The sequence below is a fragment of the Kangiella spongicola genome (assembly GCF_003194565.2).
GTDB lineage: Bacteria > Pseudomonadota > Gammaproteobacteria > Enterobacterales > Kangiellaceae > Kangiella > Kangiella spongicola.
The window spans coordinates 1-230,686 of record NZ_QICH01000002.1 but is presented as its reverse complement, the minus strand read 5'-3'; the positions used below and the strand labels follow the sequence as shown (position 1 = coordinate 230,686).

General features: G+C 42.7%; 214 protein-coding genes and 4 tRNA genes (1 of these 218 cut by a window edge). 151 read left to right on the top strand and 67 right to left on the bottom strand.

Features of this window, described 5'->3' with window-relative positions; all coding sequences use genetic code 11:
• Positions 1-60: the beginning of an RDD family protein gene (locus DL796_RS06680; protein WP_110200935.1), read on the bottom strand. 420 nt of this gene lie to the left of the window's left edge; the window shows 60 of its 480 coding nt (coding positions 1-60); the start codon lies at positions 58-60; its stop codon lies off the left edge, out of view.
• 156 nt (positions 61-216) lie between these two features.
• Between DL796_RS06680 and DL796_RS06675 the strand changes: the two genes are divergently transcribed.
• From DL796_RS06675 to DL796_RS11705, 8 genes are all read left to right on the top strand, one after another.
• Positions 217-2,001, top strand: a complete 1,785-nt coding sequence (locus tag DL796_RS06675) for a DUF885 domain-containing protein (RefSeq protein WP_110201343.1) — start codon at positions 217-219, stop codon at positions 1,999-2,001.
• A gap of 109 nt (positions 2,002-2,110) precedes the next feature.
• Positions 2,111-2,668 carry a hypothetical protein gene (locus DL796_RS06670; protein ID WP_227593005.1) on the top strand — a complete coding sequence of 186 codons (558 nt, stop codon included), beginning with the start codon at positions 2,111-2,113 and terminating at the stop codon, positions 2,666-2,668.
• Positions 2,669-2,670: 2 nt separating this feature from the next.
• Positions 2,671-2,895 (top strand): helix-turn-helix transcriptional regulator, encoded by a 225-nt coding sequence (locus DL796_RS06665; protein ID WP_110200933.1) that lies wholly within the window; start codon positions 2,671-2,673, stop codon positions 2,893-2,895.
• Positions 2,896-3,106: 211 nt separating this feature from the next.
• A tRNA-Leu gene (locus tag DL796_RS06660) sits at positions 3,107-3,193 on the top strand.
• Positions 3,194-3,684: 491 nt separating this feature from the next.
• Positions 3,685-4,539, top strand: a complete 855-nt coding sequence (locus DL796_RS06655; RefSeq protein ID WP_110200932.1) for a lipase family protein — start codon at positions 3,685-3,687, stop codon at positions 4,537-4,539.
• A gap of 9 nt (positions 4,540-4,548) precedes the next feature.
• On the top strand, positions 4,549-5,748 hold the full coding sequence (locus DL796_RS06650; RefSeq protein ID WP_110200931.1) for a DUF4785 domain-containing protein: 1,200 nt from the start codon (positions 4,549-4,551) through the stop codon (positions 5,746-5,748).
• A gap of 256 nt (positions 5,749-6,004) precedes the next feature.
• Complete coding sequence (locus DL796_RS06645) at positions 6,005-6,331, top strand: hypothetical protein (protein ID WP_110200930.1); 327 nt, start codon at positions 6,005-6,007, stop codon at positions 6,329-6,331.
• A complete protein-coding gene (locus DL796_RS11705) occupies positions 6,331-9,330 on the top strand; it encodes an immune inhibitor A domain-containing protein (RefSeq protein WP_170114228.1) in 3,000 nt (999 codons plus the stop codon). The genes DL796_RS06645 and DL796_RS11705 overlap by 1 nt, the downstream gene beginning before the upstream one ends.
• A gap of 46 nt (positions 9,331-9,376) precedes the next feature.
• Here DL796_RS11705 and DL796_RS06625 read toward each other — a convergent pair whose 3' ends face one another.
• The 3 genes from DL796_RS06625 to DL796_RS06615 are packed head-to-tail and all read right to left on the bottom strand — an operon-like array spanning position 9,377 to position 13,962.
• Positions 9,377-11,857: an efflux RND transporter permease subunit gene (locus tag DL796_RS06625; RefSeq protein WP_110200928.1), complete on the bottom strand. Its 2,481-nt coding sequence runs from the start codon at positions 11,855-11,857 to the stop codon at positions 9,377-9,379.
• Between the two features lie 8 nt (positions 11,858-11,865).
• Positions 11,866-13,149: an HlyC/CorC family transporter gene (locus DL796_RS06620; RefSeq protein WP_110200927.1), complete on the bottom strand. Its 1,284-nt coding sequence runs from the start codon at positions 13,147-13,149 to the stop codon at positions 11,866-11,868.
• 18 nt (positions 13,150-13,167) lie between these two features.
• Positions 13,168-13,962 carry a cytochrome C assembly family protein gene (locus DL796_RS06615; protein WP_110200926.1) on the bottom strand — a complete coding sequence of 265 codons (795 nt, stop codon included), beginning with the start codon at positions 13,960-13,962 and terminating at the stop codon, positions 13,168-13,170.
• A 313-nt stretch (positions 13,963-14,275) separates the two neighbouring features.
• Here DL796_RS06615 and ffh point away from each other — a divergent pair, with 313 nt between their 5' ends.
• The 8 genes from ffh to DL796_RS06575 all read left to right on the top strand — a co-directional run bounded on the left by ffh (position 14,276) and on the right by DL796_RS06575 (position 20,493).
• Positions 14,276-15,673: a signal recognition particle protein gene (ffh, locus tag DL796_RS06610; protein ID WP_110200925.1), complete on the top strand. Its 1,398-nt coding sequence runs from the start codon at positions 14,276-14,278 to the stop codon at positions 15,671-15,673.
• Between the two features lie 63 nt (positions 15,674-15,736).
• The gene (locus DL796_RS06605) at positions 15,737-16,129 is read left to right on the top strand and encodes a hypothetical protein (RefSeq protein ID WP_110200924.1); all 393 of its coding nucleotides are present in this window, start codon (positions 15,737-15,739) and stop codon (positions 16,127-16,129) included.
• A gap of 334 nt (positions 16,130-16,463) precedes the next feature.
• Positions 16,464-16,712 (top strand): 30S ribosomal protein S16, encoded by a 249-nt coding sequence (gene rpsP / locus DL796_RS06600; protein WP_110200923.1) that lies wholly within the window; start codon positions 16,464-16,466, stop codon positions 16,710-16,712.
• A gap of 26 nt (positions 16,713-16,738) precedes the next feature.
• A complete protein-coding gene (gene rimM / locus DL796_RS06595; protein WP_110200922.1) occupies positions 16,739-17,254 on the top strand; it encodes a ribosome maturation factor RimM in 516 nt (171 codons plus the stop codon).
• Positions 17,255-17,273: 19 nt separating this feature from the next.
• Positions 17,274-18,026, top strand: a complete 753-nt coding sequence (trmD, locus tag DL796_RS06590; RefSeq protein WP_110201342.1) for a tRNA (guanosine(37)-N1)-methyltransferase TrmD — start codon at positions 17,274-17,276, stop codon at positions 18,024-18,026.
• Between the two features lie 59 nt (positions 18,027-18,085).
• A complete protein-coding gene (gene rplS, locus DL796_RS06585) occupies positions 18,086-18,442 on the top strand; it encodes a 50S ribosomal protein L19 (protein WP_110200921.1) in 357 nt (118 codons plus the stop codon).
• 140 nt (positions 18,443-18,582) lie between these two features.
• On the top strand, positions 18,583-19,512 hold the full coding sequence (gene xerD / locus DL796_RS06580) for a site-specific tyrosine recombinase XerD (RefSeq protein ID WP_406946422.1): 930 nt from the start codon (positions 18,583-18,585) through the stop codon (positions 19,510-19,512).
• Positions 19,513-19,650: 138 nt separating this feature from the next.
• Positions 19,651-20,493: a thioredoxin fold domain-containing protein gene (locus DL796_RS06575; RefSeq protein WP_110200920.1), complete on the top strand. Its 843-nt coding sequence runs from the start codon at positions 19,651-19,653 to the stop codon at positions 20,491-20,493.
• Between the two features lie 30 nt (positions 20,494-20,523).
• On the opposite strand, the gene DL796_RS06570 is transcribed toward DL796_RS06575, so the two are convergent.
• Positions 20,524-20,892: an Mth938-like domain-containing protein gene (locus tag DL796_RS06570; protein ID WP_110200919.1), complete on the bottom strand. Its 369-nt coding sequence runs from the start codon at positions 20,890-20,892 to the stop codon at positions 20,524-20,526.
• A 114-nt stretch (positions 20,893-21,006) separates the two neighbouring features.
• Between DL796_RS06570 and recJ the strand changes: the two genes are divergently transcribed.
• Positions 21,007-22,719 carry a single-stranded-DNA-specific exonuclease RecJ gene (gene recJ / locus DL796_RS06565; RefSeq protein ID WP_110200918.1) on the top strand — a complete coding sequence of 571 codons (1,713 nt, stop codon included), beginning with the start codon at positions 21,007-21,009 and terminating at the stop codon, positions 22,717-22,719.
• Between the two features lie 20 nt (positions 22,720-22,739).
• On the opposite strand, the gene DL796_RS06560 is transcribed toward recJ, so the two are convergent.
• Positions 22,740-23,150 (bottom strand): hypothetical protein, encoded by a 411-nt coding sequence (locus tag DL796_RS06560; RefSeq protein WP_110200917.1) that lies wholly within the window; start codon positions 23,148-23,150, stop codon positions 22,740-22,742.
• Between the two features lie 298 nt (positions 23,151-23,448).
• On the opposite strand from DL796_RS06560, the gene DL796_RS06555 reads away from it, so the two are divergent.
• Together DL796_RS06555 and mtaB are read left to right on the top strand one after the other, a co-directional pair.
• Positions 23,449-24,243, top strand: a complete 795-nt coding sequence (locus DL796_RS06555) for a mechanosensitive ion channel family protein (protein ID WP_196597986.1) — start codon at positions 23,449-23,451, stop codon at positions 24,241-24,243.
• Positions 24,244-24,417: 174 nt separating this feature from the next.
• The gene (gene mtaB, locus DL796_RS06550) at positions 24,418-25,764 is read left to right on the top strand and encodes a tRNA (N(6)-L-threonylcarbamoyladenosine(37)-C(2))-methylthiotransferase MtaB (protein ID WP_110200916.1); all 1,347 of its coding nucleotides are present in this window, start codon (positions 24,418-24,420) and stop codon (positions 25,762-25,764) included.
• 3 nt (positions 25,765-25,767) lie between these two features.
• Here the strand turns inward: mtaB and barA are convergent, their stop codons facing one another.
• Together barA and DL796_RS06540 are read right to left on the bottom strand one after the other, a co-directional pair.
• Positions 25,768-28,611 (bottom strand): two-component sensor histidine kinase BarA, encoded by a 2,844-nt coding sequence (barA, locus tag DL796_RS06545; RefSeq protein ID WP_110200915.1) that lies wholly within the window; start codon positions 28,609-28,611, stop codon positions 25,768-25,770.
• Positions 28,608-29,621, bottom strand: coding sequence for an ABC transporter substrate binding protein (locus DL796_RS06540; protein WP_170114227.1), 1,014 nt, complete (start codon positions 29,619-29,621; stop codon positions 28,608-28,610). Before DL796_RS06540 ends, barA begins: the two co-directional genes overlap by 4 nt.
• Before the next feature lie 171 nt (positions 29,622-29,792).
• On the opposite strand from DL796_RS06540, the gene DL796_RS06535 reads away from it, so the two are divergent.
• A complete protein-coding gene (locus DL796_RS06535) occupies positions 29,793-30,566 on the top strand; it encodes a 3'-5' exonuclease (RefSeq protein ID WP_110200913.1) in 774 nt (257 codons plus the stop codon).
• A gap of 57 nt (positions 30,567-30,623) precedes the next feature.
• The gene (rlmD, locus tag DL796_RS06530) at positions 30,624-31,970 is read left to right on the top strand and encodes a 23S rRNA (uracil(1939)-C(5))-methyltransferase RlmD (protein ID WP_110200912.1); all 1,347 of its coding nucleotides are present in this window, start codon (positions 30,624-30,626) and stop codon (positions 31,968-31,970) included.
• A gap of 344 nt (positions 31,971-32,314) precedes the next feature.
• Here rlmD and DL796_RS06525 read toward each other — a convergent pair whose 3' ends face one another.
• A complete protein-coding gene (locus DL796_RS06525) occupies positions 32,315-32,854 on the bottom strand; it encodes a hypothetical protein (RefSeq protein WP_110200911.1) in 540 nt (179 codons plus the stop codon).
• A gap of 714 nt (positions 32,855-33,568) precedes the next feature.
• Here DL796_RS06525 and relA point away from each other — a divergent pair.
• Together relA and mazG are read left to right on the top strand one after the other, a co-directional pair.
• On the top strand, positions 33,569-35,779 hold the full coding sequence (gene relA / locus DL796_RS06520; protein WP_110200910.1) for a GTP diphosphokinase: 2,211 nt from the start codon (positions 33,569-33,571) through the stop codon (positions 35,777-35,779).
• A gap of 4 nt (positions 35,780-35,783) precedes the next feature.
• Positions 35,784-36,575, top strand: coding sequence for a nucleoside triphosphate pyrophosphohydrolase (gene mazG, locus DL796_RS06515; protein ID WP_110200909.1), 792 nt, complete (start codon positions 35,784-35,786; stop codon positions 36,573-36,575).
• A gap of 552 nt (positions 36,576-37,127) precedes the next feature.
• Here mazG and DL796_RS06510 read toward each other — a convergent pair.
• Positions 37,128-37,577 (bottom strand): YaiI/YqxD family protein, encoded by a 450-nt coding sequence (locus DL796_RS06510; RefSeq protein ID WP_110200907.1) that lies wholly within the window; start codon positions 37,575-37,577, stop codon positions 37,128-37,130.
• A gap of 424 nt (positions 37,578-38,001) precedes the next feature.
• On the opposite strand from DL796_RS06510, the gene DL796_RS06505 reads away from it, so the two are divergent.
• From DL796_RS06505 to DL796_RS06415, 19 genes are all read left to right on the top strand, one after another.
• Positions 38,002-39,639, top strand: coding sequence for a CTP synthase (locus DL796_RS06505; RefSeq protein WP_110200906.1), 1,638 nt, complete (start codon positions 38,002-38,004; stop codon positions 39,637-39,639).
• Between the two features lie 72 nt (positions 39,640-39,711).
• The gene (gene kdsA / locus DL796_RS06500) at positions 39,712-40,572 is read left to right on the top strand and encodes a 3-deoxy-8-phosphooctulonate synthase (protein ID WP_110200905.1); all 861 of its coding nucleotides are present in this window, start codon (positions 39,712-39,714) and stop codon (positions 40,570-40,572) included.
• Positions 40,573-40,645: 73 nt separating this feature from the next.
• On the top strand, positions 40,646-41,929 hold the full coding sequence (gene eno / locus DL796_RS06495) for a phosphopyruvate hydratase (protein WP_110201339.1): 1,284 nt from the start codon (positions 40,646-40,648) through the stop codon (positions 41,927-41,929).
• Positions 41,930-42,042: 113 nt separating this feature from the next.
• The gene (ftsB, locus tag DL796_RS06490) at positions 42,043-42,318 is read left to right on the top strand and encodes a cell division protein FtsB (protein WP_110200904.1); all 276 of its coding nucleotides are present in this window, start codon (positions 42,043-42,045) and stop codon (positions 42,316-42,318) included.
• A gap of 12 nt (positions 42,319-42,330) precedes the next feature.
• Complete coding sequence (gene ispD / locus DL796_RS06485; RefSeq protein WP_110200903.1) at positions 42,331-43,035, top strand: 2-C-methyl-D-erythritol 4-phosphate cytidylyltransferase; 705 nt, start codon at positions 42,331-42,333, stop codon at positions 43,033-43,035.
• 447 nt (positions 43,036-43,482) lie between these two features.
• A complete protein-coding gene (gene hisG, locus DL796_RS06480; protein ID WP_110200902.1) occupies positions 43,483-44,331 on the top strand; it encodes an ATP phosphoribosyltransferase in 849 nt (282 codons plus the stop codon).
• Complete coding sequence (locus DL796_RS06475; protein ID WP_110200901.1) at positions 44,328-46,064, top strand: aminotransferase class I/II-fold pyridoxal phosphate-dependent enzyme; 1,737 nt, start codon at positions 44,328-44,330, stop codon at positions 46,062-46,064. Before hisG ends, DL796_RS06475 begins: the two co-directional genes overlap by 4 nt.
• The gene (gene hisB / locus DL796_RS06470; RefSeq protein ID WP_110200900.1) at positions 46,061-46,639 is read left to right on the top strand and encodes an imidazoleglycerol-phosphate dehydratase HisB; all 579 of its coding nucleotides are present in this window, start codon (positions 46,061-46,063) and stop codon (positions 46,637-46,639) included. Before DL796_RS06475 ends, hisB begins: the two co-directional genes overlap by 4 nt.
• Entirely contained in the window at positions 46,636-47,238 is a 603-nt protein-coding gene (gene hisH / locus DL796_RS06465; protein ID WP_110200899.1) for an imidazole glycerol phosphate synthase subunit HisH, read from the top strand. The genes hisB and hisH (DL796_RS06465) overlap by 4 nt, the downstream gene beginning before the upstream one ends.
• Complete coding sequence (gene hisF, locus DL796_RS06460; RefSeq protein ID WP_265090355.1) at positions 47,223-48,005, top strand: imidazole glycerol phosphate synthase subunit HisF; 783 nt, start codon at positions 47,223-47,225, stop codon at positions 48,003-48,005. The genes hisH (DL796_RS06465) and hisF overlap by 16 nt, the downstream gene beginning before the upstream one ends.
• A gap of 19 nt (positions 48,006-48,024) precedes the next feature.
• On the top strand, positions 48,025-49,272 hold the full coding sequence (hisI, locus tag DL796_RS06455; RefSeq protein WP_110200898.1) for a phosphoribosyl-AMP cyclohydrolase: 1,248 nt from the start codon (positions 48,025-48,027) through the stop codon (positions 49,270-49,272).
• Positions 49,262-50,485 carry a histidinol dehydrogenase gene (gene hisD, locus DL796_RS06450; protein WP_110200897.1) on the top strand — a complete coding sequence of 408 codons (1,224 nt, stop codon included), beginning with the start codon at positions 49,262-49,264 and terminating at the stop codon, positions 50,483-50,485. The genes hisI and hisD overlap by 11 nt, the downstream gene beginning before the upstream one ends.
• 35 nt (positions 50,486-50,520) lie before the next feature.
• Positions 50,521-51,000 (top strand): 2-C-methyl-D-erythritol 2,4-cyclodiphosphate synthase, encoded by a 480-nt coding sequence (ispF, locus tag DL796_RS06445; protein ID WP_110200896.1) that lies wholly within the window; start codon positions 50,521-50,523, stop codon positions 50,998-51,000.
• Positions 50,997-52,100, top strand: a complete 1,104-nt coding sequence (truD, locus tag DL796_RS06440; RefSeq protein ID WP_110200895.1) for a tRNA pseudouridine(13) synthase TruD — start codon at positions 50,997-50,999, stop codon at positions 52,098-52,100. The genes ispF and truD overlap by 4 nt, the downstream gene beginning before the upstream one ends.
• Before the next feature lie 14 nt (positions 52,101-52,114).
• Positions 52,115-52,867 carry a 5'/3'-nucleotidase SurE gene (surE, locus tag DL796_RS06435; protein ID WP_110200894.1) on the top strand — a complete coding sequence of 251 codons (753 nt, stop codon included), beginning with the start codon at positions 52,115-52,117 and terminating at the stop codon, positions 52,865-52,867.
• A 15-nt stretch (positions 52,868-52,882) separates the two neighbouring features.
• Positions 52,883-53,551, top strand: a complete 669-nt coding sequence (locus tag DL796_RS06430; protein WP_110200893.1) for a protein-L-isoaspartate(D-aspartate) O-methyltransferase — start codon at positions 52,883-52,885, stop codon at positions 53,549-53,551.
• Complete coding sequence (locus DL796_RS06425) at positions 53,548-54,135, top strand: YqaA family protein (protein ID WP_110200892.1); 588 nt, start codon at positions 53,548-53,550, stop codon at positions 54,133-54,135. The genes DL796_RS06430 and DL796_RS06425 overlap by 4 nt, the downstream gene beginning before the upstream one ends.
• Positions 54,136-54,201: 66 nt before the next feature.
• Positions 54,202-55,209: a peptidoglycan DD-metalloendopeptidase family protein gene (locus tag DL796_RS06420; protein WP_110200891.1), complete on the top strand. Its 1,008-nt coding sequence runs from the start codon at positions 54,202-54,204 to the stop codon at positions 55,207-55,209.
• A 672-nt stretch (positions 55,210-55,881) separates the two neighbouring features.
• Positions 55,882-56,244 carry a hypothetical protein gene (locus tag DL796_RS06415; protein WP_110200889.1) on the top strand — a complete coding sequence of 121 codons (363 nt, stop codon included), beginning with the start codon at positions 55,882-55,884 and terminating at the stop codon, positions 56,242-56,244.
• 53 nt (positions 56,245-56,297) lie between these two features.
• On the opposite strand, the gene DL796_RS06410 is transcribed toward DL796_RS06415, so the two are convergent.
• From DL796_RS06410 to DL796_RS06400, 3 genes are read right to left on the bottom strand one after another with little or no spacing between them, the layout of a single operon-like run.
• Positions 56,298-56,576: a BolA family protein gene (locus DL796_RS06410; RefSeq protein WP_110200888.1), complete on the bottom strand. Its 279-nt coding sequence runs from the start codon at positions 56,574-56,576 to the stop codon at positions 56,298-56,300.
• 54 nt (positions 56,577-56,630) lie between these two features.
• A complete protein-coding gene (locus DL796_RS06405; RefSeq protein ID WP_110200887.1) occupies positions 56,631-56,930 on the bottom strand; it encodes a YciI family protein in 300 nt (99 codons plus the stop codon).
• A 30-nt stretch (positions 56,931-56,960) separates the two neighbouring features.
• Complete coding sequence (locus tag DL796_RS06400; protein WP_227593003.1) at positions 56,961-57,521, bottom strand: inner membrane-spanning protein YciB; 561 nt, start codon at positions 57,519-57,521, stop codon at positions 56,961-56,963.
• Between the two features lie 97 nt (positions 57,522-57,618).
• Between DL796_RS06400 and DL796_RS06395 the strand changes: the two genes are divergently transcribed.
• Together DL796_RS06395 and DL796_RS06390 are read left to right on the top strand one after the other, a co-directional pair.
• A complete protein-coding gene (locus DL796_RS06395; RefSeq protein WP_110200886.1) occupies positions 57,619-58,476 on the top strand; it encodes a PHP domain-containing protein in 858 nt (285 codons plus the stop codon).
• Positions 58,477-58,487: 11 nt separating this feature from the next.
• The gene (locus DL796_RS06390) at positions 58,488-59,111 is read left to right on the top strand and encodes an L-threonylcarbamoyladenylate synthase (RefSeq protein ID WP_110200885.1); all 624 of its coding nucleotides are present in this window, start codon (positions 58,488-58,490) and stop codon (positions 59,109-59,111) included.
• 44 nt (positions 59,112-59,155) lie between these two features.
• Here DL796_RS06390 and DL796_RS06385 read toward each other — a convergent pair whose 3' ends face one another.
• The 3 genes from DL796_RS06385 to DL796_RS06375 all read right to left on the bottom strand — a co-directional run bounded on the left by DL796_RS06385 (position 59,156) and on the right by DL796_RS06375 (position 62,359).
• Entirely contained in the window at positions 59,156-61,309 is a 2,154-nt protein-coding gene (locus DL796_RS06385) for an alpha/beta hydrolase family protein (RefSeq protein ID WP_110200884.1), read from the bottom strand.
• Positions 61,309-61,854 (bottom strand): hypothetical protein, encoded by a 546-nt coding sequence (locus DL796_RS06380; protein ID WP_110200883.1) that lies wholly within the window; start codon positions 61,852-61,854, stop codon positions 61,309-61,311. Before DL796_RS06380 ends, DL796_RS06385 begins: the two co-directional genes overlap by 1 nt.
• A 142-nt stretch (positions 61,855-61,996) precedes the next feature.
• Positions 61,997-62,359 carry a DUF1428 domain-containing protein gene (locus DL796_RS06375; protein ID WP_110200882.1) on the bottom strand — a complete coding sequence of 121 codons (363 nt, stop codon included), beginning with the start codon at positions 62,357-62,359 and terminating at the stop codon, positions 61,997-61,999.
• A 206-nt stretch (positions 62,360-62,565) separates the two neighbouring features.
• Here DL796_RS06375 and DL796_RS06370 point away from each other — a divergent pair, with 206 nt between their 5' ends.
• The 6 genes from DL796_RS06370 to ppk1 all read left to right on the top strand — a co-directional run bounded on the left by DL796_RS06370 (position 62,566) and on the right by ppk1 (position 69,452).
• Positions 62,566-63,783: a tryptophan--tRNA ligase gene (locus DL796_RS06370; protein WP_110200881.1), complete on the top strand. Its 1,218-nt coding sequence runs from the start codon at positions 62,566-62,568 to the stop codon at positions 63,781-63,783.
• A gap of 56 nt (positions 63,784-63,839) precedes the next feature.
• On the top strand, positions 63,840-64,769 hold the full coding sequence (locus DL796_RS06365; protein ID WP_110200880.1) for a segregation and condensation protein A: 930 nt from the start codon (positions 63,840-63,842) through the stop codon (positions 64,767-64,769).
• Complete coding sequence (gene scpB, locus DL796_RS06360; protein ID WP_110200879.1) at positions 64,766-65,671, top strand: SMC-Scp complex subunit ScpB; 906 nt, start codon at positions 64,766-64,768, stop codon at positions 65,669-65,671. Before DL796_RS06365 ends, scpB begins: the two co-directional genes overlap by 4 nt.
• Before the next feature lie 118 nt (positions 65,672-65,789).
• A complete protein-coding gene (locus tag DL796_RS06355) occupies positions 65,790-66,293 on the top strand; it encodes a response regulator (protein ID WP_265090354.1) in 504 nt (167 codons plus the stop codon).
• Positions 66,294-66,381: 88 nt separating this feature from the next.
• Positions 66,382-67,278 carry a 23S rRNA pseudouridine(2605) synthase RluB gene (gene rluB / locus DL796_RS06350; RefSeq protein WP_227593002.1) on the top strand — a complete coding sequence of 299 codons (897 nt, stop codon included), beginning with the start codon at positions 66,382-66,384 and terminating at the stop codon, positions 67,276-67,278.
• A 113-nt stretch (positions 67,279-67,391) separates the two neighbouring features.
• On the top strand, positions 67,392-69,452 hold the full coding sequence (ppk1, locus tag DL796_RS06345; RefSeq protein ID WP_110200877.1) for a polyphosphate kinase 1: 2,061 nt from the start codon (positions 67,392-67,394) through the stop codon (positions 69,450-69,452).
• Here the strand turns inward: ppk1 and DL796_RS06340 are convergent.
• A complete protein-coding gene (locus DL796_RS06340; protein WP_110200876.1) occupies positions 69,446-70,996 on the bottom strand; it encodes a Ppx/GppA phosphatase family protein in 1,551 nt (516 codons plus the stop codon). The two genes, ppk1 and DL796_RS06340, sit on opposite strands and share 7 nt — an antisense overlap.
• Positions 70,997-71,018: 22 nt before the next feature.
• Positions 71,019-71,774: a YciK family oxidoreductase gene (locus tag DL796_RS06335; RefSeq protein ID WP_110200875.1), complete on the bottom strand. Its 756-nt coding sequence runs from the start codon at positions 71,772-71,774 to the stop codon at positions 71,019-71,021.
• Positions 71,775-71,899: 125 nt separating this feature from the next.
• Between DL796_RS06335 and pdsR the strand changes: the two genes are divergently transcribed.
• The 3 genes from pdsR to DL796_RS06320 are packed head-to-tail and all read left to right on the top strand — an operon-like array spanning position 71,900 to position 77,642.
• Positions 71,900-72,592, top strand: a complete 693-nt coding sequence (gene pdsR / locus DL796_RS06330; RefSeq protein WP_110200874.1) for a proteobacterial dedicated sortase system response regulator — start codon at positions 71,900-71,902, stop codon at positions 72,590-72,592.
• 12 nt (positions 72,593-72,604) lie between these two features.
• Positions 72,605-74,605, top strand: a complete 2,001-nt coding sequence (locus tag DL796_RS06325) for an ATP-binding protein (protein WP_110200873.1) — start codon at positions 72,605-72,607, stop codon at positions 74,603-74,605.
• 34 nt (positions 74,606-74,639) lie between these two features.
• Complete coding sequence (locus DL796_RS06320; protein WP_110200872.1) at positions 74,640-77,642, top strand: sensor domain-containing phosphodiesterase; 3,003 nt, start codon at positions 74,640-74,642, stop codon at positions 77,640-77,642.
• Here DL796_RS06320 and DL796_RS06315 read toward each other — a convergent pair.
• Genes DL796_RS06315 through DL796_RS06305 form a run of 3 tightly spaced genes read right to left on the bottom strand, consistent with a single transcriptional unit; the run spans position 77,639 to position 80,392 of the window.
• Positions 77,639-78,295 (bottom strand): HAD family hydrolase, encoded by a 657-nt coding sequence (locus DL796_RS06315; RefSeq protein WP_110200871.1) that lies wholly within the window; start codon positions 78,293-78,295, stop codon positions 77,639-77,641. The two genes, DL796_RS06320 and DL796_RS06315, sit on opposite strands and share 4 nt — an antisense overlap.
• Positions 78,296-78,297: 2 nt before the next feature.
• Complete coding sequence (gene ubiG / locus DL796_RS06310; protein ID WP_110200870.1) at positions 78,298-79,026, bottom strand: bifunctional 2-polyprenyl-6-hydroxyphenol methylase/3-demethylubiquinol 3-O-methyltransferase UbiG; 729 nt, start codon at positions 79,024-79,026, stop codon at positions 78,298-78,300.
• Positions 79,027-79,036: 10 nt separating this feature from the next.
• The gene (locus DL796_RS06305; RefSeq protein ID WP_227593001.1) at positions 79,037-80,392 is read right to left on the bottom strand and encodes a TRZ/ATZ family hydrolase; all 1,356 of its coding nucleotides are present in this window, start codon (positions 80,390-80,392) and stop codon (positions 79,037-79,039) included.
• A 228-nt stretch (positions 80,393-80,620) separates the two neighbouring features.
• On the opposite strand from DL796_RS06305, the gene gyrA reads away from it, so the two are divergent.
• From gyrA to DL796_RS06255, 10 genes are all read left to right on the top strand, one after another.
• On the top strand, positions 80,621-83,230 hold the full coding sequence (gene gyrA / locus DL796_RS06300; RefSeq protein WP_110200869.1) for a DNA gyrase subunit A: 2,610 nt from the start codon (positions 80,621-80,623) through the stop codon (positions 83,228-83,230).
• Positions 83,231-83,275: 45 nt separating this feature from the next.
• A complete protein-coding gene (gene serC / locus DL796_RS06295) occupies positions 83,276-84,361 on the top strand; it encodes a 3-phosphoserine/phosphohydroxythreonine transaminase (RefSeq protein ID WP_110200868.1) in 1,086 nt (361 codons plus the stop codon).
• Between the two features lie 223 nt (positions 84,362-84,584).
• Positions 84,585-85,685 (top strand): histidinol-phosphate transaminase, encoded by a 1,101-nt coding sequence (hisC, locus tag DL796_RS06290; protein WP_110200867.1) that lies wholly within the window; start codon positions 84,585-84,587, stop codon positions 85,683-85,685.
• 63 nt (positions 85,686-85,748) lie between these two features.
• On the top strand, positions 85,749-86,468 hold the full coding sequence (cmk, locus tag DL796_RS06285; protein WP_110200866.1) for a (d)CMP kinase: 720 nt from the start codon (positions 85,749-85,751) through the stop codon (positions 86,466-86,468).
• Between the two features lie 134 nt (positions 86,469-86,602).
• Positions 86,603-88,276 (top strand): 30S ribosomal protein S1, encoded by a 1,674-nt coding sequence (rpsA, locus tag DL796_RS06280; RefSeq protein WP_110200865.1) that lies wholly within the window; start codon positions 86,603-86,605, stop codon positions 88,274-88,276.
• A 172-nt stretch (positions 88,277-88,448) separates the two neighbouring features.
• Positions 88,449-88,751 (top strand): integration host factor subunit beta, encoded by a 303-nt coding sequence (locus DL796_RS06275; RefSeq protein ID WP_110200864.1) that lies wholly within the window; start codon positions 88,449-88,451, stop codon positions 88,749-88,751.
• A 69-nt stretch (positions 88,752-88,820) separates the two neighbouring features.
• Positions 88,821-89,120 (top strand): LapA family protein, encoded by a 300-nt coding sequence (locus tag DL796_RS06270; protein WP_110200863.1) that lies wholly within the window; start codon positions 88,821-88,823, stop codon positions 89,118-89,120.
• A complete protein-coding gene (lapB, locus tag DL796_RS06265; RefSeq protein ID WP_110200862.1) occupies positions 89,121-90,290 on the top strand; it encodes a lipopolysaccharide assembly protein LapB in 1,170 nt (389 codons plus the stop codon).
• A gap of 22 nt (positions 90,291-90,312) precedes the next feature.
• Positions 90,313-91,008, top strand: a complete 696-nt coding sequence (gene pyrF, locus DL796_RS06260; RefSeq protein ID WP_110200861.1) for an orotidine-5'-phosphate decarboxylase — start codon at positions 90,313-90,315, stop codon at positions 91,006-91,008.
• Positions 91,009-91,093: 85 nt separating this feature from the next.
• Positions 91,094-91,393: a ComEA family DNA-binding protein gene (locus DL796_RS06255; protein ID WP_110200860.1), complete on the top strand. Its 300-nt coding sequence runs from the start codon at positions 91,094-91,096 to the stop codon at positions 91,391-91,393.
• On the opposite strand, the gene rrtA is transcribed toward DL796_RS06255, so the two are convergent.
• The gene (gene rrtA / locus DL796_RS06250; RefSeq protein ID WP_110200859.1) at positions 91,390-92,007 is read right to left on the bottom strand and encodes a rhombosortase; all 618 of its coding nucleotides are present in this window, start codon (positions 92,005-92,007) and stop codon (positions 91,390-91,392) included. The genes DL796_RS06255 and rrtA overlap by 4 nt on opposite strands.
• 222 nt (positions 92,008-92,229) lie before the next feature.
• On the opposite strand from rrtA, the gene DL796_RS06245 reads away from it, so the two are divergent.
• The 3 genes from DL796_RS06245 to DL796_RS06235 all read left to right on the top strand — a co-directional run bounded on the left by DL796_RS06245 (position 92,230) and on the right by DL796_RS06235 (position 94,865).
• Positions 92,230-92,388, top strand: a complete 159-nt coding sequence (locus DL796_RS06245) for a hypothetical protein (RefSeq protein ID WP_170114226.1) — start codon at positions 92,230-92,232, stop codon at positions 92,386-92,388.
• Between the two features lie 490 nt (positions 92,389-92,878).
• A complete protein-coding gene (locus DL796_RS06240; RefSeq protein ID WP_110200858.1) occupies positions 92,879-93,271 on the top strand; it encodes a hypothetical protein in 393 nt (130 codons plus the stop codon).
• A gap of 1,204 nt (positions 93,272-94,475) precedes the next feature.
• Entirely contained in the window at positions 94,476-94,865 is a 390-nt protein-coding gene (locus DL796_RS06235; protein ID WP_110200857.1) for a hypothetical protein, read from the top strand.
• A 253-nt stretch (positions 94,866-95,118) separates the two neighbouring features.
• Here DL796_RS06235 and DL796_RS06230 read toward each other — a convergent pair whose 3' ends face one another.
• From DL796_RS06230 to DL796_RS06215, 4 genes are all read right to left on the bottom strand, one after another.
• Positions 95,119-95,508 (bottom strand): helix-turn-helix domain-containing protein, encoded by a 390-nt coding sequence (locus DL796_RS06230; RefSeq protein WP_110200856.1) that lies wholly within the window; start codon positions 95,506-95,508, stop codon positions 95,119-95,121.
• 250 nt (positions 95,509-95,758) lie between these two features.
• Entirely contained in the window at positions 95,759-96,508 is a 750-nt protein-coding gene (locus DL796_RS06225; RefSeq protein WP_110200855.1) for a hypothetical protein, read from the bottom strand.
• A 99-nt stretch (positions 96,509-96,607) separates the two neighbouring features.
• A tRNA-Asn gene (locus tag DL796_RS06220) sits at positions 96,608-96,683 on the bottom strand.
• Between the two features lie 85 nt (positions 96,684-96,768).
• On the bottom strand, positions 96,769-97,950 hold the full coding sequence (locus DL796_RS06215) for a pyridoxal phosphate-dependent aminotransferase (protein ID WP_110200854.1): 1,182 nt from the start codon (positions 97,948-97,950) through the stop codon (positions 96,769-96,771).
• A 125-nt stretch (positions 97,951-98,075) separates the two neighbouring features.
• Between DL796_RS06215 and uvrB the strand changes: the two genes are divergently transcribed.
• The 30 genes from uvrB to DL796_RS06065 all read left to right on the top strand — a co-directional run bounded on the left by uvrB (position 98,076) and on the right by DL796_RS06065 (position 131,372).
• Positions 98,076-100,064: an excinuclease ABC subunit UvrB gene (gene uvrB, locus DL796_RS06210; RefSeq protein WP_110200853.1), complete on the top strand. Its 1,989-nt coding sequence runs from the start codon at positions 98,076-98,078 to the stop codon at positions 100,062-100,064.
• 184 nt (positions 100,065-100,248) lie between these two features.
• A complete protein-coding gene (locus tag DL796_RS06205) occupies positions 100,249-100,884 on the top strand; it encodes an MlaC/ttg2D family ABC transporter substrate-binding protein (RefSeq protein WP_110200852.1) in 636 nt (211 codons plus the stop codon).
• Entirely contained in the window at positions 100,877-101,383 is a 507-nt protein-coding gene (rfaH, locus tag DL796_RS06200) for a transcription/translation regulatory transformer protein RfaH (RefSeq protein ID WP_110200851.1), read from the top strand. Before DL796_RS06205 ends, rfaH begins: the two co-directional genes overlap by 8 nt.
• Positions 101,384-101,566: 183 nt before the next feature.
• The gene (cysQ, locus tag DL796_RS06195; protein WP_227593000.1) at positions 101,567-102,376 is read left to right on the top strand and encodes a 3'(2'),5'-bisphosphate nucleotidase CysQ; all 810 of its coding nucleotides are present in this window, start codon (positions 101,567-101,569) and stop codon (positions 102,374-102,376) included.
• Positions 102,373-105,081, top strand: a complete 2,709-nt coding sequence (locus DL796_RS06190; RefSeq protein ID WP_110200850.1) for an SLBB domain-containing protein — start codon at positions 102,373-102,375, stop codon at positions 105,079-105,081. Before cysQ ends, DL796_RS06190 begins: the two co-directional genes overlap by 4 nt.
• Before the next feature lie 110 nt (positions 105,082-105,191).
• Entirely contained in the window at positions 105,192-106,652 is a 1,461-nt protein-coding gene (locus DL796_RS06185) for a capsule assembly Wzi family protein (protein WP_110200849.1), read from the top strand.
• An 89-nt stretch (positions 106,653-106,741) separates the two neighbouring features.
• Positions 106,742-107,701 carry a Wzz/FepE/Etk N-terminal domain-containing protein gene (locus DL796_RS06180; RefSeq protein ID WP_110200848.1) on the top strand — a complete coding sequence of 320 codons (960 nt, stop codon included), beginning with the start codon at positions 106,742-106,744 and terminating at the stop codon, positions 107,699-107,701.
• 41 nt (positions 107,702-107,742) lie between these two features.
• On the top strand, positions 107,743-108,858 hold the full coding sequence (wecB, locus tag DL796_RS06175) for a non-hydrolyzing UDP-N-acetylglucosamine 2-epimerase (RefSeq protein WP_110200847.1): 1,116 nt from the start codon (positions 107,743-107,745) through the stop codon (positions 108,856-108,858).
• Positions 108,859-108,963: 105 nt separating this feature from the next.
• Positions 108,964-110,235, top strand: a complete 1,272-nt coding sequence (wecC, locus tag DL796_RS06170; RefSeq protein WP_110200846.1) for a UDP-N-acetyl-D-mannosamine dehydrogenase — start codon at positions 108,964-108,966, stop codon at positions 110,233-110,235.
• Positions 110,235-111,515, top strand: coding sequence for a Vi polysaccharide biosynthesis UDP-N-acetylglucosamine C-6 dehydrogenase TviB (tviB, locus tag DL796_RS06165; protein ID WP_110200845.1), 1,281 nt, complete (start codon positions 110,235-110,237; stop codon positions 111,513-111,515). The genes wecC and tviB overlap by 1 nt, the downstream gene beginning before the upstream one ends.
• 10 nt (positions 111,516-111,525) lie before the next feature.
• Positions 111,526-112,470: a Gfo/Idh/MocA family oxidoreductase gene (locus tag DL796_RS06160; protein ID WP_110200844.1), complete on the top strand. Its 945-nt coding sequence runs from the start codon at positions 111,526-111,528 to the stop codon at positions 112,468-112,470.
• A gap of 2 nt (positions 112,471-112,472) precedes the next feature.
• A complete protein-coding gene (locus DL796_RS06155) occupies positions 112,473-113,063 on the top strand; it encodes an acyltransferase (RefSeq protein ID WP_110200843.1) in 591 nt (196 codons plus the stop codon).
• Position 113,064: 1 nt separating this feature from the next.
• Positions 113,065-114,132, top strand: coding sequence for a DegT/DnrJ/EryC1/StrS family aminotransferase (locus DL796_RS06150; protein ID WP_110200842.1), 1,068 nt, complete (start codon positions 113,065-113,067; stop codon positions 114,130-114,132).
• A 16-nt stretch (positions 114,133-114,148) separates the two neighbouring features.
• Positions 114,149-115,585 carry a lipopolysaccharide biosynthesis protein gene (locus DL796_RS06145; RefSeq protein ID WP_146205075.1) on the top strand — a complete coding sequence of 479 codons (1,437 nt, stop codon included), beginning with the start codon at positions 114,149-114,151 and terminating at the stop codon, positions 115,583-115,585.
• Positions 115,586-115,588: 3 nt separating this feature from the next.
• Positions 115,589-116,218, top strand: a complete 630-nt coding sequence (gene hisH, locus DL796_RS06140) for an imidazole glycerol phosphate synthase subunit HisH (protein WP_110200840.1) — start codon at positions 115,589-115,591, stop codon at positions 116,216-116,218.
• Positions 116,211-116,975 (top strand): AglZ/HisF2 family acetamidino modification protein, encoded by a 765-nt coding sequence (locus DL796_RS06135; protein ID WP_110200839.1) that lies wholly within the window; start codon positions 116,211-116,213, stop codon positions 116,973-116,975. The genes hisH (DL796_RS06140) and DL796_RS06135 overlap by 8 nt, the downstream gene beginning before the upstream one ends.
• A complete protein-coding gene (locus DL796_RS06130; RefSeq protein WP_110200838.1) occupies positions 116,976-118,106 on the top strand; it encodes an N-acetyl sugar amidotransferase in 1,131 nt (376 codons plus the stop codon).
• Position 118,107: 1 nt separating this feature from the next.
• Positions 118,108-119,187 carry a glycosyltransferase family protein gene (locus DL796_RS06125; protein WP_146205074.1) on the top strand — a complete coding sequence of 360 codons (1,080 nt, stop codon included), beginning with the start codon at positions 118,108-118,110 and terminating at the stop codon, positions 119,185-119,187.
• 25 nt (positions 119,188-119,212) lie between these two features.
• A complete protein-coding gene (locus DL796_RS06120; protein WP_110200836.1) occupies positions 119,213-120,391 on the top strand; it encodes an O-antigen ligase family protein in 1,179 nt (392 codons plus the stop codon).
• Entirely contained in the window at positions 120,388-120,702 is a 315-nt protein-coding gene (locus DL796_RS06115) for a hypothetical protein (RefSeq protein ID WP_110200835.1), read from the top strand. Before DL796_RS06120 ends, DL796_RS06115 begins: the two co-directional genes overlap by 4 nt.
• Before the next feature lie 6 nt (positions 120,703-120,708).
• Positions 120,709-121,419, top strand: a complete 711-nt coding sequence (locus tag DL796_RS06110; protein ID WP_406946421.1) for a right-handed parallel beta-helix repeat-containing protein — start codon at positions 120,709-120,711, stop codon at positions 121,417-121,419.
• Entirely contained in the window at positions 121,382-121,684 is a 303-nt protein-coding gene (locus tag DL796_RS06105) for a hypothetical protein (protein WP_110200833.1), read from the top strand. Before DL796_RS06110 ends, DL796_RS06105 begins: the two co-directional genes overlap by 38 nt.
• Positions 121,681-123,849, top strand: coding sequence for a bi-domain-containing oxidoreductase (locus DL796_RS06100; protein WP_110200832.1), 2,169 nt, complete (start codon positions 121,681-121,683; stop codon positions 123,847-123,849). The genes DL796_RS06105 and DL796_RS06100 overlap by 4 nt, the downstream gene beginning before the upstream one ends.
• A complete protein-coding gene (locus DL796_RS06095) occupies positions 123,849-125,663 on the top strand; it encodes a heparinase II/III family protein (protein WP_110200831.1) in 1,815 nt (604 codons plus the stop codon). The genes DL796_RS06100 and DL796_RS06095 overlap by 1 nt, the downstream gene beginning before the upstream one ends.
• Positions 125,664-125,665: 2 nt before the next feature.
• A complete protein-coding gene (locus DL796_RS06090; protein ID WP_110200830.1) occupies positions 125,666-126,883 on the top strand; it encodes a glycosyltransferase family 4 protein in 1,218 nt (405 codons plus the stop codon).
• A complete protein-coding gene (locus tag DL796_RS06085) occupies positions 126,880-127,476 on the top strand; it encodes a sugar transferase (protein WP_110200829.1) in 597 nt (198 codons plus the stop codon). Before DL796_RS06090 ends, DL796_RS06085 begins: the two co-directional genes overlap by 4 nt.
• A complete protein-coding gene (locus DL796_RS06080; protein ID WP_110200828.1) occupies positions 127,469-128,092 on the top strand; it encodes an acetyltransferase in 624 nt (207 codons plus the stop codon). The genes DL796_RS06085 and DL796_RS06080 overlap by 8 nt, the downstream gene beginning before the upstream one ends.
• An 18-nt stretch (positions 128,093-128,110) precedes the next feature.
• Entirely contained in the window at positions 128,111-129,286 is a 1,176-nt protein-coding gene (locus DL796_RS06075) for a DegT/DnrJ/EryC1/StrS family aminotransferase (RefSeq protein ID WP_110200827.1), read from the top strand.
• A gap of 22 nt (positions 129,287-129,308) precedes the next feature.
• The gene (locus DL796_RS06070) at positions 129,309-131,225 is read left to right on the top strand and encodes a nucleoside-diphosphate sugar epimerase/dehydratase (protein ID WP_196597971.1); all 1,917 of its coding nucleotides are present in this window, start codon (positions 129,309-129,311) and stop codon (positions 131,223-131,225) included.
• A gap of 70 nt (positions 131,226-131,295) precedes the next feature.
• A tRNA-Val gene (locus DL796_RS06065) sits at positions 131,296-131,372 on the top strand.
• Positions 131,373-132,321: 949 nt separating this feature from the next.
• On the opposite strand, the gene DL796_RS06060 is transcribed toward DL796_RS06065, so the two are convergent.
• The 8 genes from DL796_RS06060 to rsxA all read right to left on the bottom strand — a co-directional run bounded on the left by DL796_RS06060 (position 132,322) and on the right by rsxA (position 140,478).
• Positions 132,322-134,193, bottom strand: coding sequence for a M6 family metalloprotease domain-containing protein (locus tag DL796_RS06060; protein ID WP_110200826.1), 1,872 nt, complete (start codon positions 134,191-134,193; stop codon positions 132,322-132,324).
• Positions 134,194-134,440: 247 nt separating this feature from the next.
• A complete protein-coding gene (nth, locus tag DL796_RS06055) occupies positions 134,441-135,076 on the bottom strand; it encodes an endonuclease III (RefSeq protein ID WP_110200825.1) in 636 nt (211 codons plus the stop codon).
• On the bottom strand, positions 135,069-135,770 hold the full coding sequence (locus DL796_RS06050; protein ID WP_110200824.1) for an electron transport complex subunit E: 702 nt from the start codon (positions 135,768-135,770) through the stop codon (positions 135,069-135,071). The genes nth and DL796_RS06050 overlap by 8 nt, the downstream gene beginning before the upstream one ends.
• Positions 135,771-135,935: 165 nt before the next feature.
• Positions 135,936-136,586: an electron transport complex subunit RsxG gene (gene rsxG, locus DL796_RS06045; protein ID WP_110200823.1), complete on the bottom strand. Its 651-nt coding sequence runs from the start codon at positions 136,584-136,586 to the stop codon at positions 135,936-135,938.
• Positions 136,586-137,701: an electron transport complex subunit RsxD gene (gene rsxD / locus DL796_RS06040; RefSeq protein WP_110200822.1), complete on the bottom strand. Its 1,116-nt coding sequence runs from the start codon at positions 137,699-137,701 to the stop codon at positions 136,586-136,588. Before rsxD ends, rsxG begins: the two co-directional genes overlap by 1 nt.
• 9 nt (positions 137,702-137,710) lie before the next feature.
• On the bottom strand, positions 137,711-139,321 hold the full coding sequence (gene rsxC / locus DL796_RS06035) for an electron transport complex subunit RsxC (protein ID WP_110200821.1): 1,611 nt from the start codon (positions 139,319-139,321) through the stop codon (positions 137,711-137,713).
• The gene (rsxB, locus tag DL796_RS06030) at positions 139,321-139,887 is read right to left on the bottom strand and encodes an electron transport complex subunit RsxB (RefSeq protein ID WP_110200820.1); all 567 of its coding nucleotides are present in this window, start codon (positions 139,885-139,887) and stop codon (positions 139,321-139,323) included. Before rsxB ends, rsxC begins: the two co-directional genes overlap by 1 nt.
• A 9-nt stretch (positions 139,888-139,896) precedes the next feature.
• Positions 139,897-140,478: an electron transport complex subunit RsxA gene (gene rsxA / locus DL796_RS06025; protein ID WP_110200819.1), complete on the bottom strand. Its 582-nt coding sequence runs from the start codon at positions 140,476-140,478 to the stop codon at positions 139,897-139,899.
• Between the two features lie 208 nt (positions 140,479-140,686).
• On the opposite strand from rsxA, the gene ubiT reads away from it, so the two are divergent.
• The gene (gene ubiT / locus DL796_RS06020; protein ID WP_110200818.1) at positions 140,687-141,220 is read left to right on the top strand and encodes a ubiquinone anaerobic biosynthesis accessory factor UbiT; all 534 of its coding nucleotides are present in this window, start codon (positions 140,687-140,689) and stop codon (positions 141,218-141,220) included.
• A gap of 6 nt (positions 141,221-141,226) precedes the next feature.
• Here the strand turns inward: ubiT and DL796_RS06015 are convergent, their stop codons facing one another.
• From DL796_RS06015 to DL796_RS06005, 3 genes are read right to left on the bottom strand one after another with little or no spacing between them, the layout of a single operon-like run.
• On the bottom strand, positions 141,227-142,114 hold the full coding sequence (locus DL796_RS06015) for a U32 family peptidase (protein WP_110200817.1): 888 nt from the start codon (positions 142,112-142,114) through the stop codon (positions 141,227-141,229).
• A 16-nt stretch (positions 142,115-142,130) separates the two neighbouring features.
• Complete coding sequence (ubiU, locus tag DL796_RS06010) at positions 142,131-143,120, bottom strand: ubiquinone anaerobic biosynthesis protein UbiU (RefSeq protein ID WP_110200816.1); 990 nt, start codon at positions 143,118-143,120, stop codon at positions 142,131-142,133.
• 1 nt (position 143,121) lies between these two features.
• On the bottom strand, positions 143,122-143,415 hold the full coding sequence (locus DL796_RS06005; protein ID WP_110200815.1) for a chorismate mutase: 294 nt from the start codon (positions 143,413-143,415) through the stop codon (positions 143,122-143,124).
• 154 nt (positions 143,416-143,569) lie between these two features.
• Here DL796_RS06005 and ggt point away from each other — a divergent pair, with 154 nt between their 5' ends.
• Positions 143,570-145,294: a gamma-glutamyltransferase gene (ggt, locus tag DL796_RS06000; RefSeq protein WP_110200814.1), complete on the top strand. Its 1,725-nt coding sequence runs from the start codon at positions 143,570-143,572 to the stop codon at positions 145,292-145,294.
• A 32-nt stretch (positions 145,295-145,326) separates the two neighbouring features.
• On the top strand, positions 145,327-145,875 hold the full coding sequence (locus tag DL796_RS05995; RefSeq protein ID WP_110200813.1) for a hypothetical protein: 549 nt from the start codon (positions 145,327-145,329) through the stop codon (positions 145,873-145,875).
• Positions 145,876-145,885: 10 nt separating this feature from the next.
• Here the strand turns inward: DL796_RS05995 and DL796_RS05990 are convergent, their stop codons facing one another.
• Together DL796_RS05990 and metG are read right to left on the bottom strand one after the other, a co-directional pair.
• The gene (locus DL796_RS05990; RefSeq protein WP_110200812.1) at positions 145,886-146,437 is read right to left on the bottom strand and encodes a signal peptidase II; all 552 of its coding nucleotides are present in this window, start codon (positions 146,435-146,437) and stop codon (positions 145,886-145,888) included.
• Positions 146,438-146,541: 104 nt separating this feature from the next.
• Positions 146,542-148,599, bottom strand: coding sequence for a methionine--tRNA ligase (metG, locus tag DL796_RS05985; RefSeq protein WP_110200811.1), 2,058 nt, complete (start codon positions 148,597-148,599; stop codon positions 146,542-146,544).
• Positions 148,600-148,772: 173 nt separating this feature from the next.
• On the opposite strand from metG, the gene apbC reads away from it, so the two are divergent.
• The 3 genes from apbC to DL796_RS05970 all read left to right on the top strand — a co-directional run bounded on the left by apbC (position 148,773) and on the right by DL796_RS05970 (position 151,308).
• Entirely contained in the window at positions 148,773-149,861 is a 1,089-nt protein-coding gene (apbC, locus tag DL796_RS05980) for an iron-sulfur cluster carrier protein ApbC (RefSeq protein ID WP_110200810.1), read from the top strand.
• Positions 149,862-149,923: 62 nt separating this feature from the next.
• Entirely contained in the window at positions 149,924-150,490 is a 567-nt protein-coding gene (gene dcd / locus DL796_RS05975) for a dCTP deaminase (RefSeq protein ID WP_110200809.1), read from the top strand.
• 5 nt (positions 150,491-150,495) lie between these two features.
• On the top strand, positions 150,496-151,308 hold the full coding sequence (locus DL796_RS05970) for a GIY-YIG nuclease family protein (RefSeq protein WP_110200808.1): 813 nt from the start codon (positions 150,496-150,498) through the stop codon (positions 151,306-151,308).
• A gap of 7 nt (positions 151,309-151,315) precedes the next feature.
• Here the strand turns inward: DL796_RS05970 and DL796_RS05965 are convergent, their stop codons facing one another.
• From DL796_RS05965 to DL796_RS05930, 8 genes are all read right to left on the bottom strand, one after another.
• Positions 151,316-153,079, bottom strand: a complete 1,764-nt coding sequence (locus DL796_RS05965; RefSeq protein ID WP_110200807.1) for a DUF2207 domain-containing protein — start codon at positions 153,077-153,079, stop codon at positions 151,316-151,318.
• On the bottom strand, positions 153,072-153,620 hold the full coding sequence (locus DL796_RS05960; RefSeq protein WP_110200806.1) for a LemA family protein: 549 nt from the start codon (positions 153,618-153,620) through the stop codon (positions 153,072-153,074). The genes DL796_RS05965 and DL796_RS05960 overlap by 8 nt, the downstream gene beginning before the upstream one ends.
• 81 nt (positions 153,621-153,701) lie before the next feature.
• Entirely contained in the window at positions 153,702-154,109 is a 408-nt protein-coding gene (locus DL796_RS05955) for a hypothetical protein (protein WP_110200805.1), read from the bottom strand.
• A gap of 42 nt (positions 154,110-154,151) precedes the next feature.
• Positions 154,152-154,925 (bottom strand): DUF3108 domain-containing protein, encoded by a 774-nt coding sequence (locus DL796_RS05950; protein WP_227592999.1) that lies wholly within the window; start codon positions 154,923-154,925, stop codon positions 154,152-154,154.
• Complete coding sequence (gene purN, locus DL796_RS05945) at positions 154,891-155,505, bottom strand: phosphoribosylglycinamide formyltransferase (RefSeq protein WP_110200803.1); 615 nt, start codon at positions 155,503-155,505, stop codon at positions 154,891-154,893. Before purN ends, DL796_RS05950 begins: the two co-directional genes overlap by 35 nt.
• A gap of 41 nt (positions 155,506-155,546) precedes the next feature.
• A complete protein-coding gene (gene purM, locus DL796_RS05940) occupies positions 155,547-156,584 on the bottom strand; it encodes a phosphoribosylformylglycinamidine cyclo-ligase (protein WP_110201333.1) in 1,038 nt (345 codons plus the stop codon).
• 187 nt (positions 156,585-156,771) lie between these two features.
• A complete protein-coding gene (locus tag DL796_RS05935) occupies positions 156,772-157,437 on the bottom strand; it encodes an OmpA family protein (protein WP_110200802.1) in 666 nt (221 codons plus the stop codon).
• 171 nt (positions 157,438-157,608) lie between these two features.
• Entirely contained in the window at positions 157,609-158,175 is a 567-nt protein-coding gene (locus DL796_RS05930) for a hypoxanthine-guanine phosphoribosyltransferase (RefSeq protein WP_110200801.1), read from the bottom strand.
• 334 nt (positions 158,176-158,509) lie between these two features.
• On the opposite strand from DL796_RS05930, the gene DL796_RS05925 reads away from it, so the two are divergent.
• From DL796_RS05925 to hda, 3 genes are all read left to right on the top strand, one after another.
• Entirely contained in the window at positions 158,510-159,643 is a 1,134-nt protein-coding gene (locus DL796_RS05925; RefSeq protein ID WP_110200800.1) for a DUF2066 domain-containing protein, read from the top strand.
• Between the two features lie 22 nt (positions 159,644-159,665).
• On the top strand, positions 159,666-160,274 hold the full coding sequence (locus DL796_RS05920) for a CDP-alcohol phosphatidyltransferase family protein (RefSeq protein ID WP_110200799.1): 609 nt from the start codon (positions 159,666-159,668) through the stop codon (positions 160,272-160,274).
• An 81-nt stretch (positions 160,275-160,355) separates the two neighbouring features.
• Entirely contained in the window at positions 160,356-161,051 is a 696-nt protein-coding gene (hda, locus tag DL796_RS05915; protein WP_110200798.1) for a DnaA regulatory inactivator Hda, read from the top strand.
• Positions 161,052-161,069: 18 nt separating this feature from the next.
• Here the strand turns inward: hda and DL796_RS05910 are convergent, their stop codons facing one another.
• Positions 161,070-161,441 carry a carboxymuconolactone decarboxylase family protein gene (locus DL796_RS05910; protein ID WP_110200797.1) on the bottom strand — a complete coding sequence of 124 codons (372 nt, stop codon included), beginning with the start codon at positions 161,439-161,441 and terminating at the stop codon, positions 161,070-161,072.
• Between the two features lie 140 nt (positions 161,442-161,581).
• Here DL796_RS05910 and DL796_RS05905 point away from each other — a divergent pair, with 140 nt between their 5' ends.
• Both DL796_RS05905 and DL796_RS05900 read left to right on the top strand, forming a co-directional pair.
• The gene (locus DL796_RS05905; protein ID WP_110200796.1) at positions 161,582-163,312 is read left to right on the top strand and encodes a pentapeptide repeat-containing protein; all 1,731 of its coding nucleotides are present in this window, start codon (positions 161,582-161,584) and stop codon (positions 163,310-163,312) included.
• The gene (locus DL796_RS05900; RefSeq protein WP_110200795.1) at positions 163,313-164,218 is read left to right on the top strand and encodes a TolB-like translocation protein; all 906 of its coding nucleotides are present in this window, start codon (positions 163,313-163,315) and stop codon (positions 164,216-164,218) included. It begins immediately after the preceding gene.
• Positions 164,219-164,326: 108 nt separating this feature from the next.
• Here DL796_RS05900 and pckA read toward each other — a convergent pair whose 3' ends face one another.
• Positions 164,327-165,928, bottom strand: a complete 1,602-nt coding sequence (gene pckA / locus DL796_RS05895; RefSeq protein WP_110200794.1) for a phosphoenolpyruvate carboxykinase (ATP) — start codon at positions 165,926-165,928, stop codon at positions 164,327-164,329.
• Positions 165,929-166,241: 313 nt separating this feature from the next.
• Positions 166,242-167,210, bottom strand: coding sequence for an octaprenyl diphosphate synthase (ispB, locus tag DL796_RS05890; protein WP_110200793.1), 969 nt, complete (start codon positions 167,208-167,210; stop codon positions 166,242-166,244).
• A 391-nt stretch (positions 167,211-167,601) separates the two neighbouring features.
• On the opposite strand from ispB, the gene rplU reads away from it, so the two are divergent.
• The 4 genes from rplU (at position 167,602) to DL796_RS05870 (ending at position 170,615) form a co-directional block, all read left to right on the top strand.
• Positions 167,602-168,171, top strand: coding sequence for a 50S ribosomal protein L21 (gene rplU / locus DL796_RS11835; RefSeq protein ID WP_110200792.1), 570 nt, complete (start codon positions 167,602-167,604; stop codon positions 168,169-168,171).
• A gap of 3 nt (positions 168,172-168,174) precedes the next feature.
• Positions 168,175-168,429 (top strand): 50S ribosomal protein L27, encoded by a 255-nt coding sequence (gene rpmA, locus DL796_RS05880; protein ID WP_110200791.1) that lies wholly within the window; start codon positions 168,175-168,177, stop codon positions 168,427-168,429.
• 285 nt (positions 168,430-168,714) lie between these two features.
• On the top strand, positions 168,715-169,920 hold the full coding sequence (cgtA, locus tag DL796_RS05875) for an Obg family GTPase CgtA (protein WP_110200790.1): 1,206 nt from the start codon (positions 168,715-168,717) through the stop codon (positions 169,918-169,920).
• Positions 169,921-170,081: 161 nt separating this feature from the next.
• Positions 170,082-170,615, top strand: coding sequence for a DUF805 domain-containing protein (locus DL796_RS05870; protein WP_110200789.1), 534 nt, complete (start codon positions 170,082-170,084; stop codon positions 170,613-170,615).
• A 56-nt stretch (positions 170,616-170,671) separates the two neighbouring features.
• Here DL796_RS05870 and DL796_RS05865 read toward each other — a convergent pair whose 3' ends face one another.
• A complete protein-coding gene (locus tag DL796_RS05865; protein WP_110200788.1) occupies positions 170,672-172,012 on the bottom strand; it encodes a DUF1329 domain-containing protein in 1,341 nt (446 codons plus the stop codon).
• A gap of 202 nt (positions 172,013-172,214) precedes the next feature.
• Between DL796_RS05865 and DL796_RS05860 the strand changes: the two genes are divergently transcribed.
• Complete coding sequence (locus DL796_RS05860) at positions 172,215-172,643, top strand: MarR family winged helix-turn-helix transcriptional regulator (protein WP_110200787.1); 429 nt, start codon at positions 172,215-172,217, stop codon at positions 172,641-172,643.
• A 64-nt stretch (positions 172,644-172,707) separates the two neighbouring features.
• Here the strand turns inward: DL796_RS05860 and rpsT are convergent, their stop codons facing one another.
• Positions 172,708-172,968, bottom strand: coding sequence for a 30S ribosomal protein S20 (gene rpsT, locus DL796_RS05855; protein WP_110200786.1), 261 nt, complete (start codon positions 172,966-172,968; stop codon positions 172,708-172,710).
• A gap of 225 nt (positions 172,969-173,193) precedes the next feature.
• On the opposite strand from rpsT, the gene murJ reads away from it, so the two are divergent.
• A complete protein-coding gene (murJ, locus tag DL796_RS05850) occupies positions 173,194-174,729 on the top strand; it encodes a murein biosynthesis integral membrane protein MurJ (protein ID WP_110200785.1) in 1,536 nt (511 codons plus the stop codon).
• Positions 174,730-174,775: 46 nt separating this feature from the next.
• Here murJ and DL796_RS05845 read toward each other — a convergent pair whose 3' ends face one another.
• The gene (locus tag DL796_RS05845; RefSeq protein ID WP_110200784.1) at positions 174,776-175,363 is read right to left on the bottom strand and encodes a hypothetical protein; all 588 of its coding nucleotides are present in this window, start codon (positions 175,361-175,363) and stop codon (positions 174,776-174,778) included.
• A gap of 189 nt (positions 175,364-175,552) precedes the next feature.
• Here DL796_RS05845 and ribF point away from each other — a divergent pair, with 189 nt between their 5' ends.
• From ribF to aroC, 22 genes are all read left to right on the top strand, one after another.
• On the top strand, positions 175,553-176,521 hold the full coding sequence (gene ribF / locus DL796_RS05840; RefSeq protein WP_110200783.1) for a bifunctional riboflavin kinase/FAD synthetase: 969 nt from the start codon (positions 175,553-175,555) through the stop codon (positions 176,519-176,521).
• Positions 176,522-176,556: 35 nt separating this feature from the next.
• The gene (gene ileS / locus DL796_RS05835) at positions 176,557-179,364 is read left to right on the top strand and encodes an isoleucine--tRNA ligase (protein ID WP_110200782.1); all 2,808 of its coding nucleotides are present in this window, start codon (positions 176,557-176,559) and stop codon (positions 179,362-179,364) included.
• Between the two features lie 158 nt (positions 179,365-179,522).
• A complete protein-coding gene (gene lspA, locus DL796_RS05830) occupies positions 179,523-180,044 on the top strand; it encodes a signal peptidase II (RefSeq protein ID WP_110200781.1) in 522 nt (173 codons plus the stop codon).
• 34 nt (positions 180,045-180,078) lie between these two features.
• Positions 180,079-180,522 carry an FKBP-type peptidyl-prolyl cis-trans isomerase gene (fkpB, locus tag DL796_RS05825; RefSeq protein WP_110200780.1) on the top strand — a complete coding sequence of 148 codons (444 nt, stop codon included), beginning with the start codon at positions 180,079-180,081 and terminating at the stop codon, positions 180,520-180,522.
• A 128-nt stretch (positions 180,523-180,650) separates the two neighbouring features.
• On the top strand, positions 180,651-181,601 hold the full coding sequence (ispH, locus tag DL796_RS05820; RefSeq protein ID WP_110200779.1) for a 4-hydroxy-3-methylbut-2-enyl diphosphate reductase: 951 nt from the start codon (positions 180,651-180,653) through the stop codon (positions 181,599-181,601).
• Between the two features lie 140 nt (positions 181,602-181,741).
• Positions 181,742-182,209, top strand: coding sequence for a GspH/FimT family pseudopilin (locus DL796_RS05815; RefSeq protein WP_170114225.1), 468 nt, complete (start codon positions 181,742-181,744; stop codon positions 182,207-182,209).
• An 11-nt stretch (positions 182,210-182,220) separates the two neighbouring features.
• Positions 182,221-182,796 (top strand): type IV pilus modification protein PilV, encoded by a 576-nt coding sequence (pilV, locus tag DL796_RS05810; protein ID WP_110200777.1) that lies wholly within the window; start codon positions 182,221-182,223, stop codon positions 182,794-182,796.
• 11 nt (positions 182,797-182,807) lie between these two features.
• A complete protein-coding gene (locus DL796_RS05805; protein ID WP_110200776.1) occupies positions 182,808-183,494 on the top strand; it encodes a PilW family protein in 687 nt (228 codons plus the stop codon).
• Between the two features lie 3 nt (positions 183,495-183,497).
• The gene (locus DL796_RS05800; protein ID WP_146205072.1) at positions 183,498-184,118 is read left to right on the top strand and encodes a pilus assembly PilX family protein; all 621 of its coding nucleotides are present in this window, start codon (positions 183,498-183,500) and stop codon (positions 184,116-184,118) included.
• An 8-nt stretch (positions 184,119-184,126) separates the two neighbouring features.
• Positions 184,127-187,354, top strand: coding sequence for a PilC/PilY family type IV pilus protein (locus DL796_RS05795; protein WP_110200774.1), 3,228 nt, complete (start codon positions 184,127-184,129; stop codon positions 187,352-187,354).
• Positions 187,354-187,791 (top strand): type IV pilin protein, encoded by a 438-nt coding sequence (locus tag DL796_RS05790; RefSeq protein WP_110200773.1) that lies wholly within the window; start codon positions 187,354-187,356, stop codon positions 187,789-187,791. Before DL796_RS05795 ends, DL796_RS05790 begins: the two co-directional genes overlap by 1 nt.
• 125 nt (positions 187,792-187,916) lie before the next feature.
• Complete coding sequence (locus tag DL796_RS05785; protein ID WP_110200772.1) at positions 187,917-188,627, top strand: ParA family protein; 711 nt, start codon at positions 187,917-187,919, stop codon at positions 188,625-188,627.
• 400 nt (positions 188,628-189,027) lie between these two features.
• Positions 189,028-190,062, top strand: coding sequence for a 3-deoxy-7-phosphoheptulonate synthase (gene aroF, locus DL796_RS05780; protein WP_110200771.1), 1,035 nt, complete (start codon positions 189,028-189,030; stop codon positions 190,060-190,062).
• Positions 190,052-191,620 (top strand): anthranilate synthase component 1, encoded by a 1,569-nt coding sequence (locus DL796_RS05775; protein WP_110200770.1) that lies wholly within the window; start codon positions 190,052-190,054, stop codon positions 191,618-191,620. Before aroF ends, DL796_RS05775 begins: the two co-directional genes overlap by 11 nt.
• Positions 191,617-192,225, top strand: a complete 609-nt coding sequence (locus tag DL796_RS05770; RefSeq protein ID WP_110200769.1) for an anthranilate synthase component II — start codon at positions 191,617-191,619, stop codon at positions 192,223-192,225. Before DL796_RS05775 ends, DL796_RS05770 begins: the two co-directional genes overlap by 4 nt.
• Positions 192,209-193,216, top strand: coding sequence for an anthranilate phosphoribosyltransferase (gene trpD / locus DL796_RS05765; RefSeq protein WP_110200768.1), 1,008 nt, complete (start codon positions 192,209-192,211; stop codon positions 193,214-193,216). The genes DL796_RS05770 and trpD overlap by 17 nt, the downstream gene beginning before the upstream one ends.
• The gene (gene trpCF / locus DL796_RS05760) at positions 193,209-194,573 is read left to right on the top strand and encodes a bifunctional indole-3-glycerol-phosphate synthase TrpC/phosphoribosylanthranilate isomerase TrpF (protein WP_110200767.1); all 1,365 of its coding nucleotides are present in this window, start codon (positions 193,209-193,211) and stop codon (positions 194,571-194,573) included. Before trpD ends, trpCF begins: the two co-directional genes overlap by 8 nt.
• Before the next feature lie 8 nt (positions 194,574-194,581).
• Positions 194,582-195,832 carry a tryptophan synthase subunit beta gene (gene trpB / locus DL796_RS05755; protein ID WP_110200766.1) on the top strand — a complete coding sequence of 417 codons (1,251 nt, stop codon included), beginning with the start codon at positions 194,582-194,584 and terminating at the stop codon, positions 195,830-195,832.
• A complete protein-coding gene (gene trpA, locus DL796_RS05750) occupies positions 195,822-196,643 on the top strand; it encodes a tryptophan synthase subunit alpha (protein ID WP_110200765.1) in 822 nt (273 codons plus the stop codon). Before trpB ends, trpA begins: the two co-directional genes overlap by 11 nt.
• Before the next feature lie 42 nt (positions 196,644-196,685).
• Positions 196,686-196,928: a hypothetical protein gene (locus tag DL796_RS05745; protein WP_110200764.1), complete on the top strand. Its 243-nt coding sequence runs from the start codon at positions 196,686-196,688 to the stop codon at positions 196,926-196,928.
• Between the two features lie 40 nt (positions 196,929-196,968).
• The gene (aroA, locus tag DL796_RS05740) at positions 196,969-198,243 is read left to right on the top strand and encodes a 3-phosphoshikimate 1-carboxyvinyltransferase (RefSeq protein ID WP_110200763.1); all 1,275 of its coding nucleotides are present in this window, start codon (positions 196,969-196,971) and stop codon (positions 198,241-198,243) included.
• A gap of 63 nt (positions 198,244-198,306) precedes the next feature.
• A complete protein-coding gene (gene aroC, locus DL796_RS05735) occupies positions 198,307-199,401 on the top strand; it encodes a chorismate synthase (RefSeq protein WP_110200762.1) in 1,095 nt (364 codons plus the stop codon).
• Between the two features lie 102 nt (positions 199,402-199,503).
• Here aroC and DL796_RS05730 read toward each other — a convergent pair whose 3' ends face one another.
• Genes DL796_RS05730 through arsC form a run of 3 tightly spaced genes read right to left on the bottom strand, consistent with a single transcriptional unit; the run spans position 199,504 to position 200,902 of the window.
• Positions 199,504-199,905 carry a DUF2069 domain-containing protein gene (locus tag DL796_RS05730; RefSeq protein ID WP_110200761.1) on the bottom strand — a complete coding sequence of 134 codons (402 nt, stop codon included), beginning with the start codon at positions 199,903-199,905 and terminating at the stop codon, positions 199,504-199,506.
• Positions 199,906-199,945: 40 nt separating this feature from the next.
• The gene (gene wrbA, locus DL796_RS05725; RefSeq protein WP_110200760.1) at positions 199,946-200,539 is read right to left on the bottom strand and encodes an NAD(P)H:quinone oxidoreductase; all 594 of its coding nucleotides are present in this window, start codon (positions 200,537-200,539) and stop codon (positions 199,946-199,948) included.
• 9 nt (positions 200,540-200,548) lie between these two features.
• Positions 200,549-200,902 (bottom strand): arsenate reductase (glutaredoxin), encoded by a 354-nt coding sequence (arsC, locus tag DL796_RS05720; RefSeq protein ID WP_110200759.1) that lies wholly within the window; start codon positions 200,900-200,902, stop codon positions 200,549-200,551.
• Positions 200,903-200,949: 47 nt separating this feature from the next.
• On the opposite strand from arsC, the gene DL796_RS05715 reads away from it, so the two are divergent.
• The gene (locus DL796_RS05715; RefSeq protein ID WP_110200758.1) at positions 200,950-202,164 is read left to right on the top strand and encodes a YihY family inner membrane protein; all 1,215 of its coding nucleotides are present in this window, start codon (positions 200,950-200,952) and stop codon (positions 202,162-202,164) included.
• On the opposite strand, the gene DL796_RS05710 is transcribed toward DL796_RS05715, so the two are convergent.
• Complete coding sequence (locus DL796_RS05710) at positions 202,123-203,709, bottom strand: hypothetical protein (protein ID WP_110200757.1); 1,587 nt, start codon at positions 203,707-203,709, stop codon at positions 202,123-202,125. The two genes, DL796_RS05715 and DL796_RS05710, sit on opposite strands and share 42 nt — an antisense overlap.
• Before the next feature lie 169 nt (positions 203,710-203,878).
• Here DL796_RS05710 and DL796_RS05705 point away from each other — a divergent pair, with 169 nt between their 5' ends.
• Positions 203,879-204,349, top strand: a complete 471-nt coding sequence (locus tag DL796_RS05705; RefSeq protein ID WP_110200756.1) for a TlpA family protein disulfide reductase — start codon at positions 203,879-203,881, stop codon at positions 204,347-204,349.
• 46 nt (positions 204,350-204,395) lie between these two features.
• On the opposite strand, the gene DL796_RS05700 is transcribed toward DL796_RS05705, so the two are convergent.
• Positions 204,396-205,874, bottom strand: a complete 1,479-nt coding sequence (locus DL796_RS05700) for a M48 family metalloprotease (protein ID WP_110200755.1) — start codon at positions 205,872-205,874, stop codon at positions 204,396-204,398.
• A 154-nt stretch (positions 205,875-206,028) separates the two neighbouring features.
• Between DL796_RS05700 and DL796_RS05695 the strand changes: the two genes are divergently transcribed.
• On the top strand, positions 206,029-207,150 hold the full coding sequence (locus DL796_RS05695; RefSeq protein WP_110200754.1) for an AI-2E family transporter: 1,122 nt from the start codon (positions 206,029-206,031) through the stop codon (positions 207,148-207,150).
• Positions 207,151-207,229: 79 nt separating this feature from the next.
• On the opposite strand, the gene DL796_RS05690 is transcribed toward DL796_RS05695, so the two are convergent.
• Positions 207,230-208,654 (bottom strand): PhoH family protein, encoded by a 1,425-nt coding sequence (locus DL796_RS05690; RefSeq protein ID WP_110200753.1) that lies wholly within the window; start codon positions 208,652-208,654, stop codon positions 207,230-207,232.
• A 42-nt stretch (positions 208,655-208,696) separates the two neighbouring features.
• Entirely contained in the window at positions 208,697-209,164 is a 468-nt protein-coding gene (locus DL796_RS05685) for a peroxiredoxin (RefSeq protein ID WP_110200752.1), read from the bottom strand.
• Between the two features lie 230 nt (positions 209,165-209,394).
• On the opposite strand from DL796_RS05685, the gene dapA reads away from it, so the two are divergent.
• From dapA to DL796_RS05670, 3 genes are read left to right on the top strand one after another with little or no spacing between them, the layout of a single operon-like run.
• A complete protein-coding gene (gene dapA, locus DL796_RS05680) occupies positions 209,395-210,285 on the top strand; it encodes a 4-hydroxy-tetrahydrodipicolinate synthase (RefSeq protein ID WP_110200751.1) in 891 nt (296 codons plus the stop codon).
• Positions 210,260-211,342: an outer membrane protein assembly factor BamC gene (bamC, locus tag DL796_RS05675; RefSeq protein WP_110200750.1), complete on the top strand. Its 1,083-nt coding sequence runs from the start codon at positions 210,260-210,262 to the stop codon at positions 211,340-211,342. The genes dapA and bamC overlap by 26 nt, the downstream gene beginning before the upstream one ends.
• Entirely contained in the window at positions 211,342-212,106 is a 765-nt protein-coding gene (locus DL796_RS05670) for an MBL fold metallo-hydrolase (RefSeq protein WP_227592998.1), read from the top strand. Before bamC ends, DL796_RS05670 begins: the two co-directional genes overlap by 1 nt.
• Here DL796_RS05670 and DL796_RS05665 read toward each other — a convergent pair.
• Both DL796_RS05665 and DL796_RS05660 read right to left on the bottom strand, forming a co-directional pair.
• Positions 212,103-213,533 carry a sensor histidine kinase gene (locus DL796_RS05665; RefSeq protein ID WP_110200749.1) on the bottom strand — a complete coding sequence of 477 codons (1,431 nt, stop codon included), beginning with the start codon at positions 213,531-213,533 and terminating at the stop codon, positions 212,103-212,105. The two genes, DL796_RS05670 and DL796_RS05665, sit on opposite strands and share 4 nt — an antisense overlap.
• The gene (locus DL796_RS05660; protein ID WP_110200748.1) at positions 213,533-214,222 is read right to left on the bottom strand and encodes a winged helix-turn-helix domain-containing protein; all 690 of its coding nucleotides are present in this window, start codon (positions 214,220-214,222) and stop codon (positions 213,533-213,535) included. Before DL796_RS05660 ends, DL796_RS05665 begins: the two co-directional genes overlap by 1 nt.
• Before the next feature lie 275 nt (positions 214,223-214,497).
• Between DL796_RS05660 and DL796_RS05655 the strand changes: the two genes are divergently transcribed.
• From DL796_RS05655 to DL796_RS05640, 4 genes are all read left to right on the top strand, one after another.
• Positions 214,498-215,748, top strand: a complete 1,251-nt coding sequence (locus tag DL796_RS05655; protein WP_110200747.1) for a chalcone isomerase family protein — start codon at positions 214,498-214,500, stop codon at positions 215,746-215,748.
• An 86-nt stretch (positions 215,749-215,834) separates the two neighbouring features.
• A complete protein-coding gene (locus DL796_RS05650) occupies positions 215,835-216,962 on the top strand; it encodes a M14 family metallopeptidase (protein WP_110200746.1) in 1,128 nt (375 codons plus the stop codon).
• Between the two features lie 173 nt (positions 216,963-217,135).
• Entirely contained in the window at positions 217,136-218,191 is a 1,056-nt protein-coding gene (gene nadA / locus DL796_RS05645) for a quinolinate synthase NadA (RefSeq protein WP_170114224.1), read from the top strand.
• Positions 218,192-218,222: 31 nt separating this feature from the next.
• The gene (locus DL796_RS05640) at positions 218,223-219,146 is read left to right on the top strand and encodes a class I SAM-dependent methyltransferase (protein WP_110200744.1); all 924 of its coding nucleotides are present in this window, start codon (positions 218,223-218,225) and stop codon (positions 219,144-219,146) included.
• A 102-nt stretch (positions 219,147-219,248) separates the two neighbouring features.
• On the opposite strand, the gene DL796_RS05635 is transcribed toward DL796_RS05640, so the two are convergent.
• The 3 genes from DL796_RS05635 to metJ form a co-directional block, all read right to left on the bottom strand.
• Entirely contained in the window at positions 219,249-221,834 is a 2,586-nt protein-coding gene (locus DL796_RS05635) for a heavy metal translocating P-type ATPase (protein WP_110200743.1), read from the bottom strand.
• A 105-nt stretch (positions 221,835-221,939) separates the two neighbouring features.
• Entirely contained in the window at positions 221,940-222,548 is a 609-nt protein-coding gene (locus DL796_RS05630) for a DUF411 domain-containing protein (RefSeq protein ID WP_110200742.1), read from the bottom strand.
• A 527-nt stretch (positions 222,549-223,075) separates the two neighbouring features.
• A complete protein-coding gene (gene metJ / locus DL796_RS05625; protein ID WP_110200741.1) occupies positions 223,076-223,381 on the bottom strand; it encodes a met regulon transcriptional regulator MetJ in 306 nt (101 codons plus the stop codon).
• 348 nt (positions 223,382-223,729) lie between these two features.
• On the opposite strand from metJ, the gene DL796_RS05620 reads away from it, so the two are divergent.
• Entirely contained in the window at positions 223,730-224,506 is a 777-nt protein-coding gene (locus DL796_RS05620) for a ferredoxin--NADP reductase (protein WP_110200740.1), read from the top strand.
• Between the two features lie 168 nt (positions 224,507-224,674).
• Here the strand turns inward: DL796_RS05620 and DL796_RS05615 are convergent, their stop codons facing one another.
• The gene (locus DL796_RS05615; RefSeq protein WP_110200739.1) at positions 224,675-225,685 is read right to left on the bottom strand and encodes a LysR substrate-binding domain-containing protein; all 1,011 of its coding nucleotides are present in this window, start codon (positions 225,683-225,685) and stop codon (positions 224,675-224,677) included.
• A 232-nt stretch (positions 225,686-225,917) separates the two neighbouring features.
• On the opposite strand from DL796_RS05615, the gene cysK reads away from it, so the two are divergent.
• The 4 genes from cysK to egtD all read left to right on the top strand — a co-directional run bounded on the left by cysK (position 225,918) and on the right by egtD (position 230,107).
• Positions 225,918-226,883, top strand: a complete 966-nt coding sequence (gene cysK / locus DL796_RS05610) for a cysteine synthase A (protein WP_110200738.1) — start codon at positions 225,918-225,920, stop codon at positions 226,881-226,883.
• Positions 226,884-227,013: 130 nt separating this feature from the next.
• Entirely contained in the window at positions 227,014-227,799 is a 786-nt protein-coding gene (locus DL796_RS05605) for a PhzF family phenazine biosynthesis protein (protein ID WP_170114223.1), read from the top strand.
• A gap of 37 nt (positions 227,800-227,836) precedes the next feature.
• Positions 227,837-229,162: an ergothioneine biosynthesis protein EgtB gene (gene egtB / locus DL796_RS05600; protein WP_110200736.1), complete on the top strand. Its 1,326-nt coding sequence runs from the start codon at positions 227,837-227,839 to the stop codon at positions 229,160-229,162.
• A gap of 9 nt (positions 229,163-229,171) precedes the next feature.
• Entirely contained in the window at positions 229,172-230,107 is a 936-nt protein-coding gene (gene egtD / locus DL796_RS05595) for an L-histidine N(alpha)-methyltransferase (protein ID WP_227592996.1), read from the top strand.
• 204 nt (positions 230,108-230,311) lie between these two features.
• Here egtD and DL796_RS05590 read toward each other — a convergent pair.
• Positions 230,312-230,402: transfer RNA gene (locus DL796_RS05590), tRNA-Ser, on the bottom strand.
• A gap of 19 nt (positions 230,403-230,421) precedes the next feature.
• Here DL796_RS05590 and DL796_RS05585 point away from each other — a divergent pair.
• Positions 230,422-230,686: hypothetical protein (locus DL796_RS05585; protein WP_146205071.1), on the top strand; the 265-nt coding region annotated here is incomplete at its 3' end.

The following is a 230,686-nucleotide window of genomic DNA, read 5'->3' as shown; positions in this document are numbered from 1 at the left end:
TAGCTTTTTTGTAATTGGTGCTGGAGTTGTGATGAGAGGTTGTTGTGTATTTTTAGCCATGTTGGTTCTGCTTGAGAAAAAACTGACGCTAGTCTAGCAAAAGCGAGCCTTTGCGACTACTTGAAAACAATGGTAGCAATATTTATTAGCAACAGCTTTAATAGCCTGATCATTCTTGATATAACAGGTCAGTTGTTGATTAAAGTAGGTATAAAAATGACATTTACAAAAACATTAATGATTTCAGGCGCTCTTTTAATAAGCAGCTTTAGTTATAGCGCGCAAGCTGGCGAAGACCATAGTCAGTGGTTGCAAGAGTTCTTTCAGGATGTCCAAGAATATCGAATGTCGCAAAACCCTGTGTGGGCGGCGCGAGAGGGTGACGAATCGGCAAAAGGAAAGCTACGCGATGAAAGCCCACAAGCTTATCAAAAACGTAAAGCTAAACTCTTAGAGCTGATTAATGAGCTGGAAAGTATTAAGCGCGACAACTTGCTAGAAGACGAGCAGATTAGTTATGACATGATGATGACTCAATTAAAGCAAGAAGTTGCTGAGATTGACTTTAAAACCTACGAAATGCCATTAACCTCTGAGTACGGCTTTCATGCCCAAACTACCTACTTGATGAATTCCTTCCGCTTTAGAACAGCCGAAGACTATAAGGACTATATCGCTTTGTTGTCGGCGGTTCCGACTTTCTTTGAGCAGAATGTTAGCAACATGCGAGCAGGTATGGAGCGAGGCTTTACGGTACCACGTGCAGTTCTTGATGGTTATAGTGACAGCATCAGTGTTTACATTAAAGATAAGCCACAAGACACAGTGTGGTATCGTCCTTTTGAATCAATGCCTGATTCTATCAATGCTGAAGATAAGGAAGCTTTACAAAAAGAAGCCGCAAAAGTCATAAGCAGCAAAGTGGTGCCCCAATACCAAGCTTACTTAGAGTTCTTTGAGAACGAGTATTTACCTGGTGCAAAGAAAACGATTGCTGCAACGGACTACCCAGATGGTGAAGCTTTCTATCAGAATCAAATTAAGCATTATACGACCTTGGATTTAACGCCGGACGAGATTCATGAGATTGGCCTAAAAGAAGTCGCTCGAATTCGTAAAGAGATGGAAGAGGTGATTGAATCCACCGGCTTTGAAGGTACTTTTGAAGAGTTCTTACACTTTTTACGTACTGACGAGCAGTTTTATCCGAAAACTGCCGAAGAGCTGTTAAAAGAAGCCGCTTACATTTCTAAGAAGATGGACCACAAATTACCTAAGTTCTTTGGTAAGTTGCCACGTCAGCCGTATGGTGTCGTGCCTGTGGCTCCAGAAATCGCACCTAAATATACGACGGGGCGCTATTCGGGCGCTCCTATTGATAGCGATAGAGCAGGGGAGTATTGGGTAAACACCTATGCCCTGGATAAACGTCCTTTATATAACTTAGAAGCGCTAACCTTGCACGAAGCTGTGCCAGGCCATCACTTACAAACTGCATTGGCGCAAGAATTAACTGACTTGCCTAAGTTCCGACAAAACACCTATATCTCAGCGTTTGGCGAAGGCTGGGGCTTATACAGCGAAAAGCTTGGCCTAGAAGCAGGTTTTTACCAAGATCCTTATAGTAACTTTGGTCGTTTAACCTATGAAATGTGGCGCGCCATGCGTTTAGTCGTAGACACGGGCATGCATGCCAAAGGCTGGAGTCGTGAAAAGGCCATCGAAATGATGGAAAACAATACCGCGCTTTCAACGCTTAATGTCAGAACTGAGATTGACCGGTACATCAGCTGGCCCGCGCAAGCGTTGTCCTACAAGCTGGGCGAGCTCAAGATCTTAGAATTGCGCGCTAAAGCCGAGAAAGAGCTGGGTGAGCACTTCGATATTCGCAAATTTCATGACGCAGTGTTGAGCAATGGCTCGATCCCGCTAAGCGTATTAGAAGATCAGATTCATCAATTTATTAAAGACGAAAAGAGCGCTATAGCCGAAAAAAGTTAAAGTAATGAACAAGTTATAATTTCATTAACAGAAGTTCTTTAGCCCGATCTTTGTATCGGGCTTTTTATTTTCTAAAGAATCTCTTGACTTGAGTTGTTAAATTACCATAATGATACCTAAAGGTTTCAATGAGAGGTGTTTATTTCCCTTTGTGATACCTGCGGATATATTGGGTTTAATAGGATGGAGTGCAGCTATGAGTCAAAAGAATTGTGCAGAAACAGTGGATAGAGTCCAAACAGGAGTCGCTCGCGGGATGCTCGTATGCGGTGTCACTTATTTAATTTTGTTATGGGAAGCATTAACTGAGAAAGGTCGTTTGAACGAAATATTAGATTTTGCTGCTATTATTGGCTCAGCTTTAACCGTGATAGTAACGTTTGTCTCTTTATGGCCAGTGATTAAGCAAAAATTAACTGGCAAGGTTCTGGTACAAAATGAACCGGAGAGCTTTGTTTCGGGCGCAATGTTGGCAAGTTTTAAAAATGGTTGGATTGCTTTAACCTTAACCTTGGTTGTTTTATTAGGCACGACAAAGTTTTTGGACAGTTTGGCACTACCTTTAAAATTTTATTTCGTATTATTGTTTGCTGTAGCTGTATTATCGGCCAGTATTAGCTTTTTTTGGCTTACGCGCGATGATGACTTAGAAGGGCTTGAGGAGTAATTATGCACCCTGAACTCGATAATAGGATACGGGTTTTTCGGGCCGAACATCGAATGAGCCAGAGTGATTTGGCGGACGCCATAGGCGTTTCTCGAAAAACGATCAGTACGATAGAGGTCGGTAAGTTTGTCCCTTCAACCATTATTGCGCTGAAAATCGCGAACTATTTCAATGTCACTGTAGAAGATGTATTTAGCTTGATACAAAAGGACGTAGAAAGCCCTTAAAAACGCAATTCTTAGTATTGCAAAAACAGCTTTTTGCTTTATAATGCGTCGCTTCTTTCAGGCATATTTTGCACTGAATTGGAAATGCCAGAGTGGTGAAATTGGTAGACGAAGTACAGCAAGTACAAGTGCTGCGGAGACAGGATGTCGGGAGCGGTGCCACACAAAAAGATATGTCTTAAGCTAAGTAATTAGCAGAAGTAGAAAAAATGCCAGAGTGGTGAAATTGGTAGACACAGGGGATTCAAAATCCCCCGCTAGCGATAGTGTGCCGGTTCGAGTCCGGCCTCTGGTACCATCTTTTTTATATCAAACTCCTTATATATTTCCCTGCTATAAATCGTTGTATTCCCTAAAGTTTCCTTTTTGAGCACCTGTCCGAGAAATATATTTTGTTAACTGGTTCACGTTTATGCTCTCTGGCGAGTCTTACTTAGACGTCTAAACATCCGAAAAGCTCTGCATTCATGCAAGTAATAAGTCATATTTGATGTGTGCTCAAGCTTGTTTGTTTGAATATCTCTTTGAGTGCGCAGCTTCTTGTTTGATTTTTGCGCTAAAAGGCAGTCATTCAAGTGTCTTGCATGGCTTTATCTGTTTGAATGTTTTCGAAGATATTCTGTTTGAAGTTTAAAACGAACGTTTTTTACAGGTTCTCCTATTGGTGCTATAAATTTATTCGGCTTAGTTAATCTTATGGGTAGCTATTTCTAAAATCATATCTGCTCAACTAGGTGATCATTAAGCTTTGATATAACAACAAGCACATAACAGCGATAGGGGGTATCGATGTTTAGAAAGTTCTTGCTGCTAAGCGCAGCTCTTACCTTTAGTGGATTGGTTTCAGCTAATACAGGTGTCGCGTTTGTTCATGGCACAGGTAGCCAAAGCGATGCATACAACGATTACTGGACGGGGAGTTTTGTTCAGTCGGTTGTAAAAGGCCTTCCAAACTCAAGTAACTACACGGTTATTAATTGTGATTTCACCAAATATATGTGGACCTCAGGTGCTGCGGGTTGTTTGGCGGGACAGTTAACAACTTTTATCAACCAGAAAAATATCACAAGCTTAACTCTAATCACTCACTCCAATGGTGGCAATGTGACGCGTTGGATCATGTCTAATCCCACTTGGGATAGTCGTTATCCAAATATCATTAATCGTATCGATGAAGTGATTGCGTTAGCGCCATCGAGCGCTGGTACACCACTAGCTGATGCAGTGATTGATGGTAATGTTTTCGAGTCAGCTCTAGGCTGGCTTCTTGGCTATAAAAACGATGCCGTACGTATGCAGCAAGTAGCTTGGATGGCGAGTTATAACGCTAATTGGTTGTACGGCACATCAGGACGCCCAGCGCTACCGAAGCCATTTCGCAGTGTCGTCGGCACTGATGTTGAATCTGCTATTTGGGATAGCGACAGTTACTGCGGTGGCTATGCGCAAAATGTTGGGCTTGAGTTTACTCAAAATTGGTTAGACAGTTGTTCAGATGGTTTCTTAAATTGTAGTTCGCAGAATGCCGCAGGCTCCGTTTGGTTTTATGACAAAAGTAAAACTTATGGCGACGAGCCTCTCAGTCATGCACAGAGCCGCCGTAAGTGTTTCGGCTTAGATGTCTTTCTGCGTAACAGAATTTAAGGAGTTGTCATGAAAACTATACTTTTAACATCTATTATTATTTCACTTTCTGGCGCTTCGATGGCAAACGAGAATCTAACGAGTAAGTCCGATCGCAGTAATGCTTATACAGGAATTAGTCAGCCGGCGACACCCACATTCCCGGATAGCGAACGCGAATTGAAAAGCGTCAGTTATAGCTTTCCTATTTCAGATATCAACCAGCTCGACTTTTCACAAAAGCAAGCGCATGTTCAAAGTCGTCAATATCAACTAGATGTCAGTGGTGCGCAACTTAAATCAGGTGTCCCACTAAACTTCAGCGCAAAAGGTGCTTTAGTGCGTATTTCTGCTTTTGATGGTAAAAGCGCTGTTGAGCCAGAGCAATTATCAGTAAAAACCTCAACAGGAAAGTTGTATAAGCATGGCAAAGCATTCGATACACTGGTCAGTAGCGATGTCATGCAAAAAAATGGCATGGGTTTTCAGCAGGGCACTACTGGTTTTAAGCTTGATGACAGCTTAGGAGCCGGAACTTTTACTCTTAAAGCGGATAATGTCATAGCCAGTCATGCTAAATACCGTGTCAATGTATTCGAAAAAAATAGCGATACGGAGATGCACCTAACCGCAAACAAAAGTAATTATCTAAAAGGGCAGGCTTTAAAAGTTGACGCTAAGGTTTTTAACCTTGGAAGAGCTGAAAAGATAGTTGCGATTAAAGGAAAGTTGGTATCACCATCCGGTAAAGCTCATAAAGTAAGCTTTAGTCCTTCAAAAGAGGGATATGTCCTTAATAAGCCACTTGATATGACGGCTGACTCGATCCCTGGCGCGCTTTGGGAGCTGCATACTGAAGTCAAAGCTAAAGTCGGTGGACAGTTAGTGCAGCGTAACGGGCAGCTACCTTTTGCTTTTGCACAAAAAACAGCAAGCATCTCAGCAAAGCCTGTGGTGTCTGGACAAAAGCAAAGCCCAGTGGCGACTATTCCAGTCAATGCCAAAGTCGATGGTCGATATGAAGTTCGTGCGATTTTATACGGCACGACAGAGGATGGCAGTCTTAAGCCAGTCATGATGACGCACAGTGCTGCTAACTTAGCGGCTGGAGAGGGCGCCATTATGATGAAGTTCGATCCTAAAATTCTAGCTCAATCTGGCACGACCGCACCTTACAAAGTAGAGCAGTTAGAACTTCGTGATCAAAACCAAATGGCACTAATTGATTAGCCTAGAACTTTGCCACTTACTCAAATTATAAGGCGCTATTAGCGCCTTTTTTGTGGCCAATCGACTATATAGAGCGCTTCTAGCAGTTATATTATTTAATAAAAGTTAGTCAACGCTGGGCTATCTCCGCTTAAAGTAGCCTGAAAGTGTACAAAGTAGCAAAATGTAACAAAGTGTGTTTCTGTGGTTTTTTGCTTGCACGAAATCGACAATTTACTTTTAATAACTGATTAAGCCACATAACAATAATAATCAAATGATAAAAAACGTAATTCCTAGCTTAGCGGTCTTCTTAGTATTAGCCTGTGCAAATCAAACTGATAATAAGTCTCCACATATTTCTTCAAACTCATCAGAAATCCAATCAAGCCAAGAAGAATCGACCTCAGAGGGGAGTGGCACAATAAGAAATAGAATTTGTACCAGTCCTCCTGCACCACAGAATATATGGAAATTAGAGCCAATGCTTAAACAAAAAGGCCTAATCAAGGATGGTATGACAAAGCAGCAAAAAGAACAGATTATTCGTGATTATATTAACAAGAAAAACTCAGCTTATACGCAATGTATCAAAGGAAAATAATGATGAAAATTAAGCTATTAACCGGCTTGCTTGCAGCAGCGCTAACACCAAGTGTTAGTTTGGCCATCAATAGTGCAGAGACTTCAGTTACGCCGAAGGACCCTGCTATCGTAAACCAAGAGCGCATCCTTTATTGGATGGAGCAGAGAGGAGAAATAAAGCCTACTGCGACTGAAGAAGAGCGTCAAAATGCCATCAAGGCCTATCTTGGTGACATGAGTAATAGTTCTGTCAAAGGACCGAAGTTGGAGCAAGTTAGACTTCAAAAGAATCACTCCAATTACAAGAGTGGTCAGGTTCTAGCGCAAAAGAATGGTCAGAATACAACGGTTAAAGTGTTAGCCGTATTGATTGATTTCCCAGACTTAAAGCATGATGCACATGGCTTAACCGCTAGTGATACGGACATGTATTACAGCTCCTATCCGGTGTCACACTATCAAGATCTGATGTTCTCGACGACAGGTTTTACAGGACCTAGCGGCCAAAACCTAACCTCCGGTTACCAGTATTATCAAAACGAATCTGGCGGTACTTTTAATTTTTCAGGGCAAACATTCGGTTGGGTCACTGCTGACAATAACGCTAAGTACTATGGCGAGAATGATGCCGATACTGATAATGACAAAAACGTACCGGAGCTTATAAAAGAAGCGGTTACTAAAGCTGTTGCAGCTAATAATATCAACCTTGATGAGTATGACATTGAGGATCCCTATGACTTAAACGGTAATGGCAATGTGAACGAGCCGGACGGCATGATCGATCACGTGATGGTTTATCATTCAAGCATTGGTGAAGAAGCCGGTGGCGGTAGCTTAGCCAGTGATGCGATTTGGTCACACCGTTTCTATGTAGATACGAATACCAATGGTTATACCATTCCTGGTACTGGTAAAAAACTATTCGGTTACACCATTCAGCCAATTGATGCAGCAACGGGTGTTGTGGTGCACGAGTTTGGACATGATCTTGGCGTACCTGACGAGTATGATATTGATGGTTCCGAAATTGGTTCGCCAGTGGCTTACTGGTCTGTAATGGCTGGTGGTAGCTGGGCGGGTGACATTGCGGGTACCCAACCTACAGGTTTTAGTCCTTATGCCAGATCTTATTTCCAGACCGTTTTTGGTGGTAACTGGATTAACGAAGAAGTCATTAACTTTGACGCAATGGAGCCGGGCTCAAGAACTATCGACTTGGTTGAAGCTGTTAATCATGATAGTGGCATTAACCAAATCAGAATTGATGTGCCACCGACTCATGTTGAATTTGATGCCCCATATACAGGTAATTACCAATATTATTCGAATGAAGGCCACTACATGGACAACAGCCTTTCATTCAACGCTAACATTCCGGCTTCTGGAACTACCAGCTTGAGTATGAAAGCACGCTGGGATATAGAAGTGGATTATGATTACGCACAGGTGTTGGTTAACGGTACTGCTGTGGCCGGGAACCATACTAAGGCTACTAACCAATACCATAACGTCACTAACTTTATCACTGGCGCGTCAAAGGATATTTCAGGGGCTGAAGGCGCCTTAGGCTGGGTAGACTTAAATTTTGACTTGTCAGCCTATGCTGGGCAGTCAGTGACAATTGAAATCACTTATGTGACAGATCCAGCAGTGGGTGGTTACGGTTTGGTGGTAGATGATATCGCACTCAACAACGGAGCTGACTTCTATAACGATGGCGCTGAAACTGACGGACAAGTTACATTAAATGGATTCTTGCGTGTCGGTAGTACTAAGCCAGGTAAGCCACAAAACTACTGGGTACAACTGCGTAGCTCGAATGGCCAAGACGAAGGTTTAGCTAAAACAGTTTATACACCAGGTGTTTTAGTATGGTTCGCTGACGAAGCTTACAGCGATAATAAAGTCGAAGAGCATCCAGGTCATGGTTTCCTAGGCGTTGTTGATGCTGATCAGAATCCAGTAATGCGAAATGGTGTGATCGCAAGCTCTACGCTACAAGTAATAGACGCTGCTTTCGGCCTTTATACCCAAAAGAACTACAGCGGTGATTCGCACCTAAGCCCAACAGCCAAATTTGATGATAGCTTGGATTATTCATTGCCAGAGCAGCCACAGTCAGGCTTAGTCCTACCAGTGAATGGTTTAACTATCGAAGTAAAGGCTCAAGCGTCTGATAGTAGCACTGCCACGGTTGAAATCTCGAAGGCTTCAGCAGAGCTTGTAGCAAACTTTAACTTTGATGTTGATTATCAAACGGTAACATTCACAGATAGCACTGTAGGCGGTGACAAAAACTACAGTTACTTATGGGACTTTGGGGATGGTTCGGCGACTTCTACGGATAAAGCGCCAACTCACAGCTATGCGCAGAGCGGTGTTTATGATGTAACGTTAACGGTTACCGATGGCGAAGCTACCGTTCACTCAAAAACAAAGCAAGTGAGCATTGCAGATGCTTTACAAGTTGAAGTTATCACGGCTGTTGATGGTGCTACGGTATCGGTTTCAAGCAATATCGCTGGCGGTGCAGCTGATTACAGTTATGCCTGGAACTTTGGTGACGGCACTACAAGTGCTGAAGCGACTGGACAACATACTTATGCAAACACTGGTGATTATACTATTACTTTAGTAGTGACAAGTGCGGATAAGCAGCAAGTTGAATCGACCAAGTCTGTATCGGTAGTTGCACCAATGAACGCTTCATTCAATTCTTCAGCAGATGGTCTGAAAGCAAGCTTCACTTCAAGTGTTAGTGGCGGTGACGGTAGTTATAGTTATGCTTGGAACTTTGGTGATGGTAGTAGCTCTACAAGTGCCTCACCAAGTCACACTTATGCAGAAAGTGGTGCTTACACTGTTGAATTAAAAGTGACCGATAGCACTGGCGTAGAAAAGGTTGTAACTAAAAGCATTAGCGTGCAGAAAAAATCTTCTGGCGGTGGTGGTAGTACAAGCTTATGGCTAATCTTGTTATTAGCAGCGAGCTCAGTGCTAAGACGCAAACGTTAATAGATAGAGAAAAGAAAAAGCCGTGTTTTCACGGCTTTTTTTATGCTTATGACTTTAATGGCTTAGTTGTAATAAGTAATAACGGTAACAAGGTTAGGTTCAGGAATAGTGCTACTGCCATAGCCAAACCAGTTAGTAGGCCAAAATAAATCGATGGAATGAATTCTGATAGAGCCAATATCGCAAAGCCAAAGATAATGGTGACGCCAGTGTAGTAAATAGCTTTACCGATACTACCGTGGCAGCGTTTCATAGTGGCTAAGTAATCATGATCTTTGGCGAACTCAGCTTTAAATCGATGCACATAGTGAATAGAGTTATCGACCGCGATACCGATAACAATGGCGGCAATAGTAATCGTCATCATATCCATAGGTATGCCCGCCCAGCCCATAATACCGAGTACCAGAGCCGCAGACAGTGCATTCGGAATAGTTGCTAATACGGCTAAGACCATTGAGCGGAATAGGACAACAAACATCAACAAGATAGCTAGATATACAGCTCCAATCGTTTTGATTTGTGAGTCGAACAAGCTTTCGAGCATATTGTTGTAAAGCACTAACATGCCCGTAAAGTGGACACGTTCTTGAACAATGCCTTCTTCTTTAACAATATAGTCGTTAATCGTATTAATTAGATCGGCACGCTTTAAATCATGGTTAGTTTCTTGTACGCGAATATTAATACGGACCTGATCACCTTCTTCTGAAAGATAGGGTGACATCAGTACTGAGCGAACGTCTTCAGGGGTTTTTTGATGCACTAAGCTCATCGTTAGCTCATCAGGATAGTCGCCGCCGTTCATTTGCTCCAAGACTTTGGCATAAGTTGCAATCGACTGAACCTTGCCTGTTACACCTAAGCTATCGATAAAGTCATGAATGCGTTCGACTTGCTTTAACCTAGCGCCAGTAAACCAGTAACCAGGATCATAGATACCGCTGTCGAACTCATCGCCAAACTCGTCTTCAAACTCATCATCAGCAACTAGTGAGGCTTCATGACCCTTGTCGATAATAATGTCTAGAGGGGTTGTACCGCCGAGCTTTTTGTCGATTACCGTCATGCCCTGATAAATTTCAGTGCTTGGCTTAAAGTAGTCAATAAATCGGTTTTCAACTTTGAGCTGGGTTATGCCATAAGCGCTAAAACCGATTATTCCGACGGTAACTACAAAGATTAGCGCTTTGTAGTTTACGGTAAAGCTATAGATCCAGTTTGTTATCTTATAAGTAATACTACTACCACTAGTGTGACTATCTTTTTTAAGTAGCTGTATAAAGCTTGGAAAAATAATAAAGGTAGTGATAAAGCCGAGCACGATACCGATCGTCATGATCCAGCCAAAGTCGATCACAGGACGAATACCGCTAATCAGCAACGAGATAAATGCGACGATAGTGGTTAGGGCTGTATAAAAACAAGGCCAGAACATGGTCTTTAATGTGGTCGAGATGCGAAGTTCTTGCTCTGAATCTGGGTTCGCTGATATATAGTCTCGGTAATAAACGGCAAGGTGGACATTCAGCGCTAAAATCACAATCAGAAGAATCGCTGGGAAGTTTGATGAAATAACCGTAATTCGCCAATCAAGGAAGCTCAGTAAGCCGGCAAGCATGATAACGGTAATAACACAGGAAGTAAGCGGCAACAATACCCAACGTATCTTGCCAAAGAACACAAATAGGGCGAGCATAATAAAGAGCAGAATGCCGACGCCGAATACGGTAATGTCATGCTGGATAAAAGTCAGCATGTCATTGGTAATCATCGAAATACCGCCTAAGTGCATGGTCGCTATATCACGATAATCCTGCATGATTGCTCTAACGTCTGCGATGATGGCGCTAGTTCTTTCAGAGGCCTGCTTACTATAAGCATCAAACTGTTTTTCTAACTGCGATAATTCTTCTTTTTCAGTGCTGGAGAGTTGTTCTGACTTCGCTTTGGCTCTAAGTGCATCGCGAGCATCGAGTAGTGAAAAATACTTTTCGTCACGCCTAAAGTTGATTTGAATGGCGCTGGTGTCGCCATCTTCACCAACCAACAAGTTTTTGTAGATAGGACTCGTGGAAAATTCTTTTAGCGCTTCTTTACGATCAGTGCTGGGGCTAGTAAGCGTGGGGATCTCTTCGCCTAATGCATCAGTATCAAGCGTCACGTTGCCAAGTAAAGGAACGTTCAGAATACTATTGACGTGAGAAACTGTTTCGATGTCTTGAAGCTCGGCCGTAAGCTTCTTTAATCCATTAATAGACTGGTCGCTGATCAGGCCCTGTTTGGGCTGCCAGGTAATAATCAGGAAGTCGTCGGAGCCATACTTTTCATTAACTTGTCGGTAATAGTCAATCGACTTATCGTTTTCAAGCGTTAAAGACTCGCCCGAGGCGTCGAGGCGAAATTTCGGCAACTGGCTCGCGGCTAGTAAGGTCAATATAAAGACAAAGATGAGACTCGCTAAAGGGTGCTCCAATATTAATTTTTTATAAAAACTAAAGAAGAGTGATTCTTTGTGTTGTGTCATTGTATGTCCTAGTTGCTTTCGTTCGTTGGTGCCACATAAAGCTTTGGCATGGCGCGCACACTTCTAACGATATTATCTTTAACTTGCAATATTTCCATGGGGTAACCATAAAGCCGGAGACAGGTTCCCGCCTGCGGTATGGTTTCTAAATACTCTGTAATTAACCCGTTTAAGGTTTTAGGACCTTCTGTCGGTAATTTCCATTCTAGAGTTTTAGTTAAGTCACGGATAGTCACAGTGGCGTCGATTAAGTAAACATCTTCGCCATCTTTTTGGATGTCTTTGTTAATGCTCGACATTTCGGTGGTGAAATCACCAACAATCTCTTCAAGGATATCGTCTAGCGTCACCAGCCCTTCAATATCACCATACTCATCAACCACCAAGCCAACGCGATCACGTTTACGTTGGAATTTCATTAACTGGGTATGAAGAGGGGTGCCTTCTGGAACGTAGTAAATCGGATCAAGGTGCTCTAAAATTCCTATAGAGTCATTCGATTCCATCTCAAGCACACGACCAAAGTTGCGAGCATGAAGGAAACCTTCAACGTTATCAATCTCACCGCGGAATACCAGCAGTCGAGTGTGAATACTGTTTCGTATTTGCTCGAGGATGTAATCCATATCATCGTTGAGGTCGATCCCGATAATTTCATTTCGAGGAACCATGATGTCATCAACTGTCACGGTTTCAAGATCCAAGATACTCAACAACATTTTTTGGTGCCGTTGAGGAATCATAGTTCCTGCTTCGTTGACCACCGTACGCAGTTCTTCTTGGCTGAGGTGATCGTCTTGGCCAGAATTCGAGTTAACACCAAAAAGTCGCAGTAAAGCATTAGCTAAAAAGCTAATGAGCTTAATCGCTGGATTAAAGATGGTGGATAGCAGGTTGAGTGTCGGAGCTGCGAAAAAGGATATCTTCTCTGGATTAAGAGCAGCTAAAGTTTTTGGAGTCACTTCCGCAAAAATAAGAATGACTACGGTCAACATTAACGTTGCGGCGAATATACCACCTTCACCCCAAAAGCGAATGGCGATAACCGTGGCGATCGCGGAAGCCAGAATATTGACGATGTTATTACCGAGTAATATTAAGCCTAACAACTTGTCGGGGCGTTTCAGCATTTCATAAACTCGCTTTGCTCTCTTGTCGCCACTTCGGGCTCTGTGTTTGAGGCGGTAGCGGTTGAGCGACATCATGCCCGTTTCTGAGCTAGAGAAGAACGCTGAAAGAAGAACGAGCAAACCCAGTATTAAAAATAGGGATCCGGTTGACAATGATTCCAAGAAAAACTCCGTATGTTCTTATAAAATATACTGGACAACCAGCTTAGTGCCGAGAAAGCCTATGCTCAGGATAACGAAAGCAATGATACACAAACGCGCAAAACGGATACCGCTTAATCTAGAGCTTTTATACCCAATGTAAAATGTACAGAAGCTGAACCAAGCTAGAACCGAGAGAATAATTTTGTGTAACGGTTGAGATTGAATAACGATATCAGGCAAGCCGAAGCCAAGGCCAAAAGCGACTCCTAGACAAATGATGCCCAACAATACCAATGCTGATAAGAAGTGTTCCATCTCTAATAATGGTGGCAATAAGGGATGTATGCTGGCTGGTTTGTGGCGCAGTTTATTATGCAAAATGAGTACTAGAATACTTTGTAAGGTTGCAGCAAATAACAAACTAAATCCGACTATGGATAACCAGACGTGTAACACCCCAAGTCCATTGTTGCTAAAGTTAACAATATTCGGCTCTTCTGGAAGCATGCTCAGAAAGTTAACGACGCCAGCGATTACTGCGGTATACAGCATTAAGTGCGGAGTTTGTTTACTAAAGCGGTAAATGGTAACCAGAAGTACTAACACTAAAGTGACTAAAGACGCGAGACTAAGCAGGGTCAGGTTTTGTCCTTGCTCGCTACTACGTTCAATTAACAGATACAAGGCGAACAGGTGAAGCGTTACCGGAATAAATGGCAACCACTTGCCCCAGTCTGGAACGACCTTTGTTGGATGACGTAATCGACGCACTAGGAAAAGTGCAACTCCGAGATAGGCCAACCCTGCTAATAGCTGAAAAATTAGTTTCACTTGATGCTTAGTAAGTATGGATTAATTCTAAACGCTATTTTAGAGGAAAACAGCACTATAACAAGCGCTTCTGGCTATAAATAACAACGGCTAAGACCACATTTAGTGGAGAATCACTCAAATCATCAAAAAATGTCAACTTGGTTACTTTCAAAGGGCACTTGAGTATGGTTGAAATCGTGCAATTCTAGGTCGATTGGGTATAATTGCGTCATAGTTATAAATATCATCAAATTTTGAGTTAGTTTAGGCCTCACCATAGGTTATAGAGTCAAAAGTAAACTGACCGCCATAAACAAGTGAGTTATATCGAATGTTTGATAGTTTAAGTGATCGCCTCTCAGGTGCTCTAAAGAGTATTGCTGGTAAGGGCAAAATTAGCGAAGACAATATTAAAGAAACGCTGCGTGAAGTACGTATGGCGTTGCTTGAGGCTGATGTTGCGCTACCTGTCGTAAAAGAGTTTATTGCAGCAGTTAAAGCCCGTGCAGTTGGAACTGAGGTTGGAAAAGCGTTAGATCCAGGCCAAGCATTCATCAAAATTGTTAATGATGAAATGGTTAAAGCGATGGGCGCAGAGAACGATGCGCTCGACCTAAGTGCTAAGCCACCAGTCGTTATACTATTAGCGGGTCTGCAAGGTGCGGGTAAAACAACCAGTGCCGGTAAGCTATCTCACTTGCTGATAAACCGTGAGAAGAAGTCGGTAATGGTTGCTAGTGCTGACGTTTATCGTCCAGCGGCGATTAAGCAGCTAGAAACCGTAGCTGGAGAAGTAGGCGCTAGCTTCTTCCCGAGTACAACCGATCAAAAGCCTGTCGATATTGCTAAAAACGCAATCGAAGAAGCGCGCAAACAATTCGCTGATGTCATCATTATCGATACCGCGGGTCGTTTAGCGGTTGATGAAGCCATGATGGCGGAAATCAGCGAGTTACAACAAGCTGTGTCGCCAACTGAAACACTGTTCGTAGTTGACTCGATGACGGGGCAAGATGCTGCAAATACTGCAAAAGCCTTTAACGATGCCCTTGATTTAACGGGTGTTATTCTAACCAAAGCTGATGGTGATGCTCGTGGTGGTGCGGCATTATCCATTCGCCAAATTACCGGTAAACCTATCAAGTTTATCGGTATGGGCGAAAAGCTTGATCAGTTGGAGCCATTCCATCCAGAGCGAGTAGCGTCTCGAATCTTGGGTATGGGCGATGTTCTTAGCTTAATTGAAGAAGTTGAGCGCAAAGTAGACAAGAAAAAAGCTGAAAAAGTCGCTAAAAAGATCATGAAGGGTAAAGGTTTTGACCTTCAAGACTTCCGCGAACAGCTATTACAGATGTCAAATATGGGCGGCATGGCAGGCTTGATGGACAAATTACCTGGTATGGGCCAAATTCCTGAAGCCGCTAAGCAAAAAGTCATGAATGATAAATCCACCGGACGTATGGTGGCGATGATTAATTCTATGACGCCAAAAGAGCGCGCCAGACCAGAACTGATCAAAGGCTCGCGTAAAAGAAGGATCGCGAACGGCTCAGGCACTCAAATTCAAGATGTTAACCGCCTTTTAAAGCAATTTAATCAGATGCAAAAGATGATGAAAAAGATGAAAGGCAAGGGTGGCATGATGAAAATGATGCGCGGAATGCAAGGAATGATGCCACCAGGTGGTGGCGGTGGAATGGGAGGTATGCCTCCTTTTGGGCGAAAATAACTTGTACTCAGTGACTCGTTCGTTAAAATCGGGCGACTTTACTGTTCGATTTTGGAGAATGATATGAAACTATTTGGATTAACCGCTGCTAGCATCTTATTAACGCTATCTCTTGGCGCACAAGCGGAAGGTGAGGCTACGCAGGGTGCAAACTCTCAGCAAGCTGGGATGGAAGCCATGATGATGCAGATGATGAAGCAAGAAATGGCAAAAACGTGTCAGGACAAAGAAATGCTGTCTTGTATAGAGATTAGCGAGTCTGACTGTAACGCTATGATGACCGGTATTTTAGATAAATGTATGGCACCAAACTTTAGCCAACTGATGGCAGCCCAGGGCATGAGCCAAGAAGAGCGTGATGCACTTAGTGCTGAGATGGAAAACTGCTCGAAAAGCGTTAGTGAAGAGCATGGCATCGACCCAGAAAAGGCGCAAAGCTGTTCAAGCAACAAATAATAAACAAAATCATGAGTTTAGAGACGGCTAGGGGGAATCCTTAGCCGTTTTTTTATGCGCCGGAGCATAATTGTATCAACAGAAAGAGCTGACAAAAGTTCTGAGCAATTTGCTATAATAGCGACCGTTTTTATGTTTTAAAGCAACCTTAGCTTAGGAAAACTGTTGAAACAGTTGGAAAAGCCCGAAATATTTGGGTTTATAGGCAAAAACGGTTTCCAAAAGGGTGCGATTTCATTTATAATTCGCGCTCTTAAAATTTAGTAAGCCTCGTAAGCGCCTAAAAAAGGGGGCTTTGGGGTGTATTGTATTTCATATTAGAGGATTTAAACGTATGGTTAGCATCCGTTTAGCACGTGGTGGTTCAAAAAAGCGTCCTTTCTACCACTTAGTAGTTGCTGATATTCGCGCACGTCGCGATGGTCGTTTTATTGAGCGCGTTGGTTTCTTTAACCCTGTTGCTCGTGGTAACGAAGAGCGTCTACGCGTAGACAATGATCGCATCCAACACTGGATCGGTGAAGGCGCGCAGATGACTGGTCGTGTTGCTACGCTAGTTAAAGAAGCTGCTAAAGCTGAGTAATTGTTAATTAATTAAGAATATTATTGATGTCTAAAGCTTTTGAGCCATTAGTAGTCGGCAAATTAAATGGGGCTTATGGCATTAAAGGTTGGGTTAAGGTCTATTCCTTTACTTCGCCTAAAGAAAATATTTTTAATTATAAACCGTGGTACTTAAAGCTTAACGGCGAATGGCAAGAAATTGCTATTGTAAAAGGTCGTGAGCAAGGCAAAACATTGGTCGCACAGCTCGAGGGTTGTGATGATCGAAACCAAGCCGAAGCTTACCATGGTGTTGAAGTCGCGATTGATAAATCGCAACTGCCAGAGCTGGAGAATGGTGAATATTACTGGCGTGATCTGATCGGATTAAGCGTCGTAAACCAAGCCGGTGAACAGTTCGGGCAGGTAAAAAAGTTGATGGAAACGGGTGCCAATGATGTGTTGGTAGTTAAAAAACCGAAAGGTGGCGAGCTACTGATTCCTTATGTACCTGACTATAGCGTAATCAACGTTGACCTAGATGCGGGAGAAATTCTCGTTGATTGGGAGTCTGACTATTAACACTGATTTAAAAGCGTTGATGAATATACATATCATCAGCCTTTTTCCACAAATGTTTGAAACAATTTGTGAGCAGGGTGTGGTTGGACGTGCGGTGAAACAAGGCAAAGTGAATGTGGCGGTTACAAACCCACGAGACTTTACTCAAGATAAACACCGTACCGTTGATGATAGGCCTTATGGTGGTGGACCGGGCATGTTGATGATGACTGCGCCACTAACAGAAGCCATTCGATACGCTGAGAGCGCCATGGCTATTTCGGATAGCCAGCCTGTGTATAAAGTGTATTTATCACCGCAGGGAAAGAAGCTCGATCATCAACTCGTAGAAACGTTAGCACAAAAGCAAAATTTGCTTTTTGTTGCGGGCCGTTATGAAGGAATTGACGAGCGAGTTATTCAGTCTGAAATAGACTTGGAAGTATCGCTTGGTGACTTCGTTCTTAGCGGTGGGGAAATTGCAGCGATGGCTGTAATGGACTCTGTTATAAGAACCTTGCCTGGTGTTTTGGGTCACCAAAATTCAGCACAGCAAGATTCTTTCGCGGAAGGTTTATTGGATCATCCGCATTATACACGACCTGAAGTTTACGAAGGTCAGCAGGTCCCGCCCATATTGCTAACTGGCGACCATGAAAAAATTCGTCGCTGGAGGCTGAAGCAATCTCTGGGGAGAACCTGGTTAAGACGTAAAGACTTGTTGGAACAAATCGAATTAAACGATGAGCAACAACAGCTTTTACAAGAATTTATCGAAGAGCATAGCGAATAAAGCTGTCTCTTTTTACCATTTAATTTATAGAGCAGACGCTCAAATGAGGAGCAACAGCCATGAGTAACATCATCCAACAGCTAGAAGCTGAACAAATGAACAAAGAAGTACCAACTTTTGGTGCTGGTGACACAGTAGTTGTACAAGTTAGAGTTAAAGAAGGCGATCGTGAGCGTTTACAGGCTTTTGAAGGCGTAGTAATTGCAAAGCGTAACCGTGGCTTAAACTCAGCTTTTACAGTACGTAAGATTTCTTCTGGTGTTGGCGTTGAGCGTACGTTCCAGACTTACAGCCCACTAATCGATAGCATTGAAGTTAAGCGTCGTGGTGCTGTTCGTAAAGCGAAAATCTACTACTTACGTGAGCGTAGTGGTAAATCTGCACGTATTAAAGAAAGACTTGACGTTAAGAAGTAAGTTTTTCTTAGTGAAGATTAAGAAGCAGCCTTCGGGCTGCTTTTTTTATGTCTATCAGATATAGATTTATAAAAAACGAACACATCTTTAGTTCGCTACTGAGTTAAGGTAATCTAGAGCTTCTCTTTGCCTGGGGTTGTATTTTGGTTGATAAGCGCCGTAAGAAAACTAACGCTTCTGCTGAAGACATTAGTGAAATTGAATTATTCTGTGATCATGTGTGGATGGAGCAAGGGCTTTCCGATGCAACGTTATCCAGTTACAGAACTGATCTAAAAATATTTGCGGATTGGTTGAAGTTAAATGGAAGCGGTTTATTAAAAGCAGAGCAAAGCGATATACAGTCTTATTTAGCCCACCGATACCAGCAAAAGTACAGCGGTCGCTCTACCGCAAGGCTACTATCATCATTACGTAAATTTTATGGTTATCTATGTCAGCAACATCGCCTCAAAATAGATCCGACTCAGCAAATTGAAAACCCGAAAATACAGGCCCCTGTCCCGAAAACTCTTAGCGAAAAAGATGTTGAAACACTGATCGGGCAACCCGATCTTGAAACCGCGATTGGGCTTCGTGATAAAGCCATGCTGGAACTGTTATACAGCAGCGGCTTACGCATTACAGAGCTGATTAGTATCGAGGTAAATCAAATTGGGTTTGTCCAAGGCGTAATGAGGGTCATTGGTAAAGGTGATAAAGAACGTTTAGTACCCATAGGGGAGGAAGCGCTCGAGTCAATCCAAGTTTATTTAAAGTATGGACGGCCAGAGCTTGCTACTGCAGATGCTAATGACTGGCTCTTTTTGAGTACACGCGGGACTAACATGACGCGTCAGAACTTTTGGTATCGCATTAAGCATTATGCAAAGCTAGCAGGAATCAGAAGTCACTTGTCACCACATACGTTACGTCATGCTTTTGCTACTCATTTATTGAATCATGGTGCTGATTTAAGGACGCTGCAAATGCTATTAGGGCATAGCGACTTATCGACAACGCAAATTTACACCTATGTCGCACGTGAGCGCCTGAAACAACTTCACTCAGAGCATCACCCTCGTGGCTAACTTTTGCATGTAAATCTTTGTAAATCAGCTTACTAATTGCTAAATGACTTGGCTAGAATAAGCATTGAGATAGTATCGGCAGTTAAAATAGTGCCGAGAACTAGGTAACCCATCAATAGAAAAGAATGTTAAATCCTTATGCAAAAATTAAGCAAGTTGTTATTTTTAGCGCTCTTCGCCTCATTATCCATAGGGGCTGTATCGAGTGTAGCGTCTGCTAATAGTGCGGAGGCGGTGAATATACAAACGGCTGGTAAAAAATCAGCAAGTTCGGAGTTGAACCCTTTACAAATAAAACAACTGCTTCAATCCAAGTTTCCTTCAGCAAGTATTCAACATGTTGCCCAGTCTGAAATCGAAGGGCTTTACTCCTTTATGCTGCAAGGCGATCTTTACTATATTTCGAGTAACGGTAAATATTTAGTTAAAGGCCAACTTCTTGATATTTCTACGCCAAAGGTGAGTAACCTTTCTTCAAAACGTATGGCTGAAATTCAAAAGCTTGAATCACCAATGCGAATCGCAGAGATTAATAAATTAGATGAAAGCGATATGGTGATTTACAAAGCGCCAAATGAAAAGCATGTAGTCACAATTTTTACTGATGTAGATTGTGGTTTTTGTCAGAAGCTTCATCGAGAGCGTCAAGATTATTTAGATCTCGGCATTACCTTGCGTTATTTGGCTTTCCCTAGGGCGGGATTGCAATCCAAATCTGCCAGTAAGCTAAGAGGTATATGGTGTGCATCGGATCCACAAGCTGCGATGACAGATGCAAAAATACATAATAAATACCGCACTGGTAGCTGTAAGACTCCTTTTCAGGAACACATGTACTTGGTACGCAAGTTTGGCCTAAATGGCACGCCGGGAATTATTTTAGAAAATGGTGACTTAATTGGCGGTTACCTTCCTGCTGAAGTCTTAAATCGTCGTTTAAACGAGCTTCAAGAAACTAAGCAAGAAGTCGCTAATAAATAACAAACTAGTCTTGGTTTTATACGCTAATTTTTAAGGGTATAAAATCGCCAAAACGCGTCGGCCTTCGCTAGCTAAAACCGTGAAGGTTCGACACGCCGCCGCCGTCGACATTACTTCAAGCGGTGCCCCTATGAGCTGTGCTGCTTCCAATAAATCCCAAGAGGCTTGTTTGAGCTCTTCCCCAGTGCCTAATAATACCGCTTCATATTGATCTATTTTCAAAGCTCTTAAGGTAGCTTCATCAATGTCGCTAACATCTGCCGGTAACTGTCCTGTTTCTAGGGAATCTAAGGTGACTGTAATTGGTTCCGAGTAGCCTCGACCATTTATAGTGATGCATTGGTTGCTATAAGAAGTAATTTGGTATTGACCAGAGGATTTGTCGAGTGAAATGTCCATAGGGTTTTATCTTAAGTTTAAGATTACTTTTGCACAAAGAGTCTATTTTCAGTATAACGAACTTCAGTTTTAAGTCTAACCCATAATCATGCTGTAAGACGCATAAAGGTGTGTATGTCGCTTAACATTCGTCGAAGAAACTCCGACTCTAATTTGCCCTTAACTGCTTCATCCCTACTTAATCGAGTGTACTCCAACCGCGGAGTTCGTTCGAAAGATGAATTGGATTATAGTTTGTCCAAACTTGAACCTTTTCATAGTTTAAAAGGTATCGAGCAGGCGGTTGAATTGTTATGGCAGAGCTTGCAGCAGCAAGAGAAAGTATTAATTGTTGGCGATTTTGACGCAGATGGAGCGACGAGTAGTGCCTTAGCTAAGCTGGTCTTGAGTCAGTTAGGCATGAACGTAGATTACCTAGTTCCTAACCGTTTTGACTATGGTTATGGGTTATCACCAGAGCTGGTTGAGGTCGCCAAGGAAAACTCTCCCGACTTAATCATTACCGTCGATAATGGCATATCGAGTATTGCAGGCGTAAAGGCTGCCAAAGATGCTGGAATCAAGGTGTTAGTCACCGACCACCATTTGGCAGGAGAGGAGCTTCCACAAGCAGATGCTATTATTAACCCGAATCAGCCTGGTGATAAGTTTCCGAGTAAAAATTTAGCTGGCGTCGGGGTGGTTTTTTATTTGTTGCTAGCCTTTCGCTCTTTTTTGCGTGAAAAAAACTGGTTTGAATCAAGTGGTGTTGGTGAACCCAACTTGGCGCATTACCTAGATATTGTTGCGTTAGGAACAGTTGCTGATGTTGTGCCTCTGGATAAGAACAACCGAATACTGGTGCATCATGGTTTGAAGCGAATTCGTGGCATGAAATGTCGCCAAGGGATTATCGAACTGTTGCGTATCGCCAAGCGCGACCCCGTAAAAATCAAGTCCACAGATCTTGGCTTTGCTGTTGGCCCAAGACTTAATGCCGCCGGTCGACTCGATGATATGAGCCTTGGTATTGAGTGCTTGATCACGGAGTCGCGTGATAAAGCGGCGGAGCTGGCGCAACTGTTGCATAGTTTAAACAGCGATCGTCAGCAGGTAGAAAAAGACATGCAGGATGAAGCTTTGGCGCAGGTTGAGTCGATGACCTTAGGTACGGATACGGGCTATTCGCTGTGTTTGTATGAGCCGCATTGGCATCAAGGCGTTGTCGGCTTAGTTGCATCACGCTTAAAAGATAAGGTCTACCGCCCCTGTATTGTGTTTGCGAATGCTGACGGCGGCGTGATTAAGGGCTCTGGGCGCTCGGTCAAAGAAGTGCATATCCGAGATGCATTAGCGCTGGTTGATGCGCGTCATCCTGGATTAATTGATAAATTCGGTGGTCACGCTATGGCGGCCGGACTGTCGTTACCACAAGCAAATTTTGAAACTTTCCAACAAGCTTTTGAGTTAGCGGTTAAGGATATTCTCGATGGCCGCGCTATGGAAGATATCATCGAAACCGACGGGGCATTGTTACCCGAAGAGTATCAGCTCGAAAGTGCACAGCTTTTAGCTCAAGCCGGTCCTTTTGGTCAGGGATTTGTAGAGCCTGCGTTTGATGATGAGTTTGAAGTGATAAACCAGCGTATTGTCGGGGAACAACATTTAAAGTTGACCCTGAGAAAGGAAAACTGTCCTCAGCCGATAGCAGCCATTGCCTTTCGCATCGACCCAAACCTTTGGTCAAAGCCTGTGTCAGCAATTAGAGCAGTATTTAAGCCTGATATTAACGACTACTATCAACCAGAGCTACAGCTAATCATTACGCATTTAGAAGCTGTAGACTAATGTTTTTATTGCCTCTAGGCTCAGTCAGTCCGCTCAGGGATGGCTGAGTCGCAGGCTTCTGGATCACCATTCCAATTTGTTTGAAAGACTGTGCCTTGGTCGTTATAACCAACCTGAACTGTGCAGTAGAGATCTTTTTTCCCGCCAAATAGGGTAGTTCCTATGCTACCAAAGAAGTTACCACCGAAACCACCTACGCCAATATTAAACGAAGGTCGGTTTTTTATCTCTCGAGTATTCCATTCAGCATATTTTTTGCCATTGATTTCTCGATCTGCGGTCGGTACGCCCCAGGTTTGAATCAAAGTATCAATTTGCGCTCCTTTCCAAGCTGAAAGTTTGGAATCGACTTCGGCTGGTTTAATGCTGGCACAACCGATGCTAAGAGTTGCAGTAATAGTTGCGATGGCTAGAAGTTGTAGCTGACGCATAAAGGCTCCTATTTATCTTTGACTAACTTTAACTTGAATTAACGCGAACTTTGTTAATAAATTAACAGATTGCTTAGAGGTTGTCGTTAAAATTTGTAAAAGTAAGTTCTTGATTTCAGACCTATGCTTGTTAGTCTGAGAGCTAGTTAATACAATGTTGATGTCATAAATAACTTAAACACGGGGAACACACATGTCTACTAATAATGTAGCAGAAGCAGCCAAAGAATCTACGACGGAAGCCGCAGATGGCATAGGGATTAATATTGAAGATATTTCGGGTTGGCCTGAGTTGGCAATGGACTATGCCATGATTTACTTACCTAAACTGGCAGTTGCCTTGGTCATTCTGATCGTCGGTCTGATCTTAATTAAGGTCTTATTGGGTGGTATGAAAAAGATGTTCAAAATCAAGAACTTCGATACGACTCTTGAGACGTTTTTATTAAGTTTAACTGGTATTTTGCTGAAAATCATCCTTGGTATTACGGTAGTAAGTACTTTAGGTGTGCAGATGACCACCTTTGTAGCATTATTGGGTGCTGCTGGTTTAGCCATAGGTATGGCTTTATCGGGTACGCTTCAAAACTTTGCTGGTGGCGTAATGCTACTGATTTTCCGCCATTACAAAGTCGGTGATTGGGTTGAGATGCAGGGATATTCTGGTACCGTTAAAGAAATCCAAATCTTTAACACTATCCTAAAGACGCCTGATAACAAGACCATTATCATTCCAAACTCACCAATTTCTACGGACTCGTTGGTGAATTATAGTACTGAACCGAAGCGTCGCGTCGATTTTACGCTAGGTATTGGTTATGACGATGATATTGATGCTGCTAAAAAAGTGATATTAGACGTCATCAAAGCCGACGAGCGTGTGCATAAAGACCCTGAGCCGTTCATTGCTGTGGCAGAGTTAGCAGACAGCTCTGTTAACTTCACTTTACGCGTGTGGGTTGATAGTGGTGATTATTGGGGGGTTTACTGGGATAACCTCGAAGCATTCAAAAAAGCACTGGATGCCAACGGTATTTCAATCCCTTACCCACAAAGAGATGTGCACATGCACCAAGTGGACCAATCGTCATAGGATTTACTCTATGCATAAAAAGGCGCTGCGGCGCCTTTTTTTATACCTCGACGGCGGAATTGATGCGAAACTAGGTGAATCTAGTGTTTAGAATATGTACAATTGGCGCCCGTTTCGCTGGGATACCATTTCTTGGCTAAACCACCAAATTGTCACAGGTTAGAGAACAGATATATGCAAGTACATTTGAATGCTTTGGGTTGTCGTTTAAACGAAGCTGAGTTACAGAATTGGGCTACCTCATTCCAGAAAGTGGGCTATTCACTAGCCGCTACGCCAGAAGTGGCGGATTTAATTGTACTCAATACTTGTGCTGTGACTTCTGAAGCTGCGCGTAAATCTCGCCAAACGGTTAGGCGTTTCCACCGCGCAAACCCAGAAGCTCGTATGGTTGTGACGGGCTGTTATGCTTCGTTAGAGCCTGAAAAACTTGAGCAAATTATGGGTGTCGATTTGGTGGTTGATAACTCGGATAAAGACATTCTGGTGGAGAAGGTCAAAGATGTTCTCGATATGCCAGTTATGCCTGAATTTGCGACTCAGCCAGGCGAAAGCGCTTTGTTCGCGCGTAATCGTGAAAGAGCCTTTATCAAGATTCAAGACGGTTGTCGTTATCGTTGCACCTATTGCATTGTGACTGTTGCCCGCGGTGAAGAAAAAAGCCGTAGCATTGATGACTTAATTGAAGAAATAAACAGCCTTTACGCCGAAGGTGTTCAAGAGATTGTATTGGCTGGGGTGCATGTTGGTGGATATGGCTCAGACATCGATTCGAGCTTGTATGAGTTAGTGGAGAACGTTCTTGAGCGAACAGAGATGCCACGAATTCGCTTTGCTTCAGTCGAACCCTGGGATCTTGGTGAGAATTTCTTTGAACTGTTTGCTAATCCGCGCTTGATGGCACATATGCATTTGCCGATCCAAAGTGGCGCTGACTCTGTGTTACGCCGTATGTCGCGTCGCTGTCGCACTGAGGACTTCCAAGAACTAGTCAATCAAGCCAGAACCCAAGTCCCGGGTTTTAACGTGACCACTGACGTTATTGTTGGTTTTCCAGGTGAAACGGATGATGAATTCGAGCAAACAATGCAATATATTGAGCAGGTCGGTTTTGGTCATATCCATATTTTTACCTACTCGGATCGAGAAGGAACCAAAGCTGCAAGACTGCCTAATAAAATTAGTAAAGACGTTAAAAAAGAACGCAGCCGTCGCCTGCATGAATTGGCGGCTAAGCTAAAAGCGCGTGAGTTAGAAGCGCAAGTGGGGCAAACAGTTCCTATTTTGTGGGAAAGCTCTAATCAAACTAATGATGATGGTACTCAACGCTTCCACGGCTATACGCCAAACTACCACAAGGTAGCGGTTGATGTTGCGCAAGGGTTAAGTCCAGAACGTTTGATTTTATCAACCAAACTAACGGCGGTAGATATTGAGCAGGGGACTTTACTCGGTGAAATTGTAGAGCAGATCCCTGAGGCGCCTCAAGAATCGACAATTAAAATTACCCAGTTAGATTAGTTGTTAGCTTTCTGAGTTAGCGATATCTTCAATATAGGGTTTGGCCATTTTGTTGATGGCTTTTAGCTCTTGTAATAGCTCGCTATGCAAGTCGTCTAGCAGATTGTATTGTTGCTTTTTAAGCTTGGTTTCATATTGACTGCTAAGGCTTTTCAAGCGTGGTGTACCGACATAACAACTGGCACCATGCAACTTATGGATCTGCTGTAGTAACTCATCAAAATTCTGACCCTGATAGGCGGCATGAATAACGCGTCCTGTCTCGTGATTGGAATCAACCATCATCTTCAGCATATCTTTGGCGAGATCCTGCTTGTTATTAGCCAGCTTCAAGCTAAGTTCCCAATCCAGCGTTTTCTCTTTGTCCAGTGGCTCAGGCTGGTGCTCTTGGCTGCCTGTTTTCAGCGTTACATCGGCTTGAGTCCACTTCAATAAAACATTAACCAAGTCTTGCTCTGAAACAGGTTTCGTCATGTAATCATCCATGCCGGAGTCGAGTAATACTTCGCGTTCGTTAGCCATAGCGTGCGCCGTTAACGCAATGATTGGGGTTGCTTGGTTGGTGGCATTGGCTCGAATGGTTCGGGTAGCTTCGAGGCCATTCATCTCCGGCATTTGAATGTCCATTAATATAGCGTCATAAACTTTGTTTTTACTTAGCGACACTGCCTGCATACCGCTTTCAGCTGTATCAACTTTGATATCAAGGTCTTGCAGTAAAGTCGCTACGAGACGTAAGTTTGCAGGGTTATCATCCACCGCAAGTACATAGCAGCCTTTTAGTTTAGTTACATCTTGTGGCGCTGGAGTGCTAACCGGTTCCTCTTTTCGGGGCTTACTCGAGTGCAATAATTCAATTAAAGAATTGTATAAGGCACGATATGTAATCGGCTTTTCCATGGCACGCGATACGCCTAAACTACTTAAGTGCTCTAGGAAATCCACATCGCTAGCCGTAGTGAAGGTAATCACAGGGCAATTTAGCTGTCCCTGCACCTTGTCACAAATATGTTCGATACGTTGCATACGGCGTCTAAAGCGCTGGCCACCAATAATGATGAGATCGACGTTTTTACCGCTTTGAGAGTAGAGGTCGACTTCCGTCATCAAATCGTCAATTTTCTCGAAGCTTCGTACCTGCATTTGCCAATCTTCGAGCATTTGCGTCAGTGATAGTCTGGTCGCTGGGTGTGGATCAAAGACTAGAACAGATTTTGCTGCTAGGAATTCGCCCGTAATACCGTCTTCTGGCAAGGATTCTGCGCGCTCGCATTGAAGCGTGAACCAGAAGGTAGAGCCTTCTCCTTCGGTACTGTTTACGCCAATATTACCGCCCATCTTTTCAACTAACGACTTTGAAATGACGAGGCCAAGACCTGTACCGCCAAACTCACGAGTGGTACTGCTATCGGCTTGGGTGAAGGCTTTGAATAGGTTGTTTTGCTGCTCTCGAGTTAAGCCAATGCCAGAGTCTTTGACTTCAATTTTAAGCTTTAAGCCTTTTTTGCCTTCGGATTCAACTTCAGCATAGAGTTCAACACTTCCAGACTTGGTAAATTTAACCGCGTTATTGAGCAAGTTAGTAATAATCTGTTTTATTCGAATCGGGTCGCCGAGTAGGGCTTTTGGAACATCTGAATAGATCAGAGAAACCAGTTCAATGCCTTTCTTCGAGGCATTCGGGCCAAGGATCTTAAAGACATCGTCGACGCACTCTCTAAGGTCAAACGGGTAGCGCTCAAAGGACATTTTGCCCGCTTCAATTTTCGAATAGTCTAGAATATCATCGATGATTGATAACAAGCCGGATGCCGAACGTTTAATATCGAACAAAAAGTCTTTTTGTTTATTGTTCAGCTCGGTCTTTAATAAGAGATCAGTAAAGCCAATAACGCCATTCATAGGAGTACGAATTTCGTGGCTCATGTTAGCCAAAAACTCGGTTTTGATACGACTGGCTTCAACCGCTTGGCGCCTAGCAATATCCAGCTCTAAGTTGTTGACCTCAAGCGTTTCAAGGGTTTCACGCAAGTCCTCGGTCGCTTGATCCACGGCTTGTTGCATCTCTTCTTGGTTATGCTCCATGCTTTCAGCCATCAGATTAATACCATCCTGAAGCGTTTTAAGCTCTGCGCTGGCGTCAGAGCTAATCCTGGTATCGAGTCGACCATCCTTAATTCTGTCGACGCCTTTGGCCATGCTGACGATAGGCTCTGTCACGCTAGAGGACATTCTTCGCGCTAAGAAACCGCCAATTAACAGACCTAAAAGGCTGATGAAAACAGTGGTAAATATGGTGCTATAGCGACTGAGGAGCGAGAAATCCTTGGACATCAACACCGAAACATAGCCTAGGATTTCTGTGTTATTTTTAACGTTAGTGCGCCAAGATTCGTGATCTTCGGGGAATTTCGACAAAATTGGGGCGTGGAATAGGATCCCGTTGTCGTGTTTTTCCATACGAGCGTAACGCATTAAACTGGTTTGAGCGCCAATTTGCGTCAAATCTTGTAGGTTCTTAACGTTCATGGTGGATAAAAATTCGGCGGCGCCCACCGAAGTCAGAATTCGGTTATTTTGATCGTAGATGGCGACAGCTAATAGTTCTTTATCGTTGTCTCTTGCCGCTTGGGCCATTTCTTGTAAAGTCGAGTTATCGAGCGTAATAATGCCGTATTCGCTTGCTAACGCTAGATGGGTGGCAATGGTTTTTCCACGTGAAATTAGGGAATCTTCACTATCTTCAACATGGTTGTTAATGAAAACAAAGCCTAACAACAGGCAAACCAAAAGCGTTGGCGTTAGCGCCAAAGAAAGGATTCGTCTACTAATTCCCCAGTTTTTCATGGTGTTTGCATCTTCCCATTGCCCATCGATTTTTGAATGAAGTCCAAAGTTTCAACTTTTCGCATCAGCGCGCCGACTTTTAAGTCATCATACCCCAGTAAACGTGCAATTTTTCGATTAATTGAAATCGAAAAGCTAGTTGGGTATTGATAAGGCTCGGAAACGGAGTCGCTCAAAATCTGACTGTAAAGAGTCGCGCCTTGTTTACCGATGTCATGCGGCTGGGTGAATAATGTTAGCATTGCTCCTTCTTTTAGTACACTTTCTGAGTGCGCTATGACGATTATGCGCTGGCGATAAGCGTTAACTAAAATTGATTTGCGTACTTTTCCTGGTCGATAAACAAAATCACTTTCTAAAAGTATCACAGAGCAACAGAGGCTTAACTGACGAATAGCATCACGACCTTTGCGTTTAGGCTCAACGATTACAGGGCGATAGGTTAGATCGTAAAACCTAGCAAGCTGTTCAAACTCATGAATTTGATCTTTAATCTGTGGTGAGATGAAACTCCCAATTTGCGCTTGGTAAACGTTAAGACTTTTCGCCAGTTGCACGAAGCGGTCGGATGGCTGTGTGTGAGTTATGGCGTAAATATTATCGCGCGGATGTTGGCGGAGTTGTTGCAGCAGATCTTTACTTAACATCATAGCCAAAACTGGCGCTGATAGTTCAAGCTCTTTGACTTTATTATAAGAGTCGTTACCTATGGCGACGATTAAATCTGGCTGATTTTGCTCCAACTGTTGCTGCCAGTTTGGTTGGCGTTGCCAGAATATTAAGGTCTCAGATGCCTCGATATTATACTCGTCGAGCAGAGTTTTTCGGAACGAATAGAGCAGGGCTCTTTCTTGCTCTGTAGAAAAAGGACTAAGGACATTGACCTTTATTGCGGTCGGCGGCTCAAGGTGCTCAGCGAAACTTGGGAGTGAGACTGCGCAAATCAATGATATTATTATAATTTGTAATAAATTAACCGCAGGTTGCAGCACTAAACGTATAGAACTCAACGACGAAATCTCCAAGCTTTTTTACGATAAAATCGTTATACTACGGGGGCCTTTGTAGCCTAATCTACCTTGCCGTTGTGGTTGAGGCAAGAACAGCTTCTTATAGATTAAGCGAATCAGGGATATAAACATAAAATCTGAAGACGAGATAGCAGAAGAGAAAGCGGTGACATGAATTTATTTGTATTTGATATCGAAACGATTCCAGACGTTGAAGCAGGACGCTTGCTCAATGATTTTAAAGGGTTAAGTGACGAAGACGTGGTTTCTGCCATGGAGCACTTACGAGTACAGCAATCGGGCACAACGTTTCAGCCGCTATACTTGCACAAAGTCGTCGCCATTTCGGCAGTTTTCCGCCACGGCGATAAAGTAAAAGTCTGGTCGCTTGGCGAAGAGGATGCGGATGAAAAAGAAATCGTACAACGCTTCTTCGATGGTATTGAGCGCTTTGCGCCGACTATCGTGTCGTGGAACGGCTCTGGCTTTGATTTGCCTGTATTGCATTACCGCGCCATGAAAAATAACGTGGTAGCGCAGAAATATTGGGATACCGGCGAGATTGATAACCAATTTAAGTGGAACAACTACATCAGCCGCTATCACAATCGCCATATTGATTTAATGGACTTGCTAGCGCTGTATAACCCACGAGCGAACGCCCCTTTAGACAAAATTGCGTCGATGTTAGGTTACCCAGGTAAAATGGGCATGAGCGGTGCGAAGGTTTGGGAAACCTATAACGAAGGTAACCTCAAAGCGATCCGTGACTATTGCGAAACAGACGTTCTCAACACCTATTTGGTGTATTTACGCTTTGAAGTGATGCGTGGCAACATGACAGAAGATGACTTAGCCGCGGAAGAGAGCTTCCTTCAGCAATATCTGAAAGACGAAAACAAACCACATTTAAATGAATTTCTAGAACACTGGATTGGCGAATAAGCCTATTCAGTTTTAATTGTATTTTAGCGACAGTAGCAACAAAAGAGACCGAATTTAATGGCAAGAAGAAGACGTAGAAAGGCATTACCGAAAGATCCCGTCCGCACGGAAGTCCATGCCTTTTCACACGAGGGCCGAGGTATTGCCTCTGTCGAAGGAAAAACTGTATTTATCGATAATGCGCTACTTGGTGAAGAAGTATCCTTTATCTACACCGAAAAACGTGGCAAGTTCGACGAAGGAGTGGCCGAAGAAATTCATGTAGCCTCTGCCGATCGAGTAACGCCGCCGTGTATCCACGCCGATATCTGTGGTGGCTGTAGTTTGCAGCACATGAGCAACCCTGCACAAATTTCCCACAAAGAGTCTGTCTTAGTCGAGCAGTTAAAGCATTTTGGACAGTACGACTTAGCTAATGATGATTATGAGCTTGTCGGGCCGATGCAAGCTGACGTTTTAGGCTATCGCCGTAAAGCGCGTCTAGGCGTTAAGTTCGTACCGAAAAAAGGCGGTGCGCTAGTGGGCTTCCGTGAAAAACGCAGCAGTTTCCTCGCCACGATTGATTCTTGCGTGGTGCTAGACCCAAGAGTCGGTCAGTTGATTACACCACTTAAAGAAATGATCTCCGAGCTCGACACCAACAACAAAACGGCACAGCTTGAAGTTGCCATGGGCGACGACCAAGTAGCGCTCGTGGTACGTCACCTTGAGCCTCTAACCGAGAAAGACCATAATATGTGGGTCGAGTTTGGTAAAGAGCATGGTTTGTATATTTATTTACAACCTAAAGGCCCTAAAACGGTTCATAAGATCTATGGGCCAGAAGAGAAGGACTGGTTGAGCTATAAACTAGACCACTACGGAGTCGAGTTATTGTTCCACCCAATGGACTTCACTCAAGTGAACGCCAGTATTAATGAGCAAATGGTCAAGCGTGCCATCGACTGGTTAGAACCAAGCAAAGACGACCGTATACTCGACTTATTCTGTGGCCTAGGAAACTTCACAATCCCACTAGCGACTCAAGTACAAAACGTCGTCGGCGTTGAAGGCAGTGAAGAAATGGTTGAGCGTGGTGGCATGAATGCCAAACACAACAACCTCGACAACGTAAAATTCCACGCCGCCGACCTGCAAACCGATTTCACTCAAGAAGAGTGGGCCCAAGAAGGTTTTAACAAAGTCCTCATCGATCCGCCAAGAAGTGGTGCACTAGACGTCGTACAAAACATCGCACGTTTTAACCCAGAGCGCATCGTCTATGTCTCCTGTAACCCAGCAACGCTGGCGAGAGATAGCGGTGAGTTAAAGGAAAGAGGGTATAAGTTAGTAAAAGCTGGAGTTATGGATATGTTTCCGCATACAGCGCATACAGAATCCATCGCCTTGTTCCAGAAAGCCTAAAATACTTAATTTCATTGTTAAAGAGTCGCTTAAAATGCTCAATGACCTACTAGGTCACCTCCGCTTTTGCGCGACTCTTTGCCTCGAACTTAAGCATTTTATTTCTTTCTGGGTTTTGAAAGCTTCTAAAATCACTTTATGCTTTGTTAAAATTCAAAATTGGCTTGGTCATTTACCTAGCGTAAACTCCCGCCCCAATTTTGAATTTTGCCTCGCCTAAAGCAATTTTATATCCCTTTTAGCAACTTCCGTCATTCCGTGGTTAAACCACGGAATCCAGTGACTTTATTAATAACCAAACAAACCCTCGAAGGCGTTTTATTTCTGTGAGGCTACACCTTCTCTTAGGATGATGAGAGCTCACGCTCAAGAATACTAGTTTTTTTGTAAAGCTTTTGAGATAGATCTTTAAACCCCAAGAAACATGTTGAACTTATCAGCAAGGCGCTGATACATATAAAAGTTGCAACTCCAATTGAGTCGTTGGCGGCCCATGCCCCAAATATAGCTATAAGGAAGAAGTTAACCATCGAACCTCTAAGGATTCTAATTCTAGAGCGATAGAAGTTAAGTAGTTCATTAGAGCTTTCTTTACATTTTTCCGCAATTAACGCTTGCGCTATATTGTAATTATTTAAGCAGGGATACTCCTTTCTGCGGAAGTGTTCGTCCATTTTTCTCCAGAGTTGAACATATGCCCGATCCAAAAGAACTCCCATGAAGTATGTAAAGATTATAGATATACCAATAAAAATAAAAGAGCTACCTGCAAGGATGTATAGTATAGGTTCAGGACCAAAAATAGCTATAAATAATAGTGTATACCAAGCAACGCCACCAGCACCGACAACAAGTAACTCAGAAAATAAATTAGTCGTATTCATTATTTTTTATCCATATATCTTTATAGTTATTAAAACCATATAACTGGAAGAGTGATATGACAAGTAATTGGGAATATTAATATACACTTATAGGTTTGCTCTAAATAATCCCATTACATTGAGCTGAATAAAGGACAAGGCATAGCAATTTGAATCTTGGATGATTCAAATAGTGAAAAACAGGCCATGGATGGACTGTCTTTCACGGTGCGTGAAGTGACTTGGGCTTTATGAAGGTAGTCATTGTAATGACCTCAATGTAGGGGTGGACTTCTCTTTGGTTACTTTCTCTTATCCACCTAAGAGAAAGTGACTCGCCGAGGGGCGAAACAAAAAGCCAGAATCTAATTCTGTCTCTGAGGGGTGAGGAGTAAACAGAAAAGATGACACTGAGATTGCCACGTCGCCTATGGCAACTCGCAAAGACGATACCTACAGTTAATATAATGCAAATAAAGTCTCAACCCAATAATGACAAAATCTGAAATATCCCATTCCTCACTTCCATTAAATTTTTATACTGCTACTATATTTAATTCATGGATTTGATGCCTGAGCTGTAAGGCTTTTCTGTAGTAATCACACAAGGCTCGGGAGCGTTATTAAGGCGCTGCGATGGGGTTTGTTACAAGGTTGTGTATGTATTTTCCATTGCGGGTGTTCTAGTCAAAAATCTTAAGAAAAATAATAGTTTACCAATAAAGTAATATAGCTATGAAGCGTAAAGAACACGATATATTTGAAATTGTCGATTCAGGTAACTTTAACTTTGATCAATGGTTAGAGCTGAATGAGTTGTCGTTGTCGGACAAGGCGGTTGCAAAGCTGAGAAAAGCGGTTGAGCTTGCTCAGAAAAATGTTTCGACGACACCGGTGATTCGTTTAAATACTCTAGCGGCGGGTTTGGAGTTGGCTGAGGTATTGACTCATTTCAATGCGGATTCAGATACTTTAATAGCGTCGGTGTTACTGCCGTCGGTTATTAGCCAGTCGCTTGATCATGAAACCTTAAAAAAGCATTGTGGCAATAGTATTGCTGACTTAGTGCTTGGCGCGGGACAAATGGAGGCGATGCGCAGTTTACAGCAGTCGTCTGGCGCTGGAAACGATGAGCAGCAGGTTGAAAGCCTGCGCAAAATGTTACTGGCGATGGTTAATGATGCGCGAGTCGTTTTACTAAAACTTGCGGATCGTGTGGTGACCTTACGCCATATCAAGGATGCGGATCGTGAGTTACAGCTTCTTTTCGCTAAAGAAACTGATGATATTTTCGCGCCTCTAGCTAATCGCTTGGGTATTGGTCAACTTAAGTGGGAGCTTGAAGATTTAGCCTTCCGTTATATTGAACCTGATGCTTATAAAACTATCGCTAAGAGTTTGCGTGAGAAGCGGGTGGATCGTGAGCAATACATTCATGACGTTTTAGAGCTCTTGAATAATAAATTGGCTGCGGAGTCGATTAAGGCTGATATCACGGGTCGTGTGAAGCATATTTATTCTATCTGGAAGAAGATGACCCGTAAGAGTGTGAGCTTTGAGGAAATTTATGACGTTCGTGCGGTTCGAATTTTAGTGGACAAGGTTCAGGATTGTTACGCGACGTTAGGCATCGTTCATGGCAGTTGGCAGCATATTCCTAAAGAGTTTGATGATTATGTGGCGACGCCTAAAGAAAACGGTTACCGCTCGATTCATACGGCGGTCGTTGGGCCAGAGGGGAAGGTTTTAGAAGTTCAGATCCGTACTCATCAGATGCACGAAGAGGCTGAAAAAGGTATCGCGGCGCATTGGGCTTATAAAGAAGGGACTAATCTGACGCGTGTTGGAGTGGACGAGAAGATCGAGTGGATGCGACAGCTGCTCGAATGGCAAAGTGAGCTGGCGGATACGGCGAGCGATGATTTAATGCAAGAGTTCCAGAGCTCGGTTGCTGAAGATAGGATTTTTGTCTTTACGCCACAAGGCAAGGTCATTGATTTACCGTCAGGCAGCACGCCAATCGATTTTGCATACCGTATTCATACGTCAATTGGACATCGCTGTGTTGGGGCTAAAGTTAAAGGCCGAATTGTGCCTTTGACCTATCAGTTAAAGACTGGCGAGGTCGTTGAAATCATGGCTAAAGGAGAGGAGCTACCGAGTCGTGATTGGCTAATTCCTTATAATCAATATATTGGTAGCCCACGAACGCGCAATAAAATCGCACAGTTTTTTAATAAATTGGATAAAGAGGATAACGCCAACGCGGGGAGGAGCTTGCTGGAGAAGGAGCTGAGCCGAGCACACTTGGCGGATGTTGATCACCGAGAGTTAGCACAGCGCTTACATTTGGCTAGCGAGCAGGAACTTTATATTAAAATGGGCTCGGGCGACTTAGGTATTATGCAAGTCCTAAACCGAGCTAAAGAGTTTAAAGAGGTTCAAGAGCCTCGACGCGATATCGCGCCAAACTTGAGACAAAAGTCAAAACGTCAGTCCTATAACGATATATCTGTTTCTGGGGTGGGTGATTTGCTGACCCAGATTGCTAAGTGTTGTAAACCAGTGCCTGGCGAAGACATTGTCGGTTATATCACTAAAGGGCGCGGTATTATGATTCATCGTAAGAGCTGCACGCACATTAAGAAAGCCAATGTAGGGAGGCCTGAACGCCTGATACCCGTTCGCTGGGAGGGCGAGGCTAATAACTCTTATGCTGTAGATTTACGCATTAGTGCGATGGATCGTAAGTCACTGCTGAAAGACATTACGACCATACTGGCCAACGAACAGGCGAGTATTACTGATTTGTCGACGCACAGAAATAATGAGCAGGTTGAGTTGTGGGTTGAGGTTGAACTCAGCCAGATAGATGACTTGAACCGAGTGATGACTTTAATTAGACAATTACCGAATATCTTTTCGGTTGAACGTAAAACGAATTAAGCCGATGACACATACTCAACGATTACTTGAAATCATGCGTACTTTGCGTGACCCTGAGCAAGGCTGTCCGTGGGACAAGAAGCAGACCTTTGAAACCATTGTGCCTCATACCCTAGAAGAAGCTTACGAGGTTGCCGATGCCATTGAAAAAGACGACATGGCCGAGCTCGAAGGTGAGTTAGGGGATTTATTGTTTCAGGTGGTTTTTTATGCACAACTCGGTAGCGAACAAGATTTGTTCGATTTTGAGTCGATCGCTAAAGCCATGTCGGAAAAGCTGATTCGTCGTCACCCTCATGTGTTTTCAGACATGTCGCTAGAAAGTGATGCGGCGATAAAGCAAAACTGGGAAAAGTTGAAGCAACAGGAGCGCCAAACTAAGAATCAAGCCAATACTAGTTTGTTGGATGATTTACCGCGCAGTTTTCCTGCGCTGTCGCTAGCACAGAAGATGCAAAAGCGTGTGGGGCGTCATGGTTTTGATTGGCCCGATATCAATGGGGTTATTGAAAAGCTGGAGGAAGAAGTCGCTGAACTTAAGGAGGCCATCGCAAAGGAAGATAAGGCTCATATCGAAGAGGAGCTAGGTGATGTGTTGTTTAGTTGTGTCAATTTATCACGCCACCTAGATCTCGACCCAGAGACCGCGTTAAGAAAAAGCTGCCGTAAGTTTGAAAGCCGTTTCCGTCAATTAGAAACGCTCATCGATAATGATGGTTTAACGGTAGACACCGCGAGTCTCGAACAGCTTGAGCAAGCTTGGCAAAAAGCTAAACAGCTTAGCTCAGGCTCTTAACGAATAATCTTCTTAACGAACAATTTTCGGTTTTGTAGGTTTTGGCTTTTTCTTGAGCTCACCTTGCCACTTTAAAAAGTTTGAACTTGCTCTGACAAAACACCGTAAATTGGTATAAAACCAAGGCTTTTTATGATGGGTTACGTGTAAAACTTGAACGAAATCACCGTGTTCAAGGTGCGCTCGAATAGGAAAGTTAATGCCTGGGCCAGTGCGACAATTTAAATGGTTTGAGGGATTGCTCAAGTGAACCTTGTAGGTGCCGGTACTCCTTAGGTTTTTAGCATTTGCACTGCAAACAAAGAGAAGGCATATCGCGGTAAAGCTACAAATTAAACATTTCATCATCGTTAAGTCCTTTTTAAAACCATTTAATAATGGGTGCCTTTGCGCGACCTTCTGAGTGCTTATGCACCTATGAATTGCGCGTAAAAAGATAGACTCACCAGAAATTAATACAAACTTCTAGTCTTAGATGGTTTAACTTTGCGATGGTTTTAGTGTATTCCGCTAACTGACGAATGACAACTGACAGTATTTTTTACACTTAGATTACTTCTGAGCCTTGGCGATAATACGATCGAGGTGATTGGCAAACTTCATGCGATCACCTTGGCTAAGTGGTGGAGGGCCACCGCTTTGGATGCCGCTTGAGCGAAGGGTTTCCATGAAGTCACGCATCGTTAGTCGAGCTTTGATGTTTTCTTTGGTGAACAGCTCACCTCTAGGGCTAAGGGCTGTACAACCTTTGTCGATGACTTCGTTAGCAAGCGGAATATCAGCGGTAATCACTAGATCGCCTGCTGTGGCTCGTATTACAATTTCATCGTCAGCAACGTCAAACCCCGCTGGAACTTGTATGGATTTAATAAATGGCGAGGGTGGCACTTTGATAAATTGGTTCGCGACAAGGCACACATGGAGCTCAGCCCGCTGCGCTGCACGAAACAAAATTTCTTTTATAACCACTGGACAAGCGTCCGCATCGACCCAAATCTTCACATTAAATCCTATTATTCTGACTAACTGGTAACTCGATGTAATGATATAGAAAAGCGCTCCTCATGTCTTTTATATCGTTAAATGATAAGAAGCTAAGACATTGTGCATTAAGTCTTTGAACGCCAAGCCACATCGCAACTCAAAATAATCAAAAAGTCCTCGCCAATCATCAGACCTTTTTGATATACTATTTTCCCGTCCTGGGAGTCCTTTCTTCTCTACGACATACGTATGTAAATTAGTCACTTTAGCAGTGGCGAAATGCTTTGTAGCTTACTTTTAAAAACCTACAAAAGCATTAAAAATCAAAGAATTAGGTATTATTAATCGTGAAACAACTTTGCTGGTATTTCAGTAGCAAACCTGTTTTGCGATTTGTTGTATTTAGTAGTTTTTTAAAACGTTCAAGTGTTGGATTAGGCTTATGACCAAGTATGTATTTGTAACCGGTGGTGTTGTTTCTTCTTTAGGTAAAGGTATCGCGGGCGCTTCGATGGCGGCTCTTTTAGAATCGCGCGGCCTTAACGTGACAATGATGAAGCTTGATCCTTACATCAATGTAGACCCAGGAACTATGAGTCCTTTTCAGCATGGTGAGGTTTTCGTAACCGACGATGGTGCTGAGACTGACCTTGATCTAGGTCACTATGAACGTTTCGTGCGTAACAGCATGAGCCAACGTAACAATTTCACCACTGGTCGAGTTTATTCGGATGTGTTGCGCAAAGAGCGTCGCGGTGATTATCTTGGCGGTACTGTGCAGGTGATTCCTCACATTACTGACGAAATTAAGCACAAAATCATCGAAGGCTCGAAAGGCGCAGATATCGCTATGGTTGAAGTTGGCGGAACCGTTGGTGATATTGAGTCGTTGCCTTTCATGGAAGCGATACGTCAGTTGCGCTTCGAGGTGGGCAAAGAAAACGCCATGTTTGTTCACTTAACACTACTACCTTATATCGCAGTTGCCGGCGAGTTAAAAACTAAGCCGACACAGCACTCGGTAAAAGAATTACGCTCGATTGGTATTCAGCCTGACATGCTAATTTGTCGTTCAGATCGCGCCATTCCAGCGAGTGAAAAAGCTAAAGTAGCATTGTTCACTAACGTTAAAGAGAAAGCGGTGGTATCGCTACAAGATGTAGATAGCATCTATCGAATCCCTTCAATCTTATTGAATCAAGGTGTTGATCAGCTGATCTGCGAGCGTTTCAAGATTGAAGCGCCTAAAGCCGACTTGTCTGAGTGGGAAGAAGTACTCTACCGCGAAGCGAATCCAAACGGCGAAGTTGATGTGGCAATGGTTGGTAAATATATGGAGCTTACAGAAGCTTATAAGTCACTGACTGAAGCTTTAAAGCACGCCGGCTTACACAACCGTCAGCAAGTCAATATTCACTATATTGATTCACAAGACGTGGAAAAACGTGGTGCTGATATCCTAAAAGATATGGATGCAATCCTAATCCCTGGCGGTTTCGGTGAGCGTGGTGTCGAAGGCAAAATTGCCACGGCAAAATTTGCTCGCGAAAACAACATTCCATATTTAGGTATTTGTTTAGGTATGCAGGTTGCGGTCATTGAGTATGCTCGCCATAAAGCTGGTCTTACAAACGCTAACAGTACAGAGTTTAACGCATCAACTGAAAACCCAGTGGTCGGCTTGATCACAGAGTGGATCAATCGTGACGGCTCGACAGAAGAACGTACCGACGATTCAGATTTAGGTGGCACCATGCGACTAGGCGCTCAGCCAGCAGACGTTAAGCCTGGAACTAAAGCGCATGAAATCTATCAAAGTGATGTGATTAATGAGCGTCACCGTCACCGCTATGAAGTGAATAACAACTTGTTACCACAGCTTGAAAAAGCAGGCCTTGTGGTATCATGTACTTCTAGTGAGAAAAAATTAGTGGAGATGATTGAGCTGAAAGACCACCGTTGGTATGTGGCGTGTCAGTTCCATCCTGAGTTCCGTTCAACGCCTCGCGATGGTCATCCACTATTTAGTGCATTTATTGCTGCAGCCAAAGATTATCGCTCTGAAAAACGCAGCGACTAAGCTTCAGGTTAAAACAAGTAACCTAGGCGAGTGGGCTGTAGCTCAACATTGGCAGAAGTCAAAGGCAGGAATATGAAGTTATTAAATTGGGAAGTTGGTATCGACCAACCGTTTTTCTTAATCTGTGGCCCATGCGTCATTGAAAGCGAGCAGCTAGCAATCGACACGGCGGGATACTTAAAAGAAATGACGGATCGCTTAGACATCCCGTTTATCTATAAGTCATCGTTTGATAAGGCGAACCGCTCGTCGAGTAAGAGCTTTCGTGGGCCAGGTCTTGAAGATGGCTTAAACATTCTGCAAAAAGTTAAAGATCAAGTTGGCGTTCCAGTGTTAACCGACGTACATGAAGATACACCGTTTCACGAAGTAGCTTCTGTGGTTGACGTGATGCAAACGCCAGCGTTCCTATGTCGCCAGACCAACTTTATACGCAAGGCTTGTGAGCCGGGTATTCCTGTGAATATCAAAAAAGGTCAGTTTTTATCTCCTTGGGATATGAAAAACGTGGTCGAAAAAGCACGCGAGACTGGCAACGACAACATCATGGTGTGTGAGCGTGGCGTTTCCTTTGGATATAACAACCTAGTGTCTGATATGCGTTCATTATCAATTATGCGCGACACGGGTTGTCCTGTAGTTTATGACGCGACACACTCAGCTCAGCTTCCTGGTGGCCAAGGCGACTCTTCAGGTGGGTTGCGCGAAGTGATTCCGGTACTTGCGCGTGCGGCTATAGCGGCAGGTGTTTCTGGCGTCTTTATGGAGAGTCACCCAGATCCAAGCGTGGCGAAGTGTGACGGCCCAAACTCGTTCCCGATGTACCGCATTGAGGAAACATTGAAGGTCATGAAAGAGCTCGACACTATCGTAAAAAAAGCAGGTTTTGCTGAAGATACTATTACTGACTTTGGCACAGGCGATTTGCTGTAAGTTTTAACGACAATTTTTTAGTATTTTATTTTGTTTATTTTGAACACTATTCATTTTGAATAAAGAGGGTGTGATTTTGAAAATCAAAAATGTTATTGGACGTGAAGTTCTTGATTCTCGTGGTAATCCGACTGTAGAAGCGGAAGTTATCTTGGAAAATGGCGTGAAAGCAATGGCTTGTTCGCCTTCAGGTGCTTCTACTGGTTCACGTGAAGCTTTAGAGCTTCGTGATGGTGATGCGTCACGTTACTTAGGGAAAGGCGTGTTGAAAGCCGTTGAATACGTTAACAATGACATCAAAAACGCCCTCGTTGGAAAAGATGCGTCGGATCAAGCCGCTATCGATCAAATCATGCTTGATTTGGACGGCACTGAGAATAAAGAAAAGCTAGGCGCTAACTCAATCCTTGCGGTATCTCTTGCTAATGCGAAAGCAGCTGCGCAAGCGTCTGGCAAGCCGTTGTATGAGCACATCAGCCGTGACGGTAAATTTAGCATGCCAGTGCCTATGATGAATATCATCAACGGTGGTGAGCACGCGGATAATAACGTAGATATTCAAGAGTTTATGGTTATGCCAGTAGGCGCACCAACTTTCTCAGAAGGCTTGCGTATGGGTGCTGAAATTTTTCACAGCTTACGCAAAGTTCTACAAGCGAAAGGCCTTAATACTGCAGTCGGTGACGAGGGCGGTTTCGCACCTGACTTAGGTTCTAACGAAGAAGCAATTCAAGCTATTGTCGAAGCGGTCGATAAAGCAGGTTATATGCTTGGCGAAGACGTTGCTTTAGCGTTGGATATCGCATCGAGTGAATTCTATAAAGATGGTAAGTACCACTTAGCGTCTGAAAACAAAGTATTGAGCTCGGAAGAGTTTGCTGACTATTTAGCTGACTGGGTTGAGCGTTACCCAATCGTTTCAATCGAAGACGGTATGGACGAAGGCGACTGGGATGGCTGGAAAGCACTTACTGAGAAAGTTGGTGATAAGTGTCAGCTTGTTGGTGATGACTTGTTTGTAACCAACACTAAAATCCTACAAGAAGGCATCGATAAAGGGGTTGCTAACTCAATTTTGATTAAAGTTAACCAAATTGGTACTTTAACCGAAACATTAGCAGCGATTGATATGGCGCATAATGCTGGCTATACGGCAGTAATTTCTCACCGTAGTGGTGAAACTGAAGATACGACAATTGCTGATCTAGCTGTAGCTACAGCTGCCGGTCAGATCAAAACAGGCTCTTTATGCCGCTCTGATCGTGTCGCTAAGTATAACCAGTTGTTACGCATTGAATGCGACTTGAATGGTCAGGCTCCATATCCTGGCAACAGCGCTTTTACCTTTAAAAAATAGTTTGTAAATAAAGTTTGTAGCGAATACAAATTAGACTCATAAAAAGCGGTCATCGTCTGATTAATCAGGGTGTCCGCTTTATTTACCATAGGTTTTCTGGCATTGTTGATTTTATGAAATGGGTGGCTTTAGTTTTAGTCGTGATTTTAGGATCACTTCAATACCGAATTTGGTTCGGTGAGTCCTCTTTTCGTGAAATAAGTGAGCAACGAGAAAAAGCTGACAATATTCGTAAAGAAAACAAAGAGTTAGAAATTAGAAATCAAAAAATTATAGCTGAAATCAAAGATTTACGTGATGGCAAAGATGCTATCGAGGAGCGTGCTAGATATCAGCTAGGAATGATAAAGGAAGACGAAGTCTTTGTTCGAATTCTGGACAGTCATTAATCGAGACTTAATATGAACTCTGAGCGTATTTGGGCGGTAATTCCAGCAGCAGGAATTGGTGCTCGCATGAACTCTGACATCCCTAAGCAATACCTCAAAATTGAAGATAAAACCATTCTTGAATATAGCGTCAATCGCTTCTTGGAACATTCTAAAATCTACAAAGTAGTTGTCGCGCTTAGTCCTAAAGATACTTACTGGGAAGAGTTGCCTTTTGCAGATAATCCGCGTGTTTTAACCACCACAGGCGGTAAAGATCGTGTTGATTCCGTAAAAGCGGCATTAAGCTTTATTCGTGAGAGTGAAGCAGCTGAGACTGATTGGGTTATGGTGCATGATGCTGCTCGTCCGTGCTTAAGCTCTCGTCATATTGATAACTTAATTACTAGTAGAGAAACCTCACCGGATGGTGCTATTCTTGCGGTTGGCGCAATCGATACCATCAAGCAAGCGAATAAGCGCCAAACTATTGAGAAAACGATTGATAGGGAAACCGTTTGGTTAGCTCAAACGCCACAGTTCTTCCCGCTAAGGACGTTAAGTCATGCTATTGATAGTGCCTTAAATGAAGGGCAAACGATCACGGATGAGGCATCAGCCATGGAGTTCGCGGGTTATCACCCTTCATTAGTCATTGGCTCTAGGAAAAACCTTAAAATTACCGAGCAGGAAGACTTGTTGCTAGCCTCAATTTGGCTAAGCCATGGCATCGACTAGCCTATCCAGTGGGCGTTATATAACCAATTGGATATATCCCTTTATTGACACAGTCCTAAAATCAGGTTTTAATGCACCCATATGAATACATTATTGAATAAAGCACATAACCACCATCACCACGCACAAGCGTTGGCGGTGAGCTATTGTCTTTAATAATGTAATTTAATTAAAGAATTTCAAAGCCCCGCCATCGAGCGGGGCTTTTTTTTGCTAAACGAAATAGTACTAAACAATTTATTAAGAGAGACTCAATGATATTAACCACTCAACTACATCATCATCACCATACACTGCGCGAGCGACGGTGGGATGAGTAGTGCTTGATTAATACTCATTGAAGGTTTCAAACCCGTTGCTCCGAAAGGTCAACGGGTTTTTTGTTTCTGGGTTTTAGGTTTTGTTTTTAAGGTTTTTAAATTTTATATCAATTTTAGGAGTAGTTAAATGGCGTTAAAGATGGTGATACCAAAAGGTAAGTTATACGACAAAGTGGAAGAATTATTGTCTGAGGCTGGCTTAACACTAGTGGGCAATAGTCGAAACTATCGACCGAACCTTTATGGATGCGATATCGAAGTTAAGTTATTGAAAAGTCAGAACATTCCAGAGATGGTGGCATTGGGGCAACACGATATAGGTTTTGCCGGAATGGACTGGATTATTGAGCAAGAGGCGGATGTCGATGTGTTACTTGACCTTGGTTTTAACCCGGTAAAGCTAGTTTCGTGTATTCCTGAAGAATGGGACTGGGAAGACGTCAAGCAGCGCAAAATAATTGTAGCTTCAGAGTATAAAAAGATTTCCAAAGACTACCTGACCAAGTTAGGAGTACCTTTTAAATTGCTCCGAGCTTATGGCGCGACTGAGGTTTTCCCTCCTGAAGATGCGGATATGATTATCGATAACACCAGTACCGGCTCAACCATTCGCGCTAATAGGCTCAAGATTGTCGATACAGTTCTCGAAAGCTCCACTCAGTTTATTGCCAATAAAAACGTTATGGATGACCCCGTCAAAAAGAAACAGATCGACGATTTATTGTTACTGATGCGCGGGGTTTTAAATGGCAGAAAGCGTGTTTTACTAGAGATGAACTGTTCGAAAGATACCATTGAAAGCGTGGTGAAGCTGTTGCCAGCTATGCGCTCACCAACGGTAAGCGAGCTTTATAATTCCGACGGTTTTGCCATTAAAGCCGCCATTGAACGCAAGCTGACCAAAGATTTAATCCCGCAGCTAATTTCGGCGGGGGCGACGGATATTCTAGAAACCCCAATCAGGAAAGCGCTATGAAACCTCTCTATCAAAACTCATTAATCCCAGATAGCGCCAAAGATAGAGCAAGACCATTGAAGCTCGACTTTAATGAACGCTCGGACAGCAAACCCTTGTGGTTAAGCGAAACGGCTATTTCTACCGAATGTTTATGGCGTTATCCAGACAAGTCAGGTCTTCAAATCTTGGCCAGTCAGTTTTATGGCATTGATGAAAGCCAGTTGTTACTAACTAATGGCGGCGATGAGGCCATTGAGCTTTTGTTTAAGTTTTCTTGTTTAAAGCAACGAAAACTAATTTTGCCATTACCAGCTTTCAGTCAGTACCTTGTGGGTAAAGACGTTTGGAATAGCAATATCGAGTTGGTTGAGCCTATGGACGATATGCGCATTGACTTACAAAGAGCTCAGAAATTACTAAAGAACGATTCAATATTAATTCTAACCAGCCCGAATAACCCCACAGGTGAACTAATCTCTTTCGATGATTTAGTTCGAACTTGTGACTTGGCGAAATCTAAAGATGCTTTGGTGTTTTTAGATGAAGCCTATATCGAGTTTGCATGTTATGAGTCGGATAAAACAATCGAGCTTATTAAGCAGTTTGATAACTTAATTGTTTTGAGAACCTTGTCAAAAGCGTTTGGCTTGGCGGGAATCCGCTGCGGCTATTTATTGGGGCAAGAATCGTTAGTGTCACAATTTTCGCGTTTGGCAATGCCATTCAATTTGCCTTCACCAACGATCGAGGTGGCTAAAAAAGCATTTACCGAAGCAGCGCGATTAGAAGTTAGAAACTATGCGCTCACTATCGCTCAAAACCGTGAGCAGCTTGTCTCATTATTAACCTCATCGGGCTTAAAAGTTGTCGACAGTAGCGCGAACTTTGTGTTTATTCAGGGAAGTGAAGCAAAGCTTCGGTTGATCACAGCTGCTTGCCAGAAGCGAAATATCGTTATTAAAACAGCGCTTTCAGGACTAAGCGTTAAGCAGTCTAGCGTTAAACAGTCTAACCTTAATCAAACAGCCATTCGCATAACCATTCCTTTTTATATCAAACCGTTATTGAGTGCGTTAAATCTCGCGCTAAAGCCAGAACTACTGTGTTTCGATATGGATGGTGTCTTAATTGATACCAGTAAAAGTTATGACGAGGCAATTAAAGCAACGGTGAAGGAGTTGAGTAGCAAAGCTATTTCTCAGGCGGATATTGAGCGCTTACGCAGCCAAGGCGGTTACAACAATGACTGGGTGCTTACGCAGGCATTAACGGCTGAAAAGTTAAAGCGCTTTTCCGAAGAGGTTGATTTCAACAAGGTTGTTGGGGTTTTTCAGAGGTATTACCAAGGTAACGGTAAGACTGAAGGGTTTAAGAACCTTGAACAGCCTCTGTTGAATGAAGAGCTAGCCACACGCTTATTTGTAACAGGCACAAAATCATTAAAAACTGCCATAGTGACGGGCCGACCGAAAGATGAGGCCGTAGAAGGTGCACGCTTAATCGGTGCTAAAAACAGCCTAATGGTGAGTGACGATGATGTTACTGAATCGAAGCCAAGCCCTGAGGGCGTAATCAAAGCGCTGCGTTATTACGGTAAAGAGAATTGTTGGATGTTGGGCGATACGCCTGACGATATGGCTGCCGCCAATGGTGCTGGCGCGTTAGCGATCGGCATTGGTAGTGATGAATTGTATGATTTTGGCGCGGACTTAGTGCTTGAATCAGTGAATGAGTTGGAGAGTTTGTTATGAATGAGAGCATAAGTATCAATCGTGAGACAAAAGAAACTTCAATTGAGTTGGCGTTAAATATCAACGGTCAACAAAAGGTCACGGTTAATACAGGTTTGCCTTTCTTTGACCACATGCTGAATCAGTTAGCTACCCATGCAGGTTGGGATCTGAGCTTGCAGTGTAAAGGCGACTTGGAAGTGGATGATCACCACTTAATTGAAGATGTGGCGATTTGCTTAGGGCAGGCTTTTAATCAAGCATGGCGACAGCAGGGAAATATTGTGCGCTATGGTCAACGTTTATTGCCAATGGATGCGAGTTTGTTAATGGTCGCGGTGGATGTTTGTGGGCGAGCTTATGCCGTAACTGATTTGCCTTTTACGCGCGAAAGTTTAGGCGGGATTGGTACTGAAATGTGGAAACACTTTTTTTATACCTTCGCTATTAATAGTGCCATTACTTTGCACATTAAAACTGAGTATTTCGATAACAATCACCACTTAATTGAGGCCAGCTTTAAAGGTCTAGCGTTTGCACTCCGAGAAGCACTACAAGTAACTCAGCGCGATAACAGCACTAAGGGTGTGTTATGAGCTGGCAGCCGCGAGATAAAACATTAGGTGTGATTAATACCAAGGCTGGAAATTTGTTTAGCTTATACGCATGCCTCAAGCGAATTGGTTTCAACACGGTACAGATAAATACCCCTGACGATATAAAAAATAAATCAGTCGATGCTTTGGTTATTCCAGGTCAAGGTCGGTTTGGGCAGGTCATGAAGCAGTTGACTGCGACTGGCTTGGATAAAAGCATCATTCAGTGGGTTCGACAGGGCAAACCTTTGCTTGGTATTTGCGTTGGGCTACAGGTGTTATTTGAACAGTCTGAGGAAGACCCAGGTGTTAGAGGCCTTGGAATTTTTGCAGGAAAGGTTGAGCGTTTAAATAGCCCTAAACAGCCGATGGTCGGTTGGTCGAAGTTGAATTCGAGCGTGGGCAGCATGGATGAAAAGGTAGTTTATTTCGTTAATAGCTTTGGCGTTAAACAATCGGCGGTGACTGCCGCTACCGTAACTTATGGCGAGCAGTTTGTCGCAGCAATCAATCAAGGCAATATTTGGGCCTTTCAATTCCACCCTGAAAAGTCAGGCGAGGTTGGCGAGGAGATTATTAAGCAATGTCTATGCAATTAGAAAATGTGAATAACGGTCTGATCCCACGAGTCATCGTGTGCCTTGATGTGGCTAATGGTCGAGTCGTTAAAGGGGTGAATTTTAAAGGCTTAACTGATATGGGTGATCCTGTTGAGTTAGTTTTGAGATACCAAGAGCAAGGCGCCGATGAAATTGTATTTCTAGATATTAAAGCAACGCTAGAGAATCGAGCGAATGCGCTAGATACGGTGCGGAGAGTGGCACAAAACTTATCGATTCCTTTTACCGTAGGCGGTGGTTTAAACAGCTACGCCGATGTTGAACAGTTCTTAAACGCGGGAGCCGATAAAGTCGCCTTAAACTCAGCTGCCGTAAAGACGCCAGAGTTGATCAATCAGATTGCAGAGGGCTTTGGCTCGCAATGCGTCGTCGTCGCGGTGGATGTTAATAAAGACGCAGTGGATGATTATGCGGTTTATGTCAGCGGTGGGCACGTCAGGACTGAACTTGATGCGTTTAGTTGGTTTGCAGAGGTCGAACAGCGCGGAGCAGGGGAAATACTACTGACTGCAATGCATCGCGATGGCACTGGTATAGGTTTTGATAATGAGCTTATGGCGAAAGTGGCCAAAGAGCGCAACATTCAAGTAATAGCTTCGGGCGGTGCAGCCAATGAGCAGCATTTTGTCGATACTTTTATGGCCGGAAGTGATGCTGCGTTAGCAGCAGGAATGTTCCATAGAGGTGAGTTAAGTATACAAGATGTTAAGCAAGCCCTAAGACAACAACAAATTTTAACGCGTTAAGCGAGAGTAGGTAGGTTAAATGTTAATTCCAAGTATTGATTTGTTAGATGGTAAAGCGGTTCAGTTAGAACAAGGTAACCCCGATAGAAAGATAGTTGAAGAAGAGGATGTGTTCGGGCTGTTAGAGCGCTTTAGCCTTTATGGTGAAGTGGCCATTATCGATTTAGACGCGGCACTCGGTCGAGGTAGCAACAAAGAACTGATTAAACAGCTGGTGAAAAAATATCCTTGTCGTGTTGGCGGCGGTATTCGTGATTATGATATTGCTAGAGAATACCTATCGGCTGGAGCCAAAAAGGTCATTTTAGGCACTTCATGTCGCGCTGACTTCGTGAAGAAGCTACCGAGTTCGCAGCTTATTTTTGCCATTGACGCTAAAGGCGATGATTGGGTCACGCACGGCTGGCAGTCGACCGATAGCATAAAAGTTTTAGACTTGATTGAAGAAATTCAAGGTAACTGTGCTGAGTTTTTATACACGCAGGTGCAAAAAGAAGGAATGCTAGGTGGCATTGACGAAGAGCGCGTTAAGTCGGTTGTTGAAACCTCAAAAATTCCTGTCACTGTTGCCGGCGGTATTACCACGCTGGATGATATAAAAACTATTAATGCGATTGGCGCTAATAGCCAGATTGGCATGTCAGTTTACACTGGCAAGCTCAAGCTCGATGAAGCGCTCATGAGCTGTTTGGATTTCGAAAAAGCTGAGCTTATTCCAACGGTGGTTCAAGACGTGGAAACCAATCAGGTCTTAATGTTGGCGTATTCGAATAAAGAATCGCTTACAGCCTCGATTGAGCGTAAGGCAGGGGTTTATTATAGCCGTTCGCGAGATGAGCTGTGGCAGAAAGGATTGACGAGCGGTAATACGCAAGAGTTGGTGAATATTGATTATGACTGCGATGGCGACACTTTGTTATTTAAGGTGAAGCAACAGGGAAACGCTTGTCACTTTGAGCGATACAGTTGCTTTGCTTCACAGTCGCCACAGTTTGATTTAAATCGTTTGAACCAGGTTTTTGAGCAACGATTACAGGAACTAGACACTGGCGAGGCCAAGTCATTCTCACAGAAGTTGTTCAGTGACGAAGCTTTGCAAATCGAGAAACTTAACGAAGAGTGCCAAGAGCTTATCGAAGCGCAAGATAATGATGAGGTGCGCTGGGAAGCGGCTGACTTAATTTTCTTTGCGCTGGTGAACGCTAAAGCCAAGGGAGTCGCACCGGCGGAGATTATTAGTGAATTGGGGGCTCGAAATGCAGACTAGTCAATCCATAATTCAGAATTGTAAGTCTTGGCAGCGTGAAACAAGTAACAGCCAATCAAATGTTACCTCAACAGTTAGCAGTCTCTTAAACAAGATTCAGCATGAAGGGGAGGCAGCTGTTAAGGAGTTTAGTCAGAGGTTCGACGGCTTTACTCCTGAATGGATTGAGCTAAAAGCACCTGAAGATTACGGCCTAGAGCCTGAGATGTTACAGGCGATTAAAGATGCCGGTTCTCGAATCAAAGCCTTTGCTCGCTTCCAAAAGGACAAGCTGACCGATAGCACTTATATGGACGATTGTGGTGAGTTTGGCTTTCGCTATAAGCCTATAGAGCGTATTGGTGCTTATATTCCTGGTGGGCGCTTTCCTTTGATTTCAACAGCGCTTATGACCTTGATACCGGCAAAGTTAGCGGGCTGTAGCGAACGTATCGCCTGCTCACCGTCAGCACACCCTGCGATATTAGCGGCGGCCAGTTTTGCTGGCGCTACGGCTTTTTTAAAGCTTGGTGGGGCACAAGCTATTGGCGCTCTAGCTTATGGCTACGAGTCAATGGAGCCTGTGCAGATGGTTGTCGGTCCTGGGAATCAGTACGTTAATACTGCCAAGCAGCTGTTGAGCCAGCGAATTCAGATTGATGTGGCCGCCGGCCCTAGTGAACTTTTGATTTTGGCGGATGAATTCATTAACCAAGAATGGATCATTGCGGATATGGCGGCGCAAGCTGAGCACGATCCGCAGGCTCAAAGCTTGTTAGTGTCCGATAGTTTAGAGCTACTGAATAGTGTTAAACAATCTCTTGAGTCCGCGCCAGAACTAAATAGCTTGTTAGAAAATCAACAAATTATATTGCTTAAAGCTGATGATATCAGCGATATGGTTGAGTTTAGTAATCAATATGCTCCTGAACACCTTTTATTGGCTGATGAGCGAATCGAACAATCTTTGTTGAACAACTTTGGCTCTTTGTTTGTCGGTGAAAATAGTGCGGTGGCTTATGGCGATTATTGTTCTGGCCCGAACCACACTTTACCGACGATGGGCACGGCTGATCGCTCTAGCGGCTTGAGTGTTTTAAGTTTCCTAAAAGTGCAGTCGATTCAGACGGTCAATGACAAAGGTCGCCAGAAATTGTCTGCCATTGGTGAAAAAATCGCTGAAGCGGAGCAATTGGTTTGGCATCAACGGTCAATGGCGGTAAGATCTCAATAATTATAAATTAGGCACTTTGTTGTTGGGATCTTCTTATGTTCAGAATTGGCCACGGATACGATGTCCATAAATTCGGTGGCGATAAACCGCTTATCTTAGGTGGTGTTCTATTTGAAGGAGAGCAAGGCTTAATCGCGCACTCTGATGGTGACGTGGTGTTGCATGCGGTGTGCGATGCTTTGCTTGGCGCAATTGCGAAAGGCGATATAGGGCACCATTTTCCGGATACTAGCGAAGAGTTCGCTGGTGCCGACAGCAAAGAGCTACTCAAGTCGGTCATGACGCTAGTGTCGAAAGAAGGCTATAAGCTAGGTAATCTGGACGTCACCATAGTGGCGCAAGCGCCTAAGATGGCGGTTAAAATCGATGCTATGAAAGATGTCTTATGCGCTATTTGTGATGCAGATTTCTCACAAGTGAACGTCAAAGCCACGACCACTGAAAAGTTAGGCTTTGTCGGTCGAAAAGAAGGCATTGCAGTCCATTCAGTATGCCTATTGCGGTCAGCCTCATGAGCGATTCTAAAGAGAACACATCGTCACACCCATTAAGCACGACTGAGTGCTATGAATGGAGCCGAATGCATGGTGAGCCACTAGGCACCGCGAATTTCAAGTCAGAACTTAGTGATTTCGTCGTAGAAGAAACTTTGCGTTTTGAGCTTTCCGGCGAGGGTGCGCACCATTTCCTGTATATCGAAAAGCAAAATATTAATACCGATATTGTTGTACAAAAACTTATTCGCTTCGCTGAAGTAAAACCTACAGATGTTGGCTATGCGGGTAAGAAGGATCGCTTTGCCATTACACGTCAGTGGTTTAGTGTGCAGCTGCCTCTGTTGCGCGAGATTGACTGGAGCGAGTTTAATGATGATGAGGTTAAGGTTTTAGAAGTTACGCGTCATGATAAGAAGCTTAGAATTGGTGCGGTAAAGTCTAACCATTTTGATATTCGCTTACGTGACCTTAACATTTCTCAAGAAGACTTCAAAAAACGTTTGGACAAGATTATCGAAGAGGGCTTCCCAAATTACTTTGGCGAACAACGTTTTGGCAATCGTGGCGCTAATTTAACTCGTGGTATCGATTTATTAATCAAGAATAAAAAGCTTAAAAATCGAAACTTACAGGGCTTACTCTTTTCTGCGGTGCGGTCATATCTTTATAACCATGTGGTTTCTGAGCGTATTAATAAAGGCTTGTCTGCAAAATTACTGCAAGGTGACTTTGTTATGCTAAGCGGCTCCGAGAAAGGGTTTGTTGTTGAGGATATTAGCGCTGAGCAACCACGCTTTATAGAGAATGATATTTTACTAACAGCACCCTTAGCAGGCTCGCGTCCACAGCCTATGCATGAAGCTTTGAGTTTTGAGGCGGAATGTCTGTCTGAATATCAAGTGCTTATCGAAAAGCTAGCCAACAAGCGCTTTAACGAAGAGCGCCGCGCCTTAAAGTGCTTTCCGAAAAATGTCACAAGCGAGTGGCATAATGAGACAGAAGTCAGCTTATCCTTTGACTTACCTAAAGGCGCTTTCGCCACCAGTATGCTTCGTGAGCTAGTGACTTTAGTTGAGCATAAGCCGGTTAAAGGTATGACAAACAACGAACACGACTAACGATTAATACGATTATGAAAATATTATTAAGTAATGACGATGGACACTTTGCCCCAGGATTAAGCGCACTATTCGACCATTTATCGAAAATTGCCGAGGTTACGACAGTGGCTCCCGATCGCAATCGTAGCGGAGCTAGTAATTCATTAACCTTGGATAAGCCGATTCGAGTAAACGAAACCGAGCGCGGTTTTTACTCGGTGACTGGGACGCCAACGGATTGTGTGCATCTCGGCACGCACCATTTAATGTCTGAGCGTCCTGACATGGTTGTCGCAGGAATTAACACTGGTGCCAACCTTGGCGACGACACCTTGTATTCAGGCACCGTAGCCGCCGCAATGGAAGGACGAGCCCTTGGTTATCCTGCTGTGGCTGTGTCGTTGGTGGGGCACGATTGTGAACATTATATTACTGCCGCCAAAGTCGCTGTGGACATTATTAAAGGCTTACAGCAGCACCCGATGGACAAAAACCGAGTGCTTAATATCAATGTGCCAGACCTTCCTTATGATAAATTAAAGGGAATTAAATTAACGCGCTTGGGAAATCGCCACCGTGCTGATACTATAATTCTCGATAAAGATCCAAAAGGTCGTCCTATTTATTGGTTGGGACCGCTGCCTGAAGGCCAAGATGTGGGGGAAGGTACTGATTTTCATGCGGTTTTGAATGGTTACGTCTCAGTGACGCCAATCAATGTCGATTTAACGGCATACAATAGTTTTGACGAGCTTGAAGACTTTTTAAAAACTATCGATAACTAATATAGATAATAATATATGAATGCGACACACATTTCGGGAATTGGCATGACCTCCGCGCGCACGCGCACTCGCCTTGTTGAGCGCTTACGAGCCGAAGGCATTAAGAACGAAGAACTATTAAAAATCATAGAGTTAACTCCTCGTCACCTGTTTATTGACGAAGGATTGTCGCATAGAGCGTATGAAGATACGGCTCTTCCGATTGGCTTGGGACAAACCATTTCGCAGCCTTATATCGTCGCTCGCATGACTGAAATGTTGATGGAGACGGGGAGCATGAATAAAGTGCTCGAAATTGGTACTGGCTGTGGTTATCAAACGTCTATTCTTTCGAAAGTGGCTAAGACTGTGTTCACGGTTGAGCGCATCCGAGCGCTACACATGCAGGCGCGCAAAACCTTGACCGGCATCGGTCAGCACAATATCCAATACCTTTTTGCCGATGGGTTTAATGGCTGGCATCAATATGCGCCATTCGACGGTATTATCGTTACTGCTGCGCCACCAAGTATTCCTGAAAAGCTCGTCAACCAGCTCGCTGATGGTGGTCGTATGATGATCCCCGTGGGCTCAACCAATGCCTCGCAAGATTTAATTCTAGTTCAGCGTAGAGGCACTAAAATTGAAGAAACCTTTATTGAAAAAGTGAAATTTGTGCCTTTGGTTGGTGGTGTTGCCCGATGAAAATCTTTACCAAAATGTATGATGCTTGTCTACGTTGGGCTCGTCATAAATACGCAGTTTATATCCTAGGGTTCGTCAGTTTTATTGAATCAATCTTTTTCCCTATTCCTACCGCCGTTATGTTAGCGCCGATGGCCCTGGCTAGACCTAATCGTGCGCTGTGGTTAGCTTTTGTAGCTATGGCGACTTCAGTGTTAGGTGGTGTCGTGGCCTATATTATTGGTGCTTTTGCCTTTCAATCGTGGGTCTATCCCTGGATTGTTGAGCTTGGCTATGGTGATACTTACAATCGGGCATATCAATGGTTTCTTGAATATGGTGTTTGGGTGGTTTTAGTGGCGGGATTCTCGCCAGTACCTTATAAAATTTTCACCTTAACTGCTGGTGCCATGAGCATGGCATTTGTTCCGTTTCTAGTGGCTTCAATTATCGCTCGAAGTGCCCAATTCTTCTTAATCGGTGGATTAGTGAAGTGGGGCGGGGAACAAATGGAGCATAAACTGCGTCAATATGTAGAGTGGATAGGTTGGGGCGTACTAATTTTGGGCGTTTTGGCTTACATCATTTACAACTTAGTCAATTAGTGGCTAAATACTCTTAGATTTCAACAGCTTGTACATTCGATTGTGGCAATAGGGATAAGCACACTGATGCAGAAAGAAACAAAAGACATTCTTAAGCGATCTGCCATTCGCTCCTTATGGATCGTTGCGATCGTCTTAGTGGTGTATTTGTTGCAAGGGTGTGGTAATCCTCGATTAGCGCCGGTTGAAGAGCGTGACGCCACAGGTAAAGGCGCCGAGATTCATAGTTTTTACCCGCCAAGCGAAGTTGATAACAGCCAGCAATATTATATCGTTCAGCCAGCGGATACCTTGTACTCCATCGCTTTTCGTTACGGCTTTGACTATGACACCCTGGCACAAGCCAACAATATCGACGCTACTTACACGATTTACCCTGGGCAAAAACTCGACTTAGAAAAAACACGTCGCTATGAAAGCGAGCATAGCGCTGATACCACTCAAGTCGCTAGCCAGGATAGAGCTAACAATAATCCTGTGGCTAGCCGCCGCGGTGTTCAAGAAGTCAGTCGTGGCGCCACTAAGGCTGTAGAGCAGCCAAAGGTCACGCCACCAAAAACAGCTAAACCAAACGAAACAAAAGCTGTAAAAAAGCCAGAAAGCAAAAAGACATCGACTACAAAACCACAAGCAAAGCGCGCTGAGCCAGTTAAAAAGCGACCAAAAACAAAACCTGCAACGACCAAGTCGTTCACCAGCAAACCAGTTAAGTATTGGATGTGGCCAAATATGGGCAAGGTTATAACCCGCTTCACAGGTGTCAAAGGCTCTCGAGGGATAGATATTGCTGGCAATATGGGCGAGCCCGTTAGAGCCGCAGCTCCAGGGCTTGTGGTCTATTCAGGGCGTGGATTAAGAGGTTATGGCAACCTTATCATCATTAAGCACAATAACGACTTCATTAGCGCCTACGCACACAATAAGCGCCTACTGGTTAAAGAAAACGAAATCATCAAGGCTGGACAAAAGATTGCGGAAATAGGTAATACCGACTCGGATATTCCAAAACTCCACTTCGAAATTCGCTACAAAGGAAAGCCGGTTGACCCGTTGAGGTACTTGCCGAAGCGGTAAAGTTTACTAACAGGGATAGGTGATGACGAAATTCTATATAGCTTACGCAATAAACTTAATGTGTCTGTCGCATTTTCTCTTTAGGGGAGGATTGAGGCTCAGCCGCTTCCAAATTGCCATTACCTGCATCATTTTCTTAGTACCTTTCCTAGGTACCATCCTGTATTTACTATGGTACCTATGGAACCCTCCACCCCCTGCACCGCATCATCTCAGGCAAAATTCTCAAAATGACTTTGGGAAGACTGAGTTTTTGATTCATGCTCATGTGGATAGCAAAAGCTATGGCCTAAAGCCATATAAGCATGTGAAACTTAAACCCAAGAAATTTGATGTTGAAGCAAGTGATTGTCTTAAAACTAAGCTGGTATTGCGGGCTAAACCTTTTCGAGCGTTTCTTGGATTGTTGGGGATAGTACTCATCATAACAGGGGTAATAACTCTGGAAAGTGGGGAACTAAGTTACGCGAATTGGCGGGGGTTAGAAGTGTTCGCGCCTGCGAGCATTCTAATAGGTGTCCTGCTCATATGTTTGTCGATAAAAAAGAAAAAAGCAGTATAAATAGAGTCTATTAGAGCCGAGTCCAGAACTTGTTGCCGCGCATTGAGGCTTTAAATGAAGTGTATTGTTTGGACAATCATCAGAAACGATACAGGGAAATGGTAAGGATTATGATAAAGAAAGTATACAGTTTATGCCTTTTGGCGTTATTAATATCATCTTGTAGCGCGAATTCTAATTTTGACTCCGTTGAATTGGTTGGCAATAGTTATGAGGCAGGCAGTGAGTGGTGCAGTGATTTTGAGTTAACGCAGGATGAAGTGCATAGCTTCTTTGTTAAAGCTGAAGAACTAACAGCTTCTCAGTACCATAATGAATATGATCACATCGATTGTTTTGTAACTGGTACTGTTAATTATAAAACGTCTTCTTGTCAGTTTAAGGTGTGGGCAGGCGCCACAGCTGAATTAAAGTGCGGAGAGAAAGAATACCTATTGGGTTGTAAAGAGTGTGAGTTTACGGGAGCTCAATAGAGCTTAAGAAGGCTTAATTAACCTAAAGCCTTCTCAAGCAGAGGATGGGTTACCTACTTTACTACTTTAATCGCCAGCGCATGGATATCCGTTTGCATCATGTCGCCTAAGGCGTTGTAAATCATACGGTGCTGTTGAAGCATACGTTTTCCCTCTAGGGCGTCACTTTTGATAAGCACAGTAAAGTGCCCAAGACCACCTTTGGCGCCTTCGTGGCCAATGTGTTTGTGGCTATCATCGATAATTTCAAGTTGTTCTGGCTGTAAAGCGTCTGAAATCAGTTGGTGCATTTTTTCGATTCGAGACGTATTGTCTGGTGCTTGTTGTGTCATGACCTTTTCCAATTCTTTAAATGTGGGTGGGCTTTGCCTTTAGCTAGTTAGCAATTAAGGCAAAACTTTTTTATAGGGTTTTACGGTGACGTTTTGGTAAACGCCCGCTTCAATATAAGGATCTGCTTTTGCCCAGCTTTTAGCATCTTCTAAAGAGTCAAATTCAGCGACAATTAGGCTACCGGTAAAGCCAGCTTCAGCGGGATCGTTAGCATCGATTGCTGGTAATGGTCCAGCCATGATAAGGCGACCTTCATTCTTTAGGGCTTGAAGGCGTTCAATATGCGCTGGTCGAGCGTTCGCGCGTAGAGGCAAGGAGTTTTCAACGTCCTCTGAATAAATCATATACAGCATAAGGTTTCCTTTTAAATAATACTTTTGGCTTCAAGGCTTAGACTGCTCTTCTTCTAAGTGAATATGCTCTTTAAGCATGACTATGCTAACAATCATAAGGACAAACAATAATACAAACATACTGATCAATTTAAAGTAGAACCAAAAGTCGGTACTGAAATTAAAGGCGACGTAAAGGTTGAGGCCACCGTAAGCCGCTAGTGTTAAAACCCAGATCCAATTAATTTTAACCAGTAAATGCTCTGGTGCTGAGTCTTTTATCAGTCCGCTGGATTTTGTTAAATCTTGAATCACGTATTTCTTAGAGAACACCTGCCTGATGAGGATAAATAAAGCACCACCCCAAACTGCGACGCTGGTTTTCCACTTAATAAAGTCATCGTCATCGAAATAATAGGCCAAAGCGACTAAAGCCAAGCCTAGTAAAAATAGTGCAACGTGGCTTTTTTTAAGCTCTTTTTTGGTGAAGTAATGAACAATCATTTGCACCAAGGTTAAGCCACTCCAAACCGCTGCGGCGAGGATTAAGTTCTTTGTGAATAAATAAACGGCGATAAAACCGACGATAGGGTAGTTTTCTTTTAAAAACATGCTAAATATACCTAATTAATGGCTCGCTAAGTTTACCTTATTGCAAAAGGTAGGCAAACTATCGGTATCAACTATTAACGCGACTTCTATCAAGACCATGCTACGTGATTTACACAGCCATACTATTGCTTCTGACGGCAGTTTAACACCTCTTGAGCTCTTAAAGCTTGCACAAGAGCGTGGGGTCGATGAGTTGGCGATAACCGATCACGACTCTGTGGAGTCGCTCGATGAGGCGTTGAGTTTAGCTGAACAGTTTAATCTTTCAATAGTCCCTGGTGTTGAGATTTCTGCTGCTTGGGGCAAGAAGAAAGAAGAAACAGTTCATATTGTCGGTTTGCAAGTTGACCATAAACACAACGGTCTCCAGCAGTTTTTAAAGGCTATTCAAGACAAGCGACGCGAACGTGCGCTGACTATGGGTAAAAAACTCGAAACTGCCGGTGTTAAAGGTGCGCAGCCAGATATTGAGTATATGGTGGATAATCAGCCAATGGTGTGTAGAACGCATCTGGCTCAGTACCTGCTGGAGTTCGGTGCGGTAAAAAACTTTGGTGATGCTTTTAAGAAGTATTTAGCCAAAGGCGGACGAGCCTATGTGCCGGATGAATGGTTTGATTTAGAAGATGCCACGGCTATGATTCGTCAGGCAGGCGGCATCCCGGTTCTGGCCCATCCAACTCGCTATGGCATGGGCTCAAACAAGTTGAAGCGGCTGATTGAAGAGTTCAAAGCGGTAGGCGGACTTGGCATCGAAACGTGTTATCCTAATATACATCCTGGTCAAAAAAACTTACTGGCCGATTGGAGTAAACAGTTTGAGCTCTATGCATCGCAAGGTTCAGACTTTCACTCGCCAGATAAGCCGTGGGCCTTACTCGGAAAGTTCGCCCCATTACCAGAGTATGTGGTTCCTGTTTGGACGTCGAGTGCTTGGACTAAAACTAAAGACTAAAAGAAAAAATTATGACAGAACTCATTCAAATACATAATCAAAACCCACAGCCAAGGCTGATCAGCCAAGTGGTAGCACAGATACGTCGAGGCGCACTAATTGCGTACCCGACAGACTCAGGTTATGCCTTGGGTTGCCTCATTGGCGACAAAAATGCGATTGAGCGTATACGCTTCATTCGTGACCTCGATAAAAAGCACAATTTCACGCTCGTGTGTCGTGATCTTTCTGAGCTAGCGACTTACGCCAAGGTAGAAAATACGGTCTTCAGACTGGTTAAAAATAATACGCCAGGACCCTATACCTTTATTCTTAGAGCAACCAGCGAAGTGCCTAATCGCCTAAAACACAGCAAGAAGAAAACTATCGGAATCCGTGTGCCAGAAACACCGATTACTCAAGCTTTGCTAGAAGACCTAGGCGAACCTCTGATGAGCACCAGCTTAATATTGCCGCAGCAAGAAGATGGCGAAGTGCTTGAACCTTATGAGATATACGAACTGCTCAACGGGCGTGTCGATGTGGTTATCGATGGTGGCTATTGTGGGCACGAACCCACAACAGTTGTTGACCTCACTTCGGGCTACCCTGAAATCATGCGCCATGGGGCTGGTGATGTTTCAGTGTTTGAGTAGAGCATGATCACACGCTTGGGTGCGATCATGCCGACTTTAGGGTATTAGAAATCGTAGACTCCAAGTCTTCTTAAGTATTTGGCTGCTTCTTCGCTACCGTTGCTATGAGCCAAGCGAAGGTATTTTTCAGCTTCATCATGATCTTTCTTAAGATAGTAACCATGATAATAAATAAGGCCTAGTAAAAAATAATCTTCGGCTATAACCGTCTTATTTTTCTTGGTTATAGTTAATTCTGGGCTAATGTGCTTGTTTAAGAAATCCACAACTGTGATTAGCTGATGTCTATCTCCAGCCCAGTCGGGGTGACCGTGCCCTGAGTGCAGATACTCATAATAATCAACTTCAGCCTGTCCTATTTTGTTCAATACATAATCAAGTCGTCTGCTATGCTCTGGGTGAGCAATCTCATCATTTTTGCCTGCAAATAAAAGTGTTGGGACTTTGATTTGGTCGGCCTTGTATAAAGGTGAGTTTGCTTTTAGTTCTTCGTATTTGGTATCAATATCCCCAACAACAAAGCTTATCGCATCTTTTACATCTTCAGAGTGATGTAAGTTTGAGGCACTATAGAGCAACGGGAGATCAAATACGCCAAACCCTGAGATGGCACACTTGTATGTACCGGGGTAAAGAATCGTTGAAGTGATCGCTGAATAACCACCGTAACTTTTCCCGTATATACATACCTTATCCGAGTCAATAAGAGGTAGGCTTATAGCTTTGCTAACAAGCTTGTCAATATCCGCCTCGATACCTTTACCAAACTGTTCACGACCAGCGCTCATATATTTTTTTCCATAACCTGAGCTTCCTCTGAAGTTGATAGTTAATACCGCGAACCCACGGTTAACCAAGAACTGAACTTCTCTATCAAACTCGTTAAGGTCTTGAACCCCAATAGGACCTCCATGTGGCATAACCACCATAGGCATTTTCTTAGAGCTATCACCTGTATAAAGGAATCCCTCTACCTTATTTCCTAAATCATTGGTTGTGGTCAGAATATCGGCTTTTGTGAATGAGTATGGGTACAGGTCTGGCATCGAGCTTTGAAGGAACCTTAGCTTATCATTGGCTAAATTATAGTGATAGAACCTTCCTGGGTTTGATGCATCGTGTGCGAAGATTAAATAATCGCTTCCAGTAACAGAGCGGTCAATAATAAAAACTGATTCTAACCCTATTTTTTGGACTAGTTTAGATTGGAAATCATTACTACCTTTGTCAAGAAACTTCTGCTTGTTCAAACCGCGGTCTGCATAAGATACTGATATTAATTTTTTTTGTTCGCGGCTATAAGTTGCTGCTTTTACATCGTAGTATTCAGATTCATACAAGACTTCGACGTCTTTCTGAGTTTCTATGTTAAACAGGACAACTGCTACCTTATCTCGATTAATATTCGATAAGGCCACAATGTGACTGTCGTCAACTTTTGTAATTGGTGTGAATACATCAAGTTTTGAGTAGTTTTTTTCTTCACTTGTATTCTTATTAACCCTAAAGAACTCTTTCCAACTTCCAGTTTTTGAGTCGTAAACAGAGTATGTATTATAATCATCGTATGACTGACCTATCATTTCTAGTTCATAGGTGCTGTCTGAGACATAAAACTTATAGGTATCTTCGAGGTCTTCACTGAGGTTTCGAAACGTACTAAATATCTTTTTATGGTTCTTCGAATTATGTTTGATATTTCGTAGTTTACTTAAATCGAGCTCTAATAAATCAAGTTTCTTTTCTTTAGCATTTAGCTTCGCTAGAAGTGCTTTGTCTTCTACACCAAGCATAGGGTTAACAAGAATCCCTAGGCCTCTAATATCATAGTAATCAATTTCAAAATCATTATCTTTGAAGGTGAAGTCTATAATTCTAATATAGTAGGTATTAAATGTGCCTAGAAACGATACGTAAGCCGTATCTTTATCAAGCCAGTCGTAATCTAAGATTCTTTTTCTGTCAGTGGTTGTAAGTTTGAATACTTCCGCAGCTTGTTTTGAGCCCGCCCCAAAAGCAAACAACTGCTGATAACCATCGATAAAGCTTTTGCCAAGCAGCGTTTTACCGTCAGGCGAAATTGCAAAGGATTGATACTGCTCTGATACAAACATTTGATTTGCTGGAATAAAATCGGAGCTGTTCGCAGAAAAAGTAACAAGCAGTAATAATAGTAAGGGGGCTAGTTTTATTTTCATTATTCTTCTCCCTTCAGTGAGTCAAGGTATGTTAGAAATTCATCATCAGGCCCATCTTTTGAATATACTAACCCATACCTAGTAATAAGATCTTGGTAGTTTTCTTGTAAAAATTCTAAAGCTAGAGTGGTGCTATTTTTGATTTGGACTTTATAACCTGAGCCAACTTTATCGATATTAAAATGACCAATATAATTAACTTTATTGGGCTTAATATTGATCTTCCAGTTTGCATCCTCATCAGAGCCAAGGTTTATATAATAATATTTACTATAAATCTTTGCTTTAGTGATGTCATAAGTGCCTGCTGGGAAGCTTGTAACGACATAATTATGTTTGTTGTCATACAGATTATGCTCTAGTTCAAATGTACTAGGGCCCGAGAACACTAAACTGTGAATAGCTGTGTCTGAGTCGTAGGCTATAACTACAACTCCCATATTAGACTCTGGTGTGAGCTTTTGGTCATTAGTGAAGTTACTTAGTTTCGATACGCAGCCTGAAAGCAACAATATGAACAATGGTAAGACAGCATATTTTTTCATTATTATATCCCTTGTATATTTTTAATTTTTGTGAGTATACCGTAAGAGATTGTTAATGTTTAGTTTTTATACAAGAGGGGGTATGGACTCAACTCAGAGCGTTGCTAAGTCTCATAAAGGACTGCAGTTTTATGATACTACTTTATAATTCGACGATTGGCTTGAAGCCTCCCCAGAACATTCGCATTCCATCGAATGGTAAGTTTTTTGGAACCATCATGTCGGCGAGGCGTGGGTCTTTCATCACTTTTTCGTTGATTTCGTCACGTGCTTGTCGTGATTCATAGAGGATGTAGGAGAAGACAACGGTTTCGTTGTCTTTGAGTTGTACGCTTTTGCCAAAGGAGGTGATTTTGCCTTCTGGAACATCGTCGGCGACTGATTCCATAACTTTTAAAGCACCGTATTCTTTCCAGACTTTCCCTGCTAATTTCGCCATTTTAATATATTCGTCTAACTTGTCTTTAGGTACTGGGACGACATAACCATCAATATAGAGCGACATTTTTATCTCCTTATGCGGAATTTTGTAAGTTTCAGTGTGTTGCTGATAAGGGGTTGAAGTCAAGGTGTGTTTAAAAATTATACAGAATAAGGTGTGTGAATAGGATTTGCTGCGTGTCAAATACAGAAATATAGCGTTTTCGATTGTTCTCGTTATAATGGACAATCTTATAAATTTAGATAAAAAGTTACTTCAAAGGATATCCATTGAGTTCTATATCAGTTGGCCAAAAGCGCGTTCTATCCGGCATGCGTCCTACGGGACCATTACATTTGGGGCATTACCATGGGGTTTTAAAGAATTGGGCACAAATGCAGCATGAGTATGAGTGCTTCTTCATGGTGGCTGATTGGCATGCCTTGACGACAAATTATGACGATACCTCTAAGATTGAAGGCTATGTTTGGGATACGGTCATTGACTGGTTGGCAGCGGGGATAAACCCAAGTGCGTCGACCATCTTTGTACAGTCTAAAGTGCCTGAGCACGCAGAGCTTCACTTGTTAATGTCGATGACGACTCCTTTAGGTTGGTTGGAACGAGTACCTACCTATAAAGAGCAACAAGAAAAGTTACAAAACAAAGACTTATCGACTTATGGCTTTTTAGGTTATCCATTATTACAAGCGGCTGATATTTTGGTGTATCGTGCAGGCAATGTACCTGTCGGCGCTGATCAGGTTCCGCATGTAGAAATGACGCGTGAAGCAGCACGACGTTTTAACCATTTCTATGGTAAAGAACCTGGCTTTGAAGAAAAAGTCACGGCGGCCATCAAGAAGATGGGTAAGAAAAATGCGAAGCTTTACAATAGCTTGCGTAAAAAATTCCAAGAAGAAGGCGACCAAGCGGCTTTAGAAACGGCTCAAGCATTAGTCGAAAGTCAGGCGAACATCTCGCTTAACGATCGTGAGCGTTTGTATGGCTATTTAGATGGTGCCGGTAAAGTGATTTTGCCTGAGCCGAAGGCTTTATTGACGCCAGTGTCTAAAATGCCTGGTTTGGATGGACAAAAGATGTCTAAGTCTTACGGTAACGCCATTTCTATGCGTGAACCGCGCGAATCAGTAGAGAAGAAGATTCGCACCATGCCGACGGATCCTGCGCGTGTCAGACGTGATGATCCGGGAACGCCAGAAAAATGTCCTGTGTGGGAGTTCCACAAGATTTACTCTCCAGAAGAAGTTAAAGAGTGGGTGCAAAAAGGCTGCACGACAGCGGGTATTGGCTGTGTTGAGTGTAAGCAACCTGTGATTGATGGTGTTTGCGCGGAACAGCAGCAGTTCTTAGAGCGTGCTAAAGAGTATGAGGAAAGCCCTGAAATTATTCGTAATATCGTTTCGGAAGGCTGTGATCGTGCGCGTGATGTGGCCCGCGAGACGATGGATGATGTGCGTCAAGCTATGGGCTTGTCTTACAAATAAACTATTAAGCACCCCTTGATGGCTAAGGATATTGATAATTGACTGAGAAACCATAAATGACTGAGCAAAACGGCGAGACAGAACAGCAGCAACAGACTGAGCATGAACAGCCAGCTGTTGATCATGTGCAGGAAGAAATGCCGTTTGCTCTAGTCGATGGTGAGCAAGTCGAGGAATTTCCTCAAGATTTATACATTCCACCAGATGCCCTAGAAGTTTTCCTTGAAGCTTTCGAAGGGCCCCTCGATCTACTGCTTTATTTAATTAAGCGCCAAAACGTCGATATTCGTGATATTCCGATCGCTCATATTACAGAGCAATACATGGAATATGTTGAGTTGATGAAGGCGATTCAATTAGAGTTAGCGGCTGAATACCTGGTTATGGCGGCTATGTTAGCTGAAATTAAAAGTCGTGTTTTACTGCCGAGACCTCCAGCTGAGGATGATGACGAAGAAGATCCGCGAGCGGACTTGATTCGTCGTTTGCAGGAATACGAACAATTTAAGCAAGCCGCTGAAGATATTGATGAGCTACCTCGGATGGGGCGTGATGTGCATCAAGCTAGCGCTAAAAAGCCTGATATGAATATTATCAAGCCAGAGCCTGAGGTGGATATGAAGGAGCTTCTAATCGCACTTCGTGATGTCTTAAGAAGAGCTGAAATGTTCTCGAGTCACCAAGTGAAGTTCGAGGCTTTATCTGTGCGTGAGCGCATGGGTAAGGTTTTAGAGCGCCTATCTGCTCAGTCCTTTACCGATTTCTCTAAATTATTTGATCCAGAAGAAGGCCGTTCAGGGGTTGTCGTTACATTCTTGGCGATCATGGAGCTGGCAAAAGAGTCTCTCTTAGAAATTATTCAAAGTGATAACTATGGACCAATTCATGTTCGGGCTAAAGTGGGGACTAGCCATGAAGATGAAGGTGAAAACGAGTCCATTGATGAAAAGTTAGCGAAAGTAGAAACCACAAGCGATCAAGCATGAGTATGAATATAGATAAAATAAAATGCATCATTGAAGCGGCGCTTTTAGCTGCGGGTAGCTCACTATCGAAAGACAGACTGGTTGAGTTGTTCGCTGAAGAAGAGAAAGTTAAAACTTCGGACGTCACTAAAGCCCTAGATATTCTTCAAAAAGAATGTGAGGGGCGCGGTGTTGAACTGGTGGAAGTCGCTACTGGATTTCGCTATCAAGCGCGGCAAGATTATGCTGAGTGGATTGCACGACTGTGGGAAGAACGCCCTTCGCGCTATTCGCGAGCTTTACTGGAAACTTTATCTTTAATTGCTTACCGCCAACCAACTACTCGTAGTGATATTGAGCAAGTTCGTGGTGTAGGCGTGAGTTCATCGATTGTCAAAACCTTGCTAGAGCGTGAGTGGATTCGTGTGGTGGGGCATCGCGATGTGCCGGGTAAACCGGCCTTGTACGCCACAACCAAGCAGTTTTTGGATTACTTTGGCTTAAAAAGTCTGGACGAGCTACCTTCTTTGGCAGAGATTAAAGATCTGGATAATCTTAACCCTGAGTTAAAGTTTGATGGCGAAGACGATGATACTCAAGCTGATGAGTCCACTAAAGCCGATAATTCTGAGTCATCTGAAGGAACTGAGGCTAGTCTTGAGACAAGCGATGAAAATCAGCCTAACGATTCTTCTGCTGAAGCAGAGACTGGTGGCGAAGATGAGCCTGTCGAATCATCTGAGAGCCAAAGCGACTGTGGTAGTGACGCTATAGACAATGGTGATTCTGAGCAAACTGATGAGCCACAAGAACCCGCAAGCGACTTAGCAGATGAGGGGGAGCAGGGGGATAGCTCAGACCTTGGTTCAAGTGAAGGGGAAGAAGAAAGCGACATAAGCTTAAAGCCAACCGAGCTACATTAAGCATAATAAAAAAGCTAATAACTGAGTAGCTGATCGTGGTTTTTGTGTTCAGTTTCTGTATATAATTTTGATATTAATAACGATATAACGCGCTACACAGCGAACATTGGGGGTTGGCTTGGGCTTTTTTGATAAAATCCGTTCCACATTGTCATCAGGACAGACTGAGTCAAATGACGAGTCGAATCATTCTGATAGGCGTCGCAACGAACGCATTAATGCACGACCGGGCACTAAAATGCTCATAATCGATGACTCAAAAACCGTTTGTGTCATGCTTAAGAAAATGCTGGTACAGAACCAGTACGAAGTAGGCGTTGCCCTCGATGCTGAAACTGGATTGAAGTTAGCCAAACAGCATTTACCTGATCTTATCTTCCTTGACATCGTTCTTCCTGGTATCAATGGCTTCCAAGCATTACGCGAGCTACGCAAAGACCCGAAAACTGAAAATATTCCGGTCATCATGATCAGCGGTAACGTTATCGCTACTGAAAAGTACTATGCTGAACGAATTGGTGCTGACGACTTTATGAAGAAACCTTTTTCTCGATACGAGGTTTTTCATCGAATAGAGAGCTTTATTGGTCCGGATAAGCGCATCAGACGGACAACTTCGTAAGTAATCCATTAAAATAACTTCAGTTACCCTCGACTGTAGGCTCCTAAAGGCCTAAAATTGCATCAATATTGATTGATCAAGGCCCCTTATGTCTAAAGAACGAAACGCGTCTAAAGAAAAGAGCATGTCTAAGCAGGAGCGAGAGCAGAAGCCAAGAAGTGAGTCCAAGTCACGCTCTGAAAAGACCGAAAAACTCCAGAAAATACTTGCTAACGCAGGCTTAGGCTCGCGTCGTGAGCTGGAAAAATGGATTTCTGATGGACGTGTGAGTGTTAATGGCTCTATCGCCAGTTTAGGAGAAAGGGCTAGCGACAAAGATACCATTCGAGTTGATGGTCGTGTCGTTAAGATCAAACCTTCCGACGAAGTTTACACCCGTATTATCGCTTACCATAAGCCATTAGGTGAGGTTTCTACGCAAAAAGATCCAGAAGGTAGGCCAACGGTATTCGAAAACTTGCCTCGAACTAGTTTTGGTCGCTGGATTAGCATTGGGCGCTTGGATATTAACACCACAGGCTTATTGCTGTTCACAAACAATGGCGAGCTTGCGCATCGTTTAATGCACCCGTCGTATCAGGTTGAGCGTAAGTACGCGGTACGTGTTCATGGTGAAGTTACCGATGAGATGATTAAAAACCTGAAAGATGGTGTACTCATTGATGGTGACTTATGTAAATTTAACTTCATCCAGCCAGGTGGTGGCGAAGGTGCTAATCAATGGTTTGATGTGGGCTTATCTGAAGGTAAAAACCGTGAGGTTCGTAAATTGTGGCAGTCGCAGGAAGTTGATGTTTCGCGCCTAATACGCATCGAATATGGGCCAGTTGAGCTACCTAAAAGCTTAAGTCGAGGTCGCTGGATGGATCTGACAGCGGAGCAAATTACTAAAGTGGCAGAGCTTGTGAATCTTGATGTGAATCCGCGTAAAGAGCAGCCCAAACATAAAAGTAGCCAGCGTAAAAATATTTGGAGAAGGCACTAAGTTCTCCGTAGCAAAAGCCACTTCGTAGTTAATACCTAGTGGCTTTTTTGTATTGAGCTTTTAAGAGTTTACGCAAAGAGCCAAAACTCCTATCTTTTGGTAAGCTAAAAAGGATGAACTTTAAAGACCCTAAATTTTACTTAAACCGTGAGCTTAGCTTACTCGCTTTTAATCGCCGAGTATTACAGCAGGCTCTCGATCCTACTATTCCTCTTCTCGAGCGTATTCGCTTTATATTTATTTGCAGTAACAATTTAGATGAGTTCTTCGAAGTTCGCGTAGCGGGATTACGTCACGATTTGGCACGTGGCAATACTAAGCCGAGCCTAAACGGTGCCTCTGCAGAGGAAGTCTTAAAAGAGATTAACCTGCGCGCGCATCAGCTGGTTGATGAGCAATATCGAATTTTCAATGACGAGTTGTTGCCAAAGTTGGCTGATGAATCCATTCAGTTTTTACCTGCTGATGAGTGGAGTGAAGCCCAGTGTAAGTGGCTAAAGAATTACTTTAAGCATCAGGTTATGCCTGTTATTAGCCCTATAAGCCTCGACCTAACTCATCCATTTCCGCGTTTGGTCAATAAGAGTCTTCATTTTCTATTACATTTACACGGCAACGATGCTTTTGGTCGAAATTTAGAATATGCAGTACTCCACATGCCTCGTTCGTTGCCTCGAATTATTGAACTGCCAGAAAGTGTTGGTGGCTCCAAACAGCATAACTTTGTGTACCTATCATCAATTGTGTCGGAGTTTGCTCAAGACTTATTTCCTGGCATGGATATTCATGGTTGTTATCAGTTCCGCCTGACGCGAGATAGTCATTTGTTGCTAGAGGAAAACTCCAACGAAGACTTAGCAAGTGCTTTAAAACGAGAGCTCCAATCCAGAAACTTTGGTGCTGCGGTTAGGCTCGAAGTTGGGAAAAGCTGCCCAGAAAAAATCGTGAGCTTTCTTCTGCAAAAGTGCAACTTAACCCCTGAAGAACTTTATCGAGTCGATGGTCCCGTTAATTTAAATCGTTTAATGCTATTGCCTGATCTTGTCGATCGGCCAGACCTAAAGTTCGATGGCTTTACGCCGAAAACACCTGAAGTTTTACATCGTCGTGACATTTTTGAAGTGTTATTAGAGCAAGACCTATTGTTGCACCATCCTTATGAAAGCTTCCAGCCAGTTGTTGAATTCGTACGGCAGGCAGCTAAAGATCCGAATGTTTTAGCAATAAAGCAGACTTTATACCGAACTGGTAGTCAGTCTTCTATTGTTGAGGCTTTAATCGAAGCATCTCAAGCAGGTAAAGAAGTCACCGCTGTTGTTGAACTCAGAGCGCGATTTGATGAAGCGGACAATATAGAGTTAGCGCAGAAGCTACAAGAGGCGGGTGTATTAGTGGTTTATGGGGTTGTGGGTTATAAAACTCACGCCAAAATGACCTTGGTGGTGCGTAAGAATCAAAAGCGCAATGCGTTACAGCGCTTTGTGCACCTTGGTACCGGTAATTATCATGCGGGAAATGCACGCTTATATACGGATTATAGCTTGTTAACGACTAACGTTGATATTTGTGAAGACGTGCATAAGGTCTTCCAGCAGTTGACCGGCATGGGCAAGGTTTACGAATTAAATCAGCTATGGCACGCGCCTTTCACACTGCATAAAAACCTGCTTAAAGCTATTGAGCGTGAAACCAGTAACGCTGGTAATGGCAAGGAAGCTAGGATGATCATCAAGCTCAATTCATTAACTGATCAGTCGTTGATTGAGGCGCTGTATAAGGCTTCTAACGCAGGAGTCGAAATTCAACTTATAGTAAGAGGAATTTGCTGTTTATCGCCTGGTATTAACGGTTTATCGGATAATATACAGGTACGCTCAATTATTGGCCGCTTCTTAGAGCACTCAAGGGTCTATTATTTTTATGATGATGGAAAGGAGCATTTATACGCCGCTTCTGCGGATTGGATGGAGCGAAACTTGTATAACCGGGTTGAGACTTGCTTCCCGATCCTTCAAAAGGACTTAAAGCGTCGAATGGTCAATGAATTAGAAATGATGCTTAGCGATGTCGAGCAGAGCTGGATTCTTCAGGCAAATGGGGATTATCAGTTATTCTGTAGAGGTAAACCCGAGAAAAAAGTGCAGCAGTTATTATTAGATAAACTGTCTTACTGAGAATGATCGATCTCAATTGCTAGCTGGATTTTATGGTAATCCCAATAAGCGGATTCTCGTTGTAATTCAGCGATGATCAGCTGCTGTTCATCCGCCCAGCTTTTAGGGATTCGAATTAATAGCTGGTGATTGTCTCCGGCTATAAACTCCAGATCTTGAATATTGTGGCTGTCACGTTTGACGTTGAAAATGATCGCTAACCTTAAAATCTGAACTACGGATAGCAACGCTTCTTTCGGATCGTATTTATTGTCGAGTTCATCGATATGCAGCTTTTTCTTTTGGTTAGCGATAATAGCGGCCAACGAGTCTTTCGTTTGCTGACTGAATCCTGGCATATCACCGTATCGCACGATATAAGCGCTGTGCATTCTTAGCTTTGAAAAACTGATGGAAAGGCCAATTTCGTGTAACTGACAAGCCCAATCTAAATAATTCTTATAGATTGGATCGTAAACACCCCAAAAATCGGCGACTTGGTCGAAAATACATTGCGCACTTTGTTGCACTTGCTTGGCATGCTCTTGGTCAACGTTAAAACGATTCATAAGGCTTTGTGCCGTCTGGTGACGAATATCGTTACCTTTTAACTCTTCTACCAATTCCAGCAATAGTCCTTCGCGCAAGGAAGCATTGGCGACATGCATCTTATCGATACCCAAAGTCTCGAAGATGGCGTAGAGAATAGCGACACCACAGGCAAAAGTGCTTTTACGGCTTTCCGTAAGCACAGAGAAATCCACTTTTTCAAAGTCGCCAATTTCGATGAGTTTCTGCTTAAGAAATTTCAAGTGTTCAAGGGTTATAACGCCTTGGGTAAGTCCTAAGCTTTCCAGCACATTGTAAATAGACTCAATACTGCCAGAAGAGCCCAAGCAATGATCCCAAGACTCGCTTCTATAAAACTTTTTTACCTCTGATATAGCAATAGAGGCATTGATAATAGCTTTGTTAAAATTTTCTTCGGTAATTTGATTATTAGGGAAGCATTTTTTCGTGGTGACGCAACCTACCTCTAAGCTATCTAAGATTTCAGATGTGAAGTTCTCACCGAGTATGACTTCTGTGCTACCACCGCCAATGTCGATGACCAAGGCGCGTTTTAAGTCGGGATGGTTGTGTGATACACCGTCATAGATTAAGCGAGCTTCTTCACGTCCCGGAAGAATATCGATAGGGTGGTTGAGAATAGACTCCGCTTGCTTAATGAAATCGGCTGCATTTTGCGCCTTACGAAGGGTGTAGGTGCCGACAATCGCCACGTACTCAGGAGCTATGTCCTGAATTCTGTCAGAGAATAGCTTCAAACAGTTTAAGCCACGTTCAATAGCTTCAGCAGAAAGCAGGCCATCCTTATCAAGGCCAGCAGCCAGCTGAACTTTCTCTTTCAGCCGACTGATGACTCTTAATGTGTGTCCATCAAACTCTGCAACCGCGAGATGAAAGCTGTTGGAGCCAAGATCAAGCGCTGCAAATTGCAGAGGCACAACAGGTTCAAGACTGCTAGAGTCTGTTTCTAAAACCTTATTCGTCAAAGCGCTCAACGATCAATCCTTGTTATTCATGTTAAGACTTCTTAATAAAGTCTCTGGCATTAATGGCTTGGCCGTTGGCATTAGCCGAGGCGTCGTCCATCAGCCACAGGTAAGCTGGCATAATGTCTTCTGGTGTTGGCAGTGTTTGTGGGTCTTCGCCGGGATAAGCATTGGCACGCATTTTAGTACGTGTAGCACCAGGGTTGATGCTGTTAACGCGAACACTACTGGTTTCCAATTCATCAGCAAGTGTTTGCATCATGCCTTCGTTAGCAAACTTTGAAGCTGCATAAGCGCCCCAGTAAGCACGGCCTTGGCGACCAACACCTGAAGAGGTGAATACCAATGATGAGCTTTCTGATTTTTTTAATAATGGAATACAGTATTTCGTTAATAAAAATGGTGCATTAACGTTAATCTGCATGACGCGGAACCAAGTTTCTTCGTCAAAGTGTTCGTAGGGACTTAAGAGGCCAAGATCGCCTGCGTTATGGAGTAATCCATCTAAGCGACCAAACTCTTTCTCGATAACTTCTGCGACTTTTTGATAAGTTTCAGGCGAGTTGTCCTGTAAGTTGACCGGTAGATAAGCTGGCTGTGGATAGCCTACCGCTTCAATCTCATCATAAACCTTCTCTAGCTTACGGGTATCGCGCGATAATAATATAACCGTTGCACCACGCTTGGCGTATTCTAAAGCAACTTCTTTACCGATTCCGTCGGTAGCGCCTGTGACAAGAATGACCTTGTCTTTAAGGAAATTATCACTGGGTTGGTAGTTTTGCATCAAAAAGTCTTAAATCGGTGGATTATTAGGTGAAGTTATTTTACCTTACTTAGGACATATACCCAATCGACAATTTACCAGTTGGTCGGGGCAATTGAAAGACCAGTAAATCATTAGGAAAACCCATGGCTAAGCGAATCGCAGTCGTAGAAGACGAACCTTTATTACAACAAAACTACAGTATGGCGCTCAAAAAAGCAGGCTACGAGGTGGTGGTTTATGAAAGCAAACAAGAAGCTGAGAAAGCTTTTGCAAACCGCTTGCCAGATTTAGTCCTGCTCGATATTGGTTTAGGTAATGAGCAGGAGGCTGGATTTGAGATATGCCGGGGCTTACGACAAAAGTCGACGCAGCTACCGATTATCTTTTTAACGGCCTTGGATAGCGATCTGGATATTATTTCAGGGCTACGCTTAGGAGCTGATGATTATTTAACCAAAGATATTAGTTTGCCACATTTGCTTGCTCGAATTTCAGCGTTGTTTAGACGCCTAGACTCGCTGCAAACTGCGCCTAATGCGAGTGCTATCCATGAAGTTGGCTCGCTAGAGATTGACAATGAAAGGCTTAGCGTTAAGTGGAACGGCCAGCTGGTGGACTTAACGGTCAGCGAATTTTGGATTGTTAATGCTTTAGTATCGCGTCCTGGGCATGTGAAAAACCGCGAACAGCTGATGCAGGCCGTAAAAGCGGTGGTTGATGATAGTACGATCACCTCTCACATCAAGCGTATTCGACAAAAGTTTCAGCGAATCGATAAAGAGTTCGACTCGATTGAAACTGTTTATGGCATGGGTTATCGCTGGAATCAGGCTTAAGACTCGACAATTATGAAGTCCTTATCTCTCAAATGGCGAATTCTATTAATCAGCTGTGTTTTCTGGCTAATTCCGCTCGCCAGTTGGTTGATTGATAGTAAGTTTGAGAGTGACTTAGAGCGCGACAATTTTCAGCAAACGACTCAGCAAGCCAACAACCTGCGCAGTTTTTTTGAGCAGCTGATACAGCACGACAACAATTTCAGGCACAAACTCGATAGTGACAGCCTTAAGCCGAGCTTGAATGTTGCACTGCGCGAGACAGGGATTTTGATTGATGGTTATTCCGACGAGTGGTATCCCTATCATGGCTTCACTAAGAAAATTCAGAACTTTGGTCAACGAGCAGAGCTGAGTTTAGTCGAAGATCAACAACACTTTTATATCTTATTGTCAGTTGAAGATGACGATATCGTCTACCGCCAAAGTCTTGAGGTTACTGGGCAATCGGACAAAGTCGAGTTCCAACTGGATGGCTTTCGCCTACAGTTTGTGCCAATAGCGCCAGGCAAAGTCGCGGCTTTGCGACAAACCAGCACTGGGGTTCGAGAAATAAACTCTGTATATGCAGTTTGGCAAGAAACCACCAATGGTTATCAGTTAGAAGCTAGGTTGCCCCGTGATTTAGTGGGAAGTATGTTTAGCGCCGAAGTGCACGACGTCGATCAGACTGAGGCTGGCCCTAAATTACAAGGCCTGTATTCCTTCACAAACTTCGAGCAAGTGGCGCTTAGCAGCATGCTTAGCGTCGGTGCCTTATCAAGACTGAAGGCCGATGATTACCGCGTTATGGTAACCAATTTAAATGGTGACATTGTTTATGGCTATGGCCAGCCACACCAGGACATCAAAGGTCATTGGCGTAACCGTTTATGGCTTAATGATTTAAGCCCGATAGAAACCAAAAGCAGTAAGGTTAGTTTGTCTAGCGATGAGCTGGATAAAACATTAGCGGGGCAGGCTCAGGAGCAGCTGATTAATGAAGGGAGTTTGCTTGCTTATTCTCGTGTTTTAAAGCCTTTGTATGATGGTGATCAGGTTATTGGCGCCATGATCATTGAGTCCTCGGCTATCAATCAAAAGCTCTATTTGCGTGACTTCTGGTTGAGAATGTTGTTATTAATGCTGTTATTCTGGGTACTAATGGTCTGGTGGCTTTATCAATCAAGCAAAGATTACAGTCGTCGGATTGTGGAACTAAGGGATATTACTGAGGAAGCAGTGACCGAGCAGGGGCAGATTCGTCATGTGATTCAGCGTGAGGAGTCTTACGATGATGAAGTGGCTGACTTGACCAATACCTTCTCGCAATTGACCACGCGATTAAAACAGCATCATGATTACCAAGAAAAGCTGGTGGCGCGACTGAATCATGAGTTGCGGACGCCTATCGCCATTATTCGCAGCTCCTTAGATAATTTAAGCATCGATAATTTATCTGAGCTAGACGCGCAAATGCTACATACAGCGCAATCTGGCGCGAGTCGCATGAGTCAAACGTTAAGCAGACTTAGCGAGGCTACGCGACTGGAGCAGGCGATAAAGAGCGCCGAAAAAGACTCTTTTGATGTGGTTGAGATTGTAAAGGACTTAACTCATGCCTACGCTACAAACTGGCCTCAGCATCGATTTGAGTGTGAGACCAATCTTGATGAGGCTGTGTTAACTGGTTCGCGGGACTTGTTTGTGCAGATGGTCGATAAGCTGATTACCAATGCGGTTGATTTTGACGATAAGTCTGAGCCCATAAAGCTCATTATTAAAAGAGAAGATTCGCGATTAGTGTTTGAAGTCTCTAACCGAGGCGCTATGATTGAGAAGAAGTCTTTGAAATCAGTTTTTAGCTTAATGCACTCTAGCCGCAAGAACTCAGGGGGGCATCTTGGTTTAGGATTGTACTTGGCAAAACTGATAGCTAACTTTCATAACGGCCATATTATTGCCAAAAACCATACGGATAAGAGGGGAGTAAGTATTGTCATAAGTTGGAAAAATAAACATTTTACCCACTGAGATTTATGAACTAAGATGGTGAAAACGTTTTTTTATGGAAAAAGATATAGCCAATAAAAACCACCAAGAGCTGTTGTTTGAAGTCGCTCGGAAATTACTTGAGTGTGAAAGCTTACAGCAGGCAGCTGAAATATTAGTTAAAGTACTATATGCACATATAAAAAGCTTTGACTGTGCTTTTTTCCGTTTTGAGAAATCCCACAACCAACTACTTTGCATTTCCTATATCAATAACTCCACCAGCAAAGTCTTTAAATTAAAACCCATCGTCTTAGGCACTGGTGTCGTTGGTCGAGCTGCTGAAGAACAAAAAACATATATTATAGAAGACCGTACCCAGTGTAGCTTTTGGCTAGAACATATTGAAAACGCTTACTCTGAGCTCTCCGTTCCGGTGATTCATAAAGGGGGGTTGATAGGGGTTATAGATTTTGAAGATGAAAATGTAGGCTTTTTCACTGAACAACACCGGTCGGTTATTGAAGAGGTTGCACGGCTCATAGCTCCTCAACTGCACCAATTAATAGAAACCGAGCGTTTAGAAAGTCGAGTTGAGCAACTCAAATATCAGAACAAAGCTTTAAAAAATAACGAAAGTAGAAGTCGTACCATCCTAAATAATTTGCCAGACCCAGTATTTTTACTGGATAAGTCGTGCAAGATTCTTGATATTAACGATAGCGCTTCTTTGCTACTGGGCGCCTCTAAGAGTAGTTTGATTGGTAAGCGCATCCAAGAGTTTGAACAAACCACGAATGGCGACAGTACTTTACCCTTCTATAAAAAATCGAGTTTACAGTCGCCTACAGTGGAAAAGGTTAGTTATGTTCCGGTAGCTGGGCAAGCAAAAGAATTTGAGCTCGCTATCAGCCGCCAGTTTGACGATACTTTTATCACCACGGCAAGAGAGCTGCAAGCTCGTGAAGATAACTTCTTACAACTTAAAAGTAGCCAAGAATTCTTAAGGGAAGTTCTCAAAACAACCCCGGACATTGTGTATGCTTTTGATATTGAGCGAGAAGATTTTATTCTAGGTCGAGAGCGCTTATCTAGATTATTGGGCTATCCAGAAAACACTTTTTCAAACTGGCGAAGCTTTTTACCAATAGTTCACCCTGATGACCAGCATTTATTGAAAGAGCGAGTATTGAGAATTGTTAACTCTGCTAAAGGCGAGGTGATATTTTCAGAAGCTCGACTTAAGCACAAATCAGGTAAATATAGACATATTCAGAACTACGCTGTGGCTTTCAGAAGAGCTGACGACGGAACTCCGTCTTCTGAAATTGGAACCATTAGGGATGTTACAGAGCGTCGAGAGCTCAAGGCGGAAGTGAAGCGCAAAGAGCACTATTATCGTTCATTGGTAGAAAACGCCTTTGAGGGCATTGCGCTTTACGATGAATCGGGAGTATTAAAATTCGCGACTGCTAGCGCGCATAAACTGCTAGGTTATCGAGAAGATGAGGCTATCGGCTTAAAAGGTTCCGAATTTATCTTCCCTGAAGATAGAGTAATTGCGAAAAAGGCTTGGAAAAAACTGCTGTCAAAACCAGGCAATGTCGTAAGGATCCCTGAGTATCGAATTATCAAAAAGTCAGGGGGGCCAATTTGGGTTGAAAATACTTTAGTAAATTTGCTGCATGACGAAAATGTTAAAGGGGTGGTGAGTAATTTCCGAGATATTAGTCTTAAAAAGCACTCTGAAATGTCCCTACATAAGTTGTCTCACTTTGACGAACTGACTGAGTTACCTAATCGAAACTCATTATTTAAATATCTTGAACAGTCGCTAGAAGGCGAGATTGATAGTAATGACCAGCTGACTTTAGTCTATATTGATATAGCCAAGCTGCACCTCATAAATAGTGCTCATGGGAACTGGGTGGGCGATAAAGTTATCCAGCGAGTTGCAAACTCTCTCGAAAAATACAGTAAAGTCTTCAGTTTCATTGCTCGTGCTGGTGATGATGAGTTCGCGGGAGTGTTGCATAATGTTGATAATCAAAAAGTAACGAAACTCGTTGAAGATATATTATTAGCCTACAGCAATATAGTCACCATCGATGGAATAGACTTAAAAGTTACGCTTAGGGCAGGAATCGTATCTTCCCCGGAAGTGAGCAGCTCGGCTGAAGAGTTACTTAGAGCTGCTGAAAATACAGTCAAGCAACTGAAGAATTCTACAAAGAACTACGCTTTTCATGAAGAAAGTGTGACGGTTAATTCGAGAGAGCGTTATCAAATAGAGAAGGATATTATTCGAGCTATTGAGATAGAGCAGTTTAAGCTTGCTTATCAACCTGTACTTTCTCCCTACACTGGAAAAATTGAATATATGGAAAGCTTACTTCGCTGGGAGCATCCCGAAAGAGGCTATGTTCCGCCAGATGTTATTGTCGATATTGCTGAAGAAACAAACTTAATTCATGCCTTAACAAACTGGGTGTTAGAGTCTGCAATAAAGCAAGTGGCACAGTGGAAAAGGCAAGGACACTCATTAAAGGTTTCGATTAACGTTTCCCCTAAGGATTTATTAAGGGATGACTTTTTAAGCGTTTTAAAGTCATTGTTGGAGAAATACGATGTTACTTCAAACCATATAGGAGTTGAGGTTACTGAAACGGCGGCAATGATAGATCTCGATAAGTCGAAAAAGCTTCTTGAGCAACTGACCAATATTGGTGTGACTTGTGCGCTTGACGATTTTGGTACGGGTTATTCATCGATAAGTTTATTAGCTAGCTTACCTGTAGCCAAAGTTAAAATCGATAAGTCTTTCATCGCAACACTAGGCGAAGATGGCCCTCTTGATGGTGGTGTGGATAATAAAGTTATTGTTCAGAATATTTTGCGCTTGGCGAAGAGCTTTAAACTCTACTCAGTAGTTGAAGGAGTGGAGACTATGGAGCAAATCAAGTTACTCATGGAGTACGGTTGTGACTATGTGCAGGGATATTTGTATTCTAAGCCGCTCTTCCCCGAAGACCTTATAAAATATTTAAGTAACCACAAAGTTAGTCAGGTTTCTGATTAAAGTAACTTAAGTAACTCAAGCGGGGACTCTACAGCCATATCAGCTTCCCATTTTTGAGTGTTATCCTCTGGCGAAATATAGCCCCAGTTAGCCAGTACAGTTTTCATCCCAGCACCACGCCCAGCAGCAATATCGCGTTCAGCATCTCCAACATACACACACTGCGAAGGAGTTAATCCTGCTTCTTTACAAGCAGCAAATAGCGGTGCAGGGTTGGGCTTTCTCGGTTCTATGGTATCGCCGCTAATCACTGTCGAAGCTCGACTGTCGAGATTGAGTTGGCGCAATAGTGGTTGGGTCAGAAATTCCGGCTTGTTAGTCACAACCCCCCACTTTACGGAGCGTTGCTCAAGTTGTTGCAGAACATCTTCTAAGTCATCAAAAAGCCGTGTCTTTACGGCAATATTTTCAGAGTATATTTGTAAATATTGCTCCCTCATGCCCTGAAAGTTTTCATCGTCGGCTCTAATAGCAAAGCCAATTCTAAGCATTGCTAAGGCGCCGTGCGATACATAGGGGCGGATTTCTGAATAAGGAAGAGGGGGGAGATTGTGTAACTCACGCTGTATGTTTAGCGCCAGTGCCATATCCGGTGCGGTATCAAGCAAGGTGCCGTCTAAATCAAACAACACCCCGGTAATCGTCTGTTTCATGGTTAGTTACTAGGCTCGGTATGAACAATATAGTTCACATCGACATTATCACTCATCCAGTATTTCTTAGTTAATGGATTGTAGTGCATGCCTTCGATGCTTTTAAAAGTTAAACCATTGGGGCGGCTCCAAGCTTCAAGCTCAGAAGGGCGAATAAACTTTTTAAAATCGTGGGTGCCTTTTGGTAACATCTGAAGCAAATATTCAGCGCCCACAATTGCGAATAAAAAGCTTTTAGGATTACGGTTGATGGTAGAGAAGAAAACATCACCATCGTCTTTCACCAGTTTACGGCAGGCTTTAATGATCGAGTCAGGCTCCGGCACGTGCTCTAGCATTTCTAAACAGGTCACAACATCAAACTCGCCCGGGTGTTGCTCGGCGAAGTCTTCAGCGGTAGATTGCAAGTAATCAATCTCAACACCGGATTCTAGCTTGTGCAGTTTAGCCACTTGCAGTGGCATCTCGCCCATATCAATACCGGTGACAATGGCGCCTTCTTTGGCTAAAGCCTCTGATAAAATACCGCCACCACAGCCGACATCTAAAATTTTCTTACCATTTAAGTTGCCGACACGATCTCTGATGAACTTCAAGCGTAATGGGTTGATGTCATGCAGTGGCTTGAAGTCGCCTTCTTTATCCCACCAACGTGACGCCATTTGTTCGAACTTGTTGATTTCATGAGGATCAACGTTTGGCTGCTTTTGCTTGTCTTGTGCTTCGGACATTCGGTTTGCCTTATGAGTCTTGAATTTTGTTGCGCCAGTTCTTGGCCATGGCAATAAGTTTGCCCTGATCCATTTGGGTTAACTGGCCATCTTTAACTTGTAGTTTACCATTAACCCATACGTGTGATACTTGTTCGCGACCAGCAGTATATACGATTTGCGAAACAGGATCATAGAGTGGCTGCGCTTGGATGGTATCGAGGTTAATCGCCACCATGTCAGCAGCTTTACCCACTTCCAGCGAACCGCAGGTTTCTTCTAAGCCAAGTGCTTTGGCGCCACCCATAGTCGCGCTGTATAAGATATCGGCGGCGGAGCAGGCTTGTGCAGAGCCAGTATAAACTTTGCTTAGCAATGATGCGGTTTTCATTTCTGAGAACATATTTAGATCATTGTTACTGGCGTTACCGTCTGTGCCTAACGCGACATTAACGCCCGCGGTCATCAAATCTTGAACGGGGCTTATTCCGCTAGCGAGCTTCATGTTGGACTGCGGGCAATGAACCACAGAAACGCCATGACTGGCGATAGTTTCTATTTCATTGCGTTGCAACTGCGTCATGTGCACAGCGATTAAGTTTGGATTAACGAGGTCTAATTCCTGCAAGCGTTTCAAAGGGCGTTTGCCATACTGCGATAAGCTTTCTTTGATTTCGTGTGCCGTTTCATGAATATGCATATGAACCGGTATAGATAGTTCATTGCTCAAGGTCGAGACTTTTCGCAACGGCTCGTCAGAAACGGTGTAAGGCGCATGGGGCGCGAAAGCAAAGCTTAATAAATCGCTGTGTTTATAATCGTCGCGAAGGCTTAAACCTTTTTTAAGATATGCTTCCCAACCTGAACCCCAAACTGAAGGGAAGTCAAAGATAAGCATGCCAACCATGGCTCGCATACCAAGATCTTGGCTAACCTTGGCCGTCATGTTGGGTTGAAAATACATATCATTAAAGCAGGTGGTGCCTGACAGTAACATTTCCGCTATAGCTAGGGTTACGCCATCTTCGCAAAACTTATCATCCACCCATTTCTTCTCTGCCGGCCATATATGATTCTCAAGCCACATCATTAATGGCAAATCGTCTGATAAGCCTTTAAACAAACTCATAGCAGCGTGGGTGTGACAGTTTACAAAACCTGGCAGCAGAGCTTGGCCTGGAAGGGACAAGTGATTATCGGTTTGATAATCCTTGAGTAGCGAATCGGTCGGCGCAATGGCAACGATTTTTTGCTTGTTGATAGCGATGGAATGCTGCTTTAACGGCTTAGGCTGTGAGTGGCCATTATGGCTAATTGGGATAATCCACTCTGGACTAATGATCTGTTCAACTTGATTCAAGGTTGTTTGCTCCGCGGTCTGGCTCAAAGCGTTGCCACTTCAATAATCAATGAGTTATCAGAGGCCATTATACTCAACAAAAGCCTAATTCCTAAGCAATCAAAAATATATTGCTGAATCGTTCAAAAAACATACTGAGTTAATCATAAAAATTAGCGAAAAATAGAGGTCTGTGTTAGAATTCTCTGCTTAAATCGAAGCATAATGTCTTTGAGCTACTAACTATAACTATCAGAATTTAAAGGGTTTTTCAGAATGGGTGAACTTGCCAAAGAGATCCTGCCGGTCAACATTGAAGATGAGCTAAAAATGTCCTATCTGGATTACGCCATGAGCGTAATCGTTGGTCGTGCACTACCAGATGTTCGTGATGGACTTAAGCCTGTACACAGACGTGTCTTGTACGCCATGAATGTACTTGGTAATGATTTTAACAAGCCTTATAAAAAGTCGGCACGTGTTGTCGGTGATGTGATTGGTAAATACCACCCTCACGGCGATTCAGCGGTTTATGACACTATCGTGCGTATGGCTCAGCCGTTCTCTCTACGTTATATGTTAGTCGATGGTCAAGGTAACTTCGGTTCGATTGATGGCGACTCTGCGGCTGCTATGCGTTATACGGAAGTCCGTATGATGAAGTTGGCTCATCAGCTATTAGCCGATCTCGATAAAGAAACAGTCGATTTTGAGGATAACTACGATGGCTCCGAGTCTGAGCCAACGGTTTTGCCAACAAAAGTTCCTAACTTATTAGTTAACGGCTCTTCAGGTATCGCGGTTGGTATGGCGACCAATATTCCGCCGCATAACTTAAATGAAGTTATTGATGGCTGTTTGGCACTAATTGAAAATCCTGACATCACCATTAATGAGCTGATGGAATATGTGAAAGGCCCAGACTTCCCAACGGCAGCTATTATTAATGGTCGCGCAGGTATCGTTGATGCTTACCATACTGGACGCGGTAAGATTTATTTACGCGCACGCAGTCATGTCGAAACTGATCCTAAAAATGGTAAAGATTCGATTGTCGTGACGGAGCTACCATATCAGGTAAATAAAGCTCGTCTGATAGAAAAAATTGCTGATCTAGTTAAAGAAAAGAAGATTGAAGGCATCACAGGTCTACGCGATGAGTCTGATAAAGACGGTATGCGTATGGTGATTGAGCTGCGCAAAGGTGAAGTGCCAGAAGTGGTCTTAAATAACCTTTATGCCCAGTCGCAAATGCAGAATGTGTTCGGTATTAACATGGTGGCGCTGGATAATGGTCAGCCACGCTTGTTTAACCTAAAAGATGCGATTGATGCTTTTGTGACGCACCGCCGTGAAGTGGTGACACGTCGTACGATTTTCGACTTGCGCAAAGCGCGTGAAAAAGCTCACGTTTTAGAAGGTTTAGCCATTGCCTTGGCGAATATTGATGAAGTGATTGAACTTATCAAGCAGTCACCAACGCCGAAAGAAGCTAAAGAAGAGTTAATGACTCGTAACTGGGCGCCTGGTCAGGTTGCTGATATGTTAGCACGCGCTGGTACAGAAGCTTGTCGTCCGGAACATTTGCCAGCCGATTTCGGTTTCCATGACGGTTTCTATAAGCTGTCAGAAGAGCAAGCAAAAGCTATTCTTGAGTTACGCTTACATAAACTTACTGGTCTTGAACACGATAAAATTATTAGCGAATACAAAGACTTGCTGGGTCTTATCGAAGAGCTATTACATATCCTCATGAGTAAAGAGCGCTTGCTAGAAGTGATTTGTGAGGAGTTAGAAGAAGTTAAAGAAGCCTTTGGTGATGAGCGTCGCTCTGAAATTTTAGACAGCAAACTCGACTTGACCATTGCTGACTTAATCACTGAAGAAGATGTCGTGGTGACGCTTTCTCACGAAGGCTATGTGAAGTATCAGTCGCTGTCTGATTACAAGGCGCAGCGACGTGGTGGTCGTGGTAAGTCAGCCACTAAAATGAAGGATGAGGATTTTATCGATCGCCTTCTTGTTGCTTCGACTCACGACACAATTCTATGCTTCTCATCTCGTGGTAAAGTTTACTGGTTGAAAGTGTTTGAATTACCGAATGCCGGTCGCGGTTCGCGTGGTAAACCTATCGTAAACGTACTACCACTAGAAAAAGACGAAAAGATTAGTGCCATTCTACCGGTTCGTGAATACTCAGAAGATAAATATGTCTTTATGGCGACTGCAAACGGTACTGTTAAGAAGACTTCGCTTGAGCAATTCTCACGCCCACGAGCTAACGGTATTATCGCCCTGACTATCGCTGATGACGATGAATTGATTGGCGTGGCGGAAACCACTGGCGAAGATGAAATCATGTTGTTTAGTGATGCTGGTAAGGTAATTCGCTTCGGTGAAGATGCCGTTCGTGCTATGGGCCGTACGGCTCGCGGTGTTCGCGGTATGAAACTAGCTGATGGTGCTAAAGTCATTCAAATGTTAGTGGCAGAAGACAACTGCTCGATCTTGACGGCCACCGAAAATGGTTATGGTAAACGTACTGCTGTTGATGATCACCCACTGCGTGGACGTGGTGGACAAGGTGTGATCTCTATTCAGATGAGCGAAAGAAATGGCCAAGTTGTTTCTGCTGTTCCTGTTATTGATGGCGATGAAGTAATGCTGATCAGTAAAGGTGGTACATTAATCCGAACTGGTGTAGATGATATTCGTGTGATGGGGCGTAATACGCAAGGGGTTCGTTTAATTAGATTGGATGAAGGCGAAGATCTAGTGGGACTACAGCGTATCGTTGAGCTTGACGTTGAGGATGATGAAGAAGGCGAGTTTGCAGAAGAGCAAAGCCAGGTTTCTGAGTCAGACGAAAGCTCTACGGACGAATAAGCTTAAACTGATTAAATCAGCTAAAAGTTAATAACTGGAGAAAAAATGACTCGCGCATTTAACTTTAGTGCTGGGCCTGCCGCGATACCAACCGAAGTATTAGAGCGGGCTCAAAAAGAACTACTCAATTGGAATAATTACGGTTGCTCAGTAATGGAACTGGGCCACCGTACTCCAGACTTCCAAGGCATTCTAGATAATACAGAAGCAAGCCTTCGCAAGTTATTAAAGATCCCTGCGAATTATAAAGTGCTATTCATGCATGGTAGTGCATCGCACCAGTTTTCTATGGTACCGATGAACTTTCTTGCCCCTAATGAAACGGCCAACTATCTTGAAATGGATCATTGGTCAAAAATGTGTATTAAAGAAGCGAAACGCTTTAATGATATACATGTAGAGCAAGGTGTTAGAACTAACTCAGATGGTTTATTAGAGCTAGTTCCAGAGGATGAGTGGAAGCTTGACGAAAAAGGAAAGTATTTACATTTTACTTCAAATGAAACGATTGTAGGTATTCAGTTCCAGGACGATCCGAACCGTTTTGCAGGAAAGTTAGTTAGTGACATGTGCTCTGACATCCTTTCTCGACCAATCGATATTGAAAAATACGCTTTAATTTATGCCGGTGCCCAAAAAAATATTGGCCCATCAGGCATGACGGTGGTTATCGTGCGTGAAGACTTGTTCGATAGTTTTCAAACAGAGCGAGTGCCTGCCTTATTCCAATATCCTTACGTTTCTGATAAAGGCTCGATGCCTAACACTCCACCAAGCTTTGGTATTTACTTTGCAGGCTTGGTTTTTGAGTGGTTGTTGGAGCGAGGTGGCGTTGAAGAAATGCACCGTCAGAACCTCGAAAAAGCAAACTTATTGTATGACTTTGTCGATCAGTCTGATTTTTATCATTCGCCAGTGGCCAAAGGCTCCCGTTCTTTTATGAATGTCGCGATTCAGATGAAAGACAGAACTAAAGAAGAACGATTCCTCGCAGAAGCTCGTGAGCAGCATCTAATCGCACTAAAAGGCCATAAAACGTTTGGTGGCTTGCGCGCAAGTATTTATAACGCTATGACACTCGATGGTGTGAAGAAACTGATACATTTTATGGAACGTTTTGAGCGTGGATAGTTAGACCACAAAAAGCGCAGACAATGAGCATTGTTAAACAATTTACCTTAGGCCGCCTTGTGCGGCCTTTTTTATATTTCCAGATTAAATTTAGAATTCTTAGTATATAGGATGAAAGTTTGGTCGTTTTCTTGGATAATGTGGCGCAAATTTGTATAGCCGAGCACATCGTTAGATTTGGCGATTAAGGGGTAGGCTATAAAGGATAGTAACGGAGTTTCTTATGAGTTGTGATTTTATACAGTTAGCGAATTCTGGTGTTCAAGAACTACACCCATACCAACCAGGTAAACCAATCTCTGAGTTAGAAAGAGAGCTTGGCATTACCAATATTGTTAAGTTGGCAAGTAACGAGAACCCAATAGGCATTAGTTCAATGGCGCAGGCTGCTATGGAAAAAGAATTTTCCGAGTTAGCACGTTATCCTGATGCGAACGGTTACTATCTTAAGGCTAAAATCGCTGAACGTGTTGGCGTTGATATTAATCAAATCACGCTTGGCAATGGTTCAAACGACGTGCTTGAGCTGATTGCACGCGTCTTTGTGGCGCCGGAGCACGAAGTCATTTTCTCACAACACGCTTTTGTGGTTTATCCAATTGTAACCCAAGCTATTGGCGCTAAAAAGGTAGTGATTCCGGCTAAAGACTGGGGCCATGACCTAGAAGCTACAGCCGCAGCGATCACGCCAAATACACGCATGATCTTTATCGCGAACCCGAATAACCCAACAGGTACTTGGGTTAAGTCTGCAGAGCTTAAAGCGTTTATGGACAAGGTGCCTGAAGACGTTTTAGTCATCCTTGACGAGGCTTATTACGAGTATGTGGAAGATAAAGATTATCCACAAACGATCCCATGGATTAAAGAATACCCAAACCTGATTGTAACTCGTACCTTTTCTAAAGCTTATGGTTTAGCAGGCGTTCGTGCCGGTTACGCGGTCGCGAATGAAGAAATTACAGGGCTTATTAACCGTCCGCGTCAGCCGTTCAACATGAACTCACTAGCCTTAGCAGCGGCGGAAGCGGTGCTGGATGACCATGCATATTTACAAAAGGCACTAGACGTAAATAAAGCGGGTATGGAACAGTTAGAGGCTGTATTTAAAGAGCTTAACTACGACTATATTCCATCTGTGACTAACTTTATTACTGTCGATATGGGTAAACCTGCGGGCCCAATCTACCAACACATGTTAGAGCAAGGCGTTATTGTTCGCCCCGTGGCGAATTACGAAATGCCAAACCACTTGCGAGTCAGTATTGGTTTAGAAGAAGAAAACGCTAAGTTTATCCGTGTCTTACGTGAGATGAATAAATAAATAACTGTTTTGCGTTATTCAATATAAGTAACTTAAGTAATATAAGTAATTAAGAGAGCATCAATGAGCAACACTAATACAGACAGTGGTTCTAACGCAGAAACTTCACAAGAGAGTGCACCGGTTATCACGGTGGATGGACCGAGTGGTTCTGGTAAAGGTACCATTAGCCAAATCTTAGCGACTAAGCTGGGATATCATTTACTGGATAGTGGTGCTCTATATCGTCTGACTGCATTGTCGGTGCTAAAGAATGATATTGATACTAATGACATAGAAGCCGTTGCTAAAGCCGCCTTAGAGCTTGATGTGGTGTTTGAACCTCAGATTGATGGCGAACAAAAAGTGCTTCTAAATGGTCAGGATGTAGGGGTAGAGCTACGACTTGATGAAACCAGTGAGATGGCTTCTAAAGTGGCGGCTATTCCAGAAGTTCGTGATGCACTTTTAATTCGTCAGAAAAAATTTCGTCAGTCACCAGGTTTAGTCGCCGATGGACGCGACATGGGAACAGTGGTTTTTCCTGACGCGAAACATAAGGTGTTTTTAACTGCAAGCCCCGAAGTACGGGCAGAAAGACGACACAAACAGTTGATCGAAAAGGGCGTAGATGCTAATATTTCGCACCTTCTAAAAGGCATCATCGAAAGAGATGAGCGTGATCGCACTCGTACTGTGGCCCCATTGGTGCCAGCAGAGGGTGCATTTGTTGTTGATAGCTCAACTATTTCTATCGATGAAGTTGTTCAGCAAATCTTTGATTTTATAGGGTTTTCTGAATAGAAATTGGAAAAGTTAGTTCGCACGGATGATGAACTAATACAACTCATTGACCCATGGCAACGGGAAAGTCGCATGGTGATTTTAACTAAGTCTCTACTAAGATTGTCTTGGTAGGGTGTATCAGGTATTAACGAATGAGCGAAAATTTCGCAGAACTATTTGAACAGAGCCTACAAAACGTAGAAATGCGTCCAGGCGCCATCATCACCGGTACGGTGGTTGATATTGATAATGAAGTTGTTGTTGTTAACGCTGGCCTAAAGTCAGAAGGCGTTATCCCGCGTAGCCAATTTATGAGCGACAAGGGTGAGCTAGAAGTTAACGTCGGCGACGAAGTAGAAGTTGCACTAGACGCAGTTGAAGACGGTTTCGGTGAAACTCGTCTATCACGTGAGCGTGCTAAGCGCTTCGCTGCTTGGGGTGTGCTTGAGAAAGCTCACGAAGCAGAAGAAACAATTACAGGTGTTATCACTGGTAAAGTTAAAGGTGGTTTCACTGTGGAAGTACAATCTATCCGTGCTTTCCTACCTGGTTCATTAGTTGACGTTCGTCCAGTTCGTGATACATCACACCTTGAAGGTGTTGATCTTGAGTTTAAAGTTATCAAGCTTGACCAAAAACGTAACAACGTAGTAGTTTCGCGTCGTGCTGTTATCGAGTCTGAAAACAGTGCTGAGCGTGAAGAGCTTCTGGCTAACCTTGAGGAAGGTTCAGAGCTTAAAGGTATCGTTAAGAACCTTACTGATTACGGTGCATTCGTTGATTTGGGTGGTGTTGACGGTCTTCTACACATCACAGATATGGCGTGGAAGCGTATTAAGCACCCAAGTGAAGTGGTACAAGTTGGCGACGAAATAGACGTTAAAGTATTGAAATTTGACCGCGAGCGTAACCGTGTATCTCTAGGTATCAAGCAACTTGGTTCTGATCCATGGGTTGATATCAACGACCGTTACCCTGAAGGCGCACGCCTACAAGGTCGCGTTACTAACCTTACTGACTACGGTTGTTTCGTTGAAATCGAAGACGGTGTTGAAGGTCTAGTGCACGTTTCTGAAATGGATTGGACTAACAAAAACATCCACCCATCTAAAGTTGTTAACTTGGGTGACGAAGTTGAAGTTATGGTTCTTGATATTGATGAAGAGCGTCGACGTATTTCTCTTGGTATTAAGCAATGTGTGCCTAATCCTTGGAACGAGTTCGCAGCAACTCACAACAAGAACGACAAAGTTTCTGGCAAAATTAAATCGATTACTGACTTCGGTATCTTCATCGGTCTTGACGGTGGTATTGATGGTTTGGTTCACCTTTCAGACATCTCTTGGACTGTTTCTGGCGAAGAAGCGGTACGTGACTTTAAGAAAGGCGACGAAGTTGAAGCCGTTGTCTTGTCTGTAGATGCTGAGCGTGAGCGTATCTCACTAGGTATTAAGCAAGTTGATTCAGATCCATTTGCTGAGTACTTAAGCGAGCACCCGAAAGGTTCTGTAGTAAAAGGCAAAATCATCGATGTTGACGCTAAAGGCGCAACAGTTGAATTAGCTGAGAACATTGAAGGTTATGTTCGTGCCTCTGATATCAGCAACGAGCGCGTTGAAGATGCAAGCAAGCACTTAAGCATTGGCGACACAATCGACGCTAAATTTGTTGGCGTAGACAAGAAAAACCGTAACTTGACCTTGTCTATCAAAGCAAAAGACGCGGCTGAAGAAGCTGAAGCAATTAAAGAGTTCAGCAACGAGAAGAGTTCTTCTCCTGCAACTCTAGGTGATTTATTGAAAGAACAGCTTGGTGATGACGAGTAATATTACTAGCTGATTTTCTAAGATCATTAAAGCCCAGCAATCGCTGGGCTTTTTTTGATCCCAACATTGATGGAATTTTGTAAAAAAGATCATATAATTAAAATAGTTAGATGATTTTTGTACTGAAATACCCCATACTATTGGGTATTCAATTAAATGGAGGTCTAGGCCAATGACGAAATCACAATTGATTGAGTGTCTAGTGGATAAAAACCCTCAGCTATCGGTTCGTGACGTAGAACTGGTTGTTAAGTCTTTAATCGACCAAATGTCGGACACGCTTTCCGACGGCGGGCGTATTGAAATTCGTGGCTTCGGAAGCTTCTCGCTGCACTACAGAGCACCGCGTGTGGGTAGAAACCCTAAGACCGGTGAATCGGTTACTTTACAGGGTAAGCATGTCCCACACTTTAAGCCAGGCAAAGAGTTACGTGAAAGGGTTGATGGTGGGAAAGATCAACCTATTAAGCCATAACACTTCATCCATTCATACTTTGTGGCGTCGATAACAACGTCACACTAGCACTTTAGGCTTGGAGCGATTTTGCGAAAGATCATTGCCATTATTCTTTTTGTGGTTGTTTTGGTTATGAGCACCGTGTTTGCTCTAAATAATGACCAAACAATATCAGTAAACTATTTATTCAATTCTAGCGAGTTACCATTATCGCTGGTGGTTTTTTGGGCCGGCCTTTGTGGTTTGATTTTAGGGATTTTAGGCATGCTTTTTGCGGTTTATAAATATCGCCATCGTCTCAAGCGTGTTAACAAAAAACTCGCTAATGCAGAGAAAGAGCTAAACCACCTGAGGCAACAGCCGCTATCCAGTAAGGATCCGTTCTAAATGGAACAGTGGATTCTGTATGGGGTTTTAGCATTATTACCCCTTGCTGCAATGTCAGGATTCTTAATGGGACGCAAGCAGCGCAAAGGAAAAGACAGCGATAGTTTATCCAGTAATTACATCAAAGGACTGAATTACCTTCTCAATGAGCAGCCGGATAAGGCTGTTGATGCCTTTATAGATTTACTCAAGGTCGATACCGACACGGTAGAAACACATCTTGCGCTAGGCAATCTGTTTCGTAAACGTGGCGAAGTCGATAGAGCCATTCGTTTGCATCAAAACCTCATAGCACGCCCACAACTGTCGGAAAAAGAGCGAAACATAGCCTTGTACCAGTTGGGCTTAGATTATAATGCTGTGGGTATGTATGACCGCTCTGAGAAGCTGTTTTTAGAGTTGTTGGATGATCCAGTACACAAAGACGAGTCTTTAGTACAGCTTCTGAATATCCATCAGCTAACTCGAGACTGGGACGATGCTGCCAAAGTTGCCGAGCAATTACAATCGAGTATAGGGGTGGAACAAAGCAAACCTATTGCACACTTTTATTGTGAATTAGCCAATCAGAAGTCTCAAGAAGGCGATACTAAAGCTGCTTTAGCAAACCTTAAGAAAGCATTAAACATTAATCCAGACTCGGTACGAGCAAGTCTTTTGCAGGGAGATATCCTGCTAAAGCAAAAGAGTTACAAGCAAGCAATCAAGTCGTATCAAAGAATTCTACAGCAAGATATTGCTTTCCTACCCGAGGCATTGCCAAAAATAGCCGAAGCTTATGAGCAATCAAAAGATCGTAATGGTTATAAACAATTTCTCGATAAGAGCCTTGAGCAGGGGGCTGGTGTTTCAGTTCTGGTAGAGTTATCAAAAATTGTTCAACAAGATAAAGATGATAGGGCTGCCGCACAGCTAATTGGTGAGTTCCTGCAGGAACGCCCGTCATTGAAAGGTTTGCGTAGACTCATCTCATTACATATCGAACATGCCCAAGACTCTGCTAAGCCAAGCCTGCAATTACTAGATGATATTGTCGCTAAACTGATTGCTAAGAAACCCCGTTATGCTTGTCATAACTGTGGTTTTGAGACTAAAAGTATTTATTGGCAGTGTCCAAGCTGTAAAGAGTGGAGTTCTGTAAAACCGATAAAAGGCATTGAAGGCGAATAAGTTTAATTTTCACAGGTGAACCATGTCCGACCCTAAAATTTTAGTAGCACTAGATTATCACGACAAAAATAAAGCTCTTGAACTTATTGAGCAACTTAACCCGCAGCTTTGTGGCCTAAAAGTGGGTAAAGAAATGTTTACTTTATTTGGCCCTAGCTTTGTCAAAGAGCTTGTCGACAAGAATTATAATGTGTTTCTTGATCTTAAATTCCATGATATACCGAATACTGTAGCCAAGGCTTGTCAGGCGGCTGCTGAGCTCGGTGTGTGGATGATTAATGTCCATGCCTCGGGTGGACGAGTCATGATGGAAAAAGCCAGAGAAGCACTACTGGAAACTGATAATAAACCTCTTTTAATAGCAGTAACGATGTTGACCAGTATGAATGAGCAAGTTTACTCAGAGCTTGGTTATGAAAGAAACTTAGCCGATCAAGTCAGTCATCTAGCTCAAATGACGCTAGACTCAGGTCTTGATGGGGTTGTTTGCTCATCTTGGGAAGCTGAACAATTAAAGCAACAGTGTGGAAAAGACTTTAAGTTGATTACGCCAGGCATTCGCCCAGTAGGAAGCGAGCAGGGGGATCAAAGTCGTATAATGACACCACAACAAGCAATCAACGCTGGCTCTGACTACCTGGTAATTGGTAGGCCAATCACTAAAGCAGACGATCCTTACCAAGCCTTGTGCGAAATATCTGAATCTCTTGTAAGCTAGTTGTAAAGACAACAACTTTTAAATAATCTCCGCTTATCGGCAGAAAAAACTGCCGGTAAGGACAATTCATTCAAGGAGATATTTAATGAAAATTATAACAGCAATTGCTTTAGCCCTAACACTAGCTTTCAGCCAGGGTGCCATCGCAAAAGACAATTCAACACGTCAGCAACCAAGCCAACAAAGCATTTCAAAAGTAAACATCAATAAAGCTAGTGCCGCAGAAATAGCCGCTGCCTTAAAAGGTATTGGGTTAAAGAAGGCGCAAGCTATTGTCGATTACCGTAAAAAGTTTGGTGATTTTAAAACAGTTGATGAGTTGACCGCGGTTAAAGGAATTGGCCAAAAAACGCTACAAAACAACCGTCAGAAGATTTCCATCTAACGTACTTCTTCCGATGTAGGCTTGGCCGAAAGTGACTTTAACTTATGTAAACGACCTTTTGGCCAACTTAAGCCTAAAATTATCCCTTCCAGAAAACCAATAACGTGAGCTTCCTCAATAACATTTCCCCCTAACCACTCATTATAGCTGGACTCTACCCCAAAAATTTGAGGTGCAAAAATCTTAACTCCAACAATAAGAAGTAATAACCCGCTTATTTTTATTCCTAAACGTAACTCTGCCACAGCCGCAGCTGCAATCAGTCCGTATAAAGCACCTGACATTCCAACATAGTTTTGTAGTTCAGGGACCCACAAATGCAATCCTACAATATTGGCAACAAAGAGGATCAGAAACCACAATAGCCAATCTTTCAAATTTAAAAGATGGATAAACAAGAGCATTGTGAACCACAAGCCCGCTAAATTAAGAAGGGTATGAGTCACTCCTAAATGCACAAAATTGGGAGTCAAAAAGCGCCAAAACTCTCCCGCGGATACTGCCTCACGATCGTAAGATAACCATAAGCTAGATTCGGGCAATGCAAATATGAGAGCAATGCAAATATGACTTAAAATCAAGGGGATAGTGAACTTTTTCAGAAATGGCAGCATAAAAATTATTTATCAAATGTAAAATTTACTTCACGCTTTTATTTATTTATATTGATTAATATTTATACAAAGAAAACCCATAACGCGGTTCTTTACAAAAATAATATCTTTAAAAGCAATAAGTTATGGTAACTAGTCAGTGGACAGGTGTCTCGCTATTCATTAATTATTTTGTTTTATATCGTATTTTTTCTTAAATAACTACCGTTGGAGAATATTATTATGTTTGAATCAATCGCAATGATCTGCTATTTATCTATTACTGAGCCTCAAAATATTGAACAACCTTTGTTTGGACCTAACGAATCAGCTCATGAAATTTATACTGGAAGTAATGGTGGTGAGCCTGAAGAGGATCCTGATAAAACTAAAAGAGACTAGGTATTGCAGAATTTTATAATTGATCTAAATCTGGACGGCTTATTAACCGATTGGTTTACCCTCGGGCTAGCAAGCTGCTTGATATTTCACTTGTTGCTCACTAAACAAAAACGTTTAGTGAGCTTTTGCTTTTTCTTAGTTTTAGTGCAGTTTTTTAATTGGCAACTTAGTCCTTGGCTAATGTCCCATGTCCTTGCAAAGTATTTATGGTACGTAACTTGGATGGTTACTGATATTTTTATATTGCTATATGTAGCATACCAAGGTGTTGTTACTAAAAGGGTGTTAAAAGAGGAATTAGCAGTATCTGTATTTACAATAATTGCCATAATGTTTTATATAACAAGGTTTATTGAGCGTCATTTTACCGACATTAGCGTTATTAAGGGCCTGCAGGCGTACGCTTTACCTGCAGTAAATATTTGTATTTTATTAGTATTAATTATTCCAATACTAAAACAGTTAGTGCTTATAGCAGGGAAACAACTAAATGGCATTACTATTTTTGGCCTACGGTTTAGTGTTAGCAGCGTTCGCAGCAATGCTGTTTTGGCTGATCCTAAAGGCATATCGAAACAAAACCGCAGAGTCCTTTAGCTCTGAGCGAACGATCTCTGGTCTTTTTGATGATGAAGAGAACATCGTAGATCTGTCCGCATACAGAAGAGCAGATATGATGGCCTTAAGGCTATTGCAAGAGTACTCTCAAATTGAAACCAGTGACTTGTCTGAAAAAGAAAAGTTGCGGGAGATTCTGCTATGGAATCAAAAGTTAGAAGACTTTGAGAGAAAAAATAGAAAAATCATCCAGTCAAAAGGCTTCTTAAGACCGGTACAGCACCAGCCAAGAATAAGTAACGTAACACCACTACCTAGAACCTAGAGTTCAAATCATAAATTTCAAAAGAGCGCCTTTAAGGCGCTTTTTTTTGCCTAAATTAAATGCATAAGAAATTATAATGTTCAGGTGCTTTTGTAGTCATTTATGCATTAAGCTTAATGCATAAATGACTAGGTTATTCAATGAGTTAGGTATCTTTCGCAATCAAACTGTAGTATTAATTAAAATTATGAAATGTAAAATTTACATCACGGTAAATTTTATCTATATTGATTAATATTTGTACAGAAAAGACCGTAGCGCTGGCTCTTTATCAAAATAATATCTTTAAAAGCAACAAGTTACGGCACTCCCTTGGCGAGAAGCACTTCCGCATATCCATTATTTTTAATGCTTTATCTCTTTTATTACTTAACTAAACACTGTTGGAGAAAATTATTATGTTTGAATCTATCGCAATGATCTGCTATTTATCTATGGTACAGCCTCAAGAAATTCAAGAGCCAGTGCTTTTACACGAGACAAAATCGTTAGAGGTATATACTGGAAATGGAGGCGGGGAACCTGAAGAGGATCCGAGTAAAAAGAAACGTGATTAGTATCAACCGCTATATAAGCTAAATGAGATTATCGCTCGAGGCATGAGTGTAAACGTTAAATGATAGCTTTTTCTTCATAAGTGGTTAATCACGATGTATAGCTTAATCTGCAGTAATATAGAGTAGTTAAGTTAATTCGAGAATAGAGGAAGAAGCTCGTTTGTTTAACTTTGTTTTAGAACTTAATCTCTGGCAGCCACTAAAGGATATTTTCACTCTGTCTTTAGTGGCTTGTCTATTTTTGCATCTCATATTCACTAAGCGAAATCGTTTAGTGACGTTTTGTATGTTCTTAGTGTTGGTCCAATTTTTGAATTGGTTTATAAGCCCAGCCTTACGCTCTCATGAGATAGCAATCTATATTTGGTATATAACCTGGATGATAACCGATGCGCTGATATTGCTATATGTTGCATTCAGAGCTGTAACCTCTGGAAAGGTATTGAAAGAGGAGTTTGCTATATGCGTATTGACAGTAGTGGCAATCTTTTTCAGTATTGGGCGTTATGTTGAGCGTCACTTTACCGAGTTTGACTTTATAGGGAATATGCAAGCTTATGCCTTACAGGCCGTCAACGTTTGCATAATATTGGTGCTCTTAGCGCCTGTAATGAAACAATTGGTACACTTAATAGGTAGACAACTCAATGGCATCACTATTTTTGGCCTACGGTTTAGTATTAGCAGCGTTCGCAGCAATGCTGTTTTGGCTAATCCTGAGGGCGTATCGAAGCAAAACCAGCGAATCGTTTGATTCAGCCTCAATCAGTGGACTCTTCGATGATGAAGAGAACGTTGTCGATCTATCGGCTTATCGACGAGCTGATATTGGCGCGTTACGCCTATTGCAGGAATATTCATATATTGAGACTAGCAATTTGTCTGAAAAAGATAAGCTTAGGGAAATATTGCTATGGAACCAAAAGTTAGAAAGCTTCGAAAAGGATAATAGAAAGATTATTCAGTCTAAAGGCTTTTTAAGACCCGTACAGGCTAAAACTAAGCTGAGTAGCGTTACGCCATTGAGTAAGATTTAAACCCTTCATAAAGCCCACAAAGCGCCTTCAGGCGCTTTTTGTTTGCCTCTTATAACTGAGTTAGAATTCAACAAGCACAAAAACACTTCTGATTTATCAAATTTAGTCAGAGTCACCTATTGTGGGTGTTACTGATAACAATAGTAGTAGAGTAATAACAATAGAAGGAGAGTAGTGTGCTGATACTAAAAAGGCGCTTGCTAAAGTCTGATTCAGCAAGCGCCTAAAAATAAGCGAGGAATAGAGTGTATGGTTATTTAAGGTTTACTATACGCATTCCGAGTTCTTCTTTAGAGCTATTCGCCTGATAATTGGACAGGATCATCTCAGCTTTTTCCTCAGGGGTTAGCTCGATACCACGTGCATTGGCCAGCGATTCTACTAAGGTAATAATTCGCTTTAGGGTATCCACTTCTGAGGTGTAATCAATTTGATTGTCTGCTTCGTGAATCGGAACTAGAGATAGCCTGAAACCCAAAGCTCTAGCAAGGGTGTCAATTTTGTGAACGCCTGGATCGGTAGTTTTTCTTTCTAAAATTCGGTAAATCGTGGACTGACTAATATTGGACTTACGTTGCATTGAATAGTCTGTTTCACCAAAATTATTCATTAATTGCTTTAGTTGATTAATTATTTCGCTCATATCGTGTCCCAGCAATGCAAATGTGACTTGATTTCAATGCATTTGTGCATTAACATGTGTTCTAAGTTTACTTAAACTTGATATCTACTTTTAGCACAGTCTTGCGAACAAATAAAGCAAACTTGCAAAAATCGCTAAGGTATTAAGATTCAAGTAAAAATCAGATACATTCTGATACAGATTTCCTTCAGCTATATGGTGGGATTTGGCCGAGAATCATTTCTCGGCTTTTTTTTGCCTATCGTTTGGGTTAATAGTAATTAATAGTCCGTTTTTCAATGACATAGCCTGGTTTTTGATCTGATATTTCTTTCCGCACTAACCAGTTGCCGTAGTCGTCTACTTTTAGATATTCGTAAGTTAATAATGACTTGTTTTGGTCTTGGTCAACTTCCGTGACTTTTGACATAAACCCCTGCTCATTATAGAAAAAGTGCCTTTCTGAAATGAGCTCTGACTCATAAAAGTGCTTATAAGAGGTTTTTTGGTCATTGTCATTGTAAGTTGTTTGCATGCTAAAAAGGTTATTCCAATCTTTATCATCCAAGCTGACAGAGATTAACCTTCCTCTATCATCGTAATTCAGAGTACTCATGTATGGGTAGTCCTTATCGCCACTAATCCCTGCATAAGGAAGTTTTGCATCTTCTTTATATAGAAATTTCGTTTCGGTCGGATCGCCGTCTTGACTATACGAAATTTGCTTTTGGATTCTTCCTATATCGTCAAAATGATAGCTTTCAGAAGATAGCCTTGGTTTCGCGTCAGGGTTTGATGGTTTTGTGTGGACACGGGTTTCATTAGTCATAAAGCCGTGCTCATTAAACGTTAGCTTTACACTATTGACTAGGTAGCCTTCATCATTGATATTCGTGTGCTCATAGTCCATTTCGATTAGGACTGATTCTACCGGCCCTTTAAGACCAAACAGCGTGAGCTCATTTATTAGAGTGGATTTTTCTTCACAGCTTACGACAGTACAAAGTGATAATAAAAGCATTACTATTCTTACAAGATTAATCACGGAAACTCCTTTTTATTTTTCAGTAATGTAGTGACATAAAAAAAGGCCTCGCATCGCTGCAAGGCCTTTAAAATATGGCTCCCCCTGCTGGATTCGAACCAGCGACATATGGATTAACAGTCCACCGTTCTACCGACTGAACTAAGGGGGAATTGTGTGTTCAAAGTTGTGTCCTGAACGGGGCGAGATAATAGACATATTTCGCCCTTTGGTCAACACCTTATGTGAAAAAAATTTTAATTTGCTACTTTTTTAAGCCTTTCTACTGCTTTTTCTAAAGTTTCCATGCTGGCAGCATAAGAAAGTCGCATGTGACCAGGTGCTCCGAAGGCTGAACCGGGAACCAGTGCAAGATCTACTTTTTCGATTAAAAGTTCAGCTAGATCTAAATCAGAGTCACAGCCTAACTTTTTAATCAAACCTTCAACATTAGGAAAGGCGTAGAAAGTTCCGTCACTTGGCAAACAAGTAATGCCATCGATTGCATTGAGTTCTTCGAGCAAATAGTCGTGGCGTCGCTTGAATGCTTCTAACATAGGCTTTATGCAACTTTGGTCGCCGCTTAAAGCTTCTTGCGCTGCTGCTTGGCTCGGTGCCGCTGGGTTTGAGGTGCTCTGCGACTGGATCTTCTTCATAGCAGCGATTAGGTCTGCTGGGCCACCTGCATAGCCGATACGCCAGCCCGTCATAGCGTAAGCTTTTGAAACGCCGTTGAGGACGATGGTTCTATCGTACAGCTCTGGGCAAGCGTTAAGGATGTTCACGAAAGAACCTTCTTCCCACAAAATATGTTCATACATATCATCGGTGGCAATGATGATGTTAGGGTGTTGTTTCAGAACGTCGCCAAGCGCTTTTAATTCATCCATAGTATAAGCAACACCGGTCGGGTTACTCGGGCTATTAATAACGAACAGTCGAGTGTTCTCGGTAATTGCGTCTTCTAGTTGTTGTGGCGTGATCTTAAGGTGTTGCTCGATACTGGTTTCGATAATGACAGGCTGAGCTTCTGCTAAAAGCGCCATATCGGGATAAGAGACCCAGTATGGAGCTGGAATAATGACTTCATCGCCCGGGTTCAGCAAGGCTTGGCAAAGGTTATAAAAGCTCTGCTTGCCACCTGAAGAAACAAGGATCTGGTTAGGCTCGTAACTAAGTTGGTTATCGCGTTTGAACTTTTGGATAACTGCTTCTTTAAGTTCTGGCGTACCGTCTACAGCAGTATATTTTGTTGCACCATCGTTTATGGCGGCAATTGCTGCTTGCTTGATATGCTCAGGAGTGTCGAAGTCTGGCTCGCCAGTTCCAAGACCAACGATATCGCGACCTTGGGCTTTTAATTCCTTAGCTTTTGCTGCCACCGCTAAGGTTGGTGAAGGTTTAATCAGCTGTACTCTTTTTGATAATTCGATTGCCACTTTGATCCCTCGATTTTTTTGCAAAGTATGAGACAATAAGCGTCAATCATACTCCAAGTTAGATCGCTACCCAAGTAGTTATAGCGATTACAACGCCGTGTTATACAACTAAACGATAGAAGTGAATGAGCCAGATATTTGATTTGAAATCGCAATTCGAGCCAGCGGGCGATCAGCCAAAGGCTATTGAGAGTCTATTAGAGGGCTTGGAAGATGGTCTTTCGCACCAAACGCTACTAGGTGTTACTGGCTCAGGTAAGACATTTACCATGGCTAACGTTGTGGCGCGTAGTGGGCGCCCAACAATCATTATGGCTCATAACAAAACCCTAGCGGCGCAGCTTTACGGTGAAATGAAGGAGTTCTTTCCGAATAACGCAGTAGAGTATTTTGTTTCTTATTACGATTATTACCAGCCGGAAGCTTATGTCCCTGCGTCTGATACTTTTATTGAGAAAGACGCATCGATAAACGAACATATCGAGCAAATGCGACTATCGGCGACGAGAGCCTTATTAGAACGTCGTGATGCAATAATTGTGGCTTCGGTGTCCGCTATTTATGGTCTGGGTGATCCCAAAGCATTCCATAGCATGGTAATGCACTTGAAAATTGGCGATCCGATTGACCAGCGTTATATTTTGCGCCGCTTGGCTGAGCTTCAATATACGCGCAACGACATGGAGCTTCAGCGTGCGACTTATCGAGTGCGTGGTGATCTCATTGATATTTATCCTGCTGAGTCAGACAAAAATGCCATTCGAATTGAGCTGTTTGATGATGAAGTGGAGACCATCCAGACTTTTGATCCGCTTACTGGTGAAGTTTTAAAGAACCTAACCCGAGTGACTGTTTTCCCTAAAAGTCACTATGTCACGTCCCGTCAGACCATTTTAGACGCCATTGAGCAGATTAAAGTTGAGCTGAAAGAGCGTTTGGCACAGCTCTATGACATGAATAAGTTAGTCGAGGCGCAGCGTTTAGAGCAGCGAGTTAAGTTTGATATCGAGATGATGCAAGAACTTGGGTACTGCTCAGGGATTGAGAACTATTCACGCTACTTGTCGGGCGCTGAGCCGGGTGAGCCGCCGCCATGTTTACTCGATTACTTGCCACCTGATGCGTTAATGATTATTGATGAGTCCCACGTGACTGTGTCGCAAATTGGCGCCATGTATAAGGGCGACCGCTCACGAAAGGAAACTTTGGTCGAGTTCGGCTTCCGTTTGCCATCAGCTTTAGATAACCGACCCTTGAAGTTCGACGAGTTTGAGCGGACTGCACCGCAGACGATCTTTATCTCTGCGACGCCTGGTAATTATGAGGCGGAGCACTCTGGTCAAGTAGTAGAGCAGGTGGTGCGTCCAACGGGGCTAGTCGATCCTGAAATTGAAGTGCGACCAGTAGCCACTCAGGTTGATGACTTATTGTCTGAAATCAATTTGCGAGTTGGAGTTAATGAGCGTGTGCTGGTGACGACCTTGACTAAAAAGATGTCAGAAGATTTAACCGACTATCTAGCTGAGCATGGTGTGAGAGTGCGTTACTTGCATTCGGATATTGATACTGTGGAGCGGATGGAGATTATCCGCGACTTAAGGCTTGGAGAATTTGATGTCTTGGTTGGCATTAACTTGTTGCGTGAAGGTTTGGATATGCCGGAAGTGTCGCTTGTCGCAATTTTAGATGCCGATAAAGAAGGGTTTTTGCGATCGGAGCGTTCATTAATACAAACCATTGGTCGTGCTGCTCGTAACTTAAACGGGCGAGCCATTTTGTATGGCGATCGAATTACAGGCTCGATGAAAAAGGCTATTGATGAAACTGAGCGCCGCCGTGCTATTCAACAGGCTTACAATAAAGAGCATGGAATTACCCCTCAGGGTATTAAGAAAAAAATTGGCGATGTGATGGATACCGGCGGTTCAAACCGTGGTAAAAAGCGTGTTGCTGAGAAAAAAGGTCAATATGAAGTTCGAAGTTTGGCGGAGAGTGTGGAGCAGATTGAGAAGCTTGAGAAAGAAATGCTCGATTTAGCGAAAAACTTGGAGTTCGAGAAGGCAGCGCAAGTTCGTGACCGTATTGAAAAAATTCGCGAGCAAAGTATAGCCTAGGTCACAGATTCAATAATCCCTTGGAATTAATTGGTAGTACAGCCCTCTGATGGTAAAATTCGGAGGTTTGTAGCCATTGCTGTCGGCTTTTTAAAGCAAGATATCGGCGTGGCGGCATTAAGTTAATGTTAAGTTGAGCTTTTTTATGATGTTGTCACTAAAATAGTGGAGTCGAAGAATAATAATGTACCGTTGTTTAAAAGCTTTTCTCGTGTGCCTGTGCGTAGTTATTGCGCCAATCACTAATGCGGATGAGAAAATTGCAACTGAGTTCAATCAAAAACTCAATAAAATCAATATCTTTCTAGAAGAAAATCATAATAAAGCACTTCAAGAGCCAAACCTTCTTATAGGCTTTGTAAACCAAGAGTTGCTTGAGGTATGGTCAGCCAGAAATACTATCCGAGCCATGCTAGGAACTTCTCGCTGGAAGCAACTTACTGATTTTGAAGCGAATGTCCTTATTAAAACCTACGAAAACACTATTCGCCGCTATTTATTTGAGGTATTGCAGCAATATCAAGGGCAAACGGCTAGCGTCGAAAGCGTAAGACTTAATGACAAAGGTAATAAAGGTTGGCTGAGGGTGCGCCTTGAAAGTCCGTCATTCCCAACTCTTAATGTCGACTTGAAGATTTATAAAGAGCAGGAACAGTGGACAGTATACGATTTCAGTTTCCAGGGCATAAGCTTTGTCAAAATGAAGCGAGGTTTTTTTAGAGATACTTTCGATAAAAGTGGTGTCGTAGGTGTTGTGGCAGAACTTAAAGAAAAGAACAAAGAGTTTAACCAAGCGATGGCGGTGGCAAGCGATGAGTAGCGATCAAAGTGCCTGGTATTTAGTGCAATGTAAGCCTCGCCAAGAGAGTAGGGCACAAGAAAACCTTGAAAATCAATCAATTAATAGCTTTTTCCCTATAATTTCATTAGAGAAAATAGTCCGAGGTAAACGTAAGCAGATAGAAGAAGCAATGTTTCCAGGCTATTTATTTGTGGAGTTATTAGAAACCGGTGAGTATTGGTCAAAGATTCGCTCGACGCGAGGAGTCCGAGACTTTGTACGCTTTGGTGGTGTTCCTGCAAAGATTTCTCAGCAACTTTTGGAGCAGTTAAAAGTTATTGATCATGATTTTGTCACAAAAGTAGTCGACTCTACGCCTAAAGAGGGGGATCGTGTTCGAGTCACAGCAGGCCCTTTTAAAGATTTGGAAGGCATATTTAAGATGCCAGATGGTGAGCAGCGCTCCATAGTTCTATTGAATATGCTGGGTAAACTCACTGTACTTGAAGTTTCAAACGATGAGTTTGAAAAAATATAACATTATAAAAAGAAAATAATATTACTTTTGAAAGGTTTCGAGACGAGTGTAAAGCCTATATAATAGCGCTCGCTTAGGCGTACCCTAACAAAAATATTACAAATAAAAACAATAAGATAGGCACTTTGGGAGCCGGAACCCACGGGCGGTAGCGTATCTGGGTGACGGAGAAAAGAAATAATCATGGATAATTGGATGGAAAATAGACTACTAAACAACGATTTAATTCGTGACGTTAACAATATAGCTGTTGAGGCAGGCCACTCGGTCATGTCAATTTATGAAAAAGACTTTAATGTACAAGAAAAGTCTGATCACTCTCCTTTGACTGAAGCTGATTTAGCTTCGCACCGCTGTATTGTTCACGCTTTACAGAAGCTAACCCCATCTATCCCCATTTTGTCTGAAGAGTCAGCGGATATTCCATGGACTGAGCGTCAGTCGTGGGAGCATTACTGGCTTATAGACCCGCTTGACGGTACTAAAGAGTTCATAAAGAGAAATGGTGAGTTCACAGTCAATATTGCTTTAGTCTCTAATGGCATACCTATTTTGGGCGTTGTTTATGCCCCGGTAAAAGAAATTCTATATTTCGGCGGTATTGGCGCAAATGGTGAGAGTTTAGGGGCTTGGAAACAGGTGGACCATAACAAAGAGCCTATTTCAGTTTCGTCACAAGCTCACAAACCTATTCGAGTCGTTGGCAGTCGCTCCCACCAATCGGATGAGATGCAGTCGTATTTATCAAAGTTTGATGATTATGAATTTATCCCAATGGGAAGCTCTCTAAAAATTTGTTTAGTCGCCGAAGGGAAAGCTGATATCTACCCTAGGTTTGGTCCTACTTCTGAATGGGATACCGCAGCTGCACATGCTGTATTAAAGGCTGCAGGTGGAAGCTGTGTCACCTATGAAAAAAACGACGAATTAATGTATAACACTAAAGAATCATTGCTAAACCCTTACTTTATAGTACAAGGCCCACAACTATGATGAGAAAAACTCTTGGCTTGTTATTAAGCATCTTTACTTTAGCAATTGCTAGTGACAGCGTTGCTAACGATCTATCGCAAGCAAAACAGCTTTGCCAGAATGCCACTGAACAGCAGAGACAGATGGCGCGTGCCGCTGGCTACGATGTTGACTCTATGTGTGCCTCTTTAAAGCAACAAGGTTCGAGTTCAACTGCAGAAAAACAATCAGGCTCTTCTGTCATGCCAAGAGAACTGGCGGACTTTCCAAGCCAACAAAATAGTGCCAAAGAAGCAAATGAAAACAAAGAGCAAGAAAAACTACCAAAAGTAGAACGTGAACTGAAAAGGTTTGGCTATGATCTATTCGCGGGTGTGCCTACAACCTACACTCCAGTAAGTAATATTCCAGTACCTTCTAACTATATTGTTGGCCCTGGAGATACAGTTAAAGTACAGCTTTTTGGCAAAGAAAATAACAGTTACGAATTAACGGTAGAGCGTGATGGAAGCATTCAGTTTCCACAGCTTGGGCCTATAAATGTTGCCGGATTGTCGTATACCGAGTTAAAGCAGTCCCTGAACCAACGAATTAGTGAGCAATACATTGGTGTACAGTCCAATATAAGCTTAGGCGAACTGCGCTCCATCCAAGTGTTTGTATTAGGTGAATCCTTCAAGCCTGGCGCCTACACAGTTTCATCATTATCTACTGTGATGAATGCTTTATACGTTAGCGGAGGTTTAACTGAAATAGGCTCTTTGAGAAATATTCAACTAAAACGTAATGGTAAAGTTATTTCGACGGTCGATTTATACGACTTATTGCTAAAAGGCGATACTAGTGATGACCAAAGATTGCAATCTGGCGATGTAATTTTTATTCCTTCTGTTAAGAAAACTGCATCGGTTGCTGGAGAAGTTGTTAGACCGGCTGTATATGAGTTAAAAGGTGAGAAAACTGTTAACGAGCTTATTGAGCTGGCGGGAGGGTTACTACCTAACGCGTATAAAAGTGATGCACGAATAGAAAGGGTAAGTAAGTCAGGACAACAAACAGTCGTAGATCTAAACCTGAACACAAGGACTGGGCTTAATACAAAAATTAAGAGTGGTGATTTATTAAAAATCTTTCCAGCCGTGGAAAGGGAAGAAAATGTTATTGAGTTAATTGGTCATGTTTATCGCCCAGGTTTAATAAAATGGACAAAAGGGTTAAAGCTTAGTGATGTACTAAAGAGCGAATTAAAACTCAGGCCTCATGCGAACATCGATGCTGTGATTGTCTTCAGAGAAAAGGATGCTCTTGGCATTATAGAGCCATATATTGTGAACTTGCGATCTATATGGGCAGGAGATAATGAGTTTAAATTACACTCCCGCGATAAAGTGATTGTCTTATCAAACCAAATTACCGAAAAAGATATCAGTTTATACTTGGAGCGAGCCAAAAAAGTTCAGCTAGAAAGAGCTAACTTCCAGAAAGAGCTAGACTCAATCACTGAAAAAGATGAGTTGACGACTAATATAGGCGATTACGCAGGTTTAGAAAGTAAAATCCAAAGAAGGAAGCAAAGTGAAAGCTTAGAAAGTCGCGTGCTTAATTCTGAAAGCGTCGAGTATGATGAGTTAAAGCTTGCGCAGATAAGGCAGGAAATTCGGAATGAACCACTTTCTAAGTTTATCGCCCAGCTTAAGTCTCAAGCATCTAATCAAAGTGTAGCTAAACTTGTAAAGATTAGCGGAGGGGTAAAGTTTCCTGGTCAATACCCATACCAAAAAAATATGAGTGTCTTACAGCTGATCCAATTAGCTGGTGGGCTAACAGAGGTTGCATATTTAGCAAATGCAGAAGTGACCACTCGCACCTTCTCCGTAGATGGTGGAGTAAATATTAGACACAAAGGTATTAGTTTGCAGGAAGTCTTTCTAGGAGAATCTGGTGCAACCCTATCTCCTTTTGATGAGGTAAATATCAAGGTTTCTCCAAATATTACAGAAGAGATCTATGTAGATGTTACAGGCGAAGTACGCTACCCGGGGCGCTATCGAGTTGCTCGAGGAGAAACACTAAGTCAGCTAATTAACCGTGTTGGTGGATTCACAAAATATGCTCATCCAAAAGCAACTGTTTTCTCAAGAAAGACTCTACGTCAACACGAGCAAAAGAAATTAGAGCAACTTCAGTCTAAACTTCGTCAAGATATCGCTATATCTGAACTAGAAGATACTAACATTGGCAAATCAGCAGACATTGAGTCTGCACAATCACTGCTAAACATATTGAGCTCGACAGAGGCTACGGGGCGTCTTGTTATAGATATTGATTCAATATTGGCCGATAACAGTGAAGACATAATTCTAAAGTCTGGTGACAAATTAATTGTACCAAGTTTCCGACAAGAAGTTACTGTTGTTGGTGAGGTGCAAGTCGCTACATCACATCTTTACAGCGAGAAATATGATTATCAAGATTACATAGACCGTAGTGGTGGCGAAAAAGATACCGCGAACTCCGACGCTATTTATATAGTAAAAGCCGATGGCTCAGTAGTTCTACCCAACCAATCATCATGGCTAAGCCATAGCTCAAGTAATATAGAGCCTGGCGATACTATTGTTGTACCACTAGACACGCCCCGTGTAGATGGCTTAGAGCTCTGGAGCAAGGTCAGCCAGATCGTATATCAGTTAGCTCTTGGTGCGGCTGCGGTTAATAGCTTCTAAGATCTAGTCGTAGGGTGTGTCTTGGCTCACCCTATGAGTAGCTGGATTTACTACATCATGCGAATGTAACGAAGTAACCTCATTCAGCTTCGAATATCGAATAAAACATTATGAAAAAAACTTTAATAGCATTATTAATACTAAGCGGATCAATAGTTAAGGCAGAGCCTTGGCTAGATACGCGTGACGCTTGGTTGAGAGCGGACATCGAAGCACTGTCTGCACATGGAGTGATAAACACCCCAATAACTACTTGGCCACTTCCTTGGGCTCGAATCGTTAAAGATATTGATAATGTGGAGTTGGACCAAGTGCCAGAATCTTTAGTCCCAGCATTAATGCGTGTCAAAAGAAAGGCAAGAATAGAAACTTCAACAGATACACGCAGTGAACTATCACTAAAAGCGGGCAATGAAGGCAAGGTTTTACGACACTTTGGCGATGACCGTCGAGAAAAAGCTGAAATCACCTCTAGCAACAAAGGTATGACGAAAAGCTTTGCATGGAATATTGAAGCAACTAAAGCATTCAGCCCTTTTGATGGTGAAGAAGAGCGACTGGATCACAGCTACGTTGCAGGAATTTGGGGCAACTGGATTTTTTCAGCCGGCGCACAAGAGCGTTGGTATGGACCCGGTTGGGACAGTTCTCTTATTTTAAGTAATAACGCGAGGCCCGTCCCAAGCTTATCTATAAAAAGAAATTATGCAGATCCTTTTGAGAGCGACTGGTTATCATGGATCGGACCTTGGTCCGTTTCAGCCTTCGCTGGGCAGTTAGAAAGCGATCGCTTTATCCCTCATGCAAAACTAATCGGGATGTCAGTAACCTTTAAACCACTTGATTCATTAGAAATTGGTTTAAGACGAACCGCGCAGTGGGGAGGCGAGGGAAGACCTGAGTCATTATCTAGTTTGGTCGATCTCGCAATAGGTAGAACCAATTGTGATCAAATTGCAGATGGTTGTGATGATCGCCTCAACTCTGGTGAGGCAGGAAACCAAATAGCCGGGATCGATTTCGACTGGAGACTCCCTACAGAAACTTATCACGGTTCAATATATGGACAATTAATTGGTGAAGATGAAGCGGGTTATGCGCCTTCTAGAAAATTCTTCCAAATTGGTTACAAAAATAATTTCACTCTTGGTGGCGACACACTCGTTACTAGCTTTATAGAGTATGCTGATACCGAAAATGAGTACGCAAAAAACGTAACTTATGAGCACGGGATATATCGAACAGGTTATCGTACAGAAGGCAGAAGTATTGGTTCCACATACGACGCAGACTCTGAAAGTCTAACTTTTGGTATGCTTGCTTCTACAACATCCGGTTCTCGTTATAAAGTATCAGTTTCAAAAGTTGACATGAATAAAGGTGGTGTCGGAGACAATCATACTATTGCGACCAATGAACTGAACTTCAACAGGCTGTCGCTTAAATACCAAAAACCTTTTAAGCACGGTCTATTATCGGCTTCCATTGACTATCAAGATAAAGCTTTTGAAATATCAGGAGTTAATACTGATAAATATAATGTAGGGCTTTCATGGACAATGGAGTTATAAGTCGCCAATGTTAGTTTAACCAAGCCACCTAACAATCGTAATTGCGAGGCCTTTAGGCCGAAGCAATCTCTATACAAAATTAGAAAATTATGAAAAGTGAAAACAATCAACAATTAAGTCAAACTCAGCCACCACATCACGAAGACGAAATCGACTTACGTGAACTTTTTTCTATTCTCTGGAAAGGAAAGTGGATCATTATTGGAGTAACTTTCATTTTTGCCATTGCTTCCGTTGGGTACGCGCTTTACCTTCCTAATGAATATAAAGCAACAGCAGTTTTGCAGCCTAATGAAAGTGGAACTGGTGGGAAATTAGCATCTCTAGCAGGACAGTTTGGCGGCCTTGCTTCAATGGCTGGAATTAACTTGGGTGCAGGCGAATCATCAGATGCTGTCATAGCAATGGAAATCATGAAAAGCTGGGGTTTTGCAGAAGAATTTATTAATAAACATAATATTGCAGTAGAATTGTTTGCGGCTGAAGGGTGGGACCAATCTAAGAAAAAGCTGATCATAGATGATGATCTTTATAATGAAGCAACTGAAACCTGGGTCCGTGAGGCACCTAAAGGCAAAACTGTGGAGCCTAGTAGTTGGGAGTTATTCGAGGAATTCAAAGAACGATTGTCTATCAGTCAGGATAAAGATACCGGTTTAGTTAGCGTGTCGGTCACACACTACTCTCCAGAAATTGCAAAAGAGTGGGTAGATATGCTTACTAAAGATATCAACAAACTGATGAAAGATCGAGCTTTAGAAGAAGCCAACCAAAATATTCAATACCTTGAAGAGCAATTCAAAAGTACATCCTATGCAGAGCTAAGAGCAATGTTTAGTGAGTTAATCCAAGAGCAACACAAATCTAAAATGCTTGCACAGGTTTCTGATGAGTATGTATTTAAAGCAGTAAGTGCGGCAAAAACCCCGGAGGAGAAAGATAAGCCTAAGAGAGCACTGCTGGTAATCATAGCTGTTATTTTGGGCGGGATTATATCTGTATTTATTGTTTTTCTCATGAACTTCTTAAAGAATAACAAGCACAACTAAAAGACCTCTTTTGTGGGTTTAAAATAGGGAAAGTGATTAAAATGAAAGTATTAAGCGTTTTTGGCACTCGCCCAGAAGCCATTAAAATGGCTCCTTTGGTACATGCTCTGAATAATGATAGTCGTTTTGAATCTAAGGTATGTGTAACTGCGCAGCACCGAGAGATGTTAGACCAAGTGATAGAGCTGTTTAAGCTGACTGTGGATTATGATCTAAATTTGATGCAGGCAGGACAGACGTTGCCACAGCTGACTAGCCGTATTTTATTAGAGCTGACGCCTGTTCTAGAAGAGTTCAAGCCGAACGTGGTGTTGGTTCATGGAGATACTGCGACCACGTTCGCGGCGAGTTTAACGGCTTATTACCAACAAATTGCAGTGGGGCACGTTGAAGCTGGCCTGCGTACAGGTAATATTTATTCGCCTTGGCCTGAAGAAGCAAACCGCAAATTAACAGGGCAGTTGACCAAATACCACTTTGCACCAACCGATAACTCTAAAGAAAATCTTGCCAAGGAAAACTTCCCACAAGAGCATATATACATAACTGGTAACACCGTGATTGATGCGCTTTTAATGGTTAAAGAGCAGATTGAAGGCGATGCAACGCTAAGACAAGATCTAGCGATGCAATTCCCGATGCTTGACGAGAGCAAAAAACTGATTTTAGTTACAGGTCATCGCCGGGAGAGCTTCGGTGGCGGCTTTGAGCGTATCTGCGAAGCTCTGGCACAAACTGCAAAAGCGCATCCCAGCGCGCAGATTTTATATCCGGTTCATCTAAATCCGAATGTACAAGAGCCTGTAAAGCGCATCCTTAAGGATGTTAATAATGTTTTCCTCATCGAGCCACAGCAGTATTTGCCTTTTGTGTACCTTATGAATCGCTCACATATTATCCTTACAGACTCTGGTGGAATCCAAGAAGAAGCTCCAAGCTTGGGGAAGCCAGTTCTTGTAATGCGCGATACGACTGAGCGCCCTGAAGCGGTTGCTGCTGGTACGGTTAAGCTTGTAGGGACAAATGTAGAAAAAATTACCTCATCACTAAACGAATTACTGACTGATGAAGATGCTTATGCTGCGATGAGCCGAGCGCATAACCCCTATGGTGATGGTAATGCTAGTAAGCGTATCTGCGATGCTTTAGCTAATTGAAATTAGCTCTGTCCATGGATACCAGACTTTAAAGTCAACCCAAGAACAGTTTAACTTAACAAAACCAATATAATCAAAACTATCAATTTAAAAGCAAGGAAAACGATGTCATTCAACACAATATCAGTAGTAGGACTTGGCTATATAGGCCTACCTACGGCAGCGATGTTTGCGTCATGTAAGAAAACCGTTATCGGAGTCGATGTAAACCAAAAAGCAGTCGATATCATTAACCAAGGCAAAATCCATATTGTTGAGCCAGGCCTAGAAGGCATCGTTAGCGCAGCTGTAAAAGAGGGTTACTTTAAGGCGACGACTAAACCGGAGCCAGCTGATGCTTTTTTAATTGCGGTGCCGACGCCTTTTAAAAAGAGTGATTCCGTAATTCCAGAGCCTGACCTAAGTTATATCAAGGCAGCTGTTGAAGCAATTGCGCCAGTCTTGAAAAAAGGTGATTTAGTGATTCTTGAATCCACTTCGCCAGTAGGTGCTACTGAGCAGATGGCAGAGTGGCTAGCGGCAGCCCGTCCTGACCTCTCCTTCCCATCGTTTACTAGCGAAGCGATGACGGACTTTGATGTTAATATCGCACACTGCCCAGAGCGAGTGTTGCCAGGTCATGTTGTCGAAGAGTTAATATCTAACGACCGAGTGATCGGCGGAGTTTCAGAAGCCTGCTCAGCTAGAGCAGTAGAACTGTATAAAACCTTTGTCGAAGGTGAGTGTGTTGTGACTAATGCTCGCACTGCAGAAATGGCTAAACTGACAGAAAATTCATGCCGTGATGTACAAATAGCCTTTGCCAACGAGCTTTCAATAATTTGTGATAAGCTGGATATTAACGTCTGGGAGTTAATATCGCTTGCCAACCGTCATCCTCGCATAAATATATTGCAACCTGGTCCAGGTGTTGGTGGTCACTGTATCGCGGTAGACCCATGGTTTATTATCAGCAAATCACCTGATGAAGCAAAAATTATTCACACGGCACGCCAGGTGAATGATGCGAAACCTAGTTGGGTTATTGACAAAGTAAAAATCGCTATTAGCGACTTCCTACAAGCCAACCCAACTAAACGAATTGAAGATGTAACCGTTGCGTGTTATGGCTTAGCATTCAAGCCAGATATTGATGATCTTCGAGAAAGCCCAGCATTAAATATTGCTAAGCAACTTGCGGAGTTACACTCTGGGACTGTGTTAGCAGTTGAGCCAAATATAGCAAGCCTGCCAGAGTCTGAAGTGGCATTATGTCTAACCACTTTTGAAGATGCGAAGGGTAACGCTGATATCCATTTAATGCTAGTCGACCACAAAGAGTTTAAACAGACTATCATCGAGTCCGATTATCTGATCGATACTAAAGGTATTTGGTAATGAGAAAAGGTTTTACAGATAAAAGAATAGCAGTAATAGGCCTAGGGTATGTTGGTCTTCCTCTAGCAGTTGAGTTTGGTAAGAAATACTCAGTATTGGGGTTTGATATTAATCAAGCTCGAGTTGCGGAGCTTGAGAAGAAGCATGATTCTACTCTAGAAGTTTCAAGTGAGGACCTATCTAGTTCTGAGCATTTAGCGTTTTCTAGCAACAAGGAAGACTTGTCTGGTTGTAATATTTATATCGTGACGGTACCCACTCCTATTGATGACAGCTATGCTCCGGACTTAACGCCGTTGCGAAAAGCCTCTGAGCTGCTCGGGGAGTTTGTTAAGGAAGATGATGTTGTGATTTATGAGTCAACAGTTTACCCAGGGGCTACCGAAGAAGTATGTATTCCGATTATTGAAAAGGTGTCAGGGCTTGAGTTCAATAAAGACTTCTTTGCAGGTTATTCACCTGAGCGCATTAACCCGGGTGATAAGGTTAATACCTTAACTAAAATCATGAAGGTGACCTCAGGTTCCACGCCCGAGGTTGGGTTGTTTGTCGATAGTCTTTATGCATCCATCATTTCAGCAGGCACTCATTTAGCGAGTTCTATCAAAGTTGCTGAGGCGGCGAAGGTCATCGAAAATACTCAGCGTGACTTAAATATTGCCGTTATTAATGAGTTTGCAAAAATCTTTAATAAACTCGGTATTGATACTGAGGAAGTCTTAAATGCTGCTGGCACTAAGTGGAATTTCTTACGATTTAAACCTGGGCTTGTTGGTGGGCACTGTATCAGCGTTGACCCTTACTACTTGACCTACAAAGCTCAGGAAGTTGGTTACCGACCAGAAGTTATACTTGCCGGTCGCCGAATTAATGATGGCATGGGTGAATACGTAGCTACCCAGTTAGTTAAAAAGCTACTGCGAGAAAAGATTCATGTTGATGATGCAAGGGTCTTGGTCTTAGGCTTTACCTTTAAAGGCGACTGCCCTGATGTGAGAAACACCAAGATTATCGATGTCGTTACAGAATTAAAGGATTTCAACATGTCGGTTGATGTTTATGACTCTTGGGCAGATAAGAATGAAGTTAAGCATGAATATGGTGTAGAGCTGATATCCGAGTTATCCCCTAACAGTTATGATGCGATTGTTCTTGCCGTTGACCATAGCGATATCAAAAAGATGGGGGCTGAAGCTATTCGCAAGTTAGGGAAGTCAAAGCATGTTTTGTATGACGTCAAGCATGTTTTAGAGATTCACGAGTCAGATTTAAGGTTATAGGAATCGAATGATGAAGAAATTTGCGCTTATTGGAGCTGCTGGCTATATCGCCCCTCGTCACCTAAGAGCGATAAAGGATACTGGCCATGAACTGATTGCCGCCATGGATGTGAATGACTCAGTGGGCATTATGGATAGTCACTTTCCGAATGCTGAGTTTTTCACAGAGTTTGAAGATTTTTCAGCATTCGTTGACGATCAAACTATTCTGGGAAATAAACTGGACTATATTTCTATCTGTACGCCTAACTATTTGCACGTTGCTCATATAAAGTATGCGCTCAAAAATGGCATTGATGTAATTTGCGAGAAGCCATTGGTTTTAGAGAGCAAGCATCTCGATGAACTCAAAGCATATGAAGTAAAATATGGTGCGAGAGTAAACTCCATTTTGCAATTACGTTTGCATCCATCAATTATTGCGCTAAAAGAAAAAGTTGATGCAGCGCCTGCGGGGTATGTATTTGATGTGGATTTAACCTATATGACATCTCGTGGAAAATGGTACATGAAGTCATGGAAAGGATTTGACCAAAAGTCAGGGGGTGTGGCGACCAACATAGGCGTCCATTTTTATGACATGTTGCATTTTGTTTTTGGAAAGCTTTTAGCTAATGAAGTGCATTACCGTGATGAGAAAACGGCGAGTGGTTATTTGCACTATGAGCGAGCCCGCGTACGTTGGTTTCTATCCATTGATGCCAGTAATCTACCTGAGAATGCGGTAGCTGGGGAAAAGCTAACTTATCGCAGCATTACCATCGGTGATGAAGAGCTAGAGTTCTCAGGGGGCTTTACCGATTTGCACACACAAAGTTACCAGAATATTTTAAGTGACCATGGATTTGGTGTCGAAGAGAATCGGGTTGCTATTGAGACCGTTGAAAAAATACGCGTTCAACCCATAGCCGAAGCAGGCGATAAGGCCCATCCATTATTAAGCAAGGTTCTATAATCGTGAGTAAGGGATATCAAGTACACCCTTCGGCGATAGTTGATGAAGGAGCCGAAATAGGTGAAAACACGCGAGTGTGGCATTTTGTTCACGTCTGTGGTGGTGCGAAGATTGGACAAGGATGCTCACTGGGGCAGAACGTTTTTATTGGCAATCGTGTGACGGTAGGTAATAACGTCAAAATTCAGAATAACGTTTCGGTATACGACAATGTACACTTGGAGGATGATGTATTCTGTGGTCCTAGCATGGTGTTCACTAATGTATATAACCCGCGCTCTTTTATTGAACGTAAAACGGAATACCGCGATACTCTTGTTAAAAAAGGCGCTACCTTAGGCGCGAACTGTACCATTGTTTGCGGAGTAACCATTGGTCGTTATTCTTTAGTTGGGGCTGGCGCTGTCGTGAACAGCGATGTTAAGCCCTTTGCATTGATGGTTGGCGTACCGGCAAAACACATTGGTTGGATAAGTAAGTATGGTGAAAGACTTGAGCTACCGCTAGAAGGGGAAGAGCAAGTGACATGTCCTCATACTGGCGATGTTTATCAACTCTCAGGTAGTACATTAACGTTGGTTGACGAGAAATAATATGCAGTTCATTGACTTAAAAGCACAATATCAACATTTAAAATCAAAAATAGATAAACGCATTCAAGCCGTATTAGAGCATGGTCACTATATCATGGGGCCAGAGGTACAGGAGCTTGAAGAGAAGCTTGCTGAATATGTTGGTGTAAAACACGCTATTACCTGCGGAAATGGTACAGACGCATTAACGCTTGCCATGATGGTGCTCGATGTTAAGCCGGGTGATGCCGTTTTCTGTCCGACCTTTACCTTTTTTGCTACCGCAGAGGTTATTGCTTTTGAAGGCGCAACACCGGTATTTGTTGATGCTGATGAATCGACTTTCAATATCTGTCCTATTGACCTAGAAAAGCGCATACAGGCCGTCATTGCCGAGGGGACATTAACCCCTAAAGCCATTATAGCTGTTGACCTCTTTGGTTTGCCCGCAAACTACCCAGAGCTTGAGAAGATTGCTAAAAAGTATGACCTGAAGCTTGTCGAAGATGCCGCGCAAGGCTTTGGTGGCGCCATTAATGGTCAGAAAGCGGGAGGTTTTGGTGATATTGCCACGACGAGCTTTTTTCCAGCAAAACCGTTAGGGTGCTATGGTGATGGTGGCGCTGTTTTTACGAACAATGACGAGTACGCCGAGTTAATTAAATCTTATCGAGTGCACGGCAAAGGCAAGGACAAATACGACAATGTCCGTATTGGTATGAATAGTCGCTTAGACACTATACAGGCTGCTGTATTATTAGAGAAGTTGGCAGAGTTTCCGAAAGAGCTAATTGCAAGGAACCTAGCGGCTGAGAATTATGAAAATAGCTTAGCTGGGACATTTAAAACACCGCAAATTCCGGATGGTTACTTAAGCTCATGGGCACAATATACATTGGTTTCGGAAGATAGAGATGCCGCAATGGCAAAGTATAAAGAACAGGGCACACCCACTATGATTTACTATGGTACCTGCATGCATCAGCAGAGTGCATTTAAGGAGCTGGGATACCAAGCTGGGGACTTCCCTGTTGCTGAAAAGCTCGCTGAAACTGTGTTCAGTTTGCCTATGCATGGTTATCTGAAATAAAGTCGAAAATTGTAAAATGATGAGTTTTCAATCCGCCACTAAAATAAAAACAATTCTGACAGGGACTTTCTTGTCACAAGCAATCCCTCTTATAGCTTTGCCTTTTTTGTCTAGGTTATACTCCCCAACGGAATTTGGCTATTTCTCATTGTACTTTGTATGGGCATTAATTTTTGGAAACTGTCTATCGTTACGCTATGAGATGTCAATTGTTTTTGCAAAAAGTAATAGACTAGCAAATTTAGTCGGCAAAGTATGTTTAATTAATATAGCGCTTGTATTAGTCGTTTGTTTAGTTTTGCTCTCACTATACTTAACAGTAAGTACTCATTTTTTCGGGGTAGATTACGATATTATCTTTTTATTAAGTACTCTACTAAGTGGTGTGGCAATAGCATTAGCAAATATAGAAATTAACTTTAGAAATCGTAAAGGGCATTATAAAGAAATGTCTTTAATAATGATCTCACAACAGTTTCTATCTGCTGTGATGAAGATCTTGTTTGGAGTGGGTTTTTCACTCGGAATTGGTATTTATTTAGGACACACTATAGGTTTGGTTGTAGTGTCCAGTGTATGTTTATATCTTTTGTTGAAAAGATCTTTAAAAAAGTCAGTTCGTAGAGCAGATTACATAGCGATACTTAAAAAGTACAAAAAACTGCCGCTATTTAACCTTCCCTTAACATTACTGACATCATTTTCAAATGGTTTCCTAATAATAGTGCTGACTTCGTTTGAAATGTTTGTAGCTGCTGGGTTGGTAGGACTAAGTCGAACATTGATAAATGCTCCAGTTGGTATAGTTACTAGATCTATTGGGAAGGTATTTTTCGAATTAGCAGCTAAAGGACTTAAAAAGGAACATTCAACGGTAGAGACATTCGTAGATAAAATGATGGATATAATCTTACTATTGGGGGTTGCTCCTGCAGTTTTTATATCTTTTCACTCAGAAATCTTTTTAGTGTATTTCTTGGGGGAAGACTGGGTTGGAGTTGGGGCTTATGCATCATTTCTGATTCCTGTAGCTTTCATGTTATTACTTACTGGTTGGCCTGAAAGAGTCTTTGAAGTAGCAAATAAGCAAGAGGTTATTTTAAAGTATCAAGTACTATGTGATTCTATTACAATTCTAACCTTGGTAGTAGTTAGCTTTTTGTTTAAAGAACCAATTTATACTGTTGCATCTTACTCTGTTTGTGCTGTGCTTTATAATTTAGGTTATTTATATCTAGTATATAAAGTTGGTGACTTTGATATGAGGGGGCTTCAAGATAAATTGTTTAAATTGCTACTGCTATGTATTGTTAATGTTGTTGTACTTTATTTCATAAACTTTCAAATAAACTCTAGTTCATTATCAATTGTCACATCTGGTTTTTATATGATAACTGTCACTTTCTTTATGCTTCTAGCATTGATAAAGAAGCGTAAGATTTCTTCGGAGTAATAAATGAACAACTTGTGTAAAGTGGCGATTGTAGACTATGGAGCAGGGAATATTGGCTCTGTCCAGAACATGTTGAAGAGAGTTGGTGCTGAATCTTGTTTAGCAAAAAGTAGATCAGACATATTATCTGCGAACCTATTGATATTGCCTGGTGTAGGATCTTTCGATTATGGAATTATGAAACTCAGAGAGTCCAAGCTTCTTCCATATATTGAGGAGGCAGTTTTCCAGAACAAGATACCTATATTGGGTATTTGTCTAGGGATGCAACTTTTGACTAAAGGTAGTGACGAGGGAGGCCTTCCAGGTTTAGGTTGGATAGACGCCTATGCACACAAAATAGAAAGGGATGATATGTTCAGAGTTCCACATATGGGTTGGAATATAGCAAAACCAATAGTAGATATCGAATTAACCAAGGGGCTTCATGACTCGGCTAGATTCTACTTCGTGCACTCATATGAAGTCCACTGTGAGAGTGCTGATAATATACTATTTAAAACTAATTACGGAACTGAATTTAGTTCTGGGATTTATAAAGATAATATTTTTGGTGTGCAGTTTCACCCAGAGAAAAGTCACAAATTTGGTATGCAATTATTAAGAAATTTTATTGGGTATAGTAATGCTTGAAAAACGGATTATACCTACATTACTACTGAGTAAAGGGAAGCTAGTTAAGACAGTTAAGTTTAAAGACCCTGTGTATATTGGCGATCCCATTAACGCTGTTCGTATATTTAATGATAAAGAAGTTGATGAACTCTGCTTACTTGATATAACGGCTTCTAAAAGTAATGCCAAAATTAACTTCTCTCTGATGGAATCGATTACTAGAGAGGCGTTTATGCCGGTATGTTATGGGGGCGGTGTTAAGTCTATCGAAGATATAGACAGGTTATTTGCTCTTGGTATAGAGAAGGTAGCTTTAAATAATATACTTTTTAAGGACAAAGACCTAGTTATAGAGGCCGTAAGAAAATATGGAAGCCAAAGTATAGTAGCTTCTATTGACGTTAAAAAAAATATTTTTGGAAAATATAAAATTACATGCTTGTCGGGTACTAAGGGCTTAGAAATTAATTTTGACCAAGCCATAAAGTATTTGCATGACGTGAAAGTTGGTGAAATATATTTAACATCAATTAATAGAGAGGGGACGATGACGGGGTTTGATATGAATCTGGTAAAGTCCTTTAGTGAAAAAACTAATCTTCCAATGATAGTAAATGGCGGGGCTGGATGCTGCGAAGATATATTAGAAGTTTTTAAAAGTACAAATATTACTGCTGTTTCATGTGGTAGTTTTTTTGTATATAAGGGTAAACATCGTGCTGTACTGATTAACTACCCAAAAAATAAACTGTTAAGTTATTTAGGTGATATTTAAATGAATAATGCTAATTTAAAGCAATGTACATACTGTGTAATGGACTCTAGTGATCCTGATATTATATTTGATGAAGATGGTGTCTGCAATCATTGTGAAAATCACCGAAGAGTGCTGGCCGATATGCCCTCTGGGCAGGATAAAAAGCGAAAGCTAGAACAGTTGGTTACTACAATCCAGAAATCAGCTAAGAACAAAGAGTATGACTGTATAATTGGAGTCAGTGGGGGCGTTGATAGTACTTATCTCGCTTATAAAATTAAAGAGCTTGGTTTAAGACCTCTGGCTGTACACCTGGATAATGGATGGAACTCTGAGCTAGCAGTCAGTAATATTGAAAAAACATTAGATAAGCTTGATATTGATCTCTTTACATATGTGATTGATTGGAAGGAATTTAAAGATATACAACTTAGTTTCTTGAAAGCATCAGTTCCGGACGCAGAAGTTCCAACAGATCATGCGATCTCTGCAATACTTTATAGACTAGCTGCAAAATATAATATTGAATACATTTTGAATGGTAGTAATTTTACAACAGAAGGAATACTGCCGAAATCCTGGACATATGGCGTTAAAGATTTTAAGTATATTCGTGGGATTCAAAAAAAGTTTGGAACTGAAAAAATTACATCATTTCCACATTATGGATTAATAAAGCTTGCTTACTATCGTTTAATTAAAAACATTAAGCTGGTTAGAATACTAGACTTAATTGATTATGATAGAGATGAAGCCATGGATGTGCTACAAAATAATTTAGACTGGGTTTATTACGGTGGGAAACATTATGAGTCAGTTTATACTAGGTTCTTTCAATCTTATATATTACCTAAAAAGTTTGGAATAGATAAGAGAAAGGCACATTATTCTACATTGATCAATACAGGAAACCTAACGCGTGAAGAAGCAATTAATGAGTTATCCAAACCGCTATATGATGAAAACATTGTGCATGACAAGGAGTTTGTAGCAAAGAAATTTGATATATCATTAGAAGAGCTGGAAGATATTTTAAGTCTGCCTACTAAAACATATGCAGATTACGATAACTCCGAGCAATTACACTCTAAGTTTTTAAAAGTAACTCGTGAAAACTCTTTATTTAAGTTTATGAGACCTCATTCCTAGTATGAAAGTTTTAATTGTTACGAGAACTAACTGGAGTGAACCACCTAGAATCAGGCACCAACTTTGTCAAATGATGCTTGAGCAAGGGCATGAAGTAGTTTTTTTTGAAAAGCCAACAAATAACTTATTATCAACACTTAAATTAAGAAGAGTCTCAGAAAAATTAACTTTGGGCGTTTATCCTGAGTTGTTGCATCATCAGCTGAAATTATTTGGATTTCTCCGGTTTATAAATGCTAAGTTTGTAAAGAGTAAATTAAAGACGTATTTGAGAAATAATCGTTTTGATTTAGTCATCAACTTTAACTATGACTACTATTTTCTCACTTCACTGATAGACAAAGAAAAATTTATCACAATAATTAATGATGATTTTATTGCTCAAGCTAAGCCTTGGATGAAAACAGTTGTTAAAAAACAAATGCAAGAGACATGCGTGCGTTCTAAAGCAACACTATCTGTTTCATATCCCTTAGATAACATGTTGAAGCTGTTTAGCAATAATTCATATTTATTTTTACCTTGGTGTGATGACCAGTACGAACAACCACAAAAGTCAGGAAATAGGAATGTGGTTTTATATTACGGCTTCATAAACAATAGAATTGATTGGAGTATAATTAAGGGGCTTTTAGAGCAGAAAGTTCAGCTCAGGTTTGTAGGGCCAATTAATGAAAAAAAAGCTAAGCAACTAGTCAGAAAACTCTCTAGCTATGAGAACTTCGAATACTTACCACCTCGGTGCTTAAGTGAAGTAAACCTTCAAGATGTATGTTGCTCTATTGCCCCCTATGATATCAAAATTAAGTCAGTGCAAGCTTGTACTATAAGTAATAGAGCATTTAGATTATTAGCTAAAGGCATTCCAGTTATTTATCCAAGTCTCCCCTATATTATCGAATCCCCAAATGAAGTTATTTCAACTGCAAGTAGTGTAAATGAATACATAGATAATATTAATTTTTACAAACACAGTTTTTACGAATGTCAACCAAGTATAAGAGAATTTTTAGCTTCACATCATAGTGCTTCACGTTATCAGTTGTTGCAAACCATAGTCCCGAATGTAACCTTTTCATGAATGTAAAGAACTTATCAATCGCAGTATGAAACTGAATGAAGATCAAGCTGTAGTTAGCACTATGGTCGCATTAATAGCTATGGTGTATACAGTTGCCCCTGTAGCAAACTATTATCTATATTCATTTGGTTTTTATTTCTTGAATTTATCAGTAATTGGATTTGCATGTGTTTTCGTTTATTTGCTGGTATATACAATAATAAAACCTAGGATGGTTGTCTTCCTTTTTTCAAAAAAGCTTTTTGTGATATTGGTATCATTGTTACCATTTCTCATAGTTACAATAATCTCATTTTTTTATTCACGTAATATAGACTATGCATTCACAAAACTTTTCTCCCTTGTAATTAATATTACATTTATGTTTTGGATTGCTAGTCAGTTCAATGAGAAAGCATTTTCGATTTATATCAAAAGCACAATTATTACTAGTTTAATCTTAGGTCTTCTTTATCCATATTTTTATAGTGGCTTATTTGAAGCTGCGCCAGATATATCTAGTGATAATATCTCTGTTTATCTTACGTCAGGATCACTTTTAGCATTTTGCGGTGTATTACAAGTTGTCTTTAAGCCATTTAAATTTCTATATGGAGTATGGTTGGCAATTATTTACGTTGAAATCATATTTACCGGGGCTCGTGGCCCGTTATTGTTTTTACTTATTTGTCATTTCCTGCACAATGTAGTTGTTATGCGAAAGCTTTCAACACTATATTTTTTAACTCCAGTTTTAATAATGGTTATTTTTTATATTATAAGCATTGATTCTGGCGATAGTTTGCTGTCAAGAGCTATTTGGAGGTTCTCACTCGTTTTCGATGGTAACTCAGGTGCTCGTTTTGAATATTGGAGTCTATTTTATGAACACCTCACTAAGCTAGGCTTACTACTTTTTGGTGCTGGTTTAGGTAGTTATGGGGTAATTGCTTTTGGTCCAGGTGTACGCGATTATCCCCACAACTTATTCATAGGTATTATAGCCGATTCAGGTATTTTGGGATTATTGTGTTTTATTGTATTTATAGTGACTCTAATCAGGCTAATGGTATTACATCGGATGTACAAGTATTCAGTAGTACTGTTACTTCCGTTTTTAGAGTTACAAAAGAGCTCAACGTATGCAGAATTTCGAATTTTTTGGATATCTATAGGGGTGATTTTATTCTTAGCTATTGGCAAAGGGTATTTTAGTAGAAAATGAATATACGTTTTATTTTAATATCCATCTTACTTGCTCTTATTCAACTATTAATAGCTTGTAAAGATAGCTCTGATAACCCTAAAGAGGTTGGTGAGAATGTATATGGAAGAATAGCAGGGTCATACCAAGATATTAAATGCTCACATGATAACTCTTGTGTATCCAATGCTGATGAGTTTAAACAAGCAATAGCAAGAAAAGAAGAACAAATTATTTTAAAAAATGGAAATTACGATTTAGGTGTTATTTCAATAGATTATCCTGTTAAAATTGGCTCATCAAAAAAAGGTGCCGCAACTGTTACCGGTTAGAGTTTCCTGAATATTAAAGCTGATGACGTTGTAATAGAGGGCTTAACTTTTTTAAATGGTGCTTCACCCTCAGGAGGGACAGAACTAGACCGTCATGGTGTGATTTTTATTCAATCAAATAGTGTTCTTATTGAAAATAATGATTTTGTTTCAATTGGAATAAATACAAGCTTAGAAGACAAAACAGGTATTGGTATATTAATTTCTAGCTCAAAAAATGTAGTGATTCGATATAATACATTTAGAAATAGTCAGGCCATTGCAATTGCCTCTGGGGATCATTCTAAATATATACAGGTTATCAATAATGATTTTATTGATAGTCACTACTTTGGAGGGGCTGAGGAAGTTATTCACTTTGGTGACGCAACATCTATAAGGCAAGGTGAGTCACCTTCTGAAGATGATACATACCATGAGTTTTCTAATAATTATGTATCCAACTGGAATTTGGAAAAAGAGCTCATATCAATTAAATCTAATAAAAATAAAATTTATAACAATTACTTTGAAAATAACTCATACTCGGCGATTGTAGTTAGAATGGGTAATGAAAATCAAATATATAATAATATAATGGTTGGTAACTCTATTTTTCCATTTAGAGTTTCTGGTGAACGAAATTTGTTCCTGAATAATAAAGTTTGTGGCTCTGGTGCTGTAGTCGCTTCATGCGGAGATGATTTATTCAGAGTTTCGTCCAGACCTTTACAATAGCTACTGGGCTGCAAAGGATAATGTTTTCCTAAATAATCATTTTTATGGGTATAACAAGTTAGCAATTATAGATGAGGGTGATGCAGCTGAAAGTGATTATTTAGCTAGTTATCCAGATAATAATTTGTTTAAAGGTAATGTGTTTATGTCAAAAGATTATTTTGATACTAACCTTATTGGCACAGTGCTGGTAAACAACTCAATAGTTCAGGGCAGTAGTAACTGTCCCTTTTATTCAAGACATGAGTCAAAAGAGAAAAAATGAAACAAATCCTTCAAGACATGGCTAAAGGAGGTTCATCTATAGTTGAAGCTCCTGCACCACAAATTAAGAGTAATTATGTTTTAATTAATACGAGTAGTACGCTTATATCTGCGGGTACTGAACGGATGTTGGTGGACTTTGGTAAAGCCAGTTTAATCGACAAAGCACGTTCACAGCCAGACAAAGTGAAAATGGTGTTGGAGAAAGTACAAACAGATGGCTTAATTACTACGGTTGATGCAGTTAAGTCTAAGCTAGCTCAGCCTTTACCACTAGGTTATTCCAACGTAGGTGTGGTTGCTGATGTTGGCAAGGGGGCCGAACAATTTAAAGTTGGTGATAGAGTTGTTTCTAATGGCCCTCACGCAGATGTTGTCCGCGTTGCTAAAAATCTAGTTGCAAAAATCCCAGATAATGTTTCTGATGAAGAAGCTGCATTTACTGTCGTTGCGAGTATTGGCTTGCAAGGTATTCGCTTAGCGTCGCCTACTTTGGGTGAATGCTTTGTTGTAACTGGTGTTGGCTTAATTGGCTTACTAACTGTGCAAATGCTTCGCGCTCAAGGCTGTAGAGTGTTAGCCATCGATTTTGACCAATCTAAGCTTGACTTGGCAAAACAGTTTGGCGCTGAAATATGTAATCCAGGCTTGGGTGAAGACCCTATTGCGGCAGGTATGGCTTTTAGCCGTGGTGTTGGAGTCGATGGTGTTATTATTACAGCATCTACTAAGTCAACTGATCCAGTTACTCAAGCGGCTAGAATGAGTCGCAAACGTGGTCGTATTATTTTAGTGGGTGTTACAGGTTTAGAGTTAAGTCGAGCAGACTTTTATGAAAAGGAATTAACTTTTCAGGTTTCATGTTCTTATGGTCCTGGGCGTTATGATCCTGCTTATGAAGAGAAAGGTAATGATTATCCATTAGCCTTTGTTCGCTGGACTGAGCAGCGTAACTTTGAAGCTATATTAGATATGATGTCTAGTGGTCACCTAGATGTTAAACCACTTATCAGTCATAGATTTAAATTTGAAGATGCTAGTGCTGCATATGATGTATTGACTACTGACAAAAGTGCTTTAGGTATCTTGTTACAATTTGATTCAGCCATAGATAGCCGTCATGATAAAACTGTACACCTGGGTATTTCCAAGGGAGTATCCCTAGCTTCTAACCCCCCTATGAATCACTTAGCAAATGAAGCGGTTGTTGGCTTTGTTGGTGCTGGAAATTATGCATCTAGAATGTTGATACCGGCATTTAAAAAAGCTGGGGCTAAGCTGCACAGTATTGCAACTTCAGGAGGTATAAATGGTGTGACTCATGGGGAAAAAGCCGGTTTTACTGAAGCAACCACTGATACAGAAGCCATGATTAATGACTCTAATATTAATACCATTGCTATTGTTACTCAGCACAATTCACATGCTCATTTTGTCCAACAAGCCCTTAAAGCCGGTAAAAATGTTTTTGTGGAAAAACCCCTTGCAATAACACATACAGAATTAGCTGATGTTAAAGCGGCTTATGAGTTAGCTTGTAAAGCAGAAAAAACACCTAAGTTAATGGTGGGTTTTAACCGGAGGTTTTCTCCACAAATACAAAAAATGAAAGCCTTATTATCTCCTATTAAAGAGCCTAAATCTTTTATTATGACCATGAACGCTGGGGCTATTCCTAGTGACCATTGGACACAAGATGTAAATGTAGGTGGAGGGCGTATTATTGGTGAAGCATGCCACTTTATAGATTTAATGCGCTTTTTAGCAGGTAGTGAGATTATTTCAGTACAAGCACGCAGAATGGGCGATACTAACTCGGTTGATATTACAGAAGATAAAGCCGCGATTATTTTAGGCTTTGCTGATGGCTCTTTTGGCACCATTCATTATTTAGCTAATGGTGCGGCTAGTTTCCCTAAAGAAAGGATAGAGGTTTTTGCCGCCGGAGGTACTTTGCAGCTTGATAACTTTATCAAACTAAAGGGCTTTGGTTGGAAAGGGTTTAAAAAGCTGAACTTGTGGAAACAAGACAAAGGTCAAAAAGCATGCTCGACTGCATTTATTGATTCAATTAAAAATGGCACGGCATCACCTATTGCTGCTGAAGAACTTTTTGAAGTGGCAAAAGTAACAATAGATATTGCCGAACAGTTGCGTTTACAGTAATGCAAATAGTTAAAATTAAAACCGCACTTGCTTTAGGTGTTACTAACTTAGCTCGTGTGCTGTTTTATCAGTTAAGTATTAAAATGGGCTTAAACCCTGTAAAAAAATTACAGAGTGAAATTGTAACGGGCCCTTTTTTTACAGCCGAAGATATAGAAACAGTTAACACTAAAACTAATGGACAATGGTTAGGCAAGCACACTTATTTTGGCCAAAGTACAACTAATAGCACTATTCCTGATTGGCATCAAAGTTGTTTGACAAAAAAAATTGCGACAAGGTCGTTACCTTGGTTTGCAATCTCTGATTTTAATAATGAATTGGGTGATATTAAAGGTGTATGGGAAGCGTCTCGATTTGATTGGGTAATTAGCTTTGCTCAACAAGCTAAGCAGGGTGATAAGGATGCACTAACCAAGTTAAATAATTGGATATTAGATTGGCTAAACAATAATGCGCCTTATGATGGCGTTAATTGGAAATGTGGCCAAGAAGCGTCTATTCGGGTTATGCATTTAGCGCTTGCTGCGTTATTGCTTGACCAAACTAAAAGCTCAACACCAGCCTTATTAAGTTTTATTAAGGCCCATTTAAAGCGTATTTCATCCACTATTATGTATGCTGTTGCGCAAGATAATAACCATGGTACCTCTGAAGCTGCTGCTTTATATATTGGTGGCAGTTGGTTAGCCATTAATGGTGATAACGAGGGGTTTAAATGGCAAAAACAAGGTGTTAAATGGTTAGAAAACCGTATTGACCATTTAATTGAGGATGATGGCAGCTTTAGCCAGTACTCGGTAAATTATCATAGAGTAATGTTAGACAGCATCAGTCTAGTTGAAGTATGGCGCACTAAGCATTCGTTAGATAAATTTTCCTCTCGTTTTTATTCCAAAATGGCACTAGCCACAGATTGGTTATTTTATTTTACGAATGTTAAAAGCGGCGATGCACCAAATTTAGGGGCTAATGATGGTGCTAGGTTAATACCATTAACGGGCACTGATTACCGTGATTTTAGGCCAAGTGTACAGTTAGCCAGTGCTGTTTTTAAACAGCAATTAGCTTATCTAGGTGAGGGTGAATATAACTTGCCTTTATTTTGGTTAAATATAGCGTTAAGTAAGAACAAAAGCCCCGTAAAAAAGAGTAAAGACTTTACTAACGGTGGTTATGCTTATCTTACAAAAGCTAATACTGAACTGTTTTTACGTTATCCAAACTTTAAGTTTAGGCCAAGTCAGTGTGATGCCTTGCATCTCGATTTCTGGTTAGGGAATAAAAACATATTTAGGGATGGCGGCACCTTTAGTTATAATGCAGGCCAGCAATATATTGACTATTACGGCGGTGTGCAAAGCCATAATACAGTGCAATTTGATAATCATGATCAAATGCCACGCTTAAGCCGGTTTTTATTAGGGGATTGGTTAAAAACCAGCTTTAAGCAGCCCTTAATCCTTACGGATTCTAGTCAGAGTTTTGCAGCCGGCTACAAAGATCGTTTTGGTTGCGAGCATATTCGCAGTATTGCTTTAACAGAGCAGTCGCTAACTATTAGCGATAAGGTTTCTGGCTTTACCGATAAAGCAGTTTTAAGGTTTAGATTGCACCCTGCTGACTGGCATATTGTGGATACAACCTTGGTGAGCAAGTTATGCAAAATTAATTTTTCTTCATCCGTGCCGATTAATCGCTTAGAGATAACTACCGGCTTAGAATCCCGTTATTACTATCAAGAGTCTAAAATTCCAGTATTGGAACTCGAAGTTAGTAAAGCCGGAACAATTACAACAGAAGTCACTTTTTAACTATGAGAATTCTATATTTTCACCAGCACTTTTCTACCCCACAAGGATCTACAGGTATCCGTTCATACGAGATGGCTAAACGTTTAATTAAACATGGCCATCATGTGACTATGGTGTGCGGTAGCTACGGTGGTGGTAATACCGGTTTAACTGTAGATTTTATTAGGGGAAAAAGGCAAGGCCAAGTTGAAGGCATTAATATTATTGAATTTGATTTAGCCTATTCAAATGCTGATGGATTTATTAAACGGGCTTCAACCTTCTCAAAATTTGCTTTAAAAAGTATTGGAATAGCACTGAGTCACAAATATGATGTGGTATTTGCAACTACTACACCTTTAACTGCTGGTATTCCTGGTATTTTTGCTCGCTGGTTCCGCCGTAAAACCTTTGTTTTTGAAGTACGTGATTTATGGCCTGAATTACCTAAAGAAATGGGCGTGATTACTAATCCAGCGGTATTAGCAATGATGTCGGCTTTAGAGTGGATGTCGTATCGAAGTGCTCATCGTTGTATTGGGTTATCACCTGGCATTGTAGAAGGCATAAAAAAACGTGGCGTAGCAGCAGATAAAGTGGCCTTAGTTCCTAATGGCTGCGATTTGAGTATTTTTGGCCAAGAGGTTTTACCATGGAGACCCGAAGGTGTTACAGAGTCAGACCTTATGGCTATTTTTACTGGGACACATGGTATGGCAAATGGTTTAGATGCAGCGCTAAATGCGGCCAGTGTACTAAAAAAACGCGGTAGAACAGATATCAAAATTGTATTTGTAGGCCAAGGCAAGCTGAAATCGCAACTTGTAGCAAGAGCAAAGTCTGAGCAGCTAGATAATGTGATCTTTCATGACCCTGTAAATAAAGCCAAGCTAGCTGAGCTAATGCAGTGCGCTGATGTTGGTTTACAACTATTGTCAAATATTCCTGCCTTTTATTATGGTACTTCACCTAATAAGTTTTTTGATTATATTTCTGCGGGTTTACCAGTTCTAAATAATTACCCAGGCTGGTTAGCTGGTATGATTACTGAGCACAACTGTGGCTATTCAGTTGAGCCAGATAATCCGATTGCATTTGCTGATGCGCTAGAACATGCGGCAGATAATAAAGCAGCTTTACCCAAAATGGGTGAAAATGCTAAGGCCTTAGCTAAGCGGGAGTTTAATCGTTATGAATTAGCGGATAAGTGGGTTGCATGGGTAACGGGAGCTAATCAATGAAGCGGTTGTTTGACTTTATAGTTTCTTTGATAGCTTTAATTCTTCTGATGCCAGTTATATTGATAGTTACATTGTTAATTCGCTTTAAACTTGGCTCTCCTGTTTTGTTTCGGCAGGTTCGGCCTGGAAAAGATGGTAAAACCTTTGAAATGATAAAATTTCGCACGATGCGAGATGCTTATAATGCTGATGGCGAACCTTTGCCTGACAGTGAAAGGATGACTGCATTTGGTAGTTTCCTACGCTCCACTAGCCTAGATGAGTTACCTGGCCTTTGGAATGTATTAAAAGGTGAGATGAGCTTAGTAGGGCCGCGCCCTTTGTTAGTCAAGTATTTGCCGTTATATAGCGAGGAACAAGCGCGTCGTCACGAAGTTCGGCCTGGTATTACAGGCTGGGCGCAGGTTAATGGGCGCAATGCTATTAGCTGGGAAGAAAAGTTTAAATATGATGTTTGGTACGTTGATAACCAAAGTTTCATGTTAGATATGAAAATACTTTTTTTAACCGTTAAAAAGGTATTTGTACGTGAAGGTATTAGTGCAGATGGTAATGTAACTATGGAGCACTTTAAAGGTAACCATAATGACTAAGCTAGCAATTTTAGGGGCCAGTGGGCATGGTAAAGTTTTAGCTAATGTAGCTGAGAAGCTAGGCTATACAGTGAGCTTTTTTGATGATGCATACCCCAGTAAGGCAACACTAGAGCATTGGTCTATTGATGGTACTTTTGACGACCTTCTTGAACTGGACCGCAAAGAATACCAAGTAGCTGTTGCTATAGGTGATAATGCGGTTAGGAAGCAAAAACTTGAGACGTTATCCGAGTTAGGTTTTAAATTACCTGTACTCATCGATTCTAGTGCCACGGTTAGTCAGTATGCAAGCCTAAAGTCGGGTACGGTTGTATTTCCTGGTGCTGTTATTAATGCTTTTGCTAAAGTAGGAAAAGGCGGGATTGTTAACTCGGGTGCTATCGTTGAGCATGATTGCGAGGTTCTTGATTATTGTCACTTAAGTCCAAACAGTGCTTTGGCTGGAAATGTTTACGTTGGAAGCGGAAGCTGGGTAGGAATGGGAAGTCAGGTGAGACAGGGGATATCTATCGGTGACAATACGGTTATTGGTGCTGGTAGTGTTGTTGTTAAAGATATTCCTTCGTATGTTACAGCTTTTGGAGCTCCTGCTACTGTTGTGTGCAACTCTTAACTAATTCATAGGAAAAACATGTTAAATACTAATTTTTCTCCATGGCCTTCTTTTACTGAAGAAGAAGCTAATGCTGTAAGTAAAGTTGTTTTATCGAACAAAGTTAACTATTGGACTGGTACTGAGTGTCGAGAGTTTGAGAATGAGTTTGCTGAGTTTGCTGACTCTAAATATGCGGTTGCTGTGATGAATGGCACGGTTGCTCTTGATGTTGCACTCGAGGCGCTTGGTTTAGGCGAAGGCGATGAGGTTATTGTAACGCCTAGAACTTTCTTGGCTTCGGTTTCATCGGTGGTGAACACTGGAGCGACTCCTGTGTTTGCTGATGTTGATTTGGATAGTCAGAATATTGAAGCTCATACTATTGAGCCTTTTATTACGGATAAGACGAAAGCTGTTGTGGTTGTGCATCTAGCTGGGCGCCCAGCAGATATGGATCCGATTATGGCACTGGCTGAGATGCACGGTTTTTATGTCATCGAAGACTGTGCTCAGGGACATGGTGCTAAGTATAATGGTCGTTCGGTTGGCTCGATTGGTCATGTCGGCTGTTGGTCTTTTTGCCAAGATAAGATCATGACTACTGGTGGAGAAGGCGGCATGGTGACGACTAATGATGAACAGTTATGGCGAAAAATGTGGTCCTTTAAAGACCATGGGAAAAGTTACGAAGCTGTTTATGAGCGAGAGCACGCGCCAGGATTTCGTTGGTTGCACGAAAGCTTTGGTACTAACTGGCGCATGACTGAAATGCAGGCGGTTATTGGTCGTATTCAGCTGACTCGTATGCAGGAGTGGACTAAACGGCGGAATGAGAATGCGACTAGGATTCAATCTGTTTGCTCTGAGTTTTCGGTGGTTCGAGTTCCTCGGACTCCAGATGGTATGCTTCATGCTCAATATAAGTTTTATGCGTTTGTTGAGCCGAGTCAATTAAAAGATGGCTGGAGCCGTGATCGTATTGTTGACGAAATCGTTTCTCGTGATGTGCCTTGTTTTCAGGGAAGTTGCTCAGAAGTGTATTTAGAGAAAGCTTTTGACAATACGCCTTGGCGCCCCGAGCAGAGTTTACCTAACGCAAAACAGCTGGGTGAAACGAGCTTGATGTTCTTAGTGCATCCAACTCTAACCGACGAAGAAATTCAAAAGACTTGTACTGTAATTAACGATGTTATGACGCAAGCTCAAAAGTAATTAGCATTAATGGCCACACTTTATGATAGATAAAGCATTCTCAAAACTTGGCGAGCTACCTCGTAAAGCAAAGCTTTTAATCCTTTTATCTCTGGATTTTATGGTACTGACGTTCTCGTACTGTATGTCGGCCTACCTATCTATGAATCTAGTTGATGCTATAGATTTTGAAATTAACTACTTGCATTATTTGGGCTTGGTCGTTTTTTGTTTGGCTTCTTTTATCTTGCTTGGCTTGTATAAAGTGGCAACTCGTTTTGTTAGCTTCCGAATATTACTACTGGTTTTATACATATCAGTTTTATCCATTTTGTTTTTTTACTCGTTCGCTAAAGTTCTTGGCCTTGAAGCATATAATATATCTACAGCGGTAATGTATGGTTTAGTTGTTTATATTACATTGAGTGGATCGCGCTTTATAATCAGCGCTTATCATACGATGAGGTTTGATAGGCTAAAAACAAGAGTTTTAATTTACGGTGCTGGTGCCGCTGGCAGACAGTTGGCTGAGACAACAGCAAATGGCCATGAGTACCATGCTGTTGCTTTTATAGATGATAAATCAGATTTGCATGGGGTAGTAGTCAGAGGGCTTAAAGTTTACCCACCTTCTGAATTAGAAAGTGTAATCAATAAATACAGCGTTGATAGAATTCTTTTAGCTTTACCAAGTATTGGCATTACCCATAGAAAGGAAATCTTAACTGATCTACAAAAATACAACATACCCGTTATGACGATTCCTGGATTGAAGGATATAGTTGAAGGGAAAATGAAAATTGACGAGTTCCAAAATGTTTCCATAGAAGACTTGCTTGGTCGCGATCCTGTCCCCCCAAATGAAGCCTTGTTGCATCAAGATATAAAAGGCAAAGTTGTTATGGTTACTGGTGCGGGGGGCTCCATTGGTTCTGAATTATGTCGCCAAATTATTAGGCTTAATCCAAAACAAATAGTACTTTTCGAAAGCTCCGAATTTGCTTTATATGCCATAGGAATGGAGCTTCAACAGGCTATACGTAACAAAGGTCTTGAGATCCCAGTACGGCAGGTACTTGGAACAGTTCAAGACAAATTGAAAGTTGACTCTGTGCTCAAGGCGTTTGGTGTAGAGACGATTTATCATGCCGCTGCATATAAACATGTGCCATTAGTTGAGTTCAATATTAATGAGGGGATCAGAAATAATATATTAGGGACAATGTGTGTGGCCCAAGCAGCTATAACAGCGGGTGTTGAGCAGTTTGTTTTAATTTCGACTGACAAAGCGGTAAGGCCGACAAATGTTATGGGAGCAACTAAACGATTTTCAGAGCTTGTTCTTCAAGCGCTAGCATCAGAACAGTCGAAGACTCGCTTTACCATGGTTCGCTTCGGAAACGTATTAGGGTCATCTGGTTCAGTAATCCCTCATTTTGAAAAGCAAATACGTGAAGGGGGCCCTGTAACCGTAACACATAAAGATATTACCCGTTATTTTATGACTATCCCTGAGGCTGCTCAGTTAGTTATTCAAGCAGGTGCTATGGGTAAGGGGGGCGATGTTTTTGTGCTAGATATGGGGGAGCCAGTTAAAATTGTTGACCTTGCTATAAATCTAATCAAACTAATGGGATTACAGATTAAAAACCAAGAAAATCCTCATGGAGATATCGAGATTATTTACTCTGGGCTAAGGCCGGGTGAGAAACTATATGAGGAGTTGCTTATCGGTGATAACGTTAGTGAAACTGAACACCCTCGAATTATGACAGCAAAGGAAAAAAGCTTGCCATGGAATAAGTTGAGTGGATTGATTACAGAGCTTATGAAAGCTTGTGATGCTGGAGACCAAGAGAAAGTACGAGAGATATTGTTGAAGGCTCCAGCTGACTATCAACCAAGCAGTGAGATTGTTGACTATTTGTGGCGTTCTAAAAGTACCAGTGTTTTGCACTAGGGCCAGTGAAAATATGTTTTTTTAAACTTGCAACAGCCCAATCTTGTGGTAGAATTCCCGAACTCAAAATAGTCGCGTAGCTCAGTTGGTTAGAGCACCACCTTGACATGGTGGGGGTCGGTGGTTCGAATCCACTCGCGACTACCAATTTTAAAGAGCCGCACTTGTGCGGCTTTTTTATGTTTATGTAAAAGTGGATGAGGACCACCGAAGGTGGTTTGACTAAACGCGGAGCGTTATGAACAGACTTTAGTCTGGCCCGTTAGGGCAAGGGCTTTAGCCCGAAGTAATCCATTCGTGACCGCTAGGATTGCGGGAATGCAAGTTTTGCAGGAGCATTAACTTGCCGACTACCAAATTTAAAAGAATGCCGCTTAATGCGGCATTTTTTGTGCCTGCAGGAAATTGGGAAGCAGAGTACATTTGTTGTGCTAGAGCCTGTCATTTAGTGTAATGAAAAGCGAGATTGCTTCGACAACTCCGTTGTCTCGCAACGACGGGGGCTATTATCGTTGGATTTAACGTTGCAGGCTGTTTGGTTAAGATTTCTTCGTTACTCTAACTTCTCGTATCATTGTGATCGTGGTAAGGCGGTGGAGTTCGTTGTTGGTAATTAAAAGATACTCGTCATTACGAGGAGTGCGGATCACGACGAAGTAATCCCTTGCCGTTTACTGTGAAGCTGGCTTTGTGCATTTAGATGATTTCTTTCGGAGATGGTCTAAGAGCGAGATTGCTTCGATTACTGCGTAGTCTCGCAACGACGGGGAGGGGATTACACTCAAGGGCGTTTACTGTGAAGTTTTCGATGTGATTTCTAGTTGATAATTTCGGTTATGGTCTAAGAGCGAGATTGCTTCGACTACTGCGTAGTCTCGCAACGACGATAGTGGGGCTTTCTGTTTACTGTAAAGCTGGCGTCGTACTTTTATATGGTTTCTAGTCTGGTAAGATCCTAAATTAACTCCAGGATGACAAACGTATTTTGTTTTAGTATTCGGGTGTAAGTAGGGGGAGAAGTATACCTAATTCCTAATAATTAATAACAAAAAAAGCCTGCGGTTACAGGCTTTCTGTTTGGTTAAGGTGCTGATCCTTAGTAGATGGTTACTTCGTAGTATCCAGAGCCATGATAGGCGTGGACTAGTAGTCGGTAGTAACCTGCGGTTAGGTTGTATTGGATGCTTTCGCTAGAGGCGTAGCTTTGTGAGGCTGCGATGTAAGTCCACTGCTGCCCGTTCCAATATTGTAAATAGAGGTCGAAGTCGGTGTAGGCTGAACCTTCGAGCTCGAAGGTGAAGTTACCGCCGTAGGTGTAAAACCAGCTACCATTGGGCTCTATTTTAACGTCTTGGTGGCTGATATACCCTGTGTAGTTGTAGTGGTTTGTTTGCTGTTCTTCGCTGCCTATAGTGAAGCTAGCAGTATCACCGTTAATGCTAATATCCTTAACTATTAGCGAAGAGTCAGTGCCATCTACCCAGCGTGAATTGGTTTCGCTTGTGTTGGGGGCATTAAAGTCAAATAAACCCGATGTGAACAGGTCTGCTGCATCGCCTGTATTTACCTTGTTTTCTGGGTCTCTATTTCCATCAGCGTGTTCAAGCTGGACGAAGGGTAGGTTTTCATCATTGTTATTGCCGTCTGGATTTATATGCCAGATTGCTAAACCCGAGCTTGGCACCTGCTGGTTTTGTCCTGACTGTTGTACGCTTTCTAAATAGAAAGCTTCGCCAGGATTGCTTGGGTTCGACCAGCGATAAATAAAGCTGTCGTTGGCATTATGAGTAAGAGCGCCGCTCACTGCATCAGGATTAGATTGTGGGTTTAATTCGATCGCAGATAGCCAGCCAGCTAAGTATCTGAAATAACCATTAGGCTGTACGGGATTAAGCTTGGTTTCTGTTTCCGCAACTCCGAGTCCCATAAGGCCAAAACCTGCAACTGAGCCATAAGACGAGCCGTCGTAGTCGAACAAATCAGGCCAGTGGAAGAGCTGGTGGGCTGCTTCATGAACAAATGGGCCTAGCTCTAATTGTTCGCCCATGTTGCTAATCTGGTACTTGTCGGTGCAAACGCCATCAGCACAGAAAGAAGGTATTAGCTTACCCATATGTGGCCACAAACCTTTATCCCATGAACTGTCTATGCCCCCGGCATACAAGATGTTTAATCCGATGATTTTGCCATTGGTATCTGTGCTAAGCGTAGAGAAATCGAAGTTTTGGTTAGATTCCAACCAGTTTAAAGCCTCAGTGATAAGCTCTCGCGAACGTACTGTTGAGTTGAAATTGTCATCGGTGTAATAGGCTTTGTTATGATTGGCGGTGTAATATTGAGTAACAGTGTTGCTGTAATCAAGTTGTCCGTTAGAGACGTTACTGAAATAGCCGCGGACAGATGTTGCATTGCCGAACTCAGAATAATTGGTTCCATTTAAGAAGGTATTGACTTGGGCCTGCGTCATGCTTCCTGAATGATCTGGAAACTGAATGATAAGGGTTAAACCTTTAACAGAACCTGTAACCTGTGTGGCTCTTTCTTGAAGCTCTTGCTCACGAGTTTTTAAGATGATGCTTTGTTGTTGAGTTTCCTCGCCCATCTTTTCCTTTTCATTTTCGCTCGACTTTTCTTCTTTTTTAGGGGGGGTTAGGCCTTTTCGTCGGATATAGCGGCCGGAGTAGGGATCAAAATCGTGTGATTTGACGAGTTCACCGGTCGAGATAAGTTGTGTTCGATCGGCGTTAACCTCGGCGTAGACCATTCCACCTACTGTGGGGTCATACATGACTAACTCGCCTGTGAGGCTATGTTGCTCACCAAAGTAATCATCGCCGTTAAGGATGATGGTAACGACGTCGCCATTAGGCTGTGTGTATTGATACTTATGTTCGATATAGGGTTTGCTTGCTATAGCTCCCAAGCTCCATGCCAGGAAACCTACCCCCAGTAGCATGCTTCTAATCATTGCGTCTTTCCTATCGTTAGGATATGAATTCAGTTTCTTGGTCGTTTTATACTATATCTTTGCACACTTATAATATGTTTTAGGCAAATAGATACGACCCAATTATGTGAGATTTATCACATCAAGCGCCTTAGTATATCAGACGATTCGGAAAGATCACGGATTGATTATTAATTAAACAGCTAAGCAGTTAAATATAATGTTTGTATCAAATTGTACAGTTTGTAACTTGTTGATTTAAGGTTTTTTAGTCTGAAGTTTTGCCTTTAAACTCACATAAGTCCTCGATGATACACGAGCCACAGCGAGGTTTACGGGCAATACAGGTATAGCGACCATGCAGAATAAGCCAATGGTGTGCATCTAGTAAGAACTCTTTAGGCACGAACTTTAGTAAAGCATCCTCGACTTGACGTACGGTTTTGCCAGGAGCGATTTTGGTGCGGTTTGAAACGCGGAAGATATGAGTATCGACTGCCATGGCAGGTTGGCGAAATGCAGTATTCAACACGACGTTCGCGGTTTTTCGACCAACACCCGCTAGAGCCACCAAGTCCTCACGATTATCGGGTACGACTGAGTTATGCTTCTCGATGAGATCTTTGCAACAAGAGATGACGTTTTTAGCTTTGCTATTAAAAAGTCCAATGGTTTTGATGTATTCCTTTAAGCCTTCTTCTCCTAGTGCATAGATAGCTTCTGGTGTGTTGGCCACAGGGAATAGTTTACGCGTCGCTTTATTTACGCCAACGTCTGTTGCTTGCGCCGATAAGATTACGGCGATCAGTAATTCAAATGTGGAGTTATATTCTAACTCAGTTTCCGGATTAGGGTTTTGGTCGCGCAAACGTTCAAAGATTTCTTGGCGCTTAGCTTTATTCATTAGTGACTACGTCTCCGCTAATGTTTTGATTATTGGTTCGTTGTTTTGCCTTTTCGGCAGCTTTGCTATCGATGATATTTTTTATGGCTATTAACACACCTAAAGCGACGAAAGCGCCAGGCGGTAATATGGCAAAGAGGAATTTAGCATCGGTAATGTAGAACGATAGTTCAAGGCTACTGGCCCAGCTACCTAGCAATTGCTCCGCACCTGAAAATAGAGTGCCTTGGCCGACGATTTCGCGTAACGCCCCTAACGTACAGAGCACTGCGGTAAAACCTAAGCCCTGCATCAAGCCATCAAGCAAAGAAGGGAAGAAAGCATTTTTGGAGGCAAACGCTTCGGCGCGACCAATTATGGCGCAGTTAGTTACGATAAGCGGAATAAAAATACCAAGCGTTAGGTATAAATCATAGGTAAAGGCGTGCATCAATAGGCCAACATTTGTCACAAAACTTGCAATCATCATGACAAAGATCGGAATACGGATATCTTTGGGGATGTAGTTCCTTACTAGTGAAACTGAAGCATTTGAACCTGCCAATACCAATAACGTCGCAAGACCAAGCCCTAAGCCATTGATGAAGGTATTACTAACGGCGAGAAGAGGGCACAAACCTAGCAGTTGCACTAATGCTGGATTATTATCCCATAAACCGTTTTTAATAATCGTTTTGTTATCTATATCGGCCATAATACTAGCTTATCCAAATACTTTTTCTAAGTGCAAAGCAACCTTTCTCGTAAAACAGGTTTGATGAAGGAGTTTTTCGGCAAAGAGTATTTAACTTACTTTGTGAGATTACCGCGTCGTGCTTCCGCACTCCTCGTAATGACGAGTTGATTGTAAGAGTCAGCATCACTTGTCGCCCCCATCATTGGCAGTACAATTTTTAGGTGCGGCAAACAGTTCGTCTTTATGTTTCTCGAAATACTGCAAGGTTTTCGATATTTGACCCACAACGGCTCTAGGAGTAATGGTTGCACCAGTAAACGCTTCAAAGTCGCCACCGTCTTTTTTGACACTCCATTTCTCGATCGCCGGATTAGAGAGCGACCTGCCTTCGAAGCCAAGTATCCAGTCACTTTTATTCACATCGACTTTATCACCAAGCCCCGGGGTTTCTTTGTGGTCTGTCACCCTAAGGCCTGCAATGGTGCCATCATAATAAACACCGAGTACCATACTGATTTTGCCACTGTAACCATTTGGGGCGACCGTTTCCATGACGAGTGCCACTGGCTTGTCATCATTAAACATTCTGTAGACTTGTCGCGGGCTTTTATTATCGAGCTCCGAATTTGCTGGAATTAAGGTACAGTCGTGATGCACATCATTATTGTATCGATCCGCTGGCACTAGTTGATCCAGGGTTCTGGCTAGTGCAGCCTTCATTTCGCCCTCGATGGTGTCTCGAGTAATATAATAGGTGATGGCGATAAGCCCCACGCAGACTGCAGCAAAAGCGGCAAGAATTAGTGCGTTTTTACTAATGACTTTACCTAACATTAGTTGGCTCCTTTTGCTTTGATTGCGCTTGTTTTCTCGTCGTGCCCCTTCTTTGTTCCATGACCCTTATTAGCTTTATGACCATAGACTCTAGGCTTTGTGTAATAGTCAATCATGGGTACAGTCATGTTCATCAATAAAACCGCAAAGGCAATGGCGTCTGGATAGCCGCCAAAAGTGCGAATTAAGACGGTGATGACGCCGATACCCAGTCCAAAGATCCAACGACCTTTGGGTGTGGTCGAAGCGGTTACGGGATCTGTGGCGATAAAGAATGCACCGAGCATGGTTGCGCCAGCAAAGCCATGGAACATAGGGAATAGATAGTGATCGCTATTGGCGAAAAATAGCGGCAGCGAGACGAGCCCCATGCCCAATAAAACCGCAATTGGAATTTGCCAGCCGATAATGCGCTTAAATAATAACACTAAGCCACCGGCCAAAAAGCCTAAATTGACCCACTGCCAACCAACGCCTGAAAGCCCTGAAACAATAGCGGCAGACTCAGCCTCTGGGATTCGATAGCCTTGTGCCAACTCTGTTTTGATGTGATCGAGTGGCGTCGCCATGGTGAAGCCATCAACGCCCTGTTTTAACGAATCGACAATGGCTGGATCTGAGGCGGCACCTGTGAAAATAATACTGATAGCTTCAATAAAACCAACTGGATTTGCCGCAAGTTCTTGTGGTGGTAACCACGTCGTCATCTCAAGTGGAAACGAGATCAATAATAGTACATAGCCAACCATGGCTGGGTTGAAGATATTATTACCGAGCCCGCCGTAGACGTGTTTAGCGAAGACTATGGCAAAACTGGTGCCTAATACGGTCATCCACCAAGGTAACAATGGTGGTAAAGCTAAAGCTAAGAGCCAAGCCGTAACGAAAGCACTGCCATCCCACAAAATGGGGGCGATGGGTCTTTTGCGGAGCTTTAGTATCAGCGCTTCGGTTATTAATGCCACAGAGCAGGCTATGACTAAGTTGAATAGTACGCCGAAGCCGAAAAAATAGAGTAAAGCCAGAAGGCCTGGCAGGGTAGCGATGACAACCCACAGCATCATCTGCGTGACGGAGTTCGGTTTCTTAGCAAAAGGCGATGATAATATACTCATAGTGTTCTTTTAAGACTCCCCATCTTGATTATCATCAGTTGCTTTTTGTGCTTCTTTTTTAGCTTTTACGCGAGCTAGAGCAGCCTGTACGGCGGCTTTTTTAGCATCTTTTTTACCTGCTTCAGCAGCGGCTTTTTTTCGAGCCTCGGCGGCTTTACGATGACGCTCGGCTTTTTCTCGTTTAACGCGCTCTAACCGTTCCTGTCGTGCCTCATGGCGCTCACGAGCCTTTTCGGCTTTGCTTTTCTCAATTCGATTATTGCGGATGGTCGACTTGGCGTAACGGTAATATTGCACCAAGGGGATATGGCTTGGGCAAACATAGGCACAAGCGCCACACTCGATACAGTCAAACAAATCATACTCTTCCGCTTTGTCGAACTCGTCTGCTTGAGCGTGCCAGTAAAGCTGTTGTGGCAGTAATGAAGCAGGGCAAGCATCCATACATTTGCCACAGCGAATGCATGGCAAAGCGGTTTTGTCCATTCCGAGCTCACCGTCAGCCGACATGATAATGCAGTTAGTTGCTTTAACGATCCCAACTTGGTCGTTCGGTAATTCATACCCCATCATGGGGCCACCCATGATTAAGCGTTTTGGATTTGTTGATCCTGTGGCTGTGACTAAATGGTGAACCGGCGTACCAAAGGGTATCCAGTAGTTGCCTGGCTCCTGGCAAGCTTCACCAGTTAATGTCACGAGTCGCTCGACCAATGGTTTGCCAAGGGCTATTGCTTGGTAAATTGCAAAACAAGTACCAACATTATGCATCACTAGCCCAAGATCAGCGGGCAGCTTGCCATGCGGCACTTCTTGGCCTGTTAATAATTGGATGAGCTGCTTTTCACCGCCACTCGGGTACTTAGTGGGGACAATACCTAGCTTAATACTGTCGAGCTCTAAGCTTTTTCGAGCTGAATCTAAGGCTTCGATAGCTTTTGGTTTGTTATCTTCGATACCGACAATGATCTTAATATCATGGTAAAGCTTGCTGATGATTTCTGCACCTTTCAAGACTTCTTCTGCGTGTTCTTGCAGTAGCTTGTCGTCGCAAGTGATGTAAGGCTCACACTCAGCGGCGTTGATAATTAGCGTATGAATATTGTCTTTTTGCTTCAGTTTGATATGACTTGGGAAGGAAGCTCCGCCAAGGCCGACGATACCTTTTTCGAATATTTGCGCTAGGATTTTTTCACGAGAGAGCTCTTTACCTGACAGCTCTTTACCTGACAGATCTTCTAAATTTTCAACAGGCGATAACTCAGCCCATGTGTCCTCGCCGTCTGGCTTTATCACGATGCACAAATCGTCGAGGCCAGAAGGGTGGGCGATAGTACGTTTCTCAATCGCAATCACTTCGCCAGAGGTTGGCGCGTGCTGATAAGCACTAAACACGCCATCACATTCAGCGATCATTTGGCCCTTCAGAACCTTGTCGCCAACACTAACTACAGGTAGCGAGCGGTTGCCTGCTTGGCCTTTTAAGTTGATGACGAGTTCATCGGCCAAAGGTAAGCGACGTATTTCTGCTTGGTTAGATTGCAGTTTGTGCTCTTCAGGATGTACGCCACCTGGAATCTCGAAAATTGCTATTTCAGACGTGAAGTTTGAACGTTCCATTAGTTCGCCTCCACTTGTTTAATTGGGATCATTTGCTCGGGCTGTTGCCACTTCCACGTAGAAATGGTTTGTGGCAGTTCTATCATATCAATGCAGTCCACGGGGCAGGGCTCGACGCACAAATCACAGCCAGTGCATTCGTCGATAATAACTGTATGCATTAATTTTGGCGCGCCAAGAATCGCGTCCACAGGGCAGGCCTGAATACATTTGGTGCAGCCGATACATTCGTCTTCTCGTATGTAAGCTACGCTTGGTCGTTTTTCTTCACCACGCTCTTCATCAAGCGGAATTACTTCTCGCCCTAACAAGTCAGCCAAAGCTTTCACGCCAGCTTCGCCGCCAGGAGGGCATTTGTTGATTTCATCGCCATTAGCGATCGCTTCGGCGTAAGGTTTACAGCCAGGATAGCCGCATTGACCACACTGGGTTTGCGGTAAAATATCGTCGATCTGCTCGACGATAGGATCGCCTTCGACTTTGAATTTAATCGATGCAAAGCCAAGGACTCCGCCAAATATAAGGCCAAGCACAGCGAGAATGATAACTGCGGTTATTAAGTCCATGCCAACCCCTTACAGCTTAACCAAGCCAGAGAAGCCCATAAAGGCAAGTGACATTAGGCCAGCGGTGATCATTGCAATGGAGGCGCCTTTAAACGGAACTGGTACGTCGGCCGCCGCTAAGCGCTCGCGCATGGCAGCGAAAAGTACTAGGACTAGAGAAAAGCCAACCGCAGCACCGAAACCATAAACAACCGACTGCACAAAGTTGTGCTGTTCGTTGACGTTCAGTAAGGCAACGCCTAAGACCGCACAGTTAGTGGTGATTAAAGGCAAAAATATGCCGAGAAGGCGGTACAGAATAGGGCTTGTTTTATGAATCACCATTTCGGTTAATTGCACCATAACGGCGATAACCAGAATAAAGGACAACGTCTGCAAATACTCCATACCCATTGGCGCCAAGATATAAGTGTTGACGATATAACTGAGAGCGGAAGCTAGCGTTAGAACAAACGTTGTGGCAACGGACATACCTATAGCGGTTTCTAGTTTTCCAGACACGCCCATGAAGGGGCAAAGTCCTAAAAACTTAACCAACACAAAGTTGTTCACCAAAACGGTGCCAATAAAGAGCAGTAAATAGTCGCCCATGAAAAGTAATCGCCTTAAAGTCTTGTTTTAGCAAGAATTTCGCTAAAAATTCTGAGGTCTCAAGCTTCCCTATATTATGCTAGAAGCACCGTTCAGAGACAACCTTCTGCAATAGAGAGTTATCAAGTCGAGCATAGATGATCTAGGTCATGCGAGTTATCCCCTTGGTTTTGCTAGTATTACCATTATTTATATCTTGAGTAACATTATGAGCGCCATATTTCGAGTATCCCCTTTTTCAGCAATTCAAGCACGTGGCTATCATCTTTTACGACCTGCTAGCTTAGGACGCCTGGTAACCTTCATACCTAAAGCAATCAGTCTTCATCTCGCTGACTGGGTACTAAATTCATGTCTCAAAGAGCAGCTTGAAGAGGGGGTTTTTGATTATTTACAGGGTAGGTTGCTACTGGTTGAAATTACGGATGCCAAGGTTGCTGTGTTATTGGGGGCACAAGATTCGAGGTTGCGATGCGAAAAGGTGCTTAGCCCTAAGGATATAGTCGAATCCGTTAAGTCTGATGCAACTTTGTCTTTGGATACGCTTAGCGCTGTCGGATTGATGCAACAAGAGGTTGATCCTGATACTTTATTTTTCCAGAGAAAGTTGCGAATCCAAGGGGATACCGAGTTAGCACATCAAGTAAAAAATACGCTGGATACCCTGCCGCCAGAGACTATACCAAGCTTAATTCGTCAAATGATGAGCAAATATTCGAGCCGAATGAACGAGCCTGATTAATCGAACCTAGCTCGCTTCGATTAACTCTAATCCTGCTAGCTGGAACCAATAGCCGTTACAGTATTCGCGGGTGTTATCCGCGTAAGAGGGTTTTGCCTGATTGTGCTTGATAGCGTCGGTTAGGCTGTTAATAACCTCTATCGTTGAGTCTGGGGCGACTGGAACGATTCGAGCGATATCAACCCCTGTTTGATGGAGGTTTTGCCAGTGCTTGAGTAGGTTGCTGACCTTGGCTGATTGGGTTTGTATGCCGTTAATCTGCGCAAAGCTGTCGCCCTCACGCGTATTGACCAAGATACCTTCTATATCTTCGGAGCACTTAAACTGGCAGTTATCTTTTGGTAGCTTGTGGTGTCTTGCTGTGAAACATCGTGCAGAATAGGCTAATGGCATTCGGCCAAAAACTTGGTACTCTATTTCGATTCCTAGTTGTTTAGCTGGCGAGATCAGAGGGCTGATATCATCTTTTCCTAACTCTACAGGTACGTTCCACCGAGTCATGCCTAATTTATGAAGTTTTTGTAAGGTGTATTCATTGTAAATATTGATGGCATTGCCGCTGGCAAAAGGTCTATTCGCTTGGTGCGCCAGTTGTACCGATGACATATCATTAGCTTCAAAAAGGCCGTCAGTTTTACTGATAAGACTTTTAAGATACTTAATTTCAGACTCTGATTCGAGCAGTGTCATGCTAGAAAACACAACCTGTTTTCCAGCATCTACTAGTTTTTCAGCGGTTTCTAGCCAATCGTTAAGCTTCATACTTCGTCGTTTGGAGCAAACCGTTTCGCCTAAATACACGCTATCAATATCCGTTTGCGCAACCTCAGAATAAAATTGAGAATATTGCTCTTTGCTCCAAAAATAAGGCACAGCCGCCAGTGATGTTTTCATTGTCTTATTCCTAGTGTTATTGCCAGCTTCTTTCATAGGCGCCAATCGTGGTTTGCTTACCTTCCGATAAACTCGATAGCTTGTCTTTGTCTGTTGTGGTGATCTGGGTGGGCTTACCTTTGGCGTGATCGATAGTACGTCGCCAGATATCAGTAACCGTTGCCACATACGCTGGACTTCTCTGCCGCCCTTCGATTTTTATCGCTGCAACCCCGGCCGATAAAAGCTCAGGGATAATATCCATGGTATTTAGGCTGGTAGGCTCCTCCATGGCATACTCGGTACTGCCTTCCACCTCGAAGCGACCTTTGCACAACGTCGGGTAACCTGCGTTTTCGTGGGGTTCGTACTGATCAATCAGTAGATTATTCAGCCGTGACTTTAAGACACCATCATTTTCTTCCCAGCGAACATGTGAAGATGGCGAGCAGACTCCCTGCGTATTGGGCGATTCGCCCGTTATATAAGAGGATAGGTAGCAACGACCTTCCGCCATAATGCATAAACTGCCAAAACCAAACACCTCGATTTCAACAGGGGAATGTTTGGCTAGGTGGGTCACTTGTGCTAGTGACAAAACACGAGGTAGAACTGCTCGGCGAATACCGAAATTTTGGTGGTAGAAATTTAACGCTTCTATATTAGTTGCCGAGGCTTGAACGGAGAGATGGATAGGAAAGCTATCAGACTTATGGCGTATATAGTCCATTACACCACAGTCAGCAACAATCAAGCTATCAATCCCTAAGTCCATCGCCTGATCTACAGCATTTGCCCAAACTTTCCAGTGCTGCTGCCGTGGAAAGGTGTTGATGGCGCAGTAAACTTTACACTGATGACTATGGGCATAATTGATGCCACGTGTAATATCTTTGGGTGTAAAGTTTAACCCTGCAAAATGTCGAGCATTGGTAGCATTTTTCATGCCGATATAGACGGCGTCGGCGCCATTATCGACAGCTTTTTTTAGCGACTGGAAGTTACCAGCTGGGCACACAAGATCCATATTAATCCTCAAGGTTTTGTTGCAGGCGGTGCTGCTGTTGTTTTTGCAGATTTAGGCTTGCTCGAAAGATGGCGCGATAAATTTCACTAATATCATCTGAGCTATACAGTGACTTATTTTGGTGTTGTATCTTTTGCAAAATTTCAGATTCGCGCTGTTCATCGGAAAGTTTTTGGTCGCTAGCTATTTTCGCCTTGAGTAAGGTTTGAATGATCGCTGAACGTTTCTTTAACAAAACCAAAAGCTCAGAATCTATCTGATCGATTTCACGGCGTATGCTTTTGATTGACTGCATCTTTAAATAGCTTAATTTCGAATGAGTGCATTCTAACGGTTTGGCTTGTCTCGGCCATTGATGTGGGTCAATTCGTCTTTACCAAAACCAGGCTTGGACTTAGTAATGATCATAGGTAGACTAAGTTTATTACGAGCTAACCAATAGAAGTCTTATGAAAACTTTACGCTATATTATTTGTAGTGCTGCCCTGACGTTTACCACTGGAGTAGTCAGTGCGGAATCTAAACCCCCTAGTATCATTGACTATGACAGTATCCATCACCCCGTAGTGGCGAAAAATGGAATGGTTGTATCGCAGCAGTATCTGGCCAGTGACGTAGGCTTGGAGATTTTAAAGCGTGGTGGTAACGCGGTTGATGCCGCAGTGGCGACAGGGCTGGCTTTAGCTGTGGTGTTACCAAGAGCGGGCAATCTCGGTGGTGGTGGTTTTATGCTGGTTCATCTAGCTGAGGACAATAAAACGATTGCCATAGATTACCGCGAAGTTGCACCGAAAGCAGCGCACCGAAATTTGTTTTTAGACGAAAAGGGGCAGGTGGATAAGCGTAAAGCTCGGTTTAGTCATTTATCGGCGGGCGTTCCAGGTACAGTGGCTGGAATGGAGTTGGCGTTAGAGCGTTACGGCACCATGGAGTGGGAAGAGGTTATTCAACCTGCGATAGATTTAGCCGAAAAAGGTTTTGTTGTGAACTGGGACTTGGCCAACCAGTTGAGTCGTCGCAGCACTCATATGGGTAAAGTCGCGTCCACAGCTAAGGTGTTTTATAAAGGTGACGGTGAGTTTTATGAAAACGGTGAAACACTAGTGCAAAAAGACTTGGCATGGTCATTGAAGCAGTTGCAGAAACACGGCGCTAAAGCTTTTTATGAGGGTGAAATCGCTAAGAAAATTGTCGCTGATATGGAGAAAAATGGTGGCATTATCACTGCCGATGATTTGTTTAGTTATCAACCTCAAGAGCGTAAGCCTTTAGTCGGGACTTACCGTGGGCACAAGGTTGTGACGATGCCGCCTTCAAGTTCTGGTGGGATTCACTTAATTCAAATGTTGAACATACTGGAGCATTTCCCAATAGCGGATTATGGCGTTAATACCGCCAACTCGATCCAGGTAATGGCCGAAAGCATGAAATACGCTTATGCCGACCGCAGTAAGCATCTTGGTGACACGGATTTTTACGATGTGCCAGTTGAGTGGTTAACCAGTAAAAAATACGCTAAAACTATCGCGGATAAGATTTCAGTCAACAAAGTCACTCCATCGAGCGACATTAGCGCTGGAACTAGACCTAAATATGAAAGCCCCGACACAACACACTTTTCAGTGGTTGATCAGTGGGGTAATGCAGTTTCAAACACCTACACCCTAAACTTCTCTTACGGCTCTGGTATTGTCGCCGAAGGCACGGGTATATTGCTCAATAACGAAATGGACGACTTTTCAGCAAAACCGGGTACGCCAAATGCTTATGGTTTAATTGGTGGCGAAGCGAACGCTATTGAAGCCAATAAGCGCCCCTTGAGTTCAATGACACCGACTATGGTATTTGAGGGTGATAACTTGAAGTTAGTGACAGGTAGCCCTGGCGGTAGTCGCATCATTACCACAGTATTACAAATGATCGTGAATTTTGTCGATCATGGTATGAACGTCGCTGAAGCAACGCACACTCCGCGCTTCCATCATCAGTGGTTACCCGACAGACTATTTATCGAGCCTGCGATCAATAAAGATACTAGAAAGTTGCTACAAAGCCGAGGTTATGAACTTTATGAGTCTAGCACCATGGGCAGTACCCAATCGATACAGGTTGAAGACTATATTTACGGAAGTTCAGATCCAAGAAGACCTAATGCAAAAGCGGCTGGTTATTAGGGGTAGATAATTTATATCAATTGAGAATTTATATGTCGTTAGCATTGATAAACATTGATCACTACCAAAAGTTAGAAGCTAAAATTATAGAAGATAGTAATGTTGGCTACTATTTAATTATTTCCCCACTGGGGTCTGAACGTTCGATAGCCGACTATCTATGTGATAGCTTGGAAGAAGCAATGGATGAGGCGTTTGAGCAATCACGACATCTTGCAAAAGATAGTTGGTATTATACAGAGCCAGTTAAAGACGCGTTTTCATTGCATGACGCAACTATTTGCTCAATCATTGCTGATAAAGGCCATTTTTATATAATTGTAAATGGAGGTAAGTTTAAGAGTGAGGAGGCTGATTTTTGTATTAAGCTGAGTGGAGTAAATAATATAGAGGCTGATGGTAAAATTGAATTATCACTAGAAATGACCTATCCCGATGGCGAGGTTATTTCGGCAGACTTTGCTGATAAAGAAATGAAGCTGATTGTGGAGTGGAATGATTTTGACGCTGTCTTTTCTTTAACTAAAAGCTACAGGCTTACTTGTGAAGGAGTAAGTGTGCATAGGAAGTTAAAGAATTAACGGGTAATCACTAAACATCATCGCCAATGGTTGGCTCAACCGGCGTAGCACCACGGGCAGGGCCTCCCCCCTTGTGGGGATTCCCTTCGGTCACCAAGGGCTTTTCTTGTTTAGAATTAGTCTCTTTTTTTGCCTTGCTTGCTTCGTTTGATTTTTTTTGTGGCTTGCTAGAGCTATCTTTATTCTTACGTAAGAAGCGTATCAATAACCAAATAGCTACGCCAGCAACAAACAAAATACCCCAGATTAGGGCAATAAATTTTATATCACTGATAAACTTCGCTTTATTGCCATCAAACAACTCGACCATGGTGTTAAGGATTAGAGGGGAGTAGGTATCGATATTCTCAGCTGGGTGTCCGAAGCAAAGGGCGCCAGCAAGCACTACAGATGATAATAACCATTTTAATAGGAAGTGTTGCTTCCTAAAGGTAAACCAGACCAAACCTGCCAGCAATAGTGTCAGACAAATATAAAGCCCCCAAGCTGCTCCGTAGTTCTCGAATGTGTAAATTACGGCGTCAGCTTCAAGCTGCATGGGTTCGGTTGAATCTGTAATCATGGTTATTTATCTTCTAACTAACTTATTGATATGTTTGAGTATTGTGCGATAGCCGCTTAGCTAAATCAATTAATGATGAATAAGCGGCTTACGCGATCAGGTGCTTATTTTACGCGCATACCTGGCTGTGCGCCTTCGTCTGGATTCATAATCCATAAGTCTTTGCCACCTGGACCAGCGGCTAAAACCATGCCTTCCGACATGCCGAAGCGCATCTTGCGCGGCGCAAGGTTGGCGACCATAACGGTTAGCTTACCCTCTAAATCTTCTGGGTTATAGGCTGATTTAATACCGGCGAAGACTTGTTTAGTCACGCCCTGGCCAAGATCTAACTGAAGTTTAAGGAGTTTATCTGCGCCTTCAACATGTTCAGCTTTAGCAATTTTAGCAATTCTCAAATCAATTTTATCGAAGTCACCGAATTCAATTTCATCTTTGATTGGATCGTCCAACTGAGGTGCGTCGAGCTTCGCTTCTTCTTGTAAATCTTCTTTAGAGTCTTCAATCATGGCTTCAACCTGTTTCATGTCGATACGTTGCATCATTGGCTTGAATTTATTGATTTCGTGGCCGGATAGAACTTCTTGAGCACTCGCCCAGTTAAGGGTGTCGAGTTTTAAAAAGTCTTGAACCTTGCCTGCAAGCTCTGGCAACACTGGTGCTAAATAGGTGGTTAAAGCTTTAAACATATTAATGCCAAGGCTACATACTTGATGTGCGCGCTCTTTGGTCTCGTCGTTTTTAACCAGTTTCCAAGGTTCTTCGTTAGCGATGTAGGCGTTGGCTTTATCGGCAAGCGCCATGATGTGTTTTACAGCACGACCAAAGTCACGGTTTTCGTAATGTTCGGCTAGAGTTTCTGAGGCTTCTGTAAACTCACTCATTAACTCTGGCTCGATAATCGTATCGCTTAATTTGCCATCGAACTGCTTGGTGATGAAGCCCGCGCAACGGCTGGCGATATTGACTAACTTACCGACTAAGTCAGAGTTTACACGCTGTACAAAGTCTTCTAGATTCAAATCAAAGTCATCGATACGGCTCGATAGTTTCGCGGCATAGTAGTAGCGCAAGAACTCAGGGCGGAAGTGCTCTAAATAAGTTCTAGCTTTGATGAAGGTGCCTTTCGACTTCGACATTTTGTTGCCATTGACGGTAACAAAACCATGGGCCCATACAGCGCTTGGTGTGCGGTAGCCTGCACCTTTAAGGACTGATGGCCAGAATAGGGTGTGGAAATAAATAATGTCTTTACCAATAAAGTGATAAACCTCAGCGTCGCTATCTTTGCCCCAGTAATCATCGAAGTTAATATCATCACGTTTATCGCATAAGTTCTTAAAGCTCGCCATATAGCCAATTGGCGCGTCTAGCCAGACGTAGAAGTATTTGTCCTTTTCTCCAGGGATTTCCCAGCCAAAGTAAGGCGCGTCGCGTGAAATGTCCCACTGACGCAAATCATCCAGCCATTCGTTCATTTTGTTCTGAACTTCGGGCTGAACGTGTGGCGTGCCTTCTAGGGTTTCAGAGCTTAACCAGTCGCGTAAAAAGCCTTCGAAGCCTTTAAGGTCAAAGAAGAAGTGTTCAGATTCTTTGGTGATCGGTGTGGCTCCCGAAACCGCAGATTTAGGGTTAATCAGTTCAGTCGTGGTGTAAGTGGCGCCACAGTTATCGCAATTATCGCCATACTGATCTTCAGACTTACATTTAGGGCATGTACCTTGAACGAAGCGATCCGGCAGGAACATGTTCTTTTCAGGATCGTAAAGCTGATTAATTCTTTTTGAGCTAATATGACCAGCTTCTTTAAGCTTAAGGTATATGCTCTGGGTCAGCTCTTTAGATTCTTGGCTGTGCGTCGTGTAATAGTTATCAAAACCGATCAACGCATCTTTAAAGTCTTTTTCATGGGCTGCTTGGCTTTCCTGAATAAATGCTTCAGGCGTTTTGCCTTCTTTTTCTGCGCGCAGCATCACTGGCGTACCGTGAGTGTCGTCGGCGCAGACGTAGAAACACTGATGGCCGCGTGATTTCTGGAAACGCACCCAAATATCAGTTTGCACATACTCAAGCAAGTGGCCGATATGAATATCGCCGTTGGCATAGGGTAGGGCGCTGGTGACTAAAATTTTACGTTGAGTCGGTTGATTTTCAGCAGTCATGAACAATACTTCGTGGTTTACAGTTTATAGCGGTGAATCTTACTGGTTTTGCCCCAATTTTTCATTAACTAATTAAGCTTTAAGTCGAGTCTAAGGTAAACAGGCCTTGGTTTTATGCGCTAAAAGACTTAGACTTTGAGGCATCCCCAAGAAACCTCTAATTTCTATATTATATGGTCACTGAAGAACAGATTCGCGAATACCTTTCTGAATACCGAGATCCTTTGCTTAAACAAGGCTTAGTAGACGCTAAGGTATTGAAAAATATTGAAATAAAAGGCGATAACGCCACTATCTCATTGAAGCTAGGTTTCCCGCTTGGTCAATACCAAGAGCAACTGAAGAAGGAGTTGACGGAATACCTAAATGATAAAGCTCCGGCCTTGAATGTTGAGCTCGACATAAGCTGGCGCGTTGATGCCCATGTTCATCCAGCGAAAGTCAAAGCCATGCCTAATGTTAAGAATATTATTGCGGTGGCTTCTGGCAAAGGTGGTGTTGGTAAATCGACCACTTCGGTCAACCTAGCGCTGGCATTAAAAGCTTTGGGCGCTAATGTTGGCATTTTGGATGCGGATATTTATGGTCCTAGTATGCCGATTATGCTTGGGATGCAGGGCAAGAATCCTGAAACCATCGATAAGAAGTCGATATTGCCAATTACTAGCCATGGTTTACAATCAATGTCGATTGGTTACTTAGTCAAGCCTGAGCAAGCGATGGTGTGGCGCGGTCCAATGGCTAGTGGTGCGTTGCAACAACTGATTAACGATACTCAGTGGAAAGATTTAGATTACTTGATTATTGACTTACCACCTGGAACTGGTGATATTCAGTTGACCATGGCACAGAAGATTCCAGTAACCGCAGCGATTGTGGTGACGACACCACAAGATATTGCGCTGGCGGATGCTCGAAAGGCAGTGACCATGTTTAACAAAGTTTCAGTGCCGGTACTTGGCGTTGTGGAAAATATGGCGATGCACACCTGTTCGAACTGTGGCCATGAAGAGCATATCTTCGGTCAAGGTGGCGGTGATACGCTGGCTAAAGAGATTGGAGTTGAGCTACTCGGTAGCTTGCCTTTGTCGCTGAATATTCGTGAGCAGACTGATGCTGGTGAGCCGACAGTAGCCAAGGAGCCTCAGTCCGAGATTACACAGAGGTACCTGGATATAGCGCAGCGGATGACTGCTAAGTTGTCGTTAGAAGCGAAAGATTTTAAGGCGAGTTTTCCGTCAATTTCGATTGAGAATACATAGGGAAAGCGCATTTTTCTGCAAAGCGTTTAAAAAGATAATATTAGAAATAGAGAACATAGATTATGAGCATAAAATCAGATAAGTGGATCCGTCGCATGGCGGAGAATGAGGGGATGATCGACCCGTTTGAGCCTGGCCAGGTTCGTCATGTCAACGATCAAAAAATCGTGTCTTACGGTACATCAAGCTATGGTTATGACGTTCGTTGTTCGGAGCATTTTAAGATCTTCACAAACGTCCACTCCAGTATCGTCGACCCTAAAAACTTTGATGAAAAAAGCTTTGTCGATGTTGAGAGTGATGTTTGTATTATCCCACCGAATTCTTTCGCACTCGCCAGTACAGTCGAATACTTTAGAATCCCTCGTAGCGTTTTGACTGTTTGTTTAGGTAAATCGACTTATGCACGTTGTGGCATTATCGTCAATGTGACGCCGCTAGAGCCTGAATGGGAAGGGCACGTCACCCTTGAGTTTTCTAACACAACACCGCTACCAGCAAAGATCTATGCCAACGAAGGCGTGGCGCAAATGCTGTTCTACGAATCAGACGAAGTTTGCGAAACCTCATACAAAGATCGTGGCGGTAAATATCAAGGCCAACGTGGAGTGACTTTGCCTAAGACGTAAAATCTATGCTTAATATTAACTTATCAGAACTTCTAGATGCTGAGTTAGCAAGTGATTGTAAAGTACACTTGGCTAGTTGGAATGGCAAGGATCAGCCATTGGATGTTTTTGTAAATGACAAAGCTAGATGGAAAGGATGGAATGAATATAAAGGTAAAAGAGATGACTTTAATCGTAAGTATATTTTTAGCTTGATTCAGTTTTATCCAGAAAAAGATCGCTGGCTATTTGGTGGGTTGTTTGAAGTTATTAAGAGGTATTCTGATAGGTACGAAGTTGAATTAGACGAAAGGTATAAGCAATATATTGGGCGACTAAAAATTCACTATAGCCGATCTGGTAGAGCAAAATCCGTGCTATTAGAGAATCAACTTCACCGAATGGATGTGGCAGAAATTTTACCGCAAATATATACGGGTGAGTTATTTCCTGGCTACGAGAACCTTAATCTTAGTTTTAAAAAACTAGAACTGATAATGCGTAACCAGAAGAAAGACTGGAAATCTGCCTTATCTCATATTAAAGGGGTATATTTAATTTCCGATCTAAAGAATGGAAGAAAGTATGTTGGTGCAGCTTACGGCATCACTGGCGTGTGGTCTAGGTGGTTCAGCTATATAAAGACTGGTCATGGCAGCAATGATGATTTTGGAAAGATCATCAAGCAATTTGGTTTAGATTACGCTCGAGAAAATTTTGAGTTCACACTGCTTGAGTATAGGCCAATGAGAACAGACGACCAAGTGATCATTGACAGGGAAATATTTTGGAAAAGAGCCCTGATAACCAGAACAGAATTTGGTTATAACAATAACTAGTTTTTTGTTACCAGCCGCCACCGCCACCACCACCGCCGCCGCCACCAGAAAAGCCGCCACCAAAACCTCCAGAACTAAACCCGCTACCAGAGCTTGAGCCAGGCGGTGTTGCTGCAGAAGACACGCTGCTGGTGAAGCTTTCCCCTAAGTTTTGCGTTAAACCACTGAAGTTAAGTCCGTTACTGTTAGAGGAGGCGAGATACCAAGCGGGTATCATGTTGGTCATGGTGCTTTGCGGTGTGTCTTTCGCCAATTGAGGTGAAAGCACATGATTAAACATATCACCCCATGTTTTTTCGATATCAAGCGCAAAGGCATAGGGTAGGTAGCGCTCGAAAGTTTCAGGTGTTTTGGTCAAAGGGTAGCGACTTCTTAATGCATCACCTTCGGCTATGGTTAAATATTCTTTTAGCCCTTCGGCTTTATCCATAAATTTTCTACCCAAAGCAGTAGGAGCCTTAAGGAGTATGCCAAATACGATATTCAAGATCATCAATGTGGCACCAGCTACAAAGAATGAGATGCCGATTGATGCAAAAGGGTGCTTGAGGTTAATCCCGAGCAAGATCGTCACTGCGGACAATACAACTCCCCAAGTAATATATTGACTGTTAGTATTGTAGTATTTGGAATTATAGTCTGAGTCTAGTGAGACTTTATGGGCAGCCATAGCTGCTCTAAATTCGGGTCTATCATTGTCTGATTGTGTACTTAATGTATCCTTATTTCTAAAGAGCGCTTGCTCTAATCGAGACTCCCCAGCGGCAAACTTTACATAACGATTCTTTTTATGACGCTTGATTAAAAACTGATTATCATTAACCTCTTCAATCGTCAGGTAGCCTTTTACGGCGAGCGATAACAGGGCTGTTGTAAATGTTTTAGAATCATAGCCGTGATTTAGAACGTAGCGCATGGCCGCTGGCGACTCTTTTTTAGGTGGATCGTAAAGCGGGATGATGACTCCTGGTTTTGGATCACGTCCATACTTTGACCAAAAATAATAGTAATAAGCGAAAGTAATAAAAATACCGACAATAAAAACCAGTAAGTGTCTATTATGAGACAGCAGTGTAATGAACTTATCGAGCGCGGTAGGCGGCTCTACGTAGCCCTTTGGTAGACCTATTTGAATGGTAAAGCCTTGGCTCGGATAAAGCGCTTTTGTGGTTTTCATGCTGATACTGTTATCACTCAAAGAGGTGAGCGCAACATGGCTGTTTCTGCTGCCGTAATAACCTGTATATGCTTGGTACTTAACTTCATCCTGAGGGATGGTCTCAGGGAAATTCACGGTTGCCGAGGCGTCTATAATGGTGAACTTCCAGTCGTTTCCGGTGACATTCCAATAGAGTTCGTCAACATCCTCATAGAAGCCGAGCTGATTGTTGGTCTTATAGCGAATGATGTATTTGTAAACACCTGGCTTGAGGTATTGATCAGAGTCGCCGATATAAAGCCTGACGCCATTGCGTAAATCCTTGGTCATCCAGTCAACAGGCTCTCCGTCTTGGGTGACTGACTCAATATCGAAATCCACCTGATAGTTGTTTCCAAACCTGTTACGGTAGTTGGTTGGAAACTCACGGTAGATTCCTCTTTTTATGTTCTGACCTTCTGCTTTGACGGTTATGGTTTCTGTGATGGTTAGGCTCGAGTCTTTATGGATATCAATATCGCTGTGGTAGCTTAGAATTTCTTCAACCGATTGCGCAGGTAACGTAATGAGTGTCGAGCAGGCTACTAGCGCCAAGATTATGTGTTTAAGCATTGGTGTTAACCTTAATCGCTGATCGAATATTGGGTGACGCCACTTTGAAGAACTCTGCTTCTTGAAATTTGAATATTTTTGCAACGAGGCTATCTGGTAACTGCTGGATCTTAGTGTTATAAAGCTTGACGCTGCCATTGTAATAACGACGTGCATATTGAAGTTTGTCTTCGGTTTCAGCAAGCTCTTGCATGAGTTCAAGAAAAGACTGGTTGGCTTTTAGCTCTGGGTAACTTTCTTGTAAAAGTAGTAGCTTATCCAGTTTTTGGTTGATTTGAGTTTCAATCGACTCTTGCGAAGAGGGGGAGTTATTGGTTTCTGCGCTACGCAGCAGAGTGATTAATTCTAACGTTTCTTGTTCGTAGTCTTTATAAGCTTTTACGGCTTTTACTAGCTGTGGAATAAGATCGTGGCGGCGGTTCAACTGTACGTCTATATCGCTCCAAGCCGAACTGACTTGGTTTTTGAGGCCGATAATTTTGTTATACGTTAATAAAGCCCAAAGCAGTATTGCTGCGATGATGCAAATGGTGATGATCATTATTATATATCCCTAATGAGTTGAAATTATCATAGGGCGATAAAGAGCTGATTTCAATCTTGTTGAATCAGCCCTAACTAATTATTGGCGGGTGTAGACCTGTAGGATGGGAAACTCGCTAGTACTAAAACTCAAAGTTAAGGTTTGAACTTCTTTGCCTTTAAACCTAATCTTCTTTTCAAAGGGGGAGCTTCGGTGGCCGTTTGCGTAAAGCGCCATTATTTGGTCACTGACGAATATGCGATCACCAGTTGAAGTATTTTGAAGCGTAACCGTGACTTTGCGCTGTCCGTATTCGTTGCTCATGGTCACATAGTTGACCACTTTAAAATCACTTTTGTGCGGGTAAATATTATCGTCATTGGGAAAGTTAAACTCGATATCACTGCTGATCGCCCGGTCGATGCTGAGCGCATTGCGGTCGTTAGCGCTAAGTTGGCTGGCTTGGCTAGCCAATAATATAGTGGTTAGCAGTAGCAGTTTTTTCATTTCCTTATCTCCTTGTATTTCAACTTGGTGTTATTTGTAATGCTATTTCCAATCGGTGGCGACAAGTTTCGCTTGTTCTTCACCTTCCTTAATACGTTGGATCTGTATCGGAATCATATTGTGTTCTAGGGCAAACCAAAAGTTTGTCTGGCGCTCACGTTGTGTTTCTTTTAGCTGAACTTTAGCCGTTTTTATTAGCCCTTTTTTGGTGTTTAGGATTTCTTGCCCAAGGACTTTAAACTCATGATGGCGCACACTACCGCGATAGCTAATGTCGATAGCTGGTATTGGCTTTTGCGTCAGCAGGTGTTCCCTAACAAGGGTTAGTTGAGTCAGCTGATCGAGATAGCCTGTCTTAAGAGGCTGACTCCATTCTTTTTTCTTGTATGAGCCGTGCTCAACGTTATTAATCCAGTCAAAATTCTGCATTAGGGTTGAATCCGAGCGCATGCTTGTTTGTGAGTGGCGCTGGTAGACTAAGGGCAGGATTTGCTTGTTTTCAACAGTGAATCGACTGGTTTCTTGGCGCTTGTCTGATAAAAAGTAATAACTAATATCAGATTCCATTGCCAGTTGCCATTGGCCGTTACTGAGCTGAGTGAGTTTGCGCGAAGCTGTACCAACGTCATCACCGTCATGGATAACGTCGTATTGGATAGAATAGGGCTTTAATGCGACCAAGCTTTGTGCCGAGCTTTCACCTTCAGAAAGAACCTCGTCAGCAGCTTGAGAGGTGTTTGCTAGAAGTAAAAGTAAAGTAGCAAAAGGTATCAAGAAGGCTTTATAGAGGCTTCTTGTCCATATAGGCTTTGCCATCTTTATATTCGAGGCGATCATTGCAGAATCGAGCGACCACTTCTGGGTAGAGTTGGTGCTCTTGTTGTTGGACTTTTGCTTGTAAGCTTTGCTCAGTATCACTTTTTTCCACCTTTACCGTTCGTTGTGCGATCACTGGGCCACCGTCTAGTTCAGAGGTGACAAAATGTACGCTAACTCCATGTTCTGTGTCACCATTCTCTAACGCACGCCTGTGGGTATGCAAGCCTTTATATTTAGGAAGTAGAGAAGGGTGGATATTGAGCATCTTACCTTCGTAAGGCTGAACAAACTCTGAATTCAAGATTCTCATGAAGCCGGCGAGGACGATGAGATCTGGAGTGTAACGGTTAATAACCTTGCTTAACTCTGCTTCAAAGGCTTGGCGACCGTCGAAGGCGGTATGATCCACAACCTCAGTTGGAATCTTGGCATTTTGTGCTCGAGTCAGTCCATATACATCGGGTTTATTGCTGATGACTGCGACTATATGACCGTTGATGCCGCCCATTTCGGCAGCATCAATCAAGGCTTGAAGGTTTGATCCGCTACCAGAAATGAGAACGACGATGCGCTTCATTTCTGGTGCTTGAGTAGTGTTTTCTGACAAAGGTCGGTCCGTTATAGAATAACTTGATCTTCGTTGTCGTCTCGAGCTTCAATGTGACCAACGGTATAAACCGTCTCGCCCATCATTTCGAGCATATCTTTCGCTTTTTCAGCATTCTCTTCGCTAACCACAAGGATCATGCCAATACCGCAGTTAAAAGTGCGATACATTTCTAAGCGATCAACATTACCTTCCTGTTGTAACCACTGGAAGACTTTTGGCATGCTCCAAGCGTTAGTGTTAACCACTGCTTTAGCACTTTTTGGTAATACGCGAGGTAGATTTTCTTGTAAGCCACCGCCAGTAATGTGCGATAGAGCTTTAATCTCAACTTCTTTAAATAGACGAAGTAGTGGTTTAACGTAGATTTTAGTTGGCTCTAATAAGGTTTCACCAAGTGTTTTACCGTTGTCGAACTCTTGATTGACATCGGCGCCACTAACTTCAAGAATTTTACGGATTAAGGAATAACCGTTAGAGTGAGGCCCACTTGAGGCAAGACCAAGCAACACATCACCAGACTTTACTTTGCTGCCGTCGATGATTTTCTTTTTATCGACGATACCAACGCAAAAACCGGCTAAGTCGTAGTCATCGCCTTCATACATGCCTGGCATCTCAGCAGTTTCACCGCCAATTAATGAGCAGCCTGATTGTAAACAGCCCTCAGCGATTCCAGTAACTACGTCGGCAGCGACATCAACATCTAACTTGCCTGTGGCGTAGTAGTCTAGGAAAAAAAGAGGCTCAGCACCTTGTACGATTAGGTCATTGACACACATGGCGACTAAGTCAATACCCACTGTGTCGTGCTTTTGTAAGTCTAGTGCTAAACGTAATTTGGTGCCTACACCATCAGTTCCAGCAACCAGTGCTGGTTCTTCGTAGCCTTGTGGCAAATCAAATAGAGCGCCAAAGCCGCCAATATTTCCTAATACTTCTGGGCGGTGTGTTTTCTTACAAACATCTTTGATGCGGTCAACAAGGGCGTTACCCGCGTCAATATCAACACCGGCATCTTTGTAACTAAGGGACTTTTTATCGCTCATGTTGTCACTCATGGAATTTCCTAAAACTGATGGCTTAATAGTTAAAGGCGAATTTTACTAGATGCAGACAACTATAGAAAGTCAGATAAGAAGAAAGATATAAGAAAAAAGCGGCCGAAGCCGCTTTTAGGGGTGAAAGTCAGGGGTAGGAGAGACTTTCTTATGGAATATCGACACTCAAGCTCGATTAACGTGGCTCTTGTGGGATAATAGTTAGCTCAACACGACGGTTTTTCGCGCGACCACTGGCCGACTCGTTCGAAGCGATTGGGTAGCGCTCACCAAAACCTTTAACGTGTAGTCTGCTGGCCTGAATATCGCGCTGACGTAAGTAACTGGCGACGCTCGAGGCTCGTTTCTCTGATAGACCTTGGTTATAGGCTTCTGCACCCACTGAGTCAGTAAAGCCCGCAACTTCTAAGTCAGTATCAACATACTTATAAAGTACTTTTGCTACTGAATCTAATACTGGGTAGAAGCTTGCGCTAACATCGTGACGATCGGTATCAAAGGTAATGTCACCAGGCATGATAAGCTGAATTTTGTCGCCATCACGTTGAATCCCAACACCTGTGCCCGCTAATTCTTCACGAAGCTCAGCTTCTTGGTGATCCATATAGGCACCAACACCAGCACCGATAGCACCACAACCTAAGGCTGCGTTACGCGCGTGCTTACTGTTTTCGGTCGCGCCAATAAGACCACACACTACAGCACCAACGGCACCATATTTTACGGCTTTACTGGTTTTTTCTTCGCCCGTGTAAGGGTCTAATACGGTACAACCTGATGCAACCATCGCCGCTAACGCCGCGACTGTAAATGTTTTCTTAATTGATGTTAATGATTTCATGTTTAAAATCCTCAAATTTCCCCAAAGTGTTTTTGCATTATAAGTGTTGAACTTGAATGCAAACTGAATTGAAAACATCATAGCAATATATTGTGTAATTTCTGGTGGGTTGGCGACTTTATGTGATTGAAGTCACGATTTACCTGGAAGAATTTACACAATTTCAATAAGTTACTCCTTCAAGGCATAAATGGCGGGTAGATTACGCCATGCTCCTTTATAGTCCATACCACAGCCAAAAATGTATCTGTCGACGACCTCTAGGCCGACAAAGTTAGGCTGAAAACCACTTTGCGGTTTACGGTGGTGCTGTTTATCGACTAACACAACAGAGTTGATACTGTTGGGCTTTAGCGCTTCGCATTCTTTATAAATCGCTTCTAGTGTTAAACCTTCGTCAAAAATATCATCGATCAAAATAATGTCTTTACCAAAAACCTCTTCTTGGCTGGGTCGAACGATCCAGTTGAGCTCTGCACCACGAGTGCTATCGCCATAACGGCTGGCATGTAAATACTTTAAAGTGATTGGAAACTTGAGATGACGCATTAATTGGCCGGTAAAATATAAACCACCATTCATCACACAAAAGGCGGTTACACTTTTATTGGCGAAGCGCTCTCCGGCATAAAACTGATTGATCTGCTGAGCCAGCTCTTCTATAGCTTGGTCAATTTGGGATTCGCTGATGATTAAATCGGTTGATTGTTGAATATCGTCGAAAGTCATTAGTGACATTGTTATGAGTCGTCGCTGGTTGTTGTTAGTGCAAGTATAATTAACCATGAGCATGGCTTCGAGTGTTATTTTTTGACCAAGTTAAATAAACAAGGGTACGCAAGAAGCGTAATAAAGTTAAAGATTGAGTAGCAACTTGTAGCCTCTGGCTGAAAAGCTGATAAAATAGCCAGAAATGGTATTGTCGTATATAAGTTTTATAGGTTTTTCAAGTGATTAGAGCTTCTAGGTGTTAGTATTCCTAGGAATAGTCAGACAAAGCATGGTGTAGCCTGGGGTAATCCAGCTTCTACACAATAGCTAATAATTCAATAATCATCAGTAGGAAACGAACATGTTGAATTCGCGAATTAAAGCGATAATCGCGGTATTTTTTGTTGTTGCCATAATGGGCTTTAACGCGCCATCTAAGGCTGAGCGAGTACAAAATCTCTATACTGGCGCATGGCCTGTACAAGATCAATCAAGCGCTGCTCGACATCAAGCGATTGCTGAGAGTTTGTTGCAAGCCTTGGTTCGGGCAAGTGGTAGCCGAGATGTTTCTCGTTCGCCAGTTATTCAGTCGGCTTTAGCCAATGCCGAGGATTATCTGCGTCGTTATTCGTATCAAAGGCTGTCGGCTGCCGAGCAGATGATTTATGAGAAACCTTTATTACTGAAAGCTACTTTTGATCGACGCTCAATATTAGAGCTTTTGAAGTCGGCATCTTTGCCTATTTGGGGCGAGGAAAGACCGTCAGGCTTATTTTGGATAGCCTATGGTGACGATACAAAGCGCCAAGTTGCTAGCGAAGAAAGTCAATTGATTAATGCTGGCTTAATGATTGCCACCGAAAGTCGTGGTCTGCCGGTGACTTTGCCAATGATGGATATTGATGATCAAATGGCGCTAGAAACGTCAGATGTTTGGGGGCGTGTTGAATCCTCAATCGATGAAGCTAGCAAACGCTATGCTCGAGATTACTGGGTCGCAGGGCAGCTACTCGAAACTAATAGCCAATGGCAAGGGCGCTGGCTGGTGAGAATGAACGGTCGCACTGAAAGTTTTTCCACCAGTGGTCTTACGTCTTACGAAGCCATCCAAGCTGCGGTCCATCGAGTGGCCAATTCTTTAGCCTCTAAATTAGCCGTAGTGCTTTCTGAGGATGCTCAGGAAGTACTTGTTTCTGTTGAAAATATTACAGATTTCGCAACCTTCGCACGGATTCAAAAGCACCTCAATTCATTGAGCATGGTGCGCTCTGCTAGCGCCATTGAAGTATCTAAAGATACGGTCTTATTTAAAGTAGAGTCATTAACTTCACCGCAAAACTTGATCGAAGCAATAAAAATAGGGAATAATCTGCAGCGGTCTGAGTCTGGCTTCGGCTATGACGATCGATATGGTGATGGTTATGGCGAGGGTTTTGATGAGAATAATGCCCGAAAATTAAGGGGTGACTTCCACTTTGTGTGGGGCACGCCGTAATATAACAATAAGTTAATAAAACATGAGCTTAAGTACAATTCCGAACATTATTACTGTGATGCGGGTGGTGTTAATCATTCCGTTCGCATATTTTGCATGGCACCAAGACTATGTCGCGGCCCTTGTGATCTTTTTGATTGCAGGTATTTCAGATGGTTTGGATGGCTTATTGGCAAAACGTTTTAACTGGCAAAGCCGCTTCGGTTCTATAACCGATCCCTTAGCCGATAAAATACTATTGTTTGTGGCATTATTGTTATTAGTTATGAAAGGACAGCTTTCCTGGACGCTGTTCTGGGTTTCAACTGCCCGCGACTTATTTATTGTTGGCGGCGCCACTAGCTATCATTACCTTGTCGGTCCTTATGAGATGCGTCCAAGTCTGATCTCAAAGTGGAATACTGCACTGATGATTTTGCTAGTGCTACTGGTGTTGGTTCACTTGGCTTGGTTTAAGTTGCCACTGGCTTTGATTGATACCCTTGAAATTTCAGTAATCCTAACCTGTATTATTAGTGGTATTCATTATTCATGGCTTGGTGTTTGTCATTACCGAGCAAGGGGTAAGACGGTAAAAGCCGATTCACTTGCCACAAAAGCTAAAGTTGCTGATAAAAGCGCCGCAGAGTAAAGTCGATTGGTACTTCAACCAGCACCATATTCGCCATTAAATTTTAAGAAAATAACCTTACGACGGAATAATAATCACTAAATGCAGCAATTACCTCTCGATATCGAAATAAAAGCCGAATCAACCTTTGGTAATTTTGTTGCTGGCGGTGAGGCGAATTCACAATTAGTATCTATGCTGCAACAGACTGCGCAGGGACAAAGCGATTTTATTTTTGTCTATGGTGAAGCGGGAACCGGCAGAACACACTTATTGCAAGCCTTTACCCACCGTTTTTCTGAAGCATTCCCACAAAAGCTCGTTGCCTATTTGCCTTTAGATAATCAGCAATTGGTGCCGGCAATGGTTGATGGTCTCGCAGGTTTTGATGCTGTATGTCTTGACGGAATTGAACATTGTCTGGGTGATAAAGCCTGGGAAACCGCTTTTTTCAACCTCTACAATCAATTAAAAGAGCAGAGCAAAACCTTTATCATTGCGGCCAATCAGTCACCGCAAAATCTTGAGTTTGCTTTGGCAGACTTGAAATCTCGATTCAGTGCCATGTTAATTCATGCCATTCAGCCGTTATCCGATGACGACAAGCGACGTTTTCTACAAACTAAAGCTAAAGAACGCGGTTTAGAACTGAGTGAAGAAGTAGCGACTTATTTATTGTCTCGCCAGCAGCGGGATTTACCCCATTTAGTTGAACTGCTTGAGCAGTTAGATCATGCGTCTTTGCAGGCTAAGCGCCGCTTAACGATTCCCTTCGTTAAGCAAGTGTTAGAATTATAATAGGCTGTTGATTACCGCTTATTGTTGTTGAGCTTGCTCGTTGAACAAAAACTCTAGGCTCGTTTTGGCATGGCGAAGGTGAGGAATCACAATTGAGCCACCAACTAGCATAGCAACGCCCATCGCCTCATCGATTTCTTCTTTATTCCAGCCCTGCTTAACCGCCTGCTCCAAATGGTAATCAATACAATCATTACAACGTAAAACCATCGAAGCCACCAAGCCCAGCAACTCCTTAGTTTTACTGTCCAACTTGCCTTCGCCATAAGCCGTTTTGTCCAAACCAAAAAAGCGTTTAATGAGCAAACTATCCGTGTCTAAAGCTTTTGCATTTCCTGCTTCACGTTCAGCACGAAACTGCTCAAACGGGTGTTTGTTGTGTTCAGTCATAATTCTTAATCCAATGCTAAAAAAGTTATTGTACAAATAAGATTCTGAAGTACAAGCAAAAGCCTCAGGCGTACTGTTTTCAATAACTTAACTATGGTATAAAGAAGAGTGGTCTGAAGAGCTATGAGGATAATGCTCGTATGGGTGAAGCAAACGAAGAACTCTATGATGTATTGGTACAAGGTGCCGATGCTTGGAATCGCTGGCGCAAAGATAACCCAAAAGAAAGTGTGGTTTTTGATGGTTTAGATTTGCGTGGCCTAGACTTGTCTGATTGTGACTTGTCGGAAGCAAGTTTTGTTGGAACAAACCTTGCTTATGCGGATCTGAAAAATGCCGTTCTTATCGCCAGTAATCTTACTGATGCGAACCTTTGTTATTGTAATTTATCGAATGCGAAATTAATCGCAGCGAATCTGAATCAAGCAAACCTAAGTCATGCAAATCTGTTGCATGCTAACTTGCTAACAGCAATCTGTTATCGCACCGATTTATCGAACGTGGATTTACGCGATCATGATCTTAGAGGTCAGGATTTGCGTGAGGCAAACCTAAGTGGCGCCGATTTACGCGGTCAAAATCTCGAAGGTCTCGATATGCAGGGCGCAAAACTCATTGGCTCTAAAATGGAGCGGGTGAATTTGCGCGATACCAACCTTACTGGGGCGAACCTTTCCGATGTGGATCTCTCTAGTTGCAGTATCGATGGTGTGGCGCTGAAAGGTGCAAACCTGAGTAATGTGAATTTAGCCTCACAGAATCTTACTGGATTTAATCTTTCGAAAGTTAACTTCCAAGGTGCTGACTTGCGTGGCGCCAATTTAAGCAAAGCAAACTTAGACGGAGCCAAACTCAGTTCAAGTAAATTGTGGCAGGTTCAAACCAAGGGTTGGTCGATTCGGAATATAGAATGCTCACACGCTAGCTGGGATCAGCGCGGTCGCGACTTTACGCACTATTCGCCACATCAGTTTGAGAAACTGTTTTCCGATAAGATTACCTTTACATTGCGCTACCAGCGTATGTTGTCTTATCAGGATTTGGCAACCTTGCCGTTCCTTATTGAGCACCTTGAGGCAAGCTATTGGGGCTGTAAGCTACGCATTCGTGATATCCGCAACGAGCCCGGCGACACCCGAGCGATATTGGTAGTGGAAGATACGGGGGGGTTAAATCCATCGGTTCTTGAGTCTAGTTTGCAACAAGAAGCCGACAAATTGCAGTCGATTCAAATAAGCCTGCAGTCAGAGCGACGTCTGCAATTTGAAATTCGTGAGTCATTACAGGCGATAAAAGATAAATACTGGCCTAAGTTACTAGAACTGTCGGAAATCGATAGTGATGCGAAAACACGTCGTTTAGCGGTGTTATTTACGGATTTAAAAGGTTTTTCCAACTGGAGCGAAGAAGAACGAACCGATAAGTTATCATTGTTCAGAGGGCTTCTAAAGCCGGTTCTTAAAAAATGGAATGCTAGTTACCCAAACATGGAAGGCGACTCTTTAAGAGCGACCTTCCAGACTGTTGAGCAGTCGCTACACTGCGCAGCTATGATGCAACGTGTATTGGCGGGAGCTGGCTTTACTCTGCGGATCGGTTTAGATATTGGTGAAGTTAAAATTACTCACAATGAAATTACTGAGCAGTTGGATATTGAAGGCGATGCTATCAACTTTGCTGCCCGCCTTGAGGCGATGGCTGACTCAGGACAAGTTCTAGTCTCTGAGAATGTTCGTCATTACGCGATTCAGTCAGACGCTCCATTCAACTTCACTGAGCACAGATTAGCTTTACAAAAAGCAGTCGGCGACAAGCAAGCGGGCGATACTATTGTTTGTTATAGCTCAAGCAGCGCCCTTGAGGACAGCTAGATGGTAACTACTCATATTATTAAAACTATAGGCTTGTCTCTTGGTATTACTCTTAGCTTCACCTTAGCCGGTGTTAGTGATGCCAACTCAGAAGATATTATGATGTTGCCCTTACACAAAGGCATCGATGCTAAATATCGAGTCGAGCTCAAGCCAACTCACGTCACACAACGCGTTGGTTATGATAATCAGCCAAAGTTTGGGCCTGATGGGAAGAGTCTTTATTTTACGCGCCAGCTAGATAAAGCTGGTGGTGAAGGGCTACAGACGGATATATTTAAATTCGATATCGATAGTAAGGATGTAATTAACGTCACTCAGACAGAAGATATTAGCGAATATTCACCAACGCCTTACAATGCCGACTTTTTGTCGACCGTTAGAGTAAACCCAGAAGGTGAGCAGCACTTAAGTTTGTTTAATAGTGAAGCAAAAGCTCACGAAGTCTTAAGAAGCGATATTGAGCCTGTTGGCTATTTTGCATGGCTTCAGCCGACTAAAGCTGCTGTTTTTGTCCTAGGTGATGTTATGACTTTACAGATCTTGGACACTGAGTCAGAGCAGCAACCACTGGTTTTAGAAGAGCAGATTGGACGCTGCTTTGAAACCGTTGCTAATAACGTCATCACCTTTTCTAAGGAAGAAGATGGAATCCATCAGTTATATGCTCTAACCTCAGATGGCGCTATCAGCTCTCTCGAGTTGAATTTGCCGCAAGGTGTGCAAGATTATGTATGGGTTGATAGTCAGCATCTTATTGTTGGTCAAGGCTCTAAGCTGTTTATGGTGAGCTCTGCTGAGACAAAAGAATTAGCAGACTTATCGTCACTTGATGTTGATGGCATCACTCGACTCGCCCTAAGCCCTGATAAATCCCGTTTAGCGCTGGTCTACCAGCGCCCTTAAAAGTTATGGGCAATTGACTCGTTAGCATTTTGTTATTGTTATCGAAGCATTAAAAAAGCCGCTAGATAGCGGCTTTTTTAATATCTAAGGTTTAGATTATAACAGTCCTTAAATTTTAGGACCTGCTTTAATCAGCTCTTCAGCTTTTTCGTTATCAGCAAAACGATTGAAGTTTTTGATAAACATTGCTGCTAGTTCTTTCGCCTTAGTTTCCCACTCAGCAGGATCTCTGTATGTATCCTGAGGGTTTAAGATACCAGTGTCGACACCGTTAAGCTCAGTTGGGATCGCTAGGTTAAAGTAAGGCAAGTTAGCAAATTCACAGTTTTCGATAGAGCCATCCATGATGGCATCGATGATACCGCGAGTATCTTTGATAGAAATACGCTTGCCAGTACCGTTCCAGCCCGTGTTCACCAAGTAAACTTCCGCGCCAGCATCGCTAATACGCTTCTCTAGAACTTCTGCGTACTGAGTTGGGTGTAAGCTTAGGAAGGCTTCACCAAAGCAAGATGAGAAGGTAGGAGTCGGCTCAGTAACACCGCGCTCAGTACCGGCTAGCTTAGCGGTAAAGCCCGATAAGAAGTAGTATTGAGTTTGTTCTGGTGTTAGCTTAGCAACAGGTGGTAAGACACCAAATGCATCAGCACTTAAGAAGATAACTTTGTTCGCGTGGCCCGCTTTAGACACTGGCTTAACGATGTTATCGATATGGTAAATTGGGTATGAAACACGAGTGTTTTCAGTTTTGCTGTTGTCATCGAAGTCGATATTGCCTTTCTTATCAACCACAACGTTCTCTAGCAAAGCATCACGGCGGATAGCTCTAAAGATGTCTGGCTCGTTTTCTTCAGAAAGGTTAATGGTTTTTGCGTAACAACCACCTTCGAAGTTAAAGACGCCGTTGTCATCCCAACCATGCTCGTCATCACCAATTAGCGCACGCTTTGGATCTGTCGATAGGGTTGTTTTACCTGTACCAGAAAGACCGAAGAAGATTGCCACGTCGCCATCTTTGCCAACGTTCGCTGAACAGTGCATCGAAGCAATACCTTTTAGCGGCAATAAGTAGTTCATCATTGAGAACATACCTTTTTTCATTTCGCCGCCATACCAAGTGCCGCCAATCAACTGAATTTTTTCAGTAAGGTTGAAAGCAACAAAGTTTTCAGAGTTTAAGCCATGTTCTTGCCACTTCTCATTCACAGCTTTAGAGCCGTTCATGACTACGAAGTCAGGCTCAAAGTCCTGTAGTTCTTCCTCAGTAGGGCGAATGAACATGTTTTTAACAAAATGTGCCTGCCAAGCAACTTGTGTAATAAAGCGTACTTTTAAGCGAGTATCTTCGTTTGCGCCACAGAACGTATCGACAACGAATAAACGACTGCCTGATAATTGCTCAGTAACCGTTTCTTTTAGGTCGCTCCAGATGGCTGGAGAGATTGGCTTGTTATCGTTAACGCCGTTTTTTGACCACCAAACAGTATCACGAGTGATATCATCCTCGACGATATACTTATCTTTTGGTGAACGACCAGTGAAAATACCAGTGTCTACCGAAACAGCACCCATGTTAGTGACAGTGCCGCGCTCGTAGCCGCTAATGTCATCTCGGGTTTCTTCTTCGTATAAAGTGTCGTAGGACGGGTTATAAACGATTTCGTGGACTGAATGAATGCCGTATTGGCTCAGGTCAACATCGCGGGACATGTGAGTTACTCCTCGTTCGCAAAGCTCTACTTTGCAGTGCAGTAGTTAATAACAATTTGCTATTTGAAAATTGCACGTAATTATGCCAAAAAATATTGGTAGTGGCGAGGCTAAATGAAACTTATTTGAATTATTTCGTCAGAAATTTTTACGAGATTGATTTTTCTGACAAACTGTTAGTGAACTGATGAATTCATTTTATCCAAGTTTGTCGGGTCTTAGGGAAAGATAGGTGCTTGTTAAGGTCTGTTTGAAGATGCTCGAGCCTCTGCTAACAGAGGCTCGTACTTAATATCTAAATTGCTCTTATAAACTAAGAGTTTCTCGCCAGTGAAAGCTTTGCTAACTCTATTAAGGCTGTTTTATATTCAGAATCCGGTAGAGGCGCTAATGCATTAATAGCACGTTCAACGGCTTTCTCAGCCGCTTGGTAGGTATATTCAATAGCATTAGTAGCTTTAACGATGCTCAAAATTTCATCTAAGTCGTCAAGGCCACCTTGCTCAATTGCCTTTCGAATAAGGGCTTGATCAGATTCATTAGATTGTGCGAGGGCGTAAATTAGTGGCAGAGTTGGCTTACCTTCGGCTAAGTCATCACCAACGTTCTTACCCATATCATCAGCATCGGAAGCATAATCGAGCGCATCGTCAATGAGTTGGAACGCGATACCAAGCTGCAAGCCATAATCACGCAGGCCTTGTTCTACGTTTTCGGGAGCCTGGCATAAGACAGCGCCTAATTGGGTCGCTGCTGCAAAAAGAATCGCTGTTTTGCGTTCGATAACTTGATAATAAGAGTCTTCGCTGACTTTCGGATCGTTAATATTCATCAACTGTAATACTTCGCCAGCTGCCACTTCATTGGTGGTATTGGCTAGAATATTAAGAACCTTCATATTGTCCACTTCAACCATCATCTGGAATGAGCGGCTATAAAGGAAGTCGCCAACAAGTACAGAAGCTTGGTTGCCAAACAGCTCGTTAGCCGTTTCGCGGCCGCGACGCATACTCGACTCGTCAACCACATCGTCATGGAGCAGGGTAGAAGTATGTATTAACTCGATTACAGCGGCTAACTTGGAGTGGTCACTGCCTTTATAACCCATTGACTTTGCAGCTAAAAGTACCAGCATAGGGCGCAATCGCTTACCGCCAGCTGCAACAATATAATGGCCCACTTGATCCACCAAAACCACATCGGACTTGAGGCGATCAAGAATCATTTGGTTTGTTGCCTGGAAGTCAGATTCAACCAAGGCACGAATATTGTCGAGTGTCATTGTCTACCTTAAAATTAAATTGCAGCTGGTATTTTTTAATGATTGCCTTAAATGACGTAGAGGTTGAGATGATTACCTGTAGGGCATCTATCACAGCAATACTGCCAACGGCTTTACAATAATTGCTTGGCAATCCTAGTGAGGCTGGCGCCTTGGGTCAAGCTTTTATGGTGATATTTTTAGGATAGGAGTCGCCGAACCCATTGGCATTTGGTATGATCCAGCTCGATTTAGGCTTTAAATCCATTATTCAAGGTTTTATCGGCTTAAATCCTTGCTTTACGGGCGTATTTCGCTTAAAATTCGCGCCCTCAAATATGAAAGCCATTGAGCAATACATATTAACCTTCTTGTTGAGATATATAAGAGGGTCTATAACCGGAGAATCAATATGTACGCAGTAATTAAAAGTGGTGGTAAGCAACACCGCGTAAAAGAAGGCCAGGTAGTGCGTCTTGAGAAGATCGAGGCGGAAACTGGTGCAACAATCGATTTTGAAGACGTTTTAATGGTCGCTGACGGCGATAACGTAACTCTAGGCACTCCAGTAGTAGCTGGTGCTGTGGTTTCAGGCGAAGTCGTTAACCACGGTCGTGCTAAGAAAGTGAACATCATTAAGTTCAAGCGTCGTAAACATCACATGAAACGTCAAGGCCACCGTCAATGGTTCACAGAAGTGAAAATTAACGGTATTGCTCTAGATGGCGCGAAAAAGCCAGCTAAGAAAGCTCCAGCGAAAAAAGCTGCAGCAAAAACTGACGGTGATGATTTAACTAAATTATCAGGCGTAGGCCCAGTTATCGTTAAGAAATTAAACGAAGCTGGTATCACTACATTTAAACAAATCGCTGAGTGGACTGCGAAAGACGTAGAGCACTTTGACGAAGAATTAAGCTTCAAAGGTCGTATCGAGCGTGAAAACTGGATCGATCAAGCTAAAGAATTGATGAAAGGAGAGTAAACGATGGCTCATAAGAAAGCTGGTGGTAGTACTCGTAACGGCCGCGATTCCGAAAGTAAACGCCTTGGTGTTAAGCGCTTTGGTGGTGAGCAAGTAAGCGCGGGCAGCATCATTGTTCGTCAGCGTGGTACTAAGTTCCACCCTGGTAACGGTGTAGGTCTTGGCCGTGACCATACAATCTTTGCAAAAGTTGATGGTAAAGTTAAGTTTGAAGTTAAAGGTAAAAACAATCGTCGTACTGTTTCTATCGAAGCTTAATCAAGCTTGAGTTTTAGAAAAAGCCTCAGCCATCGCTGGGGCTTTTTTGTTGAAGAGGCCATAATAAGTATCTTTAACAATGTTGAAGTTTAGGTCTGTGTTGATAAGCTTACTGCAGAGATTTTAAGTTTGATAGGTCGCCAATCATTGAAGTTGAAGGGCGAGACAACTTAAACTGATACAATATCGGTTAATTTATTGATTTTTTATTGTTAAAAAGTCCGTTAACTGTTCACTTTCTGAGTCGTTAGGCAATGACTCTCAGTAATACGATGAAAAAGTCTTATGAAATTTGTAGATGAAGTAACCATTAAAGTTAAAGCAGGCGATGGCGGTAACGGTATCGTCAGTTTCCGCCGTGAGAAATACGTTGCTCGGGGTGGCCCTGACGGCGGTGATGGCGGCGATGGTGGTAATGTATACATTGTTGCTGATGAAGAAATGAACACCTTAGTGGACTACCGTTATGTGCGCTTTTATCAAGCGACACGAGGTGAAAACGGTCAAGGCCGTAATATGACTGGCTCTAAAGGTGAGGATTTAGTCCTAAAAGCACCTGTTGGAACACAGATTACCGACAAAGAAACTGGCGAAATTGTTGGCGATTTAACTAAGGATGGAGAGCAGTTGTTAGTTGCGAAAGGCGGCTTCCACGGTTTAGGTAATACCCGTTTTAAAAGCTCGATTAATCGTGCTCCGCGTAAGGCAACACACGGTACTCCGGGTGAGTTGCGTGAGCTTAGGTTAGAATTGAAAGTACTTGCTGATGTGGGTTTACTTGGTCTTCCAAACGCCGGTAAGTCGACTTTTATTCGTGCCGTATCGTCGGCTAAGCCGAAAGTGGCGGATTATCCTTTCACGACCTTAATTCCTAATCTCGGTGTGGTTCGTATCGATACTGAATCAAGTTTCGTTGTAGCCGATATCCCAGGTGTTATTGAAGGTGCGGCGGAAGGTGCAGGTCTTGGTATTCGCTTTTTACGTCACTTAGCGCGTACTCGTATTCTTTTGCATATCGTCGATTTAATGCCGTTCGATCAGTCCGATCCGGTGGAAAACTTTAACGATATTATGAATGAGCTGTATAAGTACAGCGAGAGTAAGGATATTTCGCTTAAGGATAAGCCGGTTTGGCTGGTCTTTAACAAAACTGACTTGATGAGCGAAGAAGAAAGTCAGGCCAAGATGGATGATATGATTGAGCGGTTACAGTGGGATGGGCCTGTATTTAAGATGTCTGCAATCCAAAAAGAAGGAACGCGTGAGATTTGTAATGCTATTATGGACTACCTGATTGAGCATCCACAAATTCGTAAGATCGAAGCAGAGAAGACGCAAACCGAGTTTAACTGGCCAGAACCTGGCTCGATGGATGAGGTTGAAGAGGACCCTTTCGAGGGCTTAGAACCTGAATGGGATGAAGATATGGATGATGACGGCGTTGAAGTAGTGTACGTTGATCCTAGCCAAGTCCCAGACGATAAAAAGTAAGTTTGAACCACTGAACAAAAGAACCGCTGAAAGCGGCTTCTTTGTTTGTGGGTATAGCGTATTTCGTCCATTTTTCGTTATCGTTTCGTTTATTTTTCGTGGTTCAATGTCTAACTTTTAGATATGGTATTGATTACTAATATGGCTAATATGAGTCTGTCATGCGAATTGATACCTATAAACTAAAGCAATTGAGGATGTCGAAGCACTGGTCGCAAGAACAACTGGCTACTGTCAGCGGTTTAACGGTCAGAACTATTCAAAGAATTGAAGCGACGGGAAAAGTTTCGATGGAGTCAGCTAAGTCTTTAGCTTCAGCTTTTGATGTTGAAATTTCTGAGATGCTACTTGAAGAAGCAAAAGCAGGAACAAACAGAGAGCAGCTGCCGATTGAGTCAACGATCGAAGTTATAAAGGACAGCTTTGCTCAGTATAGCAAGTTTGATGGTAAAGCATCGCGGCCTCAGTACTGGTTATTTTTTGCATTCTGTTTTGTAAGTATGGCGATATGCACACTCATTAGTCCAGCACTAGCCTCGATAGCGGGAGTTCTTATATTATTACCGTTGTTAGCTGTTGGTTCGAGAAGACTGCATGACGCTGGCTACAGTGGCTGGTGGCAGCTTTTTGCTTTAGTGCCCTTGGGGATTATCGGGGTTTTATATATGCTGACTTTGGAGTCTAAAAAGACTTAAACACATAAAAAAGCCACTCATTTGAGTGGCTTTTTAGTATCTGACATTTCTGTTTTCTAGCGACCTTCTCGGCGTAATGCTGAAGACGTGAACTGACGGTAGTTCATGCTTTTAGAGAAGTCATACATGTTTTCTTGGTTATCTAGACCAAAAGCGATGTAGCGTTTCGCTTTTAAATCATGAATAACGTCTAGCGTTGTCCAAAGTACAGGCACTTCATAATAGTTAAGTGCGTGAGCTTCAGCAACGCGCCATAGTTCACCCTGTTCGTCATAGTGGTCTACTATAAGCGCCTGCCAGCTATCTTCATCTAGATAGAAAGTACGGCGGCTGTAGATGTTGTCTTTGGTTTCTTTTAGCGTGGCTTCCACAACCCATACGCGGTGTAGCTCATAGCGTGCGAATTCTTGGTTAATGTGGCCAGGGCGAACAATATCGTCGTAACTCAGTTGATCGCTGTGTAATTGGTAAGCGTTGTAAGGTACGAACAATTCTTTTTTGCCCTTAAGCTCCCAGTTGTACTTATCTGGCGAGCCACTGAACATATCAAAGTTATCAATCGTAGATAAGCCGTCAGAAGCTAAAGCTGGTGCGTCATAGGCCACAGTAGGGGTTCTAAAAGCACGGCGACGACCTGGATCATAGCGCCATGCACGACGTGGGTCTTTAACCTGGTTAGCGGTTTCGTGAACCAATAACACTTCACCGGCCATGCTTGATGGCGAAGTGATGCGCTGTTTGTAAAGGAATAGGAAGTTATCTTTCTCAGGGTGCTCTTGCGCGTAATACTGCAAAGATTCCTGTTCAAATTTAACAGGGTTATAGCTACCATCAACCTGTGGAGTGACTTGGATATACTGACGCTTAATAGACTCACCACGGTAACGGGTTAAGTGATTCCAAATCGCTTCCAAACCACTTTCTGGGATAGGGAAGGGAACACCAACACCTGCATTCTTTAATCCAGCACCATCAGGCGTCAACTCAGCTCTTGTGGCGTTTTTAATAGTAAAGTCATAGATTTTCTGTGGGAATGAGGCACTTCTATGGCTTGGGTACACTTTGATCTTATAGTCAGGGTATTGTTTTAAAAGCGCAATCTGCCCACTCGACAAGTTTGCGGCATAATCCTGGTAGTTATTAGCAGTAATAACTAATAAAGGCTCTTCATCCGCGTATGGATCCACATGATGTTCACCCGGCTCATAATCTTCTGGGATCTGCTGAATGCCACCTGTCCATGCTGGGATTGTACCTTCTTTGTTTCCCGCACGCTCAGCGCCCATTGGCGTTAGATCTTGAGTTAATCGTGCTGCTTGTTCTGGAGTCACTTTCCCCTGTGCTAGAGTGCTTAATGCCAGACTGGCGATTAGCGCTATTAAAATTGAAATTCTCATATTGGTACTATAAATGGTATTAAGTGGGGCGCATTTTACTGGAGAATTCTGTTCTGTCAACTGGTTCGACCTCAGATTATTAATTGAACAAAACTATAATATGGCGGTGCAATTAGTTTTTATTAATGACGAGCTTAATTAACTGTGGTTAAATAAAAAAACTAAGGCGAAGTCGCCACAATTCATTTAGGATAAAAGCGTTTTGTTTCAACAAGATACTGCACAAAAACTATACGATTTATTAAGTCTGTTCCATGAAAAATCTAAGCGAGTAGAGAAGTCGATTGGCTTAACCCGCGAGCGACTCGAAATTATTACTCAATTAGTGATGCAAGGACCTAAAACCATTAATCAATTGGCTGAGCAAGAAGCGGTTAGTGCTCCGGCTATTACGAGAACCATTAAGGCACTAGAAAAGCAGGGGTTTGTTATTAAGTCGCGCTCAAAAACCGATCAAAGAGTGGTTTTCGTTGCCCCTACACGCAAAAGTCAGCAGGTAGTGGATGCTGTGAGGTTGCAACAGCAGAAGTGGATAAGTGAGATTCTGGAACTGGCGGATAAAGATGAGCTTGAGCTGGTAGCTAGTGGAGTAACCACTTTAATCAAGCTGTATGAAGAAAATAAATCGTAAACACAAAGAAAAGCCGCTACCTTGCGATAGCGGCTTCAAGAATCTTTGCTACTTCAAGCTCAGATTATAGCGCTTGAATTCGAGCGTTTAAACGGCTCTTATGACGTGCAGCTTTATTCTTGTGGATAAGGCCTTTAGTAGTGGCCGCATCGATCACTGGAATAGCACGTTCAAATGCAGCTTGTGCATCCTTCTTGTTGCCTGCTTCAATAGCGTATACGACTTTTTTAAGATAGCTACGCATCATTGAGCGGCGGCTTGCGTTGTGCTTGCGACGAGCTTCAGCTTGACGAGCACGTTTTTTGGCAGATTTAATGTTAGCCAAGGTGAACTCCTAACAACTGGTTAATAAAACAATAATCACAAATTTAAGGTCGCGAAATATACCTGTTTTCGAGTTTTGTATCAAGCGAAAACAGCTAAAATCAGTATAATTCTGTCAATTTTAAGGCTTTTTAGTCTTTTCTATGGTGACTAAGCCTTTAATCGCTTAAACTTGCGCACAATAAGAGCGACATTATAACACCTTTTAGGAAGATACTTCAGTAATATGGCCAGTCTTTTACGATCCAGCACCATCGTCAGTTTTTGGACCATGATTTCGCGCTTTATGGGGCTCGCTAGAGACGTTGTTTTGGCGAATTTGCTAGGCGCTAGTGGTCAGGCCGATGTTTTCCTTGTTGCACAGAAAATCCCTAATTTCCTAAGGCGTCTGTTCGGTGAAGGTGCCTTCGCCACAGCCTTTGTACCTGTGTTTTCAGAATATTATTCGAACCGCACCAAGGCTGAGACGGTTTCTTTGCTGAGCAAAGTTTCAGGAACGCTGGGTGGCTTCTTGGCCATTATTACGGTTATTGGCGTGCTTGGCTCTCAAGGCGTTATTGCTTTATTTGGCGCAGGCTTTCTTAGCGACCCGGACAAGTTTCAGTTAGCCAGCGACCTTTTAAAAATAACCTTTCCTTATATCTTTTTTATATCTCTAGTGGCGATGTACAGCTCGGTGCTAAACACTTTGGATAAGTTCGCGGTTCCAGCATTCGCTCCTATCTTGTTAAATTTATCAATAATTGCGGCGGCGATTGTGTGGGCGCCAACTATGGAGCAGCCAACCGTAGCATTAGCTTGGGCAATCTTTATCGCTGGCGCTTTGCAATTATTCCTGCACTTTCCTTTCTTGTGGAAAGCTGGGTATCTGCCTAAACCGCAATGGGCATGGAAAGATACAGCGGTTCAGCGCATCATTAAACTAATGATTCCTGTCATCGTAGGTGCTTCTGCGAGCCAAATTAATCTCTTGATCGATACTCAGATTGCGTCATTCCTAGAAGAGGGTAGTATTGCTTGGTTGTATTATTCAGATCGTATGATGGAGTTCCCACTAGGGATTTTCGGGATCGCCATTGCCACGGTATTATTGCCAACCCTATCTAAGTACTTCTCAAAAAAAGATATGGAGCACTTTTCAGGCACTCTAGATTGGGGTTTACGCATGGTGCTAATGATCGGTATTCCTGCGGGTATTGGTCTTTTCTGGCTGGCAGAACCGATTATGATTAGCGTGTTTCAACATGGTGCTTTTACGCCTGAAGATTCGTTTAAAGCGGGTCAAAGTTTACAGGCGTATTCGATTGGATTAATCGGTTTTATGATGGTGAAAGTCTTTTTAACAGGCTATTACTCGCGCCAAGATACTAAAACTCCGGTCAAAATTGCTTTGTTTGCCATCGCCAGCAACATAATTTTGAACTTGGCGCTATTTAAGCCTTTTGGTCACGTCGGTTTGGCCATCGCTACGAGTGTTTCAGCTTTTATCAACGCAATCTTTTTGTACCGCTATTTGCATAAAAACGGTCAATTGCAGTTATCAAGCAAGAGTAAAATTTGGATTCTAAAATTAGTCGTGGCCAGTGGTTTGTTGCTCTTAGGGCTTTGGTACACAGACTTTAGTATCGACCAGTGGCAGTCGTGGACGCGTTTCGAAGCGATTGGCATGATAAGCGTTATTATTGTCGGCACTGTAGCTGTTTACGGGATTTTGTTGGTCTTAATGGGGCTAAGGCCTAAAGACTTTAAGATTCAACGATAGATGAGAATAAAAATCCCTGCAAAAGCAGGGATTTTCAATGGTGTATTTATTCTTTTAATTGTAATACTGCTTTATAACGTGGCTTACCGTGTCTTTCTAAGTAGTAAGTCAGTTCTTTATTCTCAGGATCAACTTCTACCATCCACACGTTTGTTTTTGCATCAGGAATAAGCTCGGCGGTAAAGTCGTCAGCATGGAAAAAATGCTTAGTTGCGGTAACGGCTTCATCTTTGTAGCTTGCAGAGTAGCCACCATAATTCGTCACCGGATCAGGTGAGCCATCTTTTAGGCGGTGATCGTGCTTAAATAGTAAACCTTGGCGGGTCACGGTTAGGATCCATGTTCTAGATGCATCGTCACCCACTGTGAAAGGAATACGAATTTGACGATGGTCACAGTAATCGATAGTAGCGACTAGCTTTTTACCAGCGAAATCATGACCAGGATCTTCAGGATAAACGGACTCGCCAACGAATGTTTCGCCACACATGGATTCTACTAAGCGAAAGAAGTCAACTTCTTGTTTGCTCATCATATCCTCAAGCTCAGGCGCTGGCGCACAGCTACTGCAGGCACAAGCGGTGATCAGAGTTGCTAAAATAAAGCTAGATAAGAATTTTAAAGTGTTTTTCATGGTGCTCTCTATGTTATTGATTTGAGATATAGTCACCGATTTGGAGAAGGTTAGCAAGCCACTCGTAGTCACTGTACTTAGGATTTAACGTTTCTATTGGCTCAATCAACGATTTGTGGTTAATTCTTGCTCCATAGTCCGCTATAATTGCCGGCTTTGGCATCAGCCTCACTGGAATCTTAGTATAAAATGCGTCTATTGCGTGGTCTGTATAATTGTCCTAAAGCACTGTTTCAGCAGGGCTGTGTGGCGACTATTGGTAATTTCGATGGCGTACATGTAGGTCATCAAACCATCATCGAGCGCTTAACTCGCAAGGCAAAGGACTTTGATTTACCCAGTGTGGTCATTGTTTTTGAGCCACATCCACAAGAATATTTTCGTCCAGATAAGGCTCCAGCTCGACTCTTTAAATTGACCGATAAAGTCAAAGCATTAGAAGCACTGGGCGTGGATTACGTCTTGTGTTTTCGTTTTAATCAAGAATTTGCTGAACTCAGCGCTGAGGAATTTATTCAGCGCGTTTTGATCGATAGACTCAATGTACAACATCTATTTATAGGCGATGACTTCCGTTTCGGCTATAAGCGTCAAGGCGATTTCGAGATGTTGAAAAGTCGCGGGGCGGGACATTTTACAGTAGAAGCCAATCAGTCCGTAACGTTAGAAGTCGATGGTCAGTCCCTGCGGGTTAGTAGCAGTCTGGTGCGAGAGGCGGTGGCCAATAACCAGTTTCAGCTCGCGGAACGTTACCTCAATAAGCCCTATCAGATCGAAGGCAAAGTAAGCCACGGCGATAAACAAGGCCGTCAAATTGGCTTTGCTACGGCGAATATCCCACTGAAAAGACTGAAAAGTCCTTTAAAGGGGGTGTATGCGGTTTGGGTGTATGGTATAAGTGCTAGTTTGGCGCAAGATAAAGGTCATAAACGCTGGGCGGCAGTAGCGAATATCGGTACTAAACCGACAGTAAAACAGAGCCCTGAGCGCCTCGAAGTGCACCTTTTGGACTTCACTGGCGACCTTTACGGAGAGCGTCTGCGCGTTGAACCTATCGCTAAACTGCGAGATGAGAAAAAGTTTGCTTCTTTAGACGAACTGAAAGCGCAAATTGCAGCCGATATCGAGTCTGCTAAAGACCACTTTAATGAATTTTAATCGTTTGAATTAACTACAACAGAGTAATCATTTGGATGAGTGACTATAAAGACACCTTAAACTTACCGAAAACGAAATTTGAAATGCGCGGTAACCTGCCTAATCGTGAGCCAAAAATGTTGGCCGAGTGGGAAAAGAACGATTTGTATGGCGAGATCCGCAAAGCCCGAGCTGGCCGTGAGCAGTTTATTTTGCACGATGGCCCTCCTTATGCCAACGGCAATATTCATATTGGTCACTCTGTAAATAAAATCCTTAAGGACATCGTGGTTAAGAGTAAAACCATTAGCGGTTTTGACAGCCCTTATGTGCCTGGGTGGGATTGTCACGGCTTGCCGATTGAAAATGTTGTAGAGAAGAAAGTTGGCAAAGCTGGGCAAAAGATTTCGCATGCGGAATTCCGTCAAAAATGTCGTGATTACGCAGAAAAGCAAGTTCAGGGGCAGATGAAGGACTTCGTTCGTCTTGGTGTCTTGGGCGAGTGGGACAACCCTTATAAAACTATGAACTTCAGCTTTGAAGCGAACATTGTTCGCGCGCTATCTAAGTTGGTTAAAAACGGTCACATGTTCAAAGGCGAAAAGCCGGTTTATTGGAGTGTGGTTGGTGGTTCGTCGTTGGCGGAAGCAGAAGTCGAGTACCAAGATAAAACCTCTTACTCTATTTATGTGCGTTATCCTTTAGCGGATGTTGCAGCGTTTGAAAAAGCTTTTGGTGGCGTTTCTTGTGATAAAACTTCGGTGGTTATCTGGACTACGACCCCTTGGACATTGCCTTCAAGCCAAGCAGTTACGGTACATGCTGAGTTTAATTATGTCTTGGTAAAAGCTAAAACTGAGGCTGGCGAAGAGCAATTTATTTTGGCGGAAGACTTGTATCAACAAGTGATGGCGGAGTCGGAAATTACTGATTTTGAAATCGTTGCGACAACTACTGGTGATACTTTAGAAAACTTAAGTCTATACCACCCGTTCTACGATAAAACGCTACCGATCATTGTTGGAGAGCATGTGACGACGGATGCGGGTACTGGCTTAGTTCATACCGCGCCAGACCATGGTCCAGACGATTTCCAAGTGGTTAAGAAATACGGCATTGGGCTTTTAAATTATGTTATGGCCAACGGTGTTTTCTCTGATGATACGCCGGTATTTGCAGGCCAGCATGTGTATAAAGTTGATCAGCCTGTGGTTGAGCACTTGATCGAAAAAGGTCGCTTGTTGCACCAAGATAAAATCCGTCACAGTTATCCGCATTGCTGGAGAACTAAGACACCACTAATTTATCGTGCGACACCGCAGTGGTTCATTTCGATGAAGCAAAACAACTTGCAACCACAAGCGATGGAAGAAATTAAAAAGGTTAAGTGGGTTCCTGAGTGGGGCGAGGCGCGAATCGAATCAATGGTCGGCAACCGTCCAGATTGGTGTATCTCACGTCAACGCACCTGGGGCGTGCCGCTTTGCTTATTTATCGACAAGAAAGATGGTCAGCCACACCCAGACGCAGCTGAGCTGATGGAAAAAGTAGCCGTATTGATTGAGGAGAAGGGAATTCAGGCATGGTATGACTTGGATGCTTCTGAGCTGGTTGATGCTGATAAGTATGAAAAAATTGATGATACTTTAGACGTTTGGTTTGATTCTGGTGTGACGCATTATTGCGTCTTGTCGGCGCGTGATTATTTACGCCAGCCAGCAGATTTATATTTAGAAGGCTCGGATCAGCATCGCGGTTGGTTCCAGTCATCGCTGTTAACGTCGGTCGGTATTCACGGCCATGCGCCTTATAAGCACTGTCTAACACACGGTTTTGTGGTTGATGGTAAAGGCGAAAAGATGTCGAAGTCGAAAGGCAACGTCATGGCGCCTAACGACGTCATTAATAAGCTAGGTGCTGACGTACTTCGCTTGTGGGTTTCATCGTCCGATTACCGCGGTGAGATGGCGGTTTCAGAGGAAATCTTAAAGCGCACTGGCGATACTTACCGTCGTTTGCGTAATACCTCACGCTTCTTATTGGCGAATTTGGAAGGCTTTGACCCGGCGACAGATATGATTGCTAAAGAAGACTTGTTGCCGCTTGATCGTTGGGCTGTTGATGCGGCGTATCAAGCTCAAGAAGAGATTATCGATGCCTATGAAAACTATAATTTCTGGGTCGTTGCGCAAAAGATTCACCACTTCTGCTCGATCGATATGGGAAGTTTTTACCTAGATATCATCAAAGACCGTCAGTACACGGCTAAGCGTGGCTCAAAAGCACAGCGCTCTTGTCAGACGGCTTTGTATCATATTGTTGAAGCGCTCGTGCGCTGGATGGCGCCAATCTTAAGCTTCACGGCTAACGAAATTTGGCCGTTATTACCAAAGCCAGCCAATGGCGAGCGTGAGAAGTCAGTCTTTATTTCAGAGTGGTATCAAGGCTTATTCCCGATGGAGAACGCTGAAATTAGCGCGCAAGATTGGGAGCTGATCTCAACGGTTAAAAATGCTATTAACAAAGCCATCGAAGTAAAGCGTAAAGACGGCGCGATCGGTGGCTCGCTACAAGCCGAAGTGACGATTCACGCTGATGAAACGTTACATGCGGTATTAAGTAAGCTAGAGGACGAGTTACGCTTTGTCTTTATTACGTCTCAAGCTAAGTTGGTGAAAGAGGATGCGGGCGAAGCGACTGATGTCGAAGGTTTAAAGCTTACCATTACTGCGTCTGATGCTGAAAAGTGTGAGCGTTGCTGGCATCACCGTGAAGATGTGGGCTCTAATAGCGAGCACCCGACGATTTGTAGTCGCTGTGTGGAAAACGTGGTTGGTGATGGCGAAATCCGCCATTACGCTTAATAGTAATAAGACGTCATTATGAGGAGCATCAAATGCGACGCGGTCTTCTCATAGGGGGATTCTCTTGAGGATATTCTCTTAGGGGTATTCTCTTAGGGGTATTTGGAGAATAAGACTGCTTCGCTGTGCTCACAATGACAGATAAACATAGAGTATAAATGTTGAATAAAATAAAAGAGTCGGGCTTGGTATGGTTGTGGATTACCGTAATTTTATTGATCCTTGACCAAGCTACAAAAATTTGGGCTGACAATAACTTAGCGCCAGTATATGGCGGGCCTATTATTGAAGTGATGCCACACTTTGACTTGAACCTAGCCTATAACTATGGCGCGGCTTTTAGTTTTCTTGGTGATGCAGGCGGCTGGCAGCGTTGGCTTTTTACGGCAATCGCAGCCGCAATTAGTGTCGTTTTGTTAGTTTGGATGTATAAAACGCCTAAGAGTCAAAAGCTGGCCAACGTTGGCATGGCGCTGATTTTAAGTGGCGCTATTGGCAATCTTTATGATCGCCTAGCCTATGGCTATGTGATTGATTTTATTGATTGGTATGTGTCGAAGGACGGTTATCATTGGCCTACATTTAATATCGCAGACAGCGTTATTTTGATGGGTGTTGGTCTATTAATTATTGATACCTTCAAGAATCCCGACAAAAAAGACGAAAAGAAAACATCTTAATTTTCGTCATTAACTTCTTAATTCTAGTGATTTTATGACTACTGATTTACAAATTAATGCTGATTCGAAAGCATTAGTCCATTTTAATGTCCTTTTAAAAGACGGCTCAGCGGCCGACAGTACCCGCGTCAATGGCAAGCCTGTGTGGTTTGTGTTTGGTGACGGCAGCCTGACGGAGGTAATAGAGAAGTCCCTGATGGGCTTAAAAGCCGGTGATGAAAAGAAGTTGGAAGTTCACGGCTCAGAGTTTTTTGGCCCAGCGAACCCAGACGATGTTCATTTTATGGATATCAATCAATTTTCAGCAGACGTAAAGCTAGAAGAGGGTGCCATTATCGCCTTTGAGGACATGATGGGTGGCACGGTTCCGGGTATGATCCGTGAAATTCAGGGGCATTCTGTTAAAGTAGACTTTAACCACCCGCTGGCCGATCAGGATATAATCCTTGAAATCGAAATTGTCGAAGTGAGACAATAGTCATTAACCACACTATGTTTGTGATACTAGGTTGAGTTATAGAGGTTAAAGTATTAGTTTTCTAGCTGACTTTAGCAAACGCTAAAGTTATCTGGTATCCACAACTTAAGTATTTAGCAGGTATTATCTTGGAAATCATATTAGCAAACCCTCGTGGCTTTTGTGCCGGTGTTGACCGCGCTATTGAGATCGTTAATCGTGCCATCGAAATTTTCGGAGCCCCGATTTATGTCAAACATGAAGTGGTGCATAACAAGTTTGTGGTTGATGGTTTACGAGAAAAAGGTGCCATCTTTATTGAGGACCTCAACGATGTGCCAAAAGATTCAACGCTAATCTTTAGTGCACACGGCGTTTCGCAGCAAGTTCGCCGTGACGCAGAAGCTCGTAACTTAAAGGTTTTTGATGCTACTTGCCCGCTAGTGACCAAGGTACATATGGAAGTGGCGCGCCACAGTCGTCGTAATGAAGAATGTATCTTGATTGGTCATAAAGGCCACCCAGAAGTTGAAGGGACTATGGGTCAATATGACAACCCAGACTCGGGGATTTACCTAGTCGAAGATGAGGAAGATGTAGCAAAATTAGAGGTTAAAAACCCAGAAAAGCTGTTCTATGTCACTCAAACTACCTTGTCAGTCGATGACACACAGCGTCTCGTTGAAGTCTTAAAGGACAAGTTCCCGAATATCCAAGGGCCTAAAAAAGATGATATCTGTTATGCCACACAGAATCGTCAAGATGCCGTTAAGCAACTTGCAGCGGTCTGTGACTTGATCTTAGTGGTCGGTGCTCAAAACAGCTCAAATTCAAGCCGCTTGCAGGAACTGTCGGAAAACGAAGGCACGCGTTCCTACTTAATCAATAATGCTGGCGAAATTGACCCAGCGTGGCTTGAAGGCGTAGAAAAAGTCGGTGTCACAGCAGGAGCTTCAGCACCAGAAGTCTTGGTTAAAGACGTTATTCAATACTTAGAGTCTCAGGGCGGCACCAACACACAAGAGTCTGATGGTGTCGAAGAAAACATCGTATTTGTCCTACCAAGCGAACTTCGCCCTCGCGAGTCAAATCTGCATTAAAATTCTTAAAAATTAACCACTTAAAGCCGATAAGTTACCGCTTATCGGCTTTTTTGTACCGTTTGTCCGAGATAGTATGTCAATTGTACAATGATTCGGTATAACTAACCGTGGGTATATTATTAATGTTTGGGCATAGAATGAAACAAAAAAATCGTGGTTTTACAATAATAGAGCTAATGACAACAATTGCGTTATTGGCGATCATCTCAGCGTTGGCTGTTCCTTCCATTGGTAACTTAATGCGCAGTAATAAGCTTACTGCAGCTTCTAATGAACTAATTGCCTCAATTTCCATAGCTAGAAGTGAAGCTATTAAGCGCAAAGCTGATGTCACCTTAGAGCCTGTAGGGAGTACTTGGGCTGATGGCTGGAGAGTTGTATCTGGCGCCGAAACAATCAATGAGAGTAATCCCATAGACAGTAAATTCAAAGCTTCAACTAAGGCGGATAAGGGCAGCGTTACTTTCAAACCCAATGGCTATGCATCAGAGATTAATCCTTGGGGAAATGGTGACGGAGTTAAATTCTGCGATGGTAAAGGGAAGGCTAAAATTATAACAATGAATACTGCTGGCAGTATCACTGTTACGGATTCAACTTGTTAAAGGGTCAGGAAATGATTCAAAGAAAAATTTCAGGTATCAGCTTAATCGAGGTGCTTATTACCGTTTTGGTTATGGCTGTTGGTATGCTCGGTGTGGCGGCGTTACAAGTAAAAGCACTTAATACTTCTCAGGAAAGCTACTCTAAATCCCAAGCTGTTGTAGTACTCGAGGGGATGGCTGATCTTATGCGAGCTGATTATGAGTTCATTCATTCAGATGAAGTGGGGAATAATACTTATTCTGCTCAAGGCGACAATTGGTGCGCAGCTCCACCAGCAGAGTGCACTAAGTCAAGTTGCAGCAAAGTTGAACAAGCTCAAACAAACATGGCTCAAGCCTGTACAGCGTTAGCCGCAACGGGAATCCCAGGAGCAAAGATGGGAGCCAAATGTTTAGATCTAGACGGTGGGGTGGATACAGATGCCTGTACTCCAGGCTCCTTGCATCTATTGTATGTTTCCTGGCAGCCCACGGTTAGAGATGATACTGACGGTGAGGACACTTATAGTGGGCCTATGACGCGCTGTCATAATGAGTTTTCACTGAATGCGAATGAAGACTGTGTATTTATTGAGCTGGTGCCATAGGAGAACTCGTTATGCAAAAGAATAAAGGTTTTACCATAATAGAGTTGATGATAGGTGTAGTTCTATCATTGTTGCTCATTGCAGCAGCGGCAACAGTCTATTTATCAAGCAAAAAAACAAACGCAGTTAACCAAAACATTTTAAATATTCAAAATGATGGGCAGCTAGCGTTACAAATTTTGAAGAACGATATACGCCTAGCAGGTTGGACAAAGAATAACCTGCAATCTCAATCAATGGCTACCCCATTAGCCGCGGGTTTTGCTGATGGTGGTGGCACAGCCTCGGATACCCTAGCAATCCAGTATGAAGGCGATACGGACTGCAATGGCACAGCGGTATCTTCTGGAATAGTAGTTAATACATACTCGGTTGTCGGTGAAACACTGATGTGTAACAACGCGCCAATTATTGACGGTATTGAGTCATTTCAAGTGTTATATGGCTACTCTGGAAACGGTGGTGGCGTTAAATATGTAATTGCGGATGATGTAGCAGATCAAACTGCAGTTGAAAGCATTCGATTTGCTTTATTGCTGAGATCTGACAAAGCAGTACCTGATGGGCCGAGTAGTCGCGATTATGTGGTGCTTGATCAGAATTTAACAGGTTTCACAGACAAAAAAATTAGACAGGTATATTCGGCAACGGCTGTGATATTAAATAGACCGCATAATTTAATGGAAGTTGGTAGTTAATTTATGAAAAGAATATTAAACACAAAACAGTCAGGCGCATCTCTGGTATTAGTCATGCTTTTCTTTGTAGCCTTGACAGTGGTTGGTTTAGCAGTGATGCGTTCGGGTATTTTGTCGCAGAAACAGGCTAATAATATCCATGAGAAAAGTGTCTCGTTTCATGTAACACAAACTGCGAATAACGCCGTGACGCAAAGCTATAGAGATACTACAGCTGGTGGCTTTCGCTCTAAATTTGTTGATGGAACGGTTCTAACGGCACCAAAAACAAACCATATCCCAACGTTATTAGGCCACACTAATAGTTATAAAACGTGTGTTGGTGATAAGGGTGCCATTGTTGACTGTGCAGACAGCCCAACCCTGGATAACGGTGGAAAAGATGGTGTTATGGTTGGCCAGACATTGAGCTATTACAGAGGATGTTCTGCTGGTGGTTTTGTATGCCCGGGAATGTCATCAGGTATCGGTAGTGATAATATTATGGGGTGCAGCTTTTTTGAGCATGACGGAACGGGCTATATTGATGTTGTAAAAAACTATGCACCTGACAGTGAAGAAACTGTAACAGAAATTAATCAATGGTCTCAGGCAGTTCAAGCCTGTGAGTATTCAATCGAGTAGGTGGTTTTATGAATAATATAATGAAGAAGGTAATGGTCGGTACTACCGCATTACTGGCAGGTATGTTTGTTTCTTCGCCGGTACTCGGTGACGATACTGAGGTTTACTTTGGTGGTGTCACTCCATCGAATATACTGTTGATTCTAGATGAATCAGGCTCTATGGATTTTGATACGGTGCTTGAGAAATGGCATGATCGTTTTGTTTATAGAGGGAACTTGCCTGACAAGGTCGATGAGGATGACTACTTGATTTACCAGCCTTGTGATCAATATAGATGGAATGGAACTTGCTGGAGGTATGATAATAGATGGTATTACTTTACACGTAATCCAGAAGATCCTGTTGACCAAAGCAGAATGGTCTCAGAGTACCGCTACCGCTGGGTTCACGATGCTAGTGGCGTGTCTCGAATTAGTGTATTGCGCGAAGCGGCGAAAATCTTTATTGATGACCTAGATGGTTCTTCTCGTGTAGGTGTGATGACTTATTCTGCTGGTGATATTGAGCTGAAACAGGAAGTTAGACCTTTGTCCGATACATATAAAGGTAAAACCCACAAACAAAGGGTTTTGGATACTATTAACAATATGAATCCAGGAGGAGGCACTCCAACCGCTGGCGCTTTGTTAGCCGGTTCTCAATACTATCGAGGGGAGTTGGAAGATTATAACTCACCAATATTTAGCAAGTGTAACCTATCTAACAACATAATCCTGTTATCTGATGGCGAGCCAAATACTTATTATAGTAGCTATGATACAAGTATAAAAAGCTTGATTGGGAAAACAGGCAAAAGCTGTGTAGGTGTTCCAGACAGTGATGGTAATGATGTAGAGGCCGATGGGCAAGGTGGTAACGATGATGGTGAACGTTGCACCATGGATTTGGCTGAATTTATGGCTGACAACTTCCAGGTTAAAGATCAAGATAAGAAGTTAATACCTGAGACAGAAGTCATTACAAGTACCATTGCCTTTGCGTTACAGGAGCCAAGAGCGGTAAAGTTCCTGGAAGATGTGGCCTATAAGGCAGTAAAGTATCAGAAAGATGCGGATGGAAAGTATGTCCTTGACAAAGATAGTAATAAAATTGAAGTTGCTCGTGGCTCATCGCACAAAGCGACAAATGTACAGTCTCTAGTTGACGCCTTCCGTGCTTCTATCGAAAGTTCTGTTAGTAGTGGTAGTTTAGTTGCTCCTAGTGTTCCATTGAGTCAAAGCAACCGACTAAGAACAAGTAATGAAGTTTATTTAGCAATGTTTAGGCCGTTAAGTAATAACTACTGGCCTGGTAACCTTAAAAAATATTACTTAAAAGAAGGTAAAATTCATTCTGAGGATACCTCTAAACCAAACAATGTTGGTGACCAAGCGGTTAATGCCGATACGGGAGCATTTTTCAAAACTGCAAAAAGTGCCTGGGGCTCCGGTACTGACGGCGACAATATGTTGCTAGGTGGCGCTGCTCAGGATTCATTGTTCGTAGGTAGTACTAACGCACCTGTATACTCTAACTTATTTGATGATGACCTTTCTGGTAACAGCAAAAATTTAGTTTCAGTAAACTTACCAGATAATATTAATAAGTCTAAGCGAGATCGTTTATTAGGTGAATCTGTATCTAAGTCATTAGCCAAGGAGTATTTTGATTGGGTTGCACGAAAAGTAATCACAATAAACGTCGATTACGATGGAGACCCAAATACTAAAAGAGAAGAGGTAACTTTAAGTCGATTCGGCGATCCTTTGCATTCTAGACCTATAGTTGTTAATTATGGTTCAAATGACAGAGTTGTTTATATAGCCACTAATCAAGGTTATCTGCATGCGATAAACCCCGATACTGGTGTAACACGCTGGTCCTATATGCCTCGTGACATGATGACAAAAGTACCGAACTGGAAGAAGAACTTACCTTTATCATCACCAAACTTTAGAGATTATGGACTTGACGGTGACATCACTATTTCAACCGTTGATAATAATAAAAACGGTATAATCGAGGTAGCTGACGGAGACTCTAGAACTCTTTATATTGGTCAAAGGCGTGGTGGTTTCGAGTATTATGCACTTGATATTACGAGTCCAGACAACCCTAAAGTAAAGTTTACAGTGAAGTCCGGTAACAGTCTCGACACTGGTACTTTTTATACCGGAGAAAAAGTGACGATACTACCAAACTTAGGTCAAACTTGGTCAAAGCCACTTGTGGCTAAAGTGTGGTGGGGAGGAGCCGAGCGTCGCGTATTATTCTTTGGTGGCGGTTATGATCCTAAGCATGACAACCCAAATTTCCAGCCGAATACAAGCGGGCAAATGGGAAATACTATTTATGCCTTAGATGCTGATACAGGTAAACCATTAACTGGCTGGGACTCTAAAATATCTCAAGCTTCTATCACAAACGCTGTTGCGGCCGACTTAGCTATCATAGATTTAAATAATGACAGTATAGCTGATAGTATTTATGCTGCAGATGTTGGCGGTAAAGTGTACCGTGTCGACTTACCTAAAAAAGGTGATACAGGTAATGCAAACTTTAAAGCTGGATTGATTGCTGATATTAATAGCGGTGGCTCAAATCGTAAGTTTTACAATAAACCTGATGTTGTCTTTACTAACTACGCAGGAAAGAAGTTTGGTATGATAGCAATTGGTAGTGGTTATAGAGCGCGCCCTAAAAATGAAGATACTACAGATAGAATGTATGTCTTTTACGACAAGTATGTTGCTAATGGTAAATTCCCAGATAATGGTCTCGTAGAATCTGAGCTTATGGATGTTAGCAAAAAAGGTACAGAAGGGTTTGCCTCAATTGCGGATATATACCCTAAATATGAGGGCTGGTATATTACTCTTAATAAAGGAGAGAAAGTCTTATCAGACTCAACCACAATTAACTATCGCTCATTCTTTACAACTTACAGCCCTGGTGATGCTGAGGATGAATGTACTCCTGCTACTGGTGCGAATAAATTATATGGTGTAAATATTCTGGATGGTGCTCCTATTATTGATAGATTCAATAATAATGATGGGACCTTGGATGAGTTTGATCGTCATATTAGTCTAGACTATGTGGGGATTGCGCCTGGAATCACATTGCTGTTCCCTGATGATACACCCGCGGCAGCTTTGGTTGGTACTGAAACAATCGGCTCTGGCGACAGCTGGGCAAAAGATCTAGGCTTAAAGAGCACATTAACAACCATTAAGTGGAGACAAGATAAATAATGAACTCGATAAAAGTCTTACGTAATAACAATGGTTTCACCTTGATGGAACTGATGATAGTTGTAGCAATAGTAGCGATTTTGGCTGCTATTGCTATCCCTTCGTACCAAAACTATGTTATCCGTTCTAAGCGCGGTGATGCTATGGGAGCTGTGCTCTCTGCAGCACAAGCAGTGGAAAGATATAAGGCCGCTAATAACTTCAGCTATGCAAATGCTGATACTGCTGGAGTAATTCCGACTCAAGTTCCGGTTGATGGTGGCACCGCTTACTACACGCTATCACTGAGTAATGTCACGGCAACAACGTATACGGTAACAGCAACACCGGTTGCTGGCTCTTCACAAGAAGGCGATGGAAACCTTAGTATTAATCAGAGCGGTGTTAAAAGGTGGAATGGTAATGACTGCTGGCCAGAATCTGGGGCAACCTGTTAAGTTATCTCTGAAGCCGCTTTATGTGGCTTCTTTTTTGTCTTTTCACCTTGTAAATCAAGCCACTAGAATCAATAGTCTACCTCATGTAGAATATTGCTATCTAAATAAAGGAATTTGGGGCTGTCATGCGAGCAAAAGTATTAAGTTTTGTCCAGATGAAGGGCGGGGCGGGGAAAACGACCTTATGCGCTAATATTGCTTCAACTTTATCGGAATCTGGTCGTGTTCTGATGGTCGATACCGATGTTCCTCAATGCTCCCTAAAAACATGGTTTGATATTCGTAATGAACGCTATGTTATTGAAAATTTTGACGTTTGTGTGGCGAAAAATGTGGCTCATTTACAAAAACTTGTGCGTGATAACGTATCAAATTATGACTACATTTTAATCGATGGCCATCCTCGTATAACAAATCTCAGTCGAGCAGTAGTTTTATTGTCTGATATGGCCATTATCCCAATGGCACCTTCAAAGGTCGAAGTTTGGTCGACTAAACACCTTTCTGATATTGTCAAAGAAGCGAAACAAATCAATAAAAACCTAGAAGCCAGAATTTGTTGGAACCGTTATCGTGTAAGAACTAATTCCGCGGAGGAAGTCGTTTCTAATGCTAAAAAGGAATTAGAACTCGATGACTTTTCTACCAAGCTTGGTAATAGGGTTGCCTACCTTGACTCATTCGCCGATGGCTTAACAGTGGCAGAATGGCATGATCCGGCAGCAAAAATGGAGATATGGGCGCTAACATCCCAGATAGAAAGACTTCTTACGAAACAACCGGTTAGCCGTTTAAAAACCGAAGCCCAAGTCGAAAAATTTGTAAAAGGAAAATAAATTACTACTTTATGCTTGACGCTAAAGTGTAATTGAATTAATTTAGCTACATGAAAAATTTAAACGCAAACAACATTTGGTGGTGGCACGTTACATAAGTAGCGGGCACTTTTGCGTATATATAAAATATATTTTATGAAAAGCCCGCATTTAGCGGGCTTTTTTTATGTCTGTAATATTTTACCAAAAGCAACTTTATTTAAAGCTTAAACAGTAAATCAAGAGAAATTAAATATGACAATTATCTACTCAGCAACAACAGCTACAACTACTCATCAATGGTGGTGGATCTGCTAGGGCGGGTTATTGTCTCTGTAATATGACAAGCCCGCCTTTGTGCGGGCTTTTTTTGTGTCTGAATAATACTGAATTTATTAGATTTAAACTTAAGGAATTGACCATGATTATTATTTTAAAACCTTCTGCTACTAAGGCTGATGCCCAGGAGATTCTCAACAAGATTGAAGAGGCGGGGCTAAAACCTTTGCACATGCCGGGCGTAGAGCGAACCGTTATTGGTGCGCTGGGCGACGAGCGAGTTTTACAGTCCTTACATTTTGATAACTACCCACAGGTTGAGCATTTAAAGTCTGTATTGAGTAAATATAAATTAGTGAGTCGTGAAATATACCCGCACGACACGGTTATTGAGGTAGGGAACACCCCAGTTGGCGGCGATCGCTTCGCTATTATGGCTGGGCCATGTGCAATCGAAAGTTACGATCAGCTACTAGAAACTGCTAAGCAAGTTAAAGCTGCAGGTGCAACGGTACTAAGAGGCGGTGCTTTTAAGCCGCGCACAAGCCCATACTCTTTCCAGGGGCTCGGCCTTGAAGGTTTAAAAATTATGGAGCAAGTGGGCAAAGAAGTAGGTATGGACACCATCACTGAAATTATGGATGTAAACGACTTGGACGATGTCGCGCGCTATACCTCAGCATTTCAGATTGGCGCTAGGAATATGCAAAATTACACCCTGTTAAAGGCGGTAGGCGAGACAAAACACCCTGTGCTACTTAAGCGCGGTTTGTCTGCGACTATTGAGGAATTGCTATTAGCTGCTGAATACATTGTTGCTACTGGAAATCCGAACGTTATGATTTGTGAACGTGGTATTAGAACGTTTGAGACTGCGACTCGAAATACGCTTGATTTAAACGCTGTGGCTTTTATTAAAGAGAAAAGTCACTTACCAGTTATTGTTGATCCTTCTCACGGCACTGGTGTTCGAACTTTAGTCGGACCTATGGCTAAAGCTGGTGTGGCTTGTGGTGCTGATGGCTTAATCATTGAATCTCACCGTAACCCGCGCGAGTCTGTGTCTGATGCTGCACAGGCGTTATCTGCCGACGATTTCAGCCAGCTTATGCAACAATTGATTCCCTTTATCAAAGCTAGCGGCCGTACTTATATGGAGGTTGAGTATGCAGGTTAATACTCTCTCTAGAAAGCTACCGCTAAGCTTAAACCCATACCAAGCCTACGGTGCGCTCACTAATAATGGCAATGTCGAAAACACTGCCTTACTAGAAACTGCCGAGGCAGGGACTCACAATCATCAAAAGAGTGTGATTATGCTTTCGGCGGCATTAAAGGTGATCGCCTTTGATAAGTCAGTAGAGATAATGTCGTTAAACTCAAATGGTGATGCTCTTATTGAATCGCTCAAATCGAATACTGTATTAAGTGATAACTTCCAATTTACAGAGTCAGAGCGCAAGCTGTCTTTAACCTTATTGCCAATGCCTGAATCAAACGATGAGAGTGTTCGTATAACAGCTCCAACCTCTGTCACTGTATTGCAGGTCATTCGTGATCTCCTAAAGACTAACAGTGATTCGGATAATGAAACCTCACTATTGATTGGTGCTTTTAGCTATGAAGTGGTCGAGCAGTACGAAAAGCTTCCTAGCATTGATAAAAACCAAGAAGACTACTGCTTTTATGTGGCCGATCAGTTAATTATCCAACAGCGAGACAGCCAGTCCGCTAAAATTGTGGTTAAAGGCTTTGCTGAAAATGCCGACAACACTGTTCGACTGGGTGTGGAGTTAGACAAAATTTATCAGACTCTAACTAACACATCTTCAATTAAACCTTTGGTATTCAAGACTTCAGAAGCTAACCCTGAGCTCTCCGTTAATGTTTCAGACTCTGATTATTGCCAGTTTGTCGATAAAGCAAAGGAGCGGATTATTGAAGGTGACATTTTCCAAGTAGTACTTGCTAGAACGTTTAGCATTACCTGTAACAATGCTTACAAAGCCTACGGAAAGTTAAGAACTTCTAATCCATCACCTTATATGTATTACATTAATTTTGGCGGTAAAGAGCTATTTGGTGCTAGCCCGGAAAGCGCGCTAAAGGTAAATCGAAAGCGGGAAGTCTTTTTGTACCCAATCGCCGGTACACGCAAAAGAGCGCTCGACTCAGAAACAGGCAAGGTCGACCACGAGCAGGATGCTAGAGTCGAGTTTGAGCTTATTGCAGACGAGAAAGAAGGTGCTGAGCACATGATGTTAGTAGATTTAGCGAGGAACGATTTAGCAAAAGTGGTTCAGCCAGAAAGTCGTGAGATCACACAGCTAAAACGCATCGTTAAATACTCGCATGTGCAACATATGGTGTCTGAGGTTAAGGGGATATTACAGCCAAACATTGACTCTTTAGTGGCTTACCGTGCTTGCGCCAATATGGGCACTTTAACCGGCGCGCCGAAGATTAAAGCTATGGAGATTATCCGTGAGCAAGAAAATTCAGGGCGTGGTTATTACGGCGGTGCGGTGTGTACGCTAAATGCTAATGATGAGTTTGATAGCGCTATTATTATTCGTTCGGCAGTTGTCGAGGACGGTATCGCTAAAATCTCGGCAGGCGCTGGTGTGGTACATGATTCCGAACCACAGCTTGAAGCGCTGGAAACGTTAAACAAGGCAAAAGCAGTTATCGATGCGTGTCGCACAAATGGACCTAAGTCGGAGTTATTATCATGAAAATATTATTAATCGATAATTACGACTCCTTTATCTACAACCTGAAGTATGAATTAGAGCTTAGCGACAATGAGGTAGTGGTTTGTCGCAATGATATCCAGTATTCCGAGCTAACGCGTCTAGCGCTATCTAGCGATGCCATTGTCTTATCGCCTGGGCCAGGTGCTCCCCAGGATGCAGGTCATTGTCTAAAGCTAGTACAGGAATTCGCCTCCAAGTTACCAATTCTTGGCGTTTGCCTTGGTCATCAGGTCATCGTAGAAGCTTTCGGTGGTCGCATTGGCAAGGCGAAAAGTATTGTTCATGGTAAAGCCTGTGTTGTTACGTCGAATCAAACAGGTTTACTAAAAGACCTAGAAACACGTTTAACGGTCGCACGTTACCACTCTTTAGCCGCACAGCAGCTGAGTGCAGACTTGCGCGTAGATGCTGTCAGCCATGATGGGGAAGTTATGGCGGTCTCACACAATCAATATCCAATTTATGGGCTACAGTTTCACCCAGAGAGCATCATGACAAAAGCTGGCAATAAAATATTGAGCAATTTTGTTCAATTAGCGAAAGAGTTTAGAGCACAAGGAGAGCGTCATGTTGAATTTGCTTGAAACCGTGTATCAAGGTCAAAACCTAAACTTTGAGCAAGCGAGCTTATCATTTCGTGAAGTGCTTAAGGGCAGTATTGAAGTGCCGGTAGTAGCAGCTATGTTGGCAGCTTTAAAGACAAAGGGTGAAACGGTAGAGGAAATCGCAGGAGCTGCAGCTGCCTTGCGTCAGGAAGCGCAGCACTTTCCGACAACAGATTACTCGGTTAGCGATTGCTGTGGCACCGGTGGCGATGGGCTTAATACCATTAACGTCTCAACTTTAGTGGCGATTGTAGCGGCTTGTGCAGGCGTGAAAATAGTTAAGCACGGCAATCGTTCGGTGTCATCAAACTGTGGCTCTGCTGATCTGATGGAGCAACTTGGCGTAAAAATTAATATGCCTAATGAGCAAAGCAAAGCTCTATTGGATGCTGCTAATTTCTGCTTTTTATTTGCTCCAGATTATCACCAAGGCGTGAAACACGTGATGCCTGTGAGGCAATCACTAAAAACTCGCACCATTTTTAATCTAATTGGGCCTTTGGCTAACCCAGCCTTGCCAGACACCCAGTTGCTCGGTGTTTATGACGAGCAGTATCTAGTGCCTTTTGCTGAAATTCTAAAATTGCTAGGGGCTAAACGAGCTTTGATTGTTCATGGTTCCGGCTTAGATGAAATCGCTGTGCATGGAACCACTAAGGCCGTTAGTTTAAATAATGGAGAAATTGAGTCATTAAAGCTGTCGCCACAAGATTTTTCTGCCAAACAGCATGAGCTCACCTCGATACAAGTCCTAGATGGCGTGGATAACAAGCAAGCAGCATTGGATTTGTTAAGTGGTAAAGCTCCAGAGGCCCATGTGGATATGGTTGCGGTCAACTGCTCGGCACTGTTAGTGCTAAATGATATTGCTGCTGATTATAAAGAGGGCTATCAGTTGGCAAAAGATATTATCCAAAGCGGTAAAGGTTTAGCTCACCTAGAAAAAATTAAGGAGCTGTCGCATGGTTAATGTCTTACAAGCTATTGTTGAACATCGCAGGCAAACACTAGCGAATAGTGCTGACGTAAGCGATCTCAAACCTAGCACAAAGAGTCTTTATAAGGCGCTTAAAAAGCCACACTTTGGGTTTATTATGGAATGCAAAATGGCTTCGCCATCAAAGGGTTTAATTCGTGAAGATTTTAACCTTGAGGAAATAGTGCCGATATATAATCAGTATGCGGATGCTATATCCGTGTTGACCGAGGATCGCTTCTTTCGTGGCAGTTATACCAATTTAAAGTATGTCAGCGAAAACACCGACAAACCTGTCTTGTGTAAGGATTTTATTTTAGAGCCGAAACAGGTTCGACAGGCACGTTATTATGGGGCTGATGCTATATTATTAATGTTGTCGGTATTGAATGATGCTGAATATAAAGCTTGCCAACAAGAAGCTGACAAATATCAGCTAGATATTTTAACTGAAGTTTATAGTGAAGAAGAGCTTGAGAGAGCGTTAAATCTAGGTGCGAAGATTATCGGCATTAATAATCGCAACCTGAAAAACTTGAGCACTGATTTAAGTCATACCGCTAAGCTTGCCAAGAATATACCTAATGATGTGGTCGTGGTTACTGAGTCTGGCATTAATAACCATGATGACGTGTTAGCCTTGTCGCCACTGGCTGATGCTTGCTTGGTGGGTAGTAGCTTAATGTCTCAGCCTGACTTAGAAAATGCTGCTAAACAGCTGGTCTATGGTGACATTAAAGTGTGTGGCATTAAAGATCAGGCTAATGCCGACTTGGTGGATAGCCCTGCATCATCATTAGGTATGATTTTTGTCGATAAGTCACCGCGTCGAGTGGCTAGTGACAAAATTTCAAGCAACTTAACGACTGTTGGCGTATTCCAAAATCATGATGTCGACGCAGTTTTACAAGCTCAAAAAGATTATCAGCTTAAAGTTATTCAGTTACATGGCGACGAATCTGTTGATTATGTTCATGAGCTACAGTCGAAATTACCTAAGTCGTGTGAAGTCACCAAGGTGATATCTATCCAAGAAGGGGATGGTCTACCGTCAATTCCTGAGTATTCAGTGGCGGAAATTTTATTGGATACTCAGGTCGGTAGCTCTAAGGGCGGCACAGGTAAAGCATTCGATTGGTCAATGATTCAAGAAATTAAAAAGCGTTACCCACAATATCGTTTTCGAGTTGCCGGTGGGATTACTCCTGACAATATTCGTCAGTTAAAGTCGCACCAAGTTAGCGCCATTGACGTTAACGGTGGTGTTGAGTTTAAGCCAGGCGTTAAGTCGCTAGATAAAATTAACCAACTTTTTGCCAATGCTCGCGTAGTGTCTGGCAGAAGTCGCTAGAGGTAGTTATGTCTTTAAAAGAACGTATCGATCAAGTATCCGATAACAGTCAATACGAGTATCAGGGTGCTTATATAGGGCAATATGGTGGTCAATTTGTACCACAAATATTGGTGCCAGCATTGGAGCAGCTTGAGGAAGCTTTTGAAGCTGCGATTATTGATGATGAGTTTATAGGTGAGCTTAATCGGTTACTGAATGATTATGCAGGGCGGCCAACGCCATTAACCGAATGCGAAACCTTTGGGCGTACTGAGCATTGCCGTATTTTCTTAAAGCGCGAGGATTTATTGCACGGCGGTGCCCACAAAACCAATCAGGTTTTGGCCCAAGCTTTACTGGCTAAACGTATGGGGAAGCATCGTATTATTGCCGAAACCGGCGCGGGACAACATGGTGTTGCCACTGCCTTGGCGTGTTCATTGCTAGGTTTGAAAGCCACTATTTATATGGGCAAGAAAGACTGTGATCGCCAAGCGCCCAATGTTTTTAGAATGAAGCTTATGGGGGCGGAAGTCATTTCTGTCGATAATGGTAGTGCTAGCTTGAAAGATGCCATTAACGAGGCGTTACGTGACTGGGCTTCTAGTTATGAGGACACGCACTATTTATTAGGAACGGCTGCGGGCCCTGCACCTTTCCCCAAAATGGTAAAACGCTTTCAGCAAGTTATTGGCGAAGAAGCAAAAAAACAAATTCTTGAGCAAACTGGGCAACTTCCTGATGCAGTGATTGCCTGTGTCGGCGGAGGCTCAAACGCCATCGGTATCTTTGCGGACTTTATTAAAGAAGAAGGCGTTAAGTTGATTGGCGTAGAGCCAGCGGGGCACGGGTTGGACTCGGAAGCGCATGGCGCGACTTTATTGCGTGGAACCGAAGGTATTATTCACGGCTCACGTACCCACATATTGCAAACTGAAGAAGGGCAGATTAAAGAGTCACACTCGATTTCAGCAGGCCTAGATTATCCAGCTGTTGGCCCCGAGCATGTTCACTTGATGACCAGCGGTCGCGCCGAGTATGTGGGAATTACTGATGATGAGGCGTTAGAAGCATTTCAAGAGCTATCCAAAACGGAAGGTATTATTCCTGCTCTAGAATCTTCACACGCTTTAGCTTACGCCAAAAAATTAGCACAAGCAGCGACGGAGCCAACCACGTTACTGGTGAATTTATCAGGCCGAGGCGACAAAGACCTGAGCCACGTTATGAGTATTTTAGAAGAGAATGATCAACAGGGTGTTACAGATGCGTTATAAAAATATGTTCGACAAGGTTTCAGCCAAAGGCCACCTTGCTTATATTCCTTTTGTTATTGTGGGTGATCCAGACGCGGAACTGTCGCTTAAGATTATCGATACTTTAGTAGCAAATGGCGCTGATGGGCTTGAGCTGGGATTAGCATTTTCTGATCCTGTGGCCGATGGCCCTGTGATACAACAGGCAACGCTGAGACCGCTAGCTAATAAGTTCTCTATCGAAGCAGGGTTGAACCTTATTGGACAAGTGCGCCAGAAATATCCAGAGTTACCGATTGGTTTACTGACGTACGCGAATTTAGTCTTTGCTCAGGGTATTGATGTGTTTTTTGGCAAGTGCAATGCCCAAGGTATTGATTCTGTATTAGTAGCAGATTGTCCTGTGAAAGAATCTGAGTTGTTTGAGGCGGATGCTAAAAAGAACAATACTGACCTTGTGTTTATTGCTCCACCCGATGCCGACGATGCGACCTTAAAGGTGACGGCAGAAAAGAGCAAGGGCTACACCTATGTCCTAAGCCGTAAAGGGATTACGGGTACAGAGGTGGCCGCGACTAAAGCAAAAACAGACTTTTTACAGAAACTCAAGCAGTATCAAAGCCCACCATTGGTTCAAGGCTTTGGAATATCCGAGCCAAAACACGTATTTGATGCGGCAAATGCAGGTGTTGATGGAATTATTACCGGTTCAGCCATAGTTAACTTAATCAATCAACATTATAATAACCCTCAAATCATGCTTGAGCAGATTGCGGATTACGTAAGTGATATCGCTCAAGCGGCACACACGGAGCATACCTGCGTCTCTTAATGCGGGTGTCTCGAAAATTTGAGCACAAAGAGAGTTTGTTATATGCCGATCGCTGACAGAATTAAGCAAAATTTATTAGATCTTGAACAAACGGTTGAAGAAGAGAAGCTATTTCTAGTTGGATACCTCATTCCTATGGTGGATTTGATTCCTGTTGATGATTTAACGGATGAGCAATGGTTTGCTGAATTTGCCTTGTTTGTTGAAGATGCCGTTGAGTCAGATGGCCTTAGTGATCGTGACGTTGAGTTGCTTTCTGAGCTTTTGGAAGAGTTGCAACCTTAATTTAAACCCATTATTAAGCCCTTAGGCAAAAGCATACTAAATGACCACTAGAAAAATAATTTCACACTCTATCCAAGCGCCGACTGTAACGGTTCCAGGAAGTAAATACCTGGCGAATCGTTACATCGTAATCGCTGCACTTGCTGGGGGTGTGACTACATTGCGCAACTTACCGCAGAATGATGACATTGAGGCTGCGCTCGAAGCTGTGAGTCAATTAGGCGCACGAGTTAGTTATGTTGACGATGGCGTAGTTGAAATCGAAGGTATCACCAACTTTCAGCTCGATAGCGACATCACAATCAACTGCCGCGATAGTGGTACTTTGAGTCGCTTTATTACTGCTGTAGCCAGCAATATGACATCTGATGTTGTGATTGATGCCAGTGAGCAAATGAAGCAGCGTCCTATGGATGAGGTGTCGCAGAGCTTGCGTGAGTTGGGTGTTGTTGTCGATAGCGATAAGTTGCCTATTCGGTTGCGTGGGCCCATTCTAGGCGGTGTGGTTGAGCTTGATACCAGCCGTAGTAGTCAGTATTTGAGTGGGTTATTAATTGCTTGTTTGCGAGCTGAGTCGGATACTCGAATTCTACTTAAAGGAAAAACCGTATCTTCGAGCTACATACAGTTGACCAAAGATGCTATAGCGCGCTTTGGTGGCGTTGTTTCTGAGGTTTCCGATACTGAACTGCTGATTCCAGCGAAACAACAACTTCGCGCTACTGAAATTAACGTTGCCAGTGATGTGGTTAGCAGTAGCTATTTTATGGCGGCTGGACTTTTAGCGGAGACAAGCATCCGGCTAGAATCTTTTGACTTTGAGTCACCACAAGGCGAGTCTCAGTTTTATATGGTGCTCGAAAAGATGGGCGCAGAGGTTGTAAAGCAGGGCGAAAGTCTTGTGGTTGGCTATAAGGGCCCATTAAAAGGGATTGATGTCGATATGGGGGATATGCCGGATGTGGTGCCAACGTTAGTGGTATTGGCGTTATTTGCGGAAGGTAAGACGAATATTACTAACATTGCTCATTTGGCTTTTAAAGAGTCGAATCGAATCGTTGATCTGTGTGACCAGCTGAATCGTTTGGGTGCTAATATTGAATACTCAAACGATAGTATTCATGTCTCCGGTGGTCAGGACTTACAGCTTAGCAATTTGTCCAGTTGTCACGATCATAGACTTGCCATGAGTTTTGCGTTAATTGGTATTCGCCTTCCTGGCGTTGTGGTTGAAGATGCGCAAGCGGTCGAAAAATCGTTTCCCTTGTACTGGGAATTTCTTGAAAAGATTGGTGTAAAGAGCGAAGAGCTATAATTTAGGCTAATCATTTGAGCAAAAAAATGATTAACAAAATATTTATGAATGGGAGTTCATGCAATGGCGGGTGACAGCTTCGGTAAATTATTCAAAATCACTAATTGGGGCGAATCCCATGGCAAAGGGATTGGCGTTGTGGTTGAGGGCTGTCCAGCAAGAATGCCATTGTCGGAAGAAGATATCCAACCGTTTTTGGATAAGCGTCGCCCGGGCCAAAGTTCAATTACCACACGTCGCGATGAAGCCGATGCTGTTGAGATTCTATCGGGTACGGTCGATGGTGTGACTACCGGCACTGCATTAACGCTCTACATTCGCAACAAAGATCAAAAGAGCAAAGACTACTCGGGAATGGCTAAGCTATATCGCCCAAGCCATGCCGATTATACTTATCAAAAAAAGTACGGTATTAGAGACGTTGCAGGCGGTGGTCGAAGTTCAGCTAGAGTTACCGCGGGGCATGTAGCGGCAGGCGCTGTCGCTCGAAAAGTCCTGAAAAAAGCTTTGGGTGTGGATATTATTGGTTATGTAAAAAGCGTCCAAGACTTAGAGTTACAAGTCGCGCCTGAAGATATTCGACCTGAGCTGATTGAAACTAATCTTGTTCGTTGTCCTGATGAAGACCTTGCACAAAATATGGTTAGCAAGATAGAAGCTGCGCGTAAGTCTGGGGATTCGCTAGGTGGTGTGGTCGAGTGTCAGCTAAGAAACGTGCCTGTTGGCTTAGGCGAACCTGTGTTCGATAAGTTAGAGGCCGATTTAGCCAAGGCCATGTTATCGATTAACGCCAGCAAGGGCTTTGAAATTGGCTCAGGATTTGCCGGCACTTTGATGCAGGGCTCGACTCACAACGATGTTTTCTTCGATGACAATGGTGCTGTGAGCACGAAAACCAACCATTCGGGTGGTGTACAAGGCGGGATTTCAAACGGCATGCCAGTGGTTTTTCGTGTGGCTTTTAAGCCAACGCCTACGATTATCAGAGAGCAGGAAACGGTAAATCTAGAGGGCGAGGATGTTGTATTCCATGGAAGAGGTCGCCACGATCCTTGTGTTTTGCCAAGAGCCGTGCCTATCGTAGAAGCTATGGCTGCACTAGTATTATGCGATCACTTTTTGCGTTTTAGAGCTTATAAAAACCTCTTTGACCGCTAAAGGCTCTATTGTCCATTTTATCAATAAAAAAGGTTGGGAATTCCCAACCTTTTGTTTTTAAACCTCAAAATTTTTATGTCGCGTTAGCTTACGAATAATAGCTTACTCAATACCTTTTGCTTTCTTCGCATCGGCATTGGTTTTCACGCCTTGCGATAAGGCAAATTGTTTTACATAGCTAACGGACATTAAGAAATAAATTACCGAAAGCACCACAATCACCGATGCCCAGACCACTTTTAGTGGCTCGGTAATGTAAAAGAAGGCGTAGAAGAAGGGCAGTAAGATAATAAATCCTGTCCAGCCGTAAGTGTAAGTTTTGCCTTTAAACATGCCTGGTACGGCTAACAATAGCGGCGCCCACCAAATGGCCAATGACAGCCATCTTAGTGCAGGCTTCTCATGATTCAGCCAGATGAACACCGGAAGAATAATAACGATAGCGAGGAAACTGGCTACGGCAATGAGTCTTGCTCTAAGTGCTTTTTTTAAGTGGATATTCATAGTTTGATTTAACTCATCATTTCTTTTTGCGATTGACTCATTACGCTGGGCTTAGCTTTTTTGTTAGGACAGCCATACGTTTGCCTTGGGCGATACAGAGTGCTTTCTCCGAGTCACTAATTTGGTAATCGCTATCCGCTCCAGCGACGTGGGAAGCACCATAAGGGGTTCCGCCGGTGGTTGTTGTGACTAGTTCAGTTTCAGAGTAAGGGATGCCCGCAATGACCATACCATGATGCAATAATGGAACCATCATGGTCAGTAGGGTTGATTCTTGGCCGCCATGCATTGAGCTGGTTGAGGTAAAGACGCTCGCAGGTTTGCCACTCAGTTTGCCAGATAGCCACTGTGAAGAGGTTGTTTCTAGGAAATACTTCAAGGGTGCGGCCATGTTACCAAAGCGTGTTGGACTGCCTAATACTAAACCGTCACATTGCTCTAAGTCTTCTAGGGTGACGTAAGGTTCGCCTTCGCTAGGAATCGCTTCAGCGGTCGCTTCGTGGTCGGCGCTGACGGGCGGTACTGTGCGCAACATGGCTTGGCAGCCTTCTTGTTCAATACCACGCGCAATCAATCGCGCCATCGAGCGTGTATTGCCGTGGCGCGAGTAATAAAGAACTAAAACAGTATTCATCGATTTAGTTTACTTAATTAGCTTTAATACATTTTCAGGCGGGCGGCCGACGGCAGCTGCTGAGTCATTAAACACGATAGGGCGCTCAATAACCTTCGGGTATTGCGTCATCAGGTCGATAACTTGGTCATCACTAAGATCTTTATTGTCGAGCCCAGCTTCTTTATATTCGGCTTCTTTAGTGCGCAAAATATCACGCGGACTGACGCCAAGGTTTTTTACGATTGACTGTAGCGTCGAAGCTGATGGTGGTGTTTCTAAATACTTGATAACTGTTGGTTCTACGCCATTTTCTTGAAGTAACTCCAAAGTTTGACGAGATTTTGAGCAACGAGGGTTATGTAAGATGTTAAAATCATTCATAATAGTTTAAAGTTTGAAAATTGATGTGACTATTCTAGGCATAATTGATGTTAGAAAAAAGGGTTAAATGGCTAAAAGCCTTTGTTAAGTTCGTCTTTAGCGAATTTGCGAAAAAAAATAGCAGCTCAATGGCGGCTGAATTGACGTTAAACACCATGTTGGCACTGGTACCACTGATGACCGTGGCTGTCAGTTTAATGGCAATATTCCCTGCTTTCGATAAGCTTAATGTCCAGGTGCAGGAGTTGATTTTTAAGAATTTTATGCCAGAAACGGGCTTAGCGGTTCAGGAGCACTTAAACGAATATGTGTCTAAGTCGAAGAACCTTTCAGCGGTAGGTTTTGCCTTCCTATTCCTGACTTCTATGATGCTGATGCGTGCGATTGATCGTGCGATTAATACGGTTTGGGAAACCAAGAACCGACGTCGTGGTATCCATAAGTGGGTTTCCTATTGGGCAATGCTGACGCTAGCGCCGATATTGATTGCGGCAAGTTTAGCCGCATCTTCATATTTTGCAGCCTTACCGTTGGTCTCTAGTATTAACGGTGTTTTAACATTTGGTCTGCCATTTCTGTTGATAGTTCTAGCTTTTACCACGCTTTATATGGTGACACCCTTTAGCCATGTGAAGTTTACCAAAGCGTTAATAGCCGCCACTATTACAGCTCTACTTTTCGAGTTAGCGAAGTACGGCTTTGCCATATTTGTGGCTAAATTCTCGACATATGAAGTGATTTATGGCGCTATTACTGCAATCCCTTTATTCTTTTTATGGGTGTTCTTTTCGTGGTTAATTTTGATGCTTGGGGTCGTGATTTGTTTTGCCTTGCATCGATTTGAGATGAAACGCGAAAAAACTGAACATGAGTTTATTTCGATATTAAAGATTTTGCAGTTTCTTGCTCAAGCTCAAGCTAGCGAGACTTCAATTAGTATCGACCAGCTACGCAGTAAATTTTCATACCTTCACGGACAAACTTTAAGGCATTTAGTTGATCAGTTGCAGGCTTTGAATTACGTGGCTAAATTAGAAAATGGCCAATATTGCTTAAAGCTTAATGCTGACGATCTCACTATTGGCCGAGTTTATCGCCAAGGAAATTGGCGCTTACCGAATAATAATCAGACCCTAGCAGTTGATAAAGATACGTTCTTTACAGAGCATTTAGAGTCTGCCAACGCTGCTATTAATGAGTCGTTGGATGTTCCGATCACCTCAGTCGACGTCGCTTCGGCTGATAGTAAAGATAGAGATTAGGGTGTTAGACTCTTCTGTGTGGAGCACTTGATGATCAATAACTGCGTTATTGTATTCAAGTGCTATTGTTTTGTTATCTCCGAGTAAGTTTCTAGGCGCAATCATCAACGTTTCCTTATTGCTAAAAGGAGAGACCAGCAAAACTTTGTGCTTTATCAGCTCGCCTTCTTTGTTCTTGGTTAAGTATCGCGCTGGTATTTTCTGACCATGGATATATTCTACGCCCATGGTCGCGCCGGTGTTACGTTTGCCGCTCAACCAGCGGACGATACCAAGCTGCCAACTTTTCTGTGGCTTGTTGTTGATGTTCCTTTTCAGAAGAATAAGGCTGCCAATTTTTAGCTGTGTCACATCTTCTTTAGGCTGGCGTACGCAGATGCCACCATTACTATAATTCACAGCCTGCCATCGAGTTTGATGGTGGTAATCCCTTCCAAGAAGCTCTTTGATGGCTACATCTAGCTGCTCGCTAGTGTCGATATGATTGTCATCATGTAATACTTTAACCACGTTACCCAAGCCAAAGACGAGGCTGACATTGCTTATCACAGGGTAGCGTGCATCTTTACGTTCAATATGGTGATCGCAATATGCGTAGATTTGCTGGAGCAGTTTAAACGCGACGCTTTTGTCGATTGCTGAGTAGAAACTGTCTTTAGGAAGCGCCTTTTTCTCTTCGTAAAGATATAAGTGTTTATCAAGTTCATCCAAAAGTTTACTCGTGATCAGCAGTCGATATAAATTATGCTCTTCATACTCGTTATCAGATTCAGCGTATTCTGGCCTTTGCGAACTGGTTAGGTCGATAACAAAGCACTCACTTTTGGAGTATTTTTTTAGATCTGCAGAGATTAAAGCTTTATGGCCCCACTGACTAAAATATTTAAAAAGGTGCCAGTGTTGGTTATCTTCAACATGATAAGGATTTATCACTGACATTAGACAGTTTCGCTTATAGGTATTTTCAATAGTGTTTAATGCGCTGAGGCTGTCATTGTTGGTCTTAAACTTTACGGTGTGTAGTTTTTCTTGCTCTGCGAAGTAGTAAAGTTTATGCAGTTCATGCCAAATATAGCTTGGTACTGGTGAATACTGTTGGTAGTGCTCGATTAAGTGAAGCCCTAAAAAGTGTTGCGCTTGGTTTATCGCCTTGGCTAAGCGTGAGCTTTTGTTCAATAGAACGCGCTGCTCAGTTAATTCATGCACCACACGCTTATAGCCATAGGCCATCTCAGAGGTTAGTGCGCTTAGGAGCTTAAGTTGACTATCAGTAGGAATGATCTGGCGTTCATCATTATGCACACGAAAATGGTGGCTTAATCGTAAATAGCCTTTCTCTAGGGTCGCAAGGTTCTCTTCGCGGTGGGTGAGTTTATATTCAGTACGATTAGAGGTCTTTATCGCTTGTAGTAACTGTTCGAGTGATTTATTGACATCTGTAAATGTAAGGTTTGACAGCCACTGCTTTACAGCGCTCGGCTTATTGTCCATCATGAACTTTTGACCCTGTTGGGTCGTTGGGTAAGTTAACTGTATCGAGTCCATTAATTAGTCCTTAAGCCTATGATTCACTGTTATTGCTTTAAGCTTTATTGGCTTTGTCAGTATAATAATGCCGAAAAAGAGTGACTTAGTCTACTTTTTTAAGAGGCTTGGTAACGCTAACACCCCTCCACATCACAACATTTAAGTAATTGATTTAGGTTGATATCTTATGAAAAAACTTCTGCTGGCTGTATTGTTTGCAACTGTTGGTTTGCTCAATGCTTGTACTAATGAAAATAGCTTCCATTTTTTATCAGGGGAAGAAAAGAGTGTTGATGATTACGAAGGGCAGTGGCTTGTAATTAACTTCTGGGCTGAATGGTGCCCGCCGTGTCTCGAAGAAATTCCTGAGCTCGGCAAGTTAGCGGCAGAAAACCCCGAAATAGCGGTAATTGGTGTTAGTTATGATAAGTTATCGAATCATGAGTTACAGCAACTTGTCGAGAAGTACGATATAAGCTACCCGATAGTTGCTACTGAGCCTATGCCGTTTTTACCTGTCGCAAAGCCACAAAGTCTGCCGGGCACTTATCTAGTGAGTCCGAGTGGGCAAGCAATGGGGCCTATATTGGGGAAAGTTGATCGCCAGAAAATTTTAGAAATCATTAATAAAATCGAAAATAAAGAAGCCTCGAGTTAAGGGGCTTCGATTTTCTTTTTAGCTTCTAGCTTAATGCTCTGCTTAGCTATCGCTCCGATTTTGCTTTAAGCACCGCACGCATTTGTTGGCGCACATCATCCAGCCGCGCCTGAATTCTAGTTTGGGCGTAAGGGTCTTTGGATGTCGCATTCAAAGCTCTTTCAAAATGTTTCTTAGCAGAGCGTAAATCACCCAGCAACATCAAGTATTGCCCCGTAGTTTCGTACATTTCAGGTGTGTTTCCGGCATCCGCCTGTGCTTTTGCTAATAACTTTAGGTAGTTAGGGTTCTTTTGGTGAACATCTGCATACCGTAACAACAAGCTTTCGGCTTTTGTCGGCTGGCCACTACGAATATATATTTCAGAGGTCGCAAGCAGCAGTTTGGTCGAGTCTGGGGTCTTGCTTAGCTGTGACTCCAATAGAGGAAGCATTTCTTGGCCGCTACCGTGCGCTAAGTGGGCTTCCGCTAAGCTAAATAACAATAGCTGGTTGCTTGAGTGCTTTTGATAGAGATCTGAGAGAACCTTTATCGCTAACGAGTTGTTTCCACGCATCTTAAGTAACTCAGCATAAAGATAAAGTTCCTCAAGACTATTTAACTGTTTTTTGCTATAGCGAGATTCAAGACCGCGAAAAGCTTCTTTGTCGTTAATTAGGTTTTTACTGCGAACTCGAGATTTTACCAAAAAGTAATCGATTGAATCTTGGTAATCAACTTTAGGGTATAACTCAGCTCGTTCTCTTGCAGCCGCAATACGATTTCTGGATAAGGGGTGAGTCAATAAAATCTCTGGCGGTTTGAAGGTGTAACGGCTCGCTTGTTGCAAGGTTTCAAAGAAGTCGGCAGCTGCGCTGACATCAAAGCCCGCTGCGGATAGCATGGTAATGCCGATTCGATCGGCTTCTTTTTCGTTCTCACGAGTATGGTTAATAATACTTTGCTGGCCCGCGGCCTGTGTTGCTGCGACGCCCGCCATACCTGCTTCTGGATCTTGAGTCGCCACTAAGACCGAGGCAATCAGCCCTAAAATAGAAGGTATTGAAAGCTCATTCTGGCGTTCCAATCTGCGAGCTAGGTGACGCTGAGTGACGTGAGCCACTTCGTGTCCTAAAACCGATGCTAGTTCGCTTTCGCTTTGTGATGCGGTTATTAGCCCCGAGTGTATGCCAACATAGCCACCAGGAAGGGCGAAAGCGTTTATCGAGTTTTCTTGTATCACAAAAAACTGAAACTGTCGGCCTAAAGCATCGGGATTTGCAGCGACAAGGCGGTAGCCTAAGTGCTGAATATAGTCGGTAACGATTGGATCTTTCATCAGATATTCGCTACGACGGATTTGGCGCATGATGTCATCGCCAATTTGTTGCTCTTGCGCTACCGAAAGGGTAGAACCCGCAGCTTCACCAAGTTTGGGCAATTGGATTTCGTCAGCATATGCAGTCGACTGAACACATACTGAGCTAACCGCAAGCAAGGTGCTCGCAGCAATCATTGAAAGTTTATTAAGAGTGCGTCTGCCCATTCTGATAAAATACCTGTAAAGTTACTGTATATGATGGGGCTAGTATGATAAAAGTTCAATCAAAATACTGCTTTCCATCTATAGTAGTAATGAGTTGCTTAAATATTAATCAAGCCATTATGTATAGTGGTTTGTCTTCAATAGTGAGAGATGAATGAATTCAATCTTTACTCGCTGGTTCCAACGAAACTTTTCTAGCCCAGCGACTGTTGTGCTGACAATGCTAATCATTGTCGGTTTCTTTGTGGTTTTAACGGTTGGCGACATTTTGGCACCAATTTTGTGGGCGCTTGTTATCGCCTATTTGTTAGAGTGGGCCGTCAGCACGTTACAAAAGCACAGTATCAGTCGCTTAAGCTCTGTCTTGATTGTGTTCTCAGGCTTCATCGGCATTTCCATCGTGATTTTTCTGGGCTTAATTCCTATCATTTGGAAGCAGGGAACACGACTGATTACTGAGCTGCCCAACATCATGCTCAAGCTTAAAGAGCAAGTGTTAGAACTTCCCGACAAGTACCCAAACTTTATAACCACTGAGCAAGTAGAAGCTTTTATCACCAGTCTAAATACGGAACTGGGGAGCTTGGGTGAGGCTATTCTTAGCGCCTCCTTTAGCTCGCTGATGAGTGTCGCTAGTATATTGGTCTATATCGTTTTAGTTCCGCTGTTAGTTTTCTTCTTCTTAAAAGATAGGCAGGTTATCTTCGGCTGGTGTAGTCAATGGCTTCCTCAAGAGCGTCATTTAGCTGAAAGTGTTTGGGCAGAAGTAAACCGCCAAATAGGTAATTATATTCGTGGCAAGGTGCTAGAAATAATTATTGTTGGCGTAGTTTCTTATATCGCATTTGCCATCATGGGGCTGAACTACGCCTTATTACTCGGTGTTTGTGTGGGTTTATCGGTGCTGATCCCTTATGTCGGTGCTGCGCTAGTAACAATCCCTGTAGCATTAATTGGTTTTTTCCAGTGGGGGCTTACACAAGACTTTTACATTCTGATGATTGTCTATTTAATCATTCAGATTCTGGACGGTAATGTATTGGTTCCGCTTATTTTCTCAGAAGCGGTAAACTTGCATCCTGTTGCTATTATTGGCGCCATATTGCTATTTGGTGGCTTGTGGGGCTTCTGGGGTGTTTTCTTCGCCATTCCTTTGGCCATATTGGTAAATGCTACTTTAAGTGCTGTTAAAGAGCACAAAGAGTATCAGAGCGCACAAGAGAGTAGCGATGAAGATGAAACCTTAGCGATTGAGCAGCAGCCAGACGCTGAGTAATTTTAAAGTTGTTCCATTCTACGGATTAAATAAGCCCAGCACTAAGCTGGGCTTTTTGTTGAGGGGAAAGATTAATTGATTAGAGAAGTTCTGTAGCATAATCCGCAAGGCGTGAACGCTCGCCTCGTTTCAAGGTGATATGTCCCGAATGACGCCAGTTTTTAAAACGATCGACGACAAAGGTAATGCCTGAAGTCGTTTCCGTTAAATAAGGCGTATCAATTTGCGCCACATTACCCATACAGACCACCTTTGTGCCAGGACCAGCACGCGTGATTAAGGTTTTCATCTGTTTCGAGGTTAAGTTTTGAGCTTCATCGATAATAATGAATTTGTTCAAAAAGGTTCTGCCACGCATAAAGTTTAAAGAGCGCACCTTGATCCATTTTCTCAATAAATCATGGGTAGCGGCGACTCCCCACTCATCATTATCAGTCGGGGAGAGCACTTCCAAATTATCCATTAGAGCTCCCATCCAAGGCGTCATCTTCTCTTCTTCTGTGCCAGGTAAGAAACCGATATCTTCACCCACCGACACAGTGACACGAGTAACGATGATTTCCTTATAGCGCTTAAGCTCTATCGCTTGTTCGAGTGCGGCTGCTAGTGCTAAAAGAGTTTTACCTGTGCCTGCAGGGCCTTGTAGGGTGACAAAGTCAATTTCAGGGTCCATTAGTAGGTTCAGGGCAAAGCTCTGTTCACGGTTTCTAGCGGTGATCCCCCAAATATTATGGCTGTCGTTGCGATAGTCGGTGAGTAATTCGATTAATGCTGTCGGTGTTTCAGAGTCCTCGTCTTCAATTTCACGAACGATGGCCTCGAAATTATCATCAGGCTGATACAAGCATTGATTAACACACCATTCCTTGACCAATGGCCCTTTGATTTTGTAGTAGGTGTGACCTTCTTCTTGCCATGAGTCGATGTCGCGACTATGGGTATCCCAGAAGTCTTGAGGAAGTTCGTAGTAACCTGTTTGCAGTTGCTCAACATCGTCTAGCACCTTGTCATTAAAGTAATCTTCGGAATGGACTCCGACAATGTTTGCTTTAATGCGCAGGTTAATATCTTTCGAGACAAGGGTGACGGTTTTGCTTGATTCATTGGCCTGTAAGGCTAGCGCCACGTTTAGGATAGTATTATCAGCTTTGCTACTAGGAAGTGAATCAGGAAGGCGATCGATATGATCTTTGGTTTGAAAATAAATTTTGCCGTGTTTCGTTGGATCTTGTATTTGCGCTAGCATTCCAATCGGAATACCTTCTTTCATCGGGTCTTTATCATCCTCGGCGATAGAAAGAAGGTCATCAAGATAACGGCTTACTTGCCTTACATTTCGGGCCACCTCCGAGAGCCCTTTCTTCCCGGCATCTAATTCTTCGAGGACCACCATAGGAATCAGTATATCGTGTTCCTCGAAGCGAAAGAGGGCGGTTGGATCGTGCATCAGCACATTGGTATCTAAAACAAAAAGACGTTTACCATCAATTTTAGGTTTTACCATTTGGGCTCCTTGAGTCGGCTCCTTTTCAATAAGGACCTATAGTTATAGCGATTTTACTGCTTCAAGAACTTCTTCCGCATGTCCTTTTACTTTTACTTTGCGCCATTCTTGACGTAGTTTGCCACTTTTATCAATCAAAAAAGTACTGCGCTCAATGCCCATGTACTCTTTACCGAACATTTTTTTAAGTTTGATAACATCGTAGGCTTTACACATTTCTTCATCTTTATCGCTTAAAAGTTCAAAAGGGAATTCCTGCTTCTTTTTAAAGCCTTCATGAACACGTACGCTATCTCGAGAAACACCAACGATTTCAGTGTCTAATTTCTGGAATTCGGCGTAAAGATCACGAAAGTTTTGCCCCTCGGTGATGCAGCCGGGCGTGTTATCTTTGGGGTAAAAGTAAATGACAAGATTTTTATCTTTGAAGTCTTTAAGAGAAAGGTTTTGCTCTCCAGTTGCAGGTAAATCAAAGTTTGGTGCTTTCTTATTCAACTGCGGTTGGCTCAATGTCAGCCTCCTGTATGATTTTTATACTAATCGTGTGTGGGTTGTTCATATTTTGCACTGAGTGCATTATTTACGATTCTTAATTGCTCTTTTGAGGTATAAATAGAGCTTAGTATCACTGTACGTCAGAATTTTTAAAGCCGCAAGCTATCACAGCGTTTTTTCTATTTATGGTTGTTTTCAGGCCTGTTGCTAGCTAACATAGCGCTGCGTATAAAGAGGATAGAGATATGTTTTCAGGTAGTATTGTTGCGATTGTGACACCGATGACTGATAGCGGTGAGATTGATTTAAACGCTTTGCGAGACTTGGTCGATTGGCACATTGATGAAGGTACCGATGGTATCGTTGTGATGGGCACAACCGGCGAATCAGGAACGGTGACAGAAGAAGAGTACATTTCTGTTATTGAAACTGTGGTATCGCAGGTGGCTGGTAAAATTAAGGTCATCGCTGGAAGTGGCGCCATGAGTACCGATAAAACGATCGAGCTTACTAATAAAGTTAAGCAGCTTGGTGTTGATGGTGCATTAGTCGTTACGCCATATTACTGCAAGCCTAGCCAAAAAGGCCTTTATAAGCACTTTCAATCAGTAGTTAATAATTGTGAACTACCGATTATTTTATACAATGTGCCTGGTCGAACGGCAGTGGATTTGCTTCCTGAGACTGTGGCAAAGTTAGCTGATATTGATAACATCGTTGGCATTAAAGAGGCCACAGGCGATGTTTCAAGAGTTACGGAACTAAATCGCTTATTGGAAACTCCAATCACCATATTAAGTGGTGACGATGCTACGGCATACGATTTTATGAAGCTTGGTGGGCATGGCGTGATATCGGTTACTGCCAACGTTGCACCAGCTTTAGTGAGTAAAATGTGTCAGTTAGCACAGGCGCAAAACTGGAAGCAAGCTGCGCTAATTAACGATAAACTGACTGGTTTGAATGAAAAGCTATTTGTTGAAGCAAACCCAATTCCTGTGAAGTGGGCGCTAAACCAAATGAATAAAATGGGGCGCGGTATTCGTTTACCATTGACCGAATTGGATAAAAATTTCCACTCACAAGTTATAACTGCACTGGAACAGGCGAATGTTGAATTATCAAAAAACAATTAAAATTTTATCACTATCAATAGCTTCGGCTTTATTTGTATCAGCTTGCGCGACTTCTGATGGTACAGAAGACATTGATGATAGTTACATGAATAGCCCAAAAGGGCCGCAGCTACAATTACCACCAGGAACTTCTGAAATTAAAGCCACCGATAGTTACCGTGTGCCAGAAGGAACTGTTATTACGCAGCGTGATGCCAAAGGCAAAAAGCTGAGTCTAGAGCCACCTCAGTTATTGTTAATCGCTGGTGATGGAGTCTGGGTTGATACTGAACGCGCTGAGCCAACTGTCTGGGTGCGCGCCACAGAAAGCGAATTAATTGCTTATATCGAGCGCTTTATGAAGTCACAAAGCCTTGCTTATCAAGAGCCTAGCAACGATACCATTACTACTGAGTGGGTTGTTGCTGATGGCGAGAGCAAGCTTTCAGAGCGCTTAGGCCCGTATCATGTTGATAATCAGCGTCACAAGTTTAGTCTAAACATTGTTGATAAGAAGCCTAATGAAGTGGCTTTGCAAGCCAAACACCTTGCCTACCAACACGAAGTTGATGGTCAGTGGATTGATGTGGATACTTCGGAGCGAGTGGCAAAGCAGTTCTTGAATTATTTTGTTGGTTATTATGATTCTGAGCGAACTCGTGAAGCTCGCGAAAGAATCTTACAAGAGGCCAAAATCGATATGGAGCTTGGTTATAACGACCAAGGTTCTTTAGCACTAATCACCGAACGCGAAGTATTAGCCGTTTGGGAGCAGCTGCCACGCGTATTAACTGCATTAAACCTAGAAATTACAGATCACGATCGCTCTGAACAAACTTATTATTTCAATGTTAGAGAGCCAGATGATGGCTTCTGGTCTTGGTTTGGCGATGATGAAAACGAGGCAAAAGTAGACCTTGAACCAGGCAGCTACCAAGTTAAATTGGTAGAGTTAAGTGCTGGTGGTACGGGCATGAATTTCTATGGTGCTGAAGGTAACCTACTTGAGTCAAATGTTATCACACGAATTTACCCTGAATTTTCTGCGGAGTTTAAACGCGGGAAGGGCGATAATTAGTGATAAAAGTCGCTTCGCTGGGTTCTGGAAGCAAAGGCAACTCAACACTCATATCAAGTAAAGAAGCCACGGTCATGGTTGACTGTGGCTTTACTTTAAAAGAAACCTTAAAGCGTTTAGAGCGCCTTGAGGTAGCACCTAATGAGCTCGACGCTCTTTTGGTTACGCATGAGCACCAAGACCATATCAGTGGTATTGGCCCTTTAAGTCGAAAGTTTGATATTCCTGTGTGGTCGACCCGCGGCAGCTTGCTTTCAGGTAAGTGTGGAAAACTAGAGCGTTTTTCAATTATCGAAGGCTTCCGTGAGTTTCAAATTGCTGATCTTAAGGTGGTTCCAATATCGGTCCCGCATGACGCTCGTGAGCCCTGCCAATATATGTTCGAGGTTGCCGGTAAGCGACTTGCGATCCTGACAGACTTAGGATCTTATACTCCAGAAATAATCGCCACGTTAAGCACCTGTGACGGATTGCTGCTTGAATGTAATCATGATGAAGAGATGTTGTGGCAAGGCCCATATCCACGTAGCTTAAAGCAAAGGGTGGGAGGGCCACTTGGGCATATGAGCAATCGACAAGCCATTGAACTTCTTAAAAGCGTGATGAGCGATCGCTTAAAGTTGTTAATAGCAAGTCATATCAGCGAACAAAATAATTGCCCAGATTTAGTGCAAACATCGGTCGCAGAGTCGATTGGCTGGTCGAAAGAGGAAGTGATCATCGCACAACAAAACGAAGGCTTTGGCTGGTTTACCTTAGATTAGGCTTTATTGTTATTGGCTCTATCGGTAGCTCGCTTATGTTCGCGCAGTTTCTGCAGTGGCGAATTTGGATTGCCTCTTGAGCTAACTGATTCTTGGTCTTTATTCTGTACTGAGCTTTGTTTTAAAGGCATATGAATGGTGAATACTGCGCCGCCAAGCTCTCTGCTATCCTCGGCCCAAATTGTCCCTTGGTGGCGGTTTATAATCCCTTTGGCAATGGCTAATCCCAGACCTGCGCCACCTGAGTCACGGTTGCGACTAAAGTCGAGGCGAGTGAAAGGCTCGAAAACTCTCATTCTTTTGCCCGGTGGAATTCCTGGGCCGTCATCCTCAACTCGAATTTCAATACTTTCTTTAAAACGCACCAAAGCAACCTTAACTCTTGACTTCGAAAAGCGTGCTGCATTTCGGATGAGGTTGATCATGACACGATCGATGAGATTACAGTCGGCATAAAGAGGAATCGATTTTGAAGGCTCAGAATAAAGCACAAATCGCTTATTGGGATAGATGGTTTTTACTTTTTCGATAACACTATTGGTAATTTTTCTAAGATCAAAGTGCTCTAACTCTAGCGGGAAGCGACCATCTTTTAACCGGGAATAACCAAGCACTTCGGTAACCAGTTGATCGAGTTCTGCAAGAGCCTCGTCCATATCATTAGATAGCTGCTTTCGACGCTCTTCCTCAGCTGCTTGTCCAAACAAGTCTAGGGCAAAGCTTAGGCGCGCCATTGGGCCACGAAACTCATGCGCGACGGCATGCATTAAATCACGTTGGTTATAAAGGCTTTGTTGATGCTGTCGTTTTAAGCCGTTGATATGATTAACAATTCTTGGCGTGTTGACTGCAATGTTGGTGAGGGGGGATTTTATCGGTTTTAAACGAAGTCCGCCCAAATCCAGCTCTTTTATCGCTCTTATGGCAACCTTTAAGTACTCGTTTACGTGCCGGTAAACTATCAATACCACTATTGAGTTAGCGATTAAAATAATTAGTAGATAAGCTAGCCAGTCTCGTGCGCTAATACTGCTATCAATTGCAGGGTAGGGCCCCAAGGTTAATATAGTTTCATTATCATTTAACAATAAAAAGGCGAGTGGCCCTTCCGAGCGCTTCATATTGATGCCGTAACGATTATTTTTTAGAGTTGCGAAGCTGGTATTGTCGAGCCCCAGTTGCTCTTGGGTAGTGGTAGCAATTTTTACTTTTAATTCATGCTCGGCTTTAGCGATTGTTTGCGGCGAGTAGCTATAGTCTAACAAGGAGAGCCTGACGTTGAGGTAGCGAACATCAGACAAAATAGACTCTTTTAATTGCTCATTATCAAGCTTATTTACCCAAGGCAAATAAACGTAATACATGGCAATAAAGCCACAAAAGTTAATGGCTACCAGAATGAGTAGTAAGGTAATGCTACGTTTCATTAAACTGCTAGAAGGTAACCTTCACCTCGAATAGTCTTGATGATGTAAGGTAATCTCGGATCATCACCAAGTTTACGTCTGAGCCTTGATATCCGCAAATCAATACTCCGATCGGTACCATCATATTCGAGTTTAAAGGTTTTGCGGTGCAATTCTTCACGGCTGACTACTTCACCAGAGCGCTCGGCCAATAACCAAAGTAGATTGTATTCGGCAGTGGTTAAGTGAACTTCTTGCCCTTTGCAGCTTACGCTACGATTTTGTGCATTGATTGAAATGTTTCCAGCAGTGATGATTTTAGCTTGATTATTGACCGGTTCATCAGACTCGATTCGACGTAATAGTGCTCGCAGGTGAGCCAGTAAGACGTGTGATTTTACCGGCTTGCTTAAATAATCATCAGCACCATTCTCAAGACCTGCAATCTCGTCAATCTCATCACTTAAGGAGGTCAACATTAAGATTGGGCCATGGTAATTTGGACGTACCGTTCGACAAATGGTAAAGCCATCTGCACCAGGTAGCATCACATCCAAAATAACTGCGCGTGGTTGGTTTTTCTGAATATAGTCAATAGCATTGCTACCATTGCTTTCAACTAAAACATTAAAGTTATGCGTTCTTAAAAAATCTGCGATCAAACCAGAAAGTTTCTCGTCATCTTCGACCAGAAAAACAGTGTCATTCATAATAATAATTAATCTGAGTATTCCCCAATAGTAAGATAAATTGCCTTATTTGCTGTGTTAGGTCAATCAAATATGCCATGCAGTATAAAGAAAAGTTTAAGGTTTTTATAAAATAGATTTGAATTTATTTTCACTAATCTTCATAAAGCATATTTAAATCAATAGCTTACATATGTAATTGAAACTTGCAATTAAGCATTAATCTCTTACAATATGAACTGTGTCATAATTTTTGACAATAATTACGTTAATTGACTAACAATGGCTGCTATTTAATGAAAAAACTTATACTAACACTGACATATCTACTTTCCACGGTAGCACTTTTAACCCAAACGCAAACATCTGTTGCCGCAGAGCAGACTACTGTTGCAGGTTCAAACCTTGAGTTGAATGGGGTTGGTGTTCACAGTGAGTTAAGAAAAGAATGGTTCCTAAATGCCTTATATTTAACTTCTAAGACCGATGATGCAGAGGATGCCGTAAGCACTCCGGGTATTAAGCGTATGGAGCTTAGAGTTTTAGCTGATAGTCTATCTGGCCGTCGTTTGAAGCGCTTCTGGATCGAAAGAATCAAGAATAACAATGAAGCGAGCAGTGTTTTAGCCAATGCTAAGTCGGTGCGTGACTTCGCAAACTTGATGGATAATGATTTAGTTGCTGGTGATATTGTAACTATAGATGCCTTGCCATCAGCCACTGTTGTTAGTATTAATGGTTCAGAAATTGGTCGAACTGATGCAGCCGCTTTCCCGCTAATTTTAAGAACTTGGGTTGGTAGCAGACCACCAAGCTCAGAGTTTAAAGAAGCAATCTTAGGCGATGTCTCTAGTGTTCAACGCTCTGAGCTAATTGCTCGACTAAACACCATACAGCCAAGCCAAGCCCGTGTTGCAATGTTTGATACTGCGGCAATTAAAGCGCGCGAGGAAGAAGAGCGCAAACAGCGTGAAGAAGAAGAGCGTAAGAAGCGTGAAGAAGAAGAGCGCAAGAAACAAGAAGAGTTACAGAAACTTGAAGAGCAGCAGAAACTAGCAGATCAGAAGGCTCAAGCAGAAGAAGCTCAAAAAGCCGAGGAAGTCGCTGAAGCTGAGCGTTTAAGACGTGAACTCGAAGAGGCTAGACGTCTACTGGCCGAGCAGCAAGCCGCTGCCGAAGCTGCTAAAGGTCCTACAGAAGCAGAGATTGCTGCGATGCGTGCAAAGTACTCGGATCAACTGGGTGCTCACTATGTTCCTTATTTCGAATATCCGCAACGTGATATATTACGTCGTCATGGTAAGTCAGCCCTGATGCGTCCACGTAAGGGTAAAACTCATGGTGATGTTTCTATCAGTATTGAGGTTGATCGCGAAGGAGATTTAGTCGGCGGTGCGTTAGTCAGCAGTTCGGGCGAGAAAATCTTGGACGATGCGGTAATGAATGCATTATTCGACTCAGTGCCTTTCCCTGCGATGCCGGAAGACTTACCGGGTGAAACATTTAAAACGACAGTAAGTATTTCAATTCCTGCACCACAAATGTAGAATTAAAGTAAGTCTCAAAGGGGCCTAATGGCCCCTTTTTGTTATTGTATTGATTATTAATAGTGACAGAGGGTCATTCAGAGCTTATGAAAATAAACAGTTCATTCGATAGCGGAAACATAGAAGTTGTTTCTTACGACGATCCAAAAAACATCACATTGAACATTGCTACAGACTCCAATAGCGAGTTTAAGCAGTGGTTTCACTTTAAATTACACGGTGAAACCGGCCAGACCGTTGGCTTTGAGATTTTAAACGCACAAGACTGCTCTTACGTAGACGGCTGGGACGACTATCAAGTTGTCGCTTCCTACGACAGACAGTACTGGTTCCGAGTCGAGACGGAGTTCACTGCCGATAAGACACTGAAGTTTAGCAAGCAGTTAGAGCAATCGACCATCTTCTTTGCTTACTTCGAGCCATATTCGTACGAGCGTCACCAAAACCTTATCCAGGTGTCACAGCTTTCAGATTTATGTGAACATCAAGTGCTAGGCTCAACCGTAGACGGGCGGGATATTGATCTATTAGTTATTGGTGATGAGTCTAAAGAGCGCAAAATTTGGGTTACAGCGCGCCAGCATCCTGGCGAAACCATGGCCGAGTGGTGTGCTGAAGGTCTAATCGACCGCCTTCTAGATCAAAACGATGCGTTATCAAGAAGCTTACTCGATAAAGCGGTGTTCTATGTTGTTCCTAACATGAACGTTGATGGTAGCTATCGTGGCAATTTACGCTCGAATGCTGCTGGTGCTAACCTAAACCGTGAGTGGCAAACGCCGTCGTTGGATAAAAGCCCAGAGGTTTATCACGTTAGAGCGAAGATGAAAGAAACTGGTGTCGATGCTTACCTTGATCTACATGGCGACGAAGCTTTGCCTTACGTGTTTGTGGCGGGGACAGAAGGTGTTCCAAGCTATTCTGACAAAATTAAATCGTTGGAAGACGAGTTTAAGTCAGTGCTAATGTCAGTTAACCCAGACTTCCAAGACGAATTCGGCTATGACAAAGATGAGCCTGGTAAAGCAAACATGACGGTGGCAAATTCGTGGGTTGGTGAGGAGTTTAACTGCTTATCATACACTTTAGAAATGCCGTTTAAAGATAACGCTAATCTGCCAAACAAGGAGACTGGCTGGTCTTCTGAGCGCAGTTATATCTTAGGGCAAACATTACTAAACCCGCTTTATCAGCTGGTTGATAAACTTAGATAGTCATACGGCTGATAAAGGTTTGTGTCACAAAAAAGCACCTTCGGGTGTTTTTTTGTGGCTGAATCATGTGAGTTCAAGAAATTAACGTTAAAAATCAAGCCTCTAAGAATTGCTTATCAGTTGTAAGTTATTTGATATATAATACTCTAACGATCTAATACTTTTTAATTGCAATGTCTAATGTAGTTACTTCAGTCGAAATTGACGTTCCGTTTCCAAAGCCTCCAGTTAATTTAAGCCCTGAACAAAAAGAGAACCACACAGCAAAAATTAAAGATTTGCTGGTCAAGCATAATGCCGTCCTGATTGCGCATTATTATACCGATCCTGACATTCAGGCATTAGCTGAAGAAACCGGCGGCTTTGTGGGTGACTCTCTAGAAATGGCGAAGTTCGGTGCTCGCCATGAAGCTGATACCCTTATCATTGCTGGTGTTAAGTTCATGGGCGAAACCGCAAAAATTCTGAGTCCGGAAAAGCGCATTTTGATGCCAACTCTTGAAGCAACTTGCTCACTTGATCTAGGTTGCCCCATAGAAGAATTTAGCAATTTCTGCGATCAACATCCTGATCGAGAAGTGGTGGTGTATGCAAATACCTCGGCAGCGGTTAAAGCACGCGCTGACTGGGTCGTGACTTCAAGCATCGCGGTTGATGTCTTAGAGCACCTTGCGGAACAAGACAAGAAAATTATTTGGGGCCCTGACAAGCACTTAGGACGCTATATTCAACAACAAACAGGTGCAGATATGTTGTTATGGCAGGGCGCTTGTATTGTGCATGATGAATTTAAAACTAATGCTTTAGAGCAAACCATGGCGCTTCATCCAGATGCTGCGGTTTTAGTTCACCCAGAGTCGCCTCAAAGCGTAGTTGACCTTGCTGACTTTGTCGGTTCAACGTCGCAGCTGATTAAAGCAGCCAATGAGCTGCCTCACAAGAAGATGATCGTGGCAACAGATAAAGGTATCTTCTACAAAATGCAGCAGAAGGCTCCAAACAAAGAGCTAATTATCGCTCCAACGGCTGGCGAAGGCGCGACATGTCGTAGCTGTGCGCATTGCCCTTGGATGAAGATGAATGCTCTGCATGTGCTTTCTGAAGTATTCGAGGGGAACGACAAAGAGATCTTTGTCGATGAAGATTTGGCAAAAAAAGCATTGATTCCATTAGAGAAAATGGTGAACTTTGCGAATACCATACAGTCAGAAGTTAAAAGCAATATATAACCAGCATTATAAATCATTGTAAGGAGTCTGAATGCGAGTATTAACAGCAAGTGCTTTAGTCTTGGCCTTTTCCACACTAGGGTGTACGGATGCGTCTGAGCAAACTAAAAGCGAAGCCAATGTTAAGACTGAAGTGAAAACTGAGGTCAACACTAAGGTTGAGGAAAACCCTAGTGCAGAGGCTAGCCAAGCGAGCGACACTGAAAGCTTATGGCACAGTGTTTTAAATTCTGATCTTCGTTCAGAGAAAAACAAACAGCGTGATCAATATCGCCATCCACAAGAAACCTTGTCGTATTTTGGTATTGAGCCAGGTATGACTGTGGTGGAGATCGCTCCTGGCGGTGGTTGGTATACTGAAATCTTGTCACCATTATTGGGTAAAGATGGCAAGCTATACGCTGCGCATTATGATCCGAATAGCACCATTGAGTATTATCGCAATAGCCGTGAGAAGTTCAGCAATAAAATTGCTTCTGATGCAGAGCAATACTCCAATGTAGAAATTACTGTTTTTCAGCCACCAGAGCTATTCGATATAGCGCCAGAAAATTCGGCAGATGCTGTGGTAACTTTCAGAAATGTACACAACTGGTTACGTGGTGGTCGTGAAGCGACTGTTGATAGCTTTAAAGAGATGTATGAAGTTCTTAAACCAGGTGGCGTGTTAGGTGTCGTCGAGCACCGACTACCTAAAGACATGAAGCAAGATGAAAAAGCATCTTCGGGCTATATGCATCAGGATTTTGTGATTAGCGTGGCTCAGGAAGCAGGTTTTAAGTTGGTTGCAACGTCCGAGATTAATGCCAATCCAAACGATACCGCTGATCACCCAAAAGGTGTTTGGACTTTACCGCCAGGGTTGCGTTTAGGTGACGAGGATAAAGAGAAGTACTTATCTATCGGTGAAAGCGATCGAATGACTCTGAAGTTTGTAAAGCCAACTAAAGAGTAAACTAGTTAAGTCTTTCTTGTCTAAGACAAAACTAACAAGGCTCCGAGAGGAGCCTTTTGTTTACACGGTATTTGTTACTCGGTACTTTTTACACGGTATTTGTTATTCGATGTTTGCTTTTCGTAGACGTAGTGAGTTTGTGATAACCGACACAGAGCTGAAACTCATGGCTAAAGCAGCCACCATTGGCGACATCAATAAACCGAATACTGGGTATAACACCCCAGCGGCAAGCGGGATACCTAATCCGTTATATATAAAGGCAAAAAACATATTCTGCTTAATATTCTGCATTGTTTTGTGACTTAATTTATACGCTTTTTCAATATCTAGAAGGTCGCCTTTGATTAGTGTTATTTCGGCGCTTTCAATGGCAACGTCAGTCCCAGTCCCCATGGCTATACCGACATCCGCTTGAGCAAGTGCTGGGGCATCGTTAATGCCATCACCCGCCATCGCAACGATCTTGCCTTGTCCCTGTAATTCTTTAATCCGATTGAGTTTATCCTCGGGCATGCACTCTGCCTCGAACTTAATATCCAGCTCGTTTGCCACGTGTTGGGCAGTTGCTTGGTTGTCGCCCGTCATCATTAGCACATCGATATGAGAAGCCTTGAGTCGCTGGATGGCTTTGAAAGAGCTCTCTTTTAGTTTGTCTCCAATCACAATAAAGGCAGTGACAGAATCGTTAATAGCTAAGTATGAAATAGTTTTGCCTTTAGATTGATACTGCTCTGCATGACTTAATACAGTTTTATCAAGATGAACTCTGTTGCGCTTAATTAACGCCGCATTACCCAAGAGTAAATCGCTGTCATCAACTCGACCGCTAACACCTTGTCCGCTATGCGCCTTAAAATGACTAACATCTTTTAGCTTTAATTCTTTTTTCTTCGCAAAATCTACCGTTGCCGTTGCTAATGAATGTTCGCTAGGTTGGTTGAGCGATGCTATCAAGGCCGCAATGCTATCTTCGGGGTTCTCGCTAGAGAAGGTGTCTTTTGCTTCATCAAGTACAATAACTTCTTCAACGCTTGGCTTTCCTTGAGTCAAGGTTCCAGTTTTATCGACGATCAAAGTATCTATTTGATTCGTTTTTTCGAGCACTTCTGCGTTTTTTATCAAAATGCCAGACTGAGCCCCACGGCCAACCCCGACCATTACCGACATAGGGGTGGCTAACCCGAGTGCGCAGGGACAAGCAATGATGAGCACCGCAATAGCATTCACAATAGCATAAGCGTAGGCCGGAGCGGGTCCCCACGTTGCCCAAATAATAAAGGTCAGGATTGCAACTATGACAACTGCCGGTACAAAGTATTTCGCCACTCTATCGGCTAGCTTTTGTATGGGGGCTTTGGAACGGCTAGCATCATTAACCATCTCGATGACTTTCGACAGTAGGGTATCTTTACCTACCTTTGTCGCTTTAATCACCAGAGAGCCACTACCGTTAATAGTACCCGCGCTGACCACATCTCCGACATCCTTATTGACCGGAATCGGCTCACCGCTAATCATAGACTCATCGACATCACTGTGTCCTTCGGTGATCGTCCCATCAACAGGAACCTTGCCTCCAGGCTTTACTCGAACGAAATCATCCACAGAAACCTGATCAAGTGTGACCTGTTTTTCTTCACCATCGACGATTTTTATCGCTGTGGCTGGCGTGAGCTTTAATAACTCTTTGATGGCCTGATTGGTTTTACCATGAGCGCGCGACTCCAGTAATTGCCCCAGAAGCACTAGAGTTAGAATCACTGAGGCTGCTTCAAAGTAAACGTGGACTGTGTCTACTTCCGTTTTGAATTGGTCAGGGAAAACTCCTGGCGCAATAAGCCCAACAAGACTAAACAACCAAGCCACTCCAGCGCCAATCCCAATTAAGGTAAACATGTTGAGGTTGAAGGTTTTAATCGATGTCCAAGCACGTTCGAAAAACATCCAGCAGGCGTAAAATACCACGGGAATCGATAAACCTAGCTGTATCCAGTTCCACGTTTTCTGGGGTAGCCATTGGTATAGTGGATTATTCGGTATCATTTCTGACATGGCGATAATAAAAATCGGCAATGTAAAGATTACCGCTACTTTGAATTTTTTCAGGAGCTGTAGATAGTTTTCATCAGGGGCGTCGTCCCGCAGGGTTTCTTGTGGGATTAACTCTAGCCCACATTTCGGACAGTTGCCGGGTGAGTCTTGTTGTATTTCGTCGTGGTTTGGGCAAGTGTAGATAATGTCATGGACATTATCACCTTCAATCACTTCGAGATTCATACCACACACGGGGCAGGCTCCAAACTCACGATATACTTTATCGCCCTCACAAAACATGGGGCAGTAATATTTGCCAATATCGCTTTCGTCGAAGGTGTGTTTGATTTCTTGCTCTGCACTGTGGTGACAGCAACTGTCATTGTCGCTTTGTTCCAGCTTTGCTTTGGCTTCTTCTTTGCTAATAACGAGTTTCTCAAAGCTTGTTTCTACGATCGTATAACGCCCAGCCTCGGCGAGTGCTTTTTGTAGTGACTCAAGTTCTCCGGCAGAGCCTTCAAACTCTATAACCGCCAAGTTAGGCAGTTCGACGTACAGCGCACTAACGCCATCAATTTTGGATAACGTTGTTTCTACCTTTTTTCGACAGCCTTGACAGGTCATGCCGTCAACCCTATATGCTTGTATCATTGTTACACCTTTATTATGTGATTTAAGGGCCTTTCTGGCCTAACCATAAACTTTTATGCGGAGCCGCTAGGGACTCTTGGCAATACCACTTGCTTCCTAATATCGTTATTGACTTTCGGCCGGTGAAGTTAGGTACTGTTCTTCTAAACTGTCCACAGAGGCAAAGATTGAGATTTGCCCATTGTCGTGCAGTAGAAAGACTTTATAAGGCATAAACTTACCTTGATATTCCATACCTGGGCTTCCCACTGGCATTGCAGGGACGGCTAGGCCGATAGCGTGCTTGGGCGGATTAGCTAAAAACTGTTTGATGATTTTGGCAGGAATATGGCCTTCAAACACATACTGCTGACTATTGTGTTTGATAACGGCTGTATGGCATGAGCTTAATTGTGAGTTTACTCCTAACTCTTGCTTGATCTGATTTATGTTTTCAACAGGCTTGAGCTCGGTTTCAAACTGCTCTTTATTGAGGTGGGAGGCCCATTTGTCACAACAAGTGCATCCTTCATTTTTATAAATAATGGCGTGCAGCTGTTCTAAGGCTGAGTCTTTGGACTGCGTCTCTGCGACTTTGTTTGAGGTGCTTTTTGAGGTGCTGTCACTGATGCCAGTGACATTTTTTGCAGCGCTCTCAGCGATACTTGGGAATACCAAACCTAGTATAATAACCAATGCTATCGAGGGTGTTGTTAGATTTTTAAGCGTAAACATGAATAACTCCTAGTAATAAAAAAATAGTATCACAATATGTGTCAAGGACCTGGAAAGACCAAGCAGACTTTAAAATAGCTAGGAGCTAATTGGAGGTCGGAATAGTGGAGTCTGAATGTTTATAGGGAAAAACTGAGAGTAGGGCGTAGCGACCAGTTGATGATGCTTTATAGGCTGAGTCGTGTTAGCCGTTGCCGTGATTAGGGAAAGAGTAGCGCAATGCAACATTATACATTGTGCCTCTGAACAACAGTCGTGTTCAACCGGTGTAGTAACAGCTGGTTCTGTTAGGTCACTTTTTGAAGAATCAGAATGGAGGCTGTATGTTGTTATTGGTGAAGCACAATTTAAGTGTACGATAGCAGATGCTGTGTTGATGATATTAATGTTTACCAACACTAGCAATAAAAGCCAATAAACCGGCTTACGTAACATACTCATGACCACATCTCGCTATTCCTAACTGATGGTGAAGTAAACTCTGTATATGATTAATGGTATCAAGATTGCAGAAAAATATCACTCAGCTAGTCGCTATATTCTTTAACTTGCTGACTCAGTTCCAGCATAGCTTGGGCATAGTCATCTTTATTCTTCTGGAGATCATCATCCGTTGGTAATGGCTGGCCTGTGTAAGCATGCAGAAAAGCCTCGCACAGTAGTTCACTGTTGGTGGCATGGCGTAAGTTGTTTACTTGTCTGCGTGTGCGTTCATCGGTTAATATTTTTAGTACAGAGTAGGGTATAGAAACGGTTATCTTCTTAACCTTATCTTTTTTCTCACCATGCTCCACATAAGGATTAATAAATTCCCCGTCCCACTTTTTACTCATATTAACCTCAGAATTGTTGTGTGATTTGTTAGGTGATAATACCTGAATTAACCCTATTTAGCTCTATTGATAGTGGCCGTAACGAGTTATTAGTTAAAAGACCCATGCGCGATACAGTGATATTTTGAGGCTAATAATAAGCCATAATTCACTCAGATTCTATAGGGTTAAATCGATAATCCATGTCTAATATCTCTGTAATTCATCAGTTTATTGATCCTATTGATAGCAATAAAATTATGAGATTAGTTTTAATAATGCAAAAGCGCTTATCGACTTAATGAGAATCGTTTGCAATAAGTTTAGGTTCTTATATAATTCGGCTAAATCCTCCTCTAGGTGGAGCTTATGAGCAATATTAATATTGAAAAAGTACTATCTGTAAAGCACTGGAACGACACTCTTTTTACTTTCCAAACCACTCGTGATCAAAGCTTACGTTTTAGAAACGGCGAGTTTATTATGATCGGCTTGCCTCTCGAGGATGGTAAGAAAGTTATGCGCGCCTACAGTATCGCAAGTCCTAATTATGAAGAGAACCTAGAGTTCTTTAGCATTAAAGTGCCTGATGGGAAATTAACTTCACGCCTTCAGCATTTGAAGCCTGGCGATGAAGTGATGGTAAGCAAAAAGCCTACGGGAACCTTAGTGGTAGACGATGTAAAAAGTGGCCGTAACCTCTACTTACTCGCGACAGGTACTGGTTTAGCGCCGTTTATGAGCATTATCCAGTGTCCTGAGACTTATGAGAAGTTCGACAAGGTTATTCTGTGCCATGGTGTGCGATACGTTAGCGAGTTATGCTATCAGCAAAAAATCATGGAAGAATTGCCAAACCATGAGTACCTCGGCGATATTATTTCTGAAAAGTTGCTCTATTATCCAACGGTGACACGTGAGCCGTTCCAAAACCAGGGCCGATTAACTCATGCGCTCGAAGAAGGTAAGGTTGAAGAAGCATTGGGCCTTGATAAGTTAGATCCTGAGCACGATCGTGCCATGATCTGTGGTAGCCAAGCAATGCTGGAAGACTTATCTAAAATGCTTGATGGCAAAGGCTTTGAGATTAGCCCAAAGATGGGTATTCAAGGTGATTATGTTATCGAGCGAGCGTTTGTAGGCTAGTTTTGCAGGATAGCTTTTTAGAATAGTTTTTAATGATAGCTGAGCTGATATAAAACACAGCTTAGAAAAAATTTAAAAAGCCCCTTTGCTGGGGCTTTTTTTATGGCTCTAATTATAAACATCCACTTATAACGAATTTGAATAAAGTTGTTTTAGCTACAAATATACCTAAATATGCCACATTTGATGCATAGGCAGTGGTGCATCATCTTCGTCATTGTCGATGCTATTAGCTAGTTCGAGAGACGAAGTATAGTCTTGATGCAGGTAGCGACTTAATTGTTCTTTGCTGATGTGGGGGGCGAAGTCGTTAATAAAATCTTTCATGTATTTCTTCAAGAACATGTTTTTATTAAAGGCTAACCACGTAGTGCATCGTGGCAATATATCTTTAGTGGAGTAGCCCAGCAAGTCACGATCTTGCTTCGGTGAAAACGCCATACTAGCCACGATACCAATACCAAAACCATTTCGCACATAAGTCTTAATAACGTCTGCGTCGCGAGCTGTAAAGACAATGTTTGGCTCTAGCTTAACTTTATTAAACGCATCTTTTAAGCTGGACTTTTCTGCTGGCCCCATTGAGGGGTAGGTGACGATGGGATATTTGGCTAAATCTTGAAGAGTAATTTTTCTTAAGTCTCCAAGAGGGTGGTCTTGAGGGAAAAGAACTGTTCTATCCCATTGAAAGCAAGGGATTTTCACAATATTCGCACCTAGCTCAATATTGCCGGAAGCTATGGCGAAATCCACCTCCTGTTTCTGTAGTTGCGATAGAATTTGCTCAGAGGTTCCTTGTTGTAAATCAATAGTCAGCTGGGGATAGCGTTTATGGAAATTAGCAAATACTTTTGGTAACACATATTGCGCCTGTGTCTGCGTTGTTGCGATAGAAAAGTTACCTGACTCACTTTCGTTGGCTAGATTGCTAATGTTTTTTATGTGGTTTATTTCGTGCAGTACTTTGCGCGCACGACTAATGATCTCTTCGCCAAGCTCACTCACGCCTACTAGCTGCTTACCGTTACGAATGAAGATTTTGGTTTCTAATTCACTTTCTAATAAGCGTAGTTGTTTACTGATGCCAGGTTGTGATGTGAATAATTTTTCAGCAGCTTTAGTGATGCTTAGGTTATTGTCAGCAATCGCTATAAGGTAGATGAGTTGCTGTAGTTTCATGGCAATGGGTACTTAATATCGTTAATGGGTTGATGTTAGGACCAGCGAGGTCTAAGATCAAGCTTTTATTCCATTTGGTTATAAAGATTGTAGGCATATTATTTACGCTTTGCAATCACAAGTGTTTAAATGCGTATTATCGCAAGAAGTTATATGTATTATCAGGAAATACTCCAAACATCAGTGGTGTAGTATTTCCTGTAAAAGATTATGTTGTGAGGCGAACTCTAGAATGAGCAAAATATACGATTCAATATTAGACACTATTGGAAATACACCAATAGTAAAGATCAATCGCTTAGGCCCTAAGCACGTTAATCTCTATGTTAAAGCCGAATACTTTAACCCACTATCATCAGTTAAAGACAGGCTGGCTAACGCCATTATTAATGACGCTGAAAGTCGCGGTCTATTAAAACCTGGGCAAACAGTTGTCGAGGCTACATCAGGCAACACTGGCATTGCGCTGGCTATGGTATGTGCAGCTAAAGGCTATCCTTTCGTGGCCGTAATGACTGAAACCTTCTCTGTCGAACGCCGTAAAATCATGCGAGCTCTTGGCGCCAAAGTTGTTCTTACACCCGCAGCTGAGCGTGGCGTAGGCATGGTAAAAGTCGCAGAGCAACTTGCTGAGAAAAACGGTTGGTTTTTAGCGCGTCAATTTGAAAACTTGGCGAATCCTGCTTACCACCGAAACACCACAGGGCCAGAGATATTAAGTGCTTTTGCCAACCAGAACTTAGACTACTTTGTTAGCGGTTACGGTACCGGCGGCACTATTACTGGTGTTGGTGAGATGTTAAAGCTTGCAAGACCTGATATTAAGGTGATTGCGACTGAGCCCGAGGGTGCAGCTTTATTGCAAGGCAAAGAGTGGCAACCTCATAAGATTCAAGGCTGGACACCCGACTTTATAGCGGACGTTATGAGTCGCGAGGTGTATGACAAAATCGTGCCAATTTCTGATGAAGTCGCGCGCGATACTTCTTTGGCCTTGGCTAGAAACGAAGGTATTTTCTGTGGCATATCTTCAGGAGCGACCTTCGCTGCGGCGTTAGAAACGGCGCATGAAGCTCCAGAAGGTTCTAATATTTTGGCTATGCTACCTGATACCGGCGAGCGATATTTGAGCACTTTCTTGTTCGAGGACATTGATGAAGGCTCTGATGATGATATTTTAGATACATTACAGTCGTAATATCACCACGATCTAGTAGTATTTATTAGCCCGCAACTGCGGGCTTTTTTCTATTTGATGTTAAGAGCAGTTCTCAGCATAATGACTTTATCTAAATAAAGTTGGGGTAGTGGTGGAGCTAAAAAGTATTTTGAAGCGACAAGAAGTAGATGTGTTTTCGACGCCCACCTTAAAAGGGACTTATGCGGTTGTTTACCAGTTGGAAAAAAGTGCCTCATTAAACTGGTTACAAAAAATCGCTCAAAATGAAGGAGCGCCTGCGACCTGTTTCTTTACTCAAGACTCACCCCACTCATACTCGGTTCGATGTTTTAACAGCTCTCATGAAATACAGCTATGCGGTCATGGTCTTTTAGCGACTGCGAAAGTTATCGCTAAAAAGGGTGTTAAATCCTTTTCATTATTAGCAAAAGCCCAAGAAGTTAAAGTTGTCTGCGAGCCAGTGGAAAACCCGTCAGAAGACTCTGTGTGGCTCATCTTTGCTGAGGCTTCGGTAATAGCTTCACAAGCTCCGCTTTGGATGCATAAAGTGTTTAACCAGCTACCTCAAGCTGTATCAACCGTTGGCAACAGTGACGGCTATTTTGTTATGCAGTGGCCAGATGGTTTTAATCTTAAGTCTTTGTCTGTAAATTTCGCTGAGCTTGTTAAGCAAACCGACAGAGCCGTTATTGCTACTTGCAAAAGCTCTTCCCCTGATTATGACTACTGTTTTAGGTATTTTGCGCCACAACATGGCGTCGATGAAGATAAAGCAACAGGATCAGCTCACAGGGTTTTAGTGAGCTACTGGAACCAACGCTTAAATAAATGTAACGTAAAAGCTCTTCAACTCTCTAATGATGGGGCTGAGTTGATAGGGCGATCTGATACTGGCAGTGTTTGGATCTCTGGCGCCGTATCAATCAGGGAGTAAACTCGAAACTAATTATCAATAAACTTTAAGGTAACGCATGTTAGACAAAGTGGATCTCAGCTCGCTACAAGACAAGGTGTTGAATGACGATATGCGCTCACTCATAGAGCGGTTTAAGACGGTCAGAGAGGTGACGGAAGCGCTGTGCGAGCCTTTGGAAGTCGAAGACCTCAATTTACAGGCGGTAGCGGAGACCAGCCCAGCTAAGTGGCATCTAGCGCACACCAGTTGGTTTTTTGAAACGTTTATTTTGAAATCCTTTGAGGAAAACTTCGTCCCGTTTAATCCTCAGTTTGAATACTTATTCAATTCTTACTACAACGCTATTGGCGAACAGTTTTTGCGTCCAAACCGTCATCTTTTATCACGCCCCACCGTTAGTGAAATTTATGACTACCGAAAGAATGTGACTGAAAGAATAGTAACTCTTATCGAGAAACAGAGTCAGCTCAATAAAATTGCGCCTTTGGTTACCCTCGGCATCAATCACGAACAACAACACCAAGAGTTATTACTCACGGATATCAAATACAACTTGTATCAAAACCCGCTTCTTCCTGTCTATTTGCCACTCTCAGAAACACTTGATGGTAAACAATCGGTTAAGAGTTCTCCTAAGAATTCTATAAACTGGGTTAGCTTTGACGAAAGTCTAGTGGAAATTGGCAAAGAACTTGGCGATGGTGTGAATGGTGAGTTTGGCTTTGATAATGAGTCACCTAAACACCAATGTTTTGTTGCTGCTTTTGAAATATCGGAACGACTGATAACAAATGGTGAGTACCTTGAGTTTATCGAAGCTGGAGGTTATGACGAGCCAAAATATTGGTTAAGTGATGGTTGGGCAAAGAAAACAGACGCTGCTTGGCAAGCCCCTTTGTATTGGTATCAAAAAGATGGCTATTGGTATCAGTATTCGCTAACAGGAAACTGCAAACTTGATCCGAACGAGCCCGTGTCGCATATCAGTTATTACGAAGCTGACGCTTTTGCAACTTGGGCTGGCGCACGGCTACCCACTGAACAAGAGTGGGAGTTAGTAGCGAAAGGGCAGCCTGTCAGCGGTAATTTGCTAGCAAGTAAAAACTACAGACCTACGCCCACAGCTGAGCAAAAGATGGTAAAACAGTTATATGGCGATCTCTGGGAGTGGACATCGAGTAGCTATAGTCCATATCCAGGCTATTCACCGCTAGCTGGGGCTGTCGGTGAGTACAACGGGAAGTTTATGGCTAATCAATATGTTTTAAGAGGTGGCTCGTGCGTGACGTCAGATGACCATATCAGAGCCACTTATCGTAATTTCTTTTACCCAGAAGCTCGTTGGCAGTTTTCTGGCCTTCGTTTAGCCAGAAGCCTATAAGGAGTGAGCGTGAGCAAACAAGTTTCATTAAACCAAGAACAAGTTGAAATCTTAACGGGCTTAAAAGCCGACCAAAAGTTTATCAATCCCAAATATTTTTATAATCACCGTGGCTCAAAGCTATTTGAGAAGATTACTCAGCTGGATGAGTACTATCCAACAAGAACGGAACGGTTGATACTAGAATCTTGCGCAAATGACATCGCCCAGTATATCGATAAGCAATCATTAATTATCGAACCAGGCGCTGGTAGCTGTAAGAAGATTGAATACCTCTTAGAAGCTATTCATCCAAGCGTTTATGTACCACAAGATGTATCAGCCGAGTTCTTAAAACAATCCGCAGAGCGATTATCGAAGGACTACCCTTGGCTAACAGTGAGTCCAGTGGTGAGTGATTTTTCAGAGCCGATAAATATACCGTCAGAGTTCGAGCGTCATACCAAGTATGTTTTTTATCCAGGATCAACCATAGGTAACTTTGAGCCGGAAGACGCAGTAACATTTTTAAGACAAATGAGACAATTGGTAGGGGAAACTGGGGGCATCGTTTTAGGTGTTGATTTACATAAAGACAATGAAACGCTTCACGCTGCTTATAACGACAAGAAAGGAATTACAGCAGAGTTTAACCTGAACACATTGGCACACATTAATGACATTCTAGGGGCAAGCTTTAAGTTAGACGAATTTGAGCACCTTGCTTTGTATAACTCACAACAACAGCGCATTGAAATGTACCTGAAAAGCTTAAAGGCGGCTCGTTACGAAGTGCTCGGTGAAACGCTGAGCTTTGAGAAGGGTGAGTTGATCCACACCGAACATTCTTACAAATATACGATTGATGGAATTGCTGAACTCGCGAGCAAATCAGGGTTTAAGCTAGCGCATAGCTGGCTAGATGGAGATGAGCTGTTTAGTGTTAATTATTTGCAAGCTGACTAAACACTTTTAACAGATAGAAAAATACCCGCACGAGGCGGGTATTTATTGTATGGCGGTGAAGGAGGGATTAATAAAATACTTCCTTGTATTTTCCCCTACGGGCAGCTTAGCTGTTCAAAGTTGCTCCAGGCAACTTTGTCGAACCGAGGTTCTCATCCCACACTCAGATACAAAAATACCCGCACAAGGCGGGTATTGTTTGTATGGCGGTGAAGGAGGGATTCGAACCCTCGATACGCGATTAACGTATACACACTTTCCAGGCGTGCGCCTTCAGCCACTCGGCCACTTCACCGTTATTTAAAACTTTATGGATGTATAGACAGTTAGTGTTTCCCTGTCGATACGGCGCACTTCTGCGTGCGCGTTACTCGAAAGCGTTGCTTTCTCGCCCTTCGGGTCGCTTTCACTGCATTCAAGCGCTCAAACCTACGGTTTGTCAGCCAATGGCTACTTCACCGTTATTTAAAACTTTATGGATGTATAGACAGTTAGTGTTTCCCTGTCGATACGGCGCACTTCTGCGTGCGCGTTACTCGAAAGCGTTGCTTTCTCGCCCTTCGGGTCGCTTTCACTGCA

Excerpts from the sequence above, each read along its gene's own strand:
- DL796_RS06675 (WP_110201343.1), top strand. The coding sequence starts at position 217 with ATGACATTTACAAAAACATTAATGATTTCAGGCGCTCTTTTAATAAGC.
- DL796_RS06670 (WP_227593005.1), top strand. The coding sequence starts at position 2,111 with ATGATACCTAAAGGTTTCAATGAGAGGTGTTTATTTCCCTTTGTGATA.
- DL796_RS06665 (WP_110200933.1), top strand. The coding sequence starts at position 2,671 with ATGCACCCTGAACTCGATAATAGGATACGGGTTTTTCGGGCCGAACAT.
- DL796_RS06655 (WP_110200932.1), top strand. The coding sequence starts at position 3,685 with ATGTTTAGAAAGTTCTTGCTGCTAAGCGCAGCTCTTACCTTTAGTGGA.
- DL796_RS06650 (WP_110200931.1), top strand. The coding sequence starts at position 4,549 with ATGAAAACTATACTTTTAACATCTATTATTATTTCACTTTCTGGCGCT.
- DL796_RS06645 (WP_110200930.1), top strand. The coding sequence starts at position 6,005 with ATGATAAAAAACGTAATTCCTAGCTTAGCGGTCTTCTTAGTATTAGCC.
- DL796_RS11705 (WP_170114228.1), top strand. The coding sequence starts at position 6,331 with ATGATGAAAATTAAGCTATTAACCGGCTTGCTTGCAGCAGCGCTAACA.
- DL796_RS06625 (WP_110200928.1), bottom strand. The coding sequence starts at position 11,857 with ATGACACAACACAAAGAATCACTCTTCTTTAGTTTTTATAAAAAATTA.
- ffh (WP_110200925.1), top strand. The coding sequence starts at position 14,276 with ATGTTTGATAGTTTAAGTGATCGCCTCTCAGGTGCTCTAAAGAGTATT.
- DL796_RS06605 (WP_110200924.1), top strand. The coding sequence starts at position 15,737 with ATGAAACTATTTGGATTAACCGCTGCTAGCATCTTATTAACGCTATCT.
- rpsP (WP_110200923.1), top strand. The coding sequence starts at position 16,464 with ATGGTTAGCATCCGTTTAGCACGTGGTGGTTCAAAAAAGCGTCCTTTC.
- rimM (WP_110200922.1), top strand. The coding sequence starts at position 16,739 with ATGTCTAAAGCTTTTGAGCCATTAGTAGTCGGCAAATTAAATGGGGCT.
- trmD (WP_110201342.1), top strand. The coding sequence starts at position 17,274 with ATGAATATACATATCATCAGCCTTTTTCCACAAATGTTTGAAACAATT.
- rplS (WP_110200921.1), top strand. The coding sequence starts at position 18,086 with ATGAGTAACATCATCCAACAGCTAGAAGCTGAACAAATGAACAAAGAA.
- DL796_RS06575 (WP_110200920.1), top strand. The coding sequence starts at position 19,651 with ATGCAAAAATTAAGCAAGTTGTTATTTTTAGCGCTCTTCGCCTCATTA.
- DL796_RS06570 (WP_110200919.1), bottom strand. The coding sequence starts at position 20,892 with ATGGACATTTCACTCGACAAATCCTCTGGTCAATACCAAATTACTTCT.
- recJ (WP_110200918.1), top strand. The coding sequence starts at position 21,007 with ATGTCGCTTAACATTCGTCGAAGAAACTCCGACTCTAATTTGCCCTTA.
- DL796_RS06560 (WP_110200917.1), bottom strand. The coding sequence starts at position 23,150 with ATGCGTCAGCTACAACTTCTAGCCATCGCAACTATTACTGCAACTCTT.
- DL796_RS06555 (WP_196597986.1), top strand. The coding sequence starts at position 23,449 with ATGGACTATGCCATGATTTACTTACCTAAACTGGCAGTTGCCTTGGTC.
- mtaB (WP_110200916.1), top strand. The coding sequence starts at position 24,418 with ATGCAAGTACATTTGAATGCTTTGGGTTGTCGTTTAAACGAAGCTGAG.
- barA (WP_110200915.1), bottom strand. The coding sequence starts at position 28,611 with ATGAAAAACTGGGGAATTAGTAGACGAATCCTTTCTTTGGCGCTAACG.
- DL796_RS06535 (WP_110200913.1), top strand. The coding sequence starts at position 29,793 with ATGAATTTATTTGTATTTGATATCGAAACGATTCCAGACGTTGAAGCA.
- rlmD (WP_110200912.1), top strand. The coding sequence starts at position 30,624 with ATGGCAAGAAGAAGACGTAGAAAGGCATTACCGAAAGATCCCGTCCGC.
- DL796_RS06525 (WP_110200911.1), bottom strand. The coding sequence starts at position 32,854 with ATGAATACGACTAATTTATTTTCTGAGTTACTTGTTGTCGGTGCTGGT.
- relA (WP_110200910.1), top strand. The coding sequence starts at position 33,569 with ATGAAGCGTAAAGAACACGATATATTTGAAATTGTCGATTCAGGTAAC.
- mazG (WP_110200909.1), top strand. The coding sequence starts at position 35,784 with ATGACACATACTCAACGATTACTTGAAATCATGCGTACTTTGCGTGAC.
- DL796_RS06505 (WP_110200906.1), top strand. The coding sequence starts at position 38,002 with ATGACCAAGTATGTATTTGTAACCGGTGGTGTTGTTTCTTCTTTAGGT.
- kdsA (WP_110200905.1), top strand. The coding sequence starts at position 39,712 with ATGAAGTTATTAAATTGGGAAGTTGGTATCGACCAACCGTTTTTCTTA.
- ftsB (WP_110200904.1), top strand. The coding sequence starts at position 42,043 with ATGAAATGGGTGGCTTTAGTTTTAGTCGTGATTTTAGGATCACTTCAA.
- ispD (WP_110200903.1), top strand. The coding sequence starts at position 42,331 with ATGAACTCTGAGCGTATTTGGGCGGTAATTCCAGCAGCAGGAATTGGT.
- hisG (WP_110200902.1), top strand. The coding sequence starts at position 43,483 with ATGGCGTTAAAGATGGTGATACCAAAAGGTAAGTTATACGACAAAGTG.
- DL796_RS06475 (WP_110200901.1), top strand. The coding sequence starts at position 44,328 with ATGAAACCTCTCTATCAAAACTCATTAATCCCAGATAGCGCCAAAGAT.
- hisB (WP_110200900.1), top strand. The coding sequence starts at position 46,061 with ATGAATGAGAGCATAAGTATCAATCGTGAGACAAAAGAAACTTCAATT.
- hisH (WP_110200899.1), top strand. The coding sequence starts at position 46,636 with ATGAGCTGGCAGCCGCGAGATAAAACATTAGGTGTGATTAATACCAAG.
- hisF (WP_265090355.1), top strand. The coding sequence starts at position 47,223 with ATGTCTATGCAATTAGAAAATGTGAATAACGGTCTGATCCCACGAGTC.
- hisI (WP_110200898.1), top strand. The coding sequence starts at position 48,025 with ATGTTAATTCCAAGTATTGATTTGTTAGATGGTAAAGCGGTTCAGTTA.
- hisD (WP_110200897.1), top strand. The coding sequence starts at position 49,262 with ATGCAGACTAGTCAATCCATAATTCAGAATTGTAAGTCTTGGCAGCGT.
- ispF (WP_110200896.1), top strand. The coding sequence starts at position 50,521 with ATGTTCAGAATTGGCCACGGATACGATGTCCATAAATTCGGTGGCGAT.
- truD (WP_110200895.1), top strand. The coding sequence starts at position 50,997 with ATGAGCGATTCTAAAGAGAACACATCGTCACACCCATTAAGCACGACT.
- surE (WP_110200894.1), top strand. The coding sequence starts at position 52,115 with ATGAAAATATTATTAAGTAATGACGATGGACACTTTGCCCCAGGATTA.
- DL796_RS06430 (WP_110200893.1), top strand. The coding sequence starts at position 52,883 with ATGAATGCGACACACATTTCGGGAATTGGCATGACCTCCGCGCGCACG.
- DL796_RS06425 (WP_110200892.1), top strand. The coding sequence starts at position 53,548 with ATGAAAATCTTTACCAAAATGTATGATGCTTGTCTACGTTGGGCTCGT.
- DL796_RS06420 (WP_110200891.1), top strand. The coding sequence starts at position 54,202 with ATGCAGAAAGAAACAAAAGACATTCTTAAGCGATCTGCCATTCGCTCC.
- DL796_RS06415 (WP_110200889.1), top strand. The coding sequence starts at position 55,882 with ATGATAAAGAAAGTATACAGTTTATGCCTTTTGGCGTTATTAATATCA.
- DL796_RS06410 (WP_110200888.1), bottom strand. The coding sequence starts at position 56,576 with ATGACACAACAAGCACCAGACAATACGTCTCGAATCGAAAAAATGCAC.
- DL796_RS06405 (WP_110200887.1), bottom strand. The coding sequence starts at position 56,930 with ATGCTGTATATGATTTATTCAGAGGACGTTGAAAACTCCTTGCCTCTA.
- DL796_RS06400 (WP_227593003.1), bottom strand. The coding sequence starts at position 57,521 with ATGTTTTTAAAAGAAAACTACCCTATCGTCGGTTTTATCGCCGTTTAT.
- DL796_RS06395 (WP_110200886.1), top strand. The coding sequence starts at position 57,619 with ATGCTACGTGATTTACACAGCCATACTATTGCTTCTGACGGCAGTTTA.
- DL796_RS06390 (WP_110200885.1), top strand. The coding sequence starts at position 58,488 with ATGACAGAACTCATTCAAATACATAATCAAAACCCACAGCCAAGGCTG.
- DL796_RS06385 (WP_110200884.1), bottom strand. The coding sequence starts at position 61,309 with ATGAAAATAAAACTAGCCCCCTTACTATTATTACTGCTTGTTACTTTT.
- DL796_RS06380 (WP_110200883.1), bottom strand. The coding sequence starts at position 61,854 with ATGAAAAAATATGCTGTCTTACCATTGTTCATATTGTTGCTTTCAGGC.
- DL796_RS06375 (WP_110200882.1), bottom strand. The coding sequence starts at position 62,359 with ATGTCGCTCTATATTGATGGTTATGTCGTCCCAGTACCTAAAGACAAG.
- DL796_RS06365 (WP_110200880.1), top strand. The coding sequence starts at position 63,840 with ATGACTGAGCAAAACGGCGAGACAGAACAGCAGCAACAGACTGAGCAT.
- scpB (WP_110200879.1), top strand. The coding sequence starts at position 64,766 with ATGAGTATGAATATAGATAAAATAAAATGCATCATTGAAGCGGCGCTT.
- rluB (WP_227593002.1), top strand. The coding sequence starts at position 66,382 with ATGTCTAAAGAACGAAACGCGTCTAAAGAAAAGAGCATGTCTAAGCAG.
- ppk1 (WP_110200877.1), top strand. The coding sequence starts at position 67,392 with ATGAACTTTAAAGACCCTAAATTTTACTTAAACCGTGAGCTTAGCTTA.
- DL796_RS06335 (WP_110200875.1), bottom strand. The coding sequence starts at position 71,774 with ATGCAAAACTACCAACCCAGTGATAATTTCCTTAAAGACAAGGTCATT.
- pdsR (WP_110200874.1), top strand. The coding sequence starts at position 71,900 with ATGGCTAAGCGAATCGCAGTCGTAGAAGACGAACCTTTATTACAACAA.
- DL796_RS06325 (WP_110200873.1), top strand. The coding sequence starts at position 72,605 with ATGAAGTCCTTATCTCTCAAATGGCGAATTCTATTAATCAGCTGTGTT.
- DL796_RS06320 (WP_110200872.1), top strand. The coding sequence starts at position 74,640 with ATGGAAAAAGATATAGCCAATAAAAACCACCAAGAGCTGTTGTTTGAA.
- DL796_RS06315 (WP_110200871.1), bottom strand. The coding sequence starts at position 78,295 with ATGAAACAGACGATTACCGGGGTGTTGTTTGATTTAGACGGCACCTTG.
- ubiG (WP_110200870.1), bottom strand. The coding sequence starts at position 79,026 with ATGTCCGAAGCACAAGACAAGCAAAAGCAGCCAAACGTTGATCCTCAT.
- gyrA (WP_110200869.1), top strand. The coding sequence starts at position 80,621 with ATGGGTGAACTTGCCAAAGAGATCCTGCCGGTCAACATTGAAGATGAG.
- serC (WP_110200868.1), top strand. The coding sequence starts at position 83,276 with ATGACTCGCGCATTTAACTTTAGTGCTGGGCCTGCCGCGATACCAACC.
- hisC (WP_110200867.1), top strand. The coding sequence starts at position 84,585 with ATGAGTTGTGATTTTATACAGTTAGCGAATTCTGGTGTTCAAGAACTA.
- cmk (WP_110200866.1), top strand. The coding sequence starts at position 85,749 with ATGAGCAACACTAATACAGACAGTGGTTCTAACGCAGAAACTTCACAA.
- rpsA (WP_110200865.1), top strand. The coding sequence starts at position 86,603 with ATGAGCGAAAATTTCGCAGAACTATTTGAACAGAGCCTACAAAACGTA.
- DL796_RS06275 (WP_110200864.1), top strand. The coding sequence starts at position 88,449 with ATGACGAAATCACAATTGATTGAGTGTCTAGTGGATAAAAACCCTCAG.
- lapB (WP_110200862.1), top strand. The coding sequence starts at position 89,121 with ATGGAACAGTGGATTCTGTATGGGGTTTTAGCATTATTACCCCTTGCT.
- pyrF (WP_110200861.1), top strand. The coding sequence starts at position 90,313 with ATGTCCGACCCTAAAATTTTAGTAGCACTAGATTATCACGACAAAAAT.
- DL796_RS06255 (WP_110200860.1), top strand. The coding sequence starts at position 91,094 with ATGAAAATTATAACAGCAATTGCTTTAGCCCTAACACTAGCTTTCAGC.
- rrtA (WP_110200859.1), bottom strand. The coding sequence starts at position 92,007 with ATGCTGCCATTTCTGAAAAAGTTCACTATCCCCTTGATTTTAAGTCAT.
- DL796_RS06245 (WP_170114226.1), top strand. The coding sequence starts at position 92,230 with ATGTTTGAATCAATCGCAATGATCTGCTATTTATCTATTACTGAGCCT.
- DL796_RS06240 (WP_110200858.1), top strand. The coding sequence starts at position 92,879 with ATGGCATTACTATTTTTGGCCTACGGTTTAGTGTTAGCAGCGTTCGCA.
- DL796_RS06235 (WP_110200857.1), top strand. The coding sequence starts at position 94,476 with ATGGCATCACTATTTTTGGCCTACGGTTTAGTATTAGCAGCGTTCGCA.
- DL796_RS06230 (WP_110200856.1), bottom strand. The coding sequence starts at position 95,508 with ATGAGCGAAATAATTAATCAACTAAAGCAATTAATGAATAATTTTGGT.
- DL796_RS06225 (WP_110200855.1), bottom strand. The coding sequence starts at position 96,508 with ATGCTTTTATTATCACTTTGTACTGTCGTAAGCTGTGAAGAAAAATCC.
- uvrB (WP_110200853.1), top strand. The coding sequence starts at position 98,076 with ATGAGCCAGATATTTGATTTGAAATCGCAATTCGAGCCAGCGGGCGAT.
- DL796_RS06205 (WP_110200852.1), top strand. The coding sequence starts at position 100,249 with ATGTACCGTTGTTTAAAAGCTTTTCTCGTGTGCCTGTGCGTAGTTATT.
- rfaH (WP_110200851.1), top strand. The coding sequence starts at position 100,877 with ATGAGTAGCGATCAAAGTGCCTGGTATTTAGTGCAATGTAAGCCTCGC.
- cysQ (WP_227593000.1), top strand. The coding sequence starts at position 101,567 with ATGGATAATTGGATGGAAAATAGACTACTAAACAACGATTTAATTCGT.
- DL796_RS06190 (WP_110200850.1), top strand. The coding sequence starts at position 102,373 with ATGATGAGAAAAACTCTTGGCTTGTTATTAAGCATCTTTACTTTAGCA.
- DL796_RS06185 (WP_110200849.1), top strand. The coding sequence starts at position 105,192 with ATGAAAAAAACTTTAATAGCATTATTAATACTAAGCGGATCAATAGTT.
- DL796_RS06180 (WP_110200848.1), top strand. The coding sequence starts at position 106,742 with ATGAAAAGTGAAAACAATCAACAATTAAGTCAAACTCAGCCACCACAT.
- wecB (WP_110200847.1), top strand. The coding sequence starts at position 107,743 with ATGAAAGTATTAAGCGTTTTTGGCACTCGCCCAGAAGCCATTAAAATG.
- wecC (WP_110200846.1), top strand. The coding sequence starts at position 108,964 with ATGTCATTCAACACAATATCAGTAGTAGGACTTGGCTATATAGGCCTA.
- tviB (WP_110200845.1), top strand. The coding sequence starts at position 110,235 with ATGAGAAAAGGTTTTACAGATAAAAGAATAGCAGTAATAGGCCTAGGG.
- DL796_RS06160 (WP_110200844.1), top strand. The coding sequence starts at position 111,526 with ATGAAGAAATTTGCGCTTATTGGAGCTGCTGGCTATATCGCCCCTCGT.
- DL796_RS06150 (WP_110200842.1), top strand. The coding sequence starts at position 113,065 with ATGCAGTTCATTGACTTAAAAGCACAATATCAACATTTAAAATCAAAA.
- DL796_RS06145 (WP_146205075.1), top strand. The coding sequence starts at position 114,149 with ATGATGAGTTTTCAATCCGCCACTAAAATAAAAACAATTCTGACAGGG.
- hisH (WP_110200840.1), top strand. The coding sequence starts at position 115,589 with ATGAACAACTTGTGTAAAGTGGCGATTGTAGACTATGGAGCAGGGAAT.
- DL796_RS06135 (WP_110200839.1), top strand. The coding sequence starts at position 116,211 with ATGCTTGAAAAACGGATTATACCTACATTACTACTGAGTAAAGGGAAG.
- DL796_RS06130 (WP_110200838.1), top strand. The coding sequence starts at position 116,976 with ATGAATAATGCTAATTTAAAGCAATGTACATACTGTGTAATGGACTCT.
- DL796_RS06125 (WP_146205074.1), top strand. The coding sequence starts at position 118,108 with ATGAAAGTTTTAATTGTTACGAGAACTAACTGGAGTGAACCACCTAGA.
- DL796_RS06120 (WP_110200836.1), top strand. The coding sequence starts at position 119,213 with ATGAAACTGAATGAAGATCAAGCTGTAGTTAGCACTATGGTCGCATTA.
- DL796_RS06115 (WP_110200835.1), top strand. The coding sequence starts at position 120,388 with ATGAATATACGTTTTATTTTAATATCCATCTTACTTGCTCTTATTCAA.
- DL796_RS06105 (WP_110200833.1), top strand. The coding sequence starts at position 121,382 with ATGATTTATTCAGAGTTTCGTCCAGACCTTTACAATAGCTACTGGGCT.
- DL796_RS06100 (WP_110200832.1), top strand. The coding sequence starts at position 121,681 with ATGAAACAAATCCTTCAAGACATGGCTAAAGGAGGTTCATCTATAGTT.
- DL796_RS06095 (WP_110200831.1), top strand. The coding sequence starts at position 123,849 with ATGCAAATAGTTAAAATTAAAACCGCACTTGCTTTAGGTGTTACTAAC.
- DL796_RS06090 (WP_110200830.1), top strand. The coding sequence starts at position 125,666 with ATGAGAATTCTATATTTTCACCAGCACTTTTCTACCCCACAAGGATCT.
- DL796_RS06085 (WP_110200829.1), top strand. The coding sequence starts at position 126,880 with ATGAAGCGGTTGTTTGACTTTATAGTTTCTTTGATAGCTTTAATTCTT.
- DL796_RS06080 (WP_110200828.1), top strand. The coding sequence starts at position 127,469 with ATGACTAAGCTAGCAATTTTAGGGGCCAGTGGGCATGGTAAAGTTTTA.
- DL796_RS06075 (WP_110200827.1), top strand. The coding sequence starts at position 128,111 with ATGTTAAATACTAATTTTTCTCCATGGCCTTCTTTTACTGAAGAAGAA.
- DL796_RS06070 (WP_196597971.1), top strand. The coding sequence starts at position 129,309 with ATGATAGATAAAGCATTCTCAAAACTTGGCGAGCTACCTCGTAAAGCA.
- DL796_RS06060 (WP_110200826.1), bottom strand. The coding sequence starts at position 134,193 with ATGATTAGAAGCATGCTACTGGGGGTAGGTTTCCTGGCATGGAGCTTG.
- nth (WP_110200825.1), bottom strand. The coding sequence starts at position 135,076 with ATGAATAAAGCTAAGCGCCAAGAAATCTTTGAACGTTTGCGCGACCAA.
- DL796_RS06050 (WP_110200824.1), bottom strand. The coding sequence starts at position 135,770 with ATGGCCGATATAGATAACAAAACGATTATTAAAAACGGTTTATGGGAT.
- rsxG (WP_110200823.1), bottom strand. The coding sequence starts at position 136,586 with ATGTTAGGTAAAGTCATTAGTAAAAACGCACTAATTCTTGCCGCTTTT.
- rsxD (WP_110200822.1), bottom strand. The coding sequence starts at position 137,701 with ATGAGTATATTATCATCGCCTTTTGCTAAGAAACCGAACTCCGTCACG.
- rsxC (WP_110200821.1), bottom strand. The coding sequence starts at position 139,321 with ATGGAACGTTCAAACTTCACGTCTGAAATAGCAATTTTCGAGATTCCA.
- rsxB (WP_110200820.1), bottom strand. The coding sequence starts at position 139,887 with ATGGACTTAATAACCGCAGTTATCATTCTCGCTGTGCTTGGCCTTATA.
- rsxA (WP_110200819.1), bottom strand. The coding sequence starts at position 140,478 with ATGGGCGACTATTTACTGCTCTTTATTGGCACCGTTTTGGTGAACAAC.
- ubiT (WP_110200818.1), top strand. The coding sequence starts at position 140,687 with ATGAGCGCCATATTTCGAGTATCCCCTTTTTCAGCAATTCAAGCACGT.
- DL796_RS06015 (WP_110200817.1), bottom strand. The coding sequence starts at position 142,114 with ATGAAAACATCACTGGCGGCTGTGCCTTATTTTTGGAGCAAAGAGCAA.
- ubiU (WP_110200816.1), bottom strand. The coding sequence starts at position 143,120 with ATGGATCTTGTGTGCCCAGCTGGTAACTTCCAGTCGCTAAAAAAAGCT.
- DL796_RS06005 (WP_110200815.1), bottom strand. The coding sequence starts at position 143,415 with ATGCAGTCAATCAAAAGCATACGCCGTGAAATCGATCAGATAGATTCT.
- ggt (WP_110200814.1), top strand. The coding sequence starts at position 143,570 with ATGAAAACTTTACGCTATATTATTTGTAGTGCTGCCCTGACGTTTACC.
- DL796_RS05995 (WP_110200813.1), top strand. The coding sequence starts at position 145,327 with ATGTCGTTAGCATTGATAAACATTGATCACTACCAAAAGTTAGAAGCT.
- DL796_RS05990 (WP_110200812.1), bottom strand. The coding sequence starts at position 146,437 with ATGATTACAGATTCAACCGAACCCATGCAGCTTGAAGCTGACGCCGTA.
- metG (WP_110200811.1), bottom strand. The coding sequence starts at position 148,599 with ATGACTGCTGAAAATCAACCGACTCAACGTAAAATTTTAGTCACCAGC.
- apbC (WP_110200810.1), top strand. The coding sequence starts at position 148,773 with ATGGTCACTGAAGAACAGATTCGCGAATACCTTTCTGAATACCGAGAT.
- dcd (WP_110200809.1), top strand. The coding sequence starts at position 149,924 with ATGAGCATAAAATCAGATAAGTGGATCCGTCGCATGGCGGAGAATGAG.
- DL796_RS05970 (WP_110200808.1), top strand. The coding sequence starts at position 150,496 with ATGCTTAATATTAACTTATCAGAACTTCTAGATGCTGAGTTAGCAAGT.
- DL796_RS05965 (WP_110200807.1), bottom strand. The coding sequence starts at position 153,079 with ATGCTTAAACACATAATCTTGGCGCTAGTAGCCTGCTCGACACTCATT.
- DL796_RS05960 (WP_110200806.1), bottom strand. The coding sequence starts at position 153,620 with ATGATCATCACCATTTGCATCATCGCAGCAATACTGCTTTGGGCTTTA.
- DL796_RS05955 (WP_110200805.1), bottom strand. The coding sequence starts at position 154,109 with ATGAAAAAACTGCTACTGCTAACCACTATATTATTGGCTAGCCAAGCC.
- DL796_RS05950 (WP_227592999.1), bottom strand. The coding sequence starts at position 154,925 with ATGGCAAAGCCTATATGGACAAGAAGCCTCTATAAAGCCTTCTTGATA.
- purN (WP_110200803.1), bottom strand. The coding sequence starts at position 155,505 with ATGAAGCGCATCGTCGTTCTCATTTCTGGTAGCGGATCAAACCTTCAA.
- purM (WP_110201333.1), bottom strand. The coding sequence starts at position 156,584 with ATGAGCGATAAAAAGTCCCTTAGTTACAAAGATGCCGGTGTTGATATT.
- DL796_RS05935 (WP_110200802.1), bottom strand. The coding sequence starts at position 157,437 with ATGAAATCATTAACATCAATTAAGAAAACATTTACAGTCGCGGCGTTA.
- DL796_RS05930 (WP_110200801.1), bottom strand. The coding sequence starts at position 158,175 with ATGTCACTAATGACTTTCGACGATATTCAACAATCAACCGATTTAATC.
- DL796_RS05925 (WP_110200800.1), top strand. The coding sequence starts at position 158,510 with ATGTTGAATTCGCGAATTAAAGCGATAATCGCGGTATTTTTTGTTGTT.
- DL796_RS05920 (WP_110200799.1), top strand. The coding sequence starts at position 159,666 with ATGAGCTTAAGTACAATTCCGAACATTATTACTGTGATGCGGGTGGTG.
- hda (WP_110200798.1), top strand. The coding sequence starts at position 160,356 with ATGCAGCAATTACCTCTCGATATCGAAATAAAAGCCGAATCAACCTTT.
- DL796_RS05910 (WP_110200797.1), bottom strand. The coding sequence starts at position 161,441 with ATGACTGAACACAACAAACACCCGTTTGAGCAGTTTCGTGCTGAACGT.
- DL796_RS05905 (WP_110200796.1), top strand. The coding sequence starts at position 161,582 with ATGGGTGAAGCAAACGAAGAACTCTATGATGTATTGGTACAAGGTGCC.
- DL796_RS05900 (WP_110200795.1), top strand. The coding sequence starts at position 163,313 with ATGGTAACTACTCATATTATTAAAACTATAGGCTTGTCTCTTGGTATT.
- pckA (WP_110200794.1), bottom strand. The coding sequence starts at position 165,928 with ATGTCCCGCGATGTTGACCTGAGCCAATACGGCATTCATTCAGTCCAC.
- ispB (WP_110200793.1), bottom strand. The coding sequence starts at position 167,210 with ATGACACTCGACAATATTCGTGCCTTGGTTGAATCTGACTTCCAGGCA.
- rplU (WP_110200792.1), top strand. The coding sequence starts at position 167,602 with ATGTACGCAGTAATTAAAAGTGGTGGTAAGCAACACCGCGTAAAAGAA.
- rpmA (WP_110200791.1), top strand. The coding sequence starts at position 168,175 with ATGGCTCATAAGAAAGCTGGTGGTAGTACTCGTAACGGCCGCGATTCC.
- cgtA (WP_110200790.1), top strand. The coding sequence starts at position 168,715 with ATGAAATTTGTAGATGAAGTAACCATTAAAGTTAAAGCAGGCGATGGC.
- DL796_RS05870 (WP_110200789.1), top strand. The coding sequence starts at position 170,082 with ATGCGAATTGATACCTATAAACTAAAGCAATTGAGGATGTCGAAGCAC.
- DL796_RS05865 (WP_110200788.1), bottom strand. The coding sequence starts at position 172,012 with ATGAGAATTTCAATTTTAATAGCGCTAATCGCCAGTCTGGCATTAAGC.
- murJ (WP_110200785.1), top strand. The coding sequence starts at position 173,194 with ATGGCCAGTCTTTTACGATCCAGCACCATCGTCAGTTTTTGGACCATG.
- DL796_RS05845 (WP_110200784.1), bottom strand. The coding sequence starts at position 175,363 with ATGAAAAACACTTTAAAATTCTTATCTAGCTTTATTTTAGCAACTCTG.
- ribF (WP_110200783.1), top strand. The coding sequence starts at position 175,553 with ATGCGTCTATTGCGTGGTCTGTATAATTGTCCTAAAGCACTGTTTCAG.
- ileS (WP_110200782.1), top strand. The coding sequence starts at position 176,557 with ATGAGTGACTATAAAGACACCTTAAACTTACCGAAAACGAAATTTGAA.
- lspA (WP_110200781.1), top strand. The coding sequence starts at position 179,523 with ATGTTGAATAAAATAAAAGAGTCGGGCTTGGTATGGTTGTGGATTACC.
- fkpB (WP_110200780.1), top strand. The coding sequence starts at position 180,079 with ATGACTACTGATTTACAAATTAATGCTGATTCGAAAGCATTAGTCCAT.
- DL796_RS05815 (WP_170114225.1), top strand. The coding sequence starts at position 181,742 with ATGAAACAAAAAAATCGTGGTTTTACAATAATAGAGCTAATGACAACA.
- pilV (WP_110200777.1), top strand. The coding sequence starts at position 182,221 with ATGATTCAAAGAAAAATTTCAGGTATCAGCTTAATCGAGGTGCTTATT.
- DL796_RS05805 (WP_110200776.1), top strand. The coding sequence starts at position 182,808 with ATGCAAAAGAATAAAGGTTTTACCATAATAGAGTTGATGATAGGTGTA.
- DL796_RS05800 (WP_146205072.1), top strand. The coding sequence starts at position 183,498 with ATGAAAAGAATATTAAACACAAAACAGTCAGGCGCATCTCTGGTATTA.
- DL796_RS05795 (WP_110200774.1), top strand. The coding sequence starts at position 184,127 with ATGAATAATATAATGAAGAAGGTAATGGTCGGTACTACCGCATTACTG.
- DL796_RS05790 (WP_110200773.1), top strand. The coding sequence starts at position 187,354 with ATGAACTCGATAAAAGTCTTACGTAATAACAATGGTTTCACCTTGATG.
- DL796_RS05785 (WP_110200772.1), top strand. The coding sequence starts at position 187,917 with ATGCGAGCAAAAGTATTAAGTTTTGTCCAGATGAAGGGCGGGGCGGGG.
- aroF (WP_110200771.1), top strand. The coding sequence starts at position 189,028 with ATGATTATTATTTTAAAACCTTCTGCTACTAAGGCTGATGCCCAGGAG.
- DL796_RS05775 (WP_110200770.1), top strand. The coding sequence starts at position 190,052 with ATGCAGGTTAATACTCTCTCTAGAAAGCTACCGCTAAGCTTAAACCCA.
- DL796_RS05770 (WP_110200769.1), top strand. The coding sequence starts at position 191,617 with ATGAAAATATTATTAATCGATAATTACGACTCCTTTATCTACAACCTG.
- trpD (WP_110200768.1), top strand. The coding sequence starts at position 192,209 with ATGTTGAATTTGCTTGAAACCGTGTATCAAGGTCAAAACCTAAACTTT.
- trpCF (WP_110200767.1), top strand. The coding sequence starts at position 193,209 with ATGGTTAATGTCTTACAAGCTATTGTTGAACATCGCAGGCAAACACTA.
- trpB (WP_110200766.1), top strand. The coding sequence starts at position 194,582 with ATGTCTTTAAAAGAACGTATCGATCAAGTATCCGATAACAGTCAATAC.
- trpA (WP_110200765.1), top strand. The coding sequence starts at position 195,822 with ATGCGTTATAAAAATATGTTCGACAAGGTTTCAGCCAAAGGCCACCTT.
- DL796_RS05745 (WP_110200764.1), top strand. The coding sequence starts at position 196,686 with ATGCCGATCGCTGACAGAATTAAGCAAAATTTATTAGATCTTGAACAA.
- aroA (WP_110200763.1), top strand. The coding sequence starts at position 196,969 with ATGACCACTAGAAAAATAATTTCACACTCTATCCAAGCGCCGACTGTA.
- aroC (WP_110200762.1), top strand. The coding sequence starts at position 198,307 with ATGGCGGGTGACAGCTTCGGTAAATTATTCAAAATCACTAATTGGGGC.
- DL796_RS05730 (WP_110200761.1), bottom strand. The coding sequence starts at position 199,905 with ATGAATATCCACTTAAAAAAAGCACTTAGAGCAAGACTCATTGCCGTA.
- wrbA (WP_110200760.1), bottom strand. The coding sequence starts at position 200,539 with ATGAATACTGTTTTAGTTCTTTATTACTCGCGCCACGGCAATACACGC.
- arsC (WP_110200759.1), bottom strand. The coding sequence starts at position 200,902 with ATGAATGATTTTAACATCTTACATAACCCTCGTTGCTCAAAATCTCGT.
- DL796_RS05715 (WP_110200758.1), top strand. The coding sequence starts at position 200,950 with ATGTTAGAAAAAAGGGTTAAATGGCTAAAAGCCTTTGTTAAGTTCGTC.
- DL796_RS05710 (WP_110200757.1), bottom strand. The coding sequence starts at position 203,709 with ATGGACTCGATACAGTTAACTTACCCAACGACCCAACAGGGTCAAAAG.
- DL796_RS05705 (WP_110200756.1), top strand. The coding sequence starts at position 203,879 with ATGAAAAAACTTCTGCTGGCTGTATTGTTTGCAACTGTTGGTTTGCTC.
- DL796_RS05700 (WP_110200755.1), bottom strand. The coding sequence starts at position 205,874 with ATGGGCAGACGCACTCTTAATAAACTTTCAATGATTGCTGCGAGCACC.
- DL796_RS05695 (WP_110200754.1), top strand. The coding sequence starts at position 206,029 with ATGAATTCAATCTTTACTCGCTGGTTCCAACGAAACTTTTCTAGCCCA.
- DL796_RS05690 (WP_110200753.1), bottom strand. The coding sequence starts at position 208,654 with ATGGTAAAACCTAAAATTGATGGTAAACGTCTTTTTGTTTTAGATACC.
- dapA (WP_110200751.1), top strand. The coding sequence starts at position 209,395 with ATGTTTTCAGGTAGTATTGTTGCGATTGTGACACCGATGACTGATAGC.
- bamC (WP_110200750.1), top strand. The coding sequence starts at position 210,260 with ATGTTGAATTATCAAAAAACAATTAAAATTTTATCACTATCAATAGCT.
- DL796_RS05665 (WP_110200749.1), bottom strand. The coding sequence starts at position 213,533 with ATGAAACGTAGCATTACCTTACTACTCATTCTGGTAGCCATTAACTTT.
- DL796_RS05660 (WP_110200748.1), bottom strand. The coding sequence starts at position 214,222 with ATGAATGACACTGTTTTTCTGGTCGAAGATGACGAGAAACTTTCTGGT.
- DL796_RS05655 (WP_110200747.1), top strand. The coding sequence starts at position 214,498 with ATGAAAAAACTTATACTAACACTGACATATCTACTTTCCACGGTAGCA.
- DL796_RS05650 (WP_110200746.1), top strand. The coding sequence starts at position 215,835 with ATGAAAATAAACAGTTCATTCGATAGCGGAAACATAGAAGTTGTTTCT.
- nadA (WP_170114224.1), top strand. The coding sequence starts at position 217,136 with ATGTCTAATGTAGTTACTTCAGTCGAAATTGACGTTCCGTTTCCAAAG.
- DL796_RS05640 (WP_110200744.1), top strand. The coding sequence starts at position 218,223 with ATGCGAGTATTAACAGCAAGTGCTTTAGTCTTGGCCTTTTCCACACTA.
- DL796_RS05635 (WP_110200743.1), bottom strand. The coding sequence starts at position 221,834 with ATGATACAAGCATATAGGGTTGACGGCATGACCTGTCAAGGCTGTCGA.
- DL796_RS05630 (WP_110200742.1), bottom strand. The coding sequence starts at position 222,548 with ATGTTTACGCTTAAAAATCTAACAACACCCTCGATAGCATTGGTTATT.
- metJ (WP_110200741.1), bottom strand. The coding sequence starts at position 223,381 with ATGAGTAAAAAGTGGGACGGGGAATTTATTAATCCTTATGTGGAGCAT.
- DL796_RS05620 (WP_110200740.1), top strand. The coding sequence starts at position 223,730 with ATGAGCAATATTAATATTGAAAAAGTACTATCTGTAAAGCACTGGAAC.
- DL796_RS05615 (WP_110200739.1), bottom strand. The coding sequence starts at position 225,685 with ATGAAACTACAGCAACTCATCTACCTTATAGCGATTGCTGACAATAAC.
- cysK (WP_110200738.1), top strand. The coding sequence starts at position 225,918 with ATGAGCAAAATATACGATTCAATATTAGACACTATTGGAAATACACCA.
- egtB (WP_110200736.1), top strand. The coding sequence starts at position 227,837 with ATGTTAGACAAAGTGGATCTCAGCTCGCTACAAGACAAGGTGTTGAAT.